Here is a 230,686-nt window from a genome sequence, read left to right as displayed (position 1 = left end):
CCGCGGGTAGGTGCGCCCGCAGCCGTTGGTGCCCATCTCCCAGCGGGTCAGGTCGTTCGACGCGAGCCGGATCATCGGCTGCGAGGTGCGCTCCAGGTGGGTGTAGACCGGAGTGCCCTCGCCGCCGTAGGGGACGGTGCGGAAGCTCGCCGGGTCGCAGACCTCGTGCCACACGATGTCCTGCCAGAGCAGCATCCCCTCCGGGGAGCCCTCGGTGGCCGACGCCGACATGAACGGCGTCATCTCCGCCATCGTCCCGCAGTCGACGACCCGGGTGCCGAACGCGGACCCGATCGCGTCGCGCACCGCGGGGACCGACGCGCCGGGCTCGCCGGAGAAGAACATGACCTCGATGCCGAACTCGCGCGGGTCGACCTTCTCCTGCTGGGCGACCTCGGCGAGGCGCAGCGCGTACGACGGCGTCGAGTAGAACGCCTTCGGACGCGTCCTGGCCAGCCACTGCACCGCCCGCGCGGTCATCCCCGACGCACCGGCCCCGTAGGGAAAAACCTTGCAGCGCAGGCGTTCCGCACCGGACATCGCACCCCAGGAACCGAGGTAGAGCGAGAACAGCGCGGAGACGAAGACGGTGTCGCCCGGCCGCACCCCCATCCCCCAGAGGATCCGGGCGTGGTTGTCGGCGATGACCTCCCAGTCGCGGCGGCCCATCGCGAACGCGGTCGGCGTCCCCGTGGTCCCCGAGGTGCCGTGGATGTGGTGCAGCTCGGAGTCGTCGACGCAGACGTAGTCGCCGAAGGGCGGCGCGTTCTCCTGCGAGGCGCGCAGCTCCTGCTTGGTGACGACGGGGACCTGCTCGAACGCCTCCCAGGTCGTCACGTCGCGGACGTCGAGGCCGGCGGCGTCGTACTTGCGCCGGTAGAAGGGCGAGGTGTCGTAGGCGTAGCGCAGGACCTCCTGCAGCCGGACGAGGACGGCGGCGTCGCGCTCGGCCGGGTCCATCGTCTCGCGGTGCGGGAACCAGTAGGGGCTGTCCCGGTCCGGCAGGTACGACTGGTCGTAGCCGGCCGGGAAGTGCCACTCCTCCATCTGTCCCATCAGGGCTCCCTCCGCTTCACCTCGGCGTCGTTCCAGGGGGTGAGGGCCTGGTAGTCGGGGACCCAGCCCAGGCCCTTGCCCGCGTCCGGGGACGGGGCGTCGCGGCTGGTCACGACGTCGATCACGGCCGGTGCGTTCGCCAGCGCACGTTCCAGCGCGCCGGCCATCTCCCCGGGCTCGGTGACCCGCTCCCCGTGCGCACCCAGGGCGCGGCCGAGCGCGGCGTAGTCGTTGCCGTCGAGCTCGGTGCCGACGACGAGGCCGTAGTTCTCGGCCTGGTCGTAGCGCTCGATGTTCCAGGCGGCGTTGTTGGAGACGATCACGACGATCGGCACGCCGTGCCGGACCGCGGTGTTGACCTCCATCGCGTTGATCCCGAACGCCCCGTCACCGGTGACGGCGATCGCCGGCCGGTCGGGGTTCGCCAGTGCCGCGGCGATCGCGAACGGGACGCCGACGCCCAGGCAGCCGAACGCGCCGGCGTCGAGGTAGCGGGCGACGGACGGGACGCCGAGCCGCGCGAAGCTGAGCAGGTCGCCCCCGTCGGCGACGACGGTCGCGCCGTCGAGGTCGAGGTCGTTCAGCGCGGCGAAGATGTGGTTCGGGTGCATCCGTCCGTCGCCGCCGGGCGGGGTGGCGGCGAGCGCGTCGCGGTAGCCGTCGAACCGTTCGAGGTGTGCCTTGCGCAGGCCGTCCCGCCAGGTGGTGTCCGGATCCGGCCCGGCCGCCGCGGCGAGCGCGTCGAGGGTGCTCCCGACGTCGGCGAGGATCTCGACCTCGCCGCGCCGGTTGTCGTGCAGCTCCCCCGCCGAGTCGGAGACGCGGACCCACCGCGCGTCCGGGAACGCGGCCGGGGACCCGAAACCGAGCTGGTAGTCGAGCTGGCGCCCGACGGTGACGACCAGGTCGGCCTCCCGCATCACCCGGCTCCGCAACGCCCCGACGACGGCCGGGTGACCGGGCGGGACCAGCCCGCGTCCCTCCTGGGTGTCGAGGTAGGCGGCGCCGGTGGCGTCGAGGAACCGGACGAGCTCCTCGGGCGCGGTGCGCGCTCCGCGCCCGGTGATGACGGCGGGCTTCTCGGCGCCGCGCAGCAGCTCGGCGACGGCGGCGACGTCGTCGGGGTGCGGCAGCGAGCGGCGGCGCCGGGGTGCGCGCAGGTGCTCGTCGAGCACGACGGCGGGCGGCACCGTCTCCCGCAGCACGTCGGTCGGGATCTCCAGGTAGACCGGCCCCGGCTCGGCGGCGTCGCCGGTCGCACGGGACCAGCCCTCGTCGAGCTCGCGGAGCACCTCGTCGCCGACCCGCAGGGTGCGGCTCTGCCGGGTGACGGGCCGCAGGATCTCGGTGTGCGGGATGTCCTGCAGCGGGTGCTTGTTGGCCTGCGGCCGCGGCGGGCAGCCGCCGAGCAGCAGGAGCGGGATCCGCGAGACGGACGCGTTGGCGACCGCGGTGACGGTGTTCGTGACACCGGGCCCCGCGGTCGCCAGCGCGATGCCCATCTCGCCGGTGAGCTCGGAGTGGGCGTGTGCCATGTGGACGGCGGCGGCCTCGTCGCGGACGTCGACGATGGCGACCCCGAGCCGGGCGAGCCGGTCCCAGATCGGCTGGATGTGCCCGCCCTGCAGTCCGAAGACGCGGCGCACCCCGCGGTCGTACAGGAACCGGGCCACCAGTGCAGCGACGGTGGACGGATCTTCCTCGGTCATCGATCAGCCTCCTCGGGCGGCATCGACCGGGTGACGTACGACACGCACTATGCGCATACTGAATTCAGAAGTCAACCGGAAGCGGATCATGAACGCCCACCCGGTAATCTGAAGTGGTTGCCCACCAGGGGAAACCGGACGACGTGGAAGGAGGCCGGCCCGCCGTGACGGCCCTGCCCGCCCCACCCTCACGCGTCCAGCAGGTCTACGACGCGATCGTCGACGACATCTGCACCGGGCGGCTCACACCGGGCACCCCGCTACGGCAGGAGCACCTCGCCGAGCGCTTCTCGGTGTCCCGCCAGCCGGTCCAGCAGGCACTGTTGCTGCTGCGCAACCAGGGCATGCTGCGCGACTTCGGCCGTCGCGGTCTCGAGGTCGCGCCGGTCGACGCCGACTTCGTCCGCCACCTCTACGGACTGCGCGCCGTGCTGGACGGCTACGCCGCCCGCAGCGCCTCCGGACACCTGTCCGCGGAGGAGGCGTCGCGCGGGTTCGCCCTGGTCGCAGAGGGTCAGGCGGCGGACCGCGAGAAGAACTACGCGCGGATGGTGGCCGCCGACATCGACTTCCACCGGTTCGTCACCGAGCACTCGGGCAATCCCCTGCTCGTCGAGAGCGCCGGCGTGATCTGGCGGAACGTCCAGCGGGTGATGGGCGAGCTGCTGTTCCGCGGGAGCGCGCCGAAGTGGGTCTGGGAGGACCACGCCGCGATCTTCTCCGCGGTCGTCGCGGGCGACGGCGACCGGGCCGAGCGGCTCGCCCGCGAACACGCCGAGCACGGCGAGACGCTGATCCTCGACGCGCTCGGCGAGTCCGGCGACGCCGGCTCCGGCCGGGCCGCGGGCACCGCCTCCTGACGATCGTCCACGCGGAGCCGTCGTCGCCCTTCGCGTGACTAGTGAATTCAGAATGCCCGATGGCGCTCGCTGTCGTTACTCTCTCGGTGCCGAGGAGCCGGCCATGCCAGCACGGCCCGACCCCACCCGAGCGTCGTCCGGGGCCGACCGCGCCCCCCGACGGCGTCGCCGACCTTGCGCGGCGCGTCAGCTCCCGGCGCCGAACCCGGCGGGGGGCACCTCGTCCGGGTCGGCGAAGGCCCGGCCCAGCTCGCGGGACAGGGCGAGGGCGCGGCGGGCCCACTCCGGCGTCGCACCGGCCAGGCCGCAGGCCGGGGTCGGGACGGCCAGGCGCGCGAGGCGCGGCCGGTCGAACCCGAGCCGGTCCGCAAGGTCGTACCCGGTGCGGGCGAGATCGCCGATGACCGGCTCGCGGACCGGCGCGGTGCCGGGCAGCAGACCGAGCAGCAGCGGGGTCCCCTCGTCCCAGGTCTCGCCGATCGCGTCGAGCGCGCGGGGTTCCGCGGTGGTCCCGGCGAACGCGGGCCGGGTCGCGTCGATCCCGACGGCGGCGACCCCGGCGCCCGCCAGCAACCGGATCGGCGGACGGTCCGCGCAGCAGTGCACGACGACCGGGGCGTCGATGCCGGTGACGAGCTCGCGCAGGAGGTCCTGCGCGTCCGGCGCGGGCACCGAGCCCACGGTGCCGTAGCCCGACGCGGTCGGCAGCGACCCGGCGAGCACCGCGGGCAGCCCGGGCTCGTCCAGCTGGACGACGACGGACGCCCCGGTCCGCGCCGCGACCTCCGCGACGTGCGCGCGGAGCCCCTCGCCCAGGCTCGCCGCGAACTCGCGCACCGCGCCGCGGTCGGTGAGGACCCGGTGCCCGGACGCCAGCTCGACCGCGGCCGCGAGCGTCCACGGCCCGGTGGCGGAGACCTTCACCCATGCGGGACGGCTGCGGTCGCAGGCGTCGCCGAACGCGTCGAGATCGCCCGCCATCAGGTCCCGGGCCCGCCGAAGGTCGCGGCCCTGCCGAGCGGTGACCCGCCAGCCGGTCGGGACGACCTCGACGGCCAGGTCCACGAGCAGCCCGGCGGTCCGTCCGACCATGTCCGCCCCGACCCCGCGGGCCGGCAGCTCGGGCAGCGCGGGGAGGTCCGGCGTCTCGCCGGTGACCAGCGCGGACGCCTCCCGCGGATCGGCCCCCGGCAGCGACCCGACGCCGGTCCCGATCCCCTCGGGCCACAGCGCGCGCGGGGCGTCGGGCAGCTCGGGTTCGTCGCTCACGACCTCGATGCGGGGTTCGGGCGGCCGGGTCTCACCGGGTCGCACGTCGCCCAGCCCGGCGGCGGCGAGCGCGGCGGCCAGCGGGTCGTCGGTACTCACGGATCCAGTCTCCCCCGCGGCGGCGACGAGGAACCCGTGGGGTGGCGTGGCGCGCGGGTTCGCGTGACACCCCGCACCGTCGCCCACCACCGGCACCTTCTGTGGATTCGCTTCCTCGGGCAGCGATCTGCCGGAGGAAGCACCGGGTGTCCATCGACGGAATCGCTGCCCGAGGAAGCGAATTCACGAGGGGTACACCCCGGGCTGGTCGCTGGTCGCTGGTCGCGAATCGGTCGGAGGGGCAGCGCGGGCCCGCCGAGCCCGGCACTGACAGCTCCCCTTCCACGAGATCGCTGCCCGAGGCAGCGATTTCACGGAGGGTGTACCCCCGACCTCGCCGGGCAGCTGTGCCGCCGCCGGTCGGCGGCGGCGCCCAGGCTGCAGCGCTCAGCCTGCGGCGGTCAGCTCGAACACCGGGTGGCGGGGCGCCGCGGCGGCGACCTCGGCCTCGGTGGAGCCGGCGGTGATGTCGTCGAACAGGAGCCCCGCGCCGCGGCCGAGGCCGCGCACGTACGCCTGCAGGACCGGGACGGCCGCCTCCACACCCTGCTCGACGGCCCGGACCCGTTCGGGCTCGCCACCGGCGCGCAGTGCGGCGACCCCACCGGCGGCGCGCAGGTTCCGCACCCAGTCGGTCTCCCCGCGCGGGGAGATCAGATAGCGGCGGCCGTCGATCGTCACCGGGGTGAGCGGGACCGTGCGGACCCGGCCGGTGACCCGGCCCGGCACGGCGAGCACGACCGCTCCGCCGACCGGGGCGCCGCGCTCGGCCAACGCCGCGACCACCGGGTTGAGCAGGCGCCGGGACAGGAGACCGGGTGCGCGGTAGTGGTGATCGCCCATGGCCGCAGCGTCCCACCGATCCGCGACGGGCGCGCGGTCTCAGGGGCCGGCGAGCACGAAGACCGGGTGCCGGTGCGCCGCGGCGGCGAGCTCCTCGTCGGAGGAGTCCGCTCCGACACCGTCGAAGAACGCGCCGACCTCCCACGCCCAGCGGCGCAGGTACTCGCGGAGCACCGGGACGACAGCGGCCGGGTCGGTCAGCTCGGTCGCGGTGATACGCTCGGACCGGCGCCCGACGGTCAGCTCCGCCTCCCCCGCGACGCGGAGGTTCCGCACCCACTGCGTCTCGCCGCGGGCCGCGACGAGGTAGCGGGCGCCGTCGAGGCGCATCGGGTTGACCGGGACCGTCCGGACCTCGCCCGAACGACGCCCGCGGACACCGAGCACCGCCGAGCCGGCGAGCGGGATCCCGAGCCGGGTGAGTCCCGCGACCAGCGGGTTCATCACGTAGCGGGTGAACCGCCCGGGTGCGAGGTAGTGACCGTGAGAGCACTGATTCGTCATGAGAGCAGTGTTCTCCCATCGGCACACAAAAGCAAGAGCAGTGCTCTCGTCGAGAGGAGGGGACTCAGGAGGTGGCGGTGATCGTCGCGCTGCCCAGGACGACATCGCCGTCGTCGTCGGGGCGGTAGAACGCGACGGCCTGGCCCGGCGCGACCCCGCGCAGCGGCTCGGCCAAGGCGATCTCGACACCGTCCACGCCGTCGTCGCCACGACCGGACGGCGTCACCTCGGCGGGAGCGATCCCGCCGTGCGCGCGGACCTGGACGACGCAGCCGAACGGCCCGTCCGGAGCGCCACCGGAGGTCCAGACCGGGCTGCGGGCGGTGATGCCGGAGACGTCCAGCGCGGACTCGGGCCCGACCCGGACGGTGCCGCTGACCGGCTCGATCCCGAGCACGTAGCGGGGACGGCCGTCGGCGGCGGGACGGTCGATGCCGAGCCCCTTGCGCTGCCCGACCGTGAAGCCGTGCACACCGTCGTGACTGCCGAGGACGTCGCCGGTGCCGGCGTCGACCAGCTCGCCCGGCTGCGACCCGAGCCGCTCGCGCAGGAAGCCCTGGGTGTCTCCGGTCGGGATGAAGCAGATGTCGTGGCTGTCCGGCTTGCCGGCGACCCGCAGCCCGAGCCGCTCGGCCTCGGCCCGGATCTCCGGCTTGGGGGTGTCCCCCACCGGGAACATCGCGTGCCGCAGCTGGTCCGCGCGCAGCACCGCGAGGACGTAGGACTGGTCCTTGTCCGCGTCGGCCGAGCGCCGCAGCGACGGCACCGCCGGGTCGAGCCGGGCGTAGTGACCGGTGCAGACGGCGTCGAACCCGAGCGCGAGCGCCTTGTCGAGCACGGCCGCGAACTTGATCTTCTCGTTGCAGCGCAGGCACGGGTTCGGCGTCTCGCCCGCGGCGTACGCGGCGACGAAGTCGTCGACCACGTCCCGGGCGAACTCCTCGGACAGGTCCCACACGTAGTACGGGATGCCGAGCACGTCGGCGGCGCGCGCGGCGTCCGCCGAGTCCTCCTTGGAGCAGCATCCGCGGGAACCGGACCGCATCGCGTCGCGGGTGCGGGACAGCGCCAGGTGCACCCCGACGACGTCGTGCCCGGCGGCGACCGCACGCGCGGCGGCGACCGCGGAGTCGACACCGCCACTCATCGCAGCGAGGACCCGCATCGGATCAGCCCGTGACCGCGGCGGGGGCGCGTCCGGCCTTCCGCGCCCGCTCGACGACCGAGCCGATCGCCTCGGTCAGGGCGGCGACGTCGGCGCGGGTGCTGGTGTGCCCGAGGGAGAACCGCAGCGACCCGCGTGCGGTGTGCTCGTCGGCACCCATCGCGAGCAGCACGTGGCTGGGCTGCGCGACGCCCGCCGTGCAGGCGGACCCGGTGGAGCAGTCGATCCCGTGCGCGTCGAGCAGCATCAGGAGGCTGTCGCCCTCGCAGCCGGGGAACGCGAGGTGCGCGTTGCCCGGGAGCCGGCCGGGGCCGCCGTCGACCCGGGAGTCGAGTGCGTCGCCGCTCAGGACGGCCTCCGGCACCGCCGCGCGGACCGCGTCGACCAGCTCGTCGCGCAGCGCGGCCAGCTCGGTGCGACGGCGCGGGGCCGACGCGACCGACTCGGTGACCGCGGTGGCCAGCCCGACCAGCGACGGGACGTCGAGGGTCCCGGACCGCACGTCGCGCTCCTGGCCGCCGCCGTGCAGCAGCGGGGTGCAGTCGACCTCGCGGCCGAGCAGCAGCGCCCCGGCCCCGTACGGCCCGCCGAGCTTGTGCCCGGTGAGGGTGAGCGCGTCGACGCCCGACGCGCCGAAGTTGACGTCGAGGATCCCGACGGCCTGGACGGCGTCGGTGTGGAACGGCACGCCGAACTCGTGCGCCACCGCGGCGAGCTCGCGCACCGGGTTGACCGTGCCGACCTCGTTGTTCGCCCACATCACCGAGACCAGGGCGGTGCCCTCCGGGTCCTCGGCGAGCGCGGCGCGCAGCGTCTCCGGGCGGACCCGGCCCGCGGGGTCGACCTCGAGCAGCCGGAGCCTGGCGCCCTCGTGCGCGGCGAGCCATTCGGCGGCGTCGATCACGGCGTGGTGCTCGACCGACGAGACGAGCACGCGGGTGCGGCGCGGGTCCTCCGCGCGGCGGGCCCAGTACAACCCCTTGACCGCGAGGTTGTCGCTCTCGGTACCGCCGGTGGTGAACACGACCTCGGACGGGCGCGCCCCGACCGCCGCGGCGATCCGCTCGCGCCCCTCCTCGACCTCGCGCCGGGCCCGCCGGCCCGACGAGTGCAGCGACGACGCGTTGCCGGTGCGGCCGAGCGCGTCGCTCATGGCGGCAACGGCAGCGGGCAGCATCGGTGTGGTCGCCGCGTGGTCCAGGTACGTCATCGGACTCCAGGGTAATCCCGTGGTGTACGACCGTGTCGCTCGCCCGGGGCCCGCGCGTGCTATCGCCCGTGCCGCACCCGGTCCCGCGCGCGGGCCGCCAGCGCCCGCCGGTCGTCCACCCCGGGCTCGACGAGCTCCCCGACCGTGACCTCGCAGACCAGCCCCGGCAGCCGCAGCACCCGGCCGACGGCGTCGCCGAGGGTCTGCTCGCCGACGAACGCGGCGGCCGTCGTCGGGCGGCCGTCCGTGGTGGTGACGGAGACCGTCACCGGCCGGAGCGCGACGCCCGCGTCGATCGCCGCCTGGAACGGCGCACGCCGGTAGTCGCCGCGCACGGCCCCGCACCAGGTCGTCGCCTCCGGGAACACCCCGACCAGGGTGCCCTCGCGCAGCGCGTCCGCGGTCGCCGCGACCGTGCCGGGCAGCCGGGACAGTCCCTCCCTGTCCACGAACAGGGTGCCGATCCGGGTGGCAAGCAGGCCGATCAGCGGCCAGTCGCGCACCTCTCGCTTGGCGAGCATCGTGACCGGGCCGATCGCGCCGAGCGCCGGGATGTCGATCCAGGACGTGTGGTCGGCCACGACGAGTGCGCCCCGCCCGTCGCCGGGGCGCAGCGGCCCGCCGCGGACGACCAGCCGCACCCCGGCCGCGCGCAGCACCGCCCGGTGCAGGGACCGCAGGACCGCGCCGAGCACCCGGGCGCCGAGCAGCGCCGCGGCCGGGACCAGCGGGACGGCGGCGACGAGCACGGCCAGCAGCAGGACGGTGCGGTAGACCAGCCGGAACCGTCCGGTCGTCGCACGGGCCGGCAGGCAGTCGTCGGGGGTGCAGGGCGACCAGGTCGCCCAGGGCCCGCCCGGGCGGCGCACCGACGCCGGTTCGGCCGGGTGGGTCGGGTGGTCGGTGTGGTCGGGGGCGGTGGGGACCGGGGTGCGCAGGGCCGCGCGGGCCGGGTGGTGCGCCGGGGTGCGCAGAGCCGGGGGCGGCCCGGCGGTACGGGCGGTGCCGGCGGTGCCGGCGGTGAGCGTCATGCCGCGGGTCCCGCGGCCGCCCCGGCACCGTCCGACTCGCCGAGGAAGAACCGCAGGTAGCGCTGGTCGATGTGGTCCATCCCCAGCAGCACCGGGAAGTCGGCGACGCCGAAGTCCGGGTCGTGGGCCGGCGGCCCGCACACCCACGTCCCGAGGCGCAGGTAGCCGCGCAGCAGCGGCGGGATCGTCGTCGTGCGGTGCCGCGTGGCGCCGGCCGGGTCCCAGCCGCGGCGCGGCGTCGTCCGGTACTCGGGCGGCGCGAGGTGCTTCGCCCGCACCCGGTCCCAGACGCCGGCGGCCTGCGCGCCGCCGTCGTCGAGCGGGACGCTGGCGCAGCCGATCAGCCAGCGGTGCCCGGTGAGGAACATGTAGCGGGCGATGCCCGCCCACGCCAGCCCGACGACGGCACCGCCCCGGTGGTCGGGGTGCACGCAGGACCGGCCGGTCTCCACCAGCTCCGGGCGCAGCGGGTCCAGCGCGGTGAGGTCGAACTCGTCGTCGGCGTAGAGACCGCCGGCCGCGCGCGCCCGGTCGGGCGGGAGCATCCGGTAGGTGCCGACGATCTCGCCGGTCGCGTCCTCGCGGACGACGAGGTGGTCGCAGAACTCGTCGAAGCGGTCGACGTCGCGGCCGGGCACCGGGGTGTCCAGCGTCGCGCCGATCTCGTCGGCGAACACCCGGTGGCGCAGCGCCTGCGCCGCGGCGACGTCACCGGCGTCGGTCGTGAGCAGCAGGGAGTACCGCCGGGCCGCGGTCTCCGGGGTCGAGACGATCACCTGGTTCACGCGGGTGTTGGTACCGGCCGCGCGCGACACCCGGACGGTTCCGCGTCGACACGGCGGTGGCGGCCACGTGAACGCCGCCCGACTCACCCGTCCGCGGTGTCGTCGCAGGTAGGAGCAGGTGAACGGGCCTCCCACACACGACGACGCCCGGGTGCACCAGGCACCCGGGCGTCGTCGTGGGACGAAGCGTCAGCTCTTGCGCTTCGTCACCTCCTCCTGCAGCTGCGGGGCGACCTTGAACAGGTCACCGACGATGCCGTAGTCGGCGATCTCGAAGATCGGTGCTTCCTCGTCCTTGTTCACCGCGACGATCGTCTTCGAGGTCTGCATCCCGGCCCGGTGCTGGATCGCACCCGAGATGCCCAGCGCGATGTAGAGCTGCGGCGACACGCTCTTACCGGTCTGCCCGACCTGGAACTGCGGCGGGTAGTAGCCCGAGTCGACCGCCGCACGCGAGGCGCCCACGGCCGCACCCAGGGAGTCGGCCAGACCCTCCACGACGGTGAAGTCGTCGGCCGAACCGACACCACGACCACCCGAGACGATCACCGTCGCCTCGGTCAGCTCCGGACGCGACCCACCGGTGATCGGCTCACGACCGGTCACCGTGGCCTGACGCCCGGACGGCGCCGGGACCTCGACGGTCTCCCGCGCACCCGCACCGGCCGAGGCCTCGATGTCGACCGCACCCGGACGCACCGTGATCACCGGGTGCTCGGTGTTCGCCTTCGCCTCCGCGGTGTAGGCACCACCGAAGATCGAGTGCTGGACGCCGTCGGCGGTCACGCCGACCACGTCGGACAGCAGCCCGGAGTTCGTGCGCACCGCCAGCCGGCCGGCGACCTCCTTGCCGTTGGCCGCCGCGACGACCAGCACCGCCGCCGGGCCCACCGACCCGACCAGCGACTCCAGCACCCCGACCTCGGGGGCCAGGAAGTCGGTCGAGTCGGTCTCGGCGACGTAGATCTTCTCGGCGCCGTGCTCGGCCAGCCCGTCGGCCAGCTTGTCCGCCACCCCGGCGGCACCCACCACCACGGCCGAGGGCGCACCCAGCGCCCGCGCCGCGGTCAGCATCTCGTAGGTGGTCTTCTTGATCTCCCCGTCGGTGTGGTCGACGAGTACCAGGACCTCTGCCATGTCGTATGTCTCCAATTACGAAGAAGAAGCAGGAACCGAAACCCGGATCAGATGAGCTTCTGACCGACCAGGAACTCGGCGATCTTCGCGCCGCCGTCGCCCTCGTCGGTCACCTTCTCGCCGGCCTGCTTCGGCGGCTTCGGCGCCGAGCTGGTCACCGTGGTCAGCGCGTTCGCCAGACCCACCTCGGAGGCGTCGATCCCGGCACCGGCCAGATCGAGGCTCTCCACCGGCTTCTTCTTCGCCGCCATGATCCCCTTGAACGAGGGGTAGCGCGGCTCGTTGGACTTCTCACCGACCGCGACCACCGCCGGCAGCTCCGCCGACAGGTGCGTCACACCGTCGTCGGTCTCCCGCTTCACCGTCACCGTCGACCCGGACACCGACAGCTCGTTCGCCCACGTCAACGCGGGCACACCGAGCAGATCGGCGACCATCGCCGGCACCGCGGCGATCTGACCGTCCGAGGCCGAGTTCCCGGCGATGACCAGGTCCCAGCCCTCCTGACGGCCGATCAGCTTCGTCAGCGCGCGAGCGGTCTGCACCGCACACGAACCGTGGATCGCCTCGTCGGACAGGTGCACCGCGGAGTCCGCGCCCATCGACAACGCCTTGCGGATCGCGTCCGTGGCGCGGTCCGGGCCGATCGACACGACCACGACCTCGCCCTCGCCGGCCGCCTCCTTCACCAGGAGGGCCTGCTCCACGGCACGCTCGTTGATCTCGTCGATGACCGCCTCGGTCCCCTCACGGTCGAGGGTGTGGTCGGAGTCGGACAGCTTCCGCTCCGAGTAGGTGTCGGCCACCTGCTTCACCAGGGCCACGATCTTCATAGGACCTCTTCGACCTCCTGCCGCGGCGGCCTGGGCTCGTGCACAGGCCGCGTCGTCCTCGTCCAGCGGGCCGGTCCCGGTGGTCCGGGGCCGTACCCGCATCGCGTCACCGTGACGGTGCTGCGCCGCGCGCTCCGGCAGGAGCGGGGGTGGGCCGCGGCGTCGCGCCCGCCATGTAGCCGATGACTCTGCCAGCGTCGTGCCGTAATGGCACGCCGTGCCACTGTGACGTTCATTGTTACCAACGAGTAGCCACCTGGCAAACGTGCCGGCGCCGTGACCGTACTCACGGGCGGCACTCGTCACCGTCGTCACGCACGACGTCACACCGCGCGTCCGCGGGACGGGGGACGGGTTTCGCTACCGTCGGCACCTCACGCACCGGCAGGAAGGAGCCGACGTGCAGGTGACGGGGTTCGACGACCGTCTGGGAACCGGCTACGTCCTGAGCACCGGCGCGCACGCCGACGAGGACGTTCCGGGCAGCCGGACGGTCGAGCACGACGGGACGACGGTCCGCGCGACCGAGGGTCTCGCCGCGATGCTCGAGGACGCGCTGGCGTACCGGCCGACCACCCGTCTGGGGTGGGGCGGGCCGGAGGTGCCGCTGACGCTCGACGACGGCACGCTGCTGGCGTGGCTGCGCAACGACGTCGGCGGCGTCGTGTCCGTGGCAGGTGAACCGATCGGGTGACGACGGCGGCGTAGCGCGCCCCGGGAGCCCGTGCCGCCGGTGCTCAGCCGGCCCGGCGGTGCTCAGCCGGCCCGGCGGTGCCGGCCGCGCCGCGGTGCCGCGGGGACGGGCGCACCGGCCCCCTGGCACTCGGACCCGGCGACCGTCTCGAGGCCGGAGGTCGGCGCCGTACGGGTGGGCAGCAGTGCGCGCAGCATGTCGGCCAGTGCGGCGTCGTCCATGCCCTGCAGGTCGAGGTCCTCGTCGCCCAGCACCCCGGAGACCAGCCACGACCCGGTCCGGCCGGTGATCGTGAGGGACAGCGTCCCCTCGTCGGTGAGCGTCTCGCGCATGCTGTGCGTCCTCCTCGGCGTCGGGTCCCCCGATCCGAGGACGTCCGGGAGGGCCCGGACGTTGCCCTCCGCGTCCGGATTTCCGCGACGGCGCCGTCGCCGCGCCGCGCCGCACACCTTCGCGGGCACCCGCACATGTTCGCCGGTAGCCGCACAGGGTCGCGGACAGCCGCACAGGTTCGAAGTCGTGCGGCCGCCCCCGAACCTGTGCGGCAGCGCCCGGGCTGTGCGGCTACGCCCGAGCTATGCGGCAGCGCCCGGGCTATGCGGCTGCGCCCGGGCTGTGCGGCTGCGCCCGAGCTATGCGGCAGCGCTCGGCCTGTGCGGGAGCGCCCGAGCCGGTGCGGCCGCTACGGGGCGATGGCGCGTCGCCGAGCGTGCAGCTCGGCCACCTCCGGCACGTCGCGGAACCCGTCCAGCGCGTCGTCCAGCTCGATGGCGCGCCACGCGTTCGACGGGACCAGCACACCGGCGTCGAACGCCGCCGCGGCCTCGTCCGGGCGCCGGGCGCGGGCCAGGATCAGACCGAGGTCGAGGCGGGCCGTGGCGAGCCTGCGCGGCGGGCGGCTGGCATCGCTGAACAGCCCGCCGGGCCCGACCTGCCGTCGCTGCATCGCGACTCCGTGACCCCGAGACATCGCCGCGAAGCGAACCGCACAGGTTCACCTACCCCCGCACCGGTTGGAACCTGTGCGACGGCCCTCGAACCTGTGCGGGAGCGCCTGAACCTGTGCGGCTGTGCGGGCGGTAGGGCGCTCGGTGGTCGAGAGTCCTGTGCGGCTGCGCCCGAGCCTGTGCGGCTGCGCCGGGCAGGTGCTGCGTGTCCGGGCAGGTCCGGTGCATCCGGGCGGGGGCGGTGCATCCGAGCGGGGGCGGTGCGTCCGGGCGGGTGCGGTGCGTCCGGGCGGGTGCGGCCAGCCCGGGCGTACGCGGGGCGGGGCCGGTCTGACACCGTTCCGAGCGTGAGCAGCCACCCGTCGGCCGGTCCGTCCACCGGCCACACCTCCCCTGATCGACTCGGCGTCACCGGCGACGACCGTCGTCCGGAAGCGGCGAACGGCGCGGGGTGCGGGGTGCGGGCGATGACGGACGTGGGCGCCGACCGGGCGGATCACCTGCCCCTCACCGGCGAGCGGACCGTGCCGGGGCTCGCCGTCGAGAACTACTGGTTCCGGCGCCACGAGGTCGTCTACGAGGCGATCGCACCGGACTGCGACGGCGCGACGGTGCTGGAGGCCGGCTGCGGCGAGGGTTACGGCGCTGACCTGCTCGCCGGTACGGCGCACCGGGTGCTGGCCCTCGACTACGACCCGGCGACGGTCGCGCACGTCCGCGCCCGGTACCCGCGCGTGGTGGTGGCACGGGCGAACCTGGTGGCGCTGCCGCTGCCGGACGCCTCGGTCGACGTCGTCGTGTCCCTCCAGGTCATCGAGCACCTGTGGGACCAGGAACGGTTCCTCGGCGAGTGCCGCCGGGTGCTGCGCCCGGGCGGGAGGCTGCTGGTCTCGACCCCGAACCGGATCACCTTCTCCCCCGGCCGGGACACCCCGCTGAACCCGTTCCACACCCGCGAGCTCGACCCGGACGAGCTGGCCGGGCTGACCCGCGACGCCGGGTTCGACGAGGTCGGCGTCCGCGGCCTGCACCACGGTCCGCGGCTGCGCGCGATGGACGAACGCCACGGCGGCCTGATCGAGGCGCAGACCGCGCTCGCGCTCTCCGGCGAGCCGTGGCCGGCGGAGCTGACCGCCGACGTCGCGGCGGTCCGGGCCGCGGACTTCGAGCTGCACGACCGCGACCTCGCGGGGTCCCTCGACCTGCTCGTGTCGGCGACGACCCGCGCGACCCGCACGACCCACGCGGCCCGCCCGTGACGGACGCGCGCGTCGGCACGTTCTGCCTGGTCCTGCACTCGCACCTGCCGCTGCTGGCCCGGCACGGGCGCTGGCCGGTGGGCGAGGAGTGGCTCTACCAGTCGTGGGCGCAGTCGTACCTCCCGGTGGTGGCGACGCTGCGGGAGCTGGCCGCCGAGGGGCGTGGGGAGCTCGCCACGCTCGGCGTGACCCCGGTGCTGGCCGCGCAGCTCGACGACCCGTACTGCCTGCGCGGGGTGCACGACTGGCTGGGCGGCTGGACGCTGCGGGCGCACTCCGCCGCCGGACGGCTGCCCGATCTCGCCGCGCACGAGCACCGGCTGTCGACGACGGCGACGGCGGAGTTCGAGGCGCACTGGCGGCACGGCGGCTCGCCCGCGCTGCGGTCGTTGCGGGACTCCGGCGCCGTCGAACTGCTCGGCGGGCCGGCGGCGCACCCGTTCCAGCCGCTCCTGGACCCGCGGGTCCGGCGGTTCTCGCTGCGCGCCGGCCTGGCCGACCACGCGCTGCGACTCGGGTCGCATCCGGCCGGGATCTGGGCGCCCGAGTGTGGCTACGCGCCGGGGATGGAGCACGACTACGCGACGGCGGGCGTCGGCCGGTTCCTCGTCGACGGCCCGGCGCTGCGCGGGGACACCGCCCTGGCCCGCCCCGTCGGTGACTCGGACGTCCTCTGCGTGGGCCGCGACCTCGACGTCACCTACCGGGTGTGGTCGCCGCGCAAGGGCTACCCGGGCTCCGCCGAGTACCGCGACTTCCACACCTGGGACCACGCGTCCGGGCTCAAACCGGCCCGGGTGACCGGCCGCCGGGTGCCGTCCGAGCGGAAGAAGCCGTACTCCCCCGACCTCGCCGCCCGGGCCGTGCAGCGGGACGCCCGGGACTTCGTCGACACCGTCGCCGCCCGGCTGCGAGCGCTGCGTGGGACGACCGGGCGGCCCGCGCTCACCGTCGCGGCCTTCGACACGGAACTGTTCGGGCACTGGTGGCAGGAGGGTCCGGACTGGCTCGCCGCGGTGCTGCGGCTGCTGCCCGAGGCCGGGGTCGCGGTGCGGACGCTCGGCGGCGCGATCGACGACGGCCTCGTCGGCGACCCGGTGACGCTGCCGGAGTGCTCGTGGGGGTCCGGCAAGGACTGGCGGGTCTGGGCGGGGCCGCAGGTCGCGGACGTCGTCGCCCGCAACGACGACGTCCAGCGCGACCTGCTCGCCGGCGCCGACACCGTGCTTCCCGGCGACGGCCCGCTGCTGCGGCCCGATGCCCGCGACCCGCTCGCGGACCTGCTCGTCGACCAGGCGCTGCACGCGCTGTCCAGCGACTGGGCGTTCATGGTCAGCAAGGACTCCGCGGCGGACTACGCCCGGTCCCGCTCCGCGACGCACGCCGGGCGGGTCGCCGAGCTGTCCGGCCTGCTTCGCGCGGGACGGCGACGCGCGGCCGGACGCCGCGCCGCGCACTGGACGGACGCCACGGCGCCGGTGTTCGGGCACGTCGACGCCCGGGACCTGGCCGCGCCCGGAGGGCTCCCGACTACCCGGGGGTAACCGGCCCCGGCGGCGTTTGCCAGGATCTCCGGATGCGGGTGCTGATGGTCAGCTGGGAGTTCCCGCCGGTCGTCGTCGGCGGGCTGGGCCGGCACGTGCACGCGCTGGCCCGCGAGCTCGTCGTGCTCGGGCACAAGGTCGTCGTGCTGTCGCGGGCCCCCGCCGGGACCGACGCCGGCACCCACCCGACCGTCACGGACACGGTCGACGGCGTCCGGGTGCTGCGCGTCGCGGAGGACCCGCCGCACCTGGAGTTCGGCACCGATCTCGTCGCCTGGACCCTCGGCATGGGGCACGGCCTGCTGCGGCACGCGCTGACGGCGCTGCTGCCCGGCTGGCGGCCGGACGTCGTGCACGCCCACGACTGGCTGGTCGCGCACCCGGCGATCGCGCTGGCCGACGTGCTCGGCGTCCCGCTGGTGACGACGCTGCACGCCACCGAGGCCGGACGGCACTCCGGCTGGCTGCCGGGCCCGATGAACCGTCAGGTGCACTCCACCGAGTGGTGGCTCGCCCAGCGGGCGGACGAGGTGATCACCTGCTCGTCCGCGATGCGGGCCGAGGTGGCCGCCCTCTACGACCTCGACGCCGACGACGTGCACGTGGTGCACAACGGCATCGACCCCGGTCGCTGGCGCACCCGCGGGGCCGCGCCGGTGCCGTCGTCGTCCGGGCCGCGGCTGGTCTACTTCGGACGGCTGGAGTTCGAGAAGGGCGTGCAGGACCTGATCGCGGCGCTGCCCCGGATCCGGCGCCGCCACCCCGGCACCCGGCTGCTGGTCGCCGGGACCGGGACGCAGGCCGCCATGCTGGCCGAGCGCGCCGCCGCGCACCGCGTCAGACGGTCGGTGGACTTCCTCGGCCACCTGCCCGACGCCGACCTGACCGCGCTGCTGCGCGCCGCCGACGCCGTCGTCCTGCCGAGCCGGTACGAGCCGTTCGGGATCGTCGCGCTGGAGGCCGCCGCCGTCGGGGCGACGCTCGTCGCCTCCACCGCGGGCGGGCTCGGCGAGGTCGTGCGCGACGGCGAGACCGGCCTCGCCTTCACACCCGGCGACCTGCCCGGGATCGCCGACGCCGTCGACCGGGCGCTCGCCGACCCGCGGGCCGCCCGGCGCCGGGCACGCGCGGCACGGGCCCGGCTGCGGACCGACTTCGCGTGGCCGACGATCGCCGAGCGCACCGCCGCCATCTACGCCGGTGCCCGGGCGGCCGACCCGCACGACCTGGCCCGACCGAAGATCCCCACCGGGAACCTGTTCGACCGGTCCTGAGCCGGGTGTCAGGCCCGGTCGAGCCGGGCGCGCAGGGCCCGGTCGGCCTTGCGGGCCATGTCCGCGACGGCGGCGCGCTCGGCGGCCGCGGCCTCGAAGTCCGCACGGCGGTCCCGCACCACCCGGGCCGGGCTCCCGACGGCGATCGACTCGGCCGGAAGGTCCCCGCGGGCGACGGCGTGCGCGCCCAGCACGGAGCCGGAGCCGATGCGGGTGCCGCGCAGCACCGAGGTCTTCACCCCGAGCCAGCAGCCCTCGCCGATCCGCACCGGCGACTTGACGATGCCCTGGTCCTTGATCGGGCGGTGGACGTCCTCCGTGCGGTGGTCGAAGTCCGTCACGTACACCCAGTCCGCGACCAGCGTCGCCGCGCCCACCTCGACGTCGAGATAGCAGTTCAGGGTGTTGTTCCGGCCGAAGACGACCTTGTCGCCGATCCGCATCGACCCCTCGTGGCAGCGGAGCGCGGTGCCGTCACCGATGTGCACCCAGCGCCCGATCTCCAGGCGGCCGAGGCCGGGGCGGGCCTCCAGCGTCACGCCCTTGCCGAGGAAGACCATCCCGCGCAGCACGACGTGCGGGTGCCGGACCCGCAGCACCAGCAGCCGCCAGTACCGCCGCAGGTACCAGGGGGTGAAGGCGCGGTGCCGCAGGATCCAGCGCAGCGAGGTGAGCGTGAACAGCCGGGCCTGCTCCGGATCGTCCTGCGGTCGCACGGACCCGACCCTAGGCGTGTGCGGTGCGCGCTCCGCGGGTACCTCCGCCTGCACACGACGACGGGAGGCACCCACGTGACCGAGCACCGCGAGCCCGACGACGGATCCGACGTCGGTACCGGCGAGCTGACCTCCGGCGGGACCGGGACGGTCCGCGAGGAACGCGACCACGAGGGGAACCCGCGCCCGGCGGGTTCCCCCGACGACTCCGGCGTCACCGGGGCGGCGGCCGCCGAGCTCGACGCCGAGAACGAGGACGAGCCCACCCGCAGCGAGTGAGTCCGCGGGGGTGCCGCGGTCCGGCCGTACCCTGCCGGGGTGCCCCCGTTGATCATCGACACCGACCCGGGCGTCGACGACGCCGTCGCGCTCGTCCTCGCCCTGCGGAGCCCCGAGGTGGACGTCCGCGCGGTCGTCGCGGCGTTCGGCAACGTCGGGCTGGACCGCACCCTCGACAACGCCGGACGGCTGCTCGCACTGACCGGCCGCACCGACGTGCCGCTCGGGACCGGTGCCGAGCGGCCGCTGGTGCATCGGCTGGAGCGCCGGGCCGGTCACGTGCACGGCGAGGACGGCCTCGGCGGGCGCGCGGCGCACCTGCCCGATCCGGTCGCGCCGCGCCCCGGCTCCGGGATCGAGCTGATGGCGCAGGTGCTGGAGGACGCCACCGAGCCCGTCACCATCGCCTCGATCGGCCCGCTGACCGACACCGCCCTGCTCCTCGCCACGCATCCCGAGCTCACCGGCCGGATCGGCCGGATCGTCGTCATGGGCGGGGCGATCGGCGGCGGCAACGTCACCGGCGCCGCCGAGTTCAACGTCCACGCCGACCCGGAGGCCGCGCACCGCGTGCTCACCCAGGACCGGGTGCCGGTCGCACTGGTGCCGCTGGAGACGACACTGGGCTGCGCCGCCGGCCCGGAGTGGCTCGACGCACTCGCCGCGGGCGACGCGGTGTGCGCCGAGCTGCGGGCGATGATCGCGCCCTACCGCGACTTCTACCGCGACCGGTACGGCCACGACGCCGTCGCGCTGCACGACGCCGTCGCCCTGCTGGAGTGCGTCGCGCCCGGGTCGCTGACGGCGACGCCGACACCGCTGACCGTGGACACCGGGTTCGGCCCGGCGCGCGGGGCGACCGTGCCGCACCGGGCTCCGGAGGCGACGACGCCGCCGGTCGACGTGCTGTCGGCGCCGGACGTCCCGGGCGTCCTGGACGCGGTGCTGGACCGGCTGCGCGGCTGACCCGCGACGGCACCGCCTCCGACGAGCACGCGATCACGCGGACGGGATGATGGCGCCCATGGTCTCGTCGTACGTCGTCACCGGCGCCGGCCGCGGGGTCGGTCGCGCCATCGCCGAGAAACTGCTCGCCGAGGGCCACGCCGTCGTCGTCCTGGAGCGGGACCCCGACGAGGTCGGCTGGACCCGCACCCACTCCGCAGGCGACCGGGTCGCCGCCGTCACCGGGAGCGCAGGAGACCCGGTGATCGCAGAACGCGCGGCCGACCTCGCGGAGCGGACGGGCGAGCTCGCGGGCTGGGTGAACAACGCCGCGGTCTTCCGCGACGCCGACCTCCACACAGGACCGCCGGAGGATCTCGTCGCGCTGGTCGACGCGAACCTCGCACCGGTCCTGGTGGGCTGTGCCGTCGCGGTGCGCCGGTTCCGGGACCGCGGCACGGCCGGGTCGATCGTGAACGTGTCGAGTCACCAGGCACAGCGCGCGGTACGAGGCGCACTTCCCTACGCGACGGCGAAGGCGGCCGTCGAGGGGCTGACCCGTGCCGCCGCCGTCGACCACGGCCCCGACGGGATCCGGGTCAACGCGGTCGCCCTGGGCTCGATCACGACCGACCGCTACGAGGACCTGCTCGACCGGCAGGGCCCCGAACTCGCGGCCCGGACGCGGCAGGAGATGGGCGAGATCCATCCACTGGGCCGTGTCGGGCGCGCGGAGGAGGTCGCCGACGCCGTGGCCTACCTGCTGTCCCCCGCCGCCGCCTTCGTCAGCGGGGTCGTGCTACCGGTCGACGGCGGGCGGGCCGCCCGGGGCCAGGATCCCGAGTCACGGTGACCCGCCGGCGTCCGGGGTCAGCTCGCGAGGAACGCCTCTCCGCTCAGCAACGGGATGGACTCGCTGTGATCGAGCTCGGCGGCCGTCCGCACGTCGTCCTGGTAGCCGAGGTCCACCAGCTCACGGCCACTGGCGCAGTGACGTAGCGCCCTGCCGAGGTCGCCGGCGACCGCGTCGAAGGTTCCGACCGCCGACCTGGCCTCCGGCGACAGGTCGTCCCAACCCCGTGCGACGAGCGCTTCGATCAGCGCTCCGGCTCCCCACTGGTCCTCGACGGCGGGGCGGAGCGCACCGCCGGGCCACCGCTCCCCTGCGGCGATCACCGCCACCCGCAGGGCCGGATCCGTACGACGACGGCGGCACAACCACTCCGCGGCGGCCTGCCGGTTACGGAGACAGACCCCGATCACCTCCGTCGAACCGGAGGCGAGCCGCGCGGAGATCGTCGAACCGTTCGGCGAGGGCAGGACCAGGCGCGACGGCGACGGCCGCGCGGTGCGGACGCTCGCCGGGGACAGGCTGATCTCTCCCGGACGGGCCCGGGAACGGCCCACGGCGAGAACCGCGCCGCGCTCCGCCGCGTACGTCGCTGCCGCCGCGTCGCGCCACCGGTACGGGTACACCGTGATCCCGCGGTCCGCGGCGACCGTGAGCGTCGTGGTGAAGCTGAGGACATCGACGACGACCGCCACGTGGCACCCCGGACCGAGCGCGTCGGCTCCCGCCGCACCCCACTCCAGGCCCACCCCGTACGACGGCTGCCGGTGCGCGTCGTCGATCCGGTCCACGACCAGGACGGTAGTGCCGGCCGGCCGCAGTCTCGAACAGCTCAGCCGCAGCCGGACCGTTCGTCCGGCATCGCGATCCGGTCGGGCCGGGCCTCCGAGCTGATCGTTCAGGTCGTGCGCCGCTGTGCGGTCGGGCCGGCAGAGCTCGAATCACTGCCGTCTAGTGTCATGAGTCGCGAGTTCGCGACATATTTGTAAGGTGGTCTGGTGGCACGGACCGGACGACCCAAGGCCGAGCTGATCCTGTCCGACGATGAGCGGTCAGCGTTGGAGGAATGGATTCGCCGCGGGTCGACTCCGCAGGCGTGGGCGCTGCGGTGTCGGATCATCCTGGCGTGCGCTTCGGGCGCGACGAACAAGGAAGTCGCGGCGCAGACGGGGTCGGCTGCGCACACGGTGGGCCGGTGGCGTGCCCGGTTCGTTGCTCACCGGATCGCCGGGCTGGGGGACCTGCCCCGTCCGGGCGGTCCGCGCACGGTCACCGACGCTCAGGTCGCCGAGGTGATCACCACGACGTTGGAGTCCAAACCGGCTGATGCGACGCACTGGTCGACCCGCGGGATGGCCGAGCATTCGGGGTTGTCCCAATCGACGATCTCGCGGATCTGGCGCACCTTCGGGTTGGCCCCGCACCGAGCCGAGACGTTCAAGCTGTCCACCGATCCGTACTTCATCGAGAAACTCCACGACGTCGTCGGTCTCTACCTTGACCCGCCCGAGCGGGCGCTGGTGTTCTGCGTGGACGAGAAATCCCAGATCCAGGCCTTGAACCGGTCCCAACCAGTGCTGCCGATGATGCCCGGCATCCCGCAGCGACTGACCCACGACTACGTGCGGGCAGGAACCACGACGTTGTTCGCCGCGCTCGAGGTCACGACCGGGAAGGTGATCGGGTCGCTGCATCGCCGCCATCGCGCGAGCGAGTTCCGCACGTTCTTGACCAGGCTCGACCGCGAGGTCCCCGCCGAGCTGGACGTGCACCTGGTGCTGGACAACTACGCCACCCACAAGACCCCGGCTATCAAGACCTGGCTGGTGGCTCACCCGAGGTTCCACCTGCATTTCACCCCGACCGGATCGTCGTGGCTCAACCTGGTCGAGCGTTGGTTCGCCGAGCTGACCACCAAGAAGATCCGCCGCGGCGTGCACACCTCGGTCCCCGCCCTCGAAGCCGACATCCGCGACTGGATCGCCGGCTGGAACAACAACCCCAAGCCCTTCGCGTGGACCAAGACCGCGGACGAGATTCTCGAACGACTCACCCGATATCTGAAGCGAATCCCTGACTCAGGACACTAGTACTCCAGCCGTAAGTCGTGATCTTGCGGCGTGGCGGTCCCAGACGTGGGACGGCCACCGCGTGATCCTCGTCCGTTGTGTCGACATCTGAAGATCAAGCGGTGGCCGTGAGCCACAGGGTAGAGCCCGACTGGTGGTCTGCGGAGGCCGACCGGCTCCTCGATCGGGTCGCGGGGCGGTTTCCTCGGGTAGAGACCCGCCGCCGGGCCCGCGGGTTCTTGTTCGGGCTGCTCGCGGAGCTGCCGCGCAAGAACTGCTGGAGCATCGCCGAACACGCCGGCGACACCGATCCACACGGCATGCAGTACTTCCTGGGCCGAGCGAAGTGGGACACCGACGGCGTCCGCGATGACCTGCGCGACTACGTCACCGGACGGCTCGCCGACACCGACGCGGTGCTGGTGGTCGACGAGACCGGCGACCTGAAGAAGGGCAAAGCCACGGTCGGGGTCCAGCGCCAGTACACCGGCACGGCCGGACGGATCGAGAACGCCCAGGTCGCGGTCTACCTCGTCTACGCCGCCACCCGTGGCCACGCCATGATCGACCGCGAACTCTACCTGCCACGCTGCTGGACCGAGGATCCCGAGCGGCTCGAGCAGGCCGGGGTGCCGGACGAGATCGAGTTCGCGACCAAGCCCGCACTCGCGGCCGGGATGCTGACCCGGGCTCTGCGCGCCGGTGTCGCGGCCCGCTGGGTCGCCGGGGACGAGGTCTACGGCGCTGACCCCGACCTACGCGCCGAGTGCGAACTCGCTGGGATCGGCTACGTGCTGGCCATCGGTCTCGACGAGCACCAGGTGCGCCGCTGGACCTCCTGGCAGCGCTGGACGCTGCTGGTCATGCTCGCTCATGCCCTGCTCGCCGTCATCGCCGCTGACACCGGCTACAACCCACGTCCTCCAGGTCTGATCACGTTGACCTGCAACGAGATCCGGCACCTGCTCGTCCGGCTCGTCATCGAACCAGCCCGCCAGCTGACCTGCCCGTGGGCCTGGTCGCGATGGCGGCGACGACACCAACAGCACTCCCGATCCAGCCACTACCAGCGTCAGAACGACTCCGAACATCCACAACGATCTACGGCTGGAGTACTAGGTGGGCTGCCATCGAGCGGGTCGACCAGTGAGTCGCATCCGCCGGTGTCGTCTCCAAGGTCTGCACGACCAGGCGCTCGACCTGCTCGTCGGTGACCGTGCGCGGACGCCCCGACCGCGGCTCGTCGACCAACCCGTCGAGACGGCGCTCAGCAAAACGGGACCGCCACGTCGTCACCGTCGGGCGCGACACCCCCAACCAGGCCGCGACCTCGGTGTTCGACCCACCCTCGGCAGCAGCCAGCACGATCTTGCTCCGCGTGGCCAACCCGGCCGCGCTGGTTCGTCGCCGCGCCCACGACTCAAGCTGGGACCGCTCGTCGTCGGTCAGAATGATCTGCGCCGGCTTCGGTCCCCGAGTCGCCATACCGCAGCCTAACAACCGACAGCGATTTAACGACTCAGGACACTAGCCGAGCCCTTTCTACTACGCACGTACCCGCGCGGCCGAGGCAGCCTTGCGCGTCGAGCAGAGGCCCATGGAGTCGCCGGTCCGAGTATGGCCGGCGGCGTGCTGCGCGCCGGGTTGCTGCGGGCCGGTTCGCGGTGCACCCCGGATGGCGCGGCCGTGTGCCGGCGGGTCAGGTGGTCGTCGTCGATCAGGTCTGTGCTCGTGAACTCATCGACCGGGCGGTGGACGCCGAGCTGTGGCGCGCCGATCGTCGCCGTATCGCTACAGCGGTTCTGCGAACGCTGGTCGAGGCGATGGACTGGCGCAGTGGACTGATCACCGGGACGACCCGTGCGACAGCGGCTGAGCGGGCCGGGGCGAGCCTGCGGACAGTCAGTCGGGTGATCGCGTGGGCGACCCGAGTCGGGGTCCTGGTCTGTGTCGAGCGCGGCGCTACGGCGCAGTTCCTCGGTACTCGCGTCAACAGGGCTCCGGCGTACGTCGTGACGACCGTGGTCGGGATGCCGCTGCCGCGTGTCACATCGACACCAGCATCGTCGCCCGGATTGGCCCCACCGTGACGTCCGTCGAGGCGCAGGATGGGATCTCAGCGAGCGAGTGCGGTGCACTGTCCAGGGCCATCGCAGCAGTGTGGTCGAACATCGAGACGGGATCGTCGCCGAGCAGGTCGCTGTCGAAGCGGTCACCGACGCTGTCGATGGTGGCGCCAGCGAACAGCTCGGGTGTCCAGCGCTGCTCGTTGACCAGGTGATTCACCACAGCGCGCACATCCCACCCTGGCAACCCCGAGGGCGCCGTCCACCGGGTACCGACAAGGTGGACCTGGACAGCGAAAGCAGCGGTGCACCAGGCATAGATTTCAGGAACATCCACAGCAACAGCATCCGCCACGACCCGCGGATAGTCTGCAGATCAGCGTGGTGGGTTTTCTGGGTTGTCATCGCCCCGCTGGCCGATGAGTGTAGTCAACAGTCCGGTGATGCCCTCCAGGCTGGCGGCCGTGCCGTCCAGCTGGCCTCGTATCTGAGCGAACCCCCCGTCAACCTTGTTCTCCAGCTGATCGAACCGCTCGCGGGTCTGCTCGCCGAGCGCGTTGATCGCCGAGCGGTTCGCGTCAATCTTCACCATCAAGTCCGCGATGTCGCGGTCCCGCGCCGCTGCGAGGTGTCGGGCCGCAGTAGCGTCCTCGCGTGCGGCCTGTGCGTCGGCGGCCAGCTCACTGATGCGCGTCTCCAAGGCGGCCACACGGGCTTCGAGATTGGGCGGCTGGATCATGCACAAGAGCTTACCCTGGATCCACCGCTGATCCTTTTGAGCGTCGGCTCGCCGGAAAGATCAAATGCCTCCTGAACAGGGACGCTGAACCGCCCCGGCGTGTCCGGAGACTTTAGGGCGCCCCGGGTGAACCGTCCCCGGGTTCGGTGGAGGCTGGGTTCTCACGGCCGGGGGTTTCGGCCGATCAGGTTGTGATGGTGGTAGGCGGTTTCGTACTCGATCGGTGGGACGTGGCCGATGGACGAGTGCAGTCGGTGGTGGTTGAACCAGGCGACCCAGGATGCGGTGGCGAGCTCGAGGTCGTCGACCCCGCGCCACGGGCCCTCCGGGCGGACGCACTCGGTCTTGTAGAGCCCGATCACGCTCTCGGCCTGGCTGTTGTCATAGCTGTCGTCCACGGTGCCGATCGAGGCCAACGCGCCGGCCTGGGCGAGCCGGGCGGCGTAGCGCACAGCCGTATATTGCGCCCCCGCATCGCTATGATGGACGAGGCCGTCGAGGCGGCCCTGGTCGGTCTGACCAGCGGTTTCGCGGGTCCACAGCGCCATCTCCAGCGCGTCGAGGGGCAGCTCGGTGGGCATCGACGCCGCGGTGCGCCAGCCGAACACGTCGGAGACGAACGCGGTGAACGCCATCCCGGCCCAGGTGGGCACGTAGGTGAAGTCCACGATCCACAGCGCGTTCGGGCGCTCGGCGGTGAAGTCCCGGTTGACCAGGTCCGGTGGCCGCGCCGCGGCCGGGTCGGCCGTTGTGGTGGTCATGTACTGATGCCCGCGTCGGGCGCCTTCGAGCCCGTCAGCGGCCATGAGCCGTTCCACAGTGCAACGGGCCACCGGCGCCCCGTCGACGCCGCCCTCGCGGCGCAGCTGGTGATACACCTTCCGTGCCCCGTACAGGCCGCGGCCCAGCTCGGGGTGGGCATGCACCCGCCGGATCTCGCCCAGCACCCGCTCGTCTCGCTCCGCCCGAGCCGAGCGCGGCCGAGTGCGGGCCGCGTAGTAGCTGCTCGGGGCGATCGACACGCCCTGCACGCGCAGGACGCGACAGATCGGCTCGACCCCGAACTGCTGCCGGTGGCCGTCGATGTAGTCCACGATCACCGCAGTCGGCGGTCGAGTTCCGCCGAGGCGAAAAACGCCGATGCCGTCTGCAGGATCCCATGAGCCCGGCGCAGCTCCCGCACCTCGCGCTCGAGCTCCTTGATCCGCGCGGCCTCCACCGACGTGGCCCCGGGCGCCCGGCCGGCATCGACGTCAGCCTGCTTGCACCAGTTACGCAGGGTGTCGGACTTGATCCCCAACTGCGGACCGATCCGCTTGGTCGCCGCGTTGATCGACAACCGCGGGTCCTGCTCGCGGGCCTCGGCGACCATGCGCTTGGCCCGCTCCCGGATCTCCTCAGGGTACTTCCTCGGTGCTGGCACTGATCCACTCTCCCGCGGGTTCAGAGCCTCCACCCAACCCGGGGCGGACTCCCGATACAGCCGAACCGCGCGTTCCCGCAGCTCATCGGGGTACTTCTTCGGTGCAGCCACCAGTGCCTTCCTTCCTGGCCCTCAAGATCGAACCAGTCTTCAGACACTCCGCCAAAGCGGGGGAACCTCAGCCGTGTCCCCACACCTACCTCGACCGCGTGTCACCGCAGCTCAACACCCACCCACCGCGACTTTGCCGACCCCCTGACCCGAAATCCCACACAGGGCATCGACAGACCTCTGCCACCACCAAAAGTACGCCAGAGCCGTTCCTGTTACAGGCCCGGTAGCTGCCTAGTGAGCACGTCGGCCCGGTACACACCGGTGGTTTGCTGACAGCAGCCACCGGTTGTCGACGACTCGACGGTGCGCCGATATCATGATATCATGGATGCGGAGGTGGTGGCTATGACGAACGTGCTCATCAGAGGGCTCAGCGACGCGGCGGTGGAGCGCATCGACGCGGCGGCGTCCGAGCTTGGCTTGTCCCGCAACGAGTTCCTGCGCCGCAAGCTCGAAGCCGGTACGCCTCCGAGTGCCGAGAGCGAGCTCACGGCCGAGGACTGGGCCCGCTCGGCAGAGGTGTTCGGAGACCTGTCCGATCCCGAGGTGATGGACGCCGCGTGGCGGTGACGAGCTGGCTCGTTGACAAGTCCGCCTACGAGCGGATGCAGTCGGACCGGGCCGCTGGCATGGACGAGTGGAGCGCGCGCGTCGAGCGTGGCCTACTGCGGCTGTCGACGATCACGCGGCTTGAGCTGGGCTTCTCCGCGCGGTCGGGTAGGTCGGGACGCGAGGCGTTCCTCAGGACGCCCCTGTCGCTTATGCCCATCGAACGCCTCACTCCGGCGATGGAGGACCGGGCATTTGAGGTCCAGATGCTGCTCGCCGACCGAGGTCAGCATCGCGCCCCGTCGATCCCGGACCTGCTTATCGCGGCGACAGCCGAGAAAGCAGGGCTCACGGTGCTCGCCATTGATAAGGACTTCGACCTCATTGCAAAGGTCACGGGGCAACCGGTGGAGACACTCGCTGCAGTGTAAGGACACATGACGAGAGTTCCCGGCGGCCCCCTCCCCACTCGCCACGGATCCACGCCGTTTCACGCTCCTCACGGCATTCCTCGTCATTGTCGGCGTTCTCGGTCTCGCCCCTCTCGCGCTCCTCGAGGGTCTCGGTGATCAGCCGTTCCACATCGGCGTCGGACACCGTGCGGGGCCGGCCCGGTCGGGGCTCGTCGACCAACCTGTCCCGGGCGGTTCTCGGCGAACCGGTGGCGCCACAATCGCACTGTCAACCGCGGCACCTCCAGGCGCCGGGGCGAGAGCGACGTTCGAGCCGCCCTCGGCAGCGGCGAGCACGATCCGACTGCGCAATGCCAACCCCGCCGCGGTCGTCCGCCGCCGCGCCCAGGCCTCCAACTGGGCCCGCTCCTCGTCGGACAACTCGATGGCCTGCGGACTCGGCGTCGGCATGTCCGCACCCTAACCACTGGCCAGCAACTTCCGACTCAGGACACTAGTGTCATGAGTCGCGAGTTCGCGACATATTTGTAAGGTGGTCTGGTGGCACGGACCGGACGACCCAAGGCCGAGCTGATCCTGTCCGACGATGAGCGGTCAGCGTTGGAGGAATGGATTCGCCGCGGGTCGACTCCGCAGGCGTGGGCGCTGCGGTGTCGGATCATCCTGGCGTGCGCTTCGGGCGCGACGAACAAGGAAGTCGCGGCGCAGACGGGGTCGGCTGCGCACACGGTGGGCCGGTGGCGTGCCCGGTTCGTTGCTCACCGGATCGCCGGGCTGGGGGACCTGCCCCGTCCGGGCGGTCCGCGCACGGTCACCGACGCTCAGGTCGCCGAGGTGATCACCACGACGTTGGAGTCCAAACCGGCTGATGCGACGCACTGGTCGACCCGCGGGATGGCCGAGCATTCGGGGTTGTCCCAATCGACGATCTCGCGGATCTGGCGCACCTTCGGGTTGGCCCCGCACCGAGCCGAGACGTTCAAGCTGTCCACCGATCCGTACTTCATCGAGAAACTCCACGACGTCGTCGGTCTCTACCTTGACCCGCCCGAGCGGGCGCTGGTGTTCTGCGTGGACGAGAAATCCCAGATCCAGGCCTTGAACCGGTCCCAACCAGTGCTGCCGATGATGCCCGGCATCCCGCAGCGACTGACCCACGACTACGTGCGGGCAGGAACCACGACGTTGTTCGCCGCGCTCGAGGTCACGACCGGGAAGGTGATCGGGTCGCTGCATCGCCGCCATCGCGCGAGCGAGTTCCGCACGTTCTTGACCAGGCTCGACCGCGAGGTCCCCGCCGAGCTGGACGTGCACCTGGTGCTGGACAACTACGCCACCCACAAGACCCCGGCTATCAAGACCTGGCTGGTGGCTCACCCGAGGTTCCACCTGCATTTCACCCCGACCGGATCGTCGTGGCTCAACCTGGTCGAGCGTTGGTTCGCCGAGCTGACCACCAAGAAGATCCGCCGCGGCGTGCACACCTCGGTCCCCGCCCTCGAAGCCGACATCCGCGACTGGATCGCCGGCTGGAACAACAACCCCAAGCCCTTCGCGTGGACCAAGACCGCGGACGAGATTCTCGAACGACTCACCCGATATCTGAAGCGAATCCCTGACTCAGGACACTAGCTCGGGGTAGACAATTCCTACTCTGGTTGTCCAGTGCGGGGTAGACCGCAGTCGTGACGAGGCGAGAGACATCGTGAAGCGCATCAGCCGCGAGGCGGAGCGCCGAAGCGTGAGTTTCGGCCTCGACCGCGAGGGCGCCGAGCACACCGTCTACCGGATCGGGACGACGATCAACCCGATCCCACGTCATCGCGAGGTCGACGAGTGCGAGACCGAACTGGGGAAGGGCTGGTGGCGGACATGAGCTACACCGTCGACGTGAGCCGCGCCGACAAGGTGTGGCACGTCCACGTCGTCGAGATCGACCGTGTCACCCAGGCCCGCACCCTGGCCGAGGTGCCGGAGATGGCCATCGATCTGATCTACATCATGACCGGCGAGTCCGACGCGGCGCTCGACGTCGAGGTGGATCTGCCCGAGACCGCGGCGAAGCACCTCGCCGAGGCTCGGCGACTGCGCCGCGTGGAGTCCGAGGCTCGGTCCGCCGCGGCCACCGAGCTCCGTGAAGCGGCGGTCGAGCTGAAGCGGCAGGGCCTGTCGATGCGGGATCTCGGTGACGCCATCGGGGTCTCGCATCAGCGCGCCAGTCAGCTCACGAGCGGCCGGGCGTAGCCGCGATCAGGAGAACGACCATGGGACACGACGACCACGGGTCGACGGGTGACCGCGGCGGACAACGTGAGCTACCGGTCGGCTGGGTGACCCTGATCTGCCTGGCCCTCCTGGCCGGCGTGGCGGGGCTCGGGATGCCGACATGGGCGATCGCGGTCCTCGCCGTGCTCCTACTGTTCGCTGCCGCGACGGACGCGTACCGGTGGAGGCTGCGCCGCCGCCCACGGTCGGACTGACCGTGGCGCGGGACCGGCGGTCGTGTCGCGCTCCCGGTCGACGACGACGCCGTCGACCTCGTGGTCTGCACCCTGCGCTCGCCGCCGGTGCCGGGCTCGTGCTCCGCGACCACGCCCCGGTCTCCGACGGCCGTACCCTCCTCGAACTCGGGCCCGCCTGAATCGGTAGCCGCCCGGTGGTCCCGGCGTGGGCAGACCCAGGGCCGCGCCAGGACGTGGTCGACGTCCTGCAGCTCCACACGCCGGGCTATCGCAACTGCGATGGTCCGGCGCACCCGAGTTTCGGCGTCACCGGGTCAGTCCGCCTCGCAGAAGCGCAGCGTGTTCCCCGACGGGTCGATGACGGTCAGGGTCGGGCCGCCCGGGGCGTCCTGCTCGATCCCGGGCCGCATCGACGGGTGCGCCGTCCGGCGCAGCTCCCGGTGGAGCGCCGTCACGTCGGCCACCGGAACCCACACGGCCGAACCGGGAGTTCCGTCGCCGTGGTGCTCGGACAGGTCGAGCCTCGTCGCCCCACGGGCCAGGCGGGCGTAGATCGGCATGCCGGGTTCGAACCGGTGCTCCCACTCGACGACGAACCCGAGGTGGTGCAGGTAGAACGAGCGGACGTCGTCGAAGCGCTGGACGCGCAGGATCGGAACGGGCGCGCCGAGCCCCGCTGCGTCGTCCCGGCTCCGGTCCAGGACCGCGCTCGCGGTGTTCCAGTCACGGAACCCGAGCTGGTGAGCGACCAGTTCCAGCGCGCGGGCATGGCTGATCATGACGTGCTGCTCCGCAAGATCGGCTCGCAGTGAGCGGGCCGCTGCCTTGGCAGCGTCGGTGGTGAGGTCCATCGTCGGCCTGTCCACGGTGTCATCGGTCCAGTGCCCGCGTTGCTGGACGGACACCGCTGGAACGCCGGCGACGACCGTGGTCGGTGCGTTCACCACGCCTGACGGCGAGCGGACGGCAGGCCGCACCGGGCCTCGGCGATCGAGCCTAGCCGGGGTGTCCACACCGGCCCGCACGACCCGCCCGCCCCGTCGGTCGGCACCGGGACCGGCGGCCCACGCCCGGGATGTCGGTACCGTTCGGGTGACCGGGGCCCGCCCGGACCTCCGGACGAGAACCAGGAGAGATGAATGCCCGGCCTGTTCCAGAAGGTGTCCGAGTTCCTCAAGAGCCCGCAGGGCAGGAAGTACGCCGACCAGGCGAAGCGCTACGCGCAGGACCCGCGCAACCGGGCGAAGGCGCAGGAGACCCTGAAGAAGGTCTTCGGCGGGAAGGGCCGCGGCCGCCACTGACACCGCCGGACGGCTCGTGCCCGTCCCCTCCGGTCACCGCTCGAACCGGTATCCCATCCCGGCTTCGGTGATGAGGTATCGGGGAGCGGCGGGCACGGGCTCGAGCTTCCGCCGGATCTGGGCGAGGTGGACCCGGAGAGAGTGCGTCTCGGTGTCGTAGGAGGGCCCCCCACACGTCGTGCAGGATCTGCCGACGGTCGACGAGCCTTCCCTGGTTGCGGACGAGAGGTGCCGAGCACGAGCTGGGTGGCGTTGACCCCGCGGGCGAAGTCCAGCAGCGCCCGGGTCACGGCGCCGGCCTCGCCGTCGCCGGCGACGGCGTGGAAGGTGGCACCGACGTCGTCGGCGAGGGTGCGGATGCGGTCGACGGAGCCGACCGGACCGGCGGTGAGGCCGTCGCCGCGCAAGGAAGATCTCGACGATGTTGGTGAACGGGTTCGGGTTCTCGAACGGGTGCGCGGAGTTGGCGTTGAAGATCCCGCCCCCATTGGTGGTCAGCTCCTTGACCGCCTCCTGCGACGCGGCCGGGGCCAGGGGAAGTGGGTGGGTCGCACCGTCCACACCGGTGACCTCGACGCCCGCGCAGCGGCTGCACGACCCCGCCGGCGACGAGCACGATCGCGGCCACCGCGGCGAGCGGGACCATGATCCGGACGGTGCCGCGGGTCCACTCCGTCGGGACTCGTCACGGGTGAACGGGTGCCGGGACCGGGCACCGCGATACCCGTCAACATCCCGTCAGCAGGGCTTGTCCCGGGTCACGCCGAGGGCTGTGCTGGTCCGATGCCGGCGACCGGGAGCACGACGATGAGATGGGCCGGCGCGGTGGGCCCCGTGGTGGTCGCCTACGGCGCCGGCGAGCTGCGCGCGGTGCTCGCCAACACCAGCGCCGCGCTGGTACTCGTGCTCGTGATCGTGGCGACCGCGGTCGCCGGGGACCGCGTGGCCGGGCTGCTCGCTGCGGTCTCCTCCGCCGCGGCGTTCGACTTCTTCCTCACCGTGCCCTACGTCGAGGTGCTCGACATGGACGGGGCCCGCTACGAGCACGGGCCGGTGGGTACCGGGGACGCCCCTGGTAGCCCGGTGCTGCATCGCGACGGTTCGCTCACGTGGGGGCGGCGCCGGATCGACGTGGCACGGGAGGGGCTCCCGACCATGGACGTGATCGAGCTCCCGGCCGGGAGCGGCCCCGACGACGGGCGGTTCCTGCTCACCGCGAGCACCCGGGTGCGCCGGCCCGGCCCGGAACAGCTGCTGGTCGCGGTCACCCTCGCCGAGCAGGTGCGGGCCCCGGGAACCGGGACGAGCACCCGGGGGCATGAGCGGGCGCGGCCCGGCCCTCGTTCACCGCGCCCCCGGACGGTGCTCGCACGGTCCGCCGAGCAGCAGCGCGTCCACGGCCTCGGCCAGTGCGCTCGCCGGGCCGGTGCCGGTTCCGGTTTCGTGTGGGGGTAGGGCGCCGTGGCGGGCACCGTGGCCGACGAGCAGGACCACATCGGCGTCCGCACGGGACCTGGATTCCTCGCGCAGCGCGGTGCGCCAGGCCTGGAGCGCCGCGCGGTGGACGCTCCCGGCCTCGGGGTCGGCGGCGTCGCGCAGCCGGGTGTCGGCGACGAAGGTGCGGTTGAGCGGGGACGCCTCGGCGAGGCAGGTGCCCAGGTAGTGGCGCACCCGCCCGGCCGGGGCGGCCCGCATGAGACTCAGGTCGAGCGCGACTCGATCCTCCAGGCGCCGGCAGAGTGCGTGCACCAGCGTCGCGCGGGACGGGAAGTGGTGGAGCAGCCCGCCCTTCGACATCCCGGCGCGGTGCGCGACCGCGGCGGTCGTCGCGCATCGCGGCCCCCCGTCCAGCAGGACGTGCTCGAAGGCGTCGAGCAGCAGTTCGCGCGGCGGTGCGGCCGCCCGGCCGGTCGTGAACGTCATCCGATGTCGCGACGCAGGAGGTCCTCGGGGGTGTCGCGGCGCAGTAACGGCAGCGTCGCACCGCCACTGACGGCGACCACCGGGACGCGGGGGATCTGGTTGTAGGTCGAGGCCATCGACGCCTGGTAGGCCCCGGAGACCGGCATCGCCAGCACGTCACCGGCCGTGAGGTCCGCGGGGAGCCGCACGGCGTCGGCGAGGACGTCGGTGGACTCGCAGTGCCGCCCGGCCACCCGCATCGGCTCGAGGTCGGCCGTGGTGGCGCGTCCCACGAGCCGCACGGGGTAGCGGGCACCGTAGAGGGCCGGGCGGGGGTTGTCGCTCATGCCACCGTCCACCAGCACGGTGCTGCGACCGCCGCTGCGCTCGACGGCGGCGACCCGGTAGAGCGTCACACCGGCGCGCGCGACGATCGCCCGGCCGGGTTCGACCAGCAGCTGCGGCTCGACGATGCCGTGGGCAGTGCACGCACCGGAGACGGCCCGGCGCACCGCGCGGCCGAACGACACCGGGTCGGTGGACCGCTCACCCTCGGCGTAGCCGACGGCGTGACCGCCACCGAGGTCGAGCTGGGGCAGTTCGAGGCCGTAGCGGGCCCGGACGGCGGCGAGGACCTCGACCATCCGGGTCGCGGCGGCCTCGTAGCGGCTGATGGAGCAGACCTGGGAGCCGAGATGGCAGTGCAGGCCGATCAGGCGCAGCCGCGGACGCGCCAGGATCCGGCCGACCGCGGCGAGGACCTCCCCGGCGGCAATGCCGAACCAGGAGTCCGCGGTGGCGGTCGTCAGGCCCGGGTGGGTGCGGGCGTCGATGTCGGGACGTACCCGCAGCAGCACCTTCTGGCGGCGTGGCGCCGCAGCGGCGATGCGGTCGATCTCACCGACGGAGTCGATGACGATGCGCCCGACCCGGGCGGCGAACGCGGCCTTGAGGTCCTCGTCGGTCTTGACGGTGCCGTGCAGCAGGATGCGCTCACCAGGGACCCCGGCGGCGGCCGCGACGGCGACCTCGCCGCCGGAGCAGGCGTCGATCGAGCATCCCTCCTGGGCCACCAGGCGCGCGGTGCCGCGGCAGAGGAACGCCTTCCCGGCGTAGATGATCTCCGCGCCGGGGAGCGCGTCATGGTAGGCACGGCAGCGCGACCGGATGTCGGCGCTGTCGAGGACCTGCAGCGGGGTGCCGAAGCGGTTGGCGAGCTCGTGGACGTCGACGCCGCCGATACGGAGGTCCCCGGCGGAGGTGGTCCGGGACGTGGACGGCCAGATCCCCGGCTCGAGGCGGGCGTTGAGCGTGGTGCGCAGCGACGGGACCAGTTCGGCGAGAGTCACCGGATCTCCTGTTCGGCGAGGCACCCCAGGGTGGGGCGCGCTACCTCCCGTTATGCGCCTCTGCCCGGCCGGTGACCGCCGGCCGAGCACGATGTTTGCGCCCCGGCGGCCAATCCTTATGCCGGACCCGGGCGGAAGGGCCACCTTCGCCGAAGGACTCGACAACGTCGATCCACGTCGGGACGGACCATGGCGGACGACACCGGTCGCAGCGCGCCCGGAGGCTGGTCGTTCCCGGGACCGGCGCGGCCGTGGGCGACCTCGGAGGAGACTCCGACGACACCGGATCCCGAAGGGGCGGCTGTCGACGGTCGACCGGTGTCGTGCCCGCCGGGTTGCGCTGGTTCGCCGAGTACCAGCCCTTCACCCCGGTCATCGACACCCTGCGGGCACTGCTGGGCGCCCCCGGGGACGCGGTCGACCTGGGCACCAGCGCCTCCCTCGCCGTCGGGTGGTGCCTGTCCGTCACAGCGGTCGGTTACCTGTGGTCCCGGCGGCTCTGCGACGCCCGCTCCGACCGCTGAGGCCGTCGAACCCGCCTTCATCATGTGATGTAGGTCACGATCGGGTTGAGGGTGCCGGAGCGGCACACCTTCTGCTGGGGACAGCTCACCCCGCTCCCCGTCGGAAGAGGTTCGAAGGCCATGACCGTCCAGGACCACGCCCCCCACCGCATCGACGACGTGGCGACCCGGCCGATCCCGGTGGTCCCCGCCGCAGCAGACGCAGCCGACGCCACGGCGGCCACCGGGCAGCCGAAGCCGACGCTGCTCGACCAGATGGGCGGCCCGATGGGGTTCGTCTACTCGACGCTGCCCGTCGTGGTCTTCGTGACCGCCAACGCGTTCCTGTCCCTGCCCCTGACCATCGCGATCGCAGTCGGCTCCGGCCTGGCGCTGACCGTCTTCCGGACGGTGCGCGGCGAGAAGCTCACCGCAGCGGCGGGCAGCCTGGCCGGCGTCGCCGTCGCCGCCGGGGTCGTGGCCTGGACCGGCTCGGCCAAGGACTTCTTCCTGATCGGGATCTGGGCCGCGGCCGCCGGCTTCCTCGTCACCTTCGGCTCCGTACTCGCCCGGCGCCCGCTGAGCGGTCTGGTCTGGAACGCCGTGCACGGCGGCACCCACGACTGGCGCGGCGACCGGACCGTCCTGCGCGCCCACGACGTCGCGACCCTCGCCGCCGCCGCCGTCTTCGGCGCCCGCTTCGTCGTCAAGGAGTGGCTGTACCTCGCCGACTCCACCACCTGGCTGGCGATCACCAAGGTCGCGATGGGCACCCCGCTGACCGTGCTCGCCGCCCTGGTCGTGGTCTGGGCCTTCCGCCGCAGCACCAAGCAGCTGATCGACACCCCGGCCTGATCCACCGGCACCACCGACCGGCCCGGCCGACGCACCCCGTCGGCCGGGCCGGTCTCTCTAGGCGAGACCGTGCTCGATCGCGCGCCGGACGAGCGCACCGCGACCGGGCACGCCGAACTTGCGCAGCAGCCGTTGCACGTGGTTCTCCACGGTGCGCGGCGAGAGCACCAGACGGCCCGCGATCTGCTTCGCGGTGAGCCCCTCGACGACCAGCCGCAACACCTCCGACTCGCGGGGGCTCAGTGCGGGCACCGCGACCGCCGGTGCCGCCACCGACTCCAGGACCACCGCGGCGAGCCCCGGGGAGAACGCGGGCCGCCCGGCCGTGGCCGCCGCGGCGATGCCGGCCAGCTCGGCCGGGTCGTCGGTCGCCGCGACGCCGGTGGCGCCGGCGCGGACGGCGTCGAGGACGAGGGTGTGGTCGGCGCCGGGCTCCACGACGGCGAGGACCGGGATCCCGGGGGTGCGGGCCAGCACCGCGGCGATCGCGGCGAGCCCGGCGTCGCGGGCCCCGAGCCCGACGACGAGCGACGGCACCAGCCGCGCGACGGTCGCAGCGACCGCCTCGGCGGGCCCGTGCCCGGCCCGGGCGACGACGTCGGCACCCGCGGGAACGGGTGCGGCCCCCACGACGACGACTCCGGTACGGACGGTCTGGTCGTCGCGCACGTGCAGGTCTCCCGTTCCGTCCGCTCGGCCGGACGGAACAGCTTGGCATGCCGCGCAACGCATCGGGGACGCCCGAACGGGCGCCACCCCTCCGGGCGTCGTGCCGTCAGCGCACCGTCGCGAGCCGGCGGGCCCGGACGATCCGGCGGGCCAGCCCGGCGGTGGCGGCGACGATCGTCGCGAGCACGAACCCTGCCAGCACCGACAGCAGCGGATCGCCGCGGGTGAAGGGCCCCACGAGCACCCCGATCCCGGTCATCCAGGTGCTCCAGACGACCGAGCTGGCCACCGTCGCCGGCAGGAACGCGCGCAACGGGAGCCGGACGCGGCCCGCCGCCGACACGCTCGCGAGCCGGCCACCGGGCAGCAGGCGGGTGGCCACGAGCGCGACGACCGGGCGTCGGTGCAGGTGGCGGTGCACCCAGGCGCCGATGCCGTCGTCGCGCCGGGGGCGGCGCACCACCGCGTTCGACGAGCGGCCCGCACCGTAGAGCAGTCCGTCACCGAGCAGCGACCCGAGCAGCGCGGCGCCGAACAGGGCCGCGATCCGCCAGCGGTCACCGTCGGCGAGGGCGGTCGCCGTGGCGCTGAACAGCACCGGCTCGCTGGGCAGGAACGGCAGCGGCCCGTCACAGATCACGGCGAGCGTGAGCAGCGGCAGCAGCCAGGGGCTGTCCAGCACGTACCCGATCATCGCGGTCGGGTCGGTCACGGGCGTCTCCGGGCGGGAGCGTCGTTCGGGGGGCGCCTCCGAGTGTGCCGGGTCCCGTGACCGGATCGTGACCCGGGTGTCCCCCGCGCCCGGTCAGTCGGCGAGGCCCTGCTCGATGGCGTAGCGGACGAGCTGGCTGCGGTTGTGCAGCTGCAGCTTGCGCAGGGTGTTCTGCACGTGGCTCTCCACGGTGCGGTGCGAGACGACGAGCTTCGCCGCGATCTGGCGGGCCGTCATGCCCTTCGCGACGAGCCGCAGCACCTCGGTCTCCCGCTCGGTGAGCGCGGGCACCGCAGGCGAGCCGTCGGCGGGCTTCGGGGTCTCGGCGAGACGTCGGTACTCGCCCAGCACCAGCCCGGCGAGCCCGGGCGTGAACACCGCGACGCCGCGGGCGGTGCGCCGGATCGCCTCCAGCAGCTCGTCGACGCCGGCGGACTTCACCAGGTAGCCGAGCGCGCCCGCCTTCACCGCCTCCAGGACGTCGGCGTGCTCGCCGGACGCCGACAGCACCAGCACCCGCGAGTCCGGGCTACGCTCCGCGATCTCCGCGATCGCCTGTACCCCGGACGTCGCACCGAGGTTGAGGTCCATCAGGACGACGTCGGGCCGCACCGTGCCCGCGATCCGCACGGCGGCCGGGGCGTCCGGCGCGGTGGCGACGACGTCGAACCCCCGCTCGGTCAGGTCCCGTGCGACGCCCTCGCGCCAGATCGGGTGGTCGTCGACGACCATCACCCGGATCGGCGTCTCCCCGCCCTCGGTCATGTGTCCCCCCGTTCGAGCCTGATCACCCATTCAGTACCGATCTCGGGCCCGGTGTCCAGGGTCAGCGCACCGCCGACGTCCTCGACCCGGCCGCGGATGGACCGCGAGACCCCCATCCGGCCCTCGGCCACGGCCTCGGCGAGCCGGCCGTCGGGGATGCCGGGACCGTCGTCGCGGACACTGACCTCGATCGCGCGGGGCAGCTCCTCCAGCAGGATCCAGGCCCGCGCACCGGGCCCCGCGTGCAGCGCGACGTTGGCCAGCGCCGCGCGGACCGCGCCCTCCACCTCGTCGACGACGAGGGCGGCCAGCTCCACCGGGTGGCCCGGCGCGGAGATCGTCACCCGGTCCGACGCCAGGATCCGCAGCGCGGCACCGAGGTCCCGCCGACCGGACGCGTCGGTCGTCCCGGGGCCGGACAACAGCGCGCGCAGCGAGGTCTCCTGCTCCGCCGCCAGCAGCCCGAGCTCCGCCGCGCCCCCGCCGAGCTCGGCGCCGCGGCGCTGGACGTGCGCCAGCACCTGCAGGACGCCGTCGTGCACCGCGCGGGTGAGCCGTTCCCGCTCGGCGGCCGCCGCCTGCTCCGCGGCGAGCCTGCGCAGCCGGGCCGCGGTGCGTTCCAGGACGTGCGACGCGAACCCGACGGTCAGCCCGGCCAGCACCAGCAGCTGGATGTCGCCCAGCTCGAGCGCGCCGAAGCGCTCCTTCGACAGCACCAGCGCGGCCGAGATCGCCGTGGCGGCGAGCACCCCGCCGCGGATCCGGAACGCGACCGCGCAGGCGAGGACCGCGCCGGAGGTCCAGATCGAGCCCATGCCGGGCGCACCGTCGTCGAGGTGGGCCCGGGTGACGATCCACGGGGTCGTCGCCATGATCGCGACGCAGACGGCGAGATCGGCGAGTGCGAGACGGCCCCGGCGGTCCGGGCTGCCGGGCAGGCCGCCGAGGTAGCCCCAGGACGTCACGGCCGTCCACACCGTCATCACCAGCAGCACGCCGAGCGCGGCCAGCGGCAGCACGTAGCCGGTGCGCAGGTGGTAGAGCGTGATCCCGACGACCGTGAGCAGCGTCAGCAGCCGGTAGGCGATGATGCCGCGCCAGAACGGCTCGAGCGGGTGCTCCACGTCGACGAGTGTGGCGTCCCGCGCCCGTGACCGGGCCCGTTCCGGCAGGCTGGTCATCGCGCGGCCGTCATCGCGGCTTGGTGCCGGTGACCAGCGCGTTGTAGAACCAGCTGCGCGGGACCACCCGGGAGAGCAGGTGCTCGTCCACCCAGGACAGCCGCTGCCAGCCGTGGTAGGCGAACATCGCCCAGTTCCAGCCGAGCTTGCCGGGCGGGACGGCGGCCTCGAAGGTCCGCACCGGCCACCCCAGCATCGCCGCGGAGAACTCCTCGGTGGAGGCGCGGACGCCGTCGGCCCCGGCCCGGCGCGCGGTGCGCTCCAGATCCGCGGGATCGAAGGTGTGGATGTCCACGACGGACTCCAGCGCGGCCGCGCGGGACGACTCGTCGAGCTCGTGCTGCGGGCGCCGCCAGCTCTGCAGTGCGGGGAGCTTCGTGAGGGTCGTCGTGGCCTTCCAGGTCCACTGCCCCAGGGTGCGGGCGTAGGCGTCGCCGACGGTCGTCGGCTCACCGGCGAAGACGAACCGGCCGCCCGGCTCCAGCACCCGCAGGATCTCGCGGAAGGCGGCCTCGACGTCCGGGATGTGGTGCAGAACCGCGTGCCCGACGACGAGGTCGAAGCTGTCGTCCGGGAACGGGATGTGCTCGCCGTCGACGACCCGGCCCTCGACGTCGAGGCCCAGCCCCTCGGCGTTGCGGGTGGCGGCCTGCACCATCCCCGGCGAGAGGTCGGTGACGACGCCGCGCTCGGCGACCCCGGCCTGCATGAGGTTGAGCAGGAAGAACCCGGTGCCGCTGCCCAGCTCCAGCGCGCGCAGGTAGGGGCGGCCGTCCCACGGGGCGGCGGCGCGGAACCGTCCGGCGGCGTAGTCGATGCAGCGCTCGTCGTAGCTGATCGACCACTTCTCGTCGTAGGTGCCCGCCTCCCAGTCGTGGTAGAGCACGTTCGCGAGCTTCGGGTCGCGCCAGGCCGCCTCGACCTGCTCGGCGGTGGCGTGCGGGGTGGGCGCCGGGTCCGAACTCATGAGTAGGAGTTTTGCAGAACGGTCCGACGGAAACCGCCGGTGGGCTCGGTCACGGCGCGGGACGCCTCCCCGCCCGGCGGCGCCGGGCGGGGAACGTCGGTTCAGCGCCCCGTGAAGGTGGCCTTCCCCGGGCCGTTCTCCACGAACGACGCCATGCCGGTCGACGCGTCGTCGCTGGCGAACACGCCGGCGAACAGCTCCGACTCGATGTCGAGGCCGGTGCGCAGGTCGGTGTCGAGGCCGTTGTCGATCGCCTTCTTCGCCGCCGCGTAGGCCAGCGCCGGACCGGCCGTGAACTGCGACGCCCACGCCACCGCGCGGGTGTAGACCTCGTCGGCCGGCACGATCTCGTCGACCAGGCCGATCTCCAGCGCCTCCTCCGCCTTCACCATGCGACCGGTGTAGATCAGGTCCTTGGTGCGGCTCGGCCCGATCAGCCGCGCGGCGCGCTGGGTGCCGCCGCCGCCCGGGAAGATGCCGAGCAGGATCTCCGGGAAGCCGAGCTTCACGTTGTCCCCGGCGATCCGCCGGTCCGCGCCGAGCACGACCTCCAGGCCACCGCCCAGGGCGTAGCCCGTCACCGCGGCGACGGTCGGCTTCGGGATCGTCGAGATCGCCCCCAGCCCGGCGGACAGCTTCCGGGCCACCGGCGCCATGTCGGAGTACGACATCGACGCCATCTCCTTGACGTCCGCACCGGCGGCGAAGGTCTTCTCCCCGCCGTACACGACGACGGCGCGCACGTCGGCGCGCGTCGCCGCCTCGTCGGACACCTCCAGCAGCTCACCCTGGATCTGCCGGTTCAGGGCGTTCATCGGCGGCCGGTCGATCCGGATCGTCCCGACGCCGTCGTCCACGGACAGGCTCACGAATTCGGTCACGTCGCGGACCCTAACGTCCCCCGCGCGGGCCGGCGGTGTGATCAGTCCCGGCGGTACGCGGTGTACCGGCCGCCGTTGCGGCGCTCGACGGCCAGCGGCAGCCCGAACGTCTCCGACAGCGGTCCGGAGGTCATCACGTCGTCGAGCAGGCCGGCGGCGACGACCCGGCCGTCGCGCAGCAGCATCCCGTGCGTGTAGTTCGGCGGGATCTCCTCGACGTGGTGCGTGACCAGCACCGACGCCGGCGCGTACGGGTCGTCGGCCAGGTCGGCGAGCCGTCCGACGAGGTCCTCGCGGCCACCCAGGTCGAGGCCCGCGGCGGGCTCGTCGAGCAGCAGCAGCTCCGGGTCGGTCATCAGGGCGCGGGCGATCAGGGTGCGCTTGCGCTCGCCCTCGGACAGCGTCCCGTAGGCGCGGTCACCGAAGCCGCCCATCCCGAGCTGCTCCAGGAGGTGGTGCGCGCGGCCGGTGTCGGTGCTCTCGTACTCCTCGTGCCAGCGGCCGAGGACGCCGTAGCCTGCGGAGACGACGACGTCGGCCACCTTCTCGTCCCCGGGGATCCGGACACCCAGGTTCGCCGAGGTCAGTCCGATCCGCGGCCGCAGCTCGAAGACGTTCACCCGGCCCATCCGCTCGCCCAGGACGTGGACGCGCCCGGCCGTCGGGTGGAGCTCGGCGCCGGCGAGGCGCAGCAGGGTCGTCTTGCCTGCGCCGTTCGGGCCGAGGACGACCCAGCGCTCGTCGAGCTCGACGCGCCAGTCCACGGCGTCGAGCAGGGTGGTGGTGCCGCGGCGGACGGTGGCACCGTCCATCCCGATCACCAGGTCGTCGTCGTCGATCTCTGTGACACCGTTCGCGTGCGGGAGCCCGGGGGAAGACACCCCCCTATCCTGGCCGACCGTGCCTGTCTTCCCGCTCGGTGCCCACCCCGACGACCACGGGACCCGCTTCGCGGTCGCCTCCACCAGCGCAGAGACGGTCGAGGTCTGCCTGGTCGACGGCGTCGACGGCGCCCTGACCGAGAGACGGGTCGAGCTGCGCGAGCACACCTTCGGCGTGTGGCACGGGCACGTCCCCGGGGTGAAACCCGGCCAGCGCTACGGCTTCCGCGCGCACGGCCCCTACCGCCCGTTCGACGGGCTGCGCGCCAACCCGCACAAGATCCTCGTCGACCCGTACGCGACACGGGTCACCGGCACCGTCACCGACGTCGTCGCCGCCCGCGGGTGGCACGGCGACCCGATGTCCGGACGGCCGAGCACGGTCGACTCGCTGGGCAGCGTCCCGCTGTCGGTGGTCACCGCCCCCGAGCGGGGATCCCGCCCGGCGCGGCCGGACGTGCCGTGGTCCGACACGGTGATCTCGGAGATCCACGTCAAGGGCTGGACGAAGCTCCACCCGGAGGTCCCGGAGGCGCACCGCGGCACCTACCTCGGGCTGGCGCACCCGGCCGTCATCGCGCAGCTGCAGCGGACCGGGATCACCGCCGTCGAGCTGCTGCCGGTGCAGGCGAGCGCGCCGGAGCCGCCGCTGCTGGAGCGGGGCGCGGCGAACTACTGGGGCTACGCCACCCTCGGGTTCCTCGCTCCGCACCCCGGATACGCGGCCGTGCCCGGCAACGAGACCGCCGAGTTCCGCTACCTGGTCGACACCCTGCACGCGGCCGGGATCGAGGTGATCCTGGACATCGTCCCCAACCACACCTGCGAGGGCGGGGTCGGCGGGACGACGCTGTCCTACCGCGGGCTGGACGCCCCGGCGTACTACTCGCTGGGCGGTTCCGGGCACGACGCCGACATCACCGGCACCGGCAACACCCTCGACGCCGGGTCGCCGACGGTCATCCGGCTGGTCTGCGATGCGATGCGGCACTGGGTGCACGCCTACGGCGTCGACGGCTTCCGGATCGACCTCGCCTCGGTGCTCGGCCGCCCGCGCTCCGGCCCGTTCTCCCCCGACTCGGCACTGCTCACCACGATCGCGCAGGACCCGACGCTGTCGACCTGCAAGCTGATCGCCGAGCCGTGGGACGCGACCGGTGAGGGCTACCGGGTCGGCGGCTTCGGCGTCGCCTGGTCGGAGTGGAACGGCCGCTACCGCGACGCCGTGCGCGACTTCTGGCGCGGCCACGGCGGCGTCGCCGAGCTGGCGTCGCGGCTGACCGGCAGCTCCGACATCTACGCGCTGTCGGGGCGCCGCCCGTGGGCGTCGGTCAACTTCGTCACCGCGCACGACGGCTTCACCCTGCGCGATCTCGTCTCCTACGAGCGCAAGCACAACGAGGGCAACGGCGAGAACAACCGCGACGGCACCGACGACAACCGCTCGCAGAACCTCGGTGCGGAAGGCGAGACCGACGACGCCGGCATCCGCACCGCCCGGCTCTCGACGGCGCGCGCGATGATGGCGACCCTGCTGCTGTCGATCGGCACCCCGATGATCACCGGCGGCGACGAGCGCTGGCGCACCCAGGGCGGGAACAACAACCCGTACTGCCGCGACGACGAGACGTCGTGGGTGGACTGGACCGGCACCGACGAGACCGCCGCGATGGAGACCTTCACCGCGAAGGTCGCCGCGCTGCGCCGGGAGTCGCCGGTGCTGCACCGCGACCAGTTCTACGTCGACGGTGAGGTCCTCTGGTGGGACCCGTCCGGGCGGCCGATGGAGCCCGAGGACTGGCACGACGGCGGGCGGCGGACCCTCGTGGTGCTGCTCGCCGACTACTGGCTGCTGCTCCTGCACGCCGGTGACGAGCCCGTGGACTGCCTCCTGCCGGACGGGCACGACCTCGATCCGGTCCTCGACTCGACCACGCCCGACGGCGAACCGGCCGACCCGGCCCCGCTCCTGGCCGGATCGACCGTCGTGCTCCCGCCGCGCTCGGTGCGCCTGCTGCGGAGCCGCTGAACCGTTCACCCGCCGAGATGCAGCTCAGCGCTGTGCCCGGGGCTCCCGGGAGCGCTGAGCTGCATCTCGGCGCGGGTGGTCCGGGCACGGACGGTGCTCGGTGGTTCTGCGCGCGGCCCGGGCGGGACATAATCGGCCCATGCCGCGCTACGAGTTCCGCTGCCGGGTCTGCGCCTCCGGCGGCGTGCCGGGAACGTTCGAGGTGGACCGGCCGATGGCCGCGGCCGCGGACCCCGCGCCGTGCCCGCAGGGCCACGCCGACACGGTCAAGCTCCTCTCCACCGTCTCGCTGGGCGGGCGCGCGCCGGGTGGCGGCGCGCCCGCCCCGGTCCCCGCCGGCGGCGGCGGAGGCGGTGGCTGCTGCGGCGGAGGCTGCTGCGGCTGACCGGGCCTACCCCGCCAGCACGATCCGCCCCAGCTCGACGGACGACGCCAGGTGCGGATGGTGCGGCAACACCCGCACCGTGTACCCGGTCAGCCCGGCGTGCGGCAGGGGCACCGCGACCTCCCAGCTGTCGTCGCCGCGGTGCTCCATGGCGACGGTGACGGGTTCGGCGAGCTCGTCGGTGTCGTCCACCCGCCCGACGACGGCCTCCACCACCACGTCCGACGGCTCCAGCCCGGCGAGGTCCACGCCCGCGCGCACGGTCATCGGCGATCCCACGACGGGGGTGTCGGGCAGCCCCGAGGCGTCCACGCCGGTGATCCGGACGTGGTTCCAGGCCTTGTTCAGCCGGGCCCGGTACTGCGCGATGTCCCGGGCCGCGGCGTAGTCGTCGGCCGCGGCACCGGCGGCGGCGCGACCGGCCGGGGCGTACCAGTCCTGGACGTACTCGCGCACCATCCGGGTCGCCTGCACCTTCGGGCGGAGCGTGGTGAGCGTGTGCCGCACCATCTCCACCCAGCGGTCCGGGACGCCGTCGGTGCGGTCGTAGAACGCCGGCCCGACCTGGGTGGCGAGCAGCTCGTAGAGCGCGTTGGCCTCCAGGTCGTCGCGCCGCGTGGGGTCCTCGACGCCGTCGGCGGTGGGGATCGCCCAGCCGTTGCGGCCGTCGTAGAACTCCTCCCACCAGCCGTCCCGGATGGACAGGTTGAGCCCGCCGTTGAGCGCCGACTTCATGCCGGACGTGCCGCACGCCTCGAGCGGGCGCAGCGGGTTGTTCAGCCACACGTCGCAGCCCCAGTAGAGGTACCGGGCCATCGACATGTCGTAGTCGGGCAGGAAGACGATCCGGTGCCGGACGCCGGCGTCGTCGGCGAACCGGACGATCTGCTGGATGAGGGCCTTGCCGCCGTCGTCGGCGGGGTGCGACTTGCCGGCGACGATCAGCTGCACCGGGCGGTGCGGGTCGAGCAGCAGCCCGCGCAGCCGGTCCGGGTCGCGCAGCATCAGGGTGAGCCGCTTGTAGGTCGGCACCCGGCGGGCGAACCCGACCGTCAGGACGTCCCGGTCGAAGACGTGGTCGGTCCAGCCCAGCTCCGGCTCGGAGGCGCCGCGTTCCAGCCAGGCCGCGCGGACCCGGCGGCGGACCTCGTCGACCAGCCGGGAACGCAGGGTGTTGCGCAGCGCCCAGAGGTCGGCGTCGGACACCTCCGCGGGCCGCTCCTCCGGCGACCCGATCAGCTCGGTGACCTGGAGTGCCTCCCAGGTGGGGCCGTGCACGCCGTTGGTGACCGAGCCGATCGGCACCTCGTCGCGGTCGAAGCCCGCCCACATCCCGCCGAACATCTCCCGGGACACGACGCCGTGCAGCTGCGAGACGCCGTTCGCGCGCTGGGCCAGGCGCAGCCCCATGTGCGCCATGTTGAACGTCTCCGGGTCCTCCTCCGCGCCGAGCGCGAGCAGCCGGTCCGCGGGGAGCCCGGGCAGGAGCCGCTCGGTCAGGTAGTGCCGGACGAGATCGAGGCCGAACCGGTCGATGCCGGCGGGGACGGGGGTGTGCGTGGTGAACACCGTCCCGGCCCGGACGGCCGCGAGCGCCTCGTCGAAGTCGAGGCTCGTACCCGGCGCGGTCGCGGCCGGGGACGCCGGGGAGCCGGTGCACAGCTCACGGATCCGCTCCAGGCCGAGGAACCCGGCGTGGCCCTCGTTCGTGTGGAAGACCTCGGGGGCCGCGTGGCCGGTGGCCCCGCAGAACGCGCGGACCGCCCGGACGCCCCCGACACCGATCAGGATCTCCTGCTGGATCCGGTGGTTCTGGTCGCCGCCGTAGAGCCGGTCGGTGACGCCGCGCAGGTCCGGCTCGTTCTCCTCGATGTCCGTGTCGAGCAGCAGCAGCGGCACCCGTCCGACGCGGGCGAGCCACACCCGGGCGTGCAGCGTGCGGTCGCCGGGCATCGCGACCTCGACGAGCACCGGCGCGCCGTCGGCACCGGCGAGCAGCTGCAGCGGCAGGCCCTGCGGATCGATCGCCGGGTAGTGCTCGAGCTGCCAGCCGTCGAGCGACAGCGACTGGCGGAAGTACCCGGAGCGGTACAGCAGCCCGACGGCGACCAGCGGGACGCCCAGGTCGGAGGCGGCCTTCAGGTGGTCGCCCGCGAGGACGCCGAGCCCGCCGGAGTAGTTGGGCAGCACCTCCGAGACGCCGAACTCCATCGAGAAGTACCCGACGGCGGCGGGCAGGCCGGCGTCCGGGTCCTGCTGGTACCAGCGGGGCTCGGTCAGGTAGCGGTCGAGGTCGTCGGCGAGCTCGGCGACCCGCCCGGCGACGGCGTCGTCGTCGGCGAGCTCGGCGAGCCGGCCGGTCGGGATCTCGCCCAGCAGCCGGACGGGGTCCTGGCCGCAGGCGTCCCACGCGTCGGGGTCGAGCGAGGCGAACAGGTCGCGTGTGGGCGCGTGCCACGTCCACCGCAGGTTCGTGGCCAGGGTCTGCAGCGGTGCGAGCGGACCCGGGAGCTGGGCACGGACGGTGAATCGGCGGAGGGCTCTCACGGCGCGGACCCTAGTGCCGTGACGCCCGTGGCGCGGCAGGCGCTCCGGGGCGCCCGGCCGCCCGCACGCCGCGTCATCCGGCGGAGGCCTCCAGCCGGTCCAGGACGGCGTCGGCGGCGAACCGGTCGAGCCGGAACGACTCCGGGCCCAGCCCGTACACCCGTCCCTCGGTGAAGGCCGGCAGCGTGGCGAGCAGGGGCTGCCGCGCCCGCTGCTGCTCCACCTGCTCGTCGGTGGCGTTGACGACGAACAGCGAGGCGTCGCCGAACTGCCCGGCGTTCTCCTGCGCGACCGGGACGGCGTCCCTGCGCTGCCCCGCGTTCCCGAGCCCGGAGCGGCCGCTCGCCTCGACCGGCCGCAGCCGCAGCCCGAGCTGGGTCAGCAGCTTGCCCTGGGCGGAGTCGGCGGTGAAGACGTTGTAGCCGTCCGGGGTGATGGTCAGCGCGACCGCCTCGCGAGACGTGTCGATCCGCTGCCCCACCTCGGCGGCCCGGGCTGCGAACCCCTGCTCCGCGGCCGCCGCCTCGTCGGCGCGGCCGAGATCGGCGCCGAGCCGGGCCGACAGCTCCTGCCAGGACAGCGAGCTGTGGTCGACGACGACGGTCGGCGCGATCGCGGACAGCTGCGCGTAGGCCTCGGGGGTGACGGCGTCGGCGCCGACCGCGCTGCCGACGATCACGTCCGGCGACTGCGCGGCGACCGCCTCGACGTCGACGGTCGGGCCGCCGAGCGGGACGGTCCCCTGCTCCACGGCACGCGGGCCCCAGGCCACGAAGAACCCGTTGCCGTCGGCGGTGCCGCCACCGGGGCGGGTGGTGGCCGACGCGATCACCGGCAGGTCCAGGGCGAGCAGGTGCCCGGTCATCGTCACGCTGGCCGACACCACGCGCTGCGGTGACGCGGGGACCTCGGCGGTGCCCAGCGCGTGGGTGACGGTGCGGGTGCCCGGGTCGGTGCCCGCCACCGACCCCCCGGACGGCGACGAGCACCCGGCCACGAGCCCGAGCACGACGGCCAGCAGCAGCACCGCTCGGTGTGAAGCTTGCTTCATTGCCAGTACTATTAGGCAAGCCTAATCTGCCGTCAATGTTCCCCACGCCACCCGGTGTCCCGCCGGAGCTCGCGGTCCCGCCGCAGGTCCCCCGCCCGGCCCCACCGGAGCGGCTGCCGCCGGACCGCTGCCCCGCGGTCGCCCGGCTGCTGCGCGACGGCGACCGGGACGCGTTCCTCGCGCACGTCCGCCGGGCGGGCACCCCGCTGGTCGACGACCTCGGTGACGGCACGTGCGCGGTCACCTTCGTCGTCCCGGACCGGGCCGGGACGGCCGAGGTGCACGTGCTGCCGAACAAGCTCGCCGACGCCGCGCACCCTGCGGCGACCGCGGCGGAACGGCTGCCCGGGGCGTGGGTCCTGACCCTGCGGATGCCGCGGGACTGGCGGGCGGGCTACGGCGTCGCCGAGCTCCCGGAGCGCCCGGCCGGGACGGGCCCGGCACCGGACGGTGGCCGCCGGGCCCGGGCGCTGGCCGCCGTCCCCGGGCACCGGCGCCCCGCGGTGGCGCGGTTCCTCGACGTCCAGGCGGCCGCCCGCCCGGACCCGCTCGCCCGCGAGCACCTGGTCGACGGGACCTCGGTCGTCTCGCTGCCCGGCGCCCCGGCACCGCCCCGGCCCGGCGGGCCGCGGGGAACGGTGCTGCACGGCGACCTCGGCGGCCGGCCGGTCTGGCTGCACGACCCGGCGGGCACCGACCCGGGCGAGCCGCTGCCGGTCGTCGTCCTGACGGACGGGCACCACCGGCTCGCCGACGGCCTCCCCGCGGTGCTCGACGGCGCGGTCGCCGCCGCGGCGCTGCCACCGGTGCGCACCGTCGGCGTCGCGGCCCGGCCCGGCGACGGCCGGACCCGGGAGCTGGGCTGCGATCCCGGTTTCACAGCCTTCCTGGCCGAGGACGTGCTCGGGTGGGCGGCCGGGCACCGGGCACTCACCGTCGACCCGGCGCGCACCGTCGTCGCCGGGCAGAGCCTGGGCGGGCTGACCGCCGTGTACGCCACCCAGGCCGCGCCCGACCGGTTCGGTCTCGCCCTCAGCCAGTCCGGCTCGTTCTGGTGGCCGAACACGCACGACGACCGCGAGTGGCTGACCTCGGTGCTCCCGTCGGGGCCGCGGACGCACGGCGTGCTGCTGGAGGTCGGCTCCGAGGAGTGGGTGCTGCGCGATGCGACCCGGCGGGTCGCGGACGTCCTCGCGACCCGCGGCGACCTCGCCGGCCTGCACGAGTTCCGCGGCGGGCACGATCCTGCATGCTGGCGCGCCGGGCTGGTCCCGGCGCTCGGGACGCTGCTCCACGGGAGGGACGACCGGTGAGCCGATCAGCGAGCACCCCGCCGTCCGCCGGGGACGCCCCCGACCCGACCGGGCGCCGCGCCGGGGAGGCGGTGCTCCTGGCCGCGGGCCGGCTGACCGCGATGCTCGACGCCGCCTGCGCCGACGAGGACCTCACCCCGCTGCAGGCCCGCTACCTGCGCACGCTGCGCGATCCGCTTCCCCAGGGCGAGCTCGCGGACCGGCTCGGCGTCGACCCGGCGCGGGTGTCGGGACTCGCCCGCGACCTCGGCCACCGCGGCCTGGTCGAGCGGGTCCCCGGCGGCGACCGGCGCCAGCGGCTCGCCCGCCTCACCCCCGAGGGCGAGGACGCCGTGCACCGGATCGGTGCGCGCCTCGCCGCGCGGTCGCCGATGAACCGGGAGTTCGACCGCGCCGAGCGCGAGACCCTGATCGCCCTGCTGGACCGGATCGTCTCCGCGCTGCCGGGTCCGGGCGCCTGACCGGCCCGCACGGTCCGGCCACCGTCCGGTCACGAACGGCTACTGAACCGATGCCGAACTGCGGTGTCGGGGCCGTGTCCCGCCGCGCCCGGACTGGACCGGATGGGTACGGTTGTCCCGCGCGCCACACAGGTCCCGGTGTGCACAATCCGATCGACGAGGAACCCGGGGGTGACGTCCGATGACGGGGCGGCTCGGAATCGATGACGTGACTCCGTTCGTGGAGACCGGCGACCCGTCCAAGGCCGTCGTCGGCGAGGTCGTGCCGATCCGCGCGAACGTCTGGCGCGAGGGTCACGACGCGGTCGCCGCCAACGTCGTCTTCACCCCGCTCGGGGCGGACGGGACCCCCGGCGAGTCCCGCTACGTGCGGATGCGCCCCGAGGGTGTCGGCACCGACCGATTCGTCGCGTGGGTCTCCCCCGACGCGGAGGGCCGCTGGACGTTCCGGGTCGACGCGTGGAGCGACCCGTGGTCGACGTGGCGCTCGGGCGTCGAGAAGAAGATCGAGGCCGGGCAGTCCGCCGACGAGCTCGCCAACGACCTCGAGATCGGCGCCCGGCTGCTGTCCCGGGTGGGCCGCCGTCCGTCCGAGAAGGACAGCCGCGACCTGCTCCTCGGTGCGGCGAACACGCTCCGGGACACCGCGCTGCCGCTGCGGACCCGGGTCGCGCCCGCGCTGTTCGACGCCGTCGCGAAGATCATGGCCGAGCGCCCGGTGCGGGAACTGATCACCCGCGGACCGGAGCGTGAGATCCACGTCGACCGGCGTCGTGCGCTCTACGGCTCCTGGTACGAGTTCTTCCCCCGCTCCACCGGGGGCCGCGACGAGACCGGGCGGCCGGTGCACGGCACGTTCGCGACGTCGTCCAAGGAGCTGGACCGGGTCGCGCGGATGGGCTTCGACGTCGCCTACCTGCCGCCGATCCACCCGGTCGGCACGGTGCACCGCAAGGGGCGCAACAACTCCGTGCACGCCGAGCCGGGTGACGTCGGCTCGCCGTGGGCGATCGGCTCCGCCGCGGGCGGGCACGACGCCATCGATCCCGAGCTCGGCGACTTCGACGACTTCGACGCGTTCGTCGACCGTGCCGGGGAGCTCGGGCTGGAGGTCGCACTGGACCTGGCGTTGCAGTGCGCGCCGGACCACCCGTGGGTCACCGAGCACCCGGAGTGGTTCACCGTGCGTCCCGACGGGACGATCGCCTACGCGGAGAACCCGCCGAAGCGCTACCAGGACATCTACCCGCTGAACTTCGACCGCGACCCGGACGGCATCTACGCCGAGTGCCTGCGCGTGGTGCTGACGTGGGTCGAGCACGGGGTGACGATCTTCCGGGTCGACAACCCGCACACCAAGCCGCCGAACTTCTGGCACTGGCTGATCTGGGAGGTCAAGCGGCAGCACCCGGACGTGCTGTTCCTGGCCGAGGCCTTCACCCGCCCGGCCCGGCTGTTCGGCCTCGCCCGGCTGGGCTTCACCCAGTCCTACTCCTACTTCACCTGGCGCACGGAGAAGGAGGAGCTGGCCGACTTCGCGACGATGCACGCCGAGCACGCCGACGAGTGCCGTCCCAACGTCTTCACCAACACCCCGGACATCCTGCACGAGTCGCTCCAGACCGGCGGGCCCGCGATGTTCGCCATCCGGGCGACGCTCGCCGCGACGATGTCGCCGACCTGGGGTGTCTACTCCGGATTCGAGCTGTACGAGGGCACCCCGGTGAAGCCGGGCAGCGAGGAGTACCTCGACTCGGAGAAGTACGAGCTGCGCCCGCGCGACTTCGAGTCCGCGCTCAACCAGGGCCGTTCGCTGGAGCCCTACCTGACCCGGCTCAACGAGATCCGGCGCGCGCACCCGTCGTTGCAGCAGCTGCGCGAGGTGCACTTCCACGAGATCGACAACGAGCAGCTCATCGCCTACTCGCGGCTCGACCCGGCCACCGGCGACCAGGTCCTGGTCGTCTGCACGCTCGACTCGTTCTCCCCGCAGCAGGGCACGATCAAGCTGGACATGCCGGCGCTGGGCCTGGACTACGCCGACGTGGTCGACGTGCACGACGAGATCTCCGGCGAGACCTACCGCTGGGGCGAGTACAACTTCGTCCGGCTGGTCCCGGGTGAGCACGTCGCGCACGTGCTGCGGCTGCCGTCGCAGGTGCCGCTGGTCTGAGCCCCGGGCTCAGGCCAGGAAGTCCAGCAACGCCCGGTTCGTCGCCGCCGGCTGCTCGAGGTAGCCGTAGTGGCCGGCGTCGGGGATCTCGGCGTAGCGGGCCCCGGGGACGGCGGCGGCGACCTCCCGGCTCAGCCGCGGCGGGATCGCCCGGTCGTCCGCGAACGCGAGCACCAGCGCCGGGACCGCGACCCCGCGGTAGGCGGCGGTGCGGTCGCCGAGGTCGAGCGAGACCTGCAGCTGGGCGCGGTGGCCCGGTGACACGGTGGACCCGCCGAAACCGATGATGTCCAGCCAGTCCCGGGCGGCGCGCTCGTCGTCGAGGGTCGCCGGGGACAGGTTGTGCGTCGCCTGCACCGCCGCCCACAGCTCGGCGGGCAGCGTGACACCGGCGTCGGCGGCCGCGACCGTCCCGGCGGTCCATGCCTGCTGCACCGGCGTCAGGCGGGCGTGCGCGGCGAGGGCCGCGACCCGGCTCACCAGGTCCGGGCGCGCCAGCGCCAGCTCCAGGACGACGCGGGACCCCAGCGAGGTCCCGACGACCGCGGCCGGTCCCGCCCCGAGGTGCTCGACCAGTGCGGCCACGTCGGCGGCCATGTCGTCGACGGTGAACCCGGCCGCGCACTCGTCGGTGGGCGGGATCCCCCGGTTGTCCAGGGTCACCGGCCGCAGGCCCGCGTTCCGGAGTGCGGGCACCTGGTGCACGTCCCAGACCCGGCCCGGGCTGCCGGTGCCCATCACGAGCACGACGGGCGGGCCGTCACCGCCGTGGTCGGTGTAGGACAGCCGGATGCCGTTGAGCGTCGCGATCGTCACCGGTCCATCGTGGCCGACCGCCCCGGCGGGCCGGTCACGCGGTCGCGGCGTCGTCCTCGCCGGCCGGTGGCTCCAGCACGACCGCCGTCGCCCGGTACGGCGTGAGGTCGATCCGGAAGACCTGCAGGTCGTCGACCGTGCCGACGGTCTCCCCGGAGAACAGGTCCACCACCGTCGAACCCGGTGCGAGGTGCTCGGACCGCACGGCCGCGTCGACGTGCTCGTCGGCGAAGTTCAGCACCGTCACCTGGGTCCGGCCGTCGTCGAGCTCGTGCACCATCACGAGCAGCCCGCGGTGCGAGACGTCGGGGACGTCGACCTGCCGCGCCGTCGCGACCCCGCTGTGCTTGCGGACCGCCAGGATCGCCTGCATCTGCCGGGCGAAGCTGGTCTCGTCGGCGAGCTGCTCGGGCAGGCTGCCGTAGAGGCTGCGGCCCCGCGGCATCCCCGACGACGACCGGTCGGCGTCCGGCCGGTCCCCCATCAGGTCGTGCGCCGGCCGCGAGATCCACCGGGTGTCACCGGACGCCAGCAGGTCGGCCACCTGCTCGGGCGGCAGTGTCAGCATGCCGAGCAGGTCCCAGCCCGACAGCGCGAACACCCCGGGCTGGAACGCGTTGAACATGACCAGCAGCAGGTGCACGCGGCGGATGCGCTCGACGTCGTCCGGGCCGATGTCGTCGAGCGCCGAGATGCCGAGCGCGGCGGCGATGACGGTCGCGCTGGTGCAGGCGATGCCGTTCGTCGTGAAGATCAGGTTGTAGGGCGCGCCGGCGCCGGTGAGGTGCTCGCACAGGTCCCGGCGGATCGTGTCCGCCAGCTCGCCCCCGGTGATCTCCTCGCCGCGGAACGGGAACAGGTCGTCGGTGTGCCCGGCGGTCCAGTGCACGAGCTCGTAGGTCAGCTCGTCGTGGTTCTGCAGCGCGTGCACCAGCGACGCCGGGTCCACGCCCAGGTCCAGCGCGGTGCGCAGGGTGAGCCGGAGGAACTCGGTGTCCGACGTGGCCAGTGCGTGGTGGTAGGCGGGCCGGTTGATGAAGTCGTAGGACAGGTCCGCTCCGGCCTCGGAGGTGACCTTGATGTCGTCGACGGTGAGGTTCAGCTCCTGGAAGGTGAACCCGCCGACCTTGCGGACCATCGACGCGATGAGGTGGTTCGCCGCCTCCGACAGCGGGTGCCCCTCGGACCAGCCCGGCATCCCGCCGCCCGCCTTCTCGACGCCGAGGAACCCGTTGGCGTCGAGCCGCAACGCGCCGGAGCCGAGGTCGGCCAGCGAGTGCAGGGCGTCGCCGATGACCATCCGCATCCCGGCGAAGGTCGGGTCCAGCCAGTTCACCGACGGCTGGCCGTCCTTGAAGTAGTGCAGGTAGACCCACCGCCGGACGACGCCGTCGACCCCGGTGACCTCGGCCGTCGCCGACCAGTTGGTCTCCTTCACACCCTCCCGGTAGAAGATCACCCGCTGCAGCCGGCCGACGATGTAGCCGGCCTTCTCCAGCGCCTCCTCGGTGGCGGCGTCGAGGTTCACCGAGTCGCGGCCGGGCGGGACCTCGGGCAGCATCCCCCAGTCACCCGGCTCGATCTCGACCATGTGGTAGACGCCGGGGTAGTCGCCGTAGGCGATCTCGGCGAGCCGGAAGTCCGGGCCCTTGCCGGTGTGTCCGGGCACGACGTCGTCGATGATCGTGCCGCCGTGCCAGGTCGCGGTGGCGCACATGGCCCGGAACTCGTCCTCGGTGCCGAAGACCGGGTCGATCTCGTTGGAGATCCGGTCGAAGTGCCCGTCGACGCTCGGGGTCGGCTGCCAGCCGGACAGCCCGCCGGCGCGCTTCACCGGTCCGGTGTGGACGCCCTCGATGCCGATCGTCTCGAACGCCTGCCACAGCTCGGTGTCACCGAGCGCGCCGAGGAACGACACGCCCTCCGGCGTGATCAGCGAGATCGGGTAGGCGGTGAACCACACCGACGCCGTCTCCACCGCACCACGCGGGCCGGGGCTGGCGAACGGGTTCTGCCACATCGAGCCCTGCCCGGAGAACTGGCGGGCGAGCTCGTCGGCGTGGCCGAGCATCGACTGGGCGAGCAGCCAGGAGACGTAGACCGGGTTCTCGCCGGAGGCCGGGCCGTCCTGGGAGACCGACCGGCGGCGCACGGTCGAGCGGACCCGGGCGCGGTGACGCAGGGTCCGTGGCCGCGCCTCGTGGTAGTACTCGGCGAAGTTGACCTCCGGCGGCGTGTGCTCGCCGTCGTGGGTGTCCGCTCCGGACGGCGCGGGGCCGCCGGGCTCCGTCGTGGACGCGTCGGCCTGGGTCTCGGCCATCGGCTCTCGCTCGGTCACGCCGCCGGTCCTCCGGGTCGGTTCGTGGTCGGTTGGATCGGGCCGGGCCGGGTCCGCCCGGGGGCCCGGGTACCCGCGACCGGACGGCGCTCGCGGGCGTGCGGCACCGTCGCGGAGGCACCGGGCACCGCGTTCAGTATGGGTTTCCGGGCACGGGTGTGCCGGGCGGAAGGAAGCGTCGCGAATCGGTGACCACCCGTGACCAACGGGTGGTCGTTCCGACACGGACCGTACCAGCGGGCCGGGTCCGCACCCGGCCCGGACCGCCCGGCCCGGATAGGGTCCCCGGGGCCGGCCGGTGCAGGTGTGCACCGCCGGTGCAGCGGGAAGACGGCCGGGCGAGCGACACCGGCGTGGAGGGGGACGAACGTGGGTCCGACCGGAGCATCCGAGCACGTCGAGGCGCTTCCCCGGCTGCTGCGGGACTGGCTGCCCGGGCGCCGGTGGTTCGCCGAGAAGGGCCGTCCGCTGGAGGGGGTGCGGGTCGCCTCCCGGACCGCGCTGCCCGCACCGGAGGGCCTGCACGGCCTGGAGGTCGTCGTCCTCGCGGTGTCCTTCGCCGACGGCCCGGACCGGCACTACCAGCTGCACCTGGCACGCGCCGGGGCGGCGCCGGTCGGCGCCGACGAGATCGGCACCGTCGGCGGCGAGGTCCTCTACGACGGCCTGTACGACCCGGCCGTGACCGGCTGGATCCTGCGCGCGATCGCCGGGGGCACCTCGACCGGCGGGCTGGCCTTCGTCCCCGAGCCCGACGCGGTGCTGCCGCTGACCGAGACCGGCCGGGTCGTCGACGCGGAGCAGTCCAACACGTCCGTCCGCTGGGGCGACCGCTCCATCCTCAAGGTCTACCGGCGGCTGTCCCCCGGGCTCAATCCGGACCTGGAGCTGCACCGCGCGCTGCGGGCCGCCGGATCGGGGTCCGTCGCGGCGCTGCAGGGCGGGATCGAGGGCGCGCTCGACGGCGAGCCCGCCACCTACGGCCTGCTGCAGGAGTTCGCGGCCGGCTCCGAGGACGGCTGGGAGCGGGCCACCGACGCCGTCCGCGACGGGACCGACTTCACCGGCGAGGCCCGCGCGCTCGGCGAGGCGCTCGCCGACATCCATCTCGCACTGCGCGCCGAGCTGGGGACCTCGGAGGCCGATCCGGCCGCGATGGCCGCACACTGGACGTCCCGTCTGGACGCCGTGGCCGGCCAGGTCCCCGTCCTCGCCCCGTACGTGCCCGCGATCCGCGCCGTCTACGACGAGGTCGCGGCGCTCGGCTCGCCGGTCGTCGTGCAGCGGGTGCACGGCGACCTCCACCTCGGTCAGACCCTCCGCCGCCCCGGCGGCAGCTGGCTCGTCATCGACTTCGAGGGCGAGCCCTCGGCCACCGCGCAGGAGCGGCGCGCTCCGGACGCGGCCGTCCGGGACGTCGTCGGGATGCTGTTCTCCTTCGAGTACGCGGCCTTCCACCACCTCCTGACCCGCTCCGACACGCCCGGCGGAGGTCTCGGTTCGGACACTCCCGAGGCACGAGCGGCACACGGCTGGTCGGCCCGGAACCGGGACGCGTTCTGCGCCGGGTACGCCGCGCGGACCGGCACCGATCCGCGCGAGCAGGACGCGCTGCTGCGCGCCTACGAGCTGGACAAGGCCGTCTACCAGGTGCTCTACGAGACCCGCAGCCGTCCGACCTGGCTGCCGATCCCGCTGACCGCTGTCGCCCGGAGCACGTCGCTGTAGCATGCGACCCGGCATCGCGTAACCCGGTAGCCACCGGACCTTCCCGATCCCGTCGCCCGGGCAACGCCCGACCCACCGGGCGCCGCACCGCGGGATCGTGGAATCCTCCCGAGCAGGAGGATCGACCATGACACGACGACTTCGGACGCTGTGATGGCGTCGGCTGTCGACGTCACGTCCCCGGTACTGGACGACGTGCTCGGGCTGGTGCTGCAGCCGGGTCCCGGCACCATCGGGATCGTCCTGGCCGCGCTCGCGGTCGGGGTCGTCCTCGAGGGACCGGTCGTCACGGTGGTCGCCGGTTCGCTGGCCGGGGCGGGGCTGCTCGACTGGTGGGCGGTCTGGCTGGTCGCGGTCCTCGCCGACGTCGTGTCGGACACCGTCTTCTACCTGCTCGGACGTGGTGGTGCACGGCCCCGGCTGGCGCCGCTGCTGGTGCGCCTCGGCCTCACCACCCGGCGCCGGGAGGCACTGCGCGACAGGGTGGATGAGAACCTGGGCCAGGTGGTGATCGGGGCGAAGGTCGTCGACGTGGGGGCCATCCCCGCGTTCCTGGCCATCGGTCTGGCCGGGGTCTCGTACCACCGGTTCCTGGCCTGGGCCGTCCCGGCCGCCGCCGTCCGGACGGCGGTCCTGGTCGGAATCGGCGGGTGGGTGGGGGGCCGGTTCGCGTCCGAGCTCGCCGACCGGCCGTGGATCATCGTGGCGGTCGGGGCCGGAACAGGCCTCGTCCTCATGGCCGGGCGTGCGCTGTGGATGCGCGTCGCGGCCTCGCGGAAGGAGAACGTGTGCGCGTCCTGATAGGCGCCGACACCTGGACACCGAACGTCAACGGTGCCTGCTACGCAGCCCGTCGGCTGGCGGCCGGGCTGGCCGAGCGCGGGCACGAGGTCCACGTCGCGGCACCGGCACGGGGGTTCCGCAGCCGTCCGGCCGAACAGGTCGGTCCGATCACCGAGCACCGGGTCCGCTCGATGCCGGTGCCGCGGCCGTCCGGGTTCCGCATCTGCCCGCCGCCGGGACTGCGCCGGTCGGCGCGCGCCCTGCTGCGCCGGGTCCGGCCCGACGTCGTCCACGTGCAGAGCCACATGATCCTCGGCCGGATGCTGCTCGGCGCCGCACAGGACCTCGGCATCCCCGCGGTCGCGACGACCCACATGATCCCGGACAACATCCTGCCTGCGATCAGCTTCCTGCACCTGCCCCCGGCGCGGCTGCGCCGGCTGTTCTGGTGGGACGCGGCGCGGGTGCTGGGCCGCGCGGGCGTCGTCACGGCCCCCACACCGCACGCCGCGATGCTCGCCGAGACCCACGGCGTCGCCGGGCCGGTGCTGCCGGTCTCCAACGGGCTCGACACCTCGCGGTTCCAGCCCGACACCTCCGGGCGCGGTACGGCGTTCCGGGAGCGGCACGGCATCCCCGCCGGGCCGCTGCTCGGCGTCGTCGGGCGGCTCGACCACGAGAAGCACGTCGACGAGATCATCCGCTCGCTGACGATCGTGCGACGCAGCGTCCCCGATGCCCGGCTGCTGATCGTCGGCGAGGGCGACGAGCAGGCCAGGCTCCGGGCCACGGTCCGCGCGGAGGGCCTCGAGCAGGCCGTGACCTTCACCGGACGGCTCTCCGACGAGGAGCTCTCCGACGTCTACGCGGCGATCGACGTCTTCGTCAACGCCGGCACCGCGGAGCTGCAGAGCCTCGTCACCCTGGAGGCGATGGCCACGGCGCGGCCGGTCGTCGCGGTCGACGCCGGGGCCCTGCCGCACCTCGTCCGGCACGGCGAGAACGGCTTCCGCTACCCGCACGGCGACGCCGGTGCGCTGGCCGACCGCGTGGTCCGGGTGCTGTCCGACCCCGGCGCCGCGGCCGCGATGGGCGAGGCGGGTCTGCGGATCGTCGCCGAGCACACCCTGCCCGCCACCCTGGACGCGTTCGAGGCGATCTACCGCGCCCAGCGGGCCACCCGGCTGCCCGACACCCGTCGCACCGCCGACCGCCGCGGGCTGACGCGGTCCGGGCGGGACGGCTGACGCGTGCACATCGCCTTCTTCTCCGACCAGCACCCGGCGACCCTCGGCGGCCTCCAGGTCTCCCTGGGGCTGCAGCGGGAGTACCTCGAGCGGGCCGGGCACACCGTGACGGTGTGCGCGCCCGTCGCGCGGCGGGTGCCGTCGGCGCGCTACGGCCGCGACGACGACGTCCTGCTCCCGGCCGCACCGGCCGGCGAGTACTCGTTCGCGGTCGCCGGTGCGGCCGCCGACCGGGCGGCCGACCGCGGGTTCGGCGCGCGGCCGCCGGTCGACGTCGTGCACGTCCAGGCCGACTTCTGGGGCGCATGGACGGGCTACCGGTTCGCGCGGCGGCACCGGCTGCCCGTCGTGCACACCATGCACACCAACGTCGAGGTCGGGCTGCCGGCGGTGATGCCGTTCCCGCGCGCCGTACTGCGTATCATGTACGCCGCGCACCGGCACCACCTGCGGTGCGGGCCCGTCCGCGACGTCGCCGGCTACGTCCGCACGTTCGCCGAGGCCGCCGACGCAGTCGTCGTCCCGAGCAGCCACTTCGCCGACCGGCTCGCCGGCTACGGCGTCACCCGGCGCCCGCACGTCGTCCCCACCGGCGTCGACGACGACCGGGTGAGCGCCCTGCTCGCCGAGCCGCTGGCGGCGCGCGGGCGGCCCCTCGTGGTGTGGCCGGGCCGGGTCAGCCGGGAGAAGCGGCTCGGCGAGTTCCTCGAGGCGTTCGCCCGCAGCGGCACCGACGCCGACCTGGCCGTCTACGGCGGCGGCAGCGACCTCGGGCACTGCCGCGCGCTCGCCCACCGGCTCGGGATCGGCGGCCGGGTCCGGTTCGCCGGCTCCGTCTCGCACGACGCCGTGCTGGCCGCGATGCGGCAGGCCGATCTCGTCGCGCAGAGCTCGCTCGGCTACGAGACCCAGGGCCTCACCGTCTACGAGGCCGTCGCGCTCGGCACGCCCGTGCTGCTGCGCGACCCCGCGATCGCCCGGGACGTCCCCGACGCGTGGTGCCGGGTGGTCGCCGACGAGAGCGTCGGCGCCCTGGCGACCGCGATCGGCACCGCCGTCGCCGCACCCCGCCCCGTGGGGGACCCGCCCGGGGAGTTCGTGCAGAGCCGGCTCACCGAGCGGCTCGTCGCCGTCTACCGGGAGGTGGCGGCCGGACACGGCGGACCGCGCAGCGACGACGGCAGCGGGGTGCACCGTGCGGCCTGACCAGCGGGCACCGGCCACCCCGGACACGACCGTCGTCGACGTCGCGGGCAGCAGCACCACGGTGTACGGCTACGGCGACCCGGCCGCATCGGTCGTCCTCGCCGTCCACGGGTTCCGCGGGACCCACATCGGCCTGGAGCCCGTCGCCCGCGAGCTCGCCGACCGCGGCTACCGGGTCCTCGTCCCCGACCTGCCCGCGACCGGGGCCTCCACCCCGCTCACCGCGCGCCACGACATCGACGGGTACGCCGGGTGGCTGGTGGAGCTGTCCGCCCTGCTGGGTGCGCCGCCGGTGCTGCTGGGCCACTCGTTCGGCTCGGTCGTCGTGAGCGCCGCCGTCGCCCGCGGCGTCCCGCACCGGGCCGTCGTGCTGGTCAACCCGATCGCCACCGACCCGCTGGAGGCGTCCCGGCGGGGCGCCGTCGCCGTCACCCGGGCCTACTACGGGCTCGTCCGGCGGCTGCCGGCCCGGCCCGCCCGCGCGCTGCTCGCCCATCGCCTGGTCGCTGTGCTCACGAGCGAGCTGATGGCGACCAGCACCGACCGGGACCTCCGGCGGTGGATGCGGGCCGAGCACGTCCGCCAGGCCGACCTGTTCGCCGGCCGCGACCCGGTGCTGGAGGCGTTCGCGGCCTCCACCGGCGCGACCGTGCGTGACTTCACGGACGGCTACCACGCGCCGACGCTGCTCGTCGCCGGCGAGCGCGACGACATGGGCCCGGTGGCGAGCCAGGAGGCACTGGCCGCGCGGATCCCGGACAGCACGCTGCACGTGCTCCCCGGGGTCGGGCACCTCGTCCACTTCGAGGCGACCGAGGCGGCCGCCGATGCCGTCGCCGGGTGGCTCCCCGGGGTGCTCGGGACGCTCGCGTAGCCCGTCACGGCGGCGCCGCACTGCGATCCGGCAACGGTCCCCGCCCGCGGTCGGCGGGCGGCACGCACCACCAGTACGGTTCCGCACGTGACCTCCGACGAGCTGCGAGCGACCCGCGACGCCGAGACCGCTGCTCACGCGCCGGACCGGGCGACGACGGACCGGCTCCTGGGCGGAGCGCACCACGACCCCCACTCGGTGCTCGGCGCGCACCCGCACGCCGACGGCACCGTCGTCCGCGTCCTGCAGCCGCACGCCACGGCGGTGGCGGTGCTGCCCAACGGCGAGCGCGAGCTCGCCCACGAGCTGACGAAGGTGCACGACGCCGGACTGTTCTCCGGCATCGTCCCGGGCTCGGGCGGCGACTACCGGCTGCTGGTGACCCAGGGTAGCGGCGACGCCGCCGAGGAGCGGGTCGTCGACGACCCGTACCGCTGGCTGCCGACGCTGGGCGAGATGGACCTGCACCTCATCGGCGAGGGACGGCACGAGCGCCTGTGGGACGTCCTCGGTGCCCACGTCCGGGACTACGACACGGCCTCCGGGGCCGTCTCCGGCACCAGCTTCGCCGTCTGGGCGCCCAACGCCCGCGGCGTCCGTGTGACCGGCGACTTCGACGGCTGGGCCGGCTGGTCGCTGCCGATGCGCTCGCTGGGCACCTCCGGCGTCTGGGAGGTGTTCCTTCCCGGGGTCGGCGTCGGCAGCCGGTACAAGTTCCGCATCCTCGGCCCGGACGGCCGCTGGCGCGACAAGGCCGACCCGATGGCGTTCGCGACCGAGATCCCGCCGCAGACGGCATCGGTCGTCACCCGCGACGTCCACGAGTGGGGCGACGGCGAGTGGATGGCGGCCCGTGCGCAGCGCAGGCCGCACGAGGAACCGATGAGCGTCTACGAGATGCACCTCGGCTCCTGGGTGCCCGGCCTGGACTACCGGGAGATCGCCGAGCGCCTCGTCGCCTACCTGGACGGCACCGGGTTCACCCACGTCGAGCTGCTGCCGGTGGCCGAGCACCCGTTCGGCGGATCCTGGGGCTACCAGGTCACCTCGTACTACGCGCCGACCTCGCGGTTCGGCACCCCGGACGACTTCCGCTGGTTCGTCGACCGGCTGCACCGCGCGGGCTACGGCGTGCTCGTCGACTGGGTGCCCGCGCACTTCCCGCGCGACGAGTGGGCGCTGGCCCGGTTCGACGGCACCGCCTGCTACGAGCACGCCGACCCGCGCCGCGGCGAGCAGCCCGACTGGGGCACCCTCGTGTTCGACTTCGGCCGCAACGAGGTCCGCAACTTCCTCGTCGCGAACGCGCTGTACTGGCTGGAGTCCTTCCACATCGACGGGCTGCGGGTCGACGCGGTCGCCTCGATGCTCTACCTCGACTACTCCCGCGCCGACGGACAGTGGCTGCCGAACATCCACGGCGGCCGCGAGAACCTCGACGCGGTGGCGTTCCTGCAGGAGATGAACGCGACCGTCTACCGGGAGCACCCGGGCGTCATCACCATCGCGGAGGAGTCGACCGCCTGGCCGGGCGTCACCCGGGCCACCTACATGGGCGGGCTCGGCTTCGGCTTCAAGTGGAACATGGGCTGGATGCACGACACGCTCGACTACACCGGGCGCGACCCCGTGCACCGCAGCTACCACCACAACCAGATGACGTTCTCGCTGATGTACGCGTTCAGCGAGAACTACATGCTCCCGATCAGCCACGACGAGGTCGTGCACGGCAAGGGTTCGCTGTGGACCCGGATGCCCGGCGACGACTGGAACAAGGCGGCCGGTGTCCGCGCGCTGCTCGCCTACATGTGGGCGCACCCGGGCAAGCAGCTGCTGTTCATGGGCGGCGAGTTCGGCCAGCCCCGTGAGTGGTCCGAGCAGCGGTCGCTGGACTGGCACCTGCAGGAGGGCGACCTGCTGCACGGCGGCATCACCACCCTGGTCGGGGACCTCAACCGGACCTACCGCGACCGGTCGGCGCTGTGGTCGCGCGACACCACACCGGACGGGTTCGCCTGGATCGACGCCAACGACGCCCAGGGCAACGTGTTCTCGTTCCTGCGCCACGGCGTCGACACCGACGGGCGCGCGACCGTGCTGGCCTGCGTCGCGAACTTCGCGGGTGCCCCGCGGGACGACTACCGCGTCGGCCTGCCGTTCGCAGGAAACTGGACGGAGGTGGTCAACACCGACGCCGCCGGCTACGGCGGCTCGGGTGTGGGGAACCTCGGGCGGGTGCGGGCCGAGCAGGTCATGTGGCACGGCCAGCCGGCGTCGGCGGTCCTGCGGCTGCCCCCGTCGGGTGTGCTGTGGCTGGTGCCGGAGGAGATCGGCGGCCCGGTGACCTCCACCGCGACGGCGACGACGGCGTCCGTACCGCCGGCGCTGCCGTCCACGAAGCTCCCCGAGGAGCCGGAGGAGACCGACCTCGAGGCGCCCGCGACGCCGGACGACGGCTACCGCGCGTCGACCGGCCCGGTGGTGTCGGAGCAGTCCCCGGAGCCGGCGGTGCCGGAGTCCCCGGACGTGCCGGAGGACCAGGTCTCGTCGAGCGTCTCGCCCGCGCCGGGCACCGTCGGCCGGCGTGCGGTGCGCAACGGCTCGTTCGTCACCGGCACGTCCGGTGCCGGGACCTCGGAGACCGGCCGCACCTCCACGGACTGAGCCGCGGGATCGGACTGAGCCGCGGGATCGCCGCCGGACCCCCGGCCGGACACCGGTTCGCCCGTCCAGATGCGGGCCATGCCTCCCCTTCCGGTCGCGGCGCCGCCCGCGGTGGGCGGGCGGGTTCGGGTTCGCGGGGTCAGTGCGCGTCCGCCGGGCGGGACCGGCCCACGGCCAGCACGGCGACACCGCCCAGCGCCGCGACGGCGGCGAAGGCGAAGAAGCCCCACGGGTAGGCGATCCCCGCGGTGAGCAGCGCCCCGCCGAGCAGCGGGCCGCTGATCGCGCCGAGGCGGCCGATCCCGCTGGCCGCACCGAGTGCGGAGGCGCGGGCGTGGTCCGGGTAGTGCTGGCTGACGTAGGCGTAGACGAGGACCTGCGCGCTGAACACGAACACCCCGGCGAGCAGCACGCTGACGTAGATCCCGATCCCCGGCAGCGGGATCGCCAGCAGGGCGAGGAACAGCGCGGCCGCGGCGAACCAGGCCGGAGTGGCCGGACGGACGCCGATCCGGTCGGCCACCCGCCCGGCGACCAGGAGCCCGGCGATCGCGCCGACGTTGAGCACGAGCAGCTGGGCGAGCGCGGCGTCGAGGCCGTAGCCGGCGACGCGCATGATCTGCGGCAGCCAGGTGTTGAGGCCGTAGACCAGCAGCAGCCCCATGAAGGACGCCACCCAGAACGCGACCGACGAGCGCAGGTAGCCGTCGCGGACGAGCTGGGCGATCGGGTTGCGGGCCCGGGGCGCCGCGGCCGGCGTCGCCGCCTGCGGGACGGGTCGGGAGTCGGGCAGGAAGCGGGCCAGCAGCGGGACCAGCACGAGTGCCGGCAGTGCACCGAGCACGAACATCGGCCGCCAGCCCCAGAACGGGATGACGAGGATGCCGAGCAACGACGTCGCGACGGCGCCGACGTGGTAGCCGGTCATCAGGACCGTGGTGGCGCTGCCGCCGCGGCCCGAGCGGCTGTGCTCGTTGACCATCGCCAGCGCGACGGGGAGGACACCGCCGAGCCCGAGCCCGGCGAGGAACCGCAGCGCACCGAAGGTCCACGGCCCGGTCGCCACCGCACAGAGCAGGGTGAGCACCGAGAACGAGACGACGGTCGCGAGCATCGCCCGCCGCCGCCCGAGCAGGTCGGCCAGCGGGCCCGCGGAGAGCGCGCCCACCATGACGCCGAGCAGGCCGGCCGTCGACACCAGGGACGCGGTCGCCGGGGTCAGCCCCCAGCTCGGTTCGTCGAGCAGGGAGGGAAGCACCACGCCGAGCACGACGAGGTCGAAACCCTCCAGGGCCACCGCGGACCAGCACAGTGGCGCGACCCAACCGCCACGGCCGGCCCGGCCGGTCGTTCCGGTCGCGTCCCCGCTCCGGGATGCGTTCGTCATCCGCGTGCCTCCTCGCCCGACGGTGGCGGGGAGTGTGCCGGGCTAGGCCGGAGCGCGGGTGCCGGCTTCCGCAGGGCGGAAACTCGCTGGTGGAGTCGGGAGCTCTCCGCGGGCCGGCCGGAGCAGCGCCCACCAGGTCACGAGCAGGACGACGGTGTACAGCGCCCGCCCCAGCGGCGTCGCCCAGGAGCCGTCGCTCCACAGGTCGGCCCAGCTCACCGGGACGACCGCGACCGCGAGGACGGCCGCGACGACCCGGCGACGGGTGTCCCCCGGCCGCCCGCTCGCGACCAGGACGAGCAGGCCGGGGACGAGCAGCAGCAGGTAGTTGTGCCACGAGATCGGCGCCATGAGCAGGCCGGTGGCGAGGACGGCGAACGGTGCGGTCCCGGCCGGGTCCGTGCCGGCGGGGCCGGGGCCGCCCGCCAGGCGGGTGCGACGCGCGAGGTGGACGAGCGTGCCGGCGAGCAGGAGCGCGCCGGCGACCGTCCCGATCACCGGGGGCAGTCCCCAGCGCAGCGCCTGGCCGGGCAGCGACGCGTTGTCCGGCGTCGGGCCGACCGGTTCGGTGATCGCGGTGGCGAGCCACTGGAACGCCGTCGGCCACCCCGCGACGGCCACCCCGGTCAGTGACGCGAGCGCGGCGGCCCCGATCCCCGCGGCGAACGGCGCCCACCGGCGTTGCACCCCGGCGAGCAGCAGCACCGGGGCGAGCGACGGCTTCACCGCGACCGTCACGCCGAAGCAGACGGCGGCCAGCAGCGGGTGCCCGCGCCGCTCGGCGAGCCAGCCCGCGACCAGCCCGGCCAGCAGCAACGGGTAGATCTGCCCGAGCAGCAGGCTCCCGTGCAGCGGGGACGACGCGAGCACCGCGGCGGTGGCGGCGAGCGTCCAGGTGCGGCCGAGCCGCAGCTCCCGGCACACCAGCAGCACGGAGCCGGCGACGAGGAGCACCGACAGCGCGGTCAGGATCCGGTACCCGGTGACGGGGTCGAGCAGCCCGAGCGGAGCCAGCAGCACCGACAGCAGCGGCGGGTTCAGATTGTGCAGCCGCGCATCGGTCCGGTAGATCGCGGCGCTGCCCGGGCCCTGCTCCACCAGTGCGTGCGCCGAACGCCAGAAGGTGTCGAAGTCGACGTGCATCCCGGGCACGTCGGGCGACGCGATCCAGCGGAGCAGCGGCGGCTGCCCGAACGCGAACAGCAGGACCGCCGTCACCAGCGCCGCCACGACGACGACGGGTGCGCCCGCCCGGACGGCCCGGTTCAGCCGGGCCACCCGGCCCTACCGGTTCAGAAGAGCGCGCGGGCGAGTGCCCGGCGCGCCGTGGCGACCCGCTGGTCGTCGGACGGGAACAGCTCGAACAGCCCGACGAGGTGGCCGCGGGCCCGGTCCCGGTCGTCGCCCGCGGTGCGGGACACGACACCCACCAGCCGGGTGAAGGCGCTCTCGACGCTGTCGGCGGCCATCTCGGCGTCCGCCGCCGCGATCTGGGCGTCGACGTCGTCGGGGTTCGCGTCGGCGCGCTCGATCGCGGACGGGTCGGCCTGCTCCGCCCGGGCCAGGAACTTCACCTGCGCGAGCGCGGCCTTCGCCTGCTCGTTCGCCGGCTCGGCGTCCAGGATCGACTGGTAGGCGGCCTCCGCGGCCGCGTAGTCGCCCTGCTCGACGGCGTCCTCGGCGGCGGTGAAGCGCGGGTCCTCCGGCTCCTCCGCGGGCTCCTCGGCACCCTCGGCGGACGCGGCGCGGGCCTCGCCCTCGGCGATCGCCGGCATCCGGTCGCGCAGCGCGTCGAGCAGCGAGCTGACCCACTCGGCGGCGCGGTCGTCGGGCACGGCACCGTTGACGGCGTCCACCGGCTGCCCGCCGACGAGCACCACCAGCATCGGGACCTGCTGCACGCGGAAGGCCTGGGCGATCCGCGGCTGGGTGTCGATGTCGACCCGGGCGAGCATCCAGGCGCCGCCACCGGTCGACGCGAGCCGCTCGAGCTCGGAGGAGAGCTGCTCCTCGCGCGGGTAACGGCTCGCCCACAGCTCGACGACGACCGGGATCTGCAGCGACGGCTCGAGGATCTCGTCCTGGAAACCCTGCTCGGTCGCCTCGACGACGTAGGGACCGCCGGCACCGCCGCCCGCGGGCGCGGCGCCCGGGGCACCGTCGGGTCCGGGCTGCCGGCCGGCCGCATCGGCCCGCGCCTTCAGACCGGAGAGGTCGACCGCTCCGGCCATGGCCGAGGACATCGCCGCCTGCTGGGCCGCCTGACGAGGATCTGGGCGTGACACGCCGTCCATCCTGGCACGCGCACGGTCCGGACGTGACGCGCCCCGCCCGCGGGAGGCGGTGCGGCACCGGTGGGCCGGGGCCCGCGCGAGTCGACGATCACCGGACCGGCGGAGCATCACCGGCCCCGGCCACTCGTTGAACACGGTGCAGGGCACCAACGGTTACCCTGCGTGACCGTTGGGGTGCGGCGCGGCCGCGTCGCCGCCCGCGGTGCGACACCCCGAGACGACGAGTGAGACGCCGGCCCGCACGGCCGGTGAGCGACGGAGGAATCCGAAGATGAGCAACGTCCAGACCACTGCCAAGCCGGCCCTCGCCTACGTGTCGCTGGCGCTGGGCGCCCTCGGCGTGATCGCCGGGCTGCTGCCGGTGCCGATCGCCGCGTGGATCCTGGGAGCCGCGGGCCTGATCCTCGGCTTCCTGGCCTTCCGCCAGCCGGCCACCGCGAAGCTCGGCCAGTTCGGCATGGCCCTCGGCTTCGTGTCCATCCTGGTGGGCATCTACACCTTCACGAGCTACATCGCGGGCTGACCAGGGTCCGGATCCGACGACGGCCGGTGGCGGGGACTCCCGCCACCGGCCGTCGTCGTTCCGGGCACCGGTGCCGGCCGAGCTCCGGTTCCGGCCGGGCTCAGGTCCGGCCGGGCTCAGGTGCCGGCTGCGGCCGCCGTGGCGCCCGTCGCCAGACCGGCGAGCAGCGCCGTCAGCTCGCCCGTGCGGGTGAGCATCGGGAAGTGCCCACCGGGCAGCTCGACGACCTCCGCACCGATCCGGGCCGCCTCCCGCCGGCCCGCCACCGGATCGACGACGCGGTCCCCGGTGCAGACCACCGACAGGGTCCGCACCCGCGGCCAGGCGGTGAGGGGACACGGCTCGGCGAGCAGCGTCCAGTCCTGCGGACGCATCTCCGCGGCCGCCGCCGCGACGACGGCGTCCGGACCCGGCACGGTCTCCACCGAGCCCGCCCCGCCCGGCGACGCCCCACCTCCCGGCGACACCGAACCTCCCGGCGACACCGAACCTCCCGGCGACACCGAACCTCCCGGCGACACCGAACCTCCCGGCGACACCGAACCTCCCGGTGGCACCGCACCTGCCGGTGGCACCGACGGCTCCGTCGTACCGGCGAGCTCGTGCAGCTCGTCGGCGACACCGCGGTAGAGCCCGGCCGCGACCGTCTCCGCGTCCGGCCAGTACGTCACCGGCCCCTCCCCGCGGCACACCCCCGCGTCGTAGCCGGCGACCATCAGGTCCCGCTCCGCACGCAGCCGGTCCCGGTACGCCCGCCCCGGCTCCGGGACGAGCGCACCGACCAGAACGAGCGCCCGGACCCGCGCGAGCCCGAGCCGGTCCGCGACGACCGGCGCGACCAGGCCACCCAGCGAGTGCCCCACGAGCACGACCGGCTCCACGGCGTCCCCGGAGCCGGAACCCGCCTCCGCCGCCTCCGCGGAGTCCGCCCCGTCCGGCCCGGCGGCCGCGAGCACCGCGGCGACCTGCTCGGCGTGCCCCGCGCCCCGGGTGTCCGGCAGGTCCGGTGCGGACACCGGGATCCCCGCGCGCTCCAGGTCCCCGGCGACCGGTTCCCACGACGAACCCCGGTGCCAGGCGCCGTGCACCAGCACCACCCGGGCCGGACCTCCCGCGGTCACGCCCCGCCCTTCCGCAGGTGTTCCTCGACCCGCTCCACCTTGGCCTGCAGCTGCCCCTCGTGACCGGGCCGGATGTCGGCCTTGAGGACCAGGCTGACCCGCGGGGACACGGCGGCGACCGCCTCGACGGCGCGCTTGACCACCGCCATCCCCTCGTCCCAGGTCTCGGACTCGATCGTGGTGAACATCGAGGTCGTCTCGTTGGGCAGACCCGAGTCACGGACCACCCGGACCGCCTCGGCGACGGCGGCGCCGACGCTGCCGTCGCCCGAGTCGGATCCGGAGGGCGCGATGCTGAACGCGAAGAGCATGGAGCCACACTGCCACGCCGATCGGGTGCCGCCAGGGCGCGCGGGACCGCGCGGGCCGCGTACCGGCCGGTACGACTTGCTAGCGTCGGGACATGGCAGCACACGGGTCGCTCCCCTTCGACCCGATCCAGCGCGCCGCCGACCTGTGGGAGGACCGGGTCGGCCCGTCGCGCACGATGGCCACGGTCACGAGCGTGATGCGGGTGCAGCAGATCCTCCTGTCCCAGGTGGACGGTGCCCTGAAACCGCTCGGTCTCACCTTCGCCCGCTACGAGGCGCTCGTGCTCCTCGACTTCGCCCGGCGCGGCAGCCTGCCGATGCGGGTGATGGGTGAGCGGCTGCAGCTGCACCCGACCAGCGTCACCAACATCGTCGACCGGTTGCAGGGCGACGGGCTCGTCCGGCGGCTGCCGCACCCGACCGACCGGCGGGCCACGCTCGTCGAACTCACCCCGGACGGCCGCGACCGGCTCGCGAAGGCAACCGGGGCGGTCACCTCGATCGACTTCGGACTCACCGGCCTGGACGACGCCGAGAAGGAGCAGCTGACCGCACTGCTGCGCACCGTGCGCCGCTCGGCCGGCGACTTCGACTAGGACCCGCGACCGGCCGCTCACCGGTCCCGCCTGCGCCGGCGCCGCCGCGGCCGCCCGACCGGCGGCACGAAGTGGCCGCGCCCCGGCCAGTCCCGCATCACCGTGCCACGTGGCGGGGTCCGTGGGCGCAGCATCCGCCGCACCGTCGTCCAGCCGGCCACGGCACCGCAGGCCCCGGACAGGGCGACGCAGCCGAGGTAGTCGATCAGATCCATCGAGCACGCTCCGAACACTGGTGACGAGGTGTTGACGAGGTGTTGCGGCAACGGCGTTGACACTACGACGGACCACCGACAGGATCGGCTCCGTGGACACCGACGACGCCGCAGCGGCGGCCGCCGCGCCCCGCTCCCTGCTGCGCGCGGCCCGGCAGGGCCGCGGGTGGTCCCAGTCCGAGGCGGCGGGCCGGCTGGCTGCGCTGGCGTCCCGTCGCGGCGCCGGCGCCGCGCGGCCCGGCAGCCTCAAGACCCAGCTGTCCCGCTGGGAGAACGGGCACGCGACGCCCGCCCCCGAGCACCGCGCACTGCTCGCCGAGCTCTACGCGAGCACCGCCACGGACCTGGGGCTCGAGCCCGCGACGCCGGCGGGCGACGCGGGCGGTGCCGACCGGCTCCGGGCCGCGCTCGCGCGGGCGGAGGCGGTCGACGAGCACGGCCTCGACCTGCTGCACGACCAGTTCCGCGCGACGGCGGCACTCGACCACCGACTCGGCACCGCGGCCGCCCACGCCGCGACGTCGGCCCAGGTCGAGCAGCTCGGCGACCTGCTGGCGCACTGCACCGATCCTGCGACGGCCGTCCGGCTCGCCGCCCTGCTCGCCGGTGCCGCGCTGCTCGCCGCGGACCAGGAACGCGACCGGGACGCGCCGGACCTCGCGTGGCGGGCCTACGCCGTGGCCGCCGACGCGGCCCGGCGGGCCGGGCGCGACGACCTCGTCGGGCTCGCCGACCGCGGCCGGGACGTCCTCCGGCAGGAGCTGTCCACGACGACCGGCCACCGGGTCCGGACCGCCGGGATCGACGTGCACGCGCCGCCGGTACCGATCGCGATCGAGCCCGCGCACGACGGGGACGGACCGTCGGTACGGGCCCGGACGGAGGAGGCTCTGCGCGAGGCGCTCGACGCCGAACGGGCCGGGAACGGCGGCGACGCCGCGGCGGCCGCGTCCCGCGCCCGCCTGCTCGCCCTGCGTGCCGGGTCCGCCCGCACCCTCGCCCGGCTCGCGGCACTCGGCCGATGACCGTCGGCGAGGGCCGGAGCGCGGGTCAGTCCGACCGGTCCAGCAGCTCGTCGGCGGCGGCCCACGGGTCGAGCTCACCGGCCAGGACCCGGTCGGTCAGGGCGTCGAGGGCGGCGCCGCCGCGCACCCGCTCCATGCGGGCCCGCACCTGCTCCATCCCGATCGCCTCGATCTCGCGGCGGGCCCGGTACCTGCGGCGCCGCTCCCGCTCGCCCGACTTCTCGGACCAGGTGAGGTGTTCGTCGAGGGCGTCGGCGAGGGCGTCGATCCCCTCGGCGCGCGAGGCGACGGTGGACAGCACCGGGGGCGCCCAGGCGTCGGCGCCTCCATCCTCCCGCAGGTGGAGCATGTTCCGCAGCTCGCGCACGGTCCGCCGGGCACCGTCCCGGTCGGCCTTGTTCACGACGAAGACGTCGCCGATCTCGAGGATCCCCGCCTTCGCTGCCTGGATCCCGTCCCCCATGCCCGGTGCGAGCAGCACAACGGTGCTGTCCGCCGCCCCGACGATCTCCACCTCGGACTGCCCGACGCCGACCGTCTCCACGAGGACCACGTCGCACCCGGCGGCGTCGAGCACGCGCAGCGCCTGCGGCGTCGCCCACGACAGGCCGCCGAGGTGCCCGCGGGTGGCCATGGACCGGATGAACACGCCGTCGTCGCCGGCGTGCTCGCCCATCCGGACCCGGTCCCCCAGCAGCGCACCGCCGCTGAACGGCGACGACGGGTCCACCGCCAGCACCCCGACCTTCCGGTCACGCGCCCGCAGCTCGGTGACCAGGGCCGACGTCGAGGTCGACTTGCCGACGCCCGGCGACCCGGTCAGACCGACGACGTGCGCCCGTCCGGTGTAGGGGGTGAGCGCCGCCGACACCTCACGGAGCTGCCGGCCGGCGTTCTCGACCATCGAGATCAACCGGGCGACGGCGAGCTGCTCGCCGCGTCGCGCGCGCTCCACCAGCTCGTGGGGGTCCGGGGGTCCGGCCACGGTCGTCGTCCTCCTCGTCGGTGCGGCCCCGGATGCGCGTCGGCCCCCGCCGCGGCGGGGGCCGACGACTCACACCGGGATCAGGACTTCGGCACGCGGACGATCAGCGCGTCGCCCTGGCCGCCACCGCCGCAGAGGGCGGCCGCACCGACACCGCCGCCACGCGCCTTGAGCGCGAGGGCGAGGTGCAGCGCGATCCGGGCGCCGGACATGCCGATCGGGTGGCCGAGTGCGATGGCGCCGCCGTCGACGTTGACCTTGCTCTCGTCGATGCCGAGCTTGCGGGCGGAGACGATCCCGACCGCGGCGAAGGCCTCGTTGATCTCGACGAGGTCGAGGTCGGCGGGCTGGATGCCCTCCTTCTCGCAGGCCTTGGCGATCGCGTTCGCGGGCTGCTCGTGCAGCGAGGCGTCCGGGCCGGCGACGACGCCGTGCGCCCCGATCTCGGCGATCCACTCCAGACCGAGCTCCTCAGCCTTGGCCTTGCTCATGACGACCACCGCGGCGGCGCCGTCGGAGATCTGCGAGGCCGACCCGGCCGTGATGGTGCCGTCGGCGGCGAAGGCCGGACGCAGCTTGCCCAGGCTCTCGGCGGTCGTGTCGCCGCGCACGCCCTCGTCGGTGGCGAAGACGACCGGGTCGCCCTTGCGCTGCGGGATCTCGACCGGCGTGATCTCCTGCTCGAACGTGCCGTCGGTGGCGGCACGGGCCGCGTTCTGGTGGGAGCGGGCGGAGAAGGCGTCCTGCTCCTCGCGGGTGAGGCCGTAGCGCTCGTTGTACTTCTCGGTCGAGGCGCCCATCGCGACCTGGTCGAAGGCGCAGAACAGGCCGTCGTACGACATGTGGTCGGTGAGCGTCGCGTCACCGAACTTGGTGCCCTCGCGGGACTTGGTGAGCAGGTGCGGCGCCTGGGTCATCGACTCCTGGCCACCGGCGACGACGACGTCGAACTCGCCGGCGCGGATGAGCTGGTCGGCGAGCGCGATCGCGTCGGCACCGGAGAGGCAGACCTTGTTGATGGTCAGCGCGGGCACGTCCATCGGGATGCCGGCCGCGACGGCGGCCTGGCGGGCGGGGATCTGGCCGGCACCGGCCGTCAGCACCTGTCCCATGATCGTGTAGTCGACCTGCTCCGGCGCGACTCCCGCGCGCTCGAGCGCGGCCTTGATGGCGATACCGCCGAGCTGGGCCCCGGAGAACCCCTTCAGCGAGCCGAGCAGACGGCCCATCGGCGTACGCGCGCCGCTGACGATCACGGTTCCGGACACGGGTCCTCCAGCAAGCTTCGTTGGCAGGTGGGCGGGCGGCCACCATACCCACGCCGTCCGGCGACGCGGACGCACCGAACGGTGGGGGTGACCAGTGGCACACACCCCTACTCGCGAGTAGTCAAGGTACCTTCTGCCCCCATGACGACAACCGAGGATGCTCTGTCGCCGCTGGTCGTGGCCGTGGACCACGTGGGTATCGCCGTGCCGGACCTGGACGAGGCGATCCGCTGGTACGCCGAGAACCTGGGGCTCGTCTCCGTGCACGAGGAGACCAACACCGAGCAGGGCGTGCGTGAGGCCATGCTGGGCGCTCCCGGCGAGGCGAGCGGCGCCACCAAGGTCCAGCTGCTCGCGCCGCTGGACGAGAACTCGACCATCGCGAAGTTCATCGACCGCAACGGCCCGGGCCTGCAGCAGGTCGCCTACCGGGTCACCGACGTCGCCGCCGCGGCGGACGCGCTGCGAGCCAAGGGCCTGCGCCTGCTCTACGACGAGCCGCGCCGGGGCACGTCCGACTCGAAGGTCAACTTCGTGCACCCGAAGGACGCCGGCGGCGTGCTGGTCGAGCTGGTCGAACCGGCCGCGGACGGGCACTGACCCGCACCGATCGGGCGCGGACACCCGTCCCGAAGGACAGTACGGGCGTCCGGTGGCCTCGCTCACGAAGCCGTCGTCGGGTATCACCACCACCGGGCCGTAGCGGTTAACATACTACGCAGTAACTTGCGGTATCCCAAGCAAAGCCGGGCGTACGCGCCCGGGCCACTCCCCTAGCAACGTCGCCATCGGAGGCCAGCAGTGAAGGACATCCGCGACGCCATCCTCGCCGGGCAGTTCGCCGACGTCGGTGGCCTGGAGGTGCCCGAGTCCTACCAGGGCGTCACCGTCCGGGCCGAGGACGCCGACATGTTCGAGGGCCTGCCCACCAAGGAGAAGGACCCGCGCAAGAGCCTGCGGCTCGAGGACGTGCCGGTCCCCGAGCTGGGGCCGGGCGAGGCGCTGGTGGCGGTCATGGCCAGCGCCATCAACTACAACACCGTCTGGACGTCGATCTTCGAGCCGGTCTCGACGTTCAGCTTCCTGAAGCGCTACGGGAAGCTCTCCCCGCTGACCGCGCGCCACGACCTGCCGTACCACGTGGTCGGGTCCGACCTGGCCGGCGTCGTCGTGCGCACCGGGCCGGGCGTCAACAGCTGGAAGGCCGGCGACCAGGTCGTCGCGCACTGCCTGTCCGTCGAGCTGGAGAGCCCCGACGGGCACTCCGACACGATGATGGACCCGGAGCAGCGGATCTGGGGCTTCGAGACCAACTTCGGCGGCCTCGCCGAGCTGGCGCTGGTGAAGTCGAACCAGCTCATGCCGAAGCCCGACCACCTCACCTGGGAGGAGGCCGCGTCCCCGGGCCTGGTCAACTCCACCGCCTACCGCCAGCTGGTGTCGAAGAACGGCGCCGACATGAAGCAGGGCGACGTCGTCCTGATCTGGGGCGCGTCCGGCGGCCTCGGCTCCTACGCCACCCAGTTCGCGCTGAACGGCGGCGCCACCCCGGTCTGCGTCGTCTCCTCCGAGGAGAAGGCCCAGATCTGCCGGGACATGGGCGCCGAGCTGGTGATCGACCGCAACGCCGAGGGCTACAAGTTCTGGAAGGACCCGCAGACCCAGGACCCGAAGGAGTGGAAGCGCCTCGGCGCGAAGATCCGCGAGCTGACCGGCGGTGAGGACCCGGACATCGTGTTCGAGCACCCCGGGCGGGAGACCTTCGGCGCCTCGGTCTACGTCACCCGCAAGGGCGGTCAGATCGTCACCTGTGCCTCGACCTCGGGCTACATGCACGAGTTCGACAACCGGTACCTGTGGATGAACCTCAAGCGGATCGTCGGCTCGCACTTCGCGAACTACCGCGAGGCGTTCGAGGCCAACCGGCTGATCTCGAAGGGCATGATCCACCCTACGCTGTCCCGGGTGTACCCGCTGGCCGAGACCGGCCAGGCAGCCTTCGACGTCCACCAGAACACGCACCAGGGCAAGGTCGGCGTGCTCGCGCTGGCCCCCGAGGAGGGCCTGGGCGTGGCCGACCAGGAGAAGCGGGAGCGTCACCTCGACGGCATCAACCGCTTCCGCGGCGTCTGACACATCCCCTCTCGAAGGGCGTGGGGCCCGTCCGTGCCACACGGACGGGCCCCACGTCCATACCGGGGTGAACATGGTGACGTGCGGCCGTCGAACTCACGACCGTGCAACGTGGGCGACGGTACGGTGACGGGCATGGCCGGTGACCACGATGTGCCCGTACCCCGGACCGGTTTCTCGATCGCGCGCCGGGGCTACGACCAGGCGCAAGTCGACAGCCACCTGCGCCGGCTCGACGCCGAGGTGCGGATGCTGGCCGCCGATCGTGACGCCTCGGTCTCCCAGAACACCCGGTTGAGCCGCGAGCTGGACGACGCGCGCACCCGCACCGAGGCGATGCAGCAGCAGGTCAACCGGCTCGCCGGCCCGCCGCAGAGCGTGCAGGGCATGAGCGAGCGGCTGCGGTCGATGCTCCGGCTGGCCGAGGACGAGGTCACCGAGATGCACGCCAAGGCGGACCGGGAGATCGCCGACCAGCGTCAGCAGGCCGACGACCACGCCCACCGGGTCCTCACCGACGCCCGGTCCCGGGCCGAGCAGATCACCGCCGACGCCGAGGCGCACCGGGCCGAACTGGACCGGAAGGCCGAGCAGCGGGACCGCGAGCTCGACGACAAGCAGGCCCGGGTCGAGCGCGAGCTCGCCGAGCTGAAGGAGCGCACCGAGGCCGAGCTCGCGGAGCTGACGTCCACCACGGAGCGGTCGCTGGCCGAGCAGCGGCAGAACACCGAGCGGGAGCTCGGCGAGCAGGAGCGGACCGTCACCGAGCGGATCTCCCGCGCCGACACCGAGGCCCACGAGGTCCGCGAGCAGGTCGAGCACGACTTCCGGATCGCGATGGACCAGCGCCGTGCCGAGGCACTGACGTCGCTGTTCGCGGAGCGGGACGCCCTGTCCGATGAGATCCGACGGCGTCGCGCGGAGACCGACGAGGAGATCCGCCAGGCGCTCGAGCAGTCCCACGCCGAGGGTGAGCGGATCCGGTCGGACGCCCGCCGGGACGCCGAGGAGACCACCGGCCGTGCCCGTCGCCGGGTCGAGGAGCTCACCGAGCTGCGCAGCCGGGTGACCGAGCAGCTGCACTCGGCGCGGACCCTGATCGAGACCCAGGCCGGGGACCTGGACGCGGGCCCGTCCCTCGCCGACGTCCCGGAGCAGCCGGAGGCCACCGCCGCGGAGACGGGACAGGAGCCCACGGCGCCGCCGCGGCCCTCGCCGTCGCCCCGGGCCGGGGCCAACGGCCACACCAAGCACGCGGCCCGCTCCCGCTGAGGGACCGCGGGACCGTCAGTACCGGCGGAACCCCGGACGACGCCGGTCCCGCGCGTTCCAGCACGGCAGGTGCCAGTGCCTGCGGTCCTCGACCCCACCGAGGTCGTCGGCGGGCCACGCGACCACGTGCGGGGTGCCCGACGGCAGGAGCTGGTCGCAGCCCGGGCACCGGTAGTTCTTCACCGACGACCCGCCGGGCACCCGGCGGACGTTCCACTCGCCGTCGCGGCCGCTCTCCCGCGACGTGATCATGCCGCTGCCGAGTGGCGGCGCGACGGGACGGCCCCGCCCCCTCTCCGTGGGGCGGGGCCGTCTCGATCGTCCGCGGGCCATACGACCAGTCTGACTCAGCGTGCGGTGTAGTCCCGGAACCCGTGCCCGGTCTTGCGGCCGAGCCGCCCCGCGGTCACCAGGTGCTCCAGCAGCGGCGCCGGGGCGAACCCGGACTGGCGGAACTCCGAGTACAGCGAACGCTCGATCGCCAGCGAGACGTCGAGGCCCACCACGTCGAGCAGCTCGAACGGTCCCATCGGGAGCGCGCAGCCGGTCTTCATGGCGGCGTCGATGTCGTCGGCGGTCGCGTAGTGCGCCTCCAGCATCTTCACCGCGTCGTTCAGGTACGGGAACAGCAGCGCGTTGACGATGAACCCGGCGCGGTCGCCGCAGCTCACCGGCACCTTCTTCAGGTTCTTGGTCACCTGCAGGACGGTCGCGGCGACGTCGCGCGAGGTGCCGATCGTCGAGACGACCTCGACCAGCTTCATCACCGGTGCCGGGTTGAAGAAGTGCATGCCGATCACGTCGCCGGGCCGCTGGGTGGCGGCGGCGCACTCGACGACCGGCAGCGACGACGTCGTCGTCGCGAGGATCGCGCCGGGCTTGCAGATCTCGTCCAGCGCGCCGAACATCGCCCGCTTGACGTCGAGCTCCTCGGCGACGGCCTCGACGACGAGGTCGACGTCGGCCATGTCCTCCAGCTGCGTGGTGCCGGTGATCCGGCCGACGATCGTGTCGCGGTCGGCCTCCTCCAGCTTGCCGCGGGCGACCGCCTTGTCCAGGGACTTGCGCACGTGCGCGATCGAGCCGTCGACCTTGGACTCGCTGCGCCCGCGGACGACGACGTCGTACCCGGCCTTGGCGAACACCTCGACGATGCCCGAGGCCATGGTGCCGGTGCCGACGACGCCGACCCGGTCGACCCCGCGCAGCGTGACGTCCTCGGGGACCGCCGACGACGGCGTCTCACCGTCGGCGACGACGGTCGAGCTGTGCGGCGCCTCGTAGGTGTAGAAGCCGCGCCCGGCCTTCCGGCCCAGCAGCCCGGCCGTGATCATCTGCTTGAACACCGGGTTCGGCGCGTGCAGCAGGTTGCGCGACTCCCGGTACATCGTCTCGAGGATCTCGTAGGCGGTGTCCAGCCCGATCAGGTCGAGCAGCGCGAGCGGGCCCATCGGGTAGCCGCAGCCGTAGCGCATGCCGGCGTCGAGGTCCTCGCGACTGGCGTAGCGCTCGGCGTACATCTTCGCCGCGTGGTTGAGGTAGCCGAAGAGCAGCGCGTTCGCGATGAAGCCGGCGCGGTCGCCGATCACGACCGGGACCTTGCCGAGCGAGTCGGCGAAGGTCTGCACGTCGTCGATCACGTCCGGCTCGGTGACGACGGTGCGCACCACCTCGACCAGCTTCTGCACCGGCGCCGGGTTGAAGAAGTGCATCCCGACGACCTTGCCGGGACGCTTGGTGCGCACGGCCAGCTCGGTCACCGACAGCGACGAGGTGTTGGAGCAGAGGATCGTGTCCTCGCCGACGACGCCGTCGACCGCGGCGAACACCTCGGCCTTGGCCTCGAGGCTCTCCGGGATCGCCTCGACGACGAGCTGGGCGGGGGCCAGGTCGGAGAGCGACGTCGTGACGGTGATCCGCCCGAGCAGCTCGTCGGCCTGCTCCTGGGTGAGCTTCCCGCGCTCGATCGCGCGCCCGGTGGAGGCGGCCAGGTGGGCGCGTCCGCGCTCCCCCGCGGCCGCGTCGACCTCGACGGCGATCACCTCGAGGCCGTTGCGGGCGAAGACCTCCACGATCCCCGCACCCATCGTGCCGAGGCCGACCACACCGACCGTCCGGATCTCGCGTGCCACGCTGGAACCTCCCAGTTCGACGTCTCTGTCTCGCGTTGCGCGCGATCCTGCCATCCGGGAGTGCTACCGGTGGGTAACATGCGACCAGGGCCACCCCCGAAGCACAGGGTCAGGCCCTCCGGGCTCGTGAGTGGAAAACACGGCCCTGAAAGTGTTTTCCACTCACGAGCGCGTCAGCGCCCGTACCGCGCCTTCACGATCGAGGTGAGCGTCTGCATGGTCTTCGCCGTGCGACGGAAGCTCGTCACCGCGATCGGCATCGGGAACCGTGCGCGGGCGATCGCCTGGGAGCGGGTGAACTCGCGCAGCCCGTCGGCGCCGTGGATCCGGCCGAACCCGGACTCCCCCACCCCGCCGAACGGCAGCGACGGGATCCCGGCGAACGCGATGACACCGTTGACCGACACCATCCCGCACCGCAGCCGCTCGGCGATCTCCTCGCCGCGCTTCGCGGAGAACACGGTCGCGCCGAGGCCGTAGCCGGTGGCGTTGGCGCGGCGGACCGCCTCGTCGACGTCCGGGACGCGGTTCACCACCAGCAGCGGGCCGAACGTCTCCTCGGTCACGGCGACCGAGTCCTCCGGCACGTCGGCGATCACGACCGGCGAGATGGAGCCGCCCTCGTCGGGCACGGAGCCGGCGCCGCCGACGATCGCCCGGCCGCCCTTCTCCAGCGCGTCGGTGACGTGCCGGCGCACGGTCCCGGTCTGCGACGGCATCGTCATCGGCCCGAGGTCGCCCTCGTTCGCGGCCGTGCCGACCTGCAGCTTCGACGCCGTCGCGCGGACCTTCTCCAGGAAGCGCCCGGCGACCGACTCGACGACGTAGACGCGCTCGACGCCCACGCAGGTCTGGCCGGCGTTGGACATCCCGCCCCAGACGGCGGCGTCCGCGGCGGCGTCCAGGTCGGCGTCGGCGTCGACGATCAGCGGGTCCTTGCCGCCGCACTCCATCAGCACCGGCACCAGGTTCTCCGCACACGCGGCCATCACCTTGCGCCCGGTCGCTGCCGACCCGGTGAAGGCGATCTTGCCGATGCCCGGGGCGCGGCACAGCTCGGCGCCGGTCGCCCCGTACCCGGTGACGACCGTCAGCAGCGGGTGGCGACCGACCTCCGGGATCGCCTCGGCGAGGGTGCGGGCGAGCTCGTGCCCGACCCCGGGGGTCAGCTCGGACGGCTTGAACACCACGGTGTTGCCGGCGGCGAGCGCGTAGGCGATCGAGCCCATCGGCGTGAACACCGGGTAGTTCCACGGCCCGATGACGCCGACGACGCCCAGCGGCCGGTAGCGCAGCGACGCCGCCTGGTTCGCCATCAGCAGGCCCGGCGACACCGACCGCTTCCCGAGCACCTTCTTCGCGTTGGCCGAGGCCCAGTCCAGGTGGTCGATCGCCAGGACGACCTCGAGCCGGGCGTCGTCGAAGGGCTTGCCGGACTCGTCGGACACGACCCGCGCGACGCGGTCGAGCTGGGCGACCAGCACCTTGCGCCACGCGGCCAGGCGGCGGCGCCGCTCGGCGAAGTCGAGGCCGCCCCACCAGGCGGCCGCCCCGGCCGCGTCACGGACGGCGGCGCGGACGTGCTCGCGGTCGTGCACCGGGTAGCGGGCCAGCTCGGCACCGGTGCGCGGGGACAGCGAGGCGAAGTCCTCGGGCGTGGGAGTCGTGGTCGCGGCGGAGTCAGCGGCGGTGGCACTCACGTGATCAGCGTAAACGGCGGTGGGAGGCACCGCCGGGCCCGCGCTGGCCCGCGGGTGCCGCGTCGTCCCCGCTCCTCGACGCGGCCCGCTCCGCGGCCCGCCGCACGTCACACGGGTGACGTCGGCGGCCGCTCTGGGGTCCCGGGCACGCCCTGCAGTCCCCGCCGGGCGTGGCGACGTGCTCGGCCAGCAGGGTCCGCAGGAGGTCCGGACGAGCGGCGATGAACTCGACGAGCGCGTCGTCGGAGGGCGTGGTCACGTCGCCGGAGGCTAGGGAGCACCTGACCGAAACAGCGAGAACCTTTCGCGTTGTTTCTCCTCAGCTGCCAGGCGATTCGGAGCGCTTCTTTCCCGGGTCGTCGTCGGGCAGGTCGGCGAGCTCCTCGGCCAGCCGGTGGACGACCTGCCGGGCGGCCCGGCCGTACCGTGCGGCCCCGGCGATCGCCTCGAAGACCTCGCGGTACAGCTCGATCTCCGGCTGCTGGGTGAGGTTGAGCTCCGCCGAGAACGTCTCGACGACCACACGCTCGTCGTCGAGCAACCAGAACCCGTGGGACGGCACGACCGGACACGGATCCGAGAGGTCCAGGACCCCGAGACGTACCGCCGGCAGCATGGAGACGGTCATGATCCGGTCGAGCTGCCCCACCAGGACAGATGCGGGACAGAGCCGGTTCCTCAGGGCCGACTCCGTGACCACGAGGTGGAACCGCTTGTCCGCCCGGTAGAGCGCGTCCTGCCGCCGGACCCGTTCGGCGACGGCGCTCTCGAGGTCGTGCTGCGCCCCGAACAGCCGGGCCGACTCGATGAACCGGTGGCGCGCGTACTCGGGCGTCTGCAGGATCCCGGGAACCACCGCGGGCTCGAAGACGCGGAAGAAGCTCGTGATCTCGTCGAACCGGCGGATCCGCTGCTGGACCGGCAACAGTCCGCCGCGCAGCTGACGGCGCCATTCGGAGTGCTGCAGCTCCAGCGCGTGCAACGACGCCAGCAGGGACTCGAGATCGTCGGGCGCGTCGGCGATCCGGACCCATCCGCGCACGTCGTCGTCGGTCGGGGTCTGGCGGCCGTTCTCCAGCTTCGACACCTTCGACGGCGGCCAGGACAGTGCCTGGGCCAGCGCTCGGCCACTCAGTCCCGCCGCGGTGCGCACCTCGCGGAGACGGGCGCCGAGTGCGGCGCGGGCGTCATGGACGTCGAGGTTTCCCGACGCTCTCCTCAGCGGCACGGTCGTCCCGTCGGCGAGCGCGTGACCACGACGAGAAACCGAGCACGCACCACGGCCTCCGGAAGAGAAAGTTTCGCGAATGGCCTTCGCAGTGTGGCGACGCCAGCCCACGGGGTCAACGACGTACCGGAGGAACGGTGCCGGGAGGGCTCCCGGCACACCCGGTGTGCACTGCACGACGTGTCCCACGATCACCCGGCCCGCCCCCGGAACCGTCCGCACCCTGCACCCGTGCCGTGGAGACCTGCGGTGCCGATCGCGTCGATCCTGCTGGCCGCACTGGTCGTCACCGGCTGCGCAGCCGGCCGGACCGAGGGAGCGGCGCCCGCTGCCACCGGAGTCCCGACCACGGCCTCGGCACCTCCCACGACCACCGCAGCACCGGATCCGACGTGCACGGGGTCGATGGAGCGCCGCACCGACGGCCGCACGTCGACGAACTTCGGCGGCGGGGCCGGCGGCACCCTGCAGACCAGCGACGCGGGGACGTTCGTCAGCTGCGGGGACGGGCCCCGGATCCGCATCCGGATCGACCCGGGGGCGGCGCTCGTCGCGAGCTTCGAGGGTCGCGACGTGCGCATCGGCGAGCGCCGCTCCGACGCCGTCGGCCCCTACCGGGTCGCCGTCACCTCGCTGACCGGGAACGCCGTCCGGTTCACCGTCACGCCGTGACGGGTCCTCGTCCTCAGAACAGCCGCATGTCCTTCGACGTCATCCCGCGCAGCTCGTCGTAGTCGACGGTCAGGCAGCGGATGCCGCGGTCGGTGGCCAGGGTGCGCGCCTGCGGCTTGATCTGCTGGGCCGCGAACACGCCCTGCACCGGGGCGAGCAGCGGGTCGCGGTTCATCAGCTCCAGGTACCGGGTGAGCTGCTCGACGCCGTCGATCTCGCCGCGGCGCTTGATCTCGACCGCGACGTGCCCGCCGTCGCCGTCCCGGCAGAGCAGGTCGACCGGCCCGACGGCGGTCATGTACTCGCGGCGGACGAGCGTCCAGCCGTCACCGAAGGTCTCGGGGTGGGCGGCGAGCAGCTCCTGCAGGTGCGCCTCGACACCGTCCTTGACCAGGCCGGGATCGACACCGAGCTCGTGCGAGGAGTCGTGCAGCACCTCGTCGATGGTGATCACCAGCGACTCGTCGGCCTTGTTCTTCACCGTCCAGACGCCGGGCTCCTCGGTCAGCCAGCACGGCGGCGACATCCAGTTCAGCGGCTTGTAGGCGCGGTCGTCGGCGTGCACGCTCACCGAGCCGTCGGCCTTGACCAGCAGCAACCGGGGTGCCATGGGCAGGTGGGCGGTCAGCCGTCCGGCGTAGTCCACCTGGCAGCGGGCGATCACGAGACGCACCCGGCTCACTGTAAGGCGGCCCCGGTGCGCGACCGTCCCCGGCCTGGGCCAGGCTGGTCACCGTGATCGAGCAGACCTCCACCCGCCAGGTCTACGCGAACGACTGGATGACCGTCCGGGAGGACGGCATCCGCCTCTCCGACGGCACCGAGGGGATCTACGGGGTGGTCGACAAGCCGACCTACGCCCTGGTCGTCCCCCGCGACGACGACGGCCGCCTGCACCTGGTCGAGCAGTTCCGCTACCCGGTCGGCGAGCGCCGCTGGGAGTTCCCGGCCGGCACCGCGCCGGACCGCGCCGACCAGGACCCTGCCGAGCTGGCCGTGCGCGAGCTGGCCGAGGAGACCGGGCTCGCGGCGTCGTCGATGGCGCTGCTCGGGACGCTGGACTGCGCGCCGGGCATGTCCAGCCAGCGCGGACACGTCTACCTCGCGACCGGTCTGACCGAGGGCCCGCCGCGGCGCGAGCACCAGGAGCAGGACATGCGCGCCGCCTGGTTCACCGCGGTCGAGTTCGAGCGGATGATCCTCGACGGGCGGCTGACCGACGCGCAGACCCTCGCCGCCTACGCGCTGCTCCGCCTGCACGACGAGCGCCGGGCCGCGAGCGCCTGATCCTCCGCCGCGGTGAGCAGCTCGCGCAGCAGCACGGCGTCGAGCGGCGGGTCCCCGTCGAAGGAGTCCCGCACCAGGGCGGCGCCGCGGGCGTCGTGCCCGGCCGTCGGTTCCGACCGCACGACGACGGTCATCAGCCCGGCCCCCAGCGCCGCCTGCAGTCCCGGCGCGGAGTCCTCCACCGCGACCGCGCACGACGCCGGCAGCCCCAGCCGGCGCAGCGCGAGCCGGTAGGCCTGCGGGTCCGGCTTCAACGCGGTGACGTCGTCGCCGTACACCGCCACGTCGAGCGCCCCGGCGACGTCGCCGATCAGGTGCCGCACGAGCGGCTCGGCCCACTCCCGGCGCCCGGTCGTCACGACGCCGATCCGCGTACCGTGCCGCCGCAGGTCCGCGACCAGCGTCCGGACGCCCGGCCGGGCCGGGATCGAGCCGGAGCGGGCGTGCTCGGCGAAGAGCGCCGTCTTGGTGCGGTGCACCGCCGCGGCGACCCGGTCGGCCTCCACACCGGGCACCCCGCGGGTGCGCAGGTCCGCGGCGATCCGCTGCCGTCCGCCGGGGACCCGCAGCAGGCGGGTGTAGTGCGCCGGTGTCCAGTGCAGACCCAGGTCGTGCTCGGCGAAGGCCCGGTTGAAGGCCGGCCGGTGCCCGTCGCGCTCGGTCTCGGCGAGCGTCCCGTCGACGTCGAACAGCACCGCCTCCGGGGCGCTCACCGGCCCAGCTCCATCAGGTGGAACAGGATCAGCAGCTGGGCGATCGCCAGCGGCTCGCTGCGGCCGTCCCCGACGCGGCCCAGGCAGTCCGGGGTGTCGCGGCCCGCGTCGCCCATCTCGGCCCAGATCGACTTCTCCACCGCGACGCTCTCCTCGTGGGGCACGTAGCCGTGCACGTGCAGGGACTCGACCGGGCGGCCGTCCGGGTCCCGCTCCAGCTTGAGGTGCATCGCGCGGGTGAGCCCGGGCTGCATCACCCCGGACAGGTCCGGGTGCGGGATCGTCGGCCGCAGCATCACCGTCGCCGACAGCGGGGTGCCCTCCGGGTCGTCGCGGCTCTCGATCGGCGCGAACCGCACCACCAGGTCGGCGTGCCGGCGCTGCGGGCGGATGTGCTCGGCCGACTCGGGTTCGCGCCGGTCGAGCTCGGCCAGCACCTGGTCCGGGGTGTAGCCGCGCTTCGCGCAGTCGCGCTGCACCTTCCAGTCCCGCCGGATCTCCTCCGGCGGGTCCAGGTAGACGGTCACGTCGAAGCAGGCCCGCGACAGCTTCGAGTGCAGGGGCAGCAGCCCCTCGACGATGACGACCTCGGCCGGCTCGACCGGCTCCGGCCGGGCCAGCTCGCCGGTGGAGTGGTCGTAGACGGGCTTGAGCACGGGTTCGCCGGTGGCCAGCAGCTGGAGGTGCTGCTCCATGATCTCGACGAAGTTGCAGTCCGGGTGCAGCGCCGTGAACGGGAGGTCCCTGCGCTCGGCCCGGTCGTAGCGGTGGTAGTCGTCGGTGCACAGGGACACGCACCGGTCGGGCCCCAGCGCCTCGACCAGTCCGCGGGTCAGCGTGGTCTTGCCCGCGGCGCTGTCCCCCGCGATGGCGAGCATGATCGGTCGGCGGCGGGCCTCCTCGGGCCCGGCCCGCCGGATCCGCAGCGACTTGTCCGGCACGGCGTGCTCCTCTCCCGGTCGGGTCACCGACGCTAGGAACCGCGGGCCGGGCAGTCTCCCCCGGCACGGGGGACCCACCGGGGGAGACCGGCCCCTATCGTGGGCCGTATGACGCAGGCCACACCACTGCGACTGGTCGTGGTCGACGACCACGAGATGGTCGTCCAGGGGCTGAAGGCGATGCTCGCCCCGTTCCGTGGCCGCGTCCGGGTGGTCGGCACCGCGCACGACGTGACGGCCGCGATGGACGCGGCGCTGTCGCTGGCCCCGGACATCGTGCTGTGCGACGTCCGGATGGCGGGCGACTCCGGGCTCGACCTGTGCCGGCGTCTGCACGACCGGCTGCCCGGGCAGAAGGTCGTGCTGCTCAGCGTCTACGACGACGAGCAGTACCTGTTCCAGGCGCTGCGCGCCGGAGCGGCCGGCTACCTCCTGAAGCGGATCGGCGGCGAGGAGCTGGTGCGGCAGCTGGAGCTGGCCGCGACCGGGGTGACGGTCGTGGACGCGACGATGGCCGGCCGCGCGGCGGCCTCGGCGGCCCGGCTGGAACGCAACGAGTTCTGGCCCGGGGCCCGGCTGGGGCTCACCCACCGGGAGAGCGAGGTGCTGGCCCTGCTGGTCGCCGGGCACTCGAACCGCTCGGTCGCCGCGGAGCTGGTGATCGGCGAGGAGACGGTGAAGTCGCACGTCCGCTCGGTGCTGCGCAAGCTCGACGTCCCCGACCGGACGGCGGCGGTCGCCGCCGCGCTGCGCGAGGGCGTGTTCCGGTGACGGCGGCGGGGCGCGGCCTGGGGCTCGGCGACCCGGAGCGGGAGAACGCCGTGCTGCTCGGGATCATCGAGGCCACCGCGTCCGGGCCGGGAGTGGAGCCCCTCGCCGCCGCCGTCGCCCGCATGATCACCGAGGCGACCGCGACCGACGTCTGCTTCGTGCACGTCCTCGACGACACCGACACCGCGCTGACCCTCGCCGGCGCCACCCCGCCGTTCGACGCCCGCGTCGGGACCGTGCACCTGCCGCTCGGCCACGGCGTCAGCGGCTGGGTGGCCGCCCACCGCACCCCGGCCGTGATCACCGACGACAAGACGTCCGACCCGCGCTACCTGCCGATCCCGGAGCTGCGCGGGCAGGACTACACCTCGATGGTCTCGGTGCCGATGCTGTCCGAGCCCTACGGCCTCGCCGGGGTGCTCAACGTGCACACCGTGGACCGGCGCGAGTTCGGCGACCGCGACGTCCGGCTGCTGCTGGCGATCGGCAGGCTGCTGGCCGCGGCACTGCACCAGGCCCGCATGCACCGGCGGCTGCGCGCCCGGGAGCAGGCCCACGAGCGGTTCGCCGAGCAGACCGTCGCCGCGCAGGAGACGGAGCGGCGACGGCTCGCCCGCGACATCCACGACGGCATCTCGCAGCGGCTGGTCACGCTGTCGTTCCACCTCGACGCCGCGGGCACCCTGCTCGGCCACGGCGACACCGGCGGGGCCCGCACCGAGCTGGCCTGCGCCGCCGGGCTGGTCGGCACCACGCTGGACGAGGCGCGGGCGGCGATCGGGGCGCTGCGCCCGCCGGTGCTCGACGACCTCGGGCTGGCCGGGGCCCTCGCCGCGCTGGCCCGGGAGGTCCCGGAGCTCGACGTCCGGCTCGACCTCGACGAGCGACGGCTGCCCGACCACGTCGAGGTCGCCCTGTACCGGATCGCCCAGGAGGCGCTGCAGAACGTGCAGAAGCACGCGGGGGCGCACCGCGTCGTCGTCCGGCTGGCCGCCGACGACGGCGGGGTGCGCCTGGACATCACCGACGACGGCGGCGGGTTCGCGACCCACGGCGGGCCGCCCGGCGGGTACGGGATGGCCTCCATGCGGGAGCGCGCCGAGCTGATCGGCGGGACGCTGCGGGTGCGCGCACGACCGGGATCGGGGACGACGGTGGTGGTCACCGCCCCGGGCGACACTGAGCCGATCGACGAAGAGTCCGCTCGGAACACTCGATTGTCCGACTGACGGTCGCGCCGCACTCTGAGGTCCATGAGCGACCGATGGAGCGCGGGTGTCATCCCCTACGCGGAGATGGGGTACTGGCAGCCCGACTACGAACCCAAGGACACCGACCTGCTCTGCGCGTTCCGGGTCACCCCGCAGGACGGGGTGCCACCGGAGGAAGCGGGGGCCGCCGTCGCCGGGGAGTCCAGCACCGCCACCTGGACCGTGGTCTGGACCGACCGGCTGACGACCTACGAGCACTACCAGGCCAAGTGCTACGCCGTGGAGCCCGTGCCGAACACGCCGGGCCAGTGGATCGCCTACATCGCCTACGACCTCGACCTGTTCGAGGAGGGCTCGATCGCGAACCTGACGAGCTCGATCATCGGCAACGTCTTCGGCTTCAAGCCGCTCAAGGCGCTGCGCCTGGAGGACATGCGGATCCCGGCGCACTACGTGAAGACCTTCCCCGGACCGCCGCACGGCATCGTCACCGAGCGCGAGTACCTGGACAAGTTCGGCCGCCCGCTGCTCGGCGCCACCACCAAGCCGAAGCTGGGGCTGTCCGCCCGGAACTACGGCCGGGTCGTCTACGAGGCGCTGCGCGGCGGCCTGGACTTCACCAAGGACGACGAGAACATCAACTCGCAGCCCTTCATGCGCTGGCGGGACCGGTACCTGGCGTGCATGGAGGCGGTGAACCGGGCACAGGCCGCGACCGGCGAGGTGAAGGGGCACTACCTCAACGTCACCGCGGCGACGATGGAGGACATGTACGAGCGGGCGGAGTTCGCCCGCGAGCTGGGCAGCGTGATCGTCATGGTGGACCTGACGGTCGGTTACACCGCGATCCAGTCGCTCTCGACGTGGGCGCGCCGCAACGGCGTGATCCTGCACCTGCACCGGGCCGGGCACGGCACCTACACCCGGCAGAAGAACCACGGCGTCAGCTTCCGGGTGATCGCCAAGTGGATGCGGCTGGCCGGGGTGGACCACATCCACGCGGGCACCGTCGTCGGGAAGCTGGAGGGGGACCCGAATGCGGTCGCCGGGTTCTACGACGTCCTGCGCAAGGGCCGCTACGCCGCCGACCCGGTGAAGGGCCTCTACTTCGACCAGGACTGGGTGTCGATGCCGGCGACGATGCCCGTCGCCTCCGGCGGGATCCACGCCGGGCAGATGCACCAGCTGTTGCACCACCTCGGAGAGGACACCGTGCTCCAGTTCGGCGGCGGCACGATCGGGCACCCGATGGGCATCGCCGCCGGTGCCGAGGCCAACCGGGTCGCCGTCGAGGCGATGATCAAGGCCCGCAACGAGGGCGCTGACTACCTCGCCCAGGGCCCGGAGATCCTGCGCGCGGCCGCGAGGCGCAACCGGCCGCTCGAGACCGCGCTGGCGACCTGGGGCGACGTCACCTTCGACTACGCCTCGACCGACACCCCGGACGTCGTGAGCACGCCGACCCCGGCCTGAGCAGGAGGACCACCATGCGGATCACCCAGGGCACGTTCTCGTTCCTGCCCGACCTCACCGACGACGAGATCACCGCCCAGATCGGCTGGGCGCTCGACCACGGCTGGCCGTGCGCGGTCGAGTTCACCGACGACCCGCACCCCCGCAACACCTACTGGGAGATGTGGGGCATGCCGATGTTCGACCTCGCCGACCCCGCGGGGGTGCTGGCCGAGATCGACGCCTGCCGGAGGGAGCACCCGGAAAACTACGTCCGGGTCAACGCCTACGACGCCTCGCTGGGCAGGCAGACCGTCGCGCTGTCGTTCCTGGTGCAGCGGCCGTCGGAGGAGCCGGGGTTCCGGCTGGACCGGGCCGAGGGCGGCGACCGGCGGATCGGCTACACCGTGCACCCCTACGCGACCGAGCGGCCGTCGGGGGCGCGCTACCCGGTGACGGGCGGGCACGACGGGAACGGCCGTGCCGAGCACTGAGCGGGCCGGGGCGCGGCCCGGCACCGGTCCGGCCGGTGCGGGCGCAGTGAGCACCCGCATCGCGTTCGGGGCCGCGGCGCCCCGTCCGGCCGACCCCGACCCCGTCTCCGGCTCCCTCTCCGACGACGGCGGCCCCGAGCTGGCCCCCGGCGACACCGTCGATCTCGGCGAGGTGCGCCGGGCGGCCGGCGTGGACGACGTCCTCGACGCGTTGGACCGCGAGCTGGTCGGGCTCGCCCCGGTGAAGCAGCGGCTGCGCGAGCTGGCGGCGCTGCTCGTCGTCGACCGGGTGCGTGCCCGGTTCGGCACCGCCACGGACCGGCCGACCCTGCACATGTGCTTCACCGGGAACCCGGGCACCGGCAAGACGACGGTCGCGCAACGGATGGCCGGTCTGCTCCACGGCCTGGGCTACCTGCGCCGCGGGCACCTGGTCACCGCGACCCGCGACGATCTCGTCGGCCAGTACGTCGGGCACACCGCGCCGAAGACCAAGGAGATCGTGCAGAAGGCGCTCGGCGGGGTGCTGTTCGTCGACGAGGCCTACTACCTGCACCGGCCGGGCAACGAGCGGGACTACGGCGGCGAGGCCATCGAGATCCTGCTGCAGGCGATGGAGGACCACCGCGACGACGTCGCCGTGATCCTCGCCGGCTACGCCGACCGGATGGACACCTTCTTCACCGCGAACCCGGGCATGCAGTCGCGGGTCGCCCACCACGTCGACTTCCCGGACTTCTCCGTGGGCGAGCTCGCCGAGATCGGGCAGCGGATGGTCTCCGACCTGGACCTGGAACTGTCCGGCGAGGCGCGGACGACGCTGCACGAGTACCTGACGCTGCGGGTGGAGCAACCGTGGTTCGCCGGGGCGCGCAGCGTCCGCAACGCCCTCGACCGGGCCCGGATGCGGCAGGCCCTGCGGTTGTCCGCCGGGACCGGACGGATCGGGCTCCCCGAGCTCCGGACGCTCACGGCCGCCGACCTGCGCGCCAGCCGAGTGTTCGACGGCGGCCTGTCCCGCTGAGCACGCCCGCCGGGCCGAGCGAGCGGCGGTGCTCCCCGCCGCCGGTCACCCGCCCGGCGTCCCGCCCCCGTGCCGGCATCACGCACCCCGTGCCGGGCCGCACCCGTCGCCGCGGGCGCACCCGTGCCCGGCCGCCACCCGGCCGCACCCATCCCCGGCCGCACCGTCCTCGGCCGTACCCGTGCCCGGCCCGGTACCCGCGGCGCCACGCACCCCCTCACGGCGGCGCACCCCGTGGCGGCGTCACGCACCCCACTCGGTGGGTGCGGCGCACGGCGACGGGGTGCGTGACGCCCACCACGGGGTGCGGCGCGCGGCGACGGGGTGCGCGGCACGGCGACGGGGTGCGTGACGCCCGCCACGGGGTGCGGCGCGCGGGGACGGGGTGCGGCGGGCAGAGGAGCGCGGCGCTCGGAGCGAGGTCCGGCGCCCGGGTGCGCGTGCGGCCCGGAGGAACGGGTGCGTCCCTCGGGGGACGAGGTGCGCTGCGCGGGGACGGAGTGCGCCGGGCCGGACCTACGCTGGTCCGGTGACCACGACCGCCCGGATGCGCGCGTTCGTCGCGCTCGCCGACCAGGGCTCGGTGCGCGGCGCCGCGGCCCGGCTGGTGGTCACCGAGTCCACGGTGTCCGCGGCGGTGCGGGCGCTCGCCGAGGAGGTGGGCGTCCCGCTCGTCGAGCGCGACGGCCGCGGGGTCCGCCTGACCCCGGCCGGGCACCGCTACGCCGGTTACGCCCGACGGGTGCTCGGCCTGCTCGAGGAGGGCGCCGCGGCCGCCCGGGGCGAGGCCGACCCCGAGCACGGCAGGGTCCGGCTGGCCGCGGTCACCACCGCGGGCGAGCACCTCCTGCCGGACCTGCTCGCCGGGTTCCGGGACCGGCACCCGGGCGTCACGCTGGAGGTCGACGTCGCCCCCAGCGACCGGGTGTGGCCGATGCTCGCGCACCACGAGGTCGACGTCGCCGTCGCCGGTCGTCCGCCCGCCGCCGCGACCGGGCCGGGGGCGTCCGGTCCACCCCTGGTGCGGGCCGTGCGGGAGAACACGCTGGTCGTCGTGGGTGCGCAGGCCGCCGAGCACGATCCGGCGCGTGCGACGTGGCTGCTGCGCGAGCCGGGCTCCGGTACCCGGGCCACCCAGGAGGCGCTGCTCGCCGACCTCGGTGTGGACCCGCCGCGGCTCCTGCTGGGCTCGCACGGCGCGACCGTCGCCGCCGCCCGCGCGGGGCTCGGGATCACCCTCGTCTCACGTGACGCGGTGCGCCGGTTCCTCGCCGACGGGGAGCTGACCGAGCTCGCGGTGCCCGGCACACCGCTGGACCGGCCGTGGCACGTGGTGACCCATCCCGACGCGACGGCGAGCACCGCGCTGCTGCTCGCGCACGTCCTCGCCACCGCCCCGTGGCACGCCCGCTGACCCGCGCCCGGCACACGCGCGCCGCCTCTCCCCGCGCACCGGCCCGTACCTCCCCGCACACCCGAGCCGCATCTCCCCGCACACCCGACCGGCACCTCCACCCACACGGGCCCCGAACGGGCCCCGGACGGACATCACCCGAGCCCCGCGCGGCCCCACACGCTCCGCACCTCCACGCACACGCTCCCCGCACCTCCACGAGACACACCGCCCGCCCGCACCCGCCGAGATGCAGCTCAGCGTCGTGAAGAGATCGACAAGTCGCTCTCAGCTGCATCTCGGCGGGTCGTTGCTCGGCGGCGCCGGCGGGGCGAGGCACGACAGGCCCGGCGGGCCGAGGCACGGCGGGTCCGGCGGGTCGAGGTCAGGCGGGTCGAGGTCCGGCGGTCCGGCGGGGCCGGCGGGCCGGCCGAGGAGCGTCAGGACACCCGGACCGGCAGCTCCCCCACCCGGCTGAAGCCCGGACGCGGCACCCAGAGGATCTCCGCGGCGGGCGCGTCCAGGGCCAGGCTGGGGAAGCGGTCGAACAGCATCCGCAGCGCCACCTCGCCCTCCTGCCTGGCCAGTGCCGCTCCGAGGCAGTAGTGCGCGCCGCGGCCGAAGCCGAGGTGCCCGTCGCCGCGACCGGTGTCCCGGCCGACGTCGAGCTCGTCGGGCCGGTCGTAGGCCCGCGGATCGTGGTTGGCCGGGAGCAGCCCGGCGATCACCGGCGTCCCGGCGGGGATCGCGACCCCGCCCAGCTCGACGTCCTCTGTCGGGTAGCGGAACTGCGTGAACTGCACCGGCCCGCGGAACCGCATGAGCTCGTCGACCGCCTGTGGCCACAGCTCCGGGCGCTCCCGCAGCACCGCGAGCTGGTCGGGGTGTGTGAGGAGGGCGAGGGCACCGTTGGAGATCAGGTGGGCGGTCGTCTCGTGGCCGGCCATCACCAGCGCGAAGATCATCGTGACCATCTCGCGGTCGGTGAGGCGGTCGCCGTCGTCGTCCTGGGCCGCGACGAGCGCACTGATCAGGTCGTCGGCCGGTTCGGCCCGGCGGGCGTCGACCAGCGCGTGCACGTGGTCGACGGCCGCGCGCAGCACCGCCGGGACCCGCTGCGGGTCCATCGAGGCCAGCACCCGGCCCCACTCGTGCCACTGCTCGCGCTCGCCATCGGGCACGCCGACCAGCTCGCAGATCACGGTGATCGGCAGCGGGTAGCCGAACGTCTCGACGAGGTCCACCCGCCCGGCGTCGCCGATGCGGTCGAGCAGTCGCGCGGTGATCTCCTCGACCCGCGGCCGCAGGGCCTGCACCCGCTTCACGGTGAAGGCACGGGACACCAGCTTGCGCAGCCGGGCGTGCTCGGCGCCGTCGGTGGTGAGGATGTTGCGGAGCAGGTAGCCGGCCAGGTCGTCGGGGACCCCGAGCTTCTCGAACATCGCCTCCCGCATGCTCTCGGCGCCGCCGACGAGCTCGACGTCGGTGACGAACCGGGGATCGGTGAGCACGGTGCGCACGTCGTCGTGCCGGGTGACCATCACCGCGGGCGGGGTGCCCATCATCGTCACGGTCACGGCGGGCGCCTCCTCCCGCATCCGGCCGTAGGCGGCGTACGGGTCGGCGGTCAGATCCGGGGACAGGAGGTCGCGCGGTTCGGTCGATGCGGTCATGTCGTGCTCCCTCGGTGGTGGTGGAGGTGCCGGACCCCGGCGATCACCGGACCCGGCTGCGCCATTCCTGGTCGACGTGCGCGACCAGCGGGTGGTAGACACCGGCGACCCGCGCGGCGACGTCCGGCGGGACCGGCTCGCCCGCACGCGCGGCGGGGCCGGCGAGCAGCGCCCCCACGGCGTGCTCGGCGAGGACGCCCTGCCGGGCGGCGTCGCCGGGCGCGGACGGGTCACCGCCCGGCACCGGGAGCCCGGTGGTGGCGAGGAAGCCGTAGGCGATCGCGCCCCAGCTGCGGATCTGCTCGCCGATGGAGAGGTCGGTGCCGACCAGCCCGGCCTCGCGCAGCAGGCCGAGGTGCTCGCGCACGGCGTCCTCCCGGCGGCGCGCCAGCTCGCCCAGGGTCCCGGCGGCCTCGTGCGCGAGCCGGCCGAGGACCTCGGCGTCGCCCAGGTAGAGGGCCCGGGTGACCTCGTCGGACTGCACCAGCTCGTGGATCAGGCGGGTCATCCGCCACGGCAGGACCAGCTCGGGCTCGTCCGGCATCCGGTCGGCCATCTCGCCGAACAGCCGGTGCTGGGAGCGCAGGAGCACCGTGAGGAACAGCGCGTCCTTGGTGCGGACGTGCAGGTAGACCGTGCCCTTCCCGACGCCGGCCTGCCGGGCGACGTCCTCGATCGTCACCCGCCGGTACCCGCGCCGGACGAGCAGGTCCGCGGCGGCGTCGAGCACGCGCCCCATCCGCGCCCGATCACCGGTCACCTGCTCCGCCACCGACACGGGAACCTCCGTCCGTGACCGGATCGACGATTCCGGTCATACGGTCACGGTAGCTCCGCCGCACGGGCCTGTCGAGATACCGTCGGACCATGTCCGACTACGAACACCTGCTGGTCAAGCAGGACGGCGACACGGTCCGGATCACGATGAACCGGCCGCAGCGCCGGAACTCGCTGACCGAGGGCCACCTGCGCGAGCTGCTGGACGCGTTCGAGAGCGCCGGCCGCACCGACGCGACCGGCATCGTGCTCGCCGGGGAGGGCAAGGCGTTCTCGTCCGGGCACGACTTCGGCGACGTCGCGGACCGCGACCTCGCCGGCGTCCGCGAGCTGCTGCGACTCTGCACCACCGTGATGCGGACCGTGCAGGAGGTCCCGCAGGTGGTCGTCGCGCGCGTGCACGCGACGGCGTGGGCGGCAGGCTGCCAGCTCGTCGCGTCCTGCGATCTCGCCGTGGCGGCCGAGTCGGCGTCGTTCGCGCTGCCCGGCGGCAAGGGCGGCTGGTTCTGCCACACCCCGGCCGTGCCGGTCGCCCGCACCGTCGGCCGCAAGCGGCTCATGGAGCTGGCGCTGACCGGTGACGCGATCGACGCCGCCACGGCAGCCGACTGGGGGCTGGTCAACTACGCGGTCCCCGACGACGAGCTCGACACCCGCGTCGACGAGCTGCTGGCCCGCGCCACCCGCGGCAGCCGGTTGTCCAAGGCCGTCGGCAAGCAGACCCTCTACGCCCAGCTCGACCGGCCCGAGGCCGACGCCTACGCGATCGCCACCGAGGTCATGGCGTCCATGTCGCAGTCCGGCGGGGCGCGCGAGGGCATGGCGTCGTTCCTCGGGAAGCGCGCCCCGGTGTGGCCCGACTAGCGATCACCTAGGCTCTGCCGGACCATGTCCGATCCGAGCCTGCTGAGCAGACGACGGCTGTTCGGCGCCGCCGCGGCGCTGGGCGGCGCCGCGCTGCTCGCCGGCTGTGGCCGTGAGTCGGGTGACGCGCTGACCCGCCTGCGGGCCGGCGGCGACGTCGTCGTGGGGCTGTCCGGGGAGCGCCCGTTCGGTTTCACCGACGGCTCCGGCCGCCCCACCGGGGAGAGCCCCGAGGTCGCCCGCGCCGTCGTCGGGGAGATAGGCGGCGGCGGGCTCGTCGCCGTCCAGCTGGCGTTCGACCAGCTGGTGCCCGCCCTGCTGGACGGCCGCTTCGACATGATCGCGGTCGGGCTCACCGTCACACCGCTGCGCTGCCAGCAGGTCGCGTTCTCCCGGCCCGACTACATCGCCCGCACCGGGCTGCTCGTGCCGACCGGCAACCCGCTCGGCGTCGCGACGCTCGGCGGTGTCCGCCGCTCCGGCGCCACCCTCGGGGTGCTGCGCAGCTCCGCCGAGCAGGAGTACGCCTATGCGGCGCGCATCCCGAACGAGAAGATCGTCACCTTCGACTCGCAGGGTGCGCTGGTCCGCGGCATCGCCCGCCAGGAGGCGCAGGTCGGGGCGCTCACCCGGATCTCCCTGCAGGACGAGGTGCGCCGCAACGCCGGCATCGGGCTCGAGGTGACGGGCGGGTTCGAGCCCGAGGTGAACGGCCGCCCGGTCGTCGGTGCGGGGGCGTTCGCGTTCCGCCCGGCCGACACCGGTTTCCGCGAGGAGTTCGACCGCGGCCTCACCGCACTGCAGGAGTCCGGGCGCTGGCTGGAGGCGGCCCGGCCGTTCGGTTTCACCGAGGAGAACGTCCCGCCGCGCGGGCTCACCATCGACGATCTCTGCGCGCGGACACCCGAGTCGTGACCCGGCAGGCCTCGCGGGAATGCGAGGATCCGACCATGTCACTGCGCATCGCCGGGATCCCGGTCCCCGGCCCGTCGGACCTGCTCTCCGGAGCGGCCTCGGTCGTCGACCGGACCGGGGAGCTGGCGGAGACCGTGGCCGGGCTGCCGTCGCGGGCCGGGGAGCTGCTCGACGAGGTCGGCTCGCTGGTCGGCCGGATCGGCACGATCGCGACCCGGGCGGAGGCGCTGCTCGACCGGGTCGACGGCGTCGTCGACCGGGCCGAGGACCTGATCGGGACCGTGGGCTCGGTCGCCGCGGAGGCCACCGACGTGGTCGCGCGCGTCCGGCCGGTGGCCGACCGCGCGGACGAGCTGGTGGCCCGGGTGTCCACCGTGGCCGACGACGCGGACTCGCTGGTCGAACGGGTCACCGGCGTGGCGGAGAACGCCGACGGCCTGGTCCGCAAGGTCACCACCGTCGCCGACGACGCCGACGGGCTCGTCCGCCGGGTCACGACCGTCGCCGAGAACGCCGACGGGCTGGTGCAGAAGGTCACCACCGTCTCCGAGGACGCGAGCGGGCTGGTCCGGCGGGTCACCACGGTCTCCGAGCGGGCCGACGGCCTGGTGGAGCAGGTGTCCGCGGTCGCCGGGAACGCCGAGGGCCTCGTCGCCCGGGTCGACGCCGTCGCCGGGAACGCCGACGGCCTGATCACCACCGTCACCACCGTCAGCGACCGGGCCGGCGACCTGATCACGCAGGTCGAGCGGGTCACCGGGTCGGCGACGACCGTCGTCGACCAGGCGTCCGGGATCAGCGACCGCGCCGGGGAGCTCGTCGACCTCTACGCCCCGCTCGCCCGCCGCGCCGCGCCGCTCGCGACGAAGTTCCTCGACGAGCTGTCCGAGGACGAGGTGCACGCCGCGATCCGCCTGGTCGACCAGCTCCCGGTGCTCACCGAGCACCTCGAGGACGACATCCTGCCGATCCTCGCGACACTCGACCGCGTCGGACCGGACGTCCACGAGCTCCTGGACGTGCTGAAGGAGGTCCGGCAGGCGATCATCGGTATCCCCGGTTTCAAGCTCCTGAGCCGGCGGGGCGGCGAGAAGGACGACAGCTGAGCGAGGGGAGGACACGTGCAGCAGCGACCGTCGGCCGAGCACACGTTGTTCGTGCAGACCCTGGCAGGCAGCGCCACCTTCGGCCCGAAGGAGGGCCGTGAGGTCCTGTTCGGACGCAACCGGCCGCTGGTGCACCTCACCCTCGGCGAGGACGATCCGCAGGTCAGCCGCGAGCACGGCCGCCTGAGGTTCACCGGCGGCCGCTGGTGGCTCAGCAACTCCGGACGGACCGGCATCCGGTTCCCGGCCGGTACCGAGCTGCGTCCCGGCGGCGAGCCGGTGCCGGTCCCGCCCGGATACACGCTGGTCACCGTGCTCGGCTCCCCCGGCCGGGAGCACGCGCTGGAGGTGCGGGTCAGCGGCCCGGACCGGGTGCGCCCGCTCCCCCGGCACGACGACAGCACCCGGGTCCCCCGGCCCTGGCCGCTCGACGGGGACGAGCGTCTCGCCGCCCTCGCGCTCGCCCGCCGCTACCTGCAGAACGATCCCCGTCCGGCTCCGCAGTCCTGGCGCCAGGTCAGCGACGAGATGCAGCAGGCCGATCCCGGTGGCGGCTGGACCCACCGCCGCGCCGAGCACACGGTGCGCGCGATCCGGGAGCGGCTGTCCGCCGCCGGGGTGGCCGGACTGCTGGCCTCGGAGATCGAGCCGCCGGTGGGCAACCGGCTCAACGAGAACCTGGTGGCCGAGCTGATCCGCACCAACACCGTCACCGAACCCGATCTCGACGAGCTGGACCGGGAGCCCGGGTGACGGCACCGCTCGTCGAGGGCACCGTCGTCGCCGGGCGGTACGAGGTCCGGGAGCGGCTGGGCGCCGGGGGCATGGGCGTCGTGCACCGGGCACGCGACACCGCGCTGGACCGCGACGTCGCCCTCAAGCAGGTGCAGACGGGTGCCGCCGCCGAGGACGGCGCGGCCGCGATGCGCCGCCTCCGGCGTGAGGCTCAGGTCGCCGCCCAGCTGCACCACGGGCGGATCGTCACCGTCTTCGACGTCCTGGAGCTCCCGGCCGGCCCGCTGCTGGTCATGGAGTACGTGCCCTCGGCAGGTCTGGACGCGCTGCTGACCGGAACCGGGCCGCTGGCGCCCGGCGCCGCGGCCCGGATCGGCGCGCAGGTCGCCGAGGCGCTCGCGGCGCTGCACACGGCCGGCATCGTGCACCGCGACGTGAAGCCCGGCAACGTCCTGGTGTCCGACGACGGCCCCGTCAAGCTCACCGACTTCGGCATCTCGCTGATCCCCGGCCGGCACTCGCTGACCGTCGGAACACTCGGGACCCCGGCCTATTTCGCCCCGGAGACAGCGCGGGGCGACGAACCGGCGGCCCCGGCCGACGTCTACGGGCTCGGTGCGACGCTGCGGGTCGCCGTCGACGGAGAGCCCCCGTTCGGCTGGGCCGACGACAGCCCGCTGGCCCTCATCCGCCGCATCGCCGACGCCGACCCGGTCCCGCCGCCCGCACTGGACGGTCCACTGGGTGCACTGCTCGCGACGATGACGGCGGCCGACCCCGCCGCCCGTCCGACGGCGGCCGAGGCGGCCCGGCGGCTCTGGGCGCTGGCCGACCGCGACGAGCCCGAGCCCGCGGCCCCGGCGGACCCCGGCCCCACCGCACGCCGCACGACCACCCCGGAGGTCCGGCCGGACGATCCGACCGACCCGCCCGGCCACGCGACGGCGGACGGCCCGGTCGCCGCCCGCCGGCGCCGTCTCCTGTTCGGCGGAGCGGCCGTCGTCGCGGTCGTGGCGGTCGTCGCCGCCGTCGCGCTGATCCCGCAGGAACGCGGCGCCGACGCGCCCGCCCCGGCCCCGGTGGCGCTGCCCGCGTCGGTCCCGCCGCTGGCCGCGGGCGACCAGCGCACCGCCGACCCGTGCCTGGCCGACCCGGCGGCGCTCGCCCCGTTCGCGCCCGCGGTGAGGGAGCCCGACTACGGCAACCTCGCGGCCTGCTCGATCGTGTTCGTGGTCGGCGGCGACGACGCCGGTGGCGTCGACATCCGCTACCGCCGCGCCACCGGCAGCCCGCCCGAGGGCGAGCAGCAGCGCCTCGGCGACGCCGTGCTGGTGCGCCGACCGGCCGAGGGCACATCGTGCATGCGGTTCCTGTGGCTCGACGACGGCACCCAGGTCTCGATCTCGGCCGACCACGACGCCGGCCGGACCCGCGGACTGGACCCCTGCGCGGCCGCCGAGGCGGCCGCCGCCTCCGCCGCGACCCGGCTCGCCGCGGACGGCATCCCCCGCCGTCCGGTACCGCCGCCGGGCGGCAGCGTCCTCTGGACGACCGACGCCTGCGGCACCCTGCGCCCCGAGGACCTCACGATGCTGCCGGCCCCGGCGCGCACCGACTCCTACCGCGACTTCGCCGGCTGGTCCTGCAGCTGGGACGCCGGCGACGCGGGCGCGGACCTCCAGCTGACGGTCTCGTTCGACCGCTACGACACCCCGTCCGCGACCGGGCAGCCGCTCGCGGGCACGGCGGCGTTCGTCCGTGACGACGGCCCCGACGCGTGCAACGGCGAGGTCCCGGTGCGGGAGTTCACCGGGACGAACGGCCGCCCGATGGCCGAGCTCGTCCGGGTCAAGGCCGAGGAGGGCGGGCGCTCGACGTCGCAGCTGTGCGAACTCGCGGGCCGTCTCGCCGACACCGCGGCCGCCCGGGTGCGCTGACCCGGGCGGTCCGCCGGATCAGGACAGGCCCTGCGCGTCCCGGACGAGGGTCACGATCTCGTCCATCATCCCGGTCAGCCGGAAGTTCTTCGGCGTGAACACCGCGGCGATCCCGCCCTCACGCAGCCGCTTCTCGTCCTCCGGCGGGATGATCCCCCCGACGACGACCGGGATGTCCCCGGCGCCCGCGTCACGCAGCCCCTGCACGACCGCCGGCACGACCTCCAGGTGCGAGCCGGACAGCACCGACAGCCCGACGGCGTGCACGCCCTCCTGCACCGCGGCCGCGACGATCTGCGACGGGGTGAGCCGGATGCCCTGGTAGACGACCTCGAAGCCGACGTCGCGGGCGCGCACGGCGACCTGCTCGGCACCGTTGGAGTGGCCGTCGAGACCCGGCTTGCCGACGAGCATCCGGAGGCGCTGGCCGAGCTCGTCACCGGTGGCGCGGACCCGCTCGCGGACCTCGGCGATCTCCCCGGCGCCCTCACCGGACGCCGACGCCGACGACACACCGGTCGGGGCACGGAACTCGCCGAACACCTCGCGCAGCGCACCGGCCCACTCGCCGGTCGTCACGCCGGCCTTGGCGCAGTCGATCGAGACCTGCATGAGGTTCTGCTCGGTCTTCGCGGCGTCGCGCAGTGCCCGCAGCGACTCGTCGACGGCCGCGGCGTCCCGCTCGGAACGCCACCGCCCGATGGCCTCGATCGCGGACCGCTCGGTCTCGGGGTCGACCGTGAAGATCGCCCCGGCGCCCTCGGCCTGCAGCGGGCTGGGCTCGGTGGTGTCGAACTTGTTGACCCCGACGACGACGCGGTCGCCGGACTCCATCTCACGGCGGTACGCGGCCAGGGAGCTGACCAGCTCGCCCTTCATGTAGCCGGACTCGACGGCCGCGACCGCACCGCCCATCTCCTGCACCCGGTCGATCTCGGCGCGGGCGCCCTCGACGAGCTCGGACACCTTGGCCTCGACCACCCGGGAGCCGTCGAAGATGTCCTCGTACTCGAGCAGGTCGGTCTCGTAGGCCAGCACCTGCTGCATCCGCAGCGCCCACTGCTGGTCCCACGGCCGCGGCAGGCCCAGCGCCTCGTTCCACGCCGGCAGCTGCACGGCGCGGGCCCGCGCGTCCTTGGACAGGGTGACGGCGAGCATCTCCAGCACGATCCGCTGGACGTTGTTCTCCGGCTGCGCCTCGGTCAGTCCCAGCGAGTTGACCTGCACGCCGTAACGCAGGCGCCGCTGCTTGGGGTTCTCGACGCCGTAGCGCTCCAGGGTGATCTCGTCCCACAGGCGCGCGAGCGCCCGCATCTTGCACATCTCCTCGACGAACCGCAGGCCCGCGTTCACGAAGAACGAGATCCGCCCGACGACGTCGCCGAACTTCTCCGGCGGCACCTGGCCGGAGTCGCGCACCGAGTCCAGCACCGCGATCGCGGTGGACAGCGCGTACGCCAGCTCCTGCGTCGGCGTCGCCCCGGCCTCCTGCAGGTGGTAGCTGCAGATGTTGATCGGGTTCCACTTGGGGATCTCGGTGACCGACCAGGCGACCATGTCGGTGATCAGCCGCAGGCTGGGTCCGGGCGGGAACACGTAGGTGCCCCGCGACAGGTACTCCTTGACGATGTCGTTCTGCGTGGTGCCGGCGAGCTTCGCCCGGACCTCGGAGTAGTCGAGGCCCTGCTGCTCGGCCTGCTCCTCGGCGACCGCCACGTAGAGGGAGAGCAGCCACATCGCCGGCGCGTTGATCGTCATCGAGGTGTTGGCCTCGGCGACGGGGATGCCGTCGAACAGGGCGCGCATGTCACCGATGTGGCTGACCGGGACGCCGACCTTGCCGACCTCGCCCTTGGCGAGCTCGTCGTCGGGGTCGTAGCCGGTCTGGGTCGGCAGGTCGAAGGCCACCGAGAGACCGGTCTGGCCCTTGGCCAGGTTCCGGCGGTACAGCTCGTTGGTCTTCTCGGCCGACGAGTGACCGGCGTAGGTGCGGATCACCCACGGACGGTCGCGCTCGCGATCGGTCGGGTACGGCACCGGAACCTCCGTCGTCGTCTGCACAGTCGGCACTGTCTGCACGTCGGGACAAGACTACTGGCGAGTAGGGCGGATCGGGTGCCCGGTCGTCCCTCGTCACACACGTCTGCGCGGCAAACTACGCGATCCGTACGGGAAACCGAGCACTGGATCGGTTCACGCCCCACCCGTCGGGGAGGGCGGCAGGGCCCGGCGGGTGCGACCATCGGGCGATGGAGATGGACGTCGTCCCACGGCTCGGCACGATCGTCGGCCTGGTCGTGGTGCTGGTCGCCATCGGACTGCTGCTGCGCTGGACGTTCGGGCACCAGAAGAACGTGACCCTCCCCACCGACGACCCCGACGACCCCGTCGCGACCGGCCTGCTGACCGAGGTCTCGCGGGTACCGGGGAAGGACGCGGCGCGGATCCTGCGCGACCGGCTGCGCGCGCAGGGCATCCGGGCGACGATCACGCCCGGCTCCGACGACCGGGGCGGGTTCGCCCTGCTCGTCTTCCCGAAGGACGTGCCCGACGCCCGGGTCGTGCTCAGCCGGGGCGCACTGGACTGACGGACGCTCAGGTGACCCGGTGGTACCGGGCGTCGAAGAAGCAGAACACGCCGTAGCAGGCGATCCCCAGCCCGACCGCGACGAGCAGGAACACCCCGTAGGGCTGCTCGCGCAGGGCCTTCAGCGCCGAGTCGAGTCCGTTCGCACGCGCCGGGTCGAACGTCAGCGCGGCGACACCGACGAGGATCCCGAGCACACCGATCGCGACGCCCTTCGCGATGAACCCGATCTGCCCGGTACGGGCATCGAGCCGGCGGACCCGGCGATCGGCACCCGCCAGGTCCTGGTCCTCGAGGAAGCGCTGCTGCCAGCCGTTCCACACCATCACGCCACCGCCCACGAGCACCCCGAGTCCGACGAGCGCGGTCACGATCTGCCCGCCCGGCAGGCCCAGCAGGCCCGCGGTCGCCTGCCCGCCCCCGCCCGACGACGCACGTCCGCTCAGCGCCGTCGGCGCCGCCGCGACCGCCAGCACCGCGTAGACCACGGCCTGCCCGGCGGACACCACGCGCTTGACCAGCCTGCGGGACCGGTCGCCGACGTAGCCGAAACCCCACACCGCCGAGACGGCCCGCCACAGGACGACCGCCGCGAACCCCACGACCAGGACCCACAGGAAGGCCCGGCCCAGCGGTTCGGCGGCGATCGCACCCAGCGCACCGTTCTGGTCCGCCTGCGCTCCGGACCCGAGCGCCACCTGCACCGCCAGCCAGCCGATCAGCAGGTGCAGAACGCCGTTCGCGGCGATCCCCACCCGCGCCGCGATCCGGACCGGCGTCGAGTGCGCCACGTCCCGTGCTCCGCTCGCCGCCCGGCGACCGGCCCGTGACACGTCAGCAGCATCCGGGGTGCTCACCATGGCGGCCTCCTCGTCGACGGCGGAACCCGACAGCCGGGCCGCCCGTGGCGTACCGGAAGCCTGCCACGATCGGGTGACGCGCGCCGATCGGGACCGTCGGGCTCGCGGACGCCGGGAGGCCGGGCTCAGCGCTCCGGCTCGCCCGCCACCCGGCGGATGTCCGCGCCCAGCGCGGAGAGGTTCTCGACGAAGCGCGGGTAGCCGCGGTCGATGTGCGCGACGTCCCAGACCTCGGTCGTGCCGCGGGCGCACAGTCCGGCCAGGACCAGGCCCGCCCCGGCCCGGATGTCGCTGGCCCACACCGGCGCCGACGACAGCTCCTCCCGCCCGCGCACGACGGCGTGGTGCCCGTCCGTGCGGGCGTCGGCGCCGAGCCGGACCATCTCGTCGACGAACCGGAACCGTGCCTCGAACACGTTCTCGGTGATCATCGACGTGCCCTCGGCGACGGCGGAGAGCGCGATCGCCATCGGCTGCAGGTCCGTGGCGAAACCCGGGTAGGGCAGCGTCACGAAGTCCACCGCCTCCGGGCGGCCCGGCATCGCGACGGAGAACTCCTCCCCGCCGGTGGAGATCTCGGCGCCCGCGCTGCGCAGCTTGTCCAGCACGAGGTCGATGTGGTGCGGGTCCACCCCGCGGACGGTCACCTCGCCGCGGGTCATCGCCGCCGCGAACGCCCAGGTCGCTCCGACGATCCGGTCGCCGATCACGCGGTGCGTGGTGGGCTGCAGGCCGGTCACGCCGTGCACGGTCAGCGTCGAGGACCCGACGCCCTCCAGCTTCGCGCCCATCTGCTGCAGCATCACGCAGAGATCCACGATCTCCGGCTCGCGGGCCGCGTTGTCGATGACGGTCGTGCCCTCGGCGAGCACCGCCGCCATCAGGATGTTCTCGGTCGCGCCGACGCTGGGGAAGTCCAGCCAGATCTGCGCACCGTGCAGGTCCTGCGCCGAGGCGGTGACACTGCCGTGCTCGATGTCGGTCGTCGCGCCCAGCTTCCGCAGGCCGTTCTGGTGCATGTCCAGCGGCCGGGAGCCGATCGCGTCGCCACCGGGCAGCGGGACGACGGCCCGCCGGCAGCGCGCCACCAGCGGCCCGAGCACGCAGACCGACGCGCGCAGCTTCGACACCGAGCGGTAGTCCGCCTCGGCGCCGGGGTTCGCCGGGACGTCGATGTGCACGGTGCCGCCCTCGATCGCCACCGCGCAGCCGAGGCTGCGCAGGACGTCCGCCATCAGCGGCACGTCCAGGATCTCGGGGCAGTTCTCGAGCGTCGTCCGGCCCTCGGCCAGCAGCGCCGCAGCCATCAGCTTGAGCACACTGTTCTTCGCCCCGACGACGTCGACGGACCCGTTCAGCCGGGCCCCGCCGCGGACCGCGAAATGCTCCACCACGTCCGGAACGGTAACGGGGCGGTCACCGGGGCACGGGCACACCCCGACGTGTCGGGCAGGGTTGCGCCGTCCGGCGCAGCACACGCGACGGTTGCCGAGAGGCACCCCGACCGGCGGCCTGGCCTCCGCGCGGATCGTCCGCATAGCCTGTCGGGGTGGCGGTGCACCTGACTCGGATCTACACGAAGACCGGCGACGACGGGACGACGGCGCTCGGCGACTTCAGCCGCGTCCGCAAGACCGACCCGCGCCTGGCGGCCTACGCGGACACCGACGAGGCGAACGCCGCGATCGGCGTCGCGGTGACGGTCGGCGGCCTCGCCGAGCGCGTCGCCGATCCGCTCCGGCAGATCCAGAACGACCTGTTCGACGTCGGCGCGGACCTCTGCGCGCCCATCGTGGAGAACCCGGAGTTCCCGCCGCTGCGGATCACCGAGGGCTACGTGACGCGGCTCGAGTCGTGGTGCGACGAGTTCAACCCGGAGCTGCCGAAGCTGAACTCGTTCATCCTGCCCGGGGGGACGCCCGGCGCCGCGTACCTGCACGTCGCCCGGACCGTCACCCGTCGCGCCGAGCGGTCGGTGTGGGCCCTGCTGGACGACGACGGCGACCGCACGAACCCGCTCACCGCGCAGTACCTGAACCGGCTCTCGGACCTGCTGTTCATCCTGGGCCGCGTCGCGAACCCGGACGGCGACGTCCTCTGGCAGCCCGGCGGCCCGCACGGCGCCCCCGACGCCTGACGCCCCGCCTGCGCTCAGGACGCCTCGCGGAATCCGCGGGTGCGTCCCGGCGGTGTGGCCTCCAGCCACGCCAGGAACCCGGTGCGGACGTCCTGGGACATCGCCAGTTCGACGTCGATGCCGCGGCCGCCGGCGTCGCGGCCCCGGCAGCGGAGCACCTCGACCGCCGTCGGGATGGCGAACTCCTCGGAGCGGTGCGGTGGGCGTCGCTCGACGATGTCCAGCCCGGCGCGGTCCAGGACCACGGTGGCGCCGATCCGGAAGCTGGTGAGCCGGTACCAGGCGAAGCGCTCGCCCTCGTAGCGACCGACACCGAAGTGCCAGTCCGTGACAGCGAAACGGCGGCGCAGACACAGGTCCACGCCGCCGTTACGCATGAGTCGCACCCGCCGTACGGCGAGCCAGATCAGGGGGACGACCAGACACAGCAGCAGAACTCCGACGATCGCCGCGATGAGTTCCACTGCCGTGCCGGTCCTCCGCCTAGTTGGCCTCGGCCGCCCGGAGGCGGGCCTCGGCCCGGGCGACGGCCGCCTTGCCCTCGTCGGTCGAGGTGTCGGCACCGTCCCGCGCCCGGCGGGCCCGGTCGACGTCGATCTCGTCCGACTGCTCGGCGAACTCGGCCAGGATCGACACCCGCTCCGCGGAGACCGACAGGAACCCGCCGTGCACCGCGATGGTGCGCTTCGAGCCGTCGGTCGAGTCGATCCGGACGGTGCCGGCCTCCTCGAGCTGGGCCAGCATCGGCTGGTGGCCGGGCAGGATGCCGACCTCGCCGACGGTGGTGCGGGCGAGCACGAAGCGCGCGTCACCCGACCACAGCCGGCGCTCGACGGAGACCAGCTCCACGGTCATCTCAGCAGGCATGAGATCAGCCCTCGAGCTTCTTGCGGTTCTTCTCCAGGTCGTCCAGACCGCCGCAGAGGAAGAACGCCTGCTCGGGCACGTCGTCGAACTCGCCCTTGGCGATCTTGTCGAACGCCTCGATGGTCTCCTTCAGCGGGACCGTCGAGCCCGGCTGGCCGGTGAACTGCTCGGCGACCAGGAGGTTCTGCGACAGGAAGCGCTCGATCCGGCGGGCCCGGCCGACCAGCTGCTTGTCCTCCTCGGACAGCTCGTCGATACCGAGGATCGCGATGATGTCCTGCAGGTCGTTGTACTTCTGCAGGATCCGCTTGACCTCGTTGGCGACCCGGAAGTGCTCGTCGCCCACGTACTGCGGGTCGAGGATCCGGGAGGTCGAGGTCAGCGGGTCCACCGCCGGGTAGATCCCCTTCTGGGAGATCGGCCGGGAGAGCTCGGTGGTCGCGTCCAGGTGGGCGAACGTGGTCGCCGGAGCCGGGTCGGTGTAGTCGTCCGCGGGGACGTAGATCGCCTGCATCGAGGTGATCGAACGGCCACGGGTCGATGTGATCCGCTCCTGCAGCTCGCCCATCTCGTCGGCCAGGGTGGGCTGGTAGCCCACCGCGGACGGCATGCGGCCGAGGAGGGTCGAGACCTCCTGGCCGGCCTGGGTGAACCGGAAGATGTTGTCGATGAACAGCAGGACGTCCTGGTCCTGCGCGTCCCGGAAGTACTCCGCCATCGTCAGCGCGGAGAGCGCGACGCGCATACGGGTGCCCGGCGGCTCGTCCATCTGACCGAACACCAGGGCGGTGTTCTTCATGACGCCCGACTCGGTCATCTCCGTGATGAGGTCGTTGCCCTCACGGGTGCGCTCGCCGACGCCGGCGAACACCGAGGTGCCACCGAAGTTCAGCGCGACACGCTGGATCATCTCCTGGATCAGCACGGTCTTGCCGACACCGGCACCACCGAACAGACCGATCTTGCCGCCGACCACGTACGGGGTCATCAGGTCGAGGACCTTGATGCCGGTCTCCAGCATCTCGGTCTTGCCCTCGAGCTGGTCGAACCGCGGGGCCTTCTGGTGGATCGACCGCAGGTCACCGGTGAACTGGATGCTCGGGTCGTCCAGGCAGTCGCCGAGCGCGTTGAACACGTGCCCCTTGACCTGGTCGCCCACCGGCACCGAGATCGGACGGCCGAGGTCGGTGACCTCCTGGCCGCGGACCACGCCGTCGGTCGGCTGCATGGAGATCGCGCGGACCAGGTTGTCGCCCAGGTGCTGGGCGATCTCCAGGGTCAGCTTGCGGTGGTCGCCGGAGAGGTCGACCTCCAGGGACAGCGCGTTGTACAGGTCCGGGACCTGGTCACGCGGGAACTCGACGTCGACGACCGGGCCGGTCACCTGGACGACGCGCCCGGTGATCGTGCCGGTGGCCGAAGTATCGGCGGTTGCGGTCATCAGCTCTCACTTCCTGCGCTCGCGAGGGCGTCGACACCACCGACGATCTCGCTGATCTCCTGGGTGATCTGAGCCTGGCGAGCCTGGTTGGCCTCCAGGGTCAGGCTACGGATCAGTTCGTTGGCGTTGTCGGTCGCGGCCTTCATGGCCCGCTGCCGGTTCGCCGACTCCGACGCCGCCGACTCCAGCAGGGCCGCGTAGAGGCGGGCCCCGATGTACTTCGGCAGCAGCGCGTCGAACAGCGTGTCCGGGTCCGGCTCGAACTCGTACAGCGACTGCAGCCCCTTGCTGCCGGGGCTCTCCACCTGGCTCTGCGCGGTGTCCGCGGTGCGGTCGTCCTCGTCCACCGGCTTCGCCGACGCGGAGTCCGCCGCGTACTCGACCTCGAGCGGCGCCATCCGCCGGGCCTGCGGGATCTGCGTGATCATGTTCTTGAAGCTGGTGTAGACGAGGTGCAGCTCGTCCACCCCGTGCACGCCGTCGGCGTTGCCGTCGCCGTCGTCCTCGCCGGCCATGAACGCGTCGACCAGCGTGCGCGCCGCCTCGGCCGCGTGCTCGTAACCGGGCTGCTCGGAGAAACCGGTCCAGGACTGCTCGATGTCCCGGTTGCGGAACCGGTAGTACGAGACGCCCTTGCGGCCGATCACGTACAGCACCGGCTCCTTGCCCTGCTCACGGAGCAGGGACTGCAGCTTCTCGGCCTCCTTGAGCACGTTGGCGTTGTAGCCGCCGCACTGACCGCGGTCACTGGTCACGACCAGGACGGCGGCCCGCTTCGGCTGCTCACGCTCGACGAGCAGCGGGTGGTCCAGCGCCGAGTTGGAGGCGAGCTCGGAGAGCGTGCTCGTCATCAGCTCGGCGTAGGGACGCGCCTCGTCCACCCGCGCCCGGGCCTTCGCGATCCGTGAGGTCGCGATCAGCTCCTGGGAGCGGGTGATCTTCTTGATGGACTGCGTCGACCGGATACGCCGGCGCAGCACCCGGATCTGTGCCGCCATCGGGTATCAGCCTCAGCTCTTCTTGACGGTGACGGTCTCCTGCTCGACGTCGTCCTCGTCGAGGGCCTTCGCCGGCTTCTCGTTCGGGACGACCGAGGAACCGTCGGAGGCGGTGAACTCGTTGCGCTTGAAGGTGTCGACGGCCGAGGTCAGCGTCGAGATCGCGTCGTCCGAGAGCTTCCCGGTGTCGACGATCTCGCTGAGCGGACCCGCGGCGTGCCGGCGCGCGTACTCGCGGAACTCGCCCTCGAAGCGCTGCACGTCGGCGACCGGGACGGAGTCGAGCTTGCCCGAGGTGCCGAGCCAGATCGAGACGACCTGGTCCTGCACCGCGACCGGCGCGTACTGGGCCTGCTTCAGCAGCTCGACCAGACGCTCACCGCGGCCCAGCGAGGCCGCCGACGCGGCGTCGAGGTCCGAACCGAAGGCGGCGAACGCCTCCAGCTCGCGGTACTGCGAGAGGTCCAGACGCAGCGAACCGGACACCGTCTTCATGGCCTTGACCTGGGCGTCGCCACCGACCCGGGAGACCGAGATACCGACGTTGATCGCCGGCCGGACGCCCTGGTTGAACAGGTCGGACTCGAGGAAGACCTGGCCGTCGGTGATGGAGATGACGTTGGTCGGGATGTACGCCGACACGTCGTTCGCCTTGGTCTCGATGATCGGGAGACCGGTCATCGAACCCGCGCCGAGGTCGTCGGACAGCTTCGCGCAACGCTCCAGCAGCCGCGAGTGCAGGTAGAACACGTCGCCCGGGTAGGCCTCACGGCCCGGCGGGCGGCGCAGCAGCAGCGAGATCGCGCGGTACGCCTCGGCCTGCTTCGAGAGGTCGTCGAAGACGATCAGGACGTGCTTGCCCTGGTACATCCAGTGCTGGCCGATGGCCGAGCCGGTGTAGGGGGCGAGCCACTTGTAGCCGGCCGGGTCGGACGCCGGGGCGGCGACGATCGTCGTGTACTCCAGCGCACCGGCGTCCTCGAGGGACTGCCGGACACCGGCGATCGTGGAGCCCTTCTGGCCGACGGCGACGTAGATGCAGCGGACCTGCTTCTTGGGGTCGCCCGACGCCCAGTTCTCCTTCTGGTTGATGATCGTGTCGACGCAGACCGCGGTCTTGCCGGTCTTGCGGTCGCCGATCACCAGCTGCCGCTGGCCACGGCCGATCGGCGTCATGGCGTCGATCGCCTTGATGCCGGTCTGCAGCGGCTCGTGCACCGACTGGCGCTCCATCACCGAGGCCGCCTGCAGCTCGAGCACGCGCCGCGAGTCGGTCTCGATGTCGCCGAGACCGTCGATGGCGTTGCCGAGCGGGTCGACGACCCGGCCCAGGTAGCCCTCGCCGACCGGGACCGAGAGGACCTCGCCGGTGCGGGTGACCTGCTGCCCCTCCTCGATGCCGGTGTAGTCACCGAGGACGACGGCGCCGATCTCGTTCTGCTCCAGGTTCAGCGCCACGCCTCGGACGCCGCCCTCGAACTCGAGCAGCTCGTTGGTCATGGCCGAGGGCAGGCCCTCGACGTGGGCGATGCCGTCACCGGTGTCGGACACGGCGCCGACCTCGCGGCGGGACGTGTCGCTCTCCAGCGACGAGACGTAGCTGGAGATCGCGCTCCGGATCTCCTCGGAGGAGATCGTCAGCTCTGTCATGCTGCGTCGTTCCTTCTCTCGAACGGGATCTGAGATCGGGCCGCCGGGGCGGCCGGCTCAGCAGGTCAGCTGGGCAGGGACCGGCGCGCGGCGGCGAGTCTGCCCGCCACGCTGCCGTCGATGACCTCGCCGCCGACCTGCACGACCAGACCTCCGAGGAGGTCCCGGTCGAGCTCGACCTGCAGGGAGATCTTGCGGCCGTAGATCCGGCCGAGGGACTCTTCGAGCTTCGACTCCTGGTCGGGAGTCAGCGCGACGGGGGTGCGCACCTTCGCGACCGACCGGTCCCGGCGGGCCGCCGCGAGCTCGGCGAGCTCCTCGGCGACGACGTCCAGGTGCCGGCCGCGGGGCAGCCGGACCGCCTCGCGGAGCAGCGTCGCGGTGACCGGGAAGACCCGGTCGCCGAGCACGCCGTCCAGCAGCTGCACGCGACCCTCCACCGGCCTGGTGGTGTCGGCGAGCAGACCGTTGAGCTCCGGCTCGCGGCCGAGGATGCGGCCGAACCGGAACAGCTGGTCCTCGACCTCGTCGAGCGACCCGGTCTTCTCGGCGACGGCGACGGCGGCCTGGCGGGCCAGCGCCTCCGCGGCGACGACGACGTCCCGGGTCTTCGACCAGCGCTTGCGCGCCAGCTCGGAGACGAGGTCGACGGTCGGCTGCGAGAGCTGCGCACCGAACAGGCGGCGGACCAGATCGGCCCGGGCCTCCTCCGGCGACGCGGAGTCGGCCAGCAGCCGCTGCACGGCGCGCTCGCCGTCCAGGAACCGGGCCACCGCGAACAGCTCGTCCGCCGTCGTGGTCAGGTCCCGGGCGGACGCACCGTCGACGTAGCCGTCCAGCCGCTCGGTCAGCGCGACGAGCGCGTCCCGGGACGCGGGCTGCAGGACCGTGGCCATCAGTTCGCCCCGCTCCGCGCGGCGCCCTGCTGGTCGAGCTCACCCAGGAACGAGTCGATCGTCGACGAGCGACGCGAGTCGTCGGTGAGCTGCTCGCGCAGCAGGCGCTCGGCCAGCTGCACGGACAGGCCGCCGACCTCGTTGCGGAGGGCGCGCTGCGCGGCGTCGCGGGCCGCGGAGACCTGCTCCTCGCCCCGGGTCCGGATGCGGGCGGCCTCCTGCTCGGCCTCCTCGCGCAGCTCGGCCTTGATCTGCTGGCCCTCGGCACGCGCATCGTCGCGGATGCGCGCCGCCTCGGCCCGGAGGCCGGCCAGCTGGTCCTCGTACTCCTTCTTCAGCCGGTCCGCCTGCTCCTGGGTCTCCTGAGCACGCTTCAGACCGCCCTCGATCGCGTCCGTCCGCTCCTCGTAGAGCGTCTCGAAGCGCGGGACCGCGAACTTCCAGAGCACGAAGAGCAGGATGGCGAACGCGACGATCCCGAGGACGAGCTCGTTGCCGTGCGGGAGAATCGGCAGCGGTTCCTCGGCGGCGAGAATCAGTTCCACCGTGAGTCCTTCCCTGACGTGGCCGCCGGTGTGTGGACCGGCATGGGGTTGATCAGCCGCCGGCGATGAAGAACAGCACCAGGCCGATCAGCATGACCAGCTCGGCGAGCACGAAGGTGGTCCAGCCGATACCCATCAGCTGGCCACGGGCCTCCGGCTGGCGGGCGGTGCCGCTGATGACGGCCGACCAGATCAGGCCGACGCCGATGCCGGCGCCGATGGCGCTGGCACCGAAGCCGATGGCCGCGAGGCCGGGGTTGATGTCGGCGGCCTGGGCCAGGACCTGCGTGGGGACGTTCACTTCGGTTTCCTTCCGTCGGGTCCGCGGGATGCGGGTCGTTCGGTGGGTCGGGCCGGACGAGCCGGCGGATCGGATCGGCGCTCGCGCACCGGGTGTCTAGTGGTCCTCCGAGATCGCCGCACCGATGAACACGGCGGCGAGCAGGGCGAAGACGTAGGCCTGGATGACCTGGACCAGCGCCTCCAGGAAGGTGAACGCGATGCCGGCGACGAACGAGAACGGCGCCGCGACCGCCAGCCCGCCACCCGCGAAGAGCAGGAACTCGGCGGCCACCGCGGTCAGCGCGATGATCAGGTGGCCGGCGAACATGGCGGCGAACACACGCAGCGCGAGCGAGAGCGGCTGCACCACGAACTTCTGCAGCAGCTCGATCACGATGATCAGCGGCGCGATGAAGACCGGGACACCCGGCGGCAGCGCGGCGTGCTTGATGTAGCCCGCGAAACCGTGCTTCTTGAACCCGGCGTAGTGGTAGAAGACGTAGACGAACAACGCCAGCGCGATCGGGAACCCGATCCGCGACATCGTCGGGAACTGGATCACCGGGATGATCGCGAAGAGGTTGTTGATCAGGATGAAGCTGAACAGGCCCAGGATCAACGGGATGAACCGCTTGAAGTCGGCGGAGCCGATCTGGTCGCGGGCCATCGTGTTGCGCGGGATGTTGTAGAACGACTCCAGCGCGAACTGCCCCCGGCCGGGGACGATCGAGAGCTTGCGGGTGCCGAGCGTGAACACCGCGACGACGATGATCAGCGACAGCACGGCGAGGACCATCGGCTTCGTGACCTCGCCGAAGATCGGCGGGTAGTTGAAGAGTCCCTGGCCCGGCGGCGTGAACTCCTCTGCCGCAAGTACGAACGTACCCAATGGGGGTCCTTCCGGTGCTCCCGTCCCGCGTCCACGCGAAACGGGGGATCGCCTGCAAGGTGCCTCGTGGCGCGATGCCTTCCGGGCGTCCGGGCCGAAACACCGGAAGTCACCCACATCGCCTACGTGGCGGATGCTATCAGCCGTACTTCTACAACGTGTCGGGGGCTGGCACGCATCTCACCTGCGCCTTCACGCCACGCAACGATCTTGGTCGGGGCGCGCGCGGGGCGCGGTGCAATCATTCGTTAACACGCCGCGCGGGCGCCACCCCCACCTCCGTGGTACCCGTGCGAGCGGCTGTGGAGACCCGGATCCGGGCCTGGCCAAAACCGGCATTTCGGTCGAGTCGGCGCAGGTCAGGCGCTCGGCGGGTCCGGCTCCGGCCCGATCAGGATCTTGATCTTGCTGCCCGCCCAGGCCTCGGCCGCGGTCGTCGCGACGAACACCACGAGCAACGTGACGGCCAGTGACATCCGGTGCAGGCCGGGGGCACCCCCGAGGGTGAACAGGACGATCAGGAGGATGAGGGCCTTCGTCACCAGGCCGATGAATGAGGCCAGCATCACAGCCCCCGGATCCAGTGCCGTGGTGCGCAGCATCAGGACCGGGGTGAGCAGCGCGGAGCCCGTGGCGAGCACCCCACCCAGGGCGGCGCCGTAGAGCCCGGGCAGCCCGGCGGCCAGCGCGGCGGCACCGATGCACAGCACCGAGGTCACGCCCCCGACCAGGGCGGCACCGCGCGCCATCGAGGCGGAGAGCCTCCGGACCACCTGCGCCTGCCCGACGGCAGGGCCGCTGTAGTCCACCGTCCCCCACCGGTCCCATCGCCACACGGTTCGCCCGTCCTCCCGGATCAACGGCCGCTCCACCAGCCGGAACGAGCCACGACCACGGTATCGCCGGCCGACACCGCGGTCTCCGGCGCCCGTCGGAGCGGGCGTTGCCCGGCTCGCCCGGCAGAGGTGACCGCGGACACCCGAACCATCGGTGAGGCTCCGCCACCGCCGCCGATCGGGACGCACGCGGTGGCCCCGGCGAGGGCCGGAACGTGCATCCCGTTCGCCGGCCCCAGGCCCGTGGGCCGGCGACCATCACCTGGCGACGCTCCCGGCACCCGCCCCGCGCCGCTGTCAGAACCCCGTCGACGCACCCCTCGACCGGTCCGCGCACCCGTTGCATCGGGTGCACCACCCTGCGAAGCGGTGCGCCACCCGGCGAAGCGGTGCGCCACCCTGCGACGGGGTGCGCCACCCTGCGACGGGGTGCGCCACCCTGCGACGGGGTGCGTCGCGCGGCGAAGCGGTGCGTCGCGCGGCGACGGGGTGCGTCGTCAGTGGGCCGGGGGGTCGTCGTGGGGGCGGCGGTGCGCCCCGTGGGTGGGGACCGTCGGTTGCTCCGTGTGCTCCTCGGGTCCGCCGGGCCCTGCAGCCTCCGGCGTCCCGGGAGCGGACGCGTCCCGGCGCGGGCCCATGGGTCCGGTGCCTGGGGCCCGGGTCCCGTTGCCGGACACCGGATCCACTCCGGGACGGCGGTGCGGAGCTCCTCGGCCGGGGGCCGGCGACTCTCCCGTGCGGTACGGGACCGCCCCACCGGGAGCAGATGTCTCCCCGGACCGGTGCGGGGGCACGGGAGTCTCCCCCTGGCGGTACGGAGCCACCCCACCACCGGGTGCCGGCGTCTCCCCCGGCCGGTACGGCGGCACCCCGCGTCCGGGCACCGGGGTCTCGCCCGCAGGGCGCGCCGGCGTCCCGTTGCCCGGGTACGGCGCCCCGCCGGTCGGCTGCGGTCCCCCGGGCGGGCCGGCGGGCGGCGGTGCCGGTCGCCGTTCCCGTGGCCCGCGGCCCCCGTCCGTCGGTGGACCGGGCGTGGCCGGATACGGGGACGCCCCCGCCGGCCGCCGCATCGGTGGGCGGCCCGCCGGCCCCCGGCCCGGCTCCACGGGCCCGGATCCGCGCGGCGTCTCCTGCCGGTGCGGCCCGGCCACGTCAGGCCGGCCGGGCCCGGCGACCTCGTGCCGGCCGGGCCCCGCCACCTCGGACAGCCCGGCCCCCGCCACGTCCTGCCGGACGGGGGCGGTCACCCCACCGGACCCGGCCGTCAGGGCGTCCGGCACCGGCGGCACCGGGTCCGGGACGGGTTCGTCGTCGACGGAGGCCACCGGCACGACCGCCGGGGCCGCGGCCGCCGCGGCCCGCTGCCGGGACCGGTGCGGCACCACCGACGCGACGAAGGCGACGATCAGGGCGACGACGGTCGCCGCGACGACCAGCCCGGTCTGCGGGACGAGCGCGAGCGCGACCGCACCGAACGCGATGACCGCGACCCACAGGTACACCAGCAGCACGGCGCGGCGGTGGCTGTGCCCGACCTGCAGGAGCCGGTGGTGCAGGTGCATCTTGTCCGGGCTGAACGGGCTGGTCCCGGCACGGGTCCGGCGGATCACCGCGAGCATCAGGTCCAGCACCGGGATGAACACGATCCCGACGAGCACGAAGACCGGCGAGACCAGGGCGAAGATGTCACCGGGGCCGACGGTCTCGTTGAACGTCAGCCGGCCCGACGCGCTCGTGATGGCCGCGGACAGCATCACGCCGACCATCATCGAGCCGGTGTCGCCCATGAAGATCCGGGCCGGGTTGAAGTTGTGCGGCAGGAACCCCAGGCAGGCTCCGGCCAGCACGACCGCGATCAGGGCCGGGGTGAAGGCCGCCGGATCGTTCCCGTTATCGCTGATCAGGCCGACGCAGAACACGGCCGTCGCCAGCGTGGTGATCATGCCGATGCCGGCGGCGAGTCCGTCGAGGCCGTCGATGAAGTTCAGGGCGTTCACCAGGCCGACCGTCAGCAGGACGGTGAGCAGCACCGACTGGCTCTGCCCGAGCAACAGGTAGGAGCCGGAGATGCCGCTCCCGCCACCGCCGAGCGGGATCCAGATCGCGGACCACTGCACGGTGTAGAGCACCAGCAGGCCACCGGCCGTCACCTGGGCGGCGAACTTGGTGATCGCGTCGAGGTCGTAGCGGTCGTCGAGCATCCCGACCCCGACGAGCAGGGCCGTCGCGACGACGACGCCCATCACCTCGGTGCTGCCCTCGAAGTACGCCAGCCGCAGGGCGGGCAGCTGCAGCGCGAGCAGCAGGCCGGCGAGGACCCCGCCGAACATCGCGAGGCCGCCCCACCGCGGGGTCGGGGTGACGTGCACGTCCCGACCCCGCGGCCAGGCCACGGCGCCGACCTTGAGGGCCAGCATGCGGACCGGCCCGGTGAGCAGCAGCGTCACCACGGCGGAGACGAGGCCGACGAGCAGGAACTCACGGACGGGGAGTCCGTAGCTCAGCTGGTCCACCGGCACGTCGACTGCGCCTCTCCGGTCCGCCTTCGGGTCAGGTCACCCCCGAGGGTAGGCGGGTGCCTTCCGGACCAGTGCGGTGACCGCCTCGGCGACGGCACCGAGTTCCTTGTCGCCCGCCGTGGTGTCGTGCTCGGCCTTCACCGCACGGGCCAGCAGGGCGCCGACCTCGGCCATGTCCGCCTCCGTCATCCCCTGGGTCGTGACGCTCGGCGAGCCGACCCGGATGCCGGACGGCTTCATCGGCGGGGCCGGGTCGTAGGGGATGGCGTTCTTGTTCAGCGTGATGCCGGCCCGGTCGCAGCGGGTCTCGGCCTCGGACCCGGTCACTCCGATCGGCCGCAGGTCCATCAGCGCCAGGTGGTTGTCGGTGCCACCGGACACCGCGCGCATGCCCTCGGACTCCAGGCTCTTGGCGAGCGCCTGGGCGTTCGAGACGACCTGGCGGGCGTAGGCCTGGTACTCGGGCTGGGCCGCCTCCCGCATCGCGACGGCCTTCGCCGCGACCGCGTGCATCAGCGGGCCGCCCTGGGAGAAGGGGAACACCGCCTTGTCGATGGCCTTGGCGTGCTCGGCCTTGCACAGCACCATGCCGCCGCGCGGCCCGCGCAGCACCTTGTGCGTGGTGGCGGTGACGACGTCGGCGTAGGGCACCGGCGACGGGATCGCCTGGCCGGCGACCAGGCCGATGAAGTGCGCCGCGTCGACCATCAGCACGGCACCGACCTCGTCGGCGATCTCGCGGAAGATCTTGAAGTCGATCAGGCGCGGGTAGGCGGTCGCACCGGCGATGATGATCTTCGGTCGGTGCTCGCGGGCCAGGCTGCGGACCTGGTCGTAGTCGATGGCCTCGGTGTCCTCACGCACCAGGTAGGAGACCGCGTTGAACCACAGGCCGGAGAAGTTCACCTTGCTGCCGTGCGTCAGGTGACCGCCCTGCTTGAGGTCCATCGCCAGCACGGTGTCGCCCGGCTTGGCGAAGGCGGCGTACGCGGCGAGGTTCGCGCTCGCACCGGAGTGCGGCTGCAGGTTCACGTGCTCGGCGCCGAAGAGCTCCTTGGCGCGCGCGTTGCCGATGTTCTCGGCCTCGTCGACGACGCTGCAGCCGCCGTAGTAGCGGCGGCCGGGATAGCCCTCGGCGTACTTGTTGGACAGTGTCGACCCGAGCGCCGCCAGCACGGCCGGGCTGGTCAGGTTCTCGCTCGCGATGAGCTGGAGGCCGCCACGCAGGCGGTCCAGCTCGTCCAGCACGACTCCCGCGATCTCGGGATCCTGCTGCTGCAGTGCGGAGAAGTCCGGGCCCCAGAAGGTCTGCTCACTCACGTGCGGAGAGGCTACCCGCCAGGATCGTCCCTGGCTGTGCCCCTGAACACGTGCTCACCCCTCAGGGGCGGTCGACCTCCTGCCCGACGACCTCGGCGACCTGCTCGGCAGACACCCCGCCCTCGCGCAGGAGCCGCGGCCGGACGCCGGTCAGATCGACGATCGTCGACGCCACCGGGTCCCCGGACGGGCCGCCGTCGAGGTAGACCTGCACGCTCGACGCGAGCTGGGTGATCGCCTCGGTGACCGTCGACGCCGGCGGGTTGCCCGAGGTGTTCGCACTGGAGACGGCCATCGGGCCGACCTCGCGCAGCAGCTCCAGGGCGACCGGGTGCAGCGGCATCCGCAGCATCACCGTGCCACGGGTGCTGCCGAGGTCCCAGGCCAGCGACGGCGCGTGCTCCAGCACCAGCGACACCTCACCCGGCCAGAACGCCTCGATCAGCGCCCGCGCGGACGGCGGCACCGACGTGACGAGGCCGTCGATCGTCGTCCAGGACCCGACGAGCACGCCGACCGGCATGTCCGGGCCCCGGCGCTTGGCCGAGAGCAGGTTCCGCACCGCGGTGCCGCTGAAGGCGTCGCAGCCGATCCCGTAGACGGTGTCGGTGGGGAGGACGACCAGCTCACCGGACCGGACCGCCCGCGCCGCCGCGGTCAGACCGCGCTGTCGCTCCGCCGGTCGGCCGCAGTCGAACAGCGGCTGGGTCTGAGGTGCACTCACGATCCGCGAGAATACGACCGGCCGGTTCCCCGGCGCGGGGCGGCTCTCCCGTCGGGGTCCGCGGACGGACGGCGACCTGCGCGACCGGCCCCCGGGCCGGGGCGGCGGTCAGTCCCGGAACGGCACCCGGCGGGCGGTGACGAACCGGGGACGGCCGGTCAGGTCGGTGTGCTCGGTGACCTCGGCGAGGGTGCGACGGCGACGCAGCAGCGCGGGCACCGTGTCGCCGTGCGTGTCGTCGTGCTCGATCGCCAGCGCCCCGCCGTGCCGCAGCCAGCCGGTGGCTCCGCGCACGACCGCCTGGATGATCTCCGTGCCGTCCGGCCCGCCGAACACCGCGCCGGGCGGGTCCCACCGCTCGACCTCCGGCGGGACCGGCGTCCCGTCCGGGACGTAGGGCGGGTTGCAGACCACCAGGTCGACCCGGCCCTCCAGCTCGACGAGCAGGTCCGGCCAGCGGACGTCGGCGGCGTGCAGCGTCACCGGCCGCCCGCCCCGGCCGACGTGCGCGTCGAGGTTGCGGCGTGTCCACACCAGTGCCGCGGGATCGGCCTCCAGGGCGTGCACGGCGGCGTCCGGCCGGGACACCGCGAACGCGAGCGCCAGCGCACCGGACCCGGTGCACAGGTCGAGGACGACGGGGCGGCGCACGTCGCGGAGCGCACCGAGGCCCCACTCGAAGAGCAGCTCGGTCTCCGGGCGCGGGGTGAACACCCCCGGCCCGACCGCGACCTCGACCGGGCCGAGGACCGCGGTGCCGAGGATGTGCTGCAGCGGCTCCCGGGTCGCCCGGCGCTTCACCAGGACCTTCAGCTCCTCGACGACGCCCGGGTCGACCAGGGGCGTCAGCAGCAGCGTGGAGCGGCTCCGGCCCGAGACGTGCGCGGCGAGCAGCTCCGCGTCGACCCGCGGCGACGCCACCCCGGACGCCGCCAGGGTGCGTTCCGCCTCTGCGATCGCCACCCGCAACGGGAGCCGGTTCACCGGACGTTCCTGGTCACGGCCCCAGTGTCGCCCGTGACAGCACCGGGGACACGGGTGCGGACCCGCAGATCACACGGGCGGGCGATCACTCGTCCCCGCTCTCCCCCGCCATCGCCTCGGCGCGGTCGGCCGCGGTGAGGGCGGCGAACACGTCGGTCAGGTTCCCGTCGAGCACCGACGAGAGGTTGTGCGCCTTGAAACCGACCCGGTGGTCGGAGATCCGGTTCTCCGGGAAGTTGTAGGTCCGGATCCGCTCGGAGCGGTCGACGGTGCGGACCTGGGACCGGCGCTGCTCGGAGGCGGCCTCGGCGGCCTCGGCCTCGGCCTTGGCCTGCAGCCGGGCGCGCAGCACGTCCATCGCACGTGCCTTGTTCTGGAGTTGGGAGCGCTCGTTCTGGCAGCTCACGACGATGCCGCTGGGCAGGTGGGTGATCCGGACCGCGGAGTCGGTGGTGTTGACGCTCTGCCCGCCGTGGCCGGACGCCCGGAAGACGTCGACCCGGATGTCCTTCTCGTCGATCTCCACGTCCGGGGTCTCGTCGGCGTCCGGGAACACCAGGACGCCGGCCGCGGAGGTGTGGATGCGGCCCTGGGACTCGGTGACCGGCACCCGCTGCACCCGGTGCACGCCGCCCTCGAACTTCAGCGCCGCCCAGGCGCCCTGCGCGGGGTCCTTGGACCGCACGGAGAGCGTGACGTCCTTGAATCCGCCCAGGTCGGACGGTGTGGAGCCGAGCAGCTCGACCTTCCAGCCGCGGGACTCCGCGTAGCGGGTGTACATCCGGACGAGGTCCCCGGCGAACAGCGCGGACTCCTCGCCGCCCTCCCCGGACTTGACCTCCATCAGGACGTCGTCGGAGTCGTGCGGGTCGCGCGGGACCAGCAGCTCGGCGAGCTCGGTCTCCAGCTCGACGACCCGGACGTCGAGCGCGTCCGCCTCGGCCGCGAACGACCGGTCCTCGGACGCCAGCTCACGGGCCGCGTCGCGGTCCTCCCGGGCCTGCGCCAGGTCTCGGGCGCACCGCACCACCGGCCCGAGCTGGGCGTAGCGCTTGCCCAGCTTGCGGGCCTGCACCTGGTCCGCCAGCACCTCGGGGTCGGCGAGGCGCTGCTCGAGCTCGGCGTACTCGTCGAGCAGGGAGTCGACCGACTGGCTGGCCATCGCGCGCGATCCTTCGTCCGGAGGGGAGGGGGCGCCTCCGGGGCCGGAGACGCGAAACGGCGCCCGCCTCCTCGTGGAACGAGGTGACGGGCGCCGTGACGGGAGCTACTGGCCGGCGCGGGCGCCGCGCTTCCCGTAGCGGGCCTCGAAGCGGGCCACGCGGCCGCCGGAGTCCAGGATCTTCTGCTTGCCCGTGTAGAACGGGTGGCAGGCGGAGCAGACCTCGACGGTGATCGCACCGTTCGCCTTGGTGCTCCGGGTCGTGAACTGGTTGCCGCAACCACAGGTGACCTGGGTGTCGACGTACTGGGGGTGGACGCCCTCGCGCATGGGATTTCTCCTCTCGGTGGCCGCCGGGTCCCGCACGGGCGGGTGAACCGGAGCCGGGAAGCTGACGGACCATTCAACCACCCGGGCCCCGGTGGAATTCCCACCGGGGCCCGGGTGCGTGGCCTGCGACCTAGTCCTCGTCCTTGCCGGGCGCGTTCTTCGCGACCTGCATCAGGAACTCGATGTTGGTCTTGGTCTTCTTGAGCCGGTCGAGCACCAGGTCGATGGCCTGCTGGTCGTCCAGCGCGGAGAGGACGCGACGGAGCTTGACCATCACCGCGTGCTCGTCCGGCGACATGAGCAGCTCTTCCTTGCGGGTGCCGCTGTCGCCGACGTCGATCGCCGGGAAGACGCGCTTGTCGGCGATCTTGCGGTCCAGCTTGAGCTCGGCGTTGCCGGTGCCCTTGAACTCCTCGAAGATCACCGTGTCCATCGTGGACCCGGTCTCGACCAGCGCGGTCGCGAAGATCGTCAGCGAGCCGCCGTCCTCGATGTTCCGCGCGGCGCCCAGGAAGCGCTTCGGCGGGTACAGCGCGGTCGAGTCGACACCACCGGAGAGGATCCGGCCCGACGCCGGCGCGGCCAGGTTGTAGGCGCGGCCGAGACGGGTGATGTTGTCCAGCAGGACGACGACGTCGTGCCCCATCTCCACCAGGCGCTTCGCCCGCTCGATGGAGAGCTCCGCGACGGTGGTGTGGTCCGACGGCGGGCGGTCGAAGGTCGAGGCGATGACCTCGCCCTTCACCGACCGCTGCATGTCGGTGACCTCCTCCGGCCGCTCGTCGACGAGGACGACCATGAGGTGGCACTCGGGGTTGTTCGTCGTGATCGCGTTCGCGATGTTCTGCATGATCGTCGTCTTGCCCGCCTTCGGCGGCGACACGATCAGGGCGCGCTGCCCCTTGCCGACCGGCATCACCAGGTCGATGACCCGGGTGGTGAGCTGGGTCGGGTCGGTCTCCAGGCGGAGCCGCTCGTTCGGGTAGAGCGGGGTCAGCTTGGTGAACTCGGCACGCTGGCGCGCGGACTCGGGGTCGCGGCCGTTGATGGTGTCGACCCGCACCAGCGGGTTGAACTTCTGGCGCTGCTGCTCGCCCTCGCGGGGCTGGCGGACCGCACCGGTGATCGCGTCACCGCGGCGCAGGCCGTTCTTGCGCACCATCGACATCGAGACGTAGACGTCGGTCGGGCCGGACAGGTAGCCGGTGGTCCGCACGAACGCGTAGTTGTCCAGGATGTCGACGATGCCGGCGACCGGCAGCAGGACGTCGTCGTCGCGGATCTCGGTGTCGACGTTGCCGCCGCCCCCGCCGGTGCGCTCGCGGTCCCGGCCCCGGCGACGGTCCCGGAAGCGGCGCCCGCGACGGCCGCGGCCGTCGCCGTCGTCGTCCAGGTCGTCGTTGTTGTCGTTCCGGTTGCGGTTGCGGTTGTTCCGCCCGCCGTCGTTGTCGTCGTTGCGGTTGCGACCGCCCCGGCCGTTGTCGTTGCGGTCGTTGCCGCCGCGGCCGTTGTCGTTGTTGCGGTCGTTGTTGCGGTCGTTGCCACCGTCGTTGCGGTTGCGGCCGCGGCCGCCGTCACGGCCGTCGTCGGAACCGGAGTCGGACTGCGCGTCGCGCTGACCGGCGTCGCGCTGGCCCGCGTCCTTCCGGCCCTGGTCCTTCTCGCCCGGGTCCTTCTGGCCGGAGTCCTTCTGGCCGGAGTCCTTCTGGCCGGAGTCCTTCTGGCCGTCCCGGCCGCCGTCGCGCGGGGCGTCGTCGCCACCCTGGCCGCCGCGGCGCCGGGTGCGGGCACGGCGTCCGCCGCCGTCCTGGCCGTCGTCGTTGCGGTCGTCGCCCGTCTTCGGCTCGCGGTCCGTCGTGGCGGGGGCCTCGGCCGGAGCGCTCTCGGCGGTCAGGGCCTTCACGGCCTCGGCGGCCGGCGTCACGGGAGCGGCCTCGGCGGGCGTGCTCGCGGGGGCGTCGGCCGGCTCGGCAGCCGACTCGGGGGCACCGGCGGGCCGGGTCGCCGCACGACGGCGGCGGGTGCGCGGCGCGGGGGCCTCCTCGGTGGCGGCGGGCTTCGCCGCACCACCGGAGCCGTTGGCGGCGGGCGCGGTGGTGTCCGCACCGGTGTCGCCGAGGGGGAGCTGCGGCGTCTCGGCGCCGTCGGAACCGGCCTTCGACCGCGACTTGCGCGCCGGCGCGGCCGCGCCGCCCTGACGCTCCTTGATCGCGGCGATCAGATCGCCCTTCCGCATACCGGAGATGTCCGGGACGTTCAGCTCGGTGGCCAGCTGACGCAGCTCGGCCAGCACCATGCCGGACAGGCCACCGCGACGGCGGGGCGCCGCCTCGTTCGACGCGGTCCCGGTACCGGCGAGATCGGTCTCGCTCACAGAGTTCCTTCCTGACCGACCCGGTTGTCCTGTCCAGGTCAGGGAAAATGTCGCACGCTCGACCGGCGCGGAGAGCCCGCACCGGCAGCATTCACAAAGATGGTGCCCACAACGACGTCGTGGGAGTCAGGCCGCCCGTTCGGGATTCCGAGTCCAGTCAGAAAAGGAGATCGGGCGAGCGGGCCCGGCCGCAAGACTACGCCGATGTCGCGTGGATCGCCATGCACCGGCGAGACTAGACGTATCGCCCCTGGGCGGCAACAACCCCCCACCGCGACGCGCCGACGAACCGGGTCGCGTTGCTCACGTCAGACGATCTCGACGCGGACGCCGTCGGTGTCGACCGGCAGCGCGCGGACCGCGAAACCGTCGGTGTCGACGTCGGCGGGCACCGTCCCGTCCGAGGTGAGCGCGAGGACCGTCGGCCCGGCGCCGGAGATCGCGGCCGGGACGCCGTGGCTGCGCAACGCCTCCACCAGCCGCAACGACGACGGGTAGGCCGGCCGCCGGTAGGGCTGGTGCAGCCGGTCCTCGGTCGCCGCGAGCAGCAGCTCGGGTCGCCGGGTCATCGCCAGCACGGCGAGCGCGCAGCGGCTGCCGGTGAACGCCGCGTCCCCCAGCGGGACCTGCTCGGGCAGCAGCCCACGGGTGGTCTTGGTCGAGGACTCGGTCCCGGCCACGAGGGCGACCGGTCGCACGTCCGGGTGCACGTCGAGCTTCTCCGCGTGGAAGCGGCGGGCCGAGCCCTGCACCTCCCACGCCACCACGAACCCGCCGAGCAGGCTGGCCGCGGCGTTGTCGGCGTGGCCCTCCATCCCGGCGGCGATCTGCAGGACCGCGTCGCGCTCCAGCTCGTGGTCGTGCCCCGAGAGCACCGCGGCCGCCGTCACGCCCGCGACGGCGGCGGCCGCCGAGCTGCCCAGCCCGCGCGAGTGCGGCACGGCGTTCGTGCAGCGCAGCCGCAGCCCCACCGGGGCCCCGCCGAACACCTCGAACGCCTGCCGCATGGCACGGAGGACGAGGTGCCGCTCGTCGCGCGGGACGAACCGGGAGCCCTCCCCCGCGACGTCCACGAACACCCCGGGGGTCGGCTGGACCTCGACGTCGATCTCGTCGTACAGGCCGAGCGCCATCCCGAGGCAGTCGAAACCGGGCCCCAGGTTCGCCGTCGAACCCGGGACGCGGATCCGGACGCGCGTCGGACGTCCCATCAGGCCAGCTCGAGGGCCGCCGCGACGGCGCCAGGGTCGATCGGGACGATCTCCGGGTCCGGCGCGGTGAGCAGCGCGGTGTCCGGGTCCTTGAGGCCGTGCCCGGTCACCGTGCAGACGACCAGCGACCCGGTGGGCAGCGAGCCGTCCGCGTGCGACTGCAGCAGCCCGGCGACGCTCGACGCCGACGCCGGCTCGACGAACACGCCCTCCTCGGCGGAGAGCATCCGGTAGGCGGTCAGGATCTCGTCGTCGGTGACGGCGGCGAAACGCCCGCCCGACTCGTCGCGCGCGGTGGTCGCCCCCTTCCACGACGCCGGGGCACCGATCCGGATCGCGGTCGCGATCGTCTCCGGCTCGGTGACCGGAGCACCGTGCACCAGCGGCGCGGCACCCGCGGCCTGGAAGCCGAACATCCGCGGCAGCTCGGAGATCACGCCGTCGGCGTGGTAGCCGCGGTAGCCCTGCCAGTACGCGGTGATGTTGCCGGCGTTGCCGACCGGAAGGCAGTGGATGTCGGGGGCCTGCCCGAGCTGGTCGCAGATCTCGTAGGCGGCCGACGCCTGCCCGGCGATCCGGGTCGGGTTCACCGAGTTGACCAGCGCGATCGCCGGATAGTCCGCGGTGGTCTTGCGCGCGAGCTCCAGACAGTCGTCGAAGTTGCCGTCGATCTGCAGGATGCGGGCCCCGTGCGCGACGGCCTGGGCCAGCTTGCCGAGCGCGATCTTGCCGCGCGGCACCAGCACCGCGCAGGTCATCCCGGCCCGGGTCGCGTAGGCGGCCGCCGACGCCGAGGTGTTGCCGGTGGAGGCGCAGAGCACGCTCTGCTTGCCCTCGGCGAGTGCCGCGGTGACCGCCATCGTCATCCCGCGGTCCTTGAAGGACCCGGTCGGGTTCGCCCCGTCGACCTTCAGGAACACCTGGCAGCCGGTCCGCTCGGACAGCCGCGGGGCCGGCAGCAGCGGGGTGCCGCCCTCGCCGAGGGTCACCACGGTCCAGTCCGGCTGCACCGGCATCCGGTTCCGGTACGCCTCGATGATCCCGGGCCAGTGGCCCGGCGGCGGGGGCGCGACCGCGCCCGCCACCTGCGCCGCGAGATCCGGACGGCCGGCGGCCGGCCCCCGGACGTTCTGCACGCTGCCGGTCATCGCCGGTCGCCTCCCGTGTTCCTCCGGCGGCAGCCGGAAATCGTGCACCGTTCCTCCGGTCGCGGCGCGACGGCGCGCACCGGCTCCGGGCTCATTCGCCCATGCCCAGTGCGCTGACCGCACGGCCGAGTCCCTCGACGCGCAGCACACCGGCCACACCGAGGACGTGGTCGAGATCGAGCAGCGCGGAGACCGTGGCGGCCAGTGCCGCCTCCGGCGCGGAGTGCGTGACGACCGTGAGCCGGGCCTGGCTGCGGTCCGAGCCGTCGGGCCGGTCGACGGAGCCGTTCACCCCGCCGGTCTGCCGGACCGCCGCGATCGAGACGCCGTGCCGGGCGAACTCGCCGGCGATCGCGGCGAGCACACCCTCACGGTCGGCGACCTCCAGGTCGACGTGGTACCGGGTCGGGACCTCGCCGACCGGGCGGACCGGCAGGCTCGCGTACGCCGACTCGCGCGGCCCGCGTCCGCCGCCGACCCGGTTGCGGGCGACCGCGACCAGGTCACCCAGCACCGCCGACGCGGTGGGCGCACCGCCGGCGCCCTGGCCGTAGAACATCAGCTGGCCGGCGGCCTCGGCCTCGACGAACACCGCGTTGAAGGCGCCGTCGACGCGGGCCAGTGGGTGCGACTCGGGGACCATCGCCGGGTAGACGCGGGCCGACACCGACTCGGTGGCGGTGCCGTCCGCGGCGGTGTCGACGACCCGCTCGCAGATCGCCAGCAGCTTGATCGTGCAGCCGAGCCTGCGGGCGGCGGCGACGTCGGCCGAACTGACCTCGCGCATGCCCTCGCGGTGCACGTCGGACGCGGTGATCCGGGTGTGGAACGCCAGTGTGGCCAGGATGGCGGCCTTGGAGGCCGCGTCGTAGCCGTCGACGTCGGCGCTCGGGTCCGCCTCGGCGTACCCGAGGCGGGTGGCCTCCTCCAGCGCGTCGGCGTAGGAGGTCCCACCGGCGGACATCGCCGACAGGATGAAGTTCGAGGTGCCGTTGACGATCCCGGCGACCCGGGTGATCCGGTCCCCCGCGAGCGACTCGCGCAACGGCCGCAGCAGCGGGATGGCACCGGCCACCGCGGCCTCGTAGTACAGGTCGGCGCCGGACGCGTCCGCGGCCTCGGCCAGCGTCGGCCCGTCCTCCGCCAGCAGTGCCTTGTTCGCCGTCACCACCGACTTGCCGGCCTTCAACGCCTCCAGCAACCAGCCACGCACCGGTTCGATGCCACCGATCACCTCGACGACGACGTCGACGTCGTCGCGGGTGACCAGCTCCGACGCGTCGGTGGTCACCAGGTGCCCGAAGTTCTCGTGCAACCACGGGTGCCGGTGCGGCCGCCGGACGGCGACGCCGACCAGCTCGACCGGGGCACCGACCCGCGCGGTCAGGTCGTCGGCCTGCCCGGTGATCAGACGTACCACCTCGGTGCCGACGGTGCCGCAGCCCAGCAGCGCCACCCGGACGGCCGCCGGTCCCACGGAGCCCTCGCCGCTCGCCACGTGCCCTCCTCGAGTACCGCGCCCACCCCTCAGCGGGCGCCGATCATTCCTGGTCAGACCCTCCCGGGCAGCGCCGGGTGGCCGTTGTCACCCGGCCCGCGGATCGCTCACACCTCGAACCGGAACTGGTCCTCCAGTGTCTCGCGGCGCAACAGGGTCCGGTCGGCCCCCTCGCGCACCGCGACGACCGCGGGCCGCGGCAGCCGGTTGTAACCGGACGCCATGGCGTAGCAGTACGCACCCGTGGCCGCGACCGCCAGCAGGTCACCCGGCGCGAGATCGGCCGGCAGCCAGCAGTCGCGCACCACGATGTCACCGGACTCGCAGTGCTTGCCGACCACCCGGGACAGCACCGGCTCGTCGCCGCCCGGCACCGAGTCCCGCTCGGACGATCGCGACACCAGCCGGACGTCGTACTCGGCGTCGTAGAGCGAGGTGCGGATGTTGTCGCTCATCCCGCCGTCGACGCTGACGTAGCGCCGGGAGTACCCGCCCAGCGGCACGTCCTTGATCGTCCCCACCTCGTAGACGGTGACGGTGCCCGGCCCGGCGATGGCCCGGCCCGGCTCGACGGCGATCGCCGGGACGTCCAGCCCGGACGCCGCGCACTCGCGCTTGACGATCGCGCGCAGCTCCTCGGCCAGCGCCGGCATGGACAGCGGCACCTCGCCGGGGCGGTAGGCGATGCCGATGCCGCCGCCCAGGTCGAGGGTGCGCAGCGCGGCCAGGTTCTCCGTGCCGTGCTCGGCGTGCAGGTCGGCGAGGACCTTGACGACGCGGCGGGCGGCGGCCTCGAAGCCCTCGGTGTCGAAGATCTGGCTGCCGATGTGGCTGTGCAGCCCGACCAGCTCCAGGTGCCGCGCGGCGACCACCCGGCGGGCGGCCTCGATCGCCGCCGAGTCCTTCTCGCCTGCACTGCCCGCGGCGATCGAGAAGCCGAACTTCTGGTCCTCGTGCGCGGTCGCGATGTACTCGTGGGTGTGCGCCTCGACGCCGACGGTCAGCCGGATCAGCACCGGCGCCGTCACGCCCCGCTCGGCCGCGACGGCCTCCAGGCGGGCGATCTCGTCGAAGCTGTCGACGACGACGCCGCCGACACCGGCGTCCACCGCCGCCGCCAGCTCCGGGACGGACTTGTTGTTGCCGTGCAACGCGATCCGCGGCGGAGGGAACCCGGCACGCAACGCGACGGCCAGCTCGCCGCCGGAGCAGACGTCGAGCGACAGCCCCTCCTGCGCGACCCAGCGGGCGACCTCGGTGCACAGGAACGCCTTGGCCGCGTAGTGCACGGCGGACGCCCCGAACGCGGCGGCGAACTCGGCGCAGCGGGAGCGGAAGTCGGCCTCGTCGAGCACGAACAGCGGCGTGCCGTGGGCCGCTGCGAGATCGCGGACGTCGGTCCCGGCGATCCGCAGGGCGCCGTCGTCGCCGCGGGCCGCGCCGCGCGGCCACACGGCCGGGGCGAGGGCGTCCATCGCGGCGGCCGACTCCGGGCGCGGGCCGGCCGACTCGGGTGCGGGGGTGATGCCGGCGTGCAGCGGGCCGGCGGGGTGAGCGCGCATGGGTGTCACATCCGTTCGGGCGCGCCGACACCGAGCAGGCCGAGCCCGTTGGCGAGCACGCGTCGGGCGGCGCCGCAGAGCGACAGCCGGGCCCGGTGCAGGTCGGAGATCTCCTCGTCGCCCTGGGGCAGGACGCGGCAGGAGTCGTAGAACTTGTGGTAGGCCCCGGCGAGCGACTCCAGGTAGCGCGCCACCCGGTGCGGTTCCCGCAGCTCGGCCGCCGTGCGGACGACGTCGGGGAACTCGCCGAGCGTCCGGATCAGGTCGCCCTCGCGGTCGTGGACGAGCAGGCCGTAGCCGTCACCCGGCTCGACGCCGAGATCGGCCGCGTTGCGGGCCAGCGACGAGAGGCGGGCGTGCGCGTACTGGACGTAGAAGACCGGGTTCTCGCTGGTCCGGCTCGACACCAGGTCCAGGTCGATGTCCAGCGTCGAGTCCACCGAGGACCGCACCAGCGAGTAGCGTGCCGCGTCGACACCCACCGCGTCGACGAAGTCCTCCAGGGTGACGATCGTGCCGGCCCGCTTGCTCATCCGGACCGGCTCGCCCGCGCGGATCAGGTTGACCATCTGGCCGATCAGCACCTCGACGACCGACGGGTCGTCGCCGAACGCCGCGGCGACCGCCTTGAGCCGCACCGTGTAGCCGTGGTGGTCGGCGCCGAGCATGTAGAGGCACCGGTCGAACCCGCGGCCGCGCTTGTCCCGCAGGTAGGCGATGTCACCGGCGACGTAGGCCGGGGTGCCGTCGCTCTTGATGACGACCCGGTCCTTGTCGTCGCCCTGCTCGGTGGAGCGCAGCCACCAGGCGCCGTCCTTCTCGTAGAGGCTGCCGTCGTCCTTCAGCTGCCGGACCGAGTCCTCGACGGCGCCGGACTCGTGCAGCGACAGCTCGCTGAACCACACGTCGAAGTCGGTGCCGAACTCGTGCAGCGACCGGCGCATCTCCTCGAGCATCAGCGCGACGCCGGTCCGGCGGAACGCCTGGTGCCGCTCGGCATCGGGCAGGTCCAGGATGCCGGGCTCGGCGGCGACCACCCGCTCGGCGATCTCGCCGATGTAGGCGCCGCCGTAGCCGTTCTCCGGGGTGGGCGCGCCGGTGGCGGCGGCGATCAGGGACGCGGCGAAGTGGTCGATCTGGGCGCCCGCGTCGTTGATGTAGTACTCGCGGGTGACGTCGGCGCCGCGGGCGACCAGCACCCGGCCGAGCGCGTCGCCGACGGCGGCCCAGCGGGTGCCGCCCAGGTGGATCGGACCGGTCGGGTTGGCCGAGACGAACTCGAGGTTCATCCGGGTGCCGGCGAGCTCGTCGCCGGTGCCGTAGCGCTCGCCCTGCGCGAGCACCTCGCCGACGATCGCGCCCTGCGCGTCCGCGGCCAGCCGCAGGTTGATGAAGCCCGGGCCGGCGATCTCGGCGCCGGCGACGCCGTCGCGGGTCGCGAGCTCCTCGGCCAGCCAGGTCGCGAGCTCGCGCGGGTTCACACCGGCCTTCTTGGCGGTGCGCAGCGCGATGTTCGTGGCGTAGTCGCCGTGCTCGGGGTTGCGGGGACGCTCGACGCCGGCGTCCGCGGGCAGCGCGGAGACGTCCAGGTCGCGTCGGGTCAGCACGTCCCGCGCGACGTCACGGACCAGATCGGCGAGAACGTCGGGATTCACCATCGGGATTCTAGGAGGTGACCGCGGGCACCTTCATGCTGGTATCGGCCCCGGTCCACGGGTGGTGGACGGAGCCCCGGCCGGGCGTCCCTAGACTCGGTGGCCCGCCCGCCGACCACGAACAGGATCCCCGCATGGCCAGCGGCAAGTCGTCCGGCAAGAAGCGTCCGCCGTCGGTGGGGGCGGTGAACCAGCGCCAGATCCCCTGGGGGACCGTCGCGGCCGTCGTCGTCATCGTGGCCCTGACCGCCGGGTTCATCGGTTACCCGCTGCTGCAGCGCGGCCAGAACGCGCAGTGGACCCCGAGCGAGGAGAACCGCGACCCGTCGCTGGCGATCGAGGGCATCGTGAGCCAGGAGTACCCCGGGCTGCAGCACGTCCTCGGGTTCCAGTCGGTCGCCTACACCCACAGCCCGCCGTTCGGCGGCGCGCACGACGGCTTCTGGGCGGCCTGCAACGGCGTCATCTACCCCCAGCCGGTGCGCTCGGAGAACCTCGTGCACTCGCTCGAGCACGGCGCGATCTGGATCACCTACAACCCGGACCAGGTCGACGAGGCCGCCCTCGGGTCGCTGCGTCAGCGCGTCGAGGGGCAGCCGTACACGGTGATGTCGCCCTACCCGGGCCTCGACTCCCCGATCTCCCTGCAGTCCTGGGGTCACCAGCTCAAGCTGACCGACGCCGAGGACGAGCGGATCGACCAGTTCATCCGGTCGCTGCGGACCAACCGCTTCACCCACCCCGAGGTCGGCGCGTCGTGTGACGCGCTCGGCGCCCAGGGCTTCGACCAGGACAACCCGCCGCCGTTCGCCCCGATCCCGCCGCAGACCGCTGTCGACAAGCAGACCGTGTTCCCGGAGAACGAGGGCGCGAACCCGGGCGGCGCCCCCGCCCCCGACCCGGTGGTCCCGGGCCAGTGAGCCCCGCCCCGGAGCGGTCCGCCTGGCGGAACCCGCTGACCGTCACGTTCGCCGTGCTCGCCGTCGCGGCGGTGCTGGTCGCCGGGTTCGCCGTGCGCGGGGCTTTCGGGCCCTACGTGCCCGAGCCGGGCTCGGTCGACGTCGGCTTCGCCCAGGACATGACCGTGCACCACCGCCAGGCCGTCGAGATGGCCTCGTGGGAGCGCGACCGCGCCGCCGAGCCGAGGGTCCGGCAGCTCGCGTTCGACATCGAGAGCCTGCAGAACCAGCAGATCGGCCGGATGCAGGGCTGGCTGGGGCTGTGGAACGCGCCCAACCTGCCCACCGACGGCCACATGGCCTGGATGGCCGACGCGCACGCGGGCCACGGCGGTCACGCGGAGCACGGCGGTGGCATGGCGCAGATGCCCGGGATGGCGACCACCGAGGACCTCGCCCGGATGCGTGCGACGCCGGCCGGGCAGCAGCTCGACGTCGTCTTCCTGCAGCTGATGCTGCGCCACCACGAGGGCGGGGTGTCGATGCTCGAGTACGGCCGTGACCACGCGCAGACCGCGGAGGTCCGCAACCTCTCCGAGCAGATGCTGAGCGCGCAGACGGCCGAGTCCGAGCTGATGCGCGGCCTGCTGTCGGAGCGCGGAGCGCAGCCGCTCCCGATGAGCTGACGATCACCACCCCCCGTGTGGAGGGGGTGGGGTGGTGCGCTAGTGTTCTCCCTGTTGCACGGCCCCCGTAGCTCAGGGGATAGAGCACCGCCCTCCGGAGGCGGGAGCGCAGGTTCGAATCCTGCCGGGGGCACATCGAGTGCCACATCGAATCGGCCCCTCATCCTGGTCCATCAGGTGAGGGGCCGTTCTCGTTGCCGCACGCGCGCTCCGGCGCCGGTCGAACTCGATACCGCGGGTATCCTGCGGGACATGGACACACGACGAGGCCGGACGCCGTGACCGGACCGGTCCCCCGGGTCAAGCGCGACGAGGTCCGCCGCCGCCTGCTCGACGCGGCGGCGGAGGTGTTCGCCCACCGCGGTTTCGCCGCCGCGCGGCTCGACGAGATCGCGTACGCCGCCGGGTTCACCAAGGGTGCGGTGTACTCCAACTTCGCGGGCAAGCACGCGCTGCTCGCGGAGCTCATCGAGCAGCGTGTCCGCGCCCAGCTCGCGACGAGCACCGAGGAGATCCGGTCCAAGGGGCGTCCGGAACGAGCACTCGAGGACATCGCGGAGGTCTTCGCCACCGGGATCGTCGAGCAGGGCACCTGGGCGCGGCTGCTCGTGGAGATCGCCCAGCAGGCCGGCCACGATCCCGACGTGCGCGACGTCTACGTCGAGGTGCGCCGCAGCCTGCGCGACGAGCTCGCCGCCACCCTCGCGACGGCCTGCGAGAATCTCGGTCTGGAGCTCACGGTGTCGCCGGAGCAGCTCGCGCTGACCCTGCAGTCGCTGCGGCTCGGGCTGGCCCTCGAGTACGGCACCGACCCGGAGCAGGTCGACCGGGCCGCCGTCACCGCGGTCTTCACCGACACGCTGCGCGCGCTCGTGCGCTGACGCCGGCTGTCACCGCAGCGCCATCAGCTCCCGCCGCGTGACCGGGTCCAGCTTCTCGACCGCGTACCGGAACGTGTCCCGCCGCAGTCGCGACCGCCGGGCCCGCAGGTAGTCCACGACGTCGTCGGGGTGCGCCTGCGCGGTCACCTTCAGCACCCAGCCGACCCCCTTCTGCACGTAGCCGTCCGGGTCGTCGAGCAGCGCGTCGGCGCGGTCGAGCACGTCCGTGAGCGGCAGGGGCTGCGCGCTCCTCGGACCGGCGAGCTTCACGACCGCGACGCACGACGCCCGACGGGCCCAGGGCCCGGACGAGCCGGTCCAGGCGGCCGTGTCCGCGACGAGCTCGGGACGTCCCAGCAGGTAGGGGTGCAGGAGCTTCAGGCAGAGGTCGTCGCACTGCGCCCAGTTCCCGACCGGGCCCTCCAGCCAGCCGCGGCTCCGGTCGAGGAACGACGCGTCGAGCTCCCGCCGGGCGGCGCGGTGCAGCAGCGCGAACGCCAGGAGCACCTCCTCGTGGTACTCGGCGCCGTCGAGCAGGGCCTCGGCCCGGTCGATCAGCTCGGCCGCCGATCCGGGGTGGGCGCGGACGTCGGCGTAGGCCAGTGCGCGGACCTCGCCGTTGCCCACGCCGAGCGCCCGCACGCCGCCCGGGAAGTAGCGCTGCATCCCGGCCACGGCGTCCGGGGCGGCCCGCGCACGCAGGGCGGCCCGCAGTTCGTCGACCGGCACCCCACGATGATGCCCGCCCACCGGCGACCGGGTGGCGCCCGGCCACCGGGACCGGTCTAGGTTGGCGGCGCCCACCGGCGACTTCCGGGACGTCCCGGAACGCGCCACCGGGCCCGGGGGACGGGAGGATCGCGTGTCGGGGGCCGAGTTCGACGGGGACCGCCACGATGCCGGGCGCGTCGCCCCTCCACGCCCCGATGCGGACGCGCGGCGGCGACGGCTGTCGGAGGCCGCCGTCGTCCGGGCGGTGGTATGGGCGGCCCGGATCGTCGGGCTGCTCACCGTCGTCTCCGCGGTGCTCCCCGCTCCGCGCCGCCTGCTGGGCGGAGAGCTGCGCAGCACACTCGGTCTGCCTGCGGGCGTCGGCCTGGCCGCGCTCGTCGTGACGACGGTGGCGGGCGCAGGCCTGCTGTTCCTCGCCACCGGCCTGCGGCGGCGCAAGCAGCGCGCGTGGTGGGTCGCGACCGGGGTCACGACCGTCCTCGTCGTGGTCAACGTCGTGCACGTCCTGGACCAGCGGCGCGGCCTCGCCCCGACCGTGCTGGTGGGAGCGTTGCTGGTGGCGTTGCTCGCGACCCGGCGACACTTCGTCGCGCGGCAGGATCCGGGCGGGCCGGGGCGCGCGGTGCGGTCCTTCGTCCAGTTCGGGCTGTCCGGGTTCCTCGTCGTCTGGGTGCTGCTCGCCGTCAATCCCCGACGGCTGCTCGACGACCCGTCGGTCGCCGCGCAGGCCGCGCACGCCGGTCTCTCCCTGATCGGTGTCACCGGCCCGGTGGCGTTCGTGCCCGGCGCGGCCTGGCTGGACGATCTCACCGCCGCAGCCGGGCTGACCTTCGGGGTCGTCGCCGTCGTCACCGCGGGGTACCACCTGCTGCGCTCACCGGAGCCGCGGCCGTCGCTGGAACCGGGCGACGAGCAGCAGTTGCGCTCCCTGCTCGGCCGGCCCGGCGGGGACTCGCTCGGCTACTTCGCGCTGCGCCGGGACAAGGCGGCGGTGTTCTCCCACGGTGGCAGCTCCGCGGTGTCCTACCGCGTGCTGGCCGGGGTCGCGCTCGCCTCCGGCGACCCGGTCGGCGACGTCGGCGCCTGGCCCGGCGCCATCGAGGAGTTCCTCGGGCAGTACACGCGTTACGGCTGGTCGCCCGCCGTGCTGGGCTGCTCCGAACGCGGTGCGACGGCGTGGGCGAAGGCCGGGCTGGACGCGCTGGAGCTGGGCGACGAGGCCGTCCTCGACACGGCGACCTTCACCCTGGACGGGCGCCCGATGCGCGGGGTCCGGCAGACGGTCGCCCGGATGCAGCGGAGCGGGCACACGGTCACCGTCGCGCGGCTCTCCGAGCACACCCCCGACGAGCTCGCCGCGATCGCCGAGCGGGCGCACCGCTGGCGCGGCGACGACCACGAGCGCGGGTTCTCGATGGCGTCGTCGCGGGTCGCGGACCCCGCCGACCCGGACGCCGTGGTCGTCACCGCGCTCCGCGACGGCGAGCCGACCGGCATGCTGCAGCTGGTCCCCTGGGGTCCCGACGGCCTCTCGCTGGACCTGATGGTCCGCGCGGCCGGCGCGGACAACGGCATCAACGAGCTGATGATCGCCGAGCTCCTGGCGGCGGCGCCGGGGCTCGGCGTGACGCGGGTGTCGCTGAACTTCGCCGTGTTCCGCTCCGCGCTCGAACGGGGCGAGCGGATCGGCGCCGGACCGGTGGCGCGGACCTGGGCGCGGCTGCTGCGGATCGCGTCGCGGTGGTGGCAGATCGACTCGCTCTACCGGTTCAACGCCAAGTTCCGGCCTGCCTGGTACCCGCGCTACGTGCTGTTCCCGGCCGTCCGGGACCTGCCGCGGATCCTGTTCGTCGTGCTGGAGGCGGAGGGGTTCGGCGGACGACCACCGGCGGTGCAGCGGCTGCTGCGCCGGTGACCGTCGTGTCCGGTCAGGGCAGCGGATCGATCCGGATCCGGTAGGAGACGTCGACCCGGTCCCTGCCCTGCTGGATCGCGCGGTTCGCGAACGACAGCTCGAACCCCCGCCGCGCGCCCGCCGCGAGCCGGAACGGGACCCGGCCCGACTCGGTCCCGTCGACGACCAGTACCGCGGTCCCCCTCGCCTCGAACCCACCGCTGTTGACCAGCTCGAACGGCGTCGGACACTGCGGGGTGAAGCAGTCGGGGAGCTGCCGGGTCACCGGGTCGACGGCGCCGGGTGCGTACAACAGGGAGTCGTAGGACCGGGCGTCGGAGACCCGGTCCGGGCCCCGTCCCACCGCGCCGACCGCACCGGGTGCCGGCCGTGCCGCGCGGATCCCGGTCGGGTCGGGCGACCCGGCCGGCACCACGGAGAGCAGCCGCGGCTCCGGGCCACCGGACAGCACGATCTCCCGCCCCGGCCAGGACACGACCCGTCCGGGCGCACCGTCGATCTCCCGTTCCCCCGGTTCGGCGTACGCGGGCGGCGCCCCGCCCGCACCGGTCAGGTCGCCGGCCAGCCCGGTCACCGACGGCGGCACGGCCGGGGCCAGCCACGCCGTCACCGCGGCAGGCGGGGTCACCCAGTAGCCGGACAGCCGGGACGCCTTGACCGCCCCGTCCTTCTCGGGCCGCCACCAGTCCGACGCACCCTTCAGCACCTCGGTGCCCGAGACCCGGGCGTACTCCGCACGGCCGCCACCGGGCCGGGTGAGGGTGCCGTACACGTCCCCGCTGCCGTCGCTGGTGAGCTCGACGTCGACGGGTCCGGTGCCGGGCTGGGTCAGCCGGGCGCGGTAGGTGACACCGTCCCAGCCGCGGACGTCCGCTGCCGCCTCCGCGACCGCGTCCGGGGTACTCGGTGGCCACTGCAACCAGGCGACGGTCGCCGCGGTGGCGAGGAGCAGGGCGACGAGGACGATCACGAGAGCGCGCGCCCGGCGGCGACGCGGTGCGGGGCCGGCCGACGGCCCGTCGGTGTCCGGCCCGGGCGGCAGCCCACCGGTGTCGGGCGGTCCGTCGGCCGCGCCGGCCGGCACCGTCCGGCCGGTCGCGGAGGCACCGCCCGTGCCCGCCTGCTCCCACCAGGGGAGCGCCGCCGCCCGCTCCGGGGGGACCATCGACTGGGACGGTGTGACCGTCGGCGGAGCGGACTCCCCGACGGGCCCGCGGGACGGGGCCGACCCCTCCGCGGTCCCGTCCCGCCGCGCGTCGGGGGCGTCCCCGTCCCCCGCGTGGCCCTCGTCGTCCGGCCGTGTGCGTTCCACCGGTGGCCCCCTCTCCCCGGCGGCCGGTCGCCTCCGTGCCGGGAGTGTGCGGGGAGGGCCCCGGGAGCCCTCCCGGGAAGGAACCATCCGGCGGACCGCCGGACCGACCGGCCACAATGATCGGGTGGACTTCCGCTCCGTCTACCGCCACCGGTTCCTGCGTGCCGCCGCGGCGACCCTGCACACGACGATGGCCGAGCCCGCCGCGAACGCGGCCGCCGTCCTCGACGCCGCCCGCTCCTGCCACGACGACGGCGTGGGCCTGGTCGTGTTCCCGGAGCTCACGCTGTCCGGCTACTCGATCGAGGACGTCCTGCTGCAGGACACGTTGCTCGAGGCGGTCGAGCGGGAGCTGGTGACGCTGGCCGCCGCGACCGCGGAGCTGCTGCCGGTCCTCGTCGTCGGGGCTCCGTTGCGGCACCGGCACCGCGTCTACAACACCGCCGTCGTGATCCACCGCGGGCGGATCCTGGGCGTCGCGCCGAAGTCGTACCTGCCGACCTACCGGGAGTTCTACGAGCGCCGCCAGCTCGCCGCGGGTGACGACGTGCGCGACGCGACGATCACGGTCGGCGGCACGGCGTACCCGTTCGGCACCGATCTGCTGTTCCGTGCCGAGGACCTGCCGGGCTTCGTGCTGCACGCCGAGATCTGCGAGGACTTCTGGGTCCCGGTGCCGCCCTCGGCGGAGGCAGCCCTGGCCGGGGCGACGGTGCTGGCGAACCTGTCGGGGTCGCCGATCACGGTCGGCCGCGCCGAGCAGCGACGGCTGCTGTGTCGGTCGGCGTCGTCGCGCTGCCTGGCCGGCTACGTCTACGCCGCCGCCGGTGAGGGCGAGTCCACGACGGACGTGTCGTGGGACGGCCAGACACTGGTCTACGAGAACGGCGAGCTGCTCGCCGAGTCGGAGCGGTTCCCCGACGGCCCGCGCCGCGCGGTCGCCGACCTGGACCTCGACCTGATCGCCGCCGAGCGACGGCGGCAGGGCACCTTCGACGACAACCGCCGCACCCACGCCGACCGCACCGACGCCTTCCGGACGGTCACCTTCCGGCTCGACCCGCCCGGGCACGACATCGGGCTGCGCCGCACCGTGGAACGCTTCCCGTTCGTCCCTTCCGACGCCGAGCGGCTCGAACAGGACTGCTACGAGGCCTACTCGATCCAGGTCTCCGGCCTGGAGCAGCGGCTGCGCGCGATCGGCCAGCCGAAGGTCGTCATCGGGGTGTCCGGCGGACTGGACTCCACGCACGCCCTGATCGTCGCGGCGCGGGCGATGGACCGCCTCGGCCGGCCGCGCAGCGACATCCTGGCCTTCACGATGCCCGGCTTCGCCACCTCCGACCACACCCGCGGCAACGCCGTCGCGCTGTCCGAGGCGCTGGGCGTCACCTTCGAGACCCTCGACATCACCGGTACCGCGCGCACGATGCTGACCGAGATCGGGCATCCGTTCGGCCGCGGCGAACCCGTGTACGACGTGACGTTCGAGAACGTCCAGGCCGGTCTGCGCACCGACTACCTGTTCCGGCTCGCGAACCAGCGCGGCGGCATCGTGCTGGGCACCGGTGACCTGTCCGAGCTGGCGCTGGGTTGGTCCACCTACGGGGTCGGCGACCAGATGTCGCACTACAACGTCAACGGCGGCGTGCCGAAGACGCTCATGCAGCACCTGATCCGCTGGGTGATCTCCTCGCGGCAGTTCGACGACGGCGTCTCCGCCGTGCTGCGGTCGGTACTCGACACGGAGATCACCCCGGAGCTGGTCCCGTCGGACGGGACGCAGGAGGTCCAGTCCAGCCAGGCCACGGTCGGTCCGTACGCGCTGCAGGACTTCACGCTCTGGTACACGCTGCGGTACGGCTTCCGGCCGTCGAAGATCGCCTTCCTCGCCGGGCACGCCTGGTCCGACCCGGCGGCCGGGGAGTGGCCGCCCGGCTTCCCGGACGACGAGCGCCCCGCCTACGACGCCGCCGAGATCCGGTGCTGGCTGCAGGTCTTCGCGAAGCGGTTCTTCGCGTTCGCCCAGTTCAAGCGGTCCGCCCTGCCCAACGGGCCGAAGGTCTCCGCGGGGGGTGCGCTGTCGCCACGCGGGGACTGGCGGGCGCCGTCGGACATGTCGGCCGCCCTGTGGCTGGCGGAGATCGAACGCGAGGTCCCGGACGCCTGAGGGCGCCCGATGACCGGCCGGGCCACGGTCGGTCATCCGGGCGCCCGGTAGGTGTGCCCGGTCGGGGTCGTGGTCCGCACCCTGCCGTCCGGCCCGCGGGCGACGCGCCACCCGGCCTGCTCGCGGACGTGGTTGTGGAACTCGCACACCCCGCGCCCGTTGTCGAGCTCGGTCGCCCCTCCCTCGGCATCACGGTGGACATGGTCGATATGGCGCACCGGGGCATCGCAGTACGGCTCGGTGCACCGGTTCCCCGCCCGCGCCCGCACCAGGCGCGCCAGCAGCCCGGTGAAGGTGCGCTGCCGCGAGTCACCACCGATCACGACACCGTCGGAGGTGACCAGGCGGCGCAGGGTCTTCCGCCCCTCGCCCGTGGCCAGGAGGTCGACCGGGACCGGGCCGTGGCCGGGGATCTCCGCCGGGAGCGGCGAGTCCGGGTCGAGCAGCGCCTCGATCGGCACCACGACCTGGACCTCGACACCCACATCGGTCGCCATCGCCTGTCCGGTGAGGCGCTCGACCAGGGCGTCGGCCATGACCTGACCACGAGTCCGGGTCGACGGTGCCGGGTCCACCGACACCTCGGTGAACGCCTTGTTCAGAGCGGCGAGGCAGGCCACGCCCTGTTCGACCGGGAGATACGCGGTCAGGAAGGTCATCGCATCCGGCGCCGGACGCAGGGTCACGCGCCGTTCCGCCCGTGCGGACTCCACGCGGGCGAGGAACTTCTCCGGTGCGACCTCGGCGGCGAACCGGCGTGCGAGATACCGCAACCGGCCCAGACCGAGCCGGGTCAGATCGTGCGCAGCCAGACGAACATCCACCGCGGCACGTTCAGCACGGTCCAGACCCGAACACGCGGCCACCACCACCGCCACCTTCGCCGCGCTCAACTCACCGGCCCCGAACAGCCCACGGACATGATCGAGACCGTCGTGCAGGTCACGGGCCGTGCTCACCCGTCGGCGCGCCTCGGTCGGCGAGACCCGGCAGGCCAACCCGACCTGGGCCACCACTCCGCGCTGCAACCGATCCGGATCCGTCCGCCCGGCCGCGATGCCGTTCTCCACATGGAGCCGGGCGAACGCCCGCACCCGGGTCGCCTGGAGCGCGGCCAGGGAGTGCTGCACGGATTCGAGCTGCTGGATCTGATCGATCAACTCCGCCTCGGACACACCGGACAGGTCGTCGTGCGCGGCCTGCTCCACCGCCAGCTGCACTAGCGCCAGATCGACCTGAGGGAACCCCGGATCCCCGACCGGGAGGCTGGTGCGTGGAGGTTCCTGGACCGCGGTCATGAGCCAGACAGTATCCGAACGCATGTTCGATCCGCTAGTAATCGTTCGCGATAGCAAACCCCTGACCAGCGAAGGCGTCGGCGGCGGTCTGCGGAGAACCCGCGAGAGCGCACTCCCCGACCGGCGAGCACCAGGCCCGGCCCGGCCTGGCGCGGGACACCGATCGCCCGCCCGCCGGAGTGATCGATCGGCTACGCCCGGCGCACGGGAAGGGTGTGTCGTCGTGCCACTGCCACCGGCCGCCGATCACCGGTACGGCTCACCGAGCGATGTCCGGCGGTTCGTGATGCGTCCGACGGTCACGGCCGTCGGGAGCCGGTCCGGCACACCTCCGTCCACCCGGCCGAGCGACAGCCACACACCTTCCCGTGCGCAGCGGGAACCCGACCTCCACAGTGGATTTCCCGAGGCCCGGGAGGCCCCCGAACTCCGGCTCGGACGGTCCGTACGGAGCCCGCGCCCCTGGGCCGCGCGGGTGATCCACGACTACTACTGTCCCCGGCAATCGACCTGGAGGTGAGTCTTGGCACTCGCGAACATCCTGTCCGAGATGCCCGATCTGCTCGAGCGGACCCTGTCGGAGCACACCCCCGACGACCAGGGTTACTGCCGGGAGTGCCGGGACGCGAGCGGAATCAGCGCGACCTGGCCGTGCGTCACCCGCGAGCTCGCCGAGCAGGCCCGTTCGATGAACGGCACCGACGACGCCCCGGCAGCCGGGACCGTCGCGGGGCGCCGCCGGGCCCGGGAGTTCAACGCCGCCGGCCTGGCCGACGGCCGGCACCGCTCCCCCTGATCACCCCGGCGGCCGGGCGGCGTGACACCCGGCCGCCGCCGGTCGTCAGGACAGCTGCGCCGGCGCCCCCGGCCGGTGCGTCTCGCGGATGAGGACGATCGCCACCAGCGAGATCACCGCGACGACGACCATGTAGACCGCCACCGGCGTCGACGACCCGTAGCCCTGCTGCAGCGCGGTGGCGATCAGCGGGGCGAACCCGCCGCCGAGGACCGCGCCGACGGCGTAGGAGAACGACGCGCCGCTGTAGCGGTAGCGGGCCTCGAACATCTCGGCGAACAGCGCCGACTGCGGGCCGTAGGACAGGCCGAGACCGGCCGTCAGCACGACCACCGCCAGGACCATCGCCGCGAACGAGGTCGTGTCCAGCAGCAGGAAGAACGGCACCGGCCAGACCACCAGCATCACCGAGCCGACAAGGTAGGCCCGCTTGCGGCCCACCCGGTCCGACCAGATCGCTCCGGCCACGATGCTGACCAGCCAGCTCAGCGAGCCGATGATCACGACGACGATCATGGTGTTGCGCGGGACCTCGAGCACCTGGGTCCCGTAGGACAGCAGGTACGCCAGGAAGATGTAGCCGATCGCGTTGTTGGCGATGAAGCTGACCGAGGCCAGGACCAGCTCCCGCGGACGCTGCGCGAACACCTCCAGGATCGGCGCGCGGCTGCGGGACCGGTTCTCGCGCAGCATCGCGAACACCGGGCTCTCCTCGACCCGCAGACGGATCACCAGCCCGACGACGACGAGCAGGATCGAGAGCAGGAAGGGGATCCGCCAGCCCCACGCCGCGAACTGCTCGGGCGTGGTCACGTTCGACACGACGAGGAACACCAGCTGGGCCAGGATCAGCCCGGCCGGGACACCGATCTGCGGGAACGAGCCGTAGCGGCCGCGCCGGCCGGGCGGGGCGTGCTCGACCGACATCAGCGCGGCGCCGCCCCACTCACCGCCCGCGGAGAGTCCCTGCAGCAGGCGCAGCACGACCAGCAGCACCGGCGCGGCCACGCCGATCTGCGCGTAGGTGGGCAGCAGGCCGACGCCGACGGTCGCGAACCCCATCAGCAGCAGCGACGCCACCAGCATCCTCTTGCGCCCCAGCCGGTCCCCGAAGTGGCCCCAGACGATGCCGCCCACGGGCCGGGCGACCAGCCCGACGCCGAGGGTCGTGAAGGCGGCCAGCGTGCCCGAGGCCGCCGACATCGTCGAGAAGAACTGGCTGTTGAACACCAGGGCGGCGGCCGTGGCGTAGATGAAGAAGTCGTACCACTCGATCGTCGTGCCGATCGCGCTCGTCGCGGCGACCCGGCGCACCTGCGACGGCGACGATCCGGTCGTGTCGGCGACGGTGCGCGGGCCGGCCCCCTGGCCGGCGGCGTGCTGGTCGGACATGCGGGCGCTCCCCCCTCGCCGGCACCGCGGTGTGCCGGTCCGCGGATACTGTGCACCGAACGTCCGGTCGGGTAAAGACGGTTCCGGACATTCGTCGCGCATCGACGGCGGTCGCACCTCCCGTGCCGCTCGCCGCACGGCCGGGTTCGGTCGTCGTCCCGGTGAATCCCCCGGACCCGACATTCCGGCACGCTTCGCTACCGTCCGGTGAGGACACGCGATCCGGTCCCCCGACGGGCAGGGATTCCCCCGATCCCACGCTCCCCCGCAGCCCGCCCGGACGCGTGCCGGAGGAGAACGTCGTGCCCCGACACCGCCACCGGCGGGAACAGGCCGCGATCCGTCCCGGGTTGCGCCACGTCGCCACCGCGGCCGCCGTCACGAGTGGCGCGCTCGTCGTCGTCACGCCGATGGCCGGGCTCGGCCCGGGCCCGGCCGAGGCGGAGCTGCGGCTCGCCGCCGACAGCACCGGAACCCTCGACGACGCCCTCGACGGTGGCAGCCGGAGCGCGGACCTCCTCGACGGGATCGCCGAGCCGGTGGCGGCCGCGGCGGCCGTCGACACACCGCGTACCGAGCCTGTCCTCGGCGCGGAGATCGTGCGTGACGCGGGCCTGCTCGACGCGACCGCCGACGCCGGCCGGGCCGCGGCCGACGAGGCCGAACGCATCGCCCGGGAGGTCGCCGACCGGGCCCGGCTCGGCGGCACCGGGTCCTGCGACGTCGACACCGACGACCTCGGCTCGGTGAAGAGCTGGGTCTCCGACGCCGCGGAGTTCCTCGCCTGCGCCTACGACGAGCCGGAGCTGATCGGCGTCGCCCAGCGCGCCAACGCCTCCGACCACCCCACCGGGCACGCGCTGGATCTCATGGTCCGCGGCGAGAAGGGCGACCGCATCGCCGACTGCGCCCTGGCCAACGCCGACGAGCTCGGCGTGAAGTACGTGATCTGGGAGCAGGCGATGAACGACGGCTCCGGGTGGACCGAGATGTCGGACCGCGGCGACGACACCGCGAACCACTACGACCACGTGCACATCTCGTTCGAGAAGAGCGCGGGTTCCGGCGACCCGGACCTCGGCCGCTGCGCCTGACGGTGGGCGGGGCGGACCCCGCCCACCGCGGCGTCCTCAGAGCCCGATCTTGGCGGGCCGCCCGTCCTGCAGGTGCCGGATCGCGGCGACCGCCGGCCGCGGCTGGGCGGGGCCACCGTCCGGCCAGTGCGACGCCGGGGCCTCCGGTGAGGCGTCGTCGACGTCGCCCGGGTGCTGCACCGAGACCAGCACGAACGTCTCGGTGACGACCGGACCGCAGCACTCGGAGCCCACCGGGACGCTGGCGAACAGCCGCGTCGACCCGCGCTGCGGGCCCTCGAGCACGACGCCGTACAGCCCGTCGTTGATCTCCAGCGCCTGTGTGGAGTCGGTGGAGACCCACAGGTTGCCGTAGGGGTCGAACGCGACGTTGTCCGGCGAGGTGATCGGGCTGACCTGGGACTTGTCGAAACCGCCGAAGTACGTCGACGGGTCGTCCGGGTTGCCGCAGACCAGCAGGATGTTCCAGCCGAACTTCGTCGCGGCGGGGTCGTCGCCGGACTCGGTCAGCTCGATGACGTGGCCGTGCTGGTTGTCGACGCGGGGGTTCGGCTCGTCCGCGCCGGCCTCGCCCGCCTTGCCGCGGTCGGAGTTGTTGGTGCAGGCGATGTAGACCTTGCCCGTCCTCGGGTTCGGCTCGACGTCCTCGGGACGGTCCATCTTGGTCGCGCCGACCTTGTCCGCGGCGAGCCGGGTGAAGACGAAGACGTCCGCGACGCTCATCCCGGCCACGTAGGACTTCGTCGTGGAGGCGAGCGGCTTCCACTCGCCGCCGCCGTCGAACTGCCCGTCGCGGGGCAGCGCACCGTTCCCGGTGATCTCCGCGGCCGGGCTGTTGCCGGTGAAGACGGCGACGTACAGCGTGCCCGACGCCAGCAGCGTCGCGTTGTGCTCGCGCGCGGCCCGGCTGTCGCCCTTGCGCATCTTCTTGTCGGACACGAACTTGTAGACGTAGTCGAAGCGCTCGTCGTCGCCCATGTAGACGACGGGGCGGCCGTCGTCGGTGAGGGCGACGGTGGCGCCCTCGTGCTTGAACCGGCCCAGCGCGGTGTGCTTGACCGGCTTCGACGACGGGTCGTGCGGGTCGATCTCGACGATGTAACCGAAGCGGTTCGCCTCGTTCGGCTCCTTCGCCAGGTCCCAGCGCGGGTCGACGCGCTCCCACTTCCGCTCGGAGCCGCCCTCCTCCAGGCCGTAGCGCTCCAGCCGCGGATCGGTGACCGGACCGGAGGCGAAGTAGCCGTCGAAGTTCTCCTCGCCGGACAGGAACGTGCCCCACGGGGTCGTCCCGCCCGCGCAGTTGCCGATCATGCCGAGCACGGCGCGGCCGGTCGGGTCGGCCTTCGTCCGCAGGACCTCGGCCCCGGCCGCCGGACCGTCGAGCACCATCTCGGTCTCGGCGGTGATGCGCCGGTTGAGCTTCCCCGCGCGGTCGTAGTGCATCTCCCCGGTCTTCAGGTCCCGGGTGACCTCGACGATCCCGCCGCCGTGCGCGGCGATGCCGATCCGGATCTGCTCCTCGGTGGGCGCGTCCTCGTCGTACCCGCGGAACATCAGCGGCTCGAGCGTGTACTCGTGGTTGGAGAACATGACGTAGCGCTTCCCGGCGCCGTCGATCGGCAGGATCCCGCAGAAGTCGTTGTTGTAGCCGAACTGGCGGGCCTGTGCCGCTGCGGTCTGGTTCTCGAAGTCGAACTCCGGGGCGTCGGGGAACATCGGGTCGCCCCAGCGGATGACCACGTTGCTCGCGTAGTCCTTCGGCACCCGGATGGTGTCGTCGAGGTTCGGCGGGACGGTCTCGTAGCGCAGCCCGCGCGGCGGCTCGGCCTGCGCCGCGGCCGGGGCGGCCGCCGCACCGAGGGGGTGCGCCGGGGTGGGGGCGGGGGTACCGGCCGAGGCGGTGCCGGCCAGCGCGGCGCCGGTGCCGGCGGTCAGGCCGAGGACCGCACCCGCACGGAGCATGCCGCGGCGGTCGAGCACGGTCTGCAGGACATCACCGAAGTACCCGTTCGACGACATGTTCGGCTCCGGCTTCGAGCACGCGTCGCCGCACTTGTACCGGCAGGTCAAGCCCTGGCGGCCGGGCCGGAGCCGGTCGATGACGGGGAGCGTGCGGCGGGCGCCGGCCTCGGGGGCGTCGCCGGGGCAGCAGTCGGCCACGGTCGTTCTCCTGGGGGTCGTGGTGGGAGGGCGTCGGCGGACGACGTCACGGTGGGTGTCGTCCGGTTCCTCCGCATCACAGCAGTCCCGTCCTCCGTACGGGTGAGGAGAAGGTGGCCGCCGGGTGAACGACCTCCGGGCAGGCGAGTGGGCTCGGCCACGTGCGGCGCCCCGTCCGCCCTTGACACGGCGAGAGCCAGCCCGTTCCATGAACGCGAATTGCGAAATGGCAATTTCGCCATGCGGAACTCAAGGGAGAGTTGCATGACCTCACCTCGCCGGCGCCGGTTCCCCTCACTGTTCGTCCAGGTGTTGATCGGGATCGCCCTGGGGATCGCCACCGGTCTCGCCTTCCCCGGGTTCGGCAGCCTCCTGGCACCGCTCGGCGAGGGCTTCATCAAGCTGATCAAGATGGTCGTGGCGCCACTGATCTTCCTGGTCATCGTGACCGGGATCGCCAAGGTCGGGAGCATGAGGGCGCTCGGCTCGATCGGCGTGAAGGCTCTCGGCTGGTTCACCGTCGCCACGCTGTCCGCGCTGACGCTGGGCCTCGTCGTGGGCAATCTCGTCCAGCCGGGTGCCGGCATGAACATCGATCCGGCCACCCTCGACGCGAGCTCACTGGAGTCGCAGACCCAGGGCGAGCACCTGCCCGGTGGGGTCGAGTTCGTGCTCGGCATCATCCCGACCAGCGTCTTCAGCGCGTTCGCCGACAACAACCTGCTCCAGGTCCTCCTGTTCGCGCTCCTCTTCGGGGTCGCACTCGCAGCGGTCAGCAGCAGCGCGCCCCCGGTGCTGATGGACGTCATCGACCAGACCCTGCACGTGATCTTCAAGATCGTCGGCTACGTGATGTACCTGGCACCCCTCGGTGCGTTCGGCGCGATGGCGGCCACGGTCGCCGACTACGGCGCGGGCTCGCTCACGTCGTTCGGCATGCTGGTCCTCGCGGCCTACGGCTCGGCCGTCGTCTTCATCGTGCTGCTGTCGACCGTGGTCTGGCTGATCACCGGGGTGAACGCGTGGAAGTTCCTCCGCTACTGCAAGGACGAGTTCATGCTGGCGCTCGGCACCGGCTCCTCCGAGGCGGTGATGCCGAGGATCATCTCCAAGCTCACCGGCGCCGGGTGCGATCGCGCGGTGGTCGGGCTCGTCGTCCCCACGGGGTACTCGTTCAACCTCGACGGCGCGGCGATCTACCTGTCGCTCGCGATGATCTTCCTGTCCCAGGCGGTGGGCGCCGACCTGACGCTCGGTCAGCAGATCGTCGTCCTCGGGATCCTGATGCTCAGCTCGAAGGGCATGGCCGGTGTCCCCGGCTCCGCCTTCGTCGCGCTGTCGGCGACGGCGGCCGCGGTCGGCGCGTTCCCGGTCGCGGCGGTCGCGCTGCTGCTGGGCGCGGACCGCCTCATGGACTCGATGCGGGTGTTCACCAACCTGCTCGGCAACTGCCTCGCGACCTTCGTCGTCGCGCGGTGGGAAGGGATGCTGGACCGCGACCGGATGCGCGCGGTGCTCGACGGCCGGGCACCGGTCGACGACGAGCACGAGGACGGCGCGCCGGAGCCCGCCGGGGCCTCGGACACCGGCCCGCCGCGCGTGCCCGCCCCACAGCCCGCCGACGAGGTGCGACGGTGACCTCCGGCGTCCCCGCGCGACCCCCGTCCCCGACCGAGGCAGGAGCCTTCGTGACCGAGCAGAGCTACTACCGTCCGACCGGCGGGCTGCCGCCGCAGACCCAGCTGCTGACCGACCGGGCGATGTTCCGCGAGGCCTACGCGGTCGTCCCGCGGGGGACGAACTCGGACATCGTCACCAGCTCGCTCCCGTTCTGGACCGGGACGCGGCTCTGGGTACTGGCGCGCCCGCTGTCCGGGTTCGCCGAGACGTTCTCCCAGTACATGATGGACGTCGCGCCGCACGGCGGCTCCGACCGCCCGGACGACGACCCGGCGGCGGAGTCGGTCCTGTTCGTGACCGCGGGGACGCTGACGCTGCGGATCGGCGACCGCGCGTACGAGCTGGGCGCCGGCGGGTACGCCTACCTCCCGCCCGGCGGGAACTGGACCGCCTGGAACCACGACGGTGCCGAGCACGCGCACTTCCACTGGATCCGGAAGCGGTACCAGTACGTCGACGGGATCGAGCCGCCCGAGGCCTTCGTGACCAGCGACGCCGAGGTCGAGCCGGTGCCGATGCCCGACACCGGCGGGACCTGGAGCACGACCCGCTTCGCCGATCCGGCGGACCTGCGCCACGACATGCACGTCAACATCGTGACCTTCGAGCCGGGCGGCTGCATCCCGTTCGCGGAGACCCACGTGATGGAGCACGGGCTCTACGTCCTCGAGGGGAAGGCCGTGTACCGGCTGAACGAGGACTGGGTCGAGGTGCAGGAGGGCGACTTCCTGTGGCTGCGGGCCTTCTGCCCGCAGGCCTGCTACGCGGGTGGCCCGGGGCGCTTCCGGTACCTGCTCTACAAGGACGTCAACCGGCACATGCCGCTCGGCCCGGTCCGCTGAGGACCTCACCGCGCGGGGCGCGGGTGCGCGGGCCGGGGCGGGAATCCTCCACGCGCCCCGGCCCGGCTGGTCCTCGTCCGGCGCCGGTCCCTCAGACGATGCCCTGGCGGGCGGCGGTGTAGACGATCTCGGTGCGGCGCCGGACCTCGAGCTTGTCGCGCAGGTTCCGGACGTGGAACTTCACGGTGGCCTCGGAGATCCGCAGCCGGCCGCCGATCTCGCGGTTGCTCAGCCCGACGGCCAGCAGCCGCAGCACCTGGTTCTCCCGGTCGGTCAGCAGCGAGGTCTTGCACAGGTCCGCGCCGGCGGCCGGTGCCGCGGGGGCCGGCTCGCGCAGCACCTGCAGCGGACCGGCACTGGTGGTGCCCGGGTCGAAGACGCCCTCACCGCGCAGCACCGAGCGCAGCGCGCGGACGATCTCCGGGGTGTCGGCGCCCTTGCGCAGGTAGCCGTGCACACCCAGGCGCACGGTCCGCATCATCGACTCGCGGTCCCGGCACCCGGTCAGCACCAGGATCCGCACCCCGCGACAGCGCTCGAGCAGGGCGCGCACGAGGTCGAGGCCCGGGCGCTCGTCCCGGCCGAACTCGATGTCGACGATGATCGCGTCCGGGCGGGTCCGCTCGGCGGCCATCAGCGCGTCACGCGGGGAGGCGGCCTCCCCGGCCGGTGCGAGATCCGGCTCGGCGGTGAGCAGGGCCCGCAGGCCGTGCCGGACCACCGGCTCCGAGTCGACGACCAGTACGCGCGCCGCCCGGCGGATCGTGTCGGCACCCTCGCCCCCGCGGACCGGCAGATCGGTGGCCTCTCGAACGGCTTCGAGCGTCATCGCTGTCCTCCGGGTGCGTCGTCGCGGACCGCCTCCGTGGCGGTCGCGGGCAACCGTAGGGAGGGTTACGTTGCCCGCACGTTGCGCACGGAGGGCGGCCCGGGGCCGTCGCCGGGCGATGGGGCAACCGGCGATCAGCAGGTATGCTCGCGATCCCGGTCCGAGAACCGTGGGTGGCGGACCCGCAACGCTGCGGGAGACCGTGCATGACGAGGACGCCCTGCGCGTCCCCGGCCGGAACGGGAGGCGAGATGCTCGATGCGGACAACGGCGCGTCGCCCGAGGAGCTCGTCGCGGACGCGAACCGGCTGCGCCGCATCTACGACGACGGCCTCGGCACCGGTGGCGCGACCGGCAGCCCTCGACCGGTCGTGTCGGACTCCTGGCAGCGCAGCCTCGCCGCCCGCGTCGATCCGGAGAGCAGGCTGCCACCGCTCGTGTACCGCGCCGACGAGCTGCGCGACGTCCGGGAGCATCATCCGCTGCACTCGGTGATGCCGTTGCTGCGCACCACGCTGGTGAGCATCGCCGACGAGGCGATGCACCTCATGCTGGTGACCGACGCCGACGGCCACGTGCTGTGGCGGGACGGTGCGCACGGGCTGCTGCACTCCGCCGACGACGTCGGGCTCTGCGAGGGCACCCGCTGGACCGAGGACGCGATCGGCACCAACGCGATGGGCACGGCGCTCGCCCTCGACGAGCCGGTCCGCATCCACTCCGCCGAGCACCTCGTCCGGACCTACCACGACTGGACGTGCGTGGCCGCGCCCGTGCACGACCCCGACACCGGCGACACCATCGGCGCCGTCGACATCTCCGGGCCCCTGCACACGGTGCACCCGGCCCTGGTCCAGCTCGTCACCGCGACCGCGCAGCTCGCCGAGAACCAGCTGCGCGTGCGGCTGGCGATCGCCGACGAGCGGCTCCGGGTCAAGAACATGCCGCACCTCGCCGCGCTGCGGGGCGCCGAGGGCGCGCTGCTGTCGGCGTCCGGCCGGGTGATCGCGAGCGAGCCCTACGGCCGGTTCCCGGAACGGGTGCGGCTGCAGGAGGGCGTCGACCGGGTCCGGCTCGGCGACGGCCGGGAGATGGCCGTCGAGGCGCTGCCGGAGGGATACCTCCTGGTGACACCGTCGCGGCGGCGGGGCCGGGTCGTCGCCCGGACCGAGGAGGTCCCGCAGCTGGCGCTGCGGTTCACCGGGGGCTCCGGGCCGCGGATCACCCTGGACGGCACCGAGAGCGCGGCGACGCTGCGCCCGGCCGAGATCCTCACCGCGCTGGCACTGCACCCGGACGGGCTGTCCGGCGAGCAGCTCACCCTGATGCTCTACGGCGAGGACGGCAACCCGACGACGGTCCGCGGCGAGATCCACCGGCTGCGCGCCTCGCTGGGAGCGGACCTGCTGCTCACCCGCCCGTACCGGCTCGCGGCCGAACCGGACGCCGACTTCCTGCGGCTGCGGGTCGCGCTGCGGGAGGGCCGGGCGTCCGACGCGCTCGCCACCTGCCACGGCGAGCTGTTGCCCCGCTCCGACGCCCCGGCCGTCCGCGAGCTGCGGGACGAGCTCGTCGCCGGGCTGCGGCACGCGGTGCTCGCCGCCGACGACACCGAGCTGCTGCACCGCTTCACCGGGCACCCGCTCGGCGCCGACGATCTCGAGGCGCACGAGCGGCTCCTGGAGCTGCTCGTGCGCGACGACCCGCGCCGCGCCGCCGTCGCCGCCCGGCTCGAGCGGCTGCTCGACTGAGGACCGTCCCCGCTCAGGGCTGCGTGGCGAGCGGGCTGTCCGGCTCCGGCTCCAGCTCGCCGGCACGCCACAGCGCGGCGTAGCGGCCGCCGGCACGCACCAGCTCGTCGTGCGGTCCCTCCTCGACGATCCGCCCGCCCGCGAGCACGACGATCCGGTCCGAGCGGCGGGCCGTCTGCAGCCGGTGCGCGACGACGAACGCCGTGCGCCGCTGTGAGACCCGCTCCCCCGCCGCGAGCACCGAGGCCTCGGTCGCCGGGTCCAGCGCCGCGGTCGCCTCGTCGAAGATCAGCACGTCGGGCTCGACGAGTTCGGCGCGGGCCAGCGCGACGAGCTGCCGCTGCCCGGCGGACAGACCCTGCCCGCGCTCCCCGACCGGCGTCCGGAACCCCGACGGCAGCGATCGCACGAGATCGAGCGCGCCCACTGCGCGGGCCGCGTCCTCGATCCGCTCGGGCGACGCGTCGGGCCGGCCGTAGGCGATGTTGGACGCGACGTCGCCGGTGAACAGGTGCGCCTCCTGCGGCACCACCCCGAGCCGTGACCGGTACCCGGCGAGCGGGTAGCGGCGGACGTCGACGCCGTCGACCCGGACCTGTCCCTCGCCGGTGTCGTAGAACCGGGCGAGCAGCTTGATCAGCGTCGACTTCCCGGCACCGGTCGCCCCGACGAGCGCGACGGTCTCGCCCCCCGCGACGCGCAGGGACACGTCGTCGAGCGCCGGGGTGTCGACACCGGGATAGCGGAACGTCACGTGGTCGAGCTCCACGTCGCCGCGCAGCCGGTCCGGCACCGGGGCCGGGTCCTCCGGACGGTCCGGCACCGAGGTGGGGGTGCGCAGCAGGTCGGAGATCCGGTTCAGGCCGACCCGGGCCTGCTGGTAGCCGTCGAACACCTGGGAGAGCTGCTGCACCGGCCCGAAGAACAGCGTCAGGTACAGCAGGAACGCGGTCAGGATCCCGGCGGTGATCTCCCCCGAGACGATCATCATGCCGCCGACGCCGAGCACCACCGCGCCCGCGACGTCGGACAGGAACGCGACGAACGGGAAGTAGAGGGCGATGTAGCGCTGCGCGCGCAGCCGGGAGCGGCGGTACGCGTCCGAGCGCTCGCCGAACCGGTCGTAGCTCAGCTCCTCGCGGACGTAGGCCTGCGCGATGCGCACGCCGCTGACGTTCTCCTGCAGGTCGGCGTTGACGACGCTGACCCGTTCCCGCGCCTCGGCGTAGGCCCGCGAGGAGAACCGGCGGAACACGACCGTGCCGAGGACGAGCAGCGGCAGCAGCCAGCCCAGGGCGATGAGGGCGAGCTCGGCGTCGGTCGCGACGAGTGCCACCGCGACGCCGCCGATCGTCAGCACGCTGACCACCGCCTGCGCCAGCCCGGTCTGCAGGAACGTCGACAGCGCGTCCACGTCGGTCGTCATCCGCGTCATGATCCGGCCGGACAGCTCGCGCTCGTAGTAGTCCAGCCCGAGCCGCTGCAGGTGCGCGTAGCTGCGCAGCCGCAGCAGGTAGAGCAGGCTCTCGCCGGCCCGCGCGGTGACCAGTGTCTGGAACCCCACGACGACGGCGTCGGCCAGCACGATCAGCAGCCCGGCCAGGGCGGCGATCAGCAGCACCCGGCCCGAGGTCCCCACGATCCCGGAGTCGACCGCGACCCGGGCGATGCTCGGCAGCGCCAGGGTGGCCAGCGCGTCGGCGGCCATCAGCGCGACGCCCAGCACCAGCAGCCGGCGGACCGGGCGGAGCAGCGACGAGAGCCGGAACTCCGGATCCGGTGCCGTCGGGTCCCCCTCACCCCGCAGCCGCGGTGACTCGTCCGCCGGTGGCAGCTTCGCGACGGCGTCGAGCAGTTCCGGGGTGGCACTGATCCCGCCGGCCCAGCCCGCGGCCCCACCGCCGGCCTCCCGGCCGAGTGCGCGGTCCGGGTCCTCGGGGTGGTCCACGTCGGGCCAGAGGTCCGGGGTGGCACCCCCGGTCGGTGCCGTCGCGCCGTTACCGGACACCACGCCGTTCCCGGGGGCGAGGGCCGGGGCCTCCGCCTGCCCGGAGCCCCCGAGCTCGTCGGCGGGTCCGGTCGCCAGCAGCTCCCGGAACAGCGCACAGCGGCCGCGCAGCTCGTCCTCGGTGCCGAGGTCGACCACGCGGCCGCGGTCGAGCACCGCGATCCGGTCGGCCAGGGCGAGCGTCGAGCGCCGGTGGGCGACCAGCAGCGTCGTCCGGTCGGCCGTCAGGTCGTGCAGCGTCGCGTGGATCGCCGCCTCGGTGGCGGTGTCGACCGCGGACGTCGCGTCGTCGAGCAGCAGCACCCGGGGACGGGTGAGCATGGCCCGGGCCAGCGCGATCCGCTGACGCTGCCCGCCGGACAGCGTCAGCCCGCGCTCGCCGATCTCGGTGTCGTACCCGTCGGGGAGCTCCTCGACGAACCCCGCCACCTGGGCCGCCTCCGCGGCGGCCCGGATCTCGTCGTCGCTCGCGTCGGGCCGGCCGTAGGCGATGTTGTTCCGGATCGAGTCGGAGAAGAGGAAGGCCTCCTCGAACACCACACCCAGCTCGGCGCGCAGGTCGTGCAGGCGCAGCTCGCGCAGGTCGGTCCCGCCGATCCGCAGGCTCCCCGCCTGCGGGTCGTAGAACCGGGGCAGCAGCAGGGCGACCGTCGACTTGCCCGATCCCGGCGGCCCGACCAGCGCCAGCGTCTCCCCCGGTTCGACGCGCAGCGACAGGTCGTCGAGCACCGGATCGGGAGCGGCGTCCCCGTCGGGCCCGGACCCGGCGGGCTCGTAGCCGAACCGGACCCGGTCGAGCTCGACGGTCAGCGGGCCCCCGGGCAGCTCCCGCGGGCGGTCCGGGTCCACGATCCCCGGCTCGGCGTCGACGATCTCGTAGACCCGCTCCGCGGCGGCCCGGGTGAGCTGGCCGGTGACGACCAGCGCGCCGATCAGCCGCGCCGGGCCGACGAGCATCCCGACGTAGGTCGTGAAGGCCAGGAAGGTGCCGAGGTCGATCGACCCCTGCGCGGCCATCCAGCCACCGACGCCGATCACCGCCACCTGCCCGAGGCCGGGCAACGCGAGCAGGGCCGGGTTCAGCCGCGCGGTGAGACCGGCCGCACGCAGCCGCTCACCGTAGAGCCGGTGGGCGCGCCCCTCCAGCGCCGTGATCTCGCGCGACTCCTGCCCGAAGCCCTTGACCACCCGGACCCCGGTGACGGTCTCCTCGACCTGCTGGGCGATCTCGGCCGCCCGCTGCTGGGCGGACCACGTGGCGGGGAAGAGCGTGCGGCGGATCCGGTTGGTCGCGAGGAACGCCAGCGGCAGCATCACCAGCGCGATGACCGTCAGCAGCGGCGACAGCCACAGCATCGCCGACACCGCGACGACGACGAGCACGACGGTGCCCGCCGACAACGGCACCATCGACAGGAAGCCCTGCACGAGCTGCAGGTCGGAGATCGACCGGGACGCGACCTGCCCGGTGCGCAGCCGGTCCTGGCGGACCCCGTCCATCCGCTGGACCGCGGCGAACACGGCGCGCCGCAGGTCGTGCTGGACGTCCAGCGCCATCCGCCCGCCCAGATAGCGACGGACGAAGGCACCACCGAACTTCAGCACGCCGAGCACGAGCAGGCCCGCCACCACGGGCGTGAGCACACCCGGGTCCCCGCCGACCACACCGTTCACGCCCTCGCGGATCAGCAGCGGGCCGACGGCCTCCAGCCCGACCCCCGCCATGGACGCGACCAGCGCGCCGACGGTGACGCGACGGTGCTTCAGGCAGGCTCCGGCCAGACGGCGGATCCAGCCCGGGCGGGAGGGAGCGGTGGATCGGGACACGGGATCAGGCTATGCCCGCCCCCCGACAGTCCCGCGCCCGGCGAGGCGGGTGCCCCTCAGGTGATGTCGCGACGCCCGCCGACGACGACCGCCAGCGCCACCCCGGCGACCGCCCAGGCGGCCAGGACGAGCAGTGCGACCCAGCCCGGCGGCGGGGCGCTCACCCCGGCGAGGAACTCCAGCACCGTCCGCGCGTCCGTCCCGGCCGCCGAGACCGGCGCCTCGTACAGCGCGAGATCGCCGGCGTTGCCCGGGAGGAACGGGGTGATGCGGGCGAACACCGACGGGTCCCCGGACGGCGAGCCCCCGGCCTGCAGGGCCGCGGACACCACGTTCTCGCCGATCAGCAGGTAGCCCACGGTCAGCGACACCGCGCCGGGCTGGTTCGGCACCAGCGTCCCGACGGCGACACCGAGCACGCCCCACAGCGCGCAGACCAGCACGCCGACCGCGCCCAGTCCGGCCAGCTGGCCCCAGGTCGGCAGCTGCTGCCCGCCCAGCACGGCGCCGCCGAGCAGCGGCCCGAGCACCGCGACCACGAGCCCGTACGCCGCGGCGACGACGGCCGCGACCACGACCTTCCCGCCGAGCACCTGTATCCGTGAGCCGGTGAGGAACGCGAGCGTGATCGTCCGGTGCCGGTACTCGCCCGCGGCGAGCAGCGCGCCGAACGCCGCGCCGATGATCGCGGTCATGCTCAGCGCCGAGGCCAGCCCGGTGAGCATGAGGATCGCCGAGGTGTCGGTCGCGGCCGGGACGAGCAGCGTGATCAGGCTGCCGAACAGGCTCATCGCGAGCGCCAGCAGCACCACCGGGATCAGCAGCAGCCACCACAGTCTCGTCGACAGTGTGCGCCGGACCTCGCCGGAGAGCACCGCGGTCCAGCGGTGCGGAGCGCCGAGCTTCATGCCGCCTCCCCACCCGAGAGCAGGCGCAGGAACATCTGCTCCAGACCCACCCGCTCCTCGGTCATGCCGTACACGGCGACGCCGGCGGTGAGCGCCAGGTCGCCGACCCGGACCGCGTCGGTCCCGCCGACGGCCAGCCAGCCGTCGTCGATCTTGTCGACCTCGGTCAGTCCCTCCGCGACCAGCGTCTCCGCCAGCCTCGCGGGGTCCGCCGCCCGCACGAGCACCCGGGCGCCGTGGCCGGCCCGCAGCTCGGAGACGGCCCCGTCGAACCGGCAGCGGCCGCGGTCGATGACGACCAGCCGCTGCGCCATCAGCTCCATCTCGGCGAGCTGGTGCGACGACACGATCACGCTGCGCCCGGACGCCGCGAAGGCGTTCACGAACGAGCGCAGCCAGGCGATGCCGTCCGGGTCGAGGCCGTTGCCGGGCTCGTCCAGGACGAGGATCCGGGGATCACCGAGCAGCGCCACGGCCAGCGCGAGCCGCTGGTTCATGCCGAGCGAGAAGTCCCCGGCCGGACGGTCGGCGGCAGCGGCCAGGCCGACCAGCCCGAGCACCTCGTCGACCCGGGAGTCGGCGACACCGATCGCGGCCGCAGCCGCCCGCAGGTGGGCCCGCGCGGTGCGCTTGGGGTGCACCCCCTGCACCTCGAGGACCGCGCCGACGACCTTCCCCGGCGACTCCAGCTCGGCGAACGGCACGTCGTCGATCAGTGCCCGGCCGGACGTCGGGACGACCAGTCCGAGGATCATCCGCAGCGTCGTCGTCTTGCCCGACCCGTTCGGGCCGAGGAACCCGGTCACCGAGCCCGGCTCGACGGTGAACGACAGGTCGCGCACCGCCTCGACCGGCCCGAACCGCTTGCCCAGCCCCTCGACGGTGATCCGCCCGGGCTCGGCGGGTGCAGTCTCCTGCACGTGGGCCTCCCGCATGGTCGCGTGGCTGTGCCCGGGCGTTCCCGGGTGCCGCGTGCCCGGCCATCCTGACCCAGTACCGGATCCACCCGGGAACCGGGGCCGTGAGCGGGACGCATACGGCCGACCGGCCCTGGCGGGAGCGCGACGAAACGGACAGGATGACCCGCGTCACATGCTCAGAGCCGAGCCGTCCGGGAGTACCCGTCGTGATCGATCCGAACAGCACCGTCTCGTCCCTGCTGCGCACGCACGCGGCCGGACGCCCGGACGACGAGGCGTTGCGCTTCGGCGACGTCCGCCGGACCTGGTCCGAGCTCGACGAGCGGGTGCGCAGGCTGGCGTCCGCGCTCCGAGCGGAGGGGATCGGCCCCGGCGACCGGGTCGCCGTCCTCGATCTCAACCACCCGTCCTGCCTGGAGCTGTCCCTGGCCTGCGCGCGGATCGGCGCGGCGAACGCGGTGGTCAACTTCCGGCTGGCCCCGCCGGAGATCCTCTACGTGATCGACGACGCCCAGGCGCGGCTGCTGTTGGTCGGGCCGGAGTTCGCCGCGGCGGCCGCGCAGCTGCGGGACCGGATGAGCTCGGTGCGCCGGGTGCTGCAGGTGGGCGGTGAGGCGGACGAGTACGAGGCGTTCCTCGCCGCGGGCGATCCCGACCCCGAGCCCTACGACGCCGCGCCCGGCGAGTGCTTCGTGCAGCTCTACACCTCGGGCACGACCGGCTTCCCGAAGGGCGCGATGCTCACCCACGGCGCGATGCTCGCGCACGCCGCCCACGTCACCGCCGACTTCGGGCTGACCCCGTCCGACGTCGTGCAGGTCGCGATGCCGCTGTTCCACGTCGGCGGGACCAGCTACGCGTTCGTCGCGCTCGCGCAGGGCGCGCGGATCGTGATGGCCCGGATGCCCGACCCGGCCGCCCTGCTCGACATGGTCGCGGCGGAGCGGATCACGCACACGTTCTGGGTGCCGGCGCTGATGGGCGCCATGACCCAGGTGCCCGGCGCGGCGGACCGGGACTACTCGTCGATGCGGGCCATCTCCTACGGCGCCTCGCCGATGCCGCTACCCGTCATGCGCGCCAGCCTGGAGCTGTTCGGACCCCGGCTGCACCAGGTGTACGGGATGACCGAGGCCTGCGGCGTGGTCAGCTCGCTCGGGCCGGAGGACCACACCGACCCGGCCGTCGCCCACCGGCTCGTCTCGGCCGGGAAGCCGATCACCGGCGTGGAGATCGAGGTGCGCGACCCCGCGACCGGCGACCCGGTCCCGACCGGCGAGCAGGGTGAGATCTGGGTGCGGACCGACCAGCTGATGAGCGGGTACTGGCGCAAGCCGGACGCCACCGCGTCGGCGGTCACGGCCGACGGCTGGCTGCGGTCCGGCGACGGCGGGCACGTCGACGCCGACGGCTACGTCTACGTCACCGACCGGATCAAGGACATGATCGTGTCCGGTGGGGAGAACGTGTACCCGGCGGAGATCGAGCGCGTCCTGGCGGAGCACCCGACGGTCGGCGACGTCGCCGTCATCGGTGTCCCCGACGAGCGCTGGGGCGAGGTGCCGAAGGCCTGCGTGGTCGCCGCGCCGGGCGCGACGGTCGACGCCGACGGCCTCCTCGCGCACGCCCGCGCGCACCTCGCGTCGTTCAAGGTCCCGAAGTCCGTCGACGTCCTGGAGGAGCTGCCGCGCAACCCGACCGGCAAGATCCTCAAGAAGGACCTGCGGGCGCCGTACTGGGCGGACCGGGAGCGCTCCACCGTCTGAAAATGAGACACGCCGAAACTTGACTCGTTCCAGAAACGACGGCAGGCTCGCAGCCGTGTCGACCGATTCGGACCACGAGGGCATGCTGCGCGGGGCCGCGCTGCGTGTGACGCGCCCTCGGGTGGCCGTTCTGCACGCCGTGCACGATCATCCGCACGCGGACACGGACTCGATCATCCGGGCCGTGCGGAACGATCTCGGCGAGGTGTCCCACCAGGCCGTCTACGACGTCCTGAAGGCCCTCACCGGCGCGGGACTCGTGCGGCGCATCCAGCCGACGGGCTCCGTCGCCCGCTACGAGGCACGGGTGGGGGACAACCACCACCACGTCGTCTGCCGGTCCTGCGGGGCCATCGCCGACGTCGACTGCGCCGTCGGCGCAGCGCCCTGCCTCACCGCCTCCGACAGCAGCGGCTTCGTGATCGACGAGGCCGAGGTCGTCTACTGGGGACGGTGCCCCGACTGCTCCACCACCACAGAACCCGGAAGGATTTCCCGTGTCTGACGAGAAGGTAACCGTCGAGGGCGAGCTGAACAGGGAGGAGGACGGGGGCTGCCCGGTCGCCCACGGCCGCATCCCGCACCCCACCGAGGGTGGCGGCAACATCGACTGGTGGCCGAACCAGCTCAACCTGAAGGTCCTCCGCAAGCACCAGCCCGCGTCCGACCCGTTCCACGGCGAGTTCGACTACGCGGCCGCGTTCGCGACCGTCGACCTCGACGAGCTGGCCCGCGACGTCGACGCGGTCATCACCACCTCGCAGGACTGGTGGCCCGCCGACCACGGCAGCTACGCCGGGTTCTTCATCCGGATGGCCTGGCACTCGGCAGGCACCTACCGGACCTTCGACGGCCGTGGCGGCGCCGGCGCCGGCATGCAGCGCTTCGCCCCCCTGAACAGCTGGCCCGACAACGGCAACCTGGACAAGGCCCGCCGTCTGCTGTGGCCGGTCAAGCAGAAGTACGGCCGCACCGTCTCCTGGGCCGACCTGATGATCTTCGCGGGCAACCGCGCGCTGGAGGTCTCGGGCTTCACGACCTTCGGCTTCGCCGGTGGCCGCGCCGACGTCTGGGAGCCGGACGAGGACGTCTACTGGGGTGCCGAGACGACCTGGCTCGGCAACGAGGCGCGCTACGGCGGCAGCACCGACGTCGCGCACCGCGAGCTGGAGAAGCCGCTCGGCGCCTCCCACATGGGTCTGATCTACGTCAACCCGGAGGGCCCGGACGCCAACCACGACCCGGTCGCCGCGGCCCGCGACATCCGCGAGACCTTCGGCCGGATGGCGATGAACGACGAGGAGACCGTCGCGCTGATCGCCGGCGGCCACACCCTCGGCAAGACCCACGGTGCGGCGAACCCCGACGAGAACGGCAACGTCGGTCCGGAGCCCGAGGGCGCCGACATCACCGAGCAGGGTCTCGGCTGGAAGCAGAGCTTCGGTTCCGGCAAGGGCCGTGACGCCATCACCTCAGGTCTGGAGGTCACCTGGACCCGCACCCCGAACCGGTGGAGCCACGACTTCTTCGACTTCCTCTTCAAGTACGAGTGGGAGGTCGAGAAGTCCCCGGCCGGCGCCTGGCAGTACGTCGCCAAGGACGCCGAGGCGATCATCCCGGACCCGGAGGAGGGCTACCCGGCGCGCAAGCCGACGATGCTCACCACCGACCTCTCCCTGCGGTTCGACCCGATCTACAAGGAGATCTCGCTCCGCTTCCGGGACAACCCGCAGGAGTTCGAGGACGCCTTCGCCCGCGCCTGGTACAAGCTGACCCACCGCGACATGGGTCCGCGTGAGCGCTACATCGGCGCCTGGGTCCCGCAGGAGGAGCTGCTCTGGCAGGACCCGGTCCCGGCCGTGGACCACGAGCTCGTCTCCGCCGACGACGTCGCGTCGATCAAGGCGAAGGTGCTCGAGTCGGGCCTGTCGGTCTCCGAGCTGGTGTCGACGGCGTGGGCCGCGGCCTCGTCGTTCCGCACCTCGGACAAGCGGGGCGGCGCCAACGGCGGCCGCATCCGCCTGGAGCCGCAGCGCAGCTGGGAGGTCAACGACCCGGCCCGGCTCAACACCGTGATCTCGAAGCTGGAGTCGATCCAGGCCGACGTCAACGGCTCGCTGTCCGGCGGCAAGAAGATCTCCTTCGCCGACCTGGTCGTCCTCGCCGGCGCCGCGGGTGTCGAGAAGGCCGCCAAGGACGCCGGGCACGACGTCACCGTGCCGTTCGTCCCGGGCCGCACCGACGCGACCCAGGAGCAGACCGACGTCGAGTCGTTCTCCTACCTGGAGCCGACGACCGACGGGTTCCGCAACGTCCTGGGCAAGGAGAACCGCCTCCCGGCGGAGTACCAGCTCGTGGACCGCGCGAACCTGCTCGGCGTCACGGCGCCGGAGCTGACCGTGCTGGTCGGCGGCCTGCGGGTGCTGGGCGCGAACACCGGTGGCAACACCGCCGGCGTGCTCACCGACAAGCCGGGCACCCTGACCAACGACTTCTTCACGACCCTGCTCTCGGCCGGGATCGAGTGGAAGTCCGTCGCCGGTGACGACGACGCCTTCGAGGCCGTCGACACCGCCACCGGCCAGAAGGTGTGGACCGGCACCCGTGCCGACCTGGTGTTCGGCTCGAACTCCGAGCTGCGCGCGGTCGCCGAGGTCTACGCCAGCGCCGACGCCGGCGACAAGTTCGTCCAGGACTTCGTCGCCGCGTGGGACAAGGTCATGACGGCCGACCGCTACGACATCTGATCGTCGCGTAGCTCCACACGACGCCCGGGCCCGGTCCTCACCGGCCCGGGCGTCGTCGTGTCCGGGCCCGCCCCACCGATCCGCCCCGCGCCGGTCCCGCCCCGGTCCGCCCCGCGCCGGTCCGCCCCGCGCCGGTCCGCCCCCGCCGGTCCGCCCCCCGCCGAGATGCAGCCCAGCGTCGTCCGGTGATCGACAATTCGCGCTCGTGCGCATCTCGGCGGGGATGCTGCGTGCCCGGATCAGCTCCCGGGAGGGTCCGGGATCGTCGGGCTGTGACGGGTCCGTGCGGGCGAATGGCGCGCCATGCACCCGTCGGCATCGGGCCCGGGTTGACGGCGTGCCACTCGTGGGGTGCTCCGGCCGGCTCGCGGGTCACGCCGGGCGATCCGTCCCGGCCACCGCCGGTGCTACCGCAGGCCGTCGAGGAGGTCCGCGAGCCGCACGGGCTCGGAGAGCATCGGCCAGTGCCCGGTCGGCAGCGCCGCGAACGACCACTCCGGCCCGCCCATCTCGGCGAAGCCCGGCACCCCCGCCTCGATCAGCGGGCGCACGTCGTCCGGGGCGAAGCTGCAGGCCACGACGGTCTTCGGCAGCGCAGGGTCAGGTGTCCCCCGCTGCACGCCGGTCAGCACGGCCCCTGCGGGCTCGACCAGCGACCGGGCGCGGACGTCCTCGAACAGCGCGTCCGGGATGCCCTCCGTGCTCGTCCCGAACTCGTCGAACTCCTCGCGGGACGGCATCGGCTGCCCGGAACCGTGCCCGGCGATCGCCGCCCGGGTCCGCTCCTGCACGAACGGCTCGGTGAAGTCGATCTGCGCCATGCCGTCGGGCAGCGGGCCGGTGTCGACGAACACCAGGTGCGCGACCCGTTCCCGGGCCCGTTCGGCGGCCGCGGCGCAGACCGGGCCACCACCGCTGTGCCCCACGAGCACGCCCGGCCCGTCGAGTTCCGCGAGCGCGGCGAGGACGTCGTCGACGTGGGACTCGGCCGTGTCCTGCGGGTCGTGGCCGAGCTCGACCGCCACGACGTGGTGGCCGCGGCCACGCAGGTCCGCCGCGACCGCGTCCCACGCCCACGCACCCAGCCAGAACCCCGGGACCAGCACGTATGTCGTCATGCCCGGCATCGTGCCGGGCGTCGCGGACAGGTCCGGTCCTCGTTCGGCCGGCTACTTCCCCTGGCGGTTCCCGGACCGCTCGGCCTTCAGCCGCGCGGCCTCCCGGTCGGCCTCCGCGCGGGTGTTGCGCTCACGGCGCAGCCACTCGGGCTGCTCCTCCTTCACCGCCGCGATCTGCTCGGTGGTCAGCGGCTCGGTGATACCGGCGCGGGCCAGTCCGGAGATCGACACCCCGAGCCTGTCCGCGACGACGGGGCGCGGGTGCGGACCGTCCCGGCGGAGGTCGCGCAGCCACTCGGGCGGGTCGGCCTGCAGGGCGTTGAGCTCGTCGCGCGAGATCTCACCGTCCCGGAACTCGGCGGGGGTCGCGTCGAGGAACACACCGAGCTTCTTCGCCGCCGTCGCGGGTTTCATCGTCTGGCTGGACTTCTGCGGCGTCATCCCGCAAGGGTATCGAGGGCCGGCAGGCGGGCCCGTCACCGGCGGATAGCCTGGGCCGGTGACCGACCCGGGCGCCCCCGCATCCTTCCGGCTCGGCTACGTCCCGGGCGTCACACCGGGCAAGTGGGCCCGCATGTGGGCCGAGCGCGTGCCCGACGTCCCGCTCGACCTGGTCACGGTGGGCGCCGCCGAGGCGGAGGACGCCGTCCGGTCCGGCGCGGTGGACGCCGGTGTCGTCCGGCTGCCGATCGATCGGACCGGCCTGCACGCGATCCCGCTCTACACCGAGGCCACCGTGGTCGTCGTCCCGAAGGACCACGTGGTCACCGCCGCCGACGAGGTCACCGTCGAGGACCTGGCCGACGAGCTGGTCCTGCATCCCGCGGACGGGACCCTCGGCTGGGACGGCGACGGGCCGGGGACGGCGGCGACCGTCGTCCCCGCCACGACCGCCGAGGCGGTCGAGCTCGTCGCCGCGGGCGTCGGCGTGCTCGTCGTCCCGCAGTCGCTGGCCCGGCTCCACCACCGCCGGGATCTCACCTACCGGCCGCTGGCCGGCGCCCCGGCGTCGAGCGTCGTGCTGACCTGGCCGGACGCGGAGACCTCCGACCTGATGGAGCAGTTCATCGGGATCGTCCGGGGCCGCACGGTCAACAGCTCCCGCACCCCGCGCCGGGAGGACGCCCCGGCTCCCGCTCCCGCGAAGCGACCCACCGCCCGACGACGGACGGCCCGCCGCGGCAGGCCCCGCCGCTGAGCCACGGGTCCCCCGGACACGACGAGGCCCCGCACCGGATCGGTGCGGGGCCGGTCGTACGACGACGCGAGGGGTCAGGCAGCGGCAGCGGCCTGCTTCTTGGCGGACAGCTTCTCCAGCCGCCGGGTGGTGGGCCAGCGGACGTTGGTCGCCCAGCCGAGCTTCTCGAAGCCGCGGATGACCAGCGCCGAGATGTCGATCTGGCCCTTCTTGACGCCGTGCCGGGCGCAGGTCGGGTCGGCGTGGTGCAGGTTGTGCCACGACTCGCCGAAGGACAGCACCGCCAGCCACCAGACGTTGGCGGACTTGTCGCGGGAGGCGAAGGGACGCTCGCCCCAGATGTGGCAGATCGAGTTGATCGACCAGGTGACGTGGTGCAGGACCGCGACGCGGACCAGACCGGCCCAGAAGAACGCGGTGAAGGCACCCCACCAGGACATCGTGACGAGGCCACCGATCAGCGCCGGGCCGAGCAGGCTGATCACGACGATCAGCGGGAAGGCCCGGCCGACCCGCATCATGTCCTTGTCCTCGAGGAGGTCCGGCGCGAACCGCTTCATGTTGGTCAGGTCGCGGTCGAACAGCCAGCCCATGTGCGAGTGCCAGAAGCCCTTGACCAGCGCCTTCGCGCCGGTGCCGTAGAGCCACGGCGAGTGCGGGTCGCCCTCCTTGTCGGAGAACGCGTGGTGCCGGCGGTGGTCACCGACCCAGTCCAGGACGCTGCCCTGCAGGGCGATGCTGCCCGCGACCGCCAGCGCGATCCGCAGCGGGCGCTTCGCCTTGAACGAGCCGTGCGTGAAGTACCGGTGGAAACCGACGGTCACGCCGAGACCGCTGATCAGGTAGAAGACCGCGAACAGCGCCACGTCGACCCAGCCGAGCCCCCAGCCCCACGCGAGCGGGACCGCGGTGAACAGCGCGAGCGTCGGGAGGATCACGAAGACCCCCACCAGGAACATCGCGCCGGGCGGGCGCTGCCCCTCGGTCACCGGCGGCGGCGTCCGCTTCTCGGGGGTGGAGCGGGGAGGTGCTGCCTCGAGCGTCATGCCTCCATGAGACCGGCGGACGTACCCGCCCGGCAGTGCGGCTAACCCCCCTATCGCGAGTCGGGTTCGGCCGCGCGTGGACTTGACCCGCGAGTAACTTACGACTACTCACCGGAGGGTGAAGCTCTCCACGGTTCTCCCCTACGGCGACGACCCGATCCGCAACGCGGACGCGGTCACCGACATGGAACGCGCCGGCCTGGACGTCGTCTGGGCCGCCGAGGCGTACAGCTTCGACGCGGTCTCCCTGCTCGGCTACCTCGCGGCCCGCACCGAGCGACTCGAGATCGGGTCGGCCATCCTCCCGATCTACTCGCGCACCCCCACCCTCACCGCGATGACGGCGGCCGGCCTGGACGCGCTGTCCGGCGGCCGGTTCAGCCTGGGGCTCGGCGCGTCCGGGCCGCAGGTGATCGAGGGCTTCCACGGGGTGCCCTACGACAAGCCGGTCGGCCGCACCCGCGAGATCATCGAGATCTGCCGGAAGGTGTGGAAGCGCGACGAGAAACTGACCAACGACGGCCTCTACCCGATCCCGCTGCCCGGCGGCACCGGCCTCGGCAAGCCGCTGAAGATCATCAACCACCCTCAGCGGTCGGACATCCCGATCTGGGTGGCCGCCCTGGGCGAGAAGAACCTCCAGATGACGGCCGAGCTCGCGAACGGCTGGCTGCCGCACGTCGTGCTGCCGGAGAAGATCCAGGAGGTGTTCGGGCCGTCGCTGGAGGCGGGCTTCGCGAAGCGCGCCCCCGAGCTGGGCCCGCTGCAGATCACCGGTGGTGGCATCTGCGCGCTCGAGGAGGAGATGTTCGAGCCGGCCCGCCAGGCGGCCCGCGGCCTGTACGCGCTCTACATCGGCGGCATGGGCGCGCGGGGGAAGAACTTCTACAACACCGTCTTCGCGAAGCAGGGCTACGCCGACGCGGCGAAGGTCGTGCAGGACCTCTACCTGGACGGGAAGAAGGAGGAGGCCATGGCCGCCCTCCCGGACGACTTCATCGACAAGGTCGCGCTGATCGGGCCGGAGGGTCACGTCCGCGAGCGGATCGCGGCGCTGCGCGAGAACGGGATCACCCACCTGCACGTGAACCCGATGACCTCCGACGTCAACGGGATGTTCGAGAAGCTCAAGACCTGGATCTCCTGAGCGGTCTTGCCCCGCCCCACGCGGGCGTGCTGGTCTGGATCCCATGGTCGACACCGACGTCGGGGACCGCGATTTCGACGTGGTCGTGATCGGGGCCGGCTTCGCCGGGCTCTACATGCTGCACCGCCTGCGCGGGCTGGGGATGTCCGCCGTCGTACTGGAACAGGCCGGTGGCGTCGGCGGGACCTGGTACTGGAACCGGTACCCGGGGGCGCGGTGCGACTCGGAGAGCTACTACTACTGCTACTCGTTCGACCGCGAGCTCGAGCAGGAGTGGACCTGGACCGAGCGGTACCCGCGGCAGCCGGAGATCAAGGCCTACCTCGACCACGTCGCGGACCGGTTCGACCTGCGCCGCGACATCCGGTTCTCGACGACGGTCACCGGCGCCCGCGCGGACGCCGACGGGCGCGGCTGGACCGTCTCGGTGCAGGAGGGCACCGACCTGCACTGCCGGTTCCTGGTCACCGCGGTCGGCTGCCTGTCCGCGGCGAACGTCCCGGACCTGCCGGGGCTGGAGACGTTCGCCGGGCGCTGGTTCCACACCGGGCGGTGGCCGCACGAGGGCGTCGACGTGACGGGGCGGCGGGTCGGCGTCGTCGGCACCGGGTCGACCGGGATCCAGGCGATCCCGGTGCTGGCGCGGGAGGCGGCGCACCTGACCGTCCTGCAGCGCACCCCGAACTACTCGGTCCCGGCCCGCAACGGCCCCCTGTCCAAGGCCGAGTCGCGCTCCTACAAGGCGGACTACACGGACATCCGCGCGGTGCAGGCCGCCTCGGCGAACGGGCACCCGTTCGTCGTCAACCCGCAGTCGGCCCTGGAGGTGGACGCGGCCGAGCGGGACGGCGTCTACCGGGCCGCGTGGGAGCGCGGCGGCCTGCGCTTCCGGGCCAGCTACCGCGACCTGCTCGCCGACGAGGCGGCGAACGAGACCGCGTCGGAGTTCGTGCGGGACCGGATCCGGGAGATCGTGCGCGACCCGGAGACCGCGGCCCGGCTCCTGCCGCACGACCACGGGTTCGCCACCAAGCGCCCGCCGATCGACACCGGCTACTTCGAGACGTACAACCGCGACGACGTGACGCTCGTCGACGTCCGGGCCGACCCGGTCGAGGCCGTCGTCCCGGAGGGTCTGCGGCTGCGCTCGGGCGCCGTGCACGAGCTCGACGACATCGTGTTCGCCACCGGTTTCGACGCGCTCACCGGCCCGCTGCTGCGGCTCGACCCGACCGGCCCGGACGGCACGTCGCTGCGCAGTGCCTGGCGGGACGGCCCGCGGACCTACCTGGGCCTGGCGGTCTCCGGCTTCCCCAACCTGTTCACGATCACCGGGCCGTTCAGCCCGTCGGTGCTGACCAACATGCCGAGCTCGATCGAGCAGCACGTCGACTGGATCGCCGGGTGCCTGGCCCACCTGCGCGCCACCGGCGCCGACCGGATCGAGGCCGACCCCGGTGCCGAGCAGGCGTGGGGCGAGCACAACCGGGAGGCGGCCGACGCGACGCTGCTGCCCCGCGCCGCCACCTCCTGGTACCTGGGGGCGAACGTCCCCGGGAAGCCGAGCGTGTTCATGCCCTACGCCGGCGGGTTCGCCCGCTACGCCGGCACGTGCGCCGACGTCGCCCGGGACGGCTACCGCGGGTTCCGGCTGGGACACCGCCGGGCCGTCGCGTGAGACGTCCGTCCGGCACCGCCCGTCACTGCGCCGTTCGGCCCAGTGACGGGGGGCCGCGTCACGGCCGGTATCCGATGCGTACAGAATGTGTGAGGTCGTCCACGGTCACCGCGCACGGGGCAGCCCCCCGAGCACGACGAGGAGGAGCACCGACTTGCTGGAGCTGGCCATCCGGACCTCCGACGAGCCGATCTCCCCGGGGCAGTACCGGCACACGGCCACGCACGCCTGGTGGATGGGCACCTGGTTCGCCGGTGACGAGGTCTGCGTGCACTTCTCCGAGCACCTCCTCCAGCAGTGGACGCCGGTCGACCCCGGTGCGGACTGGCTGCTCGACCGCGAGCTGACCGGGCAGGTGCGCTGGCTGTCCGGGGACGGGGCCCGCGCCGTCGACGAGGGGTTCCGGATCGCCGACCAGTGGCCGACCGGCCGGTTCCGCGCCCCGCACGGCGACTTCTACGCCGAGCTGCACGGCCACCTGCCGGCCGCCCGGCCCGGCTCGTGGTCGAACCCGACGGCCCAGTTCCTGGCCACACTGCCGGTCGAGCCCGAGGCGATGCTGCAGCGGCTGATCGAGGAGAGCCCGCCCGGCCGCGGCTACACCGGCCCGTTCCAGAGCGCGGTCGACGCGCTGCGCACCTGCCGCGTCCCGGCCGCGCAGCGGGCCGTGCTCTACACCGCGTTGCGCCTGCTGCCCGCGGTCGAGCTCGGCGAGGCCGCGAACCTCGACGGCGACCTCCACCCGACCCTCGTGCACGACGACGGCCCGGTCCGCTCCGAGCTGTTCGTCTCCCCCGTCGACGGCCAGTACGCCGGCGAGCGCGACACCGTCCGCCGCCCGGCCCGCGTCGGCCCGCCGGTCGGCACCGTCGTCGCCGAGACGACCGTCGAGACCTCCGTGGTCGACGTCCTGGGGTCACCTCCCGGCTTCTGAATCGTGTCGTGTACCGGTCCGGTCCCGGATGATCACGGGAAGGTCACGGAATGGGACCCGGCACACTGCCACCGCTCGTGCGGAGGGGACTAACCTGGTACCCGGTCGCGACAAATCGAGCAGCTGAACAAGGCGGTTGACGCAGAGTGTCATCGAGCAGTACCTCCCATCCGGCGGGCGACTTCGGTCCCAACGAGTGGCTCGTCGAGGAGATGTACCAGCGCTTCCAGGAGGACCCGTCGGCCGTGGACCCGGCCTGGCACGAGTTCTTCGCCGACTACGGCGGCGGGGACGGTGAGAAGCGCCCCGCGTCCGGTGAGACGGCCGAGACGGGCGGCGCCACCGGATCCGCGGCCAACGGGTCCGCCCCGTCGGCGAGCTCCGGCGGAGTGACCCGCGGATCGGCCACCGAGGACGACGAGGGGTCCGACACCTCGTCGGCGCCGACCCAGAAGGCCGTCAGGAACGGCGGCCGGGCGAGCGGACGGTCGTCCGGCTCGTCGCGGGACGTCCCGCCGCCGGTCACGCCCAAGGCCGAGGCCCCGCCCGCCGACGAGAAGCTCCGCACCGGCAGCGCGCCCTCCACGAACGGCGCCGCGAAGCCGGCGGCCGGGAGCACGTCGAAGGCGGCCAGGCCGGCACAGGACGGGGGTGGAGCGACCACCACCCCGCTGCGCGGTGCCGCGAACGCCATCGCCAAGAACATGACCGCGTCGCTGGAGCTGCCGACCGCGACGAGTGTCCGTGCGGTCCCGGCCAAGCTGCTGGCCGACAACCGCATCGTCATCAACAACCACCTGAAGCGGACCCGCGGCGGAAAGCTCTCGTTCACGCACCTGATCGGCTACGCGCTGGTCAAGGCGCTGGCCGACTTCCCGAACATGAACCGGCACTTCGCCGAGACCGACGGCAAGGCCGCGGTCGCCACCCCCGAGCACGTCAACCTCGGCCTGGCCATGGACATGCCGGGCAAGGACAGCAGCCGCTCGCTGATCGTCGTGTCGATCAAGGGCTGCGAGAACATGTCGTTCGCCCAGTTCTGGGCGGCGTACGAGGGCATGGTCCGCAAGGCCCGTGACGGCAAGCTCACCGCCGAGGACTTCTCCGGCACCACGATCAGCCTGACCAACCCGGGCACCCTGGGCACCAACCACTCGGTGCCGCGGCTGACGGTCGGCCAGGGCGCGATCATCGGTGTGGGCGCGATGGAGTACCCGGCCGCGTTCCAGGGCGCGTCCGAGGAGCGGATGGCCGAGCTCGGCATCAGCAAGATCATCACGCTGACGTCGACCTACGACCACCGGATCATCCAGGGCGCCGAGTCCGGCGACTTCCTGCGCCGGGTGCACCACCTGCTGCTGGGCGAGAACAACTTCTACGACGACGTCTTCGCCTCCCTGCGGGTGCCCTACGAGCCGATCCGCTGGGTGCAGGACTTCCCCGAGGGCGAGGTCGACAAGACCGCCCGCGTCCTCGAGCTGATCGAGTCCTACCGGACCCGTGGCCACCTGATGGCCGACACGGACCCGCTGAACTACCGCCAGCGCCGGCACCCGGACCTCGACGTCCTGTCCCACGGGCTGACCCTCTGGGACCTCGACCGCGACTTCGCGGTCGGCGGGTTCGGCGGCCAGAGCCACATGAAGCTGCGCGACGTGCTCGGCCTGCTGCGCGCGTCGTACTGCCGGACCATCGGCACCGAGTACATGCACATCGCCGATCCCGAGCAGCGCAAGTGGCTCGAGGAGCGGATCGAGGTCCCGCACCAGAAGCCGGACCAGAGCGAGCAGAAGTACATCCTCTCGCGGCTGAACGCCGCCGAGGCGTTCGAGACGTTCCTGCAGACCAAGTACGTCGGGCAGAAGCGCTTCTCGCTGGAGGGCGGCGAGACCGTCATCCCGCTGCTCGACGCCGTGCTGGACAAGGCCGCCGAGCGCGAGCTCGACGAGGTCGTCGTCGGCATGCCGCACCGCGGCCGGCTGAACGTGCTGGCCAACATCGTCGGCAAGCCGATCAGCCAGATCTTCCGCGAGTTCGAGGGCAACCTCGACCCGGGCCAGGCGCACGGCTCCGGCGACGTCAAGTACCACCTGGGCGCCGAGGGCAAGTACTTCCGGATGTTCGGCGACGGCGAGACCACCGTCTCGCTGACCGCGAACCCCTCGCACCTGGAGGCCGTGGACCCGGTGCTCGAGGGCATCGTCCGCGCCAAGCAGGACCTGCTCGACAAGGGCGACGGCGGCTTCACCGTGCTGCCCGTCCTCATGCACGGCGACGCCGCGTTCGCCGGCCAGGGCGTCGTGGCCGAGACGCTGAACCTGGCGCTGCTGCGCGGCTACCGCACCGGCGGCACCGTGCACGTCGTCGTCAACAACCAGGTCGGCTTCACCACCGCGCCGGAGCACTCGCGCTCCTCGCAGTACTGCACCGACGTCGCGAAGATGATCGGCGCGCCGGTCTTCCACGTGAACGGCGACGACCCGGAGGCCTGCGTCTGGGTCGCCAAGCTGGCGGTCGAGTACCGCGAGCGCTGGAACAACGACGTCGTGATCGACATGATCTGCTACCGGCGCCGGGGCCACAACGAGGGCGACGACCCCTCGATGACCCAGCCGTCGATGTACGACGTGATCGACGCCAAGCGCAGCGTCCGGAAGATCTACACCGAGTCGCTGATCGGCCGGGGCGACATCACGATGGAGGAGGCCGAGCAGGCCCTCAAGGACTTCTCCAACCAGCTGGAGCACGTCTTCAACGAGGTGCGCGAGCTCGAGAAGACCCCGCCGGTGATCTCGCCGTCGATCGAGCAGGAGCAGCAGGTCCCGTCCGACCTGGACACCTCGATCCCGCTGGAGATCGTCCACCGGATCGGCGACGTCCACGAGACGCTGCCCGAGGGCTTCGCCGTGCACAAGCGGGTCGAGCCGGTGCTCAAGAAGCGCTACACCATGTCCCGCGAGGGCAACGTGGACTGGGCGTTCGCCGAGCTGCTCGCCATGGGCTCGCTGGCGATCGACGGCCGGCTGGTCCGGCTGTCCGGTCAGGACTCGCGGCGCGGCACCTTCGTGCAGCGCCACTCGGTGCTGATCGACCGCAAGACCGGTGCCGAGTACTTCCCGCTGCGCAACCTCGCCGAGGGCCAGGGCCGCTTCCTGCCCTACGACTCGGCGCTCTCCGAGTTCGCCGCCGTCGGGTTCGAGTACGGCTACTCGGTGGCCAACTCGGACGCGCTGGTGATGTGGGAGGGCCAGTTCGGCGACTTCGTCAACGGCGCCCAGTCGATCATCGACGAGTTCATCTCGTCCGGTGAGGCGAAGTGGGGCCAGCTGTCGGACGTCGCGCTGCTGCTGCCGCACGGCCTCGAGGGCCAGGGCCCCGACCACAGCTCGGGCCGCATCGAGCGGTTCCTGCAGCTGTGCGCCGAGGGCTCGATGACGGTCGCGCTGCCCTCCGAGCCGGCGAACTACTTCCACCTCCTGCGCCAGCACACCCTCGACGGGGTGCGCCGGCCGCTGGTGGTCTTCACGCCGAAGTGGATGCTGCGGGCCAAGCAGGTCGTCAGCCCGCTGTCGGACTTCACCGAGGGCCGGTTCCGCCCGGTGATCGACGACCCGGAGCACCGGGCCACGACGGGCCCGGTGTCGGGCGTCGACCGGGTGCTGTTCTGCAGCGGCAAGATCTACTGGGAGCTCGCCGCGGCGAAGGAGAAGCGCCGCAAGAACGGCGACACCTCGGTCGACGGCACCGCGCTGGTCCGCGTCGAGCAGCTCTACCCGATGCCGACCGAGCAGATCGCCGAGATCCTCGAGCGGTACCCGGACGCGCAGAGCGTGCGCTGGGTCCAGGAGGAGCCCGCCAACCAGGGCTCGTGGCCGTACTACGGCCTGGAGCTGCCCCAGAAGCTCCCGCAGCTGCAGGGCCGCTTCACCCGGGTGTCCCGGCGGCGGATGGCGGCCCCGGCCGCGGGCTCGTCGAAGGTGCACGAGGTCGAGCAGGCTGAGCTGATCGACAAGGCGTTCGCGAAGTCCTGATCGCCTGAGCAGTCCCGGACGGCCGGGCGCGGGTCCTCCGCGCCCGGCCGTTCCGTCGTTCCGGGCTTCCCGCACCCGCCGGTCCCGTCCCGCGCCGAGATGCAGCTCAGCGCGAATCGTCGATCACGGGACGACGCTGGACCGCACCTCGACGGGGTTCGGTCGCGCACGATCGGTCCGGGCGGCGTGGTGCGGTGCGTGTCAGGGGCGGTGCAGGCGTCCTCGGGCCACCAGCTCCACGACGACCGTCGCCGCGATCGTCTCGGCCGCCAGCAGGCCCGCCAGCACCAGGAGCTGGGCGGCCGCGGCCTGCACCGGATCACCGCTGCCCAGCAGAACCCCGACGAACGCGCCGGGCAGCGTCACCAGCCCGACCGTGCGGGTCTGGTCCAGCGCGGGCACGAGTGCCCGTCCCGCCGACGGCCGGACGACGAGCAGCGCCGCGTCCCGCGGGAGCAGGCCGAGGGCCAGTGCCGCCTCGTGCTCGCCCTGGCGGGTCCCCAGCTCGTCGAGCGCCCGGCGGCCCGCCAGCGACGTCGCCGTCATCGCCCCGCCGATCACGATCCCGGCGACCGGGACGACGGCGATCCCGGTGAAGGGCACCGCCCCGCTGGTCAGCACGACGACCAGCACCGGCGTCACACCGGCGACGATCGCCGTCCCGGCCACCCCCCACCCGCGAGCCCCGGTGATCCGCCGGCCCGACGTCCAGGCCGCGACGACGACCATCAGCAGGACGAACGCGGCCGTCCCCCACCACGTCCGGACCAGGGCGAGCAGCACCAGGGCGACCAGCGCGAGCTGCGCGACGGCACGGGCCACCGCGGTCGCCGACGACCACGCCGTCCCGGTACCCCCGATCGTCGCGGCGGCCGCGGCCAGCGCCACGAGCGCGAGCAGCGCGATCACCAGCGGCGGTCCGACCACCACACCCGAACCCATCGGCACCCCCGTGACTAGCCTGTGCCCTGTGTACTTCACCGACCGCGGCATCGAGGAGCTCGTCGACCGGCGTGGCGACGAGCAGGTCAGCGTCGAGTGGCTCGCCGACCGGCTGCGGGCCTTCGTCGACCTGAACCCGCAGTTCGAGACGGCCGTCGAGCGCCTGTCGAGCTTCCTCGCGCGCGACGACGCCGACGACGACTGACCCCGGTCCGGCCCGGGGACGTGATCAGACCGCGGGGGCGCGGACGGGGAACGGGACGCCGGTGAGCTCCTCGGACCGCTCCCACAGCCTGCGGGCCAGCTCGACGTCGTCGGCGGGCGCGCGCAGGGCCTGCACCTCGGGGCGGCCGCCGTGCCGGTCGGGGCCGATGATGCCCGCGGCGGGAACGCGGCCCACCACGCCCTCCACCAGCGCCGCCGCGCCCGCGTCGACGGAGTTGCCGACCCACCGCGTGAGCAGCCCGAGGACCGCGCGGACCGGCGCCGGATGGCCGTCCTGCATCGGCGTGCTCGCCATGCCGGGATGCACCAGCACGCTGGCGACCGGTGATCCCGCGGCGGCCGTGCGGCGGCCGAGCTCGACGGCGAACAGGGCGTTGGCCAGCTTCGAGTCGTTGTAGGAGCGCAGCATCGCCGCCCGCCCGCGGTAGGTGAGGTCCTCCGGGATCCGGCCCCGGCGGTAGAGGCTGGACGAGACGGTGACCACGCGCGGTGCCGCCGCCCGTTCCATCCGCGGGAACAACAGGGCGGCGAGCGCGAAGTGCCCCAGGTGGTTGGTGGCGAACCCGCGCTCCACCCCCAGCGGCCCGACGACGCGCTGCATCGACCCCAGCCCCGCGTTGGCGAGCAGGACGTCGACCTCGTCGGTGGCCTCGGCGAACGCGCGCACCGACGCCGGGTCGAACAGGTCCAGCGCCCGGACGGTGAGCCGGGCGCCGGGCTGCTCGGCGACGATCTCGTCCCGGACCCTGGTGGCCTTGGCCGTGTCCCGCGCCGCCATCACCACGTGGGCGCCCCGCCCGGCGAGCACGCGCGTGGCGGCCGCGCCGAACCCGGAGCCCGCCCCGGTGACCACGACGGTGCGTCCCTGCTGGTCGTTCATGTGAGTCCTCTTCCCGAAACTGAACGGATAAGTCATCCGGTTCCGACAGTAGCAGAAGTGGATGAGTCATCCGCTACGATGACGGGGTGCCCCGCGCCGACGCCGCCCGCAACCGCGACCGCGCCCTGGACACCGGACGCCTGCTGCTGGCGTCCGGCGACGACACCCTCGCCCTCAACGACGTCGCCAAGCAGGCCGGCCTGGGGGTCGCCACGGTCTACCGCCACTTCCCGACCCGGCGGGCCCTGCTGGAGGCCCTCATGGACGGCCGGCTGGACGAGCTGGTCGCCGAGGCGGAGGCCGCCGCCGGGGAGCCGGACGCCGCGACGGGCCTGGCCCGGCTCGCCCGCGCCGTGCTGGTGCGGCAGCTGGGGGTGACGGGGTTCGCCGAGGTGTTCGCCACGACCGACGACGAGCGGGAAGAGACGAGCGGGCGCAAGGCCCGCGTGCTGCTCCTCGCCGATCGCGTGCTGGCCCGGACGGTGCGCGAGGGTGCGACGCCGGCCGGGACCACCGCCATGGACGTCCAGCGACTGCTGTGCGGGGTGGCCTACGCCGCCCGGCTCGACCCCGTGGATCCCTCCGCCCGCGCGGAGGACTACCTGGACCTTCTCCTCGCGGGCCTGCGGACGCGGGCCGCGACGGTGTAGGGCAGCGGGACCACAAGGACCACTACGAGAGCTGTGTCCGCAAGCGTGGCCCCGGCCGTCGTCGAACCTAGCGTTCCTCTCTGCCACCACAGGAGGAGGAGCGTCGATGCTCATCGTTCTCGGGTCCGCGATGATCGCGGTCTTCATGTACCTGATCCTGTCCAAGCGGCTCGCGCCGATCCTGGCACTGGTACTGGTCCCGCTGACGTTCGCGCTGGTCACCGTCGGCACCGGAGTCGCCGAAGCAGGTGACGAGGGCGTCGTCGACTCGATCATGACGGCGATCTCGGACTTCGCACCGACCGCCGTGCTGCTGTTCTTCGCGATCATCTTCTTCGGCACGATGATCGACGTCGGGCTGTTCGACCCGCTCATCCGGTTCGTGCTGCGCACGGTGAGCAACGACCCCGTCCGGCTGGTCGTGCTCACCGCGGTGCTGGCGGGTGTCGTCTCGCTCGACGGCGACGGTTCGACGACGTTCATCATCACCGTCTCGGCGTTGCTGCCGATCTACCTGCGGCTCGGCCTGAGCCCGGTCGTGCTGACGGTCGTCGCGAACCTGGCGAACGGCGTGCTCAACATCCTGCCCTGGGGTGGTCCGACCGTCCGCGCCGCGACGGTGCTGGGCGTCTCGCCCTCGGAGCTGTTCAACCCGATGGTGCCGGGCATGGTCCTGGGCATCCTCACCGTGCTCGTGCTCGCCTGGTTCCTGGGCCGCTCGGAGCGCAAGCGGCTGCTGGCGTCGGGCCGCACGCTGGACGTCGTGGCCGAGACCATGGCCCCCGCGCGGGAGCCGGCGCTCGCGGGTGTCGGCGGTGGCACGGGAACCGCGCGCCCGGCGTCCGGTGACGGCGCGACCGGCGACGGCGCGACCGGCGGTGACGCGACCGGCGGCACGGGCGACATCCTCGACCCGGACCGGCCGACCCTGCGCCCGAAGCTGATCTGGTTCAACCTCGCCCTGACGGTCGCGCTCCTGGTCCTGCTGGGCATGGACGTGCTGCCGCTGGCGCTGGTGTTCGTCGTGGCCACCGCGATCGCGCTGGTCGTCAACTTCCCGAGGCCCGAGGACCAGCTCAAGGCCGTGACGTCGCACTCCGCGTCGATCGTCGCCGTCGTCGCGATGGTGTTCGCGGCGGCCGTGCTGGTCGGAGTGCTGTCCGGCACCGGCATGGTGACGGCGATGGCGAACGGGATCGTCGCGGCGGTGCCGCCGTCGATCGGCAGCTGGTTCGCGGTGATCACCGGGGTGCTGAGCATGCCGCTGACGTTCTTCCTCACCAACGACGCGTTCTACTTCGGCATCCTGCCGATCCTCACCGAGGCCGCCGGGCACTACGGCATCGAGCCGGTGGAAATGGCCCGCGCGTCGATCATCGGCCAGCCGGTGCACATGACGAGCCCGCTGGTCCCGGCACTGCTGCTGCTCGTGTCGCTGGCGAAGGTGAACCTCGCCGACCACCACCGGAAGGTGATCTGGCGGGCGGCGGTCTGCTCGCTGGTGATGCTGGCGACCGCGCTGGTGCTCGGCGTCGTCCCGGTCGGCTGACCGCGCAGGAGACCACCCCCGCGGCGCGCCCGGACTCAGTCCGTGGCGCGCCGCAGCCGGAACAGGCGCCGGTCCCCCGACGCGCGGAGCGCCCCGAGCGCCTCGTCGGCCTCGAGCTCGAGTTCGGCGTGCCGGGCCGGGTCGGCCCGGTGGTCGGCCCGCGGCCGGGGCTTGCCCGGCTCCTCCGCCGACCACAGCACCTGCAGCGCCGCCTCCCAGCGCAGCTCGTACATCCCGCGGGCGAGGGTCAGGGTGTCGGCGGCCGCGCGCAGCTCCCGTTCGGTGCCGCGCAGCTCGCGGCGCAGCTCGGCGGCCCGTTCCGCGTCCCGCTCCCGCAGGTCGACGACCGCCCCGGCCAGCCGGGACACCACCTCGCGGTAGCGCTCCGGAGCGCTCATCCGCCACCTCCACGGTCGGTCAGGATCACCAGCTGCGGGCGCGAGTGCCGGGCCCGGTCGAGGAACAGCGCCCGCCCCGGCGACGGCATCCAGTCCAGCGGCTGCCCGCCGAGCAGCGGGACGAGGTCGGCGCCCTGCACGCCCGTCGCCACCCACGCACCGAGATCGTCGATCGCGGCCCCGGGCGGCGCGAGGAGCGTCTTGAGCCGCTGCGCGCCCTGCCACCAGCCCAGCACGTGCACGCCGACACCGGGCCCGTGCCGCAGCACGGCCCGCAGGTCCTCGGTCCCGGTCCGGTCCAGCATCGCCTCGGCGACGTCCGCGCCGAAGAGCACCACCGCCAGCGGCGGGTGGACGGTCCCGGCGCCGGTCCGGTCGCGGACGGTCGCCGCGAGCGACCGCACCCGCTCCGCGAACCCGTCCGCGGCGACCTTCTCGACGTCCGCGCGGAGCCGGCCGGCGAGCTCGTCCGCGGCCGGGCCCGCATCGGCGGCCAGCGGGACGAGCACGACCCGGGCGTCGTCGCCGGGCAGGGCGGCGAGGTAGGACTCCACCGCCGCGCACAGCAGCGGGACGGCGGCCCGCGCGTCCGGCCCGATCACCCCGAGGTTGCGTCCCGGGCCGTCGGCGAGCCCGGCCGCGGCGGGGCTGCCGTGCACGTCGACGAACTGCCCGACCAGTGCGCGGGGGACGCCGTCGTCGGGCAGCCGGGCGGCGAGCGCCTCGTGCGCGGGGGCGCGCGCCCCGTCGAAGACGACCGGGTCCGGCTCGTCGGGGAACGTCTCGAACGCGGTGCGCTGCACCTCGCGCAGCAACGGCGCACCGGCCTCGGGCACCCGCACCACCCGGTTGCCGTGCTCGACGCCGGAGTCGTGGTTCACCACCGCGTGCCAGCGGGGGATCTCCAGCGCGGCCTCGTTGTCCTGGGCCAGGATCCGCCGGGCGCGGGGCAGTGCGATCCGCAGCACGAACTGCTCGAAGATCGCCGACCGGCCCCACAGGGCGTCGATCCCGGAGATGTCCTGGCTGGCCAGCACCAGGTGCACGCCCTGCGACCGGCCGCGCCGGGCGACGTCCTCGAGCAGCGCGGTGGCCTCGGCGCTCACCGCGTCGCGCCCGGTGAACAGGAACTGGAACTCGTCGACGACGGCGACGATCCGAGGCAGCCGGGCCTCCGGGCCCGTGATCCCGCGGTCGGCGAGCTCGTCGCGGAGCTCGGAGAGCTTCGTCGCGCCGTGACGCCGCGCCGCCTCGGCCCGGGACCGCATGACCTCGGAGAGGTGGCGCAGCAGCGCCAGCCCGAACTCCCGGTCGGTGTTGATGTTGACGCCGATCAGCCGGGCCTGCGGCAGCCGGTCCGGCCGGTGCCCGTCCGGGTCCGGTGCGAACTGGGTGAAGGAGACGCCCTCCTTGAAGTCGAGCAGGTACAGCTCGACCTCGTCCGGGCCGTAGCGGGCGGCCAGACCGGAGATCCAGGCCAGCAGCAGGTTCGTCTTGCCCGACCCGCTGGGCCCGCCGACCAGGGCGTGCGGCGAGTGGTCGTCGAGGACCAGCTCGGACGGCATCCCGTCGGAGAAGCCGATCTCGGTGACCAGCCCCTGGTGCGAGCGGTCCCGCCCGCGGTCCGGGCCGGCCGGGAGCAGGTCGGCGAACGCACCGAGCCGGCCGCGCCACTCCTCGTGCGCCGCCGCGATCGCCGTACAGATCTTCGTGACGTCGTCGGGGGGCACCGGGGCGTCCGGCTCGACGAGCACGTGCGGGCCGGTCAGCGACGTCCGGACGGGGACGGCGATCGACACGTCGTCGGGATCGGTGCCGGGCGGGTCGCCGAAGTCGACCGCCTCCACCGGGCGGCGCAGCCCGACCGGCACGTCGAGCAGCACGAGCACCACCCCGGCCGCGATCCCGCCGCGGGCGACCCGCTGCAGCTGGCGCAGCTCGGCCTCGGGCAGCTCCCGGCCGTTGCCGACCAGGACCGCGACCATCCACGACTCGGGGCGCGTGCCCGTCTCGCCCGCCAGCTCGGCCAGCGACGAGCAGCCCGCCGCGAGCACCCGGGTCTGCACCCGGCGGATCCGGTCGGCGAGCTGCGACAGCAGCGACTCCAGCCGGGTCGGGTCGTGCACCGTCAACAGGCCGGTGCGGGTCAGCGGATAGAGGCCGGGCAGCGCCCCGGCGAGCTGGCCGACGTCCCACACGTGCACGTTGACGACGCCGGGCCGGTAGTGGCGCAGCAGCCGCAGGACCAGCTGCTCGACCATGGACTCGGCCCGCTCACGGGTCCGCGGAGACGACACGACCTGCAGGTGCGCGCCGTCGAGCAGCGGGACGGCGACCCGGAACGGGGTGCCGCCCTCGACCGAGCCGGTGCCCAGCGCCCACATCTCCGGCACGCCGTCGACGGCCTCGGCGCGGCCCGCGACGGCCTTCCACTCGGACGGGTCGTCACCGGCGGCACCGGGTGCGGCCCCGGCGACGATGTCCGACAGCGCCTGCGGCGAGTCGTCCTGCCAGCCGTCGAAGGCGTGCGCGCGGTCCTCCGCGACCCGGGCGACGACGCCGGCGAGCCGCGGGTTGGCCAGCACCGGCGCGAGCCCCGGGTCGTGCTGGGCGGCGTCGTGCCCGGTCTCCCGCAGCCACAGCTCCGCCATCGCCTCCGCGTGCGCCGCGGCCGCCCGGTCCCGCCGGACCTCGGCGGCACCGAGTGCGGCGGAGGCGGCGGAGTGGAAGCTCTGGAACGCGGTCCGGATCCGTTCGCGGCGGCGGGCCATCGGGGCGGGCGCCGGGCCTCAGAGCCGGGCGGCGACGTCGTCGGCGGACTGCATGGCGACGTGCAGGGCCTGCTCCACCTCGTCGATCTTCTCGGAGGCGGCGGCGAACCGGGCGCGGGCGTCGTCGGCGTCGCCCTGAGCGGTGCCGTAGATGTTCTGGGAGAAGGCCGAGCCTGCCTCCTCGATGGCCTGCCGGGCGTGGCGCAGGGCGCCCAGGCTCTCGGTGGCCTGCTGGTTGGCCCGCCCGATCCCGGCCCGGATCTCGTCGATGTTCGCCATGCCGCCCTCCGTGCGTGCGTACGTGGCGTGCCGGGGTGCCCGGACGCCGCGCAGAATCTATCGGCAGGTGGTCGTCACCATGGTGAGCCGCGCGGTGACCCCGCGCAACGCTCGCCGAACGTGACCGTCACCGCCACGAGCGGCACGAACCGGACAGTCGTGACCCGATCGCGCTGGAATGACGCCCCCGGCTGGCCTAGCGTGCACCCGGTCGGCCGACCCCGGCCGTTCCGACCCCGGCGTCGCGATTCGGAGTGTGACGATGGCCTCCCCCGGTCCGCAGACCGACTTCCTCGAACCGCCGACCGGCGCGAAGAAGATCCGCTCGATCGGTCCGGGCCTCGTCGCCGCCGCGACCGGGGTCGGGGCCGGCGACCTGGTGGCCACGATGGTCGCCGGCGCCAGCTTCGGGACCGTCCTGCTGTGGGCCGCGGTCGTCGGCACGCTGGTCAAGCTCGCCCTCGGCGAGGCCGTCGGGCGCTGGCACCTCGCCTCCGGCGCGACGATGCTCGACGGCTGGCGACGGCTGGGGCGCTGGGCGACGGTCTTCTTCGGCGTCTACATCGTGGTGTGGGGCTTCGTCTACGGCGCGACCGCGATGTCCGCGGTGGGCCTGCCGCTGAACGCGCTGTTCGACGGCCTGTCCGTGCGCTGGTGGGGCATCATCACCGGTCTCGCCGGGCTGGTGCTCGTCTGGTTCCAGCGCTACGCGCTGTTCGAGAAGATCATGACCGTCCTCGTGGCGGTGATGTTCGTGTCCGTCATCGGGATCGCGGTCCTGGTCGGTCCCGATCTCGGTGCGCTGGCGTCCGGCCTCGTCCCGCGACTGCCCGAGGGCTCGACCGTGTACGTGCTCGGCCTCATCGGAGGTGTGGGCGGCACGATCACGATGTCGAGCTACGGCTACTGGCTCTACGCCAAGGGCTGGAAGGGACCGCGCTGGCTGTCGATGATGCGGCTCGACAACGCGGTCGGCTACGTGCTGACCGGGCTGTTCGTGATCGCGATGCTGGTGATCGGCGCGACCATCCTGCTCGGCACCGAGATCACCGAGAGCGACCGCGGGCTGCTGGTGCTCGGCGACCGGCTGGGTGAGCTCTACGGCGAGGGTGTGCGGATCCTCTTCCTCATCGGCTTCCTGTCGGCGTCCGTGACGTCGCTGCTCGGGGTGTGGAACGGCGTCTCGCTGCTGTTCACCGACTGGACGCGGGCGATCCGGCTCCCGCACGGGAAGGCCGCCGCGATCGGCACCGCCGCGGACGGCCCCACCGTCGTGGTGCCGGGCGAGGATCCGGCCGGGGACGACGAGCGCGGAGCGGGCCCGGGGCGCCCCGGTGCCTACGAGGCGGCGGCGGCCGAACGCTCCTGGGCGTTCCGTGGGTACCTGCTCTGGCTGACGATCCCGCCGATGGCACTGTTGTTCCTGGACCGGCCGTTCGCGCTGACCCTGGTCTACGGCGTGCTGGGCTCGTTCTTCATGCCGTTCCTGGCGGTCACCCTGCTCCTGTTGCTGAACACGAAGCTGGTGCCGAAGGAGGGCCGCAACGGCTGGCTCTCCAACGGCGTCCTGGGCATCTCGTCGGTCCTGTTCCTGATCCTGCTGATCACCGACGTCCAGTCCCGGCTGTTCTAGCCCTTCCGCTCACCGGATCCGTCCGCGCGCACCCGATCCGGTGAGCGTCCCCGGGTCCGGTGAGCGTCCCCGGGCGGGCACAGGTCAGGTGACGGTGACGGGGTCGCCGGTGCGGAGGGGACCGCGGATTTCTACGCGGGCGTAGATGCCGGCGCACGGCAGCACGCCGAACCCCTCGACCTCGACCCGGTTCCGCTCGGCCGGGCCGCGCAGGGCCTCCGGGGCGCGCGGACGGTCACCGTGCTCCAGGGTCGGGACCGAGCAGCGCGGCGTCGGCAGGGTCGGGACCAGGGTCACCGCGCCGAGAGTGATCCGGCGGCCGAGCCAGTCGTTCTCCACGAACGCCGGCGTCCCGTCCGGCGTCGCGACGACGACGTTGGGCCGGTAGCGCAGCGCCTCCACCCCGAGCGCGTCGAGGGTCGCGGTGGTGATCAGGTGCACCGGCGAGTGGTCGACGAACCGGCCGCCGGGCGTGCCCTGGGCGATCTCCAGCAGCGGGGCGTCGACGTCGGCGTCGAGGCCGGCGGCCAGCACGTCCTCGGGGTCCGGCCGCTCGACGACGGCGCCGTCGTCCCGGCGGACGCTCATCCGCACCGGGCGGCCGAGCAGCTCGGACAGTGCGTCGCCCGCGTCACCGGCGGGCAGGGTGCGGCCGTCGGGCAGGGTGACCCGCACCGCTGCCCCGGATCCCGCGGAGCGGCACCGCAGCAGTGCCCGCCAGTGCCGGGGCTGCTTCGCCGTCGCCACCCGGCCGTGCTCGGTGTCGAGCAGCGCCAGCGCGCGGTCCCCGACGACGCCGTGCCCGTCGAGGTCCAGCGCACCGAGGTCCTCGCCGAGCATCGACTTCACCGGGTAGCGGTGCAGCGAGAGGACCTTCACGCTCCGCTCCCCAGCAGCTGCTTGCGCTCGAGCCAGTCGGCCGCGACGGTGCGCAGCGCCGGCTTCTCCGGCCCGGCGGCCTCGGTGTTCATCGCCAGCAGCTCCTCGGTGGACAGCGCCGCGGAGATCCTGTCCAGCACCGCGCGGACCTGCGGCGACGCCTTGCGCTCCGCGACGACCGGCACCACGTTCTGCGCGGCGAAGTTCTCCTTCGGGTCCGCGAGCGGGACGAAGTCGTTCTGCGGCAGCGCCGGGTCGGTCGTGAACAGGTTCGCGGCCTGCACGTCGTCGCCCTCGAGCGCCGCGACGGTCAGCGGGCCGCCGGAGTCCAGCGACCGGTACTGACCGAACGCGCAGCCGTAGTTCTTGGCCAGGCCGGGGATGCCGTCCGGCCGGGTCCGGAACTCGGGCCCGCCGCCGAAGGTCATCTGCGGGCAGTGCGGGGCCAGGTCGGCCACCGTGCGCAGGTTCAGCCGGGTCGCGGTCTCCCGGGTGACGACGACGGCGTCCTTGTTCTCCGCCTCCGACATCCGGCCCAGCACCAGCCCGGGCGGCAGGACCCGGCCGAGCTCGGCGTAGACCTCGTCCGGCTCGACCGCGGTCGCCTCCTCGTCCAGGTAGGTCATCAGCGCGCCGGAGTAGTCCGGGATCAGGTCGACCGACCCGTCCTGCAGGGCCGGGAAGTACGCCTCCCGGGACCCGATCGCGACCGGGTCCTCGACCTGCACACCGGCGTCGCGCAGGGCCAGCGCGTACACCTCGGCGAGCAGCTGGGACTCGGTGAAGTTCCCGGAGCCGATCGCCACCACGTCGGGGGCGGTGTCGGAGCCGGCGAGCGGGTCGCCGCCGCACCCGGTCAGCACGAACACGGCGACCGCCAGCAGGGTCACGAGCTTCTTCACGCCGCACTCGCCTCCGTGTCCCGTCCGCCGCGCAGCACGCGCAGCCCCCCGCGGCCGGACGGCGCGGGCGCGGCCGCCCCGGCCCGCAGGCCGGGCGAGACGATCAGCCGTTGCAGCCCGCCCAGCACCAGGTCGGCGACGACCGCGAGCAACGCGACCAGCACCGAACCGCCGATCATCGCGCCGAAGTCGCGCTGCCCGAGGCCGTCGAGGATGAACCGGCCCAGCCCGCCGATGCCGACGTAGGCGGCGACGGTCGCGGTGGACACGACCTGCAGCGTCGCGCTGCGGACCCCGCCGACGATCAGCGGGAGCGCGTTCGGCAGCTCCACCTTCCACAGCACCTCGGGCCCGCGCATGCCGACCCCCCGCGCGGCGTCCACCACGGCGGGATCGACGTTGCGCACACCGGAGTACGCGCCGGCCAGCAGCGGCGGCACGGCCATGATCACCAGCGCGATCAGCGGGCCGAGCAGGCCGAGTCCGACCAGGAGGAACAGCAGTACCAGCAGCCCGAGCGTCGGGAGCGCGCGCAGCGCGTTCGCCAGGCCGACGACGACCACGCCGCCGCGTCCGGTGTGGCCGATCCAGGCGCCCAGGGGCAGTGCGATCGCCATCGCGACCAGCATCGTGAGGGCCGTGTAGCCGAGGTGCTCGGCGAGCCGGACGAGGATCCCCTCGGGTCCCGTCCAGTTCGCGCCGTCGAAGAGCCAGCCGAGGTAGGTCATGCCGCGGCCCCCGTCCGCGCCCGCTCCCACGGTGTGAGGAGCCGGCCGATCAGTACCAGGAGGAGGTCGACCACCAGTGCCAGCAGCAGCACCAGCACGATGCCGGCGATCGTCTGCTGCGGGATCTCCCGCTGGAACCCCTCGGTGAACATCTTGCCGAGCCCGCCGAAACCGATCACCGACCCGACGGTGACCATGCTGATCGTGCTGACCGCCGCGACGCGCAGCCCGGCCACGATCACCGGGACGGCCATCGGCAGCTCGACCGCGAGGAACCGGCGGACCGGCCGGTAGCCCATCGCCGTCGCCGAGTCGACGATCCGCGCCGGGACCGCGGACAGCGCGTCGGCGACGGTGCGGACCAGCAGCGCCAGCACGTAGACCGTCAGCGCGATGACCACGTTCACCGGGTCGAGGATCCGGGTGCCGAGGATCGGCGGCAGGAACACGAACAGCGCCAGCGACGGCAGCGTGTAGAGGAAGCCCGCGGCGTTGAGGGTGAGCGTGCGGCCCCACGAGCGGCGGTTGGCCAGCCACCCCAGCGGGATCGCGAGCAGCAGCCCGACCAGCACCGGGACCAGCGCGAACACGAGGTGCTGGCCGGTCAGCTCGAGCACGAGGTCGGAGTTGCGGAAGACCCAGTCCATCGCCGGGCCCCTACGCGGCGGAGTCGTCGCGGGCCGCGGGCAGCGCCGCCAGCACGTCGTCGGCGGTCACCGACCCGGCGACGCGACCGTCGGCGTCCACCGCGACGCCCTGCCCCGACGGCGACGACAGCGCTGCGTCCAGCGCGCCGCGCAGCGACCCCGACCCGACGGCGTAGAGCGAGCCGCCCGGGACCACCAGGTCCTCGGTGACGACGCCGTCGCCCGCCCTGGCCCAGCCGAGCGGGCGGGCCGTGGTGTCGACGACGAGTGCCCAGCCGTCGTCGGGCAGGGGGTCGCCGACCGAGAGCACCGGCAGCGGCCCGATCGGGATCGCGTCCGAGGTCAGGAAGCCGAGCCCGCGGTAGCCGCGGTCCCGCCCGACGAAGGTGTCGACGAAGTCGTCGACCGGGCGGGAGAGCAGCACACCCGGCTCGTCGTACTGGGCGAGGCGCCCGCCGACCCGGAACACCGCCACGCGGTCGCCGAGCTTGATCGCCTCGTCGATGTCGTGAGTGACGAACACGATCGTCTTGCCGAGCTCGGACTGCAGCCGCAACAGCTCGTCCTGCAGGCTCTCCCGGACCACCGGGTCGACCGCGGAGAACGGCTCGTCCATCAGCAGCACCGGCGGGTCCGCGGCGAGCGCGCGCGCCACACCGACGCGCTGCTGCTGGCCGCCGGACAGCTGCGCCGGATAGCGGCGCGCCATCGCGGTGTCGAGGCCGACGGTCTCCATCAGCTCCATCGCCCGGTCCCGTGCGGCCTTGCGGCCGTTGCCGAGCAGCATCGGCACGGTGGCGATGTTGTCGACGACGGTGCGGTGCGGGAACAGCCCGGCCTGCTGGATCACGTAGCCGATGCCCCGGCGCAGCTCGGCGGGGTCCGCGGACAGGACGTCCTGACCGTCCACCCGCAACTCGCCCGAGCTCGGCTCGACCATCCTGTTGATCATGCGGAGAGAGGTCGTCTTCCCGCAGCCGGACGGACCCACGAACACCGTGATCCGTCCCTGCTCCGCGACGAGGTCGAGCTCGTCGACCGCGACCGTCCCGTCCGGGAAGCGTTTCGTGACGCCCCGGAACTCGATCATCGCCGGTTCCCCCTGCCCTCGGCGTGCGGCCGAGGGGCCGCATGGTCGGAGAACACTAACCCGGTCGTGGACGACCGGCGACCCGGCCGGCCGCCGTGCGGGCACGTGTCCGGACCGGACGGCTCCGGGCCGGCCGGTCCGGTCACCAGGCGCCGGGGGTGCCTCCGGGCGGCGTCGCGGTCGTCGCCGGGGTGGGGAGGCCGCCGCCGCGCAGCACCCGGTGCAGGTCGTCCGGCCGCAGGGAGCGGGCGAACAACCAGCCCTGGAACGCGTTGACCCCGAGCCCGCGCAGCACGTGGAACTGCTCGGCGGTCTCCACGCCCTCCGCGACGGTGGCACGGCCCATCGCCCGGGCGACCTCGACCACCGCCCGGGCCAGGGCGAAGTCCGCCGGGTCGGTGCCGACCCCGGTGACGAACGCGCGGTCCACCTTCACCGTCTGCGCCGGGAGCTCCTTGAGCCGGGCCAGCGACGAGTAGCCGGTGCCGAAGTCGTCGACGGCGAACCGGACCCCGCGCCGGACGAGCTCGCTCATCGCGTCCAGCGCCGGGCGCGGCAGCGCGACCAGGCTGGTCTCGACGAGCTCGAGCACCAGCTGGTCCCAGCCCAGCCCGGCACCGTCGACGATCGCGCTGACCTCCTCCAGGAAGTCCGGGTCGGCCGGCAGCAGGCCGGCCAGGTTGACCGCGACGGCGATCGACCGGCCGTGCCGCGGCCAGGTCGCCGCCTCGGCGGCCGCCGTCCGCAGCACCCACAGGTCGAGATCCCGCTGCAGACCACCCCGCTGGGCGACCGGCAGGAACTCGCCCGGGGAGACCTCGCCGTGCACCGGGTGCGACCAGCGCAGCAGCGCCTCGGCGGAGAGCACGGTGCCGTCCGGGCCGACGACCGGCTGGTACTCCAGGCGCAGCTCGTCGGACTCGATCGCGGCGCGCAGCTCCGCCTCCAGCTCCAGCTGACGCTGGGCGGGACCGACGGTGCCGCGGTCCGCGACCACGACGGTGCCACGGCCGCGCTTCTTGGCCTGCTGCACGGCGACCTCGGCCGAGCGGAGCAGGTCGTCGCCCCGCGGGGCACGTGGCCCCTCGGGCACGGCGTCGCGGGTCGCGACACCGACCGAGGCGCTCAGCGTCACCGGGCGCCCGGCCACGGTGACGGAGCCGCGGAGCAGGTCGGCGACCGTGCCGGCCAGCGTGGCCGCGCCGCCGACGTCGTCGGTGTCCGCGCAGACGACGGCGAACTCGTCCGCGGACAGCCGGGCCGCGGTGCACAGCGGCGGCAGCTCGCGCTGCAGCCTGCCCGCCAGCTCGGTGAGCAGGGTGTCGCCGGCGTCGTGACCGAGGCCGGTGTTGACCCGGGCGAAGTCGTCGACGTCCCCGCAGACGACCGCGACCCGGTCGGCGCCCGGCCCGGACAGGAGGCGGTCGGCCAGCTCGAGCAGCCCGGCACGGTTGGGCAGCCGGGTGAGCGGGTCGACGGTGTTCGCCTCGCGGAGCACGTCCGCGGCGCGCCGGCGCTCGCCGACGTCGGTGACGACGAGCAGCCAGAACGGGCGGCCGTCGTCGGACGGGGCGGCGTTGACGACGACCTCGCAGTCGACCCGGGTGCCGTCAGCCCGCAGCAGCGGCAGCGACTCGATCCGGTACGTCGGCTCGGGGTGCGAGGGGTCGCGCAGCCAGTCCGGCAGGCCGCCGCGGTCGCCGCGCTGCGGCTCCGCGGACAGCGCCCGCGCCGGGACACCGCGCAGGGTCTCCAGGTCGGCGTCGAGCAGCCGGCACAGCGCGGGGTTGGCGTCGACGATCCGGCCGCGGCCGTCGAGCATCGCGACGCCGGTGGTGATCGTGGCGACCAGGTCGGCGAACCGCTGCCCGGAGCGCTGCGCGCGGGACTCGGCACGGCGGCGGTCGGAGACGTCCTGCACGGTCCCGATCAGCCGCAGCGGCGCGCCGCCGGGGGTGCGGTCGATCCGGGTGCGGCAGGACAGCACCGCGCCGCCCTCCGGCCGGATCTCCGACGAGTGCGAGGCGTGCGCCGCCGACGACGACTCCTCCGGGCCGCGGCGCAGCATCCGGCAGACCCGCTCGACCTGCTCGCCCTCGATCGGGCCGTCCGGGCCGTCCGGGCGGACGCCCAGCACCCGGTAGAGCTCGACCAGGCCCTCGCTGCGGGTCAGCGTCCCGGCCTGCAGGTCGAAGGTCCAGGTGCCGGAGCGGGTGGCCCGCTCCAGGTCCAGAGCGGGGGCCTCGTCGGACGCCGCGGGCGCCGCGTCCGGGAACGCGGTGAGCAGCACGACGGTGTGGTCCCCCGGGTGCGGCCAGCGGACGACCTTCACCCGGGCCAGCCGGCGGTCGGCGCGGACCAGCCGGGCGTCGGAGTCGGGGCCGACGAGCAGCTGCGGGAGCTTCATGCCCGTCGGGTCGGCCGACCCCGCGAGCCTGCGGAGCGCGGCGTTGGTGTGGAGCACGGTGCCTGCGGCGTCGCAGAGCAGGGCGGGCGAGGGCGGGAGCGCCGGGAGCTGCGGGAGTTCGTCGGCCGCCGGGCGCGGCGTCGGCGACGGCGCACGGTCGGCCCGGGCCTCGGGTGCGCCGGGCACCGGGGCGGCACCGGTCATCGGGGCAGCACCGTCGAACACGTCCGCGGCGTTCCCGGCGGTGGGCGCATACAGCGCCTCCGCGAGCGGCTCGCCCTCGGCGGGACGCGGCGACGGCGACGGCCGCGGCCGTGACGCCGCGGTGCCTCCGGGCCCGGCGAACGCCCGGGCGAGGTCACCGGCGATACCGGTGGGCCGGTCCACGTCGCGGCGTGGGTCCCCGGCAGCACCGCCCATCGACTCGTCGTCGTACACGCCACGGGGCGTACCCCCCGGACGGTGTCCCGTCCGTGGATCCAGCTCGGCCACGCCCGCCTCCGTTCTGCTCGGCAGCTCCACCGTGGACAACGAGCCACCGGGCCGGGCGATCCGCCCCCGTAGCCCGATCGAGGCATCCTGCACAGCGGGTAATGGGGCCGTTCGGCGCAATTGCGCTCCTCCGGGCCATATTCACCGTGAGTGGTACGCCCGTCCCTCAGGGTGAAGGGCGTCGGAGGGTCGCCGAACGGCGCACGGAGGCTTGACGCACCGTGCACGACCGCTCACAGCGCAGCGCGCCGTTCGCCGCACCGCCCCGTCGTGCACGGTTGGTAACCGGATCTACCCGGTCGTCGTCACCCGGACGTCGCCCCGCTGTCACCCGCGGCACGGGCGACGGCGGCTGCGACGGCGGGCGCCACGCGCGGGTCGAACGGCCCGGGAACGATCTTCGACGGGCTCAGCTCGTCGGCCACCACGTCCGCGATGGCCCGGGCGGCCGCGACCTTCATCCCGTCGGTGATCCGGCGGGCGTGCACGTCCAGCGCGCCCCGGAAGATCCCGGGGAAGGCCAGCACGTTGTTGATCTGGTTCGGGAAGTCGCTGCGCCCGGTCGCGACGATCGCCGCGTGCCGCGCGGCGACGTCCGGGTGCACCTCGGGGTCCGGGTTGGACAGCGCGAACACCATGCCCTCGGGGGCCATCGTGGCCAGCACCTCCTCCGGCAGCGTCGCGCTGGAGAGGCCGACGAACACGTCCGCCCCGTCCATCGCCTCGGCGATCCCGCCGGTCACGCCACGCGGGTTGGTGACCGCGGCCAGGTCGGCCTTCTCGCCCCCGCGCCCCGCGTCGACGATCCCGCGGGAGTCGAGCAGCACGACGTCCGAGGCACCGGCGGCGAGCAGGATCCGGGCGCACGCGATGCCGGCGGCACCGGCACCGGAGATGACGATCCGCAGGTCGGCGAGCGGGCGGCCCTGCAGCCGGCAGGCGCCGTCGAGCGCCGCGAGCAGGACCACGGCGGTGCCGTGCTGGTCGTCGTGCATGACCGGGCAGTCCAGGGCCTCGACCAGCCGACGCTCCAGCTCGAAGCAGCGCGGGGCCGAGACGTCCTCCAGGTTCACCGCCCCGAAGGTCGGACGCAGCCGCACGAGCGTCTCGACGATCTCGTCGACGTCGGTGGTGTCGAGCACCAGCGGGATCGAGTCCAGGCCGGCGAACGACTTGAACAGCGCCGACTTGCCCTCCATCACCGGCAGCGACGCCCGCGGGCCGATGTCGCCCAGGCCGAGCACCGCGGTGCCGTCGCTCACGACCGCCACCAGCCGGTGCGCCCAGGTGTAGCGGGAGGCGAGCGAGGCGTCGTCGGCGATGGCGCGGCAGACGTCCGCCACACCGGGGGTGTAGGCGATCGACAGGTCCCGGGCGTCGGCCAGCGGCGCGGTCAGCCCGGTCGCGAGCTTCCCGCCCTCGTGCGCGCCGAACACCTCGTCTCGGTGCGGGGCGGCGGTCGGGCGGTCCTGGGCGAGCGTCATCGAGTGACTCCACTGGTCTGGTACGTGAGCGGCGCCGGTCGGGGGCGCCTGCCGTTGCACCGGAGGTCGCGGGTGTCGTCGACCGGATCGCGGTGCCGGACGGCCATCCCGCCTCTCCGGTTCCGGATGCGGATCCGGGGCGGGACACGGCTGTCGGGTACTGGCGCGCAGTCTAACCAGGGCGAGGCCCGGATCCGGGGGTCCGGCACGGCCGGAGTGGGCACCCGCACAGGACGCGCGTACGGGTTGCGGGTTCAGCGCAGCGGTGCGGGCGTGAGGTCCGGCAGCGGCTGCGCAGGGAGCTGCGGGCCGGCCGGCAGCTCGGTCATCCGGAGCGTGTCCGGCGCGAACGGCGCGGTTCCGGGGACGAGGTCCACCTTCCCGATCCGGCCGTACTCGGCCGCGTAGTCCAGGGCCTGCGCGATGTCGGCGACGCCGTTGGCCGCGGTCGGCAGCAGCAGGCTGGACAGCACACCGAAGGCCTTGCCCTCGGAGTCGAGGTAGCCCGAGCCCGAGTCGCCCGGCACCCCCGGCGGTGCGGTGACGACGACGTGCGTGCGCGGCCCCTCCGGCCTGCCCAGGCTGATCCCCTGCTTGTCCGGCGTCGCCGCCAGCTGGTTCGGCTGGTGGCTGTAGACGGTCTCGCCGTTGCGGGTGCCGTCGGTGTCGAGGGCCACGGGGCCGCCGAAGCCGGGCACCGTCGGGTCGGCGACCGCCGCGGCCTCCGGGCTCAGCTCGATCAGCGCGAAGTCGTTGTAGCCACAGGCCGCCCGGTCGGTCTCGCCGCGCGCCTGCATCGCCGCCCAGGAGTTGTAGGCGACGGTGCCGCTGTAGGTGCGGCCGTCACGACCGGTGATGCCGACCTCCGTGCCCTCCGGCATGACCGGTTCGACGCAGCCGTCCACCGAGCCCGTCGACTCGGCGGTACCCGTGCAGTGCGCGGCCGTGCCGAGGTAGAGCTTCCCGGCCGGGGACGACTGGTGCTCGGCGCCGTCGCCGTCGCGGTGCCCGTCCTGGCCGCCCGCTCCGGTGAACAGGAAGTTCGCCGTGCAGAGCTCCGCGCCGTCGCCGAGTGGCGTGACGATCTGCACGCCGGGCCCGATCGGGGCGGGCCCCGGCTGGGCGAGCGCGGTGCCACCGGGGACGGTGAGGACCGCGACGGCCGACAGGCCGGCCGCGGCGCAGATCCCGGCGATCCGCCGTGCGAGACGGCGGGGCAGCTGCGACATGACACTCCTCGGACGGCGGGCCGGTGGGCGCGGGACCGCACCCCGTCGCGGCCCCAACGAGGGCGGGCCGGACGCCGTCACGCCCCGGACGGGTGGGCGGGCGCCACGACCGGGCGAAACCCGCACCCCGCAGCCCACGCCCGGGGAGCGGCGCGCGGCCCGGCGCACGACTAGCGTCACCGGGTGTGAGCTCCGAAGCCGACCCGTACGGCCGCGTCCTGCTCCTGCGGCACGGTGAGACCGAGTGGTCGCGGACCGGGAAGCACACCGGCCGCACCGACATCCCGCTCACCGGTGCCGGGCGGGCCGCCGCCCGCAGCGTCCGGGACGCGCTGACCCTGGTCCGCCACGACGACCCGCCCGCCCGCGTCCTCTGCTCCCCGCGCACACGCGCGCGGGACACCGCCGAGCTCGCCGGGCTGGCCGTCGACGCCGTCGACGAGCGACTGTCCGAGTGGGACTACGGCGACGGCGAGGGCCTCACCACCCCGCAGATCCGCGAGACGCTGCCCGGCTGGACCGTGTGGGACGGCCCGTGGCCCGGCGGCGAGACCGCGGGCGACGTGTCCGCCCGCGCCGACTCCGTGCTGGCCGACGCCCGCGCGCTGCTCGGGGGCGGTGACGTCGTCCTGGTCGGGCACGGCCACTTCTCCCGGGTGCTCACCGCCCGGTGGATCGGGCAGCCGGCGAGCGGCGGCGTCCACTTCCGGATGGACCCGGCCGGGGTCACCGTCCTCGGGTTCGAGCGCGGGGTCCCGCGCCTCGACCACCTCAACCAGCGGCCCACCGGGACGTCGTCGTGAACGCCGTGCGCCCGGCCGGCCCGGCCGACGTCCCGGCGATGGTCCGGCTCGTGCACGAGCTGGCCGACTACGAGAAGGCCGCCGACGAGTGCGGTCTCACCGACGACCAGCTGCACGCGGCGCTGTTCGGCGCCGAGCCCGTCGCGTGGGCGCACGTCGCGACCACCGGCGACGGCGAGGTGGTCGGGATCGCGATCTGGTTCCGGACCTTCTCCACCTGGGAGGGCGTCGCCGGGATGCACCTGGAGGACCTCTACGTCTCGCCCGCGCACCGGGGCGGCGGCCACGGCGTGCGGCTGCTCGCCGCGCTGGCCGCCGAGTGCGCGGACCGCGGGTGGGCCCGGCTGGAGTGGAACGTGCTCGACTGGAACACCCCGGCGATCGGCTTCTACCGGTCGATCGGGGCCGGGCCGAACGACGGCTGGACCACCTACCGGCTCACCGGCGGCCCGCTGGCCGCGCTCGCGTCGCGCGCCGCTCAGTCCGGGTAGTCCTCCCCCATCGACCACCGCCGGGTCTGCTCGCTGATCAGCATCAGGAACGTGAACAGCACGAACAGCCCGCAGACGATCCCCCACAGCAGCTGCCGGCTGGGACCGAGGACGTAGTAGATGACCGGGAACAGCAGCAGCTGGACGACGATCGCCGGCGTCCGGCAGCCGTGCACCCCGCGGAACAGGCCGTACCCGATCCCCGCGACGGCCCCCGCCATCAGCAGGAAGATCCCCGCCTCGGCCAGTCCGTAGTAGCCGCGGGCGTCACCGGCACCGATCGCCCGGACGGCCAGCACCACCGACACGACGACCCCGGCCAGGCCCTGCACCCCCACCAGGACCCCGGAGACCCGCACGTTCTCCGGCACCGCGGTGCGCCCACCGGCACCCTTCCCCTGTTCCTCGGCCACGGTGTCGAGGATAGGGATCGGGCCGGTCGATACAGTCGGCCCCGTGCGCGCGATGCTCGTGGTCAACCCCCAGGCCACGTCCACCACCGCCGCCGGACGGGATGTGCTGACCAAGGCACTCGCCAGCGAGCTCAAGCTCGAGGTGCTGCAGACCCGGTACCGGGGGCACGCCGCGGAGGCGACCGCGGCGGCCGTCGCCGACGGCGTCGAGCTCGTCGTCGCCCTCGGCGGCGACGGCACGGTGAACGAGGTCGTCAACGGCCTGCTCGCCGCGCAGACCGGCACCGGGACCGGCGCCCCGCGCCCGGACCCGGACGCCACGGCGATGCTGGCGGTGGTCCCCGGCGGCTCGGCGAACGTCTTCGCCAGGGCACTGGAGCTGCCCCGCGACCCGGTGGACGCGACCGGTCACGTGCTGCAGGCGCTGGCGCAGCGGCGCAGGCGCCTGGTCGGTCTCGGGCACGCCGACGACCGCTGGTTCACCTTCAACGCCGGCATCGGCTGGGACGCCGACGTCGTCGCCGCGGTCGAGCGGGCCAGGGCGCAGGGCCACGAGGCCAGCCCCGGCCGCTACGCGATGACCGCCCTCGCGCAGTACGTCGCGCAGCTGCGCCGGCCGCCGTCGATGACGGTCGACATCCCCGGTGCCGCGCCGCTGGAGGGCGTGAAGCTGGCGTTCGTCTCCAACACGGACCCGTGGACCTACCTGTCGGGGCGCGCGGTGCGGACGAACCCGCGCTCGTCGTTCGGCAGCGGGCTCGGGTTGTTCGCGCTCACCGGTCTCGGGCCGCGGACGATCGCGGCCACGCTGCGCCAGATACTGGCCGCGGACGGTGACCCGCACGGCCGCCACATCGTCCGGCACGACGCCGTCCCGCAGGTCCGGATCACCTCCGACCGGCCGCTGGCGCTGCAGCTCGACGGCGACCACCTCGGCATGCGCACCGACGTGGAGTTCCTGAGCGTGGCCGGAGCGTTACGCGTCGTCGTGTGAGACGGGCGGTTCGTCGCGCCCCGTGCGGGCCCTCTCACACGCCGGAGTGAGCAACCCCGCCATTCACCGATGTCAGCGGACCGCCGATCCCGTTGGGGCTTACACCAGCCCAAACCGGTGATCCAAGGTGGTCCCTACGCAAGCGAGGGATCCACGGGCAGCGCGGCTCGTGGCGGTCCGGGTCGCGAGGCCCGGATCAGCAAGGATCCGGTCCTGCAAGGTGTCCGGCCCTACACAGCATTCGGGTAGCCGAATGTGTGTGGGACAGGGACACTTGTTGTCGGAACCGGGCCCGGACTCCCGAGGTCCCGGGCACTGGTCTGTCGTGTGCGAGCGGCTATGAGGCCGCTCACGCATCCGACGGGCAGTTTCCCATTGAGGACGCACGGAGCTCGTGAAAGTATTCACAAGCTTCGAAACACGCACGTAACAGACACGACGATCGGCGCGACCCCCGATCGCGCACCAGAGGAGAAGGCAATCATGGACTGGCGTCACGACGCGATCTGCCGCGACGAGGACCCGGAGCTGTTCTTCCCGGTAGGCACCAGCGGCCCCGCCCTGATGCAGATCGCGGAGGCGAAGAGCGTGTGCCGGCGTTGCCCGGTCACCGAGTCGTGCCTGCAGTGGGCCCTCGAGTCCGGCCAGGACGCGGGTGTCTGGGGCGGCATGAGCGAGGACGAGCGGCGCGCCCTGAAGCGGCGCAGCACGCGTCCCCGCGCGCACACCGCCTGAGCAACACCCGCCTGAGCAACACGCTCGACAGCGCAATAGCTCCCCGACCTCGGGCCCGTAGCCGGACGCCACCGGCAACGGGCCCGAGGTGTGTTCGGGGTGATCTGCCACCCCGAGTGACTCGTCCACCACGGCGCCGGCGCGACCACGGCACCGGGATCAACGGTCACGCGACGAGCGTATCCGGTGCCCTCGTGGTGCCCACTGACGCCCCGGGTCACCCGCAGTGACGGTTGCGGTCACCCGCCGCACCGGACCGACCGCCCGGGGACGGCGAGCGGTCCGGGCGTTGCGTCAGGACCCGCCGAGCGGCACGCGGATCAGCGCCACCGTGCCGCCGCCGTCGCGGTCGGAGACGGTGATGGTGGCCTCCAGCTCCGAGCTCAGCAGCGTGCGCACGATCTGCAGGCCCAGCCCCTTGGACTTCTCGAAGTCGAACTCGGGCGGCATGCCGTGGCCGTCGTCGGCGACCGACACCTCGAGGCGGCCCGCGGACCGCTGCGGACTCACCACCACCTCCCCCGCGATGCCGGGGTCGTAGGCGTGCGCCAGCGCGTTGTGCACCAGCTCGGCCAGCACCAGCACCAGCGGGGTGGCCTTCGCGGCGGGCAGCGCACCGAACCCGGCGTCCACCCGGACCCTGGCCCGGGACTCGGTCGTCGCGCCGTCCCGGATCGCCGGCAGGACCTTCGGCAGCAGCTCGTCGAGCTCGACGGTCTCGGCGACCGAGTACGCCAGCGCCTCGTGCACCAGCGCGATCGAGGTGACCCGGCGGACCGCCTCCTCCAGCGCCCGGCCGGCCTCCGGGTACTCGCTGCGCCGGCCCTGCAGCCGCAGCAGCGCCGCGACCGTCTGCAGGTTGTTCTTCACCCGGTGATGGATCTCCCGGATCGTGGCGTCCTTCGACATCAGCGCCGCGTCCCGGCGCCGCAGGTCGGTGACGTCCCGGACCAGCACCAGCGCGCCGGCCGCGTCGCCGCGCGGGCGCAGGGGCAGCGCCCGGACGAGCATCGTCGCCCGCCGCCCCTTGACCTCCATGCGGCTCGACGGGGTGCCCGCCAGCGCGTCGCAGATCCGGCCCGCGACGTCCTTGGCGTCGAACGGGTCGAGCACGAGCGCCTTCGTGACGGCGGCGAGATCGGCCCCGGCGACGTCGCTGGCGTGGCCCATCCGGTGGTAGGCCGAGAGCGCGTTGGGGCTGGCGTAGGCCACGTTGCCGTGCACGTCGAGGCGGACCAGGCCGTCACCGGCGCGCGGGCTGCCCTCGGCGCTGCCGGGCGGGCCGGACTGCGGCGGGAAGGTGCCGTCGACGATCATCTGGCACAGGTCCGAGGCGCTGCCCAGGTAGGCGATCTCCAGCGGGGACGGGACCCGGGGCGTCGCGAGGTTCGTGTCCCGGGACAGCACGGCCACGGTGCGGCCGTGGTGGCGGACCGGGATGGTCTCGCGGCGGACCGGCACCTCCAGGTGCCAGCGTGGGTCGTCGTCGCGGCAGATCCGGCCCTCCAGGACCGCCCGGCGCAGCTGACCGACCTCGACGGTCGCCGCCCGGCGCCCGACGACGTCGTCCGGGTGCGCGGTGGGTGCCGTGGTCGGGCGGGCCTGGGCGACGCAGAGGAACTGCGCGGTCGACGCCCGCGACGTCGTGCCGTCCTCCGCGACCGCGTTCAGGTCGTCCAGCGGCACCCACAACAGGAAGTCCGCGAACGACATGTCGGCGAGCAGCTGCCACTCACCGACCACCCGTTGCAGGTGGTCGGCGGTCTCGCCGCCCATCGTCGTGTGCTCGGCGAGCAGCTCGCTCAGCGTGGTCACGGTCGCCCATCCCACCACATGCGAGAATCAGGGTTCCCCCGCGGCGGGTTCCGCCGCACGTGTTGATCCGGTGGAAGGAGGGCGATCATGTCCAAGCGCGCCCGTAAGCGTCGCGACCGCTCCAAGAACAAGGCGAACCACGGCAAGAAGCCGAACACCTGAGTCGCCACGCGAGACGACGAAGGGCGGGCACCCCACCGGGGTGCCCGCCCTTCGTGCGTGAGAGGGGGTCGCTCAGCCCTCGGAGCGGTACTCCGTACGCCGCCGCGCGACCGACACGCTGGTGCCCTCCGGCCCGCTCTCCACGGTCACCTGGGCCTGCTCCAGCACCGCCGAGCGGATCTGGGTCCGCAGCCGGTCCTTCAGCGACTCCGGCGCCGCCTCGCCACCGCACTTGCGGGCGAGCAGGGCCTTGAGCTTCTCGTCGATGCCGTACTCGGCCAGGCAGGGCGCGCACTCGTCGAGGTGCTGCTGCAGGAGCTGCCGCCGGTTCTGGTCGCACTCCCGGTCGAGGAACATCCACACCTCGGCCAGCACCTCACCGCAGTCGGCCCCACCGCCGGAGAGCATCGGATTGCGCTCGAGCGGGGTGTCCTTCTCGGCGCTCACGACGCCGTCACCTCCTCGTCGCTCCCGCGGACGATGCCGCGGTCGCGCGCCACATCGGTCAGCATCTCGCGCATCTGACGCCGGCCACGGTGCAGCCGGGACATCACGGTCCCGATCGGGGTGCCCATGATCTCGGCGATCTCCTTGTAGGCGAACCCCTCGACGTCGGCCAGGTAGACCGCGATCCGGAAGTCCTCAGGGAGCCCCTGCAGGGCCTCCTTGACGTCGCTGTCGGGCAGCGCGTCGAGGGCCTCCACCTCGGCGGACCGCAGCCCGGTCGACGTGTGCTCACCGGCCTGCGCGAGCTGGTAGTCGGTGATCTCGTCGGTCGGCGACTGCAGCGGCTGGCGCTGCCGCTTCCGGTAACCGTTGATGTAGGTGTTGGTCAGGATCCGGTACAGCCAGGCCTTCAGGTTCGTGCCACGGCGGAACGACCCGAAGGCGGAGTAGGCCTTCAGGAAGGTCTCCTGGACGAGGTCCTCGGCGTCGGCCGGGTTCCGGGTCATCCGCAGTGCAGCCCCGTAGAGCTGGTCGAGCATCGGCATCGCGTCCCGCTCGAAGCGTGCGGTGCGTTCCTCGACGGACTCGTCCTCGGGCGCCCGGTTGCCGTCCTCGTCGGCGGTGCCGACCTCGGCCGGTTCCGTGGCGTCGAGGGCGGCCTCACCGGTGGTACGGAACTCTTCGGTCCCGGACTGCTCCGGCTGTGGTGACAACGGTCCCCTCTCCAGTGACACGAGCCGCGCACCGGTGCGGGTCACCGGCACTGCGGACCCGTCGGAGAGTACGCGTCCACGCCGGGTCCGGCCGGACCGCGGCGACTCCATCACTGCTGTGCTCACGCCCGGAACAACGGTGCGGCCCGGGCCGGCATTCCCGTAGGTTGCCCGCGGCGGGAGGACCCTCCCGCGGCGCGACGGGCGGGGGACGGCGGCGATGGCGGGCAAGGGCACTCCGGCGACGGCGCTGCTGGCGAAGCGGAAGGTGCCGCACGAGGTGCACACCTACACCCACCAGGACGCGGGCGGCGCCGGGTACGGCGAGGAGGCCGTGCGGGAGATGGGCCAGGACCCGCGACGGGTGTTCAAGACGCTCGTCGCACTGGTCGACGGCGTCATGACCGTCGCGATCGTGCCCGTCGCCGCGCAGCTCGACCTCAAGGCGCTGGCCGCCGCGGCGGGCGGCAAGAAGGCCGTCCTCGCCGACGTCGCCGACGCCGAGCGGGCCACCGGCTACGTGGCGGGCGGGATCTCCCCGCTCGGCCAGCGCAGGCGGCTGCCCACCGTCGTCGACGACTCGGCCCGGGAGCACCCGACGGTGTTCTGCTCGGGCGGGCGCCGCGGCCTGGAGATCGAGCTGGCCCCGGACGACCTCGTCGCCCTGACCGGCGCCGTCGTGGCCCCGATCGCCGCAGGTTGAGTAGGGTCGTGATCGCCGAAGGCGTCGAAAGCGGTTACCGGGGGGCAGCGAATGGACAGGCCGGCGTGGGCACCTGACGAGGTCGACATCACCCGGCCGAGCGTCGCCCGGGTGTACGACTACTACCTGGGCGGATCGCACAACTTCGACGCGGACCGCAGGTTCGCCGACCAGGTGCTCGCCGCGATGCCGGAGATGGCGACCGTCGCCCAGGCCAACCGCTCGTTCCTGCGGCGGGTGGTGCGGTACCTCTGCTCCCAGGGTGTGACCCAGTTCCTCGACCTGGGTTCCGGGATCCCGACCGCGGGCAACGTGCACGAGCTCGCCGCCGCGGAGTGCCCTGACCCGCGGGTGCTCTACGTCGACAACGACCCGATCGCGGTCGTGCACAGCCGGGCGCTGCTCGAGGGCGACCACCGCACCGAGGTGCTGGCCGCCGACCTCACCGAGCCGGTACGCATCCTCGACGACCCGCTGACCCGCTCGCACCTGGACTTCTCGCAGCCGATCGCGGTGCTGCTGGTGTCGGTGCTGCACTTCGTCCCCGACGCACTGGGGCCGGCGGGCATCGTCCGGACCTTCGTCGACGCGACCGCGCCGGGGAGCCACGTGGTGGTCACCCATGCGAGCGACGAGGGCGGCCATTCGGGTGCGAACCAGGCGCAGAGGGTCTACAACCGCGATCAGTCGCCGAATCCGATGCGGATGCGGAGCACCGAGGAGCTGCGCGCCCTGTTCGGCGACCTGGAACTGCTGGAACCGGGAGTGGTGCGGATACCGCTGTGGCGGCCGGAGTCCCCGGTCGGGCCGGAGGCACAACGCTATCCGGGCCTGGCCGCGGTGGCCCGGCGCTGAGCGGCCCGTACCCGGCGGACGCGGAGGAGACGGCGTGGGCGAACCCGTACCGGCGGACGCCGGTGGGCGGCACGACGCGAGCGTCGGCCAGCTGACCGACGCCTGGGTGGCGGCGATCCACGCCCGCGGCTTCGTCTCGGCGGGCCGGGCCGAGCTGTACGAGCTCCTGTCCGGGGCCGCCTGGTGGACCACCGCCGTCGTCGACGGCCGGGCCGAGACCGACATGGCGGCCGACGTCGGCGCCGAGCTGGTCGCGGCGCACCTGACCGACCCCGCTGCGCTGCGCTGCTCGCTCGACGTCCTGTCGTCGCACTTCGCCGACCGGACCACCGACCCGGCCCGGCTGCGGCGGTTCACCGCGGCGGTCGGGGCGATGTCGGCCGGGTACGCCCGGACGCTGCAGCAGCGCACACGCACCGAGCAGGACCGGATCAGCACGGCCGCGTTCGCGGCCCGCAGCGCGGCGGAGAACGCCCGCTGGCGTTCGGAGGCCCGCTACGGCGCGGTCTTCGAGAACACCGCGCTCGGCATCAGCGTGGCCGACGCCGACGGGACCATCCTCGAGGCGAACCGGGCGCTGGCCGGCATGCTCGGCTACCCCCCGGGCGAGCTGGTGGGCCGCTCGGTGTTCGAGTTCATCCACCCCGAGGACACCCCCGAGATGTGGCCGCAGATCCAGGCCATGCTCGGCGGCCGGGTGGGGCACGTCCGGATGGAGAAGTCGTACTTCCGGAAGGACGGCGAGCAGGTCTGGACCCAGCTCGTCGTGTCCCTGATCCGCGACCCGGACGGCACACCGCGCCACCTGGTCGCGATGATCGAGGACGTCACCGAGCGGCACCGGCTGCAGTCCCGGCTGCAGCACCAGGCCGAGCACGACCCGCTCACCGGGCTGCCGAACCGCGCGCTGTTCTTCCACCGGCTGACCGCCGCCCTGGACGCCGGGCCGGACTCCCGGGTCGGCGTCTGCTACCTCGACCTGGACGGGTTCAAGGCCGTCAACGACACCCTCGGCCAGGACGCGGGGGACCAGCTCCTCTCCGCCGTCGCGCAGCGGCTGCACGACGAGCTCGGGGTGGACGGGCACACCGTCGCCCGGATGGGCGGCGACGAGTTCGTGGTGCTCGTCGAGGCGTGCACGGGCACCGCCCAGCTGAACGCGGTCGCGGAGCGGGCGCTGGACGTCGTCCGGCGGCCGGTGGCGCTGCGCGGCCGGGAGGTCGTGGTCTCGGCCAGCATCGGCATCGTCGTGTGGCCGGTGCCGCACGACGACGATCCCGGCGGACCGCAGGACACCGGGGACACCGGGGAGGCCCGGCAGAGCGGTGCGGCGGAGCTGATGCAGGCCGCCGACACCACCATGTACTGGGCGAAGCGCGACGGCCGGGACCGCATCGCGGTGTTCGACCAGGCCCGGCACCGCCACGACGTCCACCTGTTCGAGCTCGCCGGACGGATGCCCGGCGCGCTGGACCGCGGCGAGTTCGACCTCGAGTACCAGCCGCTGGTGTCGTTCTCCGACGGCCGGGTGGCGGGCGTCGAGGCGCTGGCGCGCTGGCGGACCGCCGACGGCGACCGGCTGGGCCCGGACGTGTTCATCCCGCTCGCCGAGCAGACCGGGCTCATCGTCCCGCTCGGCCTGCACCTGCTGCACCGGGCCTGCTCCGACGCGCGGGCCTGGGTGGACGCCGACCCGTCACGTGAGTTCGTGCTGAGCGTCAACGTCGCCGGACGCCAGCTGCGCCAGCCCGACGCGGTCCAGCGGATCGCCGGGGTGCTGGAGCGCACCGGGTGGCCGGCGCACGCGCTGCAGCTGGAGCTCACCGAGAGCGACCTGATGTCGGCGAGCGGCCGCCCGGTCGCCGCGCTGCAGGAGCTGTCCCGGCTCGGCGTGCGGATCGCGATCGACGACTTCGGCACCGGCTACTCGAACCTCGTCTACCTGCACCGGCTGCCGGTCGACGTGCTGAAGCTGGCCGGGTCGTTCGTGTCCGCACAGGACCCGCAGGCCGCCGACGCCACGCGCGAGGTCGACAGCCCGGTCATCCTCTCGGCGATGATCGATCTCGCGCACAGCCTGGGGCTGCGCGTCGTCGCCGAGTCGGTGGAGACCGACGGGCAGGCGGCGCACCTGCGCTCGCTGGGCTGCGACGTCGGTCAGGGCTGGTTCATGGCGCCGCCGCTGCCTGCGCGCGAGGTCGAGCAGATGCTGGACCGGCGGGTCAGCTTCGGGGACGGGCGTCGCCCGGCCGGGTGAACCCGGTCAGCCATTCCCCGACGGCGCTGCGCAGCTCGGCGTGCTGCTTCTTCAGCCCGTGGTCGCCGTCGAGCAGCACGACGCGGCGGTCCGGGCCGGGATCCGGGACGCCGAACCGGTCGGAGCGGCCCTGCACGACCAGCACCGGGACGCCGGCACCGTCGAGCTCGGGCAGCCGGGTCCGCTCCGGACGCCCGGGCGGGTGCAGCGGGAACGCCAGGCACAGGACGCCCGCGGCGCCGGTCGCGGCGGCGGTGCGGCAGGCGACCCGGGCCCCGGAGCTGCGCCCGCCCTGCAGGAGCGGGAGGTCGCCGTCCTTCCGCACGGCGGCCGCGACGGCGAGCCAGGCCTCGTCGAGGTGCCCGGCCGGGGCCGGTGCGCGCCGCCCCGCGACCCGGTAGGGCTGCTCGACCAGCCCGACGTCGCACCCGGCGGCGGTCGCCGCGGCGGTCGCGGCGACCAGGTCGGGGGCGCCGATCCCGCCGCCGGCGCCGTGCCCGAGCAGGAGCAGCGCGCGGGCGGGCCCCGACGTCGACGGGTGCCACGTGACCCGGGCCGGGCCGCGCGGGGTGTCGATCCCGGTCCCCGTCTCCTCGCCGGTCACGAGAGCAGGTCGAGCTGGATCGGCTCGCGCACCTCGTCGTCGGGGATGCGGTCCAGCAGCTCGGGGCCGTTGTTGCGGACGTTGTTGACCTGCGCGGACACCGGCCGGATCTCGCAGGTGGACACCAGCTCCGGGGTCGGCGGGACGAGCAGCCGGGACACCCGCTCGTCGCCCGACCCGGTGTCGGGGTCCAGCCAGTCGGTCCAGTCGCCGGGCCGCAGGACCAGCGGCATCCGGTCGTGCACCTGGGCGAGCGGCCCGACCGCCTCGGTGGTGAGGACGCAGGCGGTGACGAGGCCGTCGGGGTACTTCTCGGCGAGCTCGCCGTCCTTCGGGCGCCAGAACTCCCAGATCCCGGCCATCGCCATCGTGGAGCCGTCGGCGTAGTGCGTGAAGTACGGCTGCTTCTGCGGCTTGCCGGTGCCGCCCTCGCTCTTCGGCACGGCGGCGGAGCGCTGCCACTCGTACCAGCCGTCCATCGGGAACAGGCACCGTCGCGACGCCGCCGCGCGCCGGAACGCGGGCTTCTCGGTGATCGTCTCCGAGCGGGCGTTCACCATCCGCGCCCCGGCCGAGGGGTCCTTCGACCAGAACGGCACCAGGCCCCAGCGCACGGTGCGCAGGGACCGCTCGGTGACGGTGGGGTCGGCCTCGCCGTCGTCGTCGCGGGGGTGCCGCTCGACCACGACGGTGATGTCCTTGGTCGGTGCGACGTTGTAGTCGGCGCGCTGCGACGTCTCGGCCGTGGCGTCGACGGCGTGGAACTCGTCGGCCAGGTCGGCGGGGGCCTTCGTGGAGGCGTAACGGCCGCACATGCGCCCCATCCTGGCACGTGGGAGAAGATGGGGGCGTGAGCTTCTGGTCCGCCCCCACGCCCGGTGCCCCGGTGACCGGCACCGTCTCCGTCCCCGGCTCGAAGTCGGTGACCAACCGGGCGCTGCTGCTCGCCGGGCTCTCCGGCGGCGCCTGCCGGGTGGGCGGGGCACCCCCGACCCGCGACACCGCGCTGATGACCGGCGCGCTCGCCGCGCTCGGTGTCCCGGTGTCGGCCGACGGGGACACCGTCACGACCGGGGCGCACGACGGGCTGCGCGGCGGCACCGGGGACACCCCGGCCGAGATCGACTGCGGGCTCGCGGGCACCGTCATGCGGTTCGCCCCGCCCGCCGCGGCGACGGCGTCCGGTGCGGTCCGGTTCGACGGCGACCCCCGCGCCCGGGAACGTCCGATGGGCACGGTGCTGTCGGCGCTGCGCACGCTGGGTGCCCGGGTCGACGGCGACGCGCTGCCGTTCCGGCTCGACGGCGGGCCGATCGCCGGGGGCGAGGTGACGATCGACGCGTCGGCGTCGTCGCAGTTCGTGTCCGGGCTGCTGCTGTCCGGTGCCCGCTTCGAGCGCGGGCTGACCGTGCGGCACGCGGGGCGGGCGCTGCCGTCGCTGCCGCACGTCGACATGACGGTGGGGATGCTGCGCGAGGCCGGCGTGACCGTCGCCGACCGGACGACCGGCGAGGATCCCGACACCTGGCGGGTGGAGCCCGGCCCGGTCGCGGTGCGCGACTGGGACATCGAGCCGGACCTGTCGAACGCGTCGGTGTTCCTGGCCGCGGCGGCCGTCACCGCCGGACGGGTCACGGTGCGGGGCTGGCCGGCGGCGTCCACCCAGCCCGGGGTGGACGTGCTGCCCGTCCTCGAGCGGTTCGGCGCCACCGTCACCCACGACGCCGTCGGACTGACCGTCACCGGGCCGGACCGGCTGTCCGGGATCGACGTCGACCTGCACGACGCCGGGGAGCTCGCCCCCACCGTCGCCGCGCTCGCCGCGCTCGCGCACGGCACGTCCCGGCTCCGCGGCATCGGCCACCTGCGCGGCCACGAGACCGACCGGCTCGCCGCGCTCGCCGCGGAGATCACCGCGCTGGGCGGGTCCGTCACCGAGACCGACGACGGCCTGGTGATCGACCCGAAACCGCTCACCGGCCGCGCCGACCGGCCGTGGGGTGCCTACGCCGACCACCGGATGGCGACGGCGGGGGCGATCGTCGGGCTGGTCGTGCCGGGGGTGCTGGTCGACGACATCGGCTGCACGGACAAGACCATCCCGGACTTCCCCGGCCGGTGGTCGGCCCTCCTCGGGACCCCGGCGAACGGCTGATCGTGGCCCGCGACATCCGTGCCCTCGACGAGACCGACGTCCGTGTCCGCCCGGGCCGGGGCGGATCGCGACCGCGCAGCAAGCGGAGGCCCGCGCACGCCGACGCCACCCGGGCGATGGTCACCGCCGTCGACCGGGGGCGCTGGACCTGCGCGGTCGACGCCGACCCGGCACGCCCGCAGGTGGTCGCGATGCGGGCCCGGGAGCTGGGCCGGACCCCGGTGGTCGTCGGGGACCGGGTCGATCTCGTCGGGGACCTGTCCGGTGAGCCGGACACCCTGGCCCGGATCGTGCGGGTCGCCGAGCGGGACACCGTGCTCCGGCGCACCGCGGACGACACCGATCCCTACGAGCGGGTGGTCGTCGCGAACGCCGAGCGGCTCGTCGTCGTCACCGCCGTCGCCGACCCGGTCCCCCGCACCGGGTTCGTCGACCGCTGCCTGGTCGCCGCCTACGCCGGCGGCCTGGAGCCGGTGCTCTGCCTGACGAAGTCCGACCTGGCCGATCCGGAGTCGTTCGCCGCGCAGTACCGCGAGCTCGGGGTGCCGCTGGTGATCACCGGGCGGGACGCGGCGGGGGCGCCCGAGGGGGCGGACGCCCTGCACGCGGAGCTGTCCGGACGGCTGTGCGCCCTCGTCGGCCATTCCGGTGTCGGGAAGTCGACGCTGGTCAACGCGATCGTCCCGGACGCCGACCAGGCGACCGGCCGGGTCTCCGGTGTCGGGAAGGGACGGCACACGACGACGGCCGCGCTCGCCTTCCCGCACGCCGACGGCTGGGTCGTCGACACCCCGGGGATCCGCTCGTTCGGGCTCGCGCACGTCGGCCCGGACGACGTCGTCGCGGCGTTCGGCGACCTGGCCGCGGTGATCGACGACTGCCCGCGCGGCTGCGGCCACCTCGGTCCGCCCGCCGACCCGGAGTGCGCATTGGACGACCTGGTCGCCTCCGGCGCGCTCGCCGGGGGCAGACTCGGGGCGTTGCGCCGCATCCTCGTGGCGCTGAACCAGGGCTGACCCGCAGGACGGAGGCGGACGTGCCGGGACGGCGCCGCGCGGCACTCGTGGCCGGCATCGCCGTGCTCGCCGCGGTGCTCTCCGGCTGCGCCTGGCCCGGCTCGTCCGGGTCCACCCCGGAACCGTCGCCGACGGCCGCCGAGCTGCCGAAGTACTACGACCCGGCCCCGATGCTCGCGGACGTCCGCGCCCGGACCCGGTCCGACGGTACCGCCGGGCTGTCGGTCGCCGGGACGCTCGACGGCGGCTCCGGCCCGGTCCCGGTCAGCGGCGACGGCGTGATGCGGCTCGACCCGGCGGGCGCCGGGCCGTCGGTGCGGCTGGTGCTGCGCACCGGGCCGGAGGGCGACGGCGGGCGCACGACCGAGCTCGTCCGGGTCGGGGACCGCACGTGGCTGCACCCGACCGGCACCGGCTGGGCCGAGGCCGGCCGCGCGGCGATGCCGCCGGAGGTGACCGCCGACGCGACGACCGCCGCGAACGTCGCGTCCGGTGTGGACCCGCTCGCCGCGGTGGCCCGCTACCCGGACGCCGTGCTGGTCGCCGACGCGAGCGACTCCGATGTCGACGGCACCCCGGCGGTGCACTACACGCTCGTCGTCGACCTGGTGCGCGCGATCGCGAGCGAGCACGACCCGGCGAGCCGGGAGGCGCTCGCCGCGCAGCACCGGGCCGGGGTGACGCGGATCAGCACCGAGGTGTGGCTGGACGCCGACCGCAGACCGCTGCGCAGCAGGCTCCGCCAGCAGCTGCCCGGGGCCGGGACGCTCGACCTGCTGATCCGCTACCGGGACTGGGGCGCGCCGGTGTCGATCGAGCCGCCGGTGCCGGGCTGAGCGCTCACCGCCGGAACGCGAGGTCGAGGCCGTCCACCGGCCAGGTGCAGCGGTAGAGCCTGCCCCACCCGGACGAGGTGACCCACGCGTCCCGGGACCCCGCACCGGCGAAGCAGATGTTCGTGACGTGCGGGTCGTGCTCGGGCGGGGCGACCGTACCCAGCAGCTCGCCCGCCGGGGAGAGCACGCTGATCTCCCCGCTGACCAGGGTCGCGACGCAGACGTTCCCGTCGCCGTCGACGGCCAGCGAGTCGAGGTTGCGGTACCCGGCGAACCCGTGCAGCAGCCGCGCACCGCCGGGCCCCGGCGGGCCGGGCAGCTCGTCGGGCGCCGCCAGCGTCCCCGGGCCCGTCACGGCCCAGCACCAGACCCGGCCGGTCGCGGTCTCGGCGACGTAGAGCCGGGAGCCGTCCGGGGAGAGCCCGACACCGTTCGGCGTGATCAGCGGGTGCACCACCTCGGTGTGCGCGGACCCGTCCGTGGTCGCGTGGTGCAGCCCGCCGAGGTCCATCTCGCGCGGGCGCCGCTTGCCGAGATCGGTGAACCAGAACGTCCCGTCCGCAGCGAAGACGATGTCGTTCGGGCCGCGGAGCCCGTCGTACAGCACGGTCGTCGCGCCGCTGTCCGGGTCGATGCGCAGGATCGCGCCGCCCCGGTAGTCCTCGGCCTGGTTCCCCGGATAGACGGTGCCGTCAGGGCGGGTGTGCCAGGCGAAACCGCCGTTGTCGCAGACGTACACGGCGCCGTCGGGGCCGATCGCCGCGCCGTTCGGGCCGCCGCCGGTCTCCGCGACGAGCGCGTGCGTGCCGTCCGGCAGCACCCGGGTCACCCGGCCCGCGGCGATCTCGACGACGAGCACCGACCCGTCCGACAGCGCCACCGGGCCCTCCGGGAACGCCAGCCCACGGGTCACCTCGTGCAGCTCCGGTGCGACGAACATCCGACATTGCCTCCTCGCGGGTTACGGTCGGCCCATGGACGAGCGCGTACGGACCACCGTGGACGGCGGCGTCGCCGAGGTACGGCTGTCCCGGCCGGACAAGCGCAACGCACTCGACGTCGCCATGTTCTCCGCGATCGTGCACGCCACACACGGTCTCCGCACGACGCCGGGACTCCGCGCGGTGGTCCTCTCCGCCGACGGGCCGGACTTCTGCGCCGGTCTCGACCGCGACATGTTCCGCGCGATGGGGTCCGGCGAACGCCTCTCCGCGACGGCCGAGCTTCCCCCGCCCGCCGCGGGCTCACCCGCGCGGGCCACCGGTCAGCGCGCGGTGTGGGGGTTCGCGGAGCTGCCCGTCCCGGTGATCGCCGCGGTGCAGGGCAACGCCCTCGGCGGCGGCCTGCAGATCGCGCTGGGCGCCGGCATCCGGATCGTCGCCCCGGACGCGACGCTGTCGGTGCTGGAGATCCGCTGGGGCCTGGTGCCGGACATGTGCGGCACCCGGCTGCTGCCCGGGCTGGTCGGGCGGGACGTCGCGAAGGACCTCACCTTCACCGGGCGGCCGGTGTCGGGCACCGACGCCGTCGCGCTCGGGCTGGCCACCCGCACCGCCACCGACCCGCGGGCCGCGGCGTGGGAGACGGCGCGGGAGATCGCCGCCCTGAGCCCGCAGGCCGTACGCGCCGCGAAACGCCTGCTCGACGACGAAGGCCGGTCCCCGATCGCCGACGGCCTCGCCGCCGAGCAGGACGAGATCGGCGCGCTGATCGGCAGCCCGGACCAGCGTGAGGCGGTCGTCGCCCGGCTGGAGGGTCGCGCGCCACGCTTCACCGACGGCTGAGCCGGCGGGCCGGGGTCTCAGGCCCCGAGACGTTCCAGCGCGCGGGCCGCGGCGCGGGCCCGCACCGGGTCGGGCCGGTGGGTCCGCACCTCCTGGGTGTCGCGGACCAGCCGTCGCAGCTCGGGCGGGCCGCCGTCGAGGATCCCGGCCGCCCGGGCCTGGACCAGGGCGTTGCCCAGCGCCGCGGCCTCCACCGGCCCGGCGACGACCGGCCGGTCGCAGGCGTCGGCCGCCAGGTCGCACAGCAGCGTGTTGCGCGCGCCGCCGCCGACGAGGTGCACCACCTCGGCGGGATTCCCGGACAGCGTGCAGGCCCGGTCGACGGCGCGCCGGTAGGCCAGCGCGAGGCTGTCGAGGATGCAGCGCACGGTCCCGGCCCGGCCGTCGGGTGGCGGCTCGCCGCGCTCGGCGCAGGCCTCGGCGATCCGCGCCGGCATGTCGCCGGGGGCGAGGAAGCGCGGGTCTCCGGCGTCCACGACGGACCCGAACGCGGGCAGCCGGGCCGCCCCCGCGAGCAGCGCGGCGAGGTCCGGCTCGGCGCCGTCGGTGTCGGCCCAGGTGCGCAACGACTCCTGCAACAGCCAGAGCCCCATCACGTTGCGCAGGAACCGGACCGTGCCGTCCACTCCGAGCTCGTTGGTGAAACCTGCCGTGCGGGCGTCCTCGGTGAGCACCGGCTTCGCCAGCTCGACGCCCACCAGCGACCAGGTGCCGCACGAGACGTAGGCGAACGAGTCCCCCGCCGCCGGGACGCCGAGCACCGCCGACGCGGTGTCGTGCGAGCCGACCGCGGTCAACGGAACCGGGCCGGTGAGCCCGGTCGCGTCCAGCACCTCCGGCAGCAGCTCCCCGATCCGGTCGCCGGGCTCGCACAGCGGCGGGAGCAGCGTGGGATCGAGCCCGAGCCGCGACACCGTCCCGGTCGCCCACCGCCGGGTGCGGGCGTCGAGCAGCCCGGTGGTGGAGGCGTTGGTGACCTCCGCGCCGACGGCGCCGGTGAGCCAGTACGCCACGAGATCGGGCACCAGCAGCATCCGGCGGGCGGCGGCGAGCGCGGCGCTCCCCTGCCGGGCGGCGAGCTGGAACACGGTGTTGAACGGGAGGTGCTGGAGCCCGTTGACGGCGTAGAGCTCGTCCGGAGGGACGAGCCCGTGCACCACCGGCACGCCGCGCTCGTGGACCGGGTCACGGTAGTGGACGGGGTTGCCGAGCAGGTCGCCGTCGGCGTCGAGCAGTCCGACGTCGACCGCCCAGCTGTCGACGCCGACGCCGTCGAGGCGGCCCGCGGCGCGGGCGGCGGCGCGGAGCCCGTCGAGCACACCGCGGTGGAGGTCGAGCACGTCCCAGTGCAGGGTGCCGCGGACCCGCACCGGCCGGTTCGCGAACCGGTGCGCCTCGGCGAGCTCGAGGACGCCCTGGCCGATCCGGGCGGTCATGACCCGGCCGCTGGAGGCGCCCAGGTCGACCGCGGCGAACGTCCCCGCGCTCATCGCAGGAACGCCGCCGCGACGCCGGAGTCGACCGGCACGTGCAGGCCGGTGGTCCGGGTGAGGTCGCCGCCGGTCAGTGCGAACACCGCCGCCGCCACGTGTTCCGGGAGCACCTCGCGCTTGAGGATGGTGCGCTGTGCGTAGAACTCGCCGAGCTCGGACTCCTCGACGCCGTAGACCGCGGCCCGCTGCGCGCCCCAGCCCCCGGCGAAGATCCCGGAGCCGCGGACGACGCCGTCCGGGTTGATGCCGTTGACCCGGATCCCGTGCCCGCCCAGCTCGGCGGCGAGCAGCCGCACCTGGTGGGCCTGGTCGGCCTTGGTGGCGCCGTAGGCGACGTTGTCCGGTCCGGCGAACACGGCGTTCTTCGAGGAGATGTAGACGATGTCACCACCGGTCCCCTGCGCGATCATCGTCCGGGCCGCCTCGCGGGACACCAGGAACGAGCCCTTCGCCATCACGTCGTGCTGCAGGTCCCAGTCGTGCTCGGTGGTCTCCAGCAGCGGCTTGGAGATCGACAGCCCGGCGTTGTTGACGACGAGGTCGATCCCGCCGAACGCGAGCGCGCCCGCGGCGAACGCGGCGACCACCCCGTCCGCGCTCGACACGTCGGCCGCGACCCCGATCGCGACGTCGGTGCCGCCCAGCGCGGCGGCCGTGTCGGCGGCCTGCTGCGCGTCCAGGTCGGCGACCACGACGCAGGCGCCCTCGGCGGCCAGCCGCTGCGCGACGGCCTTCCCGATCCCGGACGCCGCGCCGGTCACCAGCGCGACCCGCGCGGCGAGCGGCTTCGGGGCAGGCATCCGCTGCAGCTTCGCCTCCTCCAGCGCCCAGTACTCGATGCGGAACTTCTCCGCCTCGTCGATCGGGGCGTAGCGGGAGACGGCCTCGGCGCCGCGCATCACGTTGATCGCGTTGACGTAGAACTCGCCCGCCACCCGTGCGGTCTGCTTGGTCGCGCCGAAGGAGAACATCCCCACCCCGGGGACGAGCACGACGGCCGGGTCCGCACCGCGGATCGCGGGCGAGCCGGCGTCGGCGTGCCGGTCGTAGTAGGCGCGGTAACCCTCCCGGTAGGTCTCGTGCAGCTCCCGGAGCCGCGCGACGGTCTCCTCGACGCCCGCGTCCGCCGGGAGGTCCACCACCAGGGGCTTCACCTTGGTGCGCAGGAAGTGGTCCGGGCAGGAGGTACCCAGCTCGGCCAGCGCGCCGAGCTTCTCCCGGGACAGGAAGTCGAGGACGACCGGCGAGTCGGTGAAGTGGCCGACCTGCGCCCGGTCGGTCGAGGCGAGCCCGCGCACGACCGGGGCCAGCGCCGCGGCCTTCGCCCGCCGCTCGGCATCCGCCAGTGCCTCGTAGCCGGGGCGGACCGGGCCGAACGGCTCGGCGGCGCCGCGGGTGTCCAGGTACGCCTGCGCCGTCCGGATGATCTCCAGCGAGTGCGCCTCGCAGGCGTCGGCGTCGTCGCCCCAGGCGGTGATCCCGTGCCCGCCGAGGACCACCCCGATGGCCTGTGGGTTCGCCTCGGCGACCGCGGCGATGTCCAGGCCGAGCTGGAATCCGGGGCGCCGCCACGGCACCCACTGCACCCGGTCCCCGAAGATCTCCTTCGTCAGGGCCTCGCCGTCGGCGGCACAGGCGATCGCGATACCCGCGTCCGGGTGCAGGTGGTCGACGTGCGGGGCCGTGACGAGGCCGTGCATCGCGGTGTCGATCGACGGGGCGGCACCGCCGCGCCCGTGCAGGCAGTAGTCGAACGCGGCGACCATCTCGTCCTCGCGCTCGACGCCCGGGTAGGTGCCGACCAGCGACCGCAGCCGGTCGAGGCGGAGCGCGGCGAGCCCGGACGCGGTGAGCGTGCCGAGGTCGCCGCCGGAGCCCTTGACCCAGACGAGCTCGACGTCGCCGCCGGTGACCGGATCGGTGGCGGTGCCCTTGGCGGAGGTGTTGCCGCCGGCGTAGTTGGTGGTGGCCGGGTCGGCGCCCAGCCGGTTCGAGCGGGCGATCAGGTCGGCGACGACGGGGTGCGGGCTCATGGTCTCCTCGTGCGTGGTCATCAGGCGCCCCAGGACGCCTGCTCGCCACCGACGCGGGTCGCGGCGAGATGCTGGTCGTGGCCGGACGCGCGGTAGCCCGCGAACGGGTCGGCGGGCAGGCCGCGGGACTCGCGGAACTCCGCGAGCAGCGGGCGGACGTCGGCCGAGTGCGCGTCGACCAGGATCTGGTGGGCGCCCAGGACGTCACCGGCGGTCTGTGCCGCCCGCAGGGCGGCGCGGTCGACGAGCAGCGCCTTCGCCGTCGCCTCCTGCACGTTGAGCACCGAGCGGATCTGGCCCTGGATCTTCGGCTCGATGTTGTGGCACTGGTCGAGCATGAAGTTCACGCCCTGCCCGGTCAGGGCGTCGTTGCCGACGATCTCGTTCATGATCCGGAACAGCTGGAACGGGTCGGCAGCGCCGACGATGAGATCGTCGTCGGCGTAGTTGCGGGAGTTGAAGTCGAACGCACCGAGCCGCCCGGCCCGCAGCAGCTGGACGACGATGAACTCGATGTTGGTGTTCGGTGCGTGGTGCCCGGTGTCGAGCACGACCTGCGCCCGGTCGCCCAGTGCGAGGCAGTGCAGCAGCGACGTGCCCCAGTCCGGGACGTCGGTGGTGTAGAAGTACGGCTCGAAGAACTTGTACTCCAGCAGCAGCCGCATGTGCGGGTCGAGCAGCGCGTAGATCTCCGACAGCGACTCGGCGAGCCGGTCCTGGCGGGCGCGGATGTCGTCCTGGCCGGCGTAGTTGGTGCCGTCGGGCAGCCACAGCTTCAGGTCGGTCGATCCGGTCGCCCGCATGACGTCGACGCACTCGGCGTGGTGCGCGATCGCCTTCTTGCGCACCAGCGGGTCCGGGTGGGTCAGCGAGCCGAGCCGGTAGTCGTCGTCCTGGAACAGGTTGGAGTTGACGGCGCCGAGGCGCACGCCCTCGTCGGCGGCGTGCGCGGAGAGCGCGGCCCAGTCGTCGACGCGGTCCCACGGCACGTGCAGCGACACCCGCGGCGCCAGCCCGGTCCACCGGTGCACGGTCGCGGCGTCGAACACCTTCTCGTACGGGGTCCGCGCGGTGCCCGGCTGCCCGAACACCTTGAAGCGGGTGCCGGAGTTCCCGAACGCCCAGCTGGGCAGCTCGATGCTCTGCTCGGCCAGCGCGGACAGGACCGTCTCGGACGGCGTCATCGGTGATCACCCCGGGGTGCATCGGCACGGCCGCAGCCGTTGAAACGAATCAATTACCGAGCCGGACGGTACGGACGTCACCGACGGCCGGTCAACCCTCGACACCATCGAGCCCCGACGGACGAGGCGAGAGAGGGCTTGTCCGGCAGCGGTGCGCCGTGCCACACTCCGCCGCCAGATGTTGAAACGGTTCATCATCGACTCCACACATCGAGGGGGATGCCGGTGGGAGAGCGTGTCTGCTTCCTGATGCACCTGCGGCCCGAGCTGGTCGACGAGTACCTCGAGGCCCACCGCGAGGTGTGGCCGGAGATGCTCGACGCGCTGCGCAGGCACGGCTGGCGGGACTACTCGCTGTTCGTGAAGCCGGAGGCCGCGCTCGTCGTCGGGACCGTCACCTGCGACGACTTCGCCGCATCCCTGGCCGGCATGGACGGCGAGCCGGTCAACGAGCGCTGGCAGGCCACCATGTCGCGGTTCTTCGCCGCCGGCGACGGCACCCGCCCCGATCAGGGGCTCGACCGGCTCACCGAGTACTTCCACCTCGCCTGACCGACCACGGCACTTCCGACCCCTGAGAGGGCTGCGACGATGCGAATCGGAAGCACGCACACCACCGGCTGGAAGGCGACGGCATCCGTCGCCATGTCCAACTACATCGAGGCCGGATCGATCATCGCCATCGCGACGAGCCTGTCGCTGTGGCAGGACGCGTTCGGCATCGACGACTTCGCCGTCGGGCTGCTCGCCGCGTTCAGCGCGAACGCCTTCGGTGCCGCGATCGGCGCGGCGATCGGCGGCCCGCTGTGCGACCGCTACGGCCGCAAGTTCATCTACACCTACGACCTCGTCGTGTTCATGGTCGGCGTGCTGCTGGCCGCGTTCGCGGTGAACTTCCCGATGCTGCTCGCGGCGTTCCTGATCACCGGCATCGCCGTCGGGGCCGGCGTCCCGGCGTCGTGGACCTACATCGCCGAGGAGGCGCCGCCCGGGGAGCGGGCCAAGCACGTCGGGGCCGCGCAGCTCGCCTGGTCCGCGGGCCCGGTCGTCGGGTTCCTGCTCGCCGTCGTGCTGACCGCCCCGCTCGGCCTGTTCGGCGCCCGGCTGGTGTTCGCCCACCTGTTCGTCGTGGCGTTCGTGGTCTGGTGGATCCGGCGCGGGCTCTCCGAGTCGCGGATGTGGAAGCACAACCAGCAGGCCGGCGCAGCCGTGCGCCGCGGCGGGCCGCGGGCCCTGTTCTCCGGGCGGGCCAACGTCACCGCGCTGCTGGTGCTGTTCGGCATCTACGGCTTCTGGAACCTCGTCGCCGGCCAGATGGGGATCTTCATGCCGCGGGTCTACGAGACCTCCGGCGTGACCAGCGAGGTCGAGCAGAACCTGCTGCAGGCGCTGCTGTGGGGCTGCACGGTGGCCGCCACCTGGTTCGGCTTCATGCGCTACGGCGACCGTGTGAACCGCCGCACCCTCTACGTCATCGGTGCGGCGCTGGGCATCTTCGCCTGGGTCATCCTGGTCTTCGCGGAGGCGAACCTGCCGCTGCTGCTGCTCTTCGCGGTCAGCTGGGGCGTCTCGGCGGGCATCGGCGCGCAGGCGTTCTACGCGCTGTGGACCAGCGAGCTGTTCGCGACGCCGTACCGGGCCAGCGCCCAGGGCGTGCTGTTCTTCGCCGTCCGGTTCGCGATCGGCGTGCTGAGCTACTGGTTCCCGACGCTGCTCGCCACCCACGGCGTCGCCCCGGTCGGGCTGCTGATGATCGCCTTCCTGGTCGTCGCGCTCGTCGTCGGTGCGGTGTTCGCCCCGGACACCCGTGGCAAGAGCCTCGAGCAGATCGAGATCGAGCGCTACGGCGAGGTCGTCTCTCCGGAGATCGCCCCCGGCACCCCGAAGCCGGGCTCACCGGCCGTCGGCTGACACGCGCGACCGGCGGCTACCGTGGTGCCCGTGGCCAGCATCAAGGACGTCGCACGCCTGGCCGGGGTCTCCCTCGGCACGGTGAGCAACGTGCTGAACCGGCCGGAACGGGTCGGCCCGGAGCGCCGGGCCCGCGTCGAGCGGGCCATCGCCGAACTCGGGTTCGTGCGCAGCGAACCGGCCCGCCAGCTGCGGGCGGGGATGAGCCGGACCGTCGCCGTCGTCGTGCTGGACGTGACCAACCCGTTCTTCGGCGAGATCGTCGAGGGTGCGGAGGAGATCGCCGAGCAGCACGACACCCAGGTGGTCGTCTGCAACAGCGCCGGGGATCCGGCCCGGGAGGCCCGGCACCTCGACCGGCTGCTGCAGCAGCAGGTGCTCGGCATCCTGCTGTCCCCGGTGCACGAGGTCGCGAGCGCGCAGCAGCTCGCGGCGCGTCGGTCGCACCCGCCGGTCGTCTTCGTCGACCGGGTGCCGGCCGGTCCCGGGTTCGCCTCGGTCGCCGTCGACGACGTCCGGGGCGGCGAGCTCGTCGGCGAGCTGCTCGACGCCGGCGGCCACGAGCAGATCGCGTTCGCCGGTGGGCCGGTGTCGCTGCGCCAGGTCTCCGACCGGCTGCACGGGCTGCGGTCCGGCTCCCGCGGGCGTATCCGGGTGATCGACAGCGCCGACCTGTCGATCCGCTCCGGCGCCGCGGTCCTCGACGAGATCCTCGCGGTCCCCGAGCCGGCCCGGCCGACGGCGGTGTTCTGCGCGAACGACCTGCTCGCGATCGGTGTGCTCAACGCCTGCATGCGGCGCGGCGTCGCCGTCCCCGACGAGCTGGCGGTGGTCGGCTACGACGACATCTCGTTCGCCGAGACGGCGAGCGTCGCGCTCACCACCGTGGCCCAGCCCGCACGGCAGCTCGGGACCGAGGCCGCGCGCCTCCTGCTGGACGACGCCGCGGGGCGGAGCAACCTCGTCTTCTCCCCCGAGCTGGTCGTGCGCTCCTCCGCCCGGCCCCGCGCCGGCCTGTCGTCGGCGTCCTGAAGGCGCTCAGCCCAGCTCGACCAGGAACGGCAGCTCGGACGGGTCGTACCAGGCCAGCTCGTGGTCCTCGGCCTCACCGACCAGGAACTCGGCGTCGAGGTCCCCCAGGTCCGCCTTGTCGACGGCAGCGGCGGCCTCCCGCACGGCGTGCTCGGCCTCCGGAAGGTCCACGTGGACCGCCGCGAGCTTCGCGACGGGCACGGGGCCGGTCACCCGGACCGCGCCGTCGTCGAGATCGGGGCGCAGCGTGACGTCGTCGGTGTCGGCCGCGACGACCACCCGGCGGGACGGGGTCCCGTCCTCGCCGAGTCCGAACTCGACGGCGAGCAGCCGCAGCGAGGCGCGCGCGGCCTCGTTCAGCGCGGCGTACTCGAGCTCCTCGTCGTCGCCGGTCGTGTACGACTCGCGCAGCTTCGGGGTCAGCGCGAACGCGGTCCCGCCGAGCGGTTCGAAGCTGCCGGTCTTCACCGTGCGGGCCAGCATGGGCCACGTCGCGGGGAGGTAGATCCGCACGTCGGGGGTCCTTTCTCGAAGCTCGCGGCGCTACTGCCGGAGGGTCTCGAGCAGCTCGTCGAGCGACTCGTTCACCATCCCGGCGAGCACCTCGATGTCGGGCATGGCGTCCCGGTCGCCGTTCAGTCCGTAGTAGACGCCGCCGTCGTAGCTGGTCAGCCCGATGGAGACCGCCTGCCCCTTCGCCAGCGGCACCACCGGGAACATCTCCCGCATCCGGGCACCCGCGGCGTAGAGCGGGAACTGCGGGCCCGGCACGTTGGTCACCATCAGGTTGAAGAAGTGCCGGGACATGCCGCTGGCCGCGCGGGCGCCCACGGCGTGCAGCGTCGGCGGGGCGAACCCGCCGATCCGGACCAGGGTGTCGGCACCGACGGCGTCGCCGGTGTCGGTGTGCTCGCGCATCTGGTGGGTCACCTGGTGCAGCCGCACCAGCGGGCTCGGCTCGCCGACCGGCAGGTCCACCAGGAACGACGCCACCCGGTTGCCGAGCGAGCTGCCGGTCGCCGAGCTGGGCACGTCGCCCTCGCCGCGGACCGACAGCGGCACCAGCGCCCGCACCGTCGACGACCCGCCGACCGGCTCGCCGCGCGACATGAGCCAGGTGCGGAGCGCACCGGCGATCACCGCGAGCACGACGTCGTTGACGTCGCACCCGTAGGCGGCGCGCACCTTGCGGTAGTCCTCCAGGCCGGTGCGGGCCAGCGCGAACCGGCGCTGCGTGGAGATCTCGGCGTTGAGCGGGAGCCCGGGGGCACGCCTGCCCGCGGTCCGCGCCATCGCCAGCACCTTCCCGGCCGCACCCGTCACCTTGCCGACGGTCGCGAGGGCGTCGCCGGTGGCGACGCGGACGTTCTCGACCAGCTCGGTCGGCCGGGTCACGGCCTCGCCGATCGCGTCGAGCACGAGCTGGCCGTCGCTCGGTTCCGGACGCGGCATCCACAGCTCGTCCGGGGTGTCACGGGGCTCGGCGGACACGTCGAGGATGACCTGGCCGATGTCGATGGCGGAGATGCCGTCGACCATCGCCTGGTGGGTCTTGGTGACGATCGCGACCCGGTCCTCACCGCCGCGACGCCCGTCGGAGGCCGGCGCGAGCCCCTCGATCAGGTACATCTCCCAGAGCGGGCGCCCGTGGTCGAGCGGGCGGGACATCAGCCGCCCGACCAGGTCGGTCAGCTGCTCCTCGCTGCCCGGACGGGGCAGCGCCGAGCGCCGCACGTGGTAGGCGATGTCGAACTCGGGATCGTCGACCCACACCGGGCGGGCGAGGTTCCCGGGCACGTGCCGGACCTTCTGCCGGAACCGGGGCACGAGGGCGAGCCGCTGCTCGATGAGCTCGACGAGCCGGTCGTAGTCGAAGCCGTCGCGCGGCCGGTCGAAGACGGCGACACCGCCGACGTGCATGGGTGTGGTCGCCTCCTCCAGGTAGAGGAAGGAGGCGTCGAGCGCGGAGAGCCGGGACGGCATGGCCGCGATCCTACGTGCGCGTGGGATCGTGGCCGCCGTGACCGACCGCGCCGTGTCCCCGAAGGACCGATTCATCACCGTGTACGGCCGCAAGCCGGTCCTGGAGGCGCTGTCCGACCCGGATCTCGAGGTCGACAAGGTCGTCCTCGCCGACTCGGTGCGGGGTGCCGGGGAACGCGAGATCACCGCCGCCGCCCGCGGTCGGGGGGTGCCGGTCCAGCGGGCGTCGGCGCAGCGGGTGAAGGTCCTCGCCGGCAACGGCCGGCACGACCAGGGGGTGCTCGCCGACGTCGTCGCCCCGCGGATGGCGCCGCTGCCGGTGTTCCTCTCCGACCTGGGGAGCCGCCGACCGGCGTCGGTGCTGGTGCTCGACGCCGTCACCAACCCGTCGAACGTCGGGATGATCCTGCGCAGCGCCACCGCCGCCGGGCTCGACGGCGTGCTGCTGCCCCGCCGCGGCGTGCCCGCCATCGACCCGCTCGTGATCAAGGCGTCGGCCGGGGTCGCGTTCGCCGCCCCGGTGCTGCGCTGCAGCACCGCCGCCGAGGGCGTCGACCTGATGCGCGACGCCGGGTTCTCGGTGTTCGGCCTCGACACCGGCTCCGGCTCGCTGCTCGACGCCGAGCTGCCGCACCGGGTGGCGCTGGTGCTCGGCAACGAGACCGACGGCCTGACCGAGGACGTCCGGGAGCGGCTCGACGGGATCCTGTCGCTCCCGATGTACGGCGGGGTGGAGTCGCTCAACGTCGCCTCCGCCGGCGCGGTCGCGGCCTACGAGCTGCTGCGCCGCCGGGACTGACCCCTCCCCCGGACGCCGCCGGCTGCCTAGGGTCGGGTCATGGTGCGACGTCGCATGCCCCGCCCGTCCGAGCTCGCGCCGCTGCTGCGCCCGGCCCCGGTCACGCTGGACCGGACGGCCGCGCGGCTGGCCCGCGCCACGAGCATCGGCGACCTGCGCGCCCTCGCCCGGAAGCGGGCCCCGCGTGCGGTGTTCGACTACACCGACGGCGCCGCCGAGGACGAGGTGAGCCTGCGGCGGGCCCGCGAGGTGTGGTCGTCGGTCGAGTTCACGCCCACGGTGCTGCGCGACGTCTCCCGGGTCGACACCGGCCGCGACGTGCTCGGCGGCCGGTCCGCGCTGCCGTTCGCGCTGGCCCCGACCGGCTTCACCCGGATGATGCACACCGAGGGCGAGCGCGCCGTGGCCGCCGCGGCGGCGGCCGGGATCCCGTACGCGCTGTCCACCATGGGTTCGACGACGATCGAGGGCGTCGCCGAGGCCGGCCGCGGCGGGCGGCACTGGTTCCAGCTCTACCTCTGGAAGGACCGCTCGGTCGCGCACGACCTGGTCTCCAGGGCCCGGGCCGCCGGCTACGACACCCTGCTGCTCACCGTCGACACGCCGGTCGGCGGCAACCGGCGGCGCGACGCCCGCAACGGCCTGTCCATCCCGCCCGCGCTCTCGCTGCGGACCTTCGTCGACGGCGCCCGGCACCCGCGCTGGTGGTTCGACCTGATCACCACCGAGCCGCTGACGTTCGAGAGCCTCACCGCGGGCGGCAGCCCGTTCGAGGTCATCAACAAGGTGTTCGACCCGGCACTGACGATGGACGACGTCGCCTGGCTCCGCGAGACCTGGCCGGGCAAGCTGGTGATCAAGGGCGTCCAGTCGGTCGCCGACGCGCGCCGGGTGGTCGCGGCCGGTGCCGACGCCGTCCTGCTCTCCAACCACGGCGGCCGCCAGCTCGACCGGGCGCCGGTGCCCGCGGAGCTGATCGAGCCGGTCGTGCAGGAGCTGGGCGACGACGCCGAGGTGCTCGTCGACACCGGGATCCTGCACGGCGGCGACGTCGTCGCGGCCGTCGCGCTCGGTGCGCGGGCCGCGCTCGTGGGTCGTGCCTACCTGTACGGCCTGATGGCCGGTGGCGAGGCCGGTGTGCGGCGGTCGATCGAGATCCTGCGGGCGGAGGTGGAGCGCACGATGCAGCTGCTCGGCGTCACCCGGATCGACGACCTGCGCCCGGAGCACGCCCGGCTCCGCCCGGCGACCACCCGTCCCCTTTCACCCGGACGGACTACACGCACCGGGTGCGCGGGGCCGGTGACGAGGCCACCATGTCCGCATGGGTTTCCTGGACAAGGCCAAGGAACTGCTCGGCAAGCACGACGACAAGGTCGATCAGGCGCTGAACAAGGCTGGCGACGCGGCGAAGAAGAAGTTCGCCGGCAACGAGCAGCACATCGACACCGCGACGAAGTTCGCGCGCGAGCGGACCGGGACCGGGGACAGCACCCAGCAGCCCGGTCAGCCCGGCCCGGACGGCCAGGCCCCGCCGCCCCCGCCCGGGCAGCAGCCGGGCCAGGCTCCGCCGCCCCCGCCGCAGCAGTGAGCGCGTGCCGGTAGCACCGGCACGCGGCACGACCGGTCCGGCATCCGCCGGCACCGCGACTCCGAGGCGCCGTCCGCATCGCGGGCGGCGCCTCCGCACGTCCGGACCGGGTCACGGGCCGGCCGGGACCCCCAGGAGGATCTCCAGCTCGGCGAGGGTCGCACCGGGCTCGACGTGCCGGACGCCGACCGCCCCGGCCGCGGCGGCGCCGCGCACGCAGGCCCCGAGGTCGTCGACGACGACGCAGTCGGCGGCCTCCAGCCCCAGCTCCGCGGCCGCCGCCGCGAACGCGTCCGGGCTCGGCTTGCGGGCACCGCGGACCGCGCCGAGCAGCACGGTGCCGAACGCCTCGGCGCACTCGTCGGGCACCGCGTGCGCACCGGAGAACAGTGCCGTCCGGACCCCGGCGCCGGCGGCGCGGCGGGCGTAGTCGAGCAGCAGCGCGCCGCCACCGGGCTCGTCGAGGACGCCGCCGTAGTCGACGATCAGGCCGCGCAGGGTGCGTGCTTCCGCCACCCCCGCGACTGTACCCAGCGCCCCCTCGGACGCTAGTCCAGCGCGCGCCGGAGGAAACCGCGGATACCCAGCAGGGTGAACAGCACGATGGCGAGTACCGGGACCAGCACGCAGACCCACAGGGGGATGTGCGGGATCCCGGGGACCAGCGACGCGCGGAGCCCCTCGCTCACGTACGTGAGCGGGTTCAGCGCCGACAGCACCTGGAACCAGCGCAGGTCCTCCAGCGTCAGCCACGGGTACTGCACGGAGCCGGTGAACAGCAGCGGCGTGAAGATCACCGCGAACAGGATGTTGATCCGCCGGGGCGGGACGGCCGTGCCGATCGTCAGCCCCATGGCGGCGCCCAGCAGCGCACCGAGGACGACCATCAGCAGGGCCGGCAGCAGCCCCTCCGCCGGCCAGCCGACGTCGATCATGGCGAGGCCGATCGGCACCATCAGCAGGCTCGCCAGCAGCCCGCGCAGCCCGGCGAACACGATCTTCTCGACGGCGACCGCCCACACCGGCATCGGTGCCAGCAACCGGTCGTCGATCTCGCGGGTCCAGGACAGCTCGAACACCAGCGGCAGCGTGACGCTCTGCAGCGCGCCGAACATCGCGTTCAGCGCGATGAGGCCGGGCAGCATGATCTCGCCGTAGCCCTCGGCGACGAACCCGCCGCGGCCCAGGACGACGACGAACACCAGCAGGAAGAAGAACGGCTGCACCAGCACCTGGGCCAGGAACGAGGGCAGCTCCCGTCCGGTGACGTAGACGTCGCGGCGGAGCACCGCCAGGAACGCGCGCCCGCTCATCGCAGGTCCCTGCCGGTCAGGTCGATGAAGACGTCCTCCAGGGTCGCCTCGCCCAGCGACACGTCCCGCACCCCGGCGCCGTGCCGCCCGAGCAGGTCGACGACCGGGGCGAGCAGCGTCGCCGGCTCGCAGGTCACCGACAGCCGGAACGTCACGGTGCCCTCACCGCCCGTCCCGGGCACCGACTCGATCCGGGCGACGCCGTCGAGCCCGGCCAGCGCGTCGCGCAGCGGCTCCGGGCCGCCGGGCCCGGGCTCGGCGACGACGCCGACGGTCGCGCTGCCCGGCAGCTCGCGGACGAGCGCCTCCGGGGTGTCGAGCGCCAGCAGCGCCCCGTGGTCGACGATGCCGATCCGGTCCGAGAGCTTGTGCGCCTCGTCCATGTCGTGCGTGGTGAGGACGACGGTCACGCCCTCGTCGGACAGCCCGCGGATCTGGTCGTGCACGAACAGCCGTGCCTGCGGGTCGAGCCCGGTGGAGGGCTCGTCGAGGAACAGGACCTCCGGCCGGTGCATGAGCCCCCGCGCGATCATCACGCGTTGCGCCTGTCCTCCGGAGAGGTCGTCGGCGATCGCCTTCGCCTTGTCCGCCAGGCCCATCCGCTCCAGCAGCTCGTCGGCCCGCCGGTTCCGCTCGGCGCGGCCGACCCCGTGGTACGCGGCGTGGAAGACGAGGTTGTCGCGGACGCCGAGCGAGCGGTCCAGGTTCTGCCGCTGCGGCACGACGGCGAGCTTCGCGCACACCGCGACCGCGTCGGTCCGCACGTCGAGCCCGGCGACCCGGGCGATCCCGGACGTCGGCACCACCCGCGTCGTCAGGACGCCGACCGTCGTCGTCTTCCCTGCACCGTTCGGGCCCAGCAGGCCGAACACCTCGCCCTCGCCGACCTCGAACGACAACCCGTCGACGGCGTTGCGGTCGGCCTTCGGGTAGCGCTTCACCAGGTCGACGACCTCGACCGCGGCCTGTCCCATGGTGTCCTCCTACGACGACGTCTCCCGGTGATCCTGCTCCAGGGCCACGACCACCGCGACCAGATACCCCCTGATCGCCTCCGCGTGTTCCGCGGGAGGCTCCGGCAGGCGCGGCCCGCGCACCGCCGGCCGGGCGGCGCGCAGACGCTCCCGGCCGGCGTCGGTGATCCGTACCCGGCGCACGCGCCGGTCGACGGGATCGACGACCCGCTCCGCGAGCCCCGCGTCCGCGAGCGCGTCCAGGACCGGTACGAGGGTGGTCGGCCCGATCCGCGCCCAGGCGGCGAGCTCGCGCTGGACGAGGCCGCCGCCGGTGCGGGACAGCACGTCGAGCACGGTGACGGCGGTGAGCGGCAGCCCGTGCGCGGCCGCGCGGGACCGGCGCGCACCGAGCACCGCGGCGCCGGTACGGACGAGGAGATCGGCCGTGCTCGTGCTGTGCAGGCCATCGGCGGGTCCGCCGCCGGCTGGTCCGTGGCCCGCGGGGACGAGGCGGGGCGGGCAGAGCAGGGGCGACGGCGACGGGTGCGTCGGGCGGTCGGGCATCGCGGGAGGGTACGGGGGCGCGGCCCGGCGCCGGGGCGGATCGCGGGGGCGCCCGGTGCGGGCGCGAACGGTGCCGACCCGCACGGTGCGGACTCGCACGGTGCGGGAACGGACGGTGCAGGAACGGACGGTGCAGGAACGGACGGTGCAGGAACGGATCCCGGCCGGACCGGTCCTCGGCGGCGGCCGGCTCCGCAGGCTGGACGCGTGACCACGTCTCCCGGCGCCGCGCCCGCACCTCCCGTCGCCGGGGCCGTCCTTTCCGGCCCCGGCACCGCCCCGCTCCCCGCTCCTCGCGCACCTGTCGTCGCCGCGGCCGGCGCCCCCGGTGCCGCCGGCGCCCCCGGTGCCGCGGGTGCCGCCGGTCCCGCCGGTGCCGCCGGTCCTGCCGGTGCTCACGTCGGGGACGTGCCACCGTCCGCCGGCGAGACGGTTCTCGTAGCCCGGACCCTCGACGACGTCCCCGCCGACCTGCCACCGGGACTCGTCGTCGTGCTCCCGGGCGGGTTCCGGATGAGGTCGGGCCGTCCGCCCCGGCCGGCACCGCTCCCGGGGCCGCCGGCACCGGAGGTGGAGCCGCCCGACGTCGTCCCACCGGACGCCCCGGCGACCCGGGTCCGCGCCGCCGAGCTGACCCGGCTCGTCGCCGAGGTCCTGACCGGCCGCCGCGCCCCGGCGCAGCTGGGGCCGGTCGTCACACCGCAGGTGCTCCGCTACCTCACCGCCGCCCGCACGGGCACCGCCGCACGGCCGGCGCGGTCCACCGTCGGCCGCGGAGGGCGGGCCGGCGCTCCGGGGTGCGGGACGCCGCGGCCCGCCGGCCGGTGGGCGGGCCGGGTGCACGTCGCACAACCGCACCCGGACGCCGCCGAGGTCTGCACCACGCTGCCCGTCACCGGTCGGACCCGTGCGCTCGTGCTGCGTCTCGACCGGAGGCCCGGTGGCCCGCACTGGCGGGTCACCGCCGTCCGGCTGCTCTGACGGCCACCGGCACGGCGGTGCCGGTCAGCGGCGCCGGCGGTTCGCCTTCTCCGCGCGCCGGCGCTCGGCCCGGTTCGACCCGCCGTCGCCCTGCGACGCGGCACCGTTCGGCACGCCGCCGGGGGGCGGCCCCTGGGCCGGGCGCGCCGCGTAGCGACCGGTCCGGCCGGTACCCGCCGCGGCGGGAGCGCCGTCCTCGCCGCGGCGGCTGACGCCACCGCCCTCCTCCGGGCCGCTGTACTGCAGGTTCTGCGGCGGGGTGGTGCGGAACAGGTTCGGCAGGACCACCGTGCTCTCGCTCGGGTCCTCGGCCGGCGCCCGCCGGATCACCGGGATCTCGGTGGTGACCGGCTCCTCCTCCTGCACCGGGGCGGCCGGCTGCTGCACCTGGACGACGACGTTGAACAGGTGGCCGATCGTCTCCTCCTTGATGCCCTCGAGCATCGCGGAGAACATGTCGAACCCCTCGCGCTGGTACTCGATCACCGGGTCGCGCTGGGCCATGGCCCGCAACCCGATGCCCTCCTTGAGGTAGTCCATCTCGTAGAGGTGCTCGCGCCACTTGCGGTCGATGACCTGCATCAGCACCTGGCGCTCGAGCTCACGCATGCCGCCCTGCGGGCCGATCAGCGCGTCGATCTCCGCCTCGCGCCGGGCGTAGGCCCGCTCGGCGTCGTCGAGGACGGACTTCTCCAGCTCCTCGGCCGAGATCTCGTCGACGTCGTCGGCGAGGGTGCGCCAGTCGATCGAGATCGGGTAGAGGCCGCGCAGCGCGGTCCAGAGCTTCTCGAAGTCCCAGTCCTCGGAGTAGCCCTCGGCCGTCGCGCCGGTGATGTAGCCGTGGACGACGTCCTCGAGCATGTTCCGGGTCTGGCGCTGCACGTCCTCGCCGTCGAGCACCCGGCGGCGCTCGTCGTAGATGACCTTGCGCTGCTGGTTGAGGACCTCGTCGTACTTGAGGACGTTCTTCCGGATCTCGAAGTTCTGCTGCTCGACCTGGGTCTGCGCGCTGCGGATGGCGCGCGTGACCATCTTGGCCTCGATCGGCACGTCGTCCGGCAGGTTGAACCGGTTCATGATCGATTCGACGACCTGGCCGTTGAAGCGGCGCATGAGCTCGTCGCCGAGCGAGAGGTAGAACCGGGACTCACCGGGGTCGCCCTGCCGGCCGGACCGGCCACGCAGCTGGTTGTCGATCCGGCGGGACTCGTGCCGTTCGGTGCCGAGCACGTAGAGGCCGCCCGCGTTGCGGACCTCCTCCGCTTCGGCGCCGACCTGCTTGCGCATCCGGTCGAGGACGGCGTCCCACGCGGCCTCGTACTGCTCACGGGTCTCGACCGGGTCCAGCCCCTGGCTGCGCAGCTCCAGGTCGGCGAGGAACTCGGGGTTCCCGCCGAGCATGATGTCGGTACCGCGACCGGCCATGTTCGTGGCCACGGTGACGGCGCCGGCGTGCCCGGCCTGCGCGATGATCGCAGCCTCACGGGCGTGGTTCTTCGCGTTCAGGACCTCGTGCGGGACGCTGCGCCGGAGCAGCAGCTTCGCCAGGTACTCGGACTTCTCGACGCTCGTCGTACCGATCAGCACGGGCTGCCCCGCGTGGTGCTTCTCGGCGATGTCGTCGGCGACGGCCTCGAACTTCGCGGCCTCGGTCTTGTAGATGAGGTCGGCCTGGTCGGCCCGGACCCGCGGCTTGTTCGGCGGGATCGTGACGACCGACATCTTGTAGATCTCGTGCAGCTCGGCGGCCTCGGTCTGGGCCGTACCGGTCATGCCGGCGAGCTTGTCGTAGAGACGGAAGAAGTTCTGCAGGGTGATCGTCGCGAGGGTCTGGTTCTCCGGCTTGATCTCGACGCTTTCCTTCGCCTCGATCGCCTGGTGCATGCCCTCGTTGTAGCGACGGCCGGACAGCACGCGGCCGGTGAACTCGTCGACGATCAGGACCTCACCGCTGTTGACGATGTAGTCCTTGTCCTTCTTGAACAGCTCCTTGGCCTTGACCGCGTTGTTCAGGTAGCCGACCAGCGGAGTGTTCGCGGACTCGTAGAGGTTGTCGATGCCGAGCTGGTCCTCGATGAGCGCGACACCCTCCTCCGTGATGCCGACGGTGCGTTTGCGCTCGTCTACCTCGTAGTGGATGTCGCGGGACAGCATCGGTGCCAGGCGCGCGAACTCCTGGTACCACCGGGCGCTCTGCTCGGCCGGGCCGGAGATGATCAGCGGCGTACGGGCCTCGTCGATGAGGATCGAGTCCGCCTCGTCGACGATGGCGAAGTTGTGCCCGCGCTGCACCATGTCGGCGGCGTTCCACGCCATGTTGTCGCGCAGGTAGTCGAAGCCGAACTCGTTGTTCGTGCCGTAGGTGACGTCGCGCGCGTACTGCTCGCGGCGCTCAACGGGCGTCATCTCGGCCAGGATCACGCCGACGGTGAGGCCCAGCCAGCGGTGGATCCGGCCCATCGTCTCCGAGTCGCGCTTGGCCAGGTAGTCGTTCGTCGTGATGACGTGGACGCCGTCGCCGGGGATCGCGTTCAGGTAGACGGCCAGGGTCGAGGTGAGGGTCTTGCCCTCACCGGTGCCCATCTCGGAGACGTTGCCCATGTGCAGCGCTCCGGCACCCATCAGCTGCACGGTGAAGGGGCGCTGCCCGAGCGTGCGCTGGGCGGCCTCCCGCACCGTGGCGAAGGCCTCGGGCAGCAGGGAGTCGAGGCTCTCGCCGTCGCCGTGGCGGCGGCGGAACTCGTCGGTCTTCGCGCGCAGCTGTGCGTCGGTGAGGCCCTCGAACTCGGGCTCCAGACCGTCGATGTGCGCGGCGATCTTGCCGAGCCGCTTCACCAGCTTGGTCTCGCCGGCCCGGAGGAGTCGACTCAGGAAGGGCACTGCCGACCTCATTCACGTCGCGGTCAGGACACGGGACGGGCGTCACTCGCCGGAGGAGGTCACACCGCCCTGGCGCCATCGTACGTGCCCGCCACGTCCGGCCCCGCGCCGCTGCGGCCACCGCACGCTCCACGCGCCCGTGACGCGCCGGTCCGGCCACCACTGGAGCCGCCGGGCGCGGGTGCACCGCCGTGGGCGGCCGTGCACCCGCGCCGGACGGTCAGACGCCGAGCCGGATCACGCCGTAGTCGTAGCCGTGCCGCCGGTAGACGACGGACGGACGGCCGCTCTCGCTGCAGGAGAACAGGTAGAAGTCGTGACCGACGAGCTCCATCCGGGACAGCGCCTCGTCCACCGTCATGGGCGCGGCGCCGTGGGTCTTCTCCCGCACGATCCGCCCGGGCCGGTACTCGGCGTCCCACTGCTCCTCGAGCCGGGCGATCTCGGCGTCCGGAAGGGTCTCGTCGTGCGCACGGGGGGCCGGGATGGTGTCGGAGATCGGCGGGGCCTGCTCCATGAGCGCGACGGCGGACGCGGTCGCGGCGGCTCGGGACGCCTGCACGCGGTCGCGACGGCTGGGCTTACGACGGTCGTGGGAACGGCGCAGACGCTCGGCGAGCTTGCCCGCGGCCAGGTCCAGGGCGGCGTAGAAGTCGGGCCCCGACGCCTCGGCACGGGCGACGGCTCCGCAGCCGCCGCGGCCGGTGATCTCCACTCGCTGGCAGGACTTCTGCTGACGGCGGTTCGGCTCGTGGAAGAGCACCACCTCCATCCCGACGATCTTGTGGTCGTGACGTTCCAGGCGGCTGAGCTTCTCCTCGACCAGACCACGGAAGTGGTCGGGAACCTCGACGTTCCGGCCGGTGACGACGATCTCCACTCGGACATCCCTCGCTTCAGTCGTGCTGACCCGGGACTCGACGACGGCCCCGGGGGGTGGGCTATCGGTCGCTCCTCCTGATGTGGTAGCGGCTGCGAGTTCACCGGACGTTATCGGTAAAGCCGTCTGCCCGACAGGTCGTTCGCCGACCCGCTCGGGGGACGTACGACTCGCGATCACCGCACTCCGCGACGATCTCGTGGCAGCCGAGTGACACACGCCCGTCACTTCCTCCCGCTCACCGGGAGGACACACACGTGGAGTCCACAGTGGTCATTTCCGGAAGCCGTTCGGGACATGCTGCGGCAAACAGTCGTATGTGACGACCATCACATGACGGCAGTCACTGGTTCGTGCGGTTCACCGCGAGCGGACCGGGGTCGTCGCATCGGCCAGCAGCACCGACCCGGCCGCCGGCACCCCGATCCGCGCCAGTACCGGGTGGCACGCACGCAGAGTCGCTCCGGTGGTGACGACGTCGTCGACCAGCAGCACCGGCTCGTCCGGGCCCGGACCACGACGAGGGCCGCCCGCCGGGCGCAGCGCGGAGGCGAGGTTCTCCGCGCGGGCCGCGGCGTCGAGCCCGACCGAGTCCCGCGCCCGCCGGTCCAGCGCGAGGACCGGGAGCACCCGTGCCGGGAGCCCCGCGGCGGTCAGCCGGGGGGCCAGCGCCCGGCACAGCCGAAGGACGTGGTCTCCCCCGCGCGCCCGCGCCGCCGACGGCCGGGACGGGGCCGGCACCAGCCAGACCCGGCCCGGGTCGGCCCGGGCCGGGCCCACCGCTCCCGGCCCACCGGGCAGGACCGCGGCGACCGCGGGGACGAGCAGCGCCGCCAGCTCCGGCGCCAGGTCACGACGCCCGCGTTCCTTGTAGGCCAGCACGGCCCGGCGCAACGGCCCCCGGTAGCGCGCGGCCGCCACGACCCGCCCCGCGCCCGGGACCCGGACCGCGATCGGGCCCGCTGTGTCGTCGGCGCAGGCCGGGCACCAGCCGCCACTGCCCGGCGGCCCCGCGCCGCACCCCCCGCAGGTGCGGGGCAGCAGCAGGTCCAGCAGGGCGGCGAACGGTGTCGGGGCACGGTGGGTCGTCATGGTCCGGAGAGTGCACCGGAGCACCGGCACCGGTCGGCCGTCGCCGGCCCCGGACCAGGAGTTGTCCACAAGTGCCGGATCCGTCCACAGGCCGCGGATCGGGCGGTCCGCCGGCGCCCCGGTGCCGCAGGATCACCGCTGAGGGACCGGCGGCCGGTCAGCCCGGATAGAAGGGGCGCGCGCCGGTGGTGGCACCGACCGTCTGCCGCCACGCGTCCAGCTCCCCGCCGGAGAAGCTCCACAGGCCGGTCCGGTCGGTCACGTAGATCGGCCGTCCCGGGGCGGCGGTCACCGCACGCAGAGGAGAGGTGAGGTTGGTGCCGGGCAACTGGTCGAGGATCAGGCCGTCGAGGGTCACCAGCGAGACGGGCCGGTCGGAGTCGGCGGCGACGACGAGCTGCTCACTGGACCGCCAGTCGACGGCCACGGCGTCCTCCAGGTCGTCGGGCCGCAGCTCGCGCAACGGCCCGATCGCCTGTGCACCGCCGGGGCCGGGCACGATCGGCCCGACCAGCACGCGCCCGTCGGCGACGACCGCGACGCGACCGCCCTCCCTGGCGAGTGCGATGTCGCGGATCTCCCGGACGCCGTCGAGCACCCTGGTGTCCAGCGGAGCCTCCGCCGGAGGCTCCGCCGCCGGCACCGCGACCCGGCGCAGCCTGCCGTCGGCGACCGCCCAGATCTCGTCCCCGGCCGCGTTCCAGCTCAGCGCGGTGACGACCGCGCCGGAGACCGGCGTCGCGGTGAGCGTCCCGCCGGACGGGCCGACCAGGAGTCGCTGGGTGCCGCTCTCCTCCCGGGAGACCACGGCGATCCGGTCGGTCCGCGTCGCGGTCGCGGCGTCGACCACGTCGAAGGAGCCGTTGCCCGCCTGGCCGGGGACGGGAGCGTCCTGCCCGCCCTCGACCAGCCGGCGGACCCGGCCGCCGTCGACGACGAGCGGGTACGTCGGCATCCGCTCCGGCCCGGCGACGAGCGCCGCGAAGTCGTCCCGGGTGACCTCGGGCCGGTCCGGCAGCAGCGGTTCGCCGTCGGAGAGCACGCGCACCCGCGGCACGCTCACCTCCGACAGCGTGGACGCGATCTGCGCGGCGAGCAGCTGCCGGTCCTGCGGGGAGAGCCCGGAGACGCCGGCGAGGTCGACGACCACGACGCCGTCCGGCGACTCCGTGACGGCCGAGCGCAGGCGGGCGGTGGCGGGGAACA

General features: G+C 73.6%; 211 protein-coding genes, 1 tRNA gene, 5 pseudogenes and 1 other annotated feature (2 of these 218 only partly in view). Of the genes and pseudogenes, 94 read left to right on the top strand and 123 right to left on the bottom strand.

The window, feature by feature from the left end; all coding sequences use genetic code 11:
* Together AD017_RS19290 and AD017_RS19285 are read right to left on the bottom strand one after the other, a co-directional pair.
* Positions 1-1,056: the 5' portion of a phenylacetate--CoA ligase family protein gene (locus tag AD017_RS19290; protein ID WP_139323948.1), read on the bottom strand. It extends 333 nt beyond the left edge of the window; the window shows 1,056 of its 1,389 coding nt (coding positions 1-1,056); the start codon lies at positions 1,054-1,056; its stop codon lies off the left edge, out of view.
* A complete protein-coding gene (locus tag AD017_RS19285; RefSeq protein ID WP_060575023.1) occupies positions 1,056-2,765 on the bottom strand; it encodes a thiamine pyrophosphate-binding protein in 1,710 nt (569 codons plus the stop codon). Before AD017_RS19285 ends, AD017_RS19290 begins: the two co-directional genes overlap by 1 nt.
* A 164-nt stretch (positions 2,766-2,929) precedes the next feature.
* Here AD017_RS19285 and AD017_RS19280 point away from each other — a divergent pair, with 164 nt between their 5' ends.
* Positions 2,930-3,625 carry a GntR family transcriptional regulator gene (locus AD017_RS19280; RefSeq protein ID WP_010242538.1) on the top strand — a complete coding sequence of 232 codons (696 nt, stop codon included), beginning with the start codon at positions 2,930-2,932 and terminating at the stop codon, positions 3,623-3,625.
* 186 nt (positions 3,626-3,811) lie between these two features.
* Here AD017_RS19280 and AD017_RS19275 read toward each other — a convergent pair whose 3' ends face one another.
* The 9 genes from AD017_RS19275 to AD017_RS19235 form a co-directional block, all read right to left on the bottom strand.
* Positions 3,812-4,993, bottom strand: a complete 1,182-nt coding sequence (locus AD017_RS19275) for a methionine synthase (RefSeq protein WP_227012782.1) — start codon at positions 4,991-4,993, stop codon at positions 3,812-3,814.
* A 387-nt stretch (positions 4,994-5,380) separates the two neighbouring features.
* Positions 5,381-5,836: a nitroreductase/quinone reductase family protein gene (locus AD017_RS19270; RefSeq protein ID WP_060575022.1), complete on the bottom strand. Its 456-nt coding sequence runs from the start codon at positions 5,834-5,836 to the stop codon at positions 5,381-5,383.
* 39 nt (positions 5,837-5,875) lie between these two features.
* Complete coding sequence (locus AD017_RS19265; RefSeq protein WP_060575021.1) at positions 5,876-6,340, bottom strand: nitroreductase/quinone reductase family protein; 465 nt, start codon at positions 6,338-6,340, stop codon at positions 5,876-5,878.
* 64 nt (positions 6,341-6,404) lie between these two features.
* Entirely contained in the window at positions 6,405-7,505 is a 1,101-nt protein-coding gene (gene mnmA / locus AD017_RS19260) for a tRNA 2-thiouridine(34) synthase MnmA (protein ID WP_010242534.1), read from the bottom strand.
* A gap of 4 nt (positions 7,506-7,509) precedes the next feature.
* Complete coding sequence (locus tag AD017_RS19255) at positions 7,510-8,715, bottom strand: cysteine desulfurase family protein (protein ID WP_060575020.1); 1,206 nt, start codon at positions 8,713-8,715, stop codon at positions 7,510-7,512.
* A gap of 59 nt (positions 8,716-8,774) precedes the next feature.
* Complete coding sequence (locus AD017_RS19250) at positions 8,775-9,746, bottom strand: 1-acyl-sn-glycerol-3-phosphate acyltransferase (RefSeq protein WP_060575019.1); 972 nt, start codon at positions 9,744-9,746, stop codon at positions 8,775-8,777.
* Complete coding sequence (locus AD017_RS19245; RefSeq protein ID WP_060576482.1) at positions 9,743-10,531, bottom strand: GNAT family N-acetyltransferase; 789 nt, start codon at positions 10,529-10,531, stop codon at positions 9,743-9,745. The genes AD017_RS19250 and AD017_RS19245 overlap by 4 nt, the downstream gene beginning before the upstream one ends.
* Positions 10,532-10,720: 189 nt before the next feature.
* Complete coding sequence (locus AD017_RS19240; RefSeq protein WP_010232468.1) at positions 10,721-11,668, bottom strand: electron transfer flavoprotein subunit alpha/FixB family protein; 948 nt, start codon at positions 11,666-11,668, stop codon at positions 10,721-10,723.
* Positions 11,669-11,715: 47 nt separating this feature from the next.
* Positions 11,716-12,501: an electron transfer flavoprotein subunit beta/FixA family protein gene (locus AD017_RS19235; RefSeq protein WP_010232469.1), complete on the bottom strand. Its 786-nt coding sequence runs from the start codon at positions 12,499-12,501 to the stop codon at positions 11,716-11,718.
* A 400-nt stretch (positions 12,502-12,901) separates the two neighbouring features.
* On the opposite strand from AD017_RS19235, the gene AD017_RS19230 reads away from it, so the two are divergent.
* Positions 12,902-13,195 carry a hypothetical protein gene (locus AD017_RS19230; RefSeq protein ID WP_060575018.1) on the top strand — a complete coding sequence of 98 codons (294 nt, stop codon included), beginning with the start codon at positions 12,902-12,904 and terminating at the stop codon, positions 13,193-13,195.
* A gap of 62 nt (positions 13,196-13,257) precedes the next feature.
* Here AD017_RS19230 and AD017_RS19225 read toward each other — a convergent pair whose 3' ends face one another.
* The gene (locus AD017_RS19225; RefSeq protein ID WP_060575017.1) at positions 13,258-13,527 is read right to left on the bottom strand and encodes a hypothetical protein; all 270 of its coding nucleotides are present in this window, start codon (positions 13,525-13,527) and stop codon (positions 13,258-13,260) included.
* Between the two features lie 350 nt (positions 13,528-13,877).
* The gene (locus AD017_RS19220; protein WP_060575016.1) at positions 13,878-14,141 is read right to left on the bottom strand and encodes a hypothetical protein; all 264 of its coding nucleotides are present in this window, start codon (positions 14,139-14,141) and stop codon (positions 13,878-13,880) included.
* Positions 14,142-14,609: 468 nt separating this feature from the next.
* Between AD017_RS19220 and AD017_RS19215 the strand changes: the two genes are divergently transcribed.
* Genes AD017_RS19215 through AD017_RS19205 form a run of 3 tightly spaced genes read left to right on the top strand, consistent with a single transcriptional unit; the run spans position 14,610 to position 18,219 of the window.
* A complete protein-coding gene (locus AD017_RS19215; protein WP_060576481.1) occupies positions 14,610-15,401 on the top strand; it encodes a bifunctional 2-polyprenyl-6-hydroxyphenol methylase/3-demethylubiquinol 3-O-methyltransferase UbiG in 792 nt (263 codons plus the stop codon).
* Positions 15,398-16,945: a glycoside hydrolase family 57 protein gene (locus AD017_RS19210; protein WP_060575015.1), complete on the top strand. Its 1,548-nt coding sequence runs from the start codon at positions 15,398-15,400 to the stop codon at positions 16,943-16,945. The genes AD017_RS19215 and AD017_RS19210 overlap by 4 nt, the downstream gene beginning before the upstream one ends.
* A gap of 32 nt (positions 16,946-16,977) precedes the next feature.
* On the top strand, positions 16,978-18,219 hold the full coding sequence (locus AD017_RS19205; RefSeq protein WP_060575014.1) for a glycosyltransferase family 4 protein: 1,242 nt from the start codon (positions 16,978-16,980) through the stop codon (positions 18,217-18,219).
* An 8-nt stretch (positions 18,220-18,227) separates the two neighbouring features.
* Here AD017_RS19205 and AD017_RS19200 read toward each other — a convergent pair whose 3' ends face one another.
* Positions 18,228-18,935: a DapH/DapD/GlmU-related protein gene (locus AD017_RS19200; protein ID WP_010232477.1), complete on the bottom strand. Its 708-nt coding sequence runs from the start codon at positions 18,933-18,935 to the stop codon at positions 18,228-18,230.
* 75 nt (positions 18,936-19,010) lie between these two features.
* On the opposite strand from AD017_RS19200, the gene AD017_RS19195 reads away from it, so the two are divergent.
* From AD017_RS19195 to AD017_RS19185, 3 genes are read left to right on the top strand one after another with little or no spacing between them, the layout of a single operon-like run.
* The gene (locus tag AD017_RS19195) at positions 19,011-19,214 is read left to right on the top strand and encodes a hypothetical protein (RefSeq protein WP_082398813.1); all 204 of its coding nucleotides are present in this window, start codon (positions 19,011-19,013) and stop codon (positions 19,212-19,214) included.
* A gap of 39 nt (positions 19,215-19,253) precedes the next feature.
* On the top strand, positions 19,254-20,180 hold the full coding sequence (locus AD017_RS19190; protein WP_060575013.1) for a nucleoside hydrolase: 927 nt from the start codon (positions 19,254-19,256) through the stop codon (positions 20,178-20,180).
* Positions 20,181-20,238: 58 nt separating this feature from the next.
* Positions 20,239-21,012 (top strand): SDR family NAD(P)-dependent oxidoreductase, encoded by a 774-nt coding sequence (locus AD017_RS19185; protein ID WP_060575012.1) that lies wholly within the window; start codon positions 20,239-20,241, stop codon positions 21,010-21,012.
* Between the two features lie 17 nt (positions 21,013-21,029).
* Here AD017_RS19185 and AD017_RS19180 read toward each other — a convergent pair whose 3' ends face one another.
* Positions 21,030-21,800: a 2-phosphosulfolactate phosphatase gene (locus AD017_RS19180; RefSeq protein ID WP_082398812.1), complete on the bottom strand. Its 771-nt coding sequence runs from the start codon at positions 21,798-21,800 to the stop codon at positions 21,030-21,032.
* A 207-nt stretch (positions 21,801-22,007) separates the two neighbouring features.
* Between AD017_RS19180 and AD017_RS19175 the strand changes: the two genes are divergently transcribed.
* The gene (locus AD017_RS19175) at positions 22,008-23,099 is read left to right on the top strand and encodes an IS630 family transposase (protein WP_060575005.1); all 1,092 of its coding nucleotides are present in this window, start codon (positions 22,008-22,010) and stop codon (positions 23,097-23,099) included.
* A gap of 107 nt (positions 23,100-23,206) precedes the next feature.
* A pseudogene (locus AD017_RS19170) lies at positions 23,207-24,154 on the top strand (IS701 family transposase); the annotation flags it as partial.
* A 34-nt stretch (positions 24,155-24,188) separates the two neighbouring features.
* Here the strand turns inward: AD017_RS19170 and AD017_RS33520 are convergent.
* The 4 genes and pseudogenes from AD017_RS33520 to AD017_RS19155 form a co-directional block, all read right to left on the bottom strand.
* Positions 24,189-24,563 (bottom strand): annotated as a pseudogene (locus AD017_RS33520) (helix-turn-helix domain-containing protein); the annotation flags it as partial.
* A 561-nt stretch (positions 24,564-25,124) separates the two neighbouring features.
* Complete coding sequence (locus tag AD017_RS19165; RefSeq protein WP_060722520.1) at positions 25,125-25,376, bottom strand: hypothetical protein; 252 nt, start codon at positions 25,374-25,376, stop codon at positions 25,125-25,127.
* A 144-nt stretch (positions 25,377-25,520) separates the two neighbouring features.
* Positions 25,521-25,883 (bottom strand): hypothetical protein, encoded by a 363-nt coding sequence (locus tag AD017_RS19160; protein ID WP_060575009.1) that lies wholly within the window; start codon positions 25,881-25,883, stop codon positions 25,521-25,523.
* Between the two features lie 161 nt (positions 25,884-26,044).
* A protein-coding gene (locus AD017_RS19155; protein WP_238592121.1) for an IS3 family transposase occupies positions 26,045-27,255 on the bottom strand; the annotation gives its coding sequence in 2 pieces (ribosomal slippage) (positions 26,045-27,012 and positions 27,012-27,255; 1,212 coding nt in all).
* Positions 26,891-27,022: a sequence feature (AL1L pseudoknot), on the bottom strand. It overlaps the preceding gene by 132 nt.
* Positions 27,256-27,744: 489 nt before the next feature.
* On the opposite strand from AD017_RS19155, the gene AD017_RS19145 reads away from it, so the two are divergent.
* Both AD017_RS19145 and AD017_RS19140 read left to right on the top strand, forming a co-directional pair.
* A complete protein-coding gene (locus AD017_RS19145) occupies positions 27,745-27,990 on the top strand; it encodes an antitoxin (protein WP_227012781.1) in 246 nt (81 codons plus the stop codon).
* Positions 27,981-28,400, top strand: a complete 420-nt coding sequence (locus AD017_RS19140; RefSeq protein WP_060575006.1) for a PIN domain nuclease — start codon at positions 27,981-27,983, stop codon at positions 28,398-28,400. The genes AD017_RS19145 and AD017_RS19140 overlap by 10 nt, the downstream gene beginning before the upstream one ends.
* A gap of 121 nt (positions 28,401-28,521) precedes the next feature.
* Here AD017_RS19140 and AD017_RS36430 read toward each other — a convergent pair.
* Positions 28,522-28,832: pseudogene (locus tag AD017_RS36430) on the bottom strand (helix-turn-helix domain-containing protein); the annotation flags it as partial.
* Positions 28,833-28,922: 90 nt separating this feature from the next.
* Here AD017_RS36430 and AD017_RS19135 point away from each other — a divergent pair.
* The 4 genes from AD017_RS19135 (at position 28,923) to AD017_RS19125 (ending at position 30,862) form a co-directional block, all read left to right on the top strand.
* A complete protein-coding gene (locus tag AD017_RS19135) occupies positions 28,923-30,014 on the top strand; it encodes an IS630 family transposase (RefSeq protein WP_060575005.1) in 1,092 nt (363 codons plus the stop codon).
* Between the two features lie 109 nt (positions 30,015-30,123).
* On the top strand, positions 30,124-30,258 hold the full coding sequence (locus AD017_RS37045) for a hypothetical protein (protein ID WP_255357010.1): 135 nt from the start codon (positions 30,124-30,126) through the stop codon (positions 30,256-30,258).
* Positions 30,255-30,626, top strand: a complete 372-nt coding sequence (locus tag AD017_RS19130) for a hypothetical protein (protein WP_075301941.1) — start codon at positions 30,255-30,257, stop codon at positions 30,624-30,626. Before AD017_RS37045 ends, AD017_RS19130 begins: the two co-directional genes overlap by 4 nt.
* Positions 30,627-30,646: 20 nt before the next feature.
* Positions 30,647-30,862 carry a hypothetical protein gene (locus AD017_RS19125; protein WP_060575003.1) on the top strand — a complete coding sequence of 72 codons (216 nt, stop codon included), beginning with the start codon at positions 30,647-30,649 and terminating at the stop codon, positions 30,860-30,862.
* Between the two features lie 296 nt (positions 30,863-31,158).
* Here the strand turns inward: AD017_RS19125 and AD017_RS19120 are convergent, their stop codons facing one another.
* Complete coding sequence (locus tag AD017_RS19120) at positions 31,159-31,788, bottom strand: glyoxalase superfamily protein (protein ID WP_202796395.1); 630 nt, start codon at positions 31,786-31,788, stop codon at positions 31,159-31,161.
* Between the two features lie 195 nt (positions 31,789-31,983).
* On the opposite strand from AD017_RS19120, the gene AD017_RS35385 reads away from it, so the two are divergent.
* Positions 31,984-32,145 (top strand): hypothetical protein, encoded by a 162-nt coding sequence (locus AD017_RS35385; protein ID WP_168170448.1) that lies wholly within the window; start codon positions 31,984-31,986, stop codon positions 32,143-32,145.
* A 33-nt stretch (positions 32,146-32,178) separates the two neighbouring features.
* Here the strand turns inward: AD017_RS35385 and AD017_RS37455 are convergent, their stop codons facing one another.
* Both AD017_RS37455 and AD017_RS35835 read right to left on the bottom strand, forming a co-directional pair.
* On the bottom strand, positions 32,179-32,262 hold the full coding sequence (locus tag AD017_RS37455) for a hypothetical protein (RefSeq protein ID WP_369821694.1): 84 nt from the start codon (positions 32,260-32,262) through the stop codon (positions 32,179-32,181).
* 288 nt (positions 32,263-32,550) lie between these two features.
* Positions 32,551-32,812: pseudogene (locus AD017_RS35835) on the bottom strand (potassium-transporting ATPase subunit KdpA); the annotation flags it as partial.
* Between the two features lie 140 nt (positions 32,813-32,952).
* Between AD017_RS35835 and AD017_RS19115 the strand changes: the two are divergent.
* Positions 32,953-33,600 (top strand): DUF4118 domain-containing protein, encoded by a 648-nt coding sequence (locus AD017_RS19115; RefSeq protein WP_227012780.1) that lies wholly within the window; start codon positions 32,953-32,955, stop codon positions 33,598-33,600.
* On the opposite strand, the gene AD017_RS33510 is transcribed toward AD017_RS19115, so the two are convergent.
* Positions 33,490-34,068, bottom strand: a complete 579-nt coding sequence (locus AD017_RS33510) for a TetR/AcrR family transcriptional regulator (protein WP_082398811.1) — start codon at positions 34,066-34,068, stop codon at positions 33,490-33,492. The genes AD017_RS19115 and AD017_RS33510 overlap by 111 nt on opposite strands.
* Positions 34,065-35,396, bottom strand: coding sequence for a diaminopimelate decarboxylase (lysA, locus tag AD017_RS19110; protein ID WP_060575001.1), 1,332 nt, complete (start codon positions 35,394-35,396; stop codon positions 34,065-34,067). The genes AD017_RS33510 and lysA (AD017_RS19110) overlap by 4 nt, the downstream gene beginning before the upstream one ends.
* 323 nt (positions 35,397-35,719) lie before the next feature.
* Between lysA (AD017_RS19110) and AD017_RS19105 the strand changes: the two genes are divergently transcribed.
* Entirely contained in the window at positions 35,720-35,920 is a 201-nt protein-coding gene (locus tag AD017_RS19105) for a multidrug ABC transporter permease (RefSeq protein WP_060575000.1), read from the top strand.
* A gap of 120 nt (positions 35,921-36,040) precedes the next feature.
* Positions 36,041-36,754 (top strand): DUF3159 domain-containing protein, encoded by a 714-nt coding sequence (locus tag AD017_RS19100; protein WP_145982537.1) that lies wholly within the window; start codon positions 36,041-36,043, stop codon positions 36,752-36,754.
* Positions 36,755-36,811: 57 nt separating this feature from the next.
* On the opposite strand, the gene AD017_RS19095 is transcribed toward AD017_RS19100, so the two are convergent.
* The 7 genes from AD017_RS19095 to AD017_RS19065 form a co-directional block, all read right to left on the bottom strand.
* On the bottom strand, positions 36,812-37,423 hold the full coding sequence (locus tag AD017_RS19095) for a response regulator transcription factor (RefSeq protein ID WP_060574999.1): 612 nt from the start codon (positions 37,421-37,423) through the stop codon (positions 36,812-36,814).
* A gap of 106 nt (positions 37,424-37,529) precedes the next feature.
* The gene (locus AD017_RS19090) at positions 37,530-38,135 is read right to left on the bottom strand and encodes a DedA family protein (RefSeq protein ID WP_010240155.1); all 606 of its coding nucleotides are present in this window, start codon (positions 38,133-38,135) and stop codon (positions 37,530-37,532) included.
* Positions 38,136-38,228: 93 nt separating this feature from the next.
* Positions 38,229-38,900: a response regulator transcription factor gene (locus tag AD017_RS19085; RefSeq protein WP_010240157.1), complete on the bottom strand. Its 672-nt coding sequence runs from the start codon at positions 38,898-38,900 to the stop codon at positions 38,229-38,231.
* A complete protein-coding gene (macS, locus tag AD017_RS19080; protein ID WP_082398809.1) occupies positions 38,897-40,081 on the bottom strand; it encodes a MacS family sensor histidine kinase in 1,185 nt (394 codons plus the stop codon). The genes AD017_RS19085 and macS overlap by 4 nt, the downstream gene beginning before the upstream one ends.
* Before the next feature lie 10 nt (positions 40,082-40,091).
* Positions 40,092-41,048 (bottom strand): class I SAM-dependent methyltransferase, encoded by a 957-nt coding sequence (locus tag AD017_RS19075; RefSeq protein WP_010240163.1) that lies wholly within the window; start codon positions 41,046-41,048, stop codon positions 40,092-40,094.
* A 101-nt stretch (positions 41,049-41,149) separates the two neighbouring features.
* On the bottom strand, positions 41,150-41,929 hold the full coding sequence (locus AD017_RS19070; protein WP_010240165.1) for an enoyl-CoA hydratase/isomerase family protein: 780 nt from the start codon (positions 41,927-41,929) through the stop codon (positions 41,150-41,152).
* A gap of 41 nt (positions 41,930-41,970) precedes the next feature.
* Entirely contained in the window at positions 41,971-42,741 is a 771-nt protein-coding gene (locus AD017_RS19065; RefSeq protein ID WP_060576476.1) for an ABC transporter ATP-binding protein, read from the bottom strand.
* A gap of 88 nt (positions 42,742-42,829) precedes the next feature.
* Here AD017_RS19065 and glgX point away from each other — a divergent pair, with 88 nt between their 5' ends.
* Together glgX and AD017_RS19055 are read left to right on the top strand one after the other, a co-directional pair.
* The gene (gene glgX, locus AD017_RS19060) at positions 42,830-44,839 is read left to right on the top strand and encodes a glycogen debranching protein GlgX (RefSeq protein WP_060574998.1); all 2,010 of its coding nucleotides are present in this window, start codon (positions 42,830-42,832) and stop codon (positions 44,837-44,839) included.
* Between the two features lie 139 nt (positions 44,840-44,978).
* Positions 44,979-45,224 (top strand): FmdB family zinc ribbon protein, encoded by a 246-nt coding sequence (locus tag AD017_RS19055; RefSeq protein WP_060574997.1) that lies wholly within the window; start codon positions 44,979-44,981, stop codon positions 45,222-45,224.
* A 6-nt stretch (positions 45,225-45,230) separates the two neighbouring features.
* Here AD017_RS19055 and glgP read toward each other — a convergent pair whose 3' ends face one another.
* Both glgP and fepB read right to left on the bottom strand, forming a co-directional pair.
* On the bottom strand, positions 45,231-47,771 hold the full coding sequence (gene glgP, locus AD017_RS19050) for an alpha-glucan family phosphorylase (RefSeq protein ID WP_060574996.1): 2,541 nt from the start codon (positions 47,769-47,771) through the stop codon (positions 45,231-45,233).
* A 73-nt stretch (positions 47,772-47,844) separates the two neighbouring features.
* Positions 47,845-48,822: a Fe2+-enterobactin ABC transporter substrate-binding protein gene (gene fepB, locus AD017_RS19045; protein WP_082398808.1), complete on the bottom strand. Its 978-nt coding sequence runs from the start codon at positions 48,820-48,822 to the stop codon at positions 47,845-47,847.
* Positions 48,823-48,857: 35 nt separating this feature from the next.
* Here fepB and AD017_RS19040 point away from each other — a divergent pair, with 35 nt between their 5' ends.
* The 3 genes from AD017_RS19040 to AD017_RS19030 all read left to right on the top strand — a co-directional run bounded on the left by AD017_RS19040 (position 48,858) and on the right by AD017_RS19030 (position 52,769).
* Positions 48,858-50,135, top strand: a complete 1,278-nt coding sequence (locus AD017_RS19040; protein WP_060574994.1) for an alpha/beta hydrolase-fold protein — start codon at positions 48,858-48,860, stop codon at positions 50,133-50,135.
* Positions 50,132-50,596: a MarR family winged helix-turn-helix transcriptional regulator gene (locus tag AD017_RS19035; protein ID WP_060574993.1), complete on the top strand. Its 465-nt coding sequence runs from the start codon at positions 50,132-50,134 to the stop codon at positions 50,594-50,596. Before AD017_RS19040 ends, AD017_RS19035 begins: the two co-directional genes overlap by 4 nt.
* Positions 50,597-50,777: 181 nt before the next feature.
* Positions 50,778-52,769, top strand: coding sequence for a maltotransferase domain-containing protein (locus tag AD017_RS19030; RefSeq protein WP_060574992.1), 1,992 nt, complete (start codon positions 50,778-50,780; stop codon positions 52,767-52,769).
* Between the two features lie 9 nt (positions 52,770-52,778).
* Here the strand turns inward: AD017_RS19030 and AD017_RS19025 are convergent, their stop codons facing one another.
* Positions 52,779-53,585, bottom strand: a complete 807-nt coding sequence (locus AD017_RS19025; RefSeq protein WP_060574991.1) for an alpha/beta fold hydrolase — start codon at positions 53,583-53,585, stop codon at positions 52,779-52,781.
* Between the two features lie 34 nt (positions 53,586-53,619).
* Positions 53,620-55,923 carry a maltose alpha-D-glucosyltransferase gene (gene treS / locus AD017_RS19020; protein WP_145982536.1) on the bottom strand — a complete coding sequence of 768 codons (2,304 nt, stop codon included), beginning with the start codon at positions 55,921-55,923 and terminating at the stop codon, positions 53,620-53,622.
* Positions 55,924-56,292: 369 nt separating this feature from the next.
* Between treS and AD017_RS19015 the strand changes: the two genes are divergently transcribed.
* The 6 genes from AD017_RS19015 (at position 56,293) to glgB (ending at position 64,425) form a co-directional block, all read left to right on the top strand.
* The gene (locus tag AD017_RS19015; RefSeq protein ID WP_202968870.1) at positions 56,293-57,651 is read left to right on the top strand and encodes an aminoglycoside phosphotransferase; all 1,359 of its coding nucleotides are present in this window, start codon (positions 56,293-56,295) and stop codon (positions 57,649-57,651) included.
* Positions 57,652-57,804: 153 nt separating this feature from the next.
* Complete coding sequence (locus AD017_RS19010; protein WP_010232007.1) at positions 57,805-58,452, top strand: VTT domain-containing protein; 648 nt, start codon at positions 57,805-57,807, stop codon at positions 58,450-58,452.
* A complete protein-coding gene (locus tag AD017_RS19005) occupies positions 58,440-59,681 on the top strand; it encodes a glycosyltransferase (RefSeq protein WP_010232008.1) in 1,242 nt (413 codons plus the stop codon). The genes AD017_RS19010 and AD017_RS19005 overlap by 13 nt, the downstream gene beginning before the upstream one ends.
* 3 nt (positions 59,682-59,684) lie before the next feature.
* Positions 59,685-60,887, top strand: a complete 1,203-nt coding sequence (locus AD017_RS19000; RefSeq protein WP_060574990.1) for a glycosyltransferase — start codon at positions 59,685-59,687, stop codon at positions 60,885-60,887.
* Entirely contained in the window at positions 60,877-61,761 is an 885-nt protein-coding gene (locus AD017_RS18995) for an alpha/beta fold hydrolase (protein WP_060574989.1), read from the top strand. Before AD017_RS19000 ends, AD017_RS18995 begins: the two co-directional genes overlap by 11 nt.
* Before the next feature lie 87 nt (positions 61,762-61,848).
* Complete coding sequence (glgB, locus tag AD017_RS18990) at positions 61,849-64,425, top strand: 1,4-alpha-glucan branching protein GlgB (protein ID WP_060574988.1); 2,577 nt, start codon at positions 61,849-61,851, stop codon at positions 64,423-64,425.
* A gap of 139 nt (positions 64,426-64,564) precedes the next feature.
* Here the strand turns inward: glgB and AD017_RS18985 are convergent, their stop codons facing one another.
* From AD017_RS18985 to AD017_RS18975, 3 genes are read right to left on the bottom strand one after another with little or no spacing between them, the layout of a single operon-like run.
* Positions 64,565-65,812 (bottom strand): aromatic acid/H+ symport family MFS transporter, encoded by a 1,248-nt coding sequence (locus tag AD017_RS18985; protein ID WP_060574987.1) that lies wholly within the window; start codon positions 65,810-65,812, stop codon positions 64,565-64,567.
* A gap of 42 nt (positions 65,813-65,854) precedes the next feature.
* Entirely contained in the window at positions 65,855-67,090 is a 1,236-nt protein-coding gene (locus AD017_RS18980) for a glycosyltransferase family 87 protein (RefSeq protein WP_060574986.1), read from the bottom strand.
* 14 nt (positions 67,091-67,104) lie between these two features.
* Positions 67,105-68,055 (bottom strand): tetratricopeptide repeat protein, encoded by a 951-nt coding sequence (locus AD017_RS18975; protein WP_227012779.1) that lies wholly within the window; start codon positions 68,053-68,055, stop codon positions 67,105-67,107.
* 322 nt (positions 68,056-68,377) lie between these two features.
* On the opposite strand from AD017_RS18975, the gene AD017_RS18970 reads away from it, so the two are divergent.
* Positions 68,378-68,629 carry a hypothetical protein gene (locus tag AD017_RS18970; RefSeq protein WP_060574984.1) on the top strand — a complete coding sequence of 84 codons (252 nt, stop codon included), beginning with the start codon at positions 68,378-68,380 and terminating at the stop codon, positions 68,627-68,629.
* Between the two features lie 116 nt (positions 68,630-68,745).
* Here the strand turns inward: AD017_RS18970 and AD017_RS18965 are convergent, their stop codons facing one another.
* Entirely contained in the window at positions 68,746-69,750 is a 1,005-nt protein-coding gene (locus tag AD017_RS18965) for a triacylglycerol lipase (protein WP_060574983.1), read from the bottom strand.
* The gene (locus AD017_RS18960; protein ID WP_060574982.1) at positions 69,747-70,061 is read right to left on the bottom strand and encodes a thiamine-binding protein; all 315 of its coding nucleotides are present in this window, start codon (positions 70,059-70,061) and stop codon (positions 69,747-69,749) included. The genes AD017_RS18965 and AD017_RS18960 overlap by 4 nt, the downstream gene beginning before the upstream one ends.
* A 92-nt stretch (positions 70,062-70,153) precedes the next feature.
* Between AD017_RS18960 and AD017_RS18955 the strand changes: the two genes are divergently transcribed.
* Complete coding sequence (locus tag AD017_RS18955) at positions 70,154-70,657, top strand: MarR family winged helix-turn-helix transcriptional regulator (RefSeq protein ID WP_010238550.1); 504 nt, start codon at positions 70,154-70,156, stop codon at positions 70,655-70,657.
* A 17-nt stretch (positions 70,658-70,674) separates the two neighbouring features.
* On the opposite strand, the gene AD017_RS18950 is transcribed toward AD017_RS18955, so the two are convergent.
* Positions 70,675-70,872: a hypothetical protein gene (locus tag AD017_RS18950; RefSeq protein ID WP_010238547.1), complete on the bottom strand. Its 198-nt coding sequence runs from the start codon at positions 70,870-70,872 to the stop codon at positions 70,675-70,677.
* A 92-nt stretch (positions 70,873-70,964) separates the two neighbouring features.
* Here AD017_RS18950 and AD017_RS18945 point away from each other — a divergent pair, with 92 nt between their 5' ends.
* A complete protein-coding gene (locus AD017_RS18945) occupies positions 70,965-71,897 on the top strand; it encodes a helix-turn-helix transcriptional regulator (RefSeq protein WP_060574981.1) in 933 nt (310 codons plus the stop codon).
* Positions 71,898-71,922: 25 nt separating this feature from the next.
* Here AD017_RS18945 and meaB read toward each other — a convergent pair whose 3' ends face one another.
* Both meaB and AD017_RS18935 read right to left on the bottom strand, forming a co-directional pair.
* Entirely contained in the window at positions 71,923-72,882 is a 960-nt protein-coding gene (meaB, locus tag AD017_RS18940) for a methylmalonyl Co-A mutase-associated GTPase MeaB (RefSeq protein WP_010230000.1), read from the bottom strand.
* 80 nt (positions 72,883-72,962) lie between these two features.
* Entirely contained in the window at positions 72,963-74,150 is a 1,188-nt protein-coding gene (locus tag AD017_RS18935; protein ID WP_010230004.1) for an acetyl-CoA C-acetyltransferase, read from the bottom strand.
* Between the two features lie 141 nt (positions 74,151-74,291).
* Here AD017_RS18935 and mce point away from each other — a divergent pair, with 141 nt between their 5' ends.
* The 3 genes from mce (at position 74,292) to AD017_RS18920 (ending at position 77,555) form a co-directional block, all read left to right on the top strand.
* On the top strand, positions 74,292-74,750 hold the full coding sequence (mce, locus tag AD017_RS18930; RefSeq protein WP_029239527.1) for a methylmalonyl-CoA epimerase: 459 nt from the start codon (positions 74,292-74,294) through the stop codon (positions 74,748-74,750).
* Positions 74,751-74,951: 201 nt separating this feature from the next.
* Positions 74,952-76,283 (top strand): crotonyl-CoA carboxylase/reductase, encoded by a 1,332-nt coding sequence (ccrA, locus tag AD017_RS18925; RefSeq protein ID WP_010230010.1) that lies wholly within the window; start codon positions 74,952-74,954, stop codon positions 76,281-76,283.
* Between the two features lie 135 nt (positions 76,284-76,418).
* Entirely contained in the window at positions 76,419-77,555 is a 1,137-nt protein-coding gene (locus AD017_RS18920; protein ID WP_145982535.1) for a hypothetical protein, read from the top strand.
* A 15-nt stretch (positions 77,556-77,570) separates the two neighbouring features.
* Here AD017_RS18920 and AD017_RS18915 read toward each other — a convergent pair whose 3' ends face one another.
* From AD017_RS18915 to AD017_RS18895, 4 genes are all read right to left on the bottom strand, one after another.
* Positions 77,571-77,807 (bottom strand): hypothetical protein, encoded by a 237-nt coding sequence (locus AD017_RS18915; protein WP_145982534.1) that lies wholly within the window; start codon positions 77,805-77,807, stop codon positions 77,571-77,573.
* 95 nt (positions 77,808-77,902) lie between these two features.
* Positions 77,903-79,687 carry a 3-hydroxyacyl-CoA dehydrogenase family protein gene (locus AD017_RS18910; RefSeq protein ID WP_060574978.1) on the bottom strand — a complete coding sequence of 595 codons (1,785 nt, stop codon included), beginning with the start codon at positions 79,685-79,687 and terminating at the stop codon, positions 77,903-77,905.
* A 173-nt stretch (positions 79,688-79,860) separates the two neighbouring features.
* Positions 79,861-81,387, bottom strand: a complete 1,527-nt coding sequence (locus tag AD017_RS18905) for an aldehyde dehydrogenase family protein (protein WP_060574977.1) — start codon at positions 81,385-81,387, stop codon at positions 79,861-79,863.
* Positions 81,388-81,706: 319 nt separating this feature from the next.
* Positions 81,707-82,615, bottom strand: coding sequence for a helix-turn-helix transcriptional regulator (locus AD017_RS18895; protein WP_227012778.1), 909 nt, complete (start codon positions 82,613-82,615; stop codon positions 81,707-81,709).
* Positions 82,616-82,864: 249 nt separating this feature from the next.
* On the opposite strand from AD017_RS18895, the gene AD017_RS18890 reads away from it, so the two are divergent.
* Entirely contained in the window at positions 82,865-83,287 is a 423-nt protein-coding gene (locus tag AD017_RS18890; protein ID WP_060574975.1) for a hypothetical protein, read from the top strand.
* Between the two features lie 13 nt (positions 83,288-83,300).
* On the opposite strand, the gene nucS is transcribed toward AD017_RS18890, so the two are convergent.
* Positions 83,301-83,960 carry an endonuclease NucS gene (nucS, locus tag AD017_RS18885; protein ID WP_060574974.1) on the bottom strand — a complete coding sequence of 220 codons (660 nt, stop codon included), beginning with the start codon at positions 83,958-83,960 and terminating at the stop codon, positions 83,301-83,303.
* Positions 83,961-84,067: 107 nt separating this feature from the next.
* Between nucS and AD017_RS18880 the strand changes: the two genes are divergently transcribed.
* The gene (locus AD017_RS18880) at positions 84,068-84,574 is read left to right on the top strand and encodes an NUDIX hydrolase (RefSeq protein ID WP_060576472.1); all 507 of its coding nucleotides are present in this window, start codon (positions 84,068-84,070) and stop codon (positions 84,572-84,574) included.
* Here the strand turns inward: AD017_RS18880 and AD017_RS18875 are convergent.
* Positions 84,526-85,287 (bottom strand): HAD-IA family hydrolase, encoded by a 762-nt coding sequence (locus AD017_RS18875; protein WP_060574973.1) that lies wholly within the window; start codon positions 85,285-85,287, stop codon positions 84,526-84,528. The two genes, AD017_RS18880 and AD017_RS18875, sit on opposite strands and share 49 nt — an antisense overlap.
* Entirely contained in the window at positions 85,284-86,228 is a 945-nt protein-coding gene (locus AD017_RS18870; RefSeq protein WP_010228028.1) for a phosphoribulokinase, read from the bottom strand. Before AD017_RS18870 ends, AD017_RS18875 begins: the two co-directional genes overlap by 4 nt.
* Positions 86,229-86,336: 108 nt before the next feature.
* Here AD017_RS18870 and AD017_RS18865 point away from each other — a divergent pair, with 108 nt between their 5' ends.
* The 6 genes from AD017_RS18865 (at position 86,337) to AD017_RS18840 (ending at position 92,594) form a co-directional block, all read left to right on the top strand.
* Complete coding sequence (locus AD017_RS18865; protein ID WP_010228026.1) at positions 86,337-86,999, top strand: response regulator transcription factor; 663 nt, start codon at positions 86,337-86,339, stop codon at positions 86,997-86,999.
* Positions 86,996-88,228, top strand: coding sequence for a GAF domain-containing sensor histidine kinase (locus tag AD017_RS18860; RefSeq protein ID WP_082538266.1), 1,233 nt, complete (start codon positions 86,996-86,998; stop codon positions 88,226-88,228). Before AD017_RS18865 ends, AD017_RS18860 begins: the two co-directional genes overlap by 4 nt.
* A 24-nt stretch (positions 88,229-88,252) precedes the next feature.
* On the top strand, positions 88,253-89,683 hold the full coding sequence (locus tag AD017_RS18855; protein ID WP_010228021.1) for a form I ribulose bisphosphate carboxylase large subunit: 1,431 nt from the start codon (positions 88,253-88,255) through the stop codon (positions 89,681-89,683).
* Positions 89,684-89,697: 14 nt separating this feature from the next.
* Entirely contained in the window at positions 89,698-90,156 is a 459-nt protein-coding gene (locus AD017_RS18850; protein ID WP_010228019.1) for a ribulose bisphosphate carboxylase small subunit, read from the top strand.
* 46 nt (positions 90,157-90,202) lie between these two features.
* The gene (locus tag AD017_RS18845; protein ID WP_227012777.1) at positions 90,203-91,180 is read left to right on the top strand and encodes an AAA family ATPase; all 978 of its coding nucleotides are present in this window, start codon (positions 90,203-90,205) and stop codon (positions 91,178-91,180) included.
* A 529-nt stretch (positions 91,181-91,709) separates the two neighbouring features.
* Positions 91,710-92,594: a LysR family transcriptional regulator gene (locus AD017_RS18840; protein WP_202968867.1), complete on the top strand. Its 885-nt coding sequence runs from the start codon at positions 91,710-91,712 to the stop codon at positions 92,592-92,594.
* Positions 92,595-93,013: 419 nt separating this feature from the next.
* Here AD017_RS18840 and AD017_RS18835 read toward each other — a convergent pair whose 3' ends face one another.
* Positions 93,014-94,246 (bottom strand): cytochrome P450, encoded by a 1,233-nt coding sequence (locus AD017_RS18835; protein ID WP_060574972.1) that lies wholly within the window; start codon positions 94,244-94,246, stop codon positions 93,014-93,016.
* A gap of 43 nt (positions 94,247-94,289) precedes the next feature.
* Positions 94,290-95,018: a TetR/AcrR family transcriptional regulator gene (locus AD017_RS36425; RefSeq protein ID WP_227013340.1), complete on the bottom strand. Its 729-nt coding sequence runs from the start codon at positions 95,016-95,018 to the stop codon at positions 94,290-94,292.
* A gap of 95 nt (positions 95,019-95,113) precedes the next feature.
* Between AD017_RS36425 and AD017_RS18825 the strand changes: the two genes are divergently transcribed.
* The 5 genes from AD017_RS18825 to AD017_RS18805 are packed head-to-tail and all read left to right on the top strand — an operon-like array spanning position 95,114 to position 100,580.
* Positions 95,114-95,887, top strand: a complete 774-nt coding sequence (locus AD017_RS18825) for an enoyl-CoA hydratase-related protein (RefSeq protein ID WP_060574970.1) — start codon at positions 95,114-95,116, stop codon at positions 95,885-95,887.
* Positions 95,888-95,911: 24 nt separating this feature from the next.
* A complete protein-coding gene (locus AD017_RS18820) occupies positions 95,912-96,802 on the top strand; it encodes a transporter substrate-binding domain-containing protein (RefSeq protein ID WP_010242595.1) in 891 nt (296 codons plus the stop codon).
* 35 nt (positions 96,803-96,837) lie between these two features.
* On the top strand, positions 96,838-97,908 hold the full coding sequence (locus AD017_RS18815; RefSeq protein ID WP_082398802.1) for a hypothetical protein: 1,071 nt from the start codon (positions 96,838-96,840) through the stop codon (positions 97,906-97,908).
* Positions 97,909-97,923: 15 nt separating this feature from the next.
* Positions 97,924-98,661 (top strand): FHA domain-containing protein, encoded by a 738-nt coding sequence (locus tag AD017_RS18810; protein WP_010242591.1) that lies wholly within the window; start codon positions 97,924-97,926, stop codon positions 98,659-98,661.
* Entirely contained in the window at positions 98,658-100,580 is a 1,923-nt protein-coding gene (locus tag AD017_RS18805) for a serine/threonine-protein kinase (RefSeq protein WP_060574969.1), read from the top strand. Before AD017_RS18810 ends, AD017_RS18805 begins: the two co-directional genes overlap by 4 nt.
* A gap of 18 nt (positions 100,581-100,598) precedes the next feature.
* On the opposite strand, the gene AD017_RS18800 is transcribed toward AD017_RS18805, so the two are convergent.
* A complete protein-coding gene (locus AD017_RS18800; protein WP_060574968.1) occupies positions 100,599-102,617 on the bottom strand; it encodes a protein meaA in 2,019 nt (672 codons plus the stop codon).
* Between the two features lie 212 nt (positions 102,618-102,829).
* Here AD017_RS18800 and AD017_RS18795 point away from each other — a divergent pair, with 212 nt between their 5' ends.
* On the top strand, positions 102,830-103,168 hold the full coding sequence (locus AD017_RS18795; protein ID WP_010224404.1) for a hypothetical protein: 339 nt from the start codon (positions 102,830-102,832) through the stop codon (positions 103,166-103,168).
* 7 nt (positions 103,169-103,175) lie between these two features.
* Here AD017_RS18795 and AD017_RS18790 read toward each other — a convergent pair whose 3' ends face one another.
* Entirely contained in the window at positions 103,176-104,027 is an 852-nt protein-coding gene (locus AD017_RS18790) for a DUF1206 domain-containing protein (protein WP_082398801.1), read from the bottom strand.
* A gap of 125 nt (positions 104,028-104,152) precedes the next feature.
* Positions 104,153-105,421 (bottom strand): UDP-N-acetylglucosamine 1-carboxyvinyltransferase, encoded by a 1,269-nt coding sequence (gene murA, locus AD017_RS18785; protein ID WP_060574966.1) that lies wholly within the window; start codon positions 105,419-105,421, stop codon positions 104,153-104,155.
* A gap of 155 nt (positions 105,422-105,576) precedes the next feature.
* On the opposite strand from murA, the gene AD017_RS18780 reads away from it, so the two are divergent.
* The gene (locus AD017_RS18780; RefSeq protein ID WP_060574965.1) at positions 105,577-106,164 is read left to right on the top strand and encodes a cob(I)yrinic acid a,c-diamide adenosyltransferase; all 588 of its coding nucleotides are present in this window, start codon (positions 105,577-105,579) and stop codon (positions 106,162-106,164) included.
* A 14-nt stretch (positions 106,165-106,178) separates the two neighbouring features.
* Here AD017_RS18780 and AD017_RS18775 read toward each other — a convergent pair whose 3' ends face one another.
* From AD017_RS18775 to argS, 22 genes are all read right to left on the bottom strand, one after another.
* Positions 106,179-106,628: a DUF2550 domain-containing protein gene (locus tag AD017_RS18775; RefSeq protein WP_010224408.1), complete on the bottom strand. Its 450-nt coding sequence runs from the start codon at positions 106,626-106,628 to the stop codon at positions 106,179-106,181.
* 19 nt (positions 106,629-106,647) lie between these two features.
* Positions 106,648-107,019, bottom strand: a complete 372-nt coding sequence (locus tag AD017_RS18770) for a F0F1 ATP synthase subunit epsilon (RefSeq protein WP_010224409.1) — start codon at positions 107,017-107,019, stop codon at positions 106,648-106,650.
* A gap of 16 nt (positions 107,020-107,035) precedes the next feature.
* Positions 107,036-108,472, bottom strand: a complete 1,437-nt coding sequence (atpD, locus tag AD017_RS18765) for a F0F1 ATP synthase subunit beta (protein ID WP_029239153.1) — start codon at positions 108,470-108,472, stop codon at positions 107,036-107,038.
* Positions 108,472-109,470 carry a F0F1 ATP synthase subunit gamma gene (locus tag AD017_RS18760; RefSeq protein WP_010224411.1) on the bottom strand — a complete coding sequence of 333 codons (999 nt, stop codon included), beginning with the start codon at positions 109,468-109,470 and terminating at the stop codon, positions 108,472-108,474. Before AD017_RS18760 ends, atpD begins: the two co-directional genes overlap by 1 nt.
* Before the next feature lie 12 nt (positions 109,471-109,482).
* On the bottom strand, positions 109,483-111,120 hold the full coding sequence (gene atpA, locus AD017_RS18755) for a F0F1 ATP synthase subunit alpha (protein ID WP_010224412.1): 1,638 nt from the start codon (positions 111,118-111,120) through the stop codon (positions 109,483-109,485).
* Between the two features lie 65 nt (positions 111,121-111,185).
* On the bottom strand, positions 111,186-112,016 hold the full coding sequence (locus AD017_RS18750) for a F0F1 ATP synthase subunit delta (protein WP_010224413.1): 831 nt from the start codon (positions 112,014-112,016) through the stop codon (positions 111,186-111,188).
* Entirely contained in the window at positions 112,016-112,561 is a 546-nt protein-coding gene (locus AD017_RS18745; protein WP_010224414.1) for a F0F1 ATP synthase subunit B, read from the bottom strand. Before AD017_RS18745 ends, AD017_RS18750 begins: the two co-directional genes overlap by 1 nt.
* Before the next feature lie 52 nt (positions 112,562-112,613).
* Positions 112,614-112,862 (bottom strand): ATP synthase F0 subunit C, encoded by a 249-nt coding sequence (locus AD017_RS18740; RefSeq protein ID WP_010224415.1) that lies wholly within the window; start codon positions 112,860-112,862, stop codon positions 112,614-112,616.
* Positions 112,863-112,958: 96 nt separating this feature from the next.
* The gene (atpB, locus tag AD017_RS18735) at positions 112,959-113,732 is read right to left on the bottom strand and encodes a F0F1 ATP synthase subunit A (protein WP_010224416.1); all 774 of its coding nucleotides are present in this window, start codon (positions 113,730-113,732) and stop codon (positions 112,959-112,961) included.
* A 359-nt stretch (positions 113,733-114,091) separates the two neighbouring features.
* Positions 114,092-114,541 carry a hypothetical protein gene (locus tag AD017_RS18730; protein WP_010224417.1) on the bottom strand — a complete coding sequence of 150 codons (450 nt, stop codon included), beginning with the start codon at positions 114,539-114,541 and terminating at the stop codon, positions 114,092-114,094.
* Positions 114,542-115,065: 524 nt separating this feature from the next.
* Complete coding sequence (locus AD017_RS37450) at positions 115,066-117,087, bottom strand: hypothetical protein (RefSeq protein ID WP_369821679.1); 2,022 nt, start codon at positions 117,085-117,087, stop codon at positions 115,066-115,068.
* A gap of 36 nt (positions 117,088-117,123) precedes the next feature.
* Positions 117,124-118,407: a serine hydroxymethyltransferase gene (glyA, locus tag AD017_RS18720; RefSeq protein ID WP_060574964.1), complete on the bottom strand. Its 1,284-nt coding sequence runs from the start codon at positions 118,405-118,407 to the stop codon at positions 117,124-117,126.
* 61 nt (positions 118,408-118,468) lie between these two features.
* Positions 118,469-119,131, bottom strand: coding sequence for an L-threonylcarbamoyladenylate synthase (locus tag AD017_RS18715; RefSeq protein WP_010241991.1), 663 nt, complete (start codon positions 119,129-119,131; stop codon positions 118,469-118,471).
* A 108-nt stretch (positions 119,132-119,239) separates the two neighbouring features.
* Positions 119,240-120,115 carry a peptide chain release factor N(5)-glutamine methyltransferase gene (gene prmC / locus AD017_RS18710; protein WP_060574963.1) on the bottom strand — a complete coding sequence of 292 codons (876 nt, stop codon included), beginning with the start codon at positions 120,113-120,115 and terminating at the stop codon, positions 119,240-119,242.
* A gap of 85 nt (positions 120,116-120,200) precedes the next feature.
* On the bottom strand, positions 120,201-121,277 hold the full coding sequence (prfA, locus tag AD017_RS18705) for a peptide chain release factor 1 (protein WP_010241988.1): 1,077 nt from the start codon (positions 121,275-121,277) through the stop codon (positions 120,201-120,203).
* Between the two features lie 105 nt (positions 121,278-121,382).
* Positions 121,383-121,607: a 50S ribosomal protein L31 gene (rpmE, locus tag AD017_RS18700; protein ID WP_010241986.1), complete on the bottom strand. Its 225-nt coding sequence runs from the start codon at positions 121,605-121,607 to the stop codon at positions 121,383-121,385.
* 130 nt (positions 121,608-121,737) lie between these two features.
* Positions 121,738-123,981 (bottom strand): transcription termination factor Rho, encoded by a 2,244-nt coding sequence (gene rho, locus AD017_RS18695; protein WP_060574962.1) that lies wholly within the window; start codon positions 123,979-123,981, stop codon positions 121,738-121,740.
* A gap of 308 nt (positions 123,982-124,289) precedes the next feature.
* Positions 124,290-125,192, bottom strand: coding sequence for a homoserine kinase (gene thrB, locus AD017_RS18690; protein ID WP_010241981.1), 903 nt, complete (start codon positions 125,190-125,192; stop codon positions 124,290-124,292).
* Positions 125,192-126,208: a threonine synthase gene (gene thrC, locus AD017_RS18685; protein WP_238592009.1), complete on the bottom strand. Its 1,017-nt coding sequence runs from the start codon at positions 126,206-126,208 to the stop codon at positions 125,192-125,194. Before thrC ends, thrB begins: the two co-directional genes overlap by 1 nt.
* A 223-nt stretch (positions 126,209-126,431) precedes the next feature.
* Positions 126,432-127,838, bottom strand: coding sequence for a homoserine dehydrogenase (locus AD017_RS18680; RefSeq protein WP_010241979.1), 1,407 nt, complete (start codon positions 127,836-127,838; stop codon positions 126,432-126,434).
* Between the two features lie 107 nt (positions 127,839-127,945).
* Positions 127,946-129,400 carry a diaminopimelate decarboxylase gene (gene lysA, locus AD017_RS18675; protein ID WP_010241978.1) on the bottom strand — a complete coding sequence of 485 codons (1,455 nt, stop codon included), beginning with the start codon at positions 129,398-129,400 and terminating at the stop codon, positions 127,946-127,948.
* A 5-nt stretch (positions 129,401-129,405) separates the two neighbouring features.
* Complete coding sequence (argS, locus tag AD017_RS18670; RefSeq protein WP_060576468.1) at positions 129,406-131,055, bottom strand: arginine--tRNA ligase; 1,650 nt, start codon at positions 131,053-131,055, stop codon at positions 129,406-129,408.
* Positions 131,056-131,189: 134 nt separating this feature from the next.
* On the opposite strand from argS, the gene AD017_RS18665 reads away from it, so the two are divergent.
* From AD017_RS18665 to AD017_RS18650, 4 genes are all read left to right on the top strand, one after another.
* Positions 131,190-131,975, top strand: a complete 786-nt coding sequence (locus AD017_RS18665; RefSeq protein WP_060574961.1) for a DUF3105 domain-containing protein — start codon at positions 131,190-131,192, stop codon at positions 131,973-131,975.
* The gene (locus AD017_RS18660; RefSeq protein WP_060574960.1) at positions 131,972-132,640 is read left to right on the top strand and encodes a DUF305 domain-containing protein; all 669 of its coding nucleotides are present in this window, start codon (positions 131,972-131,974) and stop codon (positions 132,638-132,640) included. The genes AD017_RS18665 and AD017_RS18660 overlap by 4 nt, the downstream gene beginning before the upstream one ends.
* Positions 132,641-132,701: 61 nt before the next feature.
* Positions 132,702-132,773 (top strand) — tRNA-Arg (locus tag AD017_RS18655).
* A gap of 145 nt (positions 132,774-132,918) precedes the next feature.
* On the top strand, positions 132,919-133,521 hold the full coding sequence (locus AD017_RS18650; protein WP_060574959.1) for a TetR/AcrR family transcriptional regulator: 603 nt from the start codon (positions 132,919-132,921) through the stop codon (positions 133,519-133,521).
* Between the two features lie 9 nt (positions 133,522-133,530).
* On the opposite strand, the gene AD017_RS18645 is transcribed toward AD017_RS18650, so the two are convergent.
* Positions 133,531-134,250: a DNA alkylation repair protein gene (locus AD017_RS18645; RefSeq protein ID WP_060574958.1), complete on the bottom strand. Its 720-nt coding sequence runs from the start codon at positions 134,248-134,250 to the stop codon at positions 133,531-133,533.
* 133 nt (positions 134,251-134,383) lie between these two features.
* Between AD017_RS18645 and AD017_RS18640 the strand changes: the two genes are divergently transcribed.
* Positions 134,384-136,168: a phosphatidylglycerol lysyltransferase domain-containing protein gene (locus AD017_RS18640; protein ID WP_145984066.1), complete on the top strand. Its 1,785-nt coding sequence runs from the start codon at positions 134,384-134,386 to the stop codon at positions 136,166-136,168.
* A gap of 13 nt (positions 136,169-136,181) precedes the next feature.
* Here the strand turns inward: AD017_RS18640 and AD017_RS18635 are convergent, their stop codons facing one another.
* Positions 136,182-137,480, bottom strand: a complete 1,299-nt coding sequence (locus tag AD017_RS18635) for a hypothetical protein (RefSeq protein WP_060574957.1) — start codon at positions 137,478-137,480, stop codon at positions 136,182-136,184.
* A 124-nt stretch (positions 137,481-137,604) separates the two neighbouring features.
* On the opposite strand from AD017_RS18635, the gene AD017_RS18630 reads away from it, so the two are divergent.
* Positions 137,605-139,650, top strand: coding sequence for an NAD(+) synthase (locus AD017_RS18630; RefSeq protein WP_060574956.1), 2,046 nt, complete (start codon positions 137,605-137,607; stop codon positions 139,648-139,650).
* Between the two features lie 32 nt (positions 139,651-139,682).
* Here the strand turns inward: AD017_RS18630 and AD017_RS18625 are convergent, their stop codons facing one another.
* Complete coding sequence (locus AD017_RS18625) at positions 139,683-140,948, bottom strand: HNH endonuclease signature motif containing protein (protein WP_082538265.1); 1,266 nt, start codon at positions 140,946-140,948, stop codon at positions 139,683-139,685.
* A gap of 550 nt (positions 140,949-141,498) precedes the next feature.
* Here AD017_RS18625 and AD017_RS18620 point away from each other — a divergent pair.
* The gene (locus AD017_RS18620) at positions 141,499-141,744 is read left to right on the top strand and encodes a hypothetical protein (protein ID WP_139323957.1); all 246 of its coding nucleotides are present in this window, start codon (positions 141,499-141,501) and stop codon (positions 141,742-141,744) included.
* A gap of 45 nt (positions 141,745-141,789) precedes the next feature.
* Here the strand turns inward: AD017_RS18620 and AD017_RS18615 are convergent, their stop codons facing one another.
* Positions 141,790-143,136, bottom strand: coding sequence for an MFS transporter (locus AD017_RS18615; protein ID WP_060574955.1), 1,347 nt, complete (start codon positions 143,134-143,136; stop codon positions 141,790-141,792).
* A gap of 302 nt (positions 143,137-143,438) precedes the next feature.
* Here AD017_RS18615 and AD017_RS18610 point away from each other — a divergent pair, with 302 nt between their 5' ends.
* Positions 143,439-144,230, top strand: coding sequence for a hypothetical protein (locus AD017_RS18610; protein ID WP_145982532.1), 792 nt, complete (start codon positions 143,439-143,441; stop codon positions 144,228-144,230).
* A gap of 36 nt (positions 144,231-144,266) precedes the next feature.
* Here AD017_RS18610 and AD017_RS18605 read toward each other — a convergent pair whose 3' ends face one another.
* Positions 144,267-146,249 (bottom strand): PhoX family phosphatase, encoded by a 1,983-nt coding sequence (locus AD017_RS18605; RefSeq protein ID WP_227012856.1) that lies wholly within the window; start codon positions 146,247-146,249, stop codon positions 144,267-144,269.
* A gap of 405 nt (positions 146,250-146,654) precedes the next feature.
* On the opposite strand from AD017_RS18605, the gene AD017_RS18600 reads away from it, so the two are divergent.
* Both AD017_RS18600 and AD017_RS18595 read left to right on the top strand, forming a co-directional pair.
* Positions 146,655-148,028, top strand: a complete 1,374-nt coding sequence (locus tag AD017_RS18600; protein ID WP_050802354.1) for a cation:dicarboxylate symporter family transporter — start codon at positions 146,655-146,657, stop codon at positions 148,026-148,028.
* Between the two features lie 50 nt (positions 148,029-148,078).
* The gene (locus AD017_RS18595) at positions 148,079-148,912 is read left to right on the top strand and encodes a bifunctional allantoicase/(S)-ureidoglycine aminohydrolase (RefSeq protein ID WP_060576465.1); all 834 of its coding nucleotides are present in this window, start codon (positions 148,079-148,081) and stop codon (positions 148,910-148,912) included.
* Positions 148,913-149,003: 91 nt separating this feature from the next.
* Here AD017_RS18595 and AD017_RS18590 read toward each other — a convergent pair whose 3' ends face one another.
* Positions 149,004-149,741 carry a response regulator transcription factor gene (locus AD017_RS18590; protein WP_010229523.1) on the bottom strand — a complete coding sequence of 246 codons (738 nt, stop codon included), beginning with the start codon at positions 149,739-149,741 and terminating at the stop codon, positions 149,004-149,006.
* Positions 149,742-149,992: 251 nt separating this feature from the next.
* On the opposite strand from AD017_RS18590, the gene AD017_RS18585 reads away from it, so the two are divergent.
* Complete coding sequence (locus AD017_RS18585) at positions 149,993-151,492, top strand: helix-turn-helix domain-containing protein (protein WP_010229524.1); 1,500 nt, start codon at positions 149,993-149,995, stop codon at positions 151,490-151,492.
* Between the two features lie 13 nt (positions 151,493-151,505).
* Here the strand turns inward: AD017_RS18585 and AD017_RS18580 are convergent, their stop codons facing one another.
* From AD017_RS18580 to AD017_RS18570, 3 genes are read right to left on the bottom strand one after another with little or no spacing between them, the layout of a single operon-like run.
* Complete coding sequence (locus AD017_RS18580; protein WP_060574952.1) at positions 151,506-155,327, bottom strand: ABC transporter ATP-binding protein; 3,822 nt, start codon at positions 155,325-155,327, stop codon at positions 151,506-151,508.
* Positions 155,328-155,383: 56 nt separating this feature from the next.
* Positions 155,384-156,235 (bottom strand): ABC transporter permease, encoded by an 852-nt coding sequence (locus AD017_RS18575; RefSeq protein ID WP_010229528.1) that lies wholly within the window; start codon positions 156,233-156,235, stop codon positions 155,384-155,386.
* A complete protein-coding gene (locus tag AD017_RS18570) occupies positions 156,232-157,155 on the bottom strand; it encodes an ATP-binding cassette domain-containing protein (RefSeq protein ID WP_029239507.1) in 924 nt (307 codons plus the stop codon). Before AD017_RS18570 ends, AD017_RS18575 begins: the two co-directional genes overlap by 4 nt.
* 206 nt (positions 157,156-157,361) lie before the next feature.
* Here AD017_RS18570 and AD017_RS18565 point away from each other — a divergent pair, with 206 nt between their 5' ends.
* Genes AD017_RS18565 through katG form a run of 3 tightly spaced genes read left to right on the top strand, consistent with a single transcriptional unit; the run spans position 157,362 to position 161,668 of the window.
* Positions 157,362-158,921, top strand: a complete 1,560-nt coding sequence (locus AD017_RS18565; protein ID WP_060574951.1) for a long-chain-fatty-acid--CoA ligase — start codon at positions 157,362-157,364, stop codon at positions 158,919-158,921.
* Positions 158,922-158,976: 55 nt separating this feature from the next.
* Positions 158,977-159,426: a Fur family transcriptional regulator gene (locus AD017_RS18560; RefSeq protein ID WP_010229533.1), complete on the top strand. Its 450-nt coding sequence runs from the start codon at positions 158,977-158,979 to the stop codon at positions 159,424-159,426.
* The gene (gene katG / locus AD017_RS18555; protein WP_010229536.1) at positions 159,419-161,668 is read left to right on the top strand and encodes a catalase/peroxidase HPI; all 2,250 of its coding nucleotides are present in this window, start codon (positions 159,419-159,421) and stop codon (positions 161,666-161,668) included. Before AD017_RS18560 ends, katG begins: the two co-directional genes overlap by 8 nt.
* Positions 161,669-162,075: 407 nt before the next feature.
* On the opposite strand, the gene AD017_RS18550 is transcribed toward katG, so the two are convergent.
* Together AD017_RS18550 and AD017_RS18545 are read right to left on the bottom strand one after the other, a co-directional pair.
* On the bottom strand, positions 162,076-162,786 hold the full coding sequence (locus tag AD017_RS18550) for an alpha/beta fold hydrolase (RefSeq protein ID WP_060574950.1): 711 nt from the start codon (positions 162,784-162,786) through the stop codon (positions 162,076-162,078).
* A gap of 51 nt (positions 162,787-162,837) precedes the next feature.
* Positions 162,838-163,227, bottom strand: coding sequence for a DUF5997 family protein (locus tag AD017_RS18545; RefSeq protein ID WP_010225861.1), 390 nt, complete (start codon positions 163,225-163,227; stop codon positions 162,838-162,840).
* Positions 163,228-163,285: 58 nt separating this feature from the next.
* Here AD017_RS18545 and AD017_RS18540 point away from each other — a divergent pair, with 58 nt between their 5' ends.
* Complete coding sequence (locus AD017_RS18540) at positions 163,286-163,984, top strand: LysR substrate-binding domain-containing protein (RefSeq protein ID WP_060574949.1); 699 nt, start codon at positions 163,286-163,288, stop codon at positions 163,982-163,984.
* 74 nt (positions 163,985-164,058) lie between these two features.
* On the opposite strand, the gene AD017_RS18535 is transcribed toward AD017_RS18540, so the two are convergent.
* Complete coding sequence (locus AD017_RS18535) at positions 164,059-165,030, bottom strand: acyl-CoA desaturase (protein ID WP_029239266.1); 972 nt, start codon at positions 165,028-165,030, stop codon at positions 164,059-164,061.
* 118 nt (positions 165,031-165,148) lie between these two features.
* Between AD017_RS18535 and AD017_RS18530 the strand changes: the two genes are divergently transcribed.
* From AD017_RS18530 to AD017_RS18515, 4 genes are all read left to right on the top strand, one after another.
* Positions 165,149-166,177 carry an LLM class F420-dependent oxidoreductase gene (locus AD017_RS18530; RefSeq protein ID WP_010225854.1) on the top strand — a complete coding sequence of 343 codons (1,029 nt, stop codon included), beginning with the start codon at positions 165,149-165,151 and terminating at the stop codon, positions 166,175-166,177.
* A gap of 43 nt (positions 166,178-166,220) precedes the next feature.
* On the top strand, positions 166,221-167,855 hold the full coding sequence (locus AD017_RS18525; RefSeq protein ID WP_060574948.1) for an NAD(P)/FAD-dependent oxidoreductase: 1,635 nt from the start codon (positions 166,221-166,223) through the stop codon (positions 167,853-167,855).
* Positions 167,856-168,009: 154 nt separating this feature from the next.
* The gene (locus AD017_RS18520; RefSeq protein ID WP_010225849.1) at positions 168,010-168,789 is read left to right on the top strand and encodes a hypothetical protein; all 780 of its coding nucleotides are present in this window, start codon (positions 168,010-168,012) and stop codon (positions 168,787-168,789) included.
* Between the two features lie 146 nt (positions 168,790-168,935).
* On the top strand, positions 168,936-172,820 hold the full coding sequence (locus AD017_RS18515; RefSeq protein WP_082398797.1) for a multifunctional oxoglutarate decarboxylase/oxoglutarate dehydrogenase thiamine pyrophosphate-binding subunit/dihydrolipoyllysine-residue succinyltransferase subunit: 3,885 nt from the start codon (positions 168,936-168,938) through the stop codon (positions 172,818-172,820).
* A 201-nt stretch (positions 172,821-173,021) separates the two neighbouring features.
* On the opposite strand, the gene AD017_RS18510 is transcribed toward AD017_RS18515, so the two are convergent.
* Positions 173,022-173,762, bottom strand: a complete 741-nt coding sequence (locus AD017_RS18510; protein ID WP_060574946.1) for an ABC transporter permease — start codon at positions 173,760-173,762, stop codon at positions 173,022-173,024.
* A gap of 28 nt (positions 173,763-173,790) precedes the next feature.
* Between AD017_RS18510 and AD017_RS35375 the strand changes: the two genes are divergently transcribed.
* Complete coding sequence (locus AD017_RS35375; RefSeq protein ID WP_010225846.1) at positions 173,791-173,967, top strand: DUF6104 family protein; 177 nt, start codon at positions 173,791-173,793, stop codon at positions 173,965-173,967.
* A gap of 24 nt (positions 173,968-173,991) precedes the next feature.
* Here the strand turns inward: AD017_RS35375 and AD017_RS18505 are convergent, their stop codons facing one another.
* Positions 173,992-174,867: an SDR family NAD(P)-dependent oxidoreductase gene (locus AD017_RS18505; RefSeq protein WP_060574945.1), complete on the bottom strand. Its 876-nt coding sequence runs from the start codon at positions 174,865-174,867 to the stop codon at positions 173,992-173,994.
* 86 nt (positions 174,868-174,953) lie between these two features.
* Here AD017_RS18505 and AD017_RS18500 point away from each other — a divergent pair, with 86 nt between their 5' ends.
* Both AD017_RS18500 and AD017_RS18495 read left to right on the top strand, forming a co-directional pair.
* Positions 174,954-175,517 (top strand): TetR/AcrR family transcriptional regulator, encoded by a 564-nt coding sequence (locus tag AD017_RS18500; RefSeq protein WP_060574944.1) that lies wholly within the window; start codon positions 174,954-174,956, stop codon positions 175,515-175,517.
* 106 nt (positions 175,518-175,623) lie between these two features.
* Positions 175,624-177,066, top strand: a complete 1,443-nt coding sequence (locus tag AD017_RS18495) for a CitMHS family transporter (protein ID WP_060574943.1) — start codon at positions 175,624-175,626, stop codon at positions 177,064-177,066.
* Between the two features lie 35 nt (positions 177,067-177,101).
* Here AD017_RS18495 and AD017_RS18490 read toward each other — a convergent pair whose 3' ends face one another.
* The 3 genes from AD017_RS18490 to AD017_RS18480 are packed head-to-tail and all read right to left on the bottom strand — an operon-like array spanning position 177,102 to position 180,514.
* Positions 177,102-177,464: a hypothetical protein gene (locus AD017_RS18490; RefSeq protein ID WP_010225837.1), complete on the bottom strand. Its 363-nt coding sequence runs from the start codon at positions 177,462-177,464 to the stop codon at positions 177,102-177,104.
* On the bottom strand, positions 177,461-180,235 hold the full coding sequence (locus AD017_RS18485; protein WP_060574942.1) for an FtsK/SpoIIIE domain-containing protein: 2,775 nt from the start codon (positions 180,233-180,235) through the stop codon (positions 177,461-177,463). Before AD017_RS18485 ends, AD017_RS18490 begins: the two co-directional genes overlap by 4 nt.
* Before the next feature lie 18 nt (positions 180,236-180,253).
* Positions 180,254-180,514 carry a hypothetical protein gene (locus AD017_RS18480; RefSeq protein WP_010225833.1) on the bottom strand — a complete coding sequence of 87 codons (261 nt, stop codon included), beginning with the start codon at positions 180,512-180,514 and terminating at the stop codon, positions 180,254-180,256.
* Positions 180,515-180,776: 262 nt separating this feature from the next.
* Here AD017_RS18480 and AD017_RS18475 point away from each other — a divergent pair, with 262 nt between their 5' ends.
* Positions 180,777-182,147, top strand: a complete 1,371-nt coding sequence (locus AD017_RS18475; RefSeq protein WP_060576464.1) for an Nramp family divalent metal transporter — start codon at positions 180,777-180,779, stop codon at positions 182,145-182,147.
* Positions 182,148-182,231: 84 nt separating this feature from the next.
* Here AD017_RS18475 and AD017_RS18470 read toward each other — a convergent pair whose 3' ends face one another.
* The 8 genes from AD017_RS18470 to AD017_RS18435 form a co-directional block, all read right to left on the bottom strand.
* On the bottom strand, positions 182,232-183,026 hold the full coding sequence (locus AD017_RS18470) for an MOSC domain-containing protein (protein WP_010225829.1): 795 nt from the start codon (positions 183,024-183,026) through the stop codon (positions 182,232-182,234).
* Positions 183,023-183,928 carry an ABC transporter substrate-binding protein gene (locus AD017_RS18465; RefSeq protein WP_010225828.1) on the bottom strand — a complete coding sequence of 302 codons (906 nt, stop codon included), beginning with the start codon at positions 183,926-183,928 and terminating at the stop codon, positions 183,023-183,025. The genes AD017_RS18470 and AD017_RS18465 overlap by 4 nt, the downstream gene beginning before the upstream one ends.
* Positions 183,925-184,656, bottom strand: a complete 732-nt coding sequence (locus AD017_RS18460; RefSeq protein WP_060576463.1) for an ABC transporter permease — start codon at positions 184,654-184,656, stop codon at positions 183,925-183,927. Before AD017_RS18460 ends, AD017_RS18465 begins: the two co-directional genes overlap by 4 nt.
* A complete protein-coding gene (locus tag AD017_RS18455) occupies positions 184,653-185,303 on the bottom strand; it encodes an ABC transporter permease (RefSeq protein WP_060574941.1) in 651 nt (216 codons plus the stop codon). Before AD017_RS18455 ends, AD017_RS18460 begins: the two co-directional genes overlap by 4 nt.
* Before the next feature lie 10 nt (positions 185,304-185,313).
* A complete protein-coding gene (locus AD017_RS18450) occupies positions 185,314-186,393 on the bottom strand; it encodes an ABC transporter ATP-binding protein (protein ID WP_010225822.1) in 1,080 nt (359 codons plus the stop codon).
* Between the two features lie 142 nt (positions 186,394-186,535).
* On the bottom strand, positions 186,536-189,238 hold the full coding sequence (locus tag AD017_RS18445; protein WP_060574940.1) for a bifunctional diguanylate cyclase/phosphodiesterase: 2,703 nt from the start codon (positions 189,236-189,238) through the stop codon (positions 186,536-186,538).
* Between the two features lie 359 nt (positions 189,239-189,597).
* Positions 189,598-190,776 carry an NADP-dependent malic enzyme gene (locus tag AD017_RS18440; protein ID WP_010225818.1) on the bottom strand — a complete coding sequence of 393 codons (1,179 nt, stop codon included), beginning with the start codon at positions 190,774-190,776 and terminating at the stop codon, positions 189,598-189,600.
* A gap of 254 nt (positions 190,777-191,030) precedes the next feature.
* On the bottom strand, positions 191,031-192,005 hold the full coding sequence (locus AD017_RS18435) for a trypsin-like peptidase domain-containing protein (protein WP_060574939.1): 975 nt from the start codon (positions 192,003-192,005) through the stop codon (positions 191,031-191,033).
* Positions 192,006-192,190: 185 nt separating this feature from the next.
* On the opposite strand from AD017_RS18435, the gene AD017_RS18430 reads away from it, so the two are divergent.
* Positions 192,191-192,808 carry an acid phosphatase gene (locus AD017_RS18430; RefSeq protein ID WP_010225816.1) on the top strand — a complete coding sequence of 206 codons (618 nt, stop codon included), beginning with the start codon at positions 192,191-192,193 and terminating at the stop codon, positions 192,806-192,808.
* Positions 192,805-193,299 (top strand): GNAT family N-acetyltransferase, encoded by a 495-nt coding sequence (locus AD017_RS18425; RefSeq protein WP_227012775.1) that lies wholly within the window; start codon positions 192,805-192,807, stop codon positions 193,297-193,299. Before AD017_RS18430 ends, AD017_RS18425 begins: the two co-directional genes overlap by 4 nt.
* On the opposite strand, the gene AD017_RS18420 is transcribed toward AD017_RS18425, so the two are convergent.
* On the bottom strand, positions 193,287-193,712 hold the full coding sequence (locus AD017_RS18420; RefSeq protein ID WP_060574938.1) for a hypothetical protein: 426 nt from the start codon (positions 193,710-193,712) through the stop codon (positions 193,287-193,289). The two genes, AD017_RS18425 and AD017_RS18420, sit on opposite strands and share 13 nt — an antisense overlap.
* 43 nt (positions 193,713-193,755) lie before the next feature.
* Here AD017_RS18420 and AD017_RS18415 point away from each other — a divergent pair, with 43 nt between their 5' ends.
* Together AD017_RS18415 and AD017_RS18410 are read left to right on the top strand one after the other, a co-directional pair.
* Positions 193,756-194,706 carry a diacylglycerol kinase family protein gene (locus AD017_RS18415; RefSeq protein ID WP_010225813.1) on the top strand — a complete coding sequence of 317 codons (951 nt, stop codon included), beginning with the start codon at positions 193,756-193,758 and terminating at the stop codon, positions 194,704-194,706.
* 483 nt (positions 194,707-195,189) lie between these two features.
* Entirely contained in the window at positions 195,190-195,441 is a 252-nt protein-coding gene (locus AD017_RS18410; protein ID WP_010225812.1) for a WhiB family transcriptional regulator, read from the top strand.
* 294 nt (positions 195,442-195,735) lie between these two features.
* Here the strand turns inward: AD017_RS18410 and AD017_RS18405 are convergent, their stop codons facing one another.
* A complete protein-coding gene (locus AD017_RS18405) occupies positions 195,736-197,256 on the bottom strand; it encodes a sensor histidine kinase (protein WP_060576461.1) in 1,521 nt (506 codons plus the stop codon).
* Between the two features lie 87 nt (positions 197,257-197,343).
* On the opposite strand from AD017_RS18405, the gene AD017_RS37445 reads away from it, so the two are divergent.
* A complete protein-coding gene (locus AD017_RS37445) occupies positions 197,344-197,418 on the top strand; it encodes a 50S ribosomal protein bL37 (protein ID WP_369821693.1) in 75 nt (24 codons plus the stop codon).
* Between the two features lie 72 nt (positions 197,419-197,490).
* Here AD017_RS37445 and rsrA read toward each other — a convergent pair whose 3' ends face one another.
* Positions 197,491-197,865 (bottom strand): mycothiol system anti-sigma-R factor, encoded by a 375-nt coding sequence (rsrA, locus tag AD017_RS18400; RefSeq protein WP_010225810.1) that lies wholly within the window; start codon positions 197,863-197,865, stop codon positions 197,491-197,493.
* Entirely contained in the window at positions 197,862-198,623 is a 762-nt protein-coding gene (locus AD017_RS18395; protein ID WP_369821692.1) for a sigma-70 family RNA polymerase sigma factor, read from the bottom strand. The genes rsrA and AD017_RS18395 overlap by 4 nt, the downstream gene beginning before the upstream one ends.
* 175 nt (positions 198,624-198,798) lie before the next feature.
* On the opposite strand from AD017_RS18395, the gene ybaK reads away from it, so the two are divergent.
* From ybaK to AD017_RS18380, 3 genes are read left to right on the top strand one after another with little or no spacing between them, the layout of a single operon-like run.
* A complete protein-coding gene (ybaK, locus tag AD017_RS18390) occupies positions 198,799-199,281 on the top strand; it encodes a Cys-tRNA(Pro) deacylase (RefSeq protein WP_060574937.1) in 483 nt (160 codons plus the stop codon).
* Between the two features lie 51 nt (positions 199,282-199,332).
* A complete protein-coding gene (locus AD017_RS18385) occupies positions 199,333-200,136 on the top strand; it encodes an SAM-dependent methyltransferase (RefSeq protein ID WP_060574936.1) in 804 nt (267 codons plus the stop codon).
* Between the two features lie 34 nt (positions 200,137-200,170).
* Positions 200,171-202,393 carry a bifunctional diguanylate cyclase/phosphodiesterase gene (locus tag AD017_RS18380; protein WP_060574935.1) on the top strand — a complete coding sequence of 741 codons (2,223 nt, stop codon included), beginning with the start codon at positions 200,171-200,173 and terminating at the stop codon, positions 202,391-202,393.
* On the opposite strand, the gene AD017_RS18375 is transcribed toward AD017_RS18380, so the two are convergent.
* Positions 202,359-202,997, bottom strand: a complete 639-nt coding sequence (locus AD017_RS18375) for an alpha/beta family hydrolase (protein ID WP_060574934.1) — start codon at positions 202,995-202,997, stop codon at positions 202,359-202,361. The genes AD017_RS18380 and AD017_RS18375 overlap by 35 nt on opposite strands.
* On the bottom strand, positions 202,994-203,812 hold the full coding sequence (locus AD017_RS18370) for an SOS response-associated peptidase (RefSeq protein ID WP_010241525.1): 819 nt from the start codon (positions 203,810-203,812) through the stop codon (positions 202,994-202,996). Before AD017_RS18370 ends, AD017_RS18375 begins: the two co-directional genes overlap by 4 nt.
* A gap of 35 nt (positions 203,813-203,847) precedes the next feature.
* Here AD017_RS18370 and aroA point away from each other — a divergent pair, with 35 nt between their 5' ends.
* The 3 genes from aroA to AD017_RS18355 are packed head-to-tail and all read left to right on the top strand — an operon-like array spanning position 203,848 to position 207,004.
* Positions 203,848-205,152 (top strand): 3-phosphoshikimate 1-carboxyvinyltransferase, encoded by a 1,305-nt coding sequence (aroA, locus tag AD017_RS18365; RefSeq protein ID WP_060574933.1) that lies wholly within the window; start codon positions 203,848-203,850, stop codon positions 205,150-205,152.
* Positions 205,116-206,168, top strand: a complete 1,053-nt coding sequence (rsgA, locus tag AD017_RS18360) for a ribosome small subunit-dependent GTPase A (protein ID WP_082398792.1) — start codon at positions 205,116-205,118, stop codon at positions 206,166-206,168. The genes aroA and rsgA overlap by 37 nt, the downstream gene beginning before the upstream one ends.
* Before the next feature lie 20 nt (positions 206,169-206,188).
* A complete protein-coding gene (locus AD017_RS18355) occupies positions 206,189-207,004 on the top strand; it encodes a hypothetical protein (protein ID WP_010241530.1) in 816 nt (271 codons plus the stop codon).
* Between the two features lie 4 nt (positions 207,005-207,008).
* Here AD017_RS18355 and AD017_RS18350 read toward each other — a convergent pair whose 3' ends face one another.
* Positions 207,009-207,944, bottom strand: coding sequence for an SMP-30/gluconolactonase/LRE family protein (locus AD017_RS18350; protein ID WP_060574932.1), 936 nt, complete (start codon positions 207,942-207,944; stop codon positions 207,009-207,011).
* A 34-nt stretch (positions 207,945-207,978) separates the two neighbouring features.
* Here AD017_RS18350 and AD017_RS18345 point away from each other — a divergent pair, with 34 nt between their 5' ends.
* A complete protein-coding gene (locus tag AD017_RS18345; protein ID WP_060574931.1) occupies positions 207,979-208,788 on the top strand; it encodes a crotonase/enoyl-CoA hydratase family protein in 810 nt (269 codons plus the stop codon).
* A 17-nt stretch (positions 208,789-208,805) separates the two neighbouring features.
* Here AD017_RS18345 and AD017_RS18340 read toward each other — a convergent pair whose 3' ends face one another.
* From AD017_RS18340 to rhaI, 3 genes are read right to left on the bottom strand one after another with little or no spacing between them, the layout of a single operon-like run.
* Positions 208,806-210,278 carry a rhamnulokinase family protein gene (locus tag AD017_RS18340; protein WP_060574930.1) on the bottom strand — a complete coding sequence of 491 codons (1,473 nt, stop codon included), beginning with the start codon at positions 210,276-210,278 and terminating at the stop codon, positions 208,806-208,808.
* Complete coding sequence (locus AD017_RS18335) at positions 210,275-212,335, bottom strand: bifunctional rhamnulose-1-phosphate aldolase/short-chain dehydrogenase (protein ID WP_010241536.1); 2,061 nt, start codon at positions 212,333-212,335, stop codon at positions 210,275-210,277. The genes AD017_RS18340 and AD017_RS18335 overlap by 4 nt, the downstream gene beginning before the upstream one ends.
* Entirely contained in the window at positions 212,335-213,498 is a 1,164-nt protein-coding gene (gene rhaI / locus AD017_RS18330) for an L-rhamnose isomerase (RefSeq protein ID WP_060574929.1), read from the bottom strand. Before rhaI ends, AD017_RS18335 begins: the two co-directional genes overlap by 1 nt.
* A 219-nt stretch (positions 213,499-213,717) precedes the next feature.
* On the opposite strand from rhaI, the gene AD017_RS18325 reads away from it, so the two are divergent.
* From AD017_RS18325 to AD017_RS18315, 3 genes are read left to right on the top strand one after another with little or no spacing between them, the layout of a single operon-like run.
* The gene (locus AD017_RS18325; RefSeq protein ID WP_010241539.1) at positions 213,718-214,050 is read left to right on the top strand and encodes an L-rhamnose mutarotase; all 333 of its coding nucleotides are present in this window, start codon (positions 213,718-213,720) and stop codon (positions 214,048-214,050) included.
* Between the two features lie 39 nt (positions 214,051-214,089).
* Positions 214,090-215,409, top strand: a complete 1,320-nt coding sequence (locus AD017_RS18320) for an MFS transporter (RefSeq protein ID WP_060574928.1) — start codon at positions 214,090-214,092, stop codon at positions 215,407-215,409.
* A gap of 30 nt (positions 215,410-215,439) precedes the next feature.
* A complete protein-coding gene (locus AD017_RS18315) occupies positions 215,440-216,441 on the top strand; it encodes a LacI family DNA-binding transcriptional regulator (protein WP_060576458.1) in 1,002 nt (333 codons plus the stop codon).
* 6 nt (positions 216,442-216,447) lie between these two features.
* On the opposite strand, the gene AD017_RS18310 is transcribed toward AD017_RS18315, so the two are convergent.
* Together AD017_RS18310 and AD017_RS18305 are read right to left on the bottom strand one after the other, a co-directional pair.
* Entirely contained in the window at positions 216,448-216,954 is a 507-nt protein-coding gene (locus AD017_RS18310) for a hypothetical protein (protein WP_010241545.1), read from the bottom strand.
* Positions 216,955-216,984: 30 nt separating this feature from the next.
* Entirely contained in the window at positions 216,985-218,424 is a 1,440-nt protein-coding gene (locus AD017_RS18305; protein WP_010241547.1) for a wax ester/triacylglycerol synthase family O-acyltransferase, read from the bottom strand.
* Between AD017_RS18305 and AD017_RS18300 the strand changes: the two genes are divergently transcribed.
* From AD017_RS18300 to AD017_RS33490, 3 genes and pseudogenes are all read left to right on the top strand, one after another.
* On the top strand, positions 218,423-219,223 hold the full coding sequence (locus AD017_RS18300) for an RNA methyltransferase (RefSeq protein WP_060574927.1): 801 nt from the start codon (positions 218,423-218,425) through the stop codon (positions 219,221-219,223). The genes AD017_RS18305 and AD017_RS18300 overlap by 2 nt on opposite strands.
* A gap of 39 nt (positions 219,224-219,262) precedes the next feature.
* Positions 219,263-220,465 (top strand): annotated as a pseudogene (locus AD017_RS18295) (alpha-hydroxy-acid oxidizing protein); the annotation flags it as partial.
* An 82-nt stretch (positions 220,466-220,547) separates the two neighbouring features.
* On the top strand, positions 220,548-220,814 hold the full coding sequence (locus tag AD017_RS33490) for an antitoxin (protein WP_010241553.1): 267 nt from the start codon (positions 220,548-220,550) through the stop codon (positions 220,812-220,814).
* Between the two features lie 111 nt (positions 220,815-220,925).
* Here AD017_RS33490 and AD017_RS18290 read toward each other — a convergent pair whose 3' ends face one another.
* Genes AD017_RS18290 through AD017_RS18275 form a run of 4 tightly spaced genes read right to left on the bottom strand, consistent with a single transcriptional unit; the run spans position 220,926 to position 223,647 of the window.
* Entirely contained in the window at positions 220,926-221,330 is a 405-nt protein-coding gene (locus AD017_RS18290) for an HAD-IA family hydrolase (RefSeq protein ID WP_060574926.1), read from the bottom strand.
* 32 nt (positions 221,331-221,362) lie between these two features.
* Positions 221,363-222,127 carry an ABC transporter permease gene (locus AD017_RS18285; RefSeq protein ID WP_010232954.1) on the bottom strand — a complete coding sequence of 255 codons (765 nt, stop codon included), beginning with the start codon at positions 222,125-222,127 and terminating at the stop codon, positions 221,363-221,365.
* On the bottom strand, positions 222,124-223,101 hold the full coding sequence (locus AD017_RS18280; RefSeq protein WP_010232952.1) for an ABC transporter ATP-binding protein: 978 nt from the start codon (positions 223,099-223,101) through the stop codon (positions 222,124-222,126). The genes AD017_RS18285 and AD017_RS18280 overlap by 4 nt, the downstream gene beginning before the upstream one ends.
* Before the next feature lie 9 nt (positions 223,102-223,110).
* Complete coding sequence (locus AD017_RS18275; RefSeq protein WP_145982531.1) at positions 223,111-223,647, bottom strand: MarR family winged helix-turn-helix transcriptional regulator; 537 nt, start codon at positions 223,645-223,647, stop codon at positions 223,111-223,113.
* A 207-nt stretch (positions 223,648-223,854) separates the two neighbouring features.
* Between AD017_RS18275 and AD017_RS18270 the strand changes: the two genes are divergently transcribed.
* Positions 223,855-224,628, top strand: coding sequence for an Rv3235 family protein (locus AD017_RS18270; RefSeq protein WP_060574924.1), 774 nt, complete (start codon positions 223,855-223,857; stop codon positions 224,626-224,628).
* 24 nt (positions 224,629-224,652) lie between these two features.
* Here the strand turns inward: AD017_RS18270 and secA are convergent, their stop codons facing one another.
* The 4 genes from secA to AD017_RS18250 form a co-directional block, all read right to left on the bottom strand.
* Entirely contained in the window at positions 224,653-227,508 is a 2,856-nt protein-coding gene (secA, locus tag AD017_RS18265) for a preprotein translocase subunit SecA (protein WP_249266045.1), read from the bottom strand.
* 220 nt (positions 227,509-227,728) lie between these two features.
* On the bottom strand, positions 227,729-228,388 hold the full coding sequence (gene hpf, locus AD017_RS18260; protein WP_060574922.1) for a ribosome hibernation-promoting factor, HPF/YfiA family: 660 nt from the start codon (positions 228,386-228,388) through the stop codon (positions 227,729-227,731).
* Between the two features lie 360 nt (positions 228,389-228,748).
* Positions 228,749-229,480, bottom strand: a complete 732-nt coding sequence (locus AD017_RS18255) for a ComF family protein (protein ID WP_082538365.1) — start codon at positions 229,478-229,480, stop codon at positions 228,749-228,751.
* Positions 229,481-229,637: 157 nt separating this feature from the next.
* Positions 229,638-230,686 carry the 3' portion of an LpqB family beta-propeller domain-containing protein gene (locus tag AD017_RS18250; protein WP_010240542.1) on the bottom strand. The gene runs 697 nt beyond the window's last position, so the window shows 1,049 of its 1,746 coding nt (coding positions 698-1,746); its start codon lies off the right edge, out of view; its stop codon occupies positions 229,638-229,640.

The sequence above is a fragment of the Pseudonocardia sp. EC080619-01 genome, from assembly GCF_001420995.1.
Taxonomy (GTDB): Bacteria; Actinomycetota; Actinomycetes; order Mycobacteriales; family Pseudonocardiaceae; genus Pseudonocardia.
Note: the sequence above shows the minus strand (reverse complement) of the source record. Positions and strands in the feature narration are given on the sequence as shown.

Bases quoted from the DNA above. Each gene is read 5' to 3' on its own strand.
- AD017_RS18505 (WP_060574945.1), bottom strand. From the start codon at position 174,867: ATGAACGACCAGCAGGGACGCACCGTCGTGGTCACCGGGGCGGGCTCC.
- AD017_RS19075 (WP_010240163.1), bottom strand. From the start codon at position 41,048: ATGAGTTCGGACCCGGCGCCCACCCCGCACGCCACCGCCGAGCAGGTC.
- AD017_RS18600 (WP_050802354.1), top strand. From the start codon at position 146,655: ATGACCTCACCTCGCCGGCGCCGGTTCCCCTCACTGTTCGTCCAGGTG.
- AD017_RS18815 (WP_082398802.1), top strand. From the start codon at position 96,838: ATGTCACTGCGCATCGCCGGGATCCCGGTCCCCGGCCCGTCGGACCTG.
- AD017_RS18855 (WP_010228021.1), top strand. From the start codon at position 88,253: ATGAGCGACCGATGGAGCGCGGGTGTCATCCCCTACGCGGAGATGGGG.
- AD017_RS18280 (WP_010232952.1), bottom strand. From the start codon at position 223,101: ATGGGACAGGCCGCGGTCGAGGTCGTCGACCTGGTGAAGCGCTACCCG.
- AD017_RS18535 (WP_029239266.1), bottom strand. From the start codon at position 165,030: ATGACGCTCGAGGCAGCACCTCCCCGCTCCACCCCCGAGAAGCGGACG.
- AD017_RS19055 (WP_060574997.1), top strand. From the start codon at position 44,979: ATGCCGCGCTACGAGTTCCGCTGCCGGGTCTGCGCCTCCGGCGGCGTG.
- AD017_RS33490 (WP_010241553.1), top strand. From the start codon at position 220,548: ATGGGTTTCCTGGACAAGGCCAAGGAACTGCTCGGCAAGCACGACGAC.
- mnmA (WP_010242534.1), bottom strand. From the start codon at position 7,505: ATGCGGGTCCTCGCTGCGATGAGTGGCGGTGTCGACTCCGCGGTCGCC.
- AD017_RS18625 (WP_082538265.1), bottom strand. From the start codon at position 140,948: ATGACCGCGGTCCAGGAACCTCCACGCACCAGCCTCCCGGTCGGGGAT.
- ybaK (WP_060574937.1), top strand. From the start codon at position 198,799: ATGGCGGGCAAGGGCACTCCGGCGACGGCGCTGCTGGCGAAGCGGAAG.
- AD017_RS18960 (WP_060574982.1), bottom strand. From the start codon at position 70,061: ATGCTCTTCGCGTTCAGCATCGCGCCCTCCGGATCCGACTCGGGCGAC.
- AD017_RS19100 (WP_145982537.1), top strand. From the start codon at position 36,041: ATGACCGTCCAGGACCACGCCCCCCACCGCATCGACGACGTGGCGACC.
- AD017_RS19285 (WP_060575023.1), bottom strand. From the start codon at position 2,765: ATGACCGAGGAAGATCCGTCCACCGTCGCTGCACTGGTGGCCCGGTTC.
- rpmE (WP_010241986.1), bottom strand. From the start codon at position 121,607: ATGCGCGAGGGCGTCCACCCCCAGTACGTCGACACCCAGGTCACCTGT.
- AD017_RS18770 (WP_010224409.1), bottom strand. From the start codon at position 107,019: ATGACCGTGGAGCTGGTCTCCGTCGAGCGCCGGCTGTGGTCGGGTGAC.
- AD017_RS18450 (WP_010225822.1), bottom strand. From the start codon at position 186,393: ATGATCGAGTTCCGGGGCGTCACGAAACGCTTCCCGGACGGGACGGTC.
- AD017_RS18350 (WP_060574932.1), bottom strand. From the start codon at position 207,944: ATGTTCGTCGCACCGGAGCTGCACGAGGTGACCCGTGGGCTGGCGTTC.
- AD017_RS18825 (WP_060574970.1), top strand. From the start codon at position 95,114: ATGTCCGACTACGAACACCTGCTGGTCAAGCAGGACGGCGACACGGTC.
- AD017_RS19250 (WP_060575019.1), bottom strand. From the start codon at position 9,746: ATGACGCTCACCGCCGGCACCGCCGGCACCGCCCGTACCGCCGGGCCG.
- AD017_RS19205 (WP_060575014.1), top strand. From the start codon at position 16,978: ATGCGGGTGCTGATGGTCAGCTGGGAGTTCCCGCCGGTCGTCGTCGGC.
- AD017_RS18620 (WP_139323957.1), top strand. From the start codon at position 141,499: ATGCCCGATCTGCTCGAGCGGACCCTGTCGGAGCACACCCCCGACGAC.
- AD017_RS19215 (WP_060576481.1), top strand. From the start codon at position 14,610: ATGACGGACGTGGGCGCCGACCGGGCGGATCACCTGCCCCTCACCGGC.
- AD017_RS18880 (WP_060576472.1), top strand. From the start codon at position 84,068: ATGACCGTCCGGGAGGACGGCATCCGCCTCTCCGACGGCACCGAGGGG.
- AD017_RS18255 (WP_082538365.1), bottom strand. From the start codon at position 229,480: ATGACGACCCACCGTGCCCCGACACCGTTCGCCGCCCTGCTGGACCTG.
- AD017_RS33510 (WP_082398811.1), bottom strand. From the start codon at position 34,068: ATGACGTTCACGACCGGCCGGGCGGCCGCACCGCCGCGCGAACTGCTG.
- AD017_RS18975 (WP_227012779.1), bottom strand. From the start codon at position 68,055: ATGTCCTCGGCCATGGCCGGAGCGGTCGACCTCTCCGGTCTGAAGGCG.
- AD017_RS19125 (WP_060575003.1), top strand. From the start codon at position 30,647: ATGGGACACGACGACCACGGGTCGACGGGTGACCGCGGCGGACAACGT.
- AD017_RS19235 (WP_010232469.1), bottom strand. From the start codon at position 12,501: ATGAAGATCGTGGCCCTGGTGAAGCAGGTGGCCGACACCTACTCGGAG.
- AD017_RS18385 (WP_060574936.1), top strand. From the start codon at position 199,333: ATGGACAGGCCGGCGTGGGCACCTGACGAGGTCGACATCACCCGGCCG.
- AD017_RS18970 (WP_060574984.1), top strand. From the start codon at position 68,378: ATGAGCAACGTCCAGACCACTGCCAAGCCGGCCCTCGCCTACGTGTCG.
- AD017_RS18605 (WP_227012856.1), bottom strand. From the start codon at position 146,249: ATGTCGTCGAACGGGTACTTCGGTGATGTCCTGCAGACCGTGCTCGAC.
- AD017_RS18370 (WP_010241525.1), bottom strand. From the start codon at position 203,812: ATGTGCGGCCGTTACGCCTCCACGAAGGCCCCCGCCGACCTGGCCGAC.
- AD017_RS18335 (WP_010241536.1), bottom strand. From the start codon at position 212,335: ATGACCACGCACGAGGAGACCATGAGCCCGCACCCCGTCGTCGCCGAC.
- AD017_RS19065 (WP_060576476.1), bottom strand. From the start codon at position 42,741: ATGGACGGTGCCACCGTCCGCCGCGGCACCACCACCCTGCTCGACGCC.
- thrB (WP_010241981.1), bottom strand. From the start codon at position 125,192: ATGGGACGTCCGACGCGCGTCCGGATCCGCGTCCCGGGTTCGACGGCG.
- AD017_RS19240 (WP_010232468.1), bottom strand. From the start codon at position 11,668: ATGGCAGAGGTCCTGGTACTCGTCGACCACACCGACGGGGAGATCAAG.
- AD017_RS18490 (WP_010225837.1), bottom strand. From the start codon at position 177,464: ATGAGCGCTCCGGAGCGCTACCGCGAGGTGGTGTCCCGGCTGGCCGGG.
- AD017_RS18950 (WP_010238547.1), bottom strand. From the start codon at position 70,872: ATGGATCTGATCGACTACCTCGGCTGCGTCGCCCTGTCCGGGGCCTGC.
- AD017_RS18440 (WP_010225818.1), bottom strand. From the start codon at position 190,776: ATGACGCTCGCCCAGGACCGCCCGACCGCCGCCCCGCACCGAGACGAG.
- prfA (WP_010241988.1), bottom strand. From the start codon at position 121,277: ATGGCCAGCCAGTCGGTCGACTCCCTGCTCGACGAGTACGCCGAGCTC.
- atpA (WP_010224412.1), bottom strand. From the start codon at position 111,120: ATGACAGAGCTGACGATCTCCTCCGAGGAGATCCGGAGCGCGATCTCC.
- AD017_RS18300 (WP_060574927.1), top strand. From the start codon at position 218,423: ATGGCCGCGATCCTACGTGCGCGTGGGATCGTGGCCGCCGTGACCGAC.
- thrC (WP_238592009.1), bottom strand. From the start codon at position 126,208: ATGCCGGTGCAGCCGGACTGGACCGTGGTGACCCTCGGCGAGGGCGGC.
- AD017_RS18795 (WP_010224404.1), top strand. From the start codon at position 102,830: ATGGAGATGGACGTCGTCCCACGGCTCGGCACGATCGTCGGCCTGGTC.
- AD017_RS18435 (WP_060574939.1), bottom strand. From the start codon at position 192,005: ATGTCGCAGCTGCCCCGCCGTCTCGCACGGCGGATCGCCGGGATCTGC.
- rhaI (WP_060574929.1), bottom strand. From the start codon at position 213,498: ATGACGCCGTCCGAGACGGTCCTGTCCGCGCTGGCCGAGCAGAGCATC.
- AD017_RS18485 (WP_060574942.1), bottom strand. From the start codon at position 180,235: ATGGCCCGCCGCCGCGAACGGATCCGGACCGCGTTCCAGAGCTTCCAC.
- AD017_RS19085 (WP_010240157.1), bottom strand. From the start codon at position 38,900: ATGACCGAGGGCGGGGAGACGCCGATCCGGGTGATGGTCGTCGACGAC.
- AD017_RS18590 (WP_010229523.1), bottom strand. From the start codon at position 149,741: ATGACGCTCGAAGCCGTTCGAGAGGCCACCGATCTGCCGGTCCGCGGG.
- AD017_RS18325 (WP_010241539.1), top strand. From the start codon at position 213,718: ATGCCGGTGGGAGAGCGTGTCTGCTTCCTGATGCACCTGCGGCCCGAG.
- AD017_RS19115 (WP_227012780.1), top strand. From the start codon at position 32,953: ATGAGATGGGCCGGCGCGGTGGGCCCCGTGGTGGTCGCCTACGGCGCC.
- AD017_RS18550 (WP_060574950.1), bottom strand. From the start codon at position 162,786: ATGACGACATACGTGCTGGTCCCGGGGTTCTGGCTGGGTGCGTGGGCG.
- fepB (WP_082398808.1), bottom strand. From the start codon at position 48,822: ATGAAGCAAGCTTCACACCGAGCGGTGCTGCTGCTGGCCGTCGTGCTC.
- AD017_RS18455 (WP_060574941.1), bottom strand. From the start codon at position 185,303: ATGGACTGGGTCTTCCGCAACTCCGACCTCGTGCTCGAGCTGACCGGC.
- AD017_RS18410 (WP_010225812.1), top strand. From the start codon at position 195,190: ATGGACTGGCGTCACGACGCGATCTGCCGCGACGAGGACCCGGAGCTG.
- AD017_RS18585 (WP_010229524.1), top strand. From the start codon at position 149,993: ATGCTCGATGCGGACAACGGCGCGTCGCCCGAGGAGCTCGTCGCGGAC.
- AD017_RS18305 (WP_010241547.1), bottom strand. From the start codon at position 218,424: ATGCCGTCCCGGCTCTCCGCGCTCGACGCCTCCTTCCTCTACCTGGAG.
- macS (WP_082398809.1), bottom strand. From the start codon at position 40,081: ATGACCAGCCTGCCGGAACGGGCCCGGTCACGGGCGCGGGACGCCACA.
- AD017_RS18835 (WP_060574972.1), bottom strand. From the start codon at position 94,246: ATGACCGCATCGACCGAACCGCGCGACCTCCTGTCCCCGGATCTGACC.
- AD017_RS19225 (WP_060575017.1), bottom strand. From the start codon at position 13,527: ATGCGCGAGACGCTCACCGACGAGGGGACGCTGTCCCTCACGATCACC.
- AD017_RS18510 (WP_060574946.1), bottom strand. From the start codon at position 173,762: ATGGGTTCGGGTGTGGTGGTCGGACCGCCGCTGGTGATCGCGCTGCTC.
- AD017_RS19160 (WP_060575009.1), bottom strand. From the start codon at position 25,883: ATGATCCAGCCGCCCAATCTCGAAGCCCGTGTGGCCGCCTTGGAGACG.
- AD017_RS18615 (WP_060574955.1), bottom strand. From the start codon at position 143,136: ATGTCCGACCAGCACGCCGCCGGCCAGGGGGCCGGCCCGCGCACCGTC.
- AD017_RS19255 (WP_060575020.1), bottom strand. From the start codon at position 8,715: ATGACGTACCTGGACCACGCGGCGACCACACCGATGCTGCCCGCTGCC.
- AD017_RS19270 (WP_060575022.1), bottom strand. From the start codon at position 5,836: ATGGGCGATCACCACTACCGCGCACCCGGTCTCCTGTCCCGGCGCCTG.
- AD017_RS18920 (WP_145982535.1), top strand. From the start codon at position 76,419: ATGGCCGGTGACCACGATGTGCCCGTACCCCGGACCGGTTTCTCGATC.
- AD017_RS18345 (WP_060574931.1), top strand. From the start codon at position 207,979: ATGGACGAGCGCGTACGGACCACCGTGGACGGCGGCGTCGCCGAGGTA.
- AD017_RS18340 (WP_060574930.1), bottom strand. From the start codon at position 210,278: ATGAGCGCGGGGACGTTCGCCGCGGTCGACCTGGGCGCCTCCAGCGGC.
- AD017_RS19130 (WP_075301941.1), top strand. From the start codon at position 30,255: ATGAGCTACACCGTCGACGTGAGCCGCGCCGACAAGGTGTGGCACGTC.
- AD017_RS18865 (WP_010228026.1), top strand. From the start codon at position 86,337: ATGACGCAGGCCACACCACTGCGACTGGTCGTGGTCGACGACCACGAG.
- mce (WP_029239527.1), top strand. From the start codon at position 74,292: ATGACGACAACCGAGGATGCTCTGTCGCCGCTGGTCGTGGCCGTGGAC.
- AD017_RS18285 (WP_010232954.1), bottom strand. From the start codon at position 222,127: ATGAGCGGGCGCGCGTTCCTGGCGGTGCTCCGCCGCGACGTCTACGTC.
- AD017_RS18495 (WP_060574943.1), top strand. From the start codon at position 175,624: ATGCTCATCGTTCTCGGGTCCGCGATGATCGCGGTCTTCATGTACCTG.
- AD017_RS18545 (WP_010225861.1), bottom strand. From the start codon at position 163,227: ATGACGCCGCAGAAGTCCAGCCAGACGATGAAACCCGCGACGGCGGCG.
- lysA (WP_010241978.1), bottom strand. From the start codon at position 129,400: ATGCGCGCTCACCCCGCCGGCCCGCTGCACGCCGGCATCACCCCCGCA.
- AD017_RS18575 (WP_010229528.1), bottom strand. From the start codon at position 156,235: ATGAAGCTCGGCGCTCCGCACCGCTGGACCGCGGTGCTCTCCGGCGAG.
- AD017_RS18850 (WP_010228019.1), top strand. From the start codon at position 89,698: ATGCGGATCACCCAGGGCACGTTCTCGTTCCTGCCCGACCTCACCGAC.
- AD017_RS18760 (WP_010224411.1), bottom strand. From the start codon at position 109,470: ATGGCGGCACAGATCCGGGTGCTGCGCCGGCGTATCCGGTCGACGCAG.
- AD017_RS19030 (WP_060574992.1), top strand. From the start codon at position 50,778: ATGACGGGGCGGCTCGGAATCGATGACGTGACTCCGTTCGTGGAGACC.
- AD017_RS19220 (WP_060575016.1), bottom strand. From the start codon at position 14,141: ATGCAGCGACGGCAGGTCGGGCCCGGCGGGCTGTTCAGCGATGCCAGC.
- AD017_RS18275 (WP_145982531.1), bottom strand. From the start codon at position 223,647: ATGCCCGACCGCCCGACGCACCCGTCGCCGTCGCCCCTGCTCTGCCCG.
- AD017_RS18955 (WP_010238550.1), top strand. From the start codon at position 70,154: ATGGCAGCACACGGGTCGCTCCCCTTCGACCCGATCCAGCGCGCCGCC.
- AD017_RS19010 (WP_010232007.1), top strand. From the start codon at position 57,805: ATGGCGTCGGCTGTCGACGTCACGTCCCCGGTACTGGACGACGTGCTC.
- AD017_RS18915 (WP_145982534.1), bottom strand. From the start codon at position 77,807: ATGATCACGTCGCGGGAGAGCGGCCGCGACGGCGAGTGGAACGTCCGC.
- AD017_RS19265 (WP_060575021.1), bottom strand. From the start codon at position 6,340: ATGACGAATCAGTGCTCTCACGGTCACTACCTCGCACCCGGGCGGTTC.
- AD017_RS18790 (WP_082398801.1), bottom strand. From the start codon at position 104,027: ATGGTGAGCACCCCGGATGCTGCTGACGTGTCACGGGCCGGTCGCCGG.
- AD017_RS18320 (WP_060574928.1), top strand. From the start codon at position 214,090: ATGCGAATCGGAAGCACGCACACCACCGGCTGGAAGGCGACGGCATCC.
- AD017_RS18475 (WP_060576464.1), top strand. From the start codon at position 180,777: ATGGCCTCCCCCGGTCCGCAGACCGACTTCCTCGAACCGCCGACCGGC.
- AD017_RS18480 (WP_010225833.1), bottom strand. From the start codon at position 180,514: ATGGCGAACATCGACGAGATCCGGGCCGGGATCGGGCGGGCCAACCAG.
- AD017_RS35385 (WP_168170448.1), top strand. From the start codon at position 31,984: ATGCCCGGCCTGTTCCAGAAGGTGTCCGAGTTCCTCAAGAGCCCGCAG.
- AD017_RS19040 (WP_060574994.1), top strand. From the start codon at position 48,858: ATGTTCCCCACGCCACCCGGTGTCCCGCCGGAGCTCGCGGTCCCGCCG.
- atpD (WP_029239153.1), bottom strand. From the start codon at position 108,472: ATGACCGCAACCGCCGATACTTCGGCCACCGGCACGATCACCGGGCGC.
- AD017_RS18525 (WP_060574948.1), top strand. From the start codon at position 166,221: ATGGTCGACACCGACGTCGGGGACCGCGATTTCGACGTGGTCGTGATC.
- AD017_RS19145 (WP_227012781.1), top strand. From the start codon at position 27,745: ATGGATGCGGAGGTGGTGGCTATGACGAACGTGCTCATCAGAGGGCTC.
- AD017_RS18985 (WP_060574987.1), bottom strand. From the start codon at position 65,812: ATGACGAACGCATCCCGGAGCGGGGACGCGACCGGAACGACCGGCCGG.
- AD017_RS18665 (WP_060574961.1), top strand. From the start codon at position 131,190: ATGGCCAGCGGCAAGTCGTCCGGCAAGAAGCGTCCGCCGTCGGTGGGG.
- AD017_RS18750 (WP_010224413.1), bottom strand. From the start codon at position 112,016: ATGGCCACGGTCCTGCAGCCCGCGTCCCGGGACGCGCTCGTCGCGCTG.
- AD017_RS19185 (WP_060575012.1), top strand. From the start codon at position 20,239: ATGGTCTCGTCGTACGTCGTCACCGGCGCCGGCCGCGGGGTCGGTCGC.
- AD017_RS18820 (WP_010242595.1), top strand. From the start codon at position 95,912: ATGTCCGATCCGAGCCTGCTGAGCAGACGACGGCTGTTCGGCGCCGCC.
- AD017_RS18460 (WP_060576463.1), bottom strand. From the start codon at position 184,656: ATGACCTACCTCGGCTGGCTCTTCGACGGCGCGAACTGGACGGGACCC.